The 186,821-nt window shown below is 37.2% G+C and carries 167 protein-coding genes, 2 pseudogenes and 1 riboswitch; of the genes and pseudogenes, 149 read left to right on the top strand and 20 right to left on the bottom strand.

Annotation, left to right across the window (positions count from 1 at the left end; translation table 11 throughout):
* Positions 1-154: 154 nt before the first annotated feature.
* From melB to KE503_RS03055, 11 genes are all read left to right on the top strand, one after another.
* Positions 155-1,537: a melibiose:sodium transporter MelB gene (gene melB, locus KE503_RS03105; RefSeq protein WP_008391966.1), complete on the top strand. Its 1,383-nt coding sequence runs from the start codon at positions 155-157 to the stop codon at positions 1,535-1,537.
* Complete coding sequence (locus KE503_RS03100; RefSeq protein ID WP_212384460.1) at positions 1,521-2,804, top strand: galactokinase; 1,284 nt, start codon at positions 1,521-1,523, stop codon at positions 2,802-2,804. Before melB ends, KE503_RS03100 begins: the two co-directional genes overlap by 17 nt.
* 1 nt (position 2,805) lies before the next feature.
* Positions 2,806-3,825, top strand: coding sequence for an aldose epimerase family protein (locus KE503_RS03095; RefSeq protein WP_212384459.1), 1,020 nt, complete (start codon positions 2,806-2,808; stop codon positions 3,823-3,825).
* 1 nt (position 3,826) lies between these two features.
* A complete protein-coding gene (galT, locus tag KE503_RS03090; RefSeq protein WP_212384458.1) occupies positions 3,827-5,323 on the top strand; it encodes a UDP-glucose--hexose-1-phosphate uridylyltransferase in 1,497 nt (498 codons plus the stop codon).
* Between the two features lie 24 nt (positions 5,324-5,347).
* The gene (gene galE, locus KE503_RS03085) at positions 5,348-6,358 is read left to right on the top strand and encodes a UDP-glucose 4-epimerase GalE (protein ID WP_055196693.1); all 1,011 of its coding nucleotides are present in this window, start codon (positions 5,348-5,350) and stop codon (positions 6,356-6,358) included.
* 161 nt (positions 6,359-6,519) lie between these two features.
* Entirely contained in the window at positions 6,520-8,247 is a 1,728-nt protein-coding gene (locus tag KE503_RS03080; protein ID WP_212384457.1) for an ABC transporter ATP-binding protein, read from the top strand.
* Positions 8,248-8,251: 4 nt separating this feature from the next.
* Positions 8,252-10,000, top strand: a complete 1,749-nt coding sequence (locus tag KE503_RS03075) for an ABC transporter ATP-binding protein (RefSeq protein ID WP_212384456.1) — start codon at positions 8,252-8,254, stop codon at positions 9,998-10,000.
* Between the two features lie 30 nt (positions 10,001-10,030).
* On the top strand, positions 10,031-10,624 hold the full coding sequence (locus KE503_RS03070) for a chromate transporter (protein ID WP_212384455.1): 594 nt from the start codon (positions 10,031-10,033) through the stop codon (positions 10,622-10,624).
* Complete coding sequence (locus KE503_RS03065) at positions 10,621-11,184, top strand: chromate transporter (protein WP_212384454.1); 564 nt, start codon at positions 10,621-10,623, stop codon at positions 11,182-11,184. Before KE503_RS03070 ends, KE503_RS03065 begins: the two co-directional genes overlap by 4 nt.
* A 15-nt stretch (positions 11,185-11,199) precedes the next feature.
* Positions 11,200-13,077, top strand: coding sequence for a DNA helicase RecQ (gene recQ, locus KE503_RS03060; RefSeq protein WP_212384453.1), 1,878 nt, complete (start codon positions 11,200-11,202; stop codon positions 13,075-13,077).
* Positions 13,078-13,108: 31 nt separating this feature from the next.
* Positions 13,109-14,137, top strand: a complete 1,029-nt coding sequence (locus tag KE503_RS03055; RefSeq protein ID WP_212384452.1) for a DUF3878 family protein — start codon at positions 13,109-13,111, stop codon at positions 14,135-14,137.
* A 35-nt stretch (positions 14,138-14,172) separates the two neighbouring features.
* Here the strand turns inward: KE503_RS03055 and KE503_RS03050 are convergent, their stop codons facing one another.
* Positions 14,173-14,754: a 50S ribosomal protein L25 gene (locus KE503_RS03050; protein ID WP_212384451.1), complete on the bottom strand. Its 582-nt coding sequence runs from the start codon at positions 14,752-14,754 to the stop codon at positions 14,173-14,175.
* Positions 14,755-15,023: 269 nt separating this feature from the next.
* Here KE503_RS03050 and dpsA point away from each other — a divergent pair, with 269 nt between their 5' ends.
* Genes dpsA through asnB form a run of 3 tightly spaced genes read left to right on the top strand, consistent with a single transcriptional unit; the run spans position 15,024 to position 18,342 of the window.
* Positions 15,024-15,896 (top strand): dipicolinate synthase subunit DpsA, encoded by an 873-nt coding sequence (dpsA, locus tag KE503_RS03045; RefSeq protein WP_212384450.1) that lies wholly within the window; start codon positions 15,024-15,026, stop codon positions 15,894-15,896.
* Positions 15,880-16,470: a dipicolinate synthase subunit B gene (locus KE503_RS03040; protein ID WP_009263984.1), complete on the top strand. Its 591-nt coding sequence runs from the start codon at positions 15,880-15,882 to the stop codon at positions 16,468-16,470. The genes dpsA and KE503_RS03040 overlap by 17 nt, the downstream gene beginning before the upstream one ends.
* Positions 16,471-16,485: 15 nt before the next feature.
* A complete protein-coding gene (gene asnB / locus KE503_RS03035) occupies positions 16,486-18,342 on the top strand; it encodes an asparagine synthase (glutamine-hydrolyzing) (RefSeq protein ID WP_212384449.1) in 1,857 nt (618 codons plus the stop codon).
* Here the strand turns inward: asnB and KE503_RS03030 are convergent, their stop codons facing one another.
* From KE503_RS03030 to htpG, 3 genes are all read right to left on the bottom strand, one after another.
* Positions 18,343-19,287: an AEC family transporter gene (locus tag KE503_RS03030; protein WP_117944708.1), complete on the bottom strand. Its 945-nt coding sequence runs from the start codon at positions 19,285-19,287 to the stop codon at positions 18,343-18,345.
* Positions 19,288-19,289: 2 nt separating this feature from the next.
* Positions 19,290-19,994, bottom strand: a complete 705-nt coding sequence (locus KE503_RS03025; RefSeq protein ID WP_249182944.1) for a YoaK family protein — start codon at positions 19,992-19,994, stop codon at positions 19,290-19,292.
* Between the two features lie 255 nt (positions 19,995-20,249).
* Positions 20,250-22,250 (bottom strand): molecular chaperone HtpG, encoded by a 2,001-nt coding sequence (gene htpG, locus KE503_RS03020; RefSeq protein ID WP_212384447.1) that lies wholly within the window; start codon positions 22,248-22,250, stop codon positions 20,250-20,252.
* 257 nt (positions 22,251-22,507) lie between these two features.
* Between htpG and KE503_RS03015 the strand changes: the two genes are divergently transcribed.
* From KE503_RS03015 to pflA, 15 genes are all read left to right on the top strand, one after another.
* Complete coding sequence (locus KE503_RS03015; protein ID WP_212384446.1) at positions 22,508-22,693, top strand: hypothetical protein; 186 nt, start codon at positions 22,508-22,510, stop codon at positions 22,691-22,693.
* 62 nt (positions 22,694-22,755) lie between these two features.
* On the top strand, positions 22,756-22,956 hold the full coding sequence (locus KE503_RS03010) for a hypothetical protein (protein WP_212384445.1): 201 nt from the start codon (positions 22,756-22,758) through the stop codon (positions 22,954-22,956).
* Positions 22,957-22,989: 33 nt separating this feature from the next.
* Positions 22,990-23,283: a hypothetical protein gene (locus tag KE503_RS03005; protein WP_212384444.1), complete on the top strand. Its 294-nt coding sequence runs from the start codon at positions 22,990-22,992 to the stop codon at positions 23,281-23,283.
* A gap of 82 nt (positions 23,284-23,365) precedes the next feature.
* Positions 23,366-23,578 (top strand): hypothetical protein, encoded by a 213-nt coding sequence (locus tag KE503_RS03000; protein ID WP_212384443.1) that lies wholly within the window; start codon positions 23,366-23,368, stop codon positions 23,576-23,578.
* Positions 23,538-23,786, top strand: coding sequence for a hypothetical protein (locus KE503_RS02995; protein ID WP_212384442.1), 249 nt, complete (start codon positions 23,538-23,540; stop codon positions 23,784-23,786). The genes KE503_RS03000 and KE503_RS02995 overlap by 41 nt, the downstream gene beginning before the upstream one ends.
* A 19-nt stretch (positions 23,787-23,805) precedes the next feature.
* Positions 23,806-24,447, top strand: coding sequence for an epoxyqueuosine reductase QueH (locus KE503_RS02990; protein ID WP_055196705.1), 642 nt, complete (start codon positions 23,806-23,808; stop codon positions 24,445-24,447).
* Positions 24,448-24,719: 272 nt separating this feature from the next.
* Positions 24,720-25,799, top strand: a complete 1,080-nt coding sequence (locus KE503_RS02985; RefSeq protein ID WP_055196706.1) for a carbamoyl phosphate synthase small subunit — start codon at positions 24,720-24,722, stop codon at positions 25,797-25,799.
* Complete coding sequence (gene carB, locus KE503_RS02980; RefSeq protein WP_055196707.1) at positions 25,792-28,992, top strand: carbamoyl-phosphate synthase large subunit; 3,201 nt, start codon at positions 25,792-25,794, stop codon at positions 28,990-28,992. Before KE503_RS02985 ends, carB begins: the two co-directional genes overlap by 8 nt.
* Positions 28,993-29,015: 23 nt before the next feature.
* Positions 29,016-30,347: a type I glutamate--ammonia ligase gene (glnA, locus tag KE503_RS02975; RefSeq protein ID WP_212384441.1), complete on the top strand. Its 1,332-nt coding sequence runs from the start codon at positions 29,016-29,018 to the stop codon at positions 30,345-30,347.
* A 26-nt stretch (positions 30,348-30,373) separates the two neighbouring features.
* On the top strand, positions 30,374-30,937 hold the full coding sequence (locus tag KE503_RS02970) for an ANTAR domain-containing response regulator (protein WP_253029822.1): 564 nt from the start codon (positions 30,374-30,376) through the stop codon (positions 30,935-30,937).
* Between the two features lie 9 nt (positions 30,938-30,946).
* Entirely contained in the window at positions 30,947-32,161 is a 1,215-nt protein-coding gene (locus tag KE503_RS02965; protein WP_212384439.1) for an LL-diaminopimelate aminotransferase, read from the top strand.
* A 275-nt stretch (positions 32,162-32,436) separates the two neighbouring features.
* The gene (locus KE503_RS02960) at positions 32,437-33,150 is read left to right on the top strand and encodes an IMP cyclohydrolase (protein WP_055196710.1); all 714 of its coding nucleotides are present in this window, start codon (positions 32,437-32,439) and stop codon (positions 33,148-33,150) included.
* Between the two features lie 32 nt (positions 33,151-33,182).
* A complete protein-coding gene (locus KE503_RS02955) occupies positions 33,183-34,361 on the top strand; it encodes a phosphoribosylaminoimidazolecarboxamide formyltransferase (protein WP_212384438.1) in 1,179 nt (392 codons plus the stop codon).
* Positions 34,362-34,658: 297 nt separating this feature from the next.
* On the top strand, positions 34,659-36,911 hold the full coding sequence (gene pflB / locus KE503_RS02950) for a formate C-acetyltransferase (RefSeq protein ID WP_212384437.1): 2,253 nt from the start codon (positions 34,659-34,661) through the stop codon (positions 36,909-36,911).
* A 22-nt stretch (positions 36,912-36,933) separates the two neighbouring features.
* Positions 36,934-37,686 carry a pyruvate formate-lyase-activating protein gene (gene pflA, locus KE503_RS02945; protein WP_212384436.1) on the top strand — a complete coding sequence of 251 codons (753 nt, stop codon included), beginning with the start codon at positions 36,934-36,936 and terminating at the stop codon, positions 37,684-37,686.
* Positions 37,687-38,854: 1,168 nt separating this feature from the next.
* On the opposite strand, the gene ychF is transcribed toward pflA, so the two are convergent.
* Positions 38,855-39,946: a redox-regulated ATPase YchF gene (gene ychF, locus KE503_RS02935; RefSeq protein ID WP_008392014.1), complete on the bottom strand. Its 1,092-nt coding sequence runs from the start codon at positions 39,944-39,946 to the stop codon at positions 38,855-38,857.
* Between the two features lie 199 nt (positions 39,947-40,145).
* Here ychF and lgt point away from each other — a divergent pair, with 199 nt between their 5' ends.
* The 11 genes from lgt (at position 40,146) to ftsZ (ending at position 52,310) form a co-directional block, all read left to right on the top strand.
* Positions 40,146-41,042 (top strand): prolipoprotein diacylglyceryl transferase, encoded by an 897-nt coding sequence (gene lgt, locus KE503_RS02930; protein WP_022374919.1) that lies wholly within the window; start codon positions 40,146-40,148, stop codon positions 41,040-41,042.
* A gap of 202 nt (positions 41,043-41,244) precedes the next feature.
* Positions 41,245-41,682, top strand: coding sequence for a division/cell wall cluster transcriptional repressor MraZ (mraZ, locus tag KE503_RS02925; protein ID WP_253029866.1), 438 nt, complete (start codon positions 41,245-41,247; stop codon positions 41,680-41,682).
* A 12-nt stretch (positions 41,683-41,694) separates the two neighbouring features.
* The gene (rsmH, locus tag KE503_RS02920) at positions 41,695-42,630 is read left to right on the top strand and encodes a 16S rRNA (cytosine(1402)-N(4))-methyltransferase RsmH (protein WP_022374917.1); all 936 of its coding nucleotides are present in this window, start codon (positions 41,695-41,697) and stop codon (positions 42,628-42,630) included.
* A 15-nt stretch (positions 42,631-42,645) separates the two neighbouring features.
* Entirely contained in the window at positions 42,646-43,131 is a 486-nt protein-coding gene (locus KE503_RS02915; protein ID WP_117944727.1) for a hypothetical protein, read from the top strand.
* 3 nt (positions 43,132-43,134) lie between these two features.
* The gene (locus KE503_RS02910; RefSeq protein WP_212384434.1) at positions 43,135-44,961 is read left to right on the top strand and encodes a peptidoglycan D,D-transpeptidase FtsI family protein; all 1,827 of its coding nucleotides are present in this window, start codon (positions 43,135-43,137) and stop codon (positions 44,959-44,961) included.
* A gap of 53 nt (positions 44,962-45,014) precedes the next feature.
* Positions 45,015-46,751, top strand: coding sequence for a peptidoglycan D,D-transpeptidase FtsI family protein (locus KE503_RS02905; protein ID WP_212384433.1), 1,737 nt, complete (start codon positions 45,015-45,017; stop codon positions 46,749-46,751).
* Between the two features lie 28 nt (positions 46,752-46,779).
* Positions 46,780-47,751: a phospho-N-acetylmuramoyl-pentapeptide-transferase gene (mraY, locus tag KE503_RS02900; protein ID WP_022374913.1), complete on the top strand. Its 972-nt coding sequence runs from the start codon at positions 46,780-46,782 to the stop codon at positions 47,749-47,751.
* A gap of 13 nt (positions 47,752-47,764) precedes the next feature.
* Positions 47,765-49,129, top strand: coding sequence for a UDP-N-acetylmuramoyl-L-alanine--D-glutamate ligase (gene murD / locus KE503_RS02895; RefSeq protein ID WP_022374912.1), 1,365 nt, complete (start codon positions 47,765-47,767; stop codon positions 49,127-49,129).
* Positions 49,130-49,133: 4 nt separating this feature from the next.
* Positions 49,134-50,258: an FtsW/RodA/SpoVE family cell cycle protein gene (locus KE503_RS02890; RefSeq protein WP_212384432.1), complete on the top strand. Its 1,125-nt coding sequence runs from the start codon at positions 49,134-49,136 to the stop codon at positions 50,256-50,258.
* A 12-nt stretch (positions 50,259-50,270) separates the two neighbouring features.
* The gene (locus KE503_RS02885; protein ID WP_212384431.1) at positions 50,271-51,041 is read left to right on the top strand and encodes a cell division protein FtsQ/DivIB; all 771 of its coding nucleotides are present in this window, start codon (positions 50,271-50,273) and stop codon (positions 51,039-51,041) included.
* Positions 51,042-51,143: 102 nt separating this feature from the next.
* Positions 51,144-52,310 (top strand): cell division protein FtsZ, encoded by a 1,167-nt coding sequence (gene ftsZ / locus KE503_RS02880; protein ID WP_212384463.1) that lies wholly within the window; start codon positions 51,144-51,146, stop codon positions 52,308-52,310.
* A gap of 70 nt (positions 52,311-52,380) precedes the next feature.
* Here the strand turns inward: ftsZ and hydE are convergent, their stop codons facing one another.
* The gene (hydE, locus tag KE503_RS02875; protein WP_022374908.1) at positions 52,381-53,424 is read right to left on the bottom strand and encodes a [FeFe] hydrogenase H-cluster radical SAM maturase HydE; all 1,044 of its coding nucleotides are present in this window, start codon (positions 53,422-53,424) and stop codon (positions 52,381-52,383) included.
* 273 nt (positions 53,425-53,697) lie between these two features.
* On the opposite strand from hydE, the gene typA reads away from it, so the two are divergent.
* The 6 genes from typA to KE503_RS02845 all read left to right on the top strand — a co-directional run bounded on the left by typA (position 53,698) and on the right by KE503_RS02845 (position 59,422).
* Positions 53,698-55,518, top strand: coding sequence for a translational GTPase TypA (typA, locus tag KE503_RS02870; RefSeq protein ID WP_212384430.1), 1,821 nt, complete (start codon positions 53,698-53,700; stop codon positions 55,516-55,518).
* Positions 55,519-55,657: 139 nt separating this feature from the next.
* Positions 55,658-56,293, top strand: a complete 636-nt coding sequence (locus tag KE503_RS02865) for a single-stranded DNA-binding protein (RefSeq protein WP_055198513.1) — start codon at positions 55,658-55,660, stop codon at positions 56,291-56,293.
* A gap of 82 nt (positions 56,294-56,375) precedes the next feature.
* A complete protein-coding gene (locus tag KE503_RS02860; RefSeq protein ID WP_212384429.1) occupies positions 56,376-56,870 on the top strand; it encodes a cob(I)yrinic acid a,c-diamide adenosyltransferase in 495 nt (164 codons plus the stop codon).
* Positions 56,871-56,900: 30 nt separating this feature from the next.
* Complete coding sequence (gene dapA / locus KE503_RS02855; RefSeq protein ID WP_022375195.1) at positions 56,901-57,785, top strand: 4-hydroxy-tetrahydrodipicolinate synthase; 885 nt, start codon at positions 56,901-56,903, stop codon at positions 57,783-57,785.
* 13 nt (positions 57,786-57,798) lie between these two features.
* Positions 57,799-58,554 carry a 4-hydroxy-tetrahydrodipicolinate reductase gene (dapB, locus tag KE503_RS02850; protein WP_117944736.1) on the top strand — a complete coding sequence of 252 codons (756 nt, stop codon included), beginning with the start codon at positions 57,799-57,801 and terminating at the stop codon, positions 58,552-58,554.
* An 82-nt stretch (positions 58,555-58,636) separates the two neighbouring features.
* Positions 58,637-59,422 carry a Cof-type HAD-IIB family hydrolase gene (locus KE503_RS02845; RefSeq protein WP_022375197.1) on the top strand — a complete coding sequence of 262 codons (786 nt, stop codon included), beginning with the start codon at positions 58,637-58,639 and terminating at the stop codon, positions 59,420-59,422.
* A gap of 72 nt (positions 59,423-59,494) precedes the next feature.
* On the opposite strand, the gene KE503_RS02840 is transcribed toward KE503_RS02845, so the two are convergent.
* Positions 59,495-60,793 carry a putative ABC transporter permease gene (locus tag KE503_RS02840; protein WP_212384428.1) on the bottom strand — a complete coding sequence of 433 codons (1,299 nt, stop codon included), beginning with the start codon at positions 60,791-60,793 and terminating at the stop codon, positions 59,495-59,497.
* A gap of 275 nt (positions 60,794-61,068) precedes the next feature.
* On the opposite strand from KE503_RS02840, the gene KE503_RS02835 reads away from it, so the two are divergent.
* Positions 61,069-62,037, top strand: coding sequence for a sugar-binding transcriptional regulator (locus tag KE503_RS02835; protein WP_055198509.1), 969 nt, complete (start codon positions 61,069-61,071; stop codon positions 62,035-62,037).
* Positions 62,038-62,187: 150 nt separating this feature from the next.
* Here the strand turns inward: KE503_RS02835 and KE503_RS02830 are convergent, their stop codons facing one another.
* Positions 62,188-63,126, bottom strand: coding sequence for a sugar-binding transcriptional regulator (locus KE503_RS02830; RefSeq protein WP_212384427.1), 939 nt, complete (start codon positions 63,124-63,126; stop codon positions 62,188-62,190).
* 287 nt (positions 63,127-63,413) lie between these two features.
* Between KE503_RS02830 and srlA (KE503_RS02825) the strand changes: the two genes are divergently transcribed.
* The 10 genes from srlA (KE503_RS02825) (at position 63,414) to KE503_RS02780 (ending at position 72,238) form a co-directional block, all read left to right on the top strand.
* The gene (gene srlA, locus KE503_RS02825) at positions 63,414-63,932 is read left to right on the top strand and encodes a PTS glucitol/sorbitol transporter subunit IIC (RefSeq protein WP_055198504.1); all 519 of its coding nucleotides are present in this window, start codon (positions 63,414-63,416) and stop codon (positions 63,930-63,932) included.
* A gap of 18 nt (positions 63,933-63,950) precedes the next feature.
* Positions 63,951-64,967 (top strand): PTS glucitol/sorbitol transporter subunit IIB, encoded by a 1,017-nt coding sequence (srlE, locus tag KE503_RS02820; RefSeq protein ID WP_117944740.1) that lies wholly within the window; start codon positions 63,951-63,953, stop codon positions 64,965-64,967.
* Between the two features lie 31 nt (positions 64,968-64,998).
* Positions 64,999-65,367 carry a PTS glucitol/sorbitol transporter subunit IIA gene (locus KE503_RS02815; RefSeq protein ID WP_055198499.1) on the top strand — a complete coding sequence of 123 codons (369 nt, stop codon included), beginning with the start codon at positions 64,999-65,001 and terminating at the stop codon, positions 65,365-65,367.
* Between the two features lie 46 nt (positions 65,368-65,413).
* Entirely contained in the window at positions 65,414-66,733 is a 1,320-nt protein-coding gene (locus KE503_RS02810) for an NAD(P)H-dependent oxidoreductase (protein WP_212384426.1), read from the top strand.
* 88 nt (positions 66,734-66,821) lie between these two features.
* Entirely contained in the window at positions 66,822-67,691 is an 870-nt protein-coding gene (locus KE503_RS02805; RefSeq protein ID WP_055196755.1) for a class II fructose-bisphosphate aldolase, read from the top strand.
* 14 nt (positions 67,692-67,705) lie between these two features.
* Positions 67,706-68,227: a YjbQ family protein gene (locus KE503_RS02800; protein WP_055196757.1), complete on the top strand. Its 522-nt coding sequence runs from the start codon at positions 67,706-67,708 to the stop codon at positions 68,225-68,227.
* 13 nt (positions 68,228-68,240) lie between these two features.
* Positions 68,241-68,927 (top strand): triose-phosphate isomerase, encoded by a 687-nt coding sequence (locus KE503_RS02795; protein ID WP_212384425.1) that lies wholly within the window; start codon positions 68,241-68,243, stop codon positions 68,925-68,927.
* A 498-nt stretch (positions 68,928-69,425) separates the two neighbouring features.
* Positions 69,426-70,514, top strand: coding sequence for a glycerol dehydrogenase (locus tag KE503_RS02790; protein WP_022375202.1), 1,089 nt, complete (start codon positions 69,426-69,428; stop codon positions 70,512-70,514).
* Between the two features lie 425 nt (positions 70,515-70,939).
* Positions 70,940-71,878 (top strand): RHS repeat-associated core domain-containing protein, encoded by a 939-nt coding sequence (locus KE503_RS14410; RefSeq protein WP_330621852.1) that lies wholly within the window; start codon positions 70,940-70,942, stop codon positions 71,876-71,878.
* Between the two features lie 12 nt (positions 71,879-71,890).
* On the top strand, positions 71,891-72,238 hold the full coding sequence (locus KE503_RS02780) for a hypothetical protein (RefSeq protein ID WP_212384424.1): 348 nt from the start codon (positions 71,891-71,893) through the stop codon (positions 72,236-72,238).
* A gap of 188 nt (positions 72,239-72,426) precedes the next feature.
* Here KE503_RS02780 and glmS read toward each other — a convergent pair whose 3' ends face one another.
* Positions 72,427-74,247, bottom strand: coding sequence for a glutamine--fructose-6-phosphate transaminase (isomerizing) (glmS, locus tag KE503_RS02775; protein ID WP_212384423.1), 1,821 nt, complete (start codon positions 74,245-74,247; stop codon positions 72,427-72,429).
* Positions 74,248-74,775: 528 nt separating this feature from the next.
* Between glmS and KE503_RS02770 the strand changes: the two genes are divergently transcribed.
* From KE503_RS02770 to KE503_RS02700, 15 genes are all read left to right on the top strand, one after another.
* Positions 74,776-76,782, top strand: coding sequence for an LTA synthase family protein (locus KE503_RS02770; RefSeq protein WP_212384422.1), 2,007 nt, complete (start codon positions 74,776-74,778; stop codon positions 76,780-76,782).
* Between the two features lie 98 nt (positions 76,783-76,880).
* Complete coding sequence (gene tig, locus KE503_RS02765; RefSeq protein WP_022375207.1) at positions 76,881-78,161, top strand: trigger factor; 1,281 nt, start codon at positions 76,881-76,883, stop codon at positions 78,159-78,161.
* A gap of 77 nt (positions 78,162-78,238) precedes the next feature.
* Entirely contained in the window at positions 78,239-78,820 is a 582-nt protein-coding gene (gene clpP, locus KE503_RS02760) for an ATP-dependent Clp endopeptidase proteolytic subunit ClpP (RefSeq protein ID WP_022375208.1), read from the top strand.
* Between the two features lie 23 nt (positions 78,821-78,843).
* Complete coding sequence (gene clpX, locus KE503_RS02755) at positions 78,844-80,145, top strand: ATP-dependent Clp protease ATP-binding subunit ClpX (protein ID WP_022375209.1); 1,302 nt, start codon at positions 78,844-78,846, stop codon at positions 80,143-80,145.
* Between the two features lie 116 nt (positions 80,146-80,261).
* Positions 80,262-82,568 carry an endopeptidase La gene (lon, locus tag KE503_RS02750; RefSeq protein WP_212384421.1) on the top strand — a complete coding sequence of 769 codons (2,307 nt, stop codon included), beginning with the start codon at positions 80,262-80,264 and terminating at the stop codon, positions 82,566-82,568.
* A gap of 31 nt (positions 82,569-82,599) precedes the next feature.
* A complete protein-coding gene (locus KE503_RS02745; RefSeq protein ID WP_022375211.1) occupies positions 82,600-83,880 on the top strand; it encodes a bifunctional folylpolyglutamate synthase/dihydrofolate synthase in 1,281 nt (426 codons plus the stop codon).
* Positions 83,881-83,894: 14 nt separating this feature from the next.
* Positions 83,895-84,374, top strand: coding sequence for an HD domain-containing protein (locus KE503_RS02740; protein WP_022375212.1), 480 nt, complete (start codon positions 83,895-83,897; stop codon positions 84,372-84,374).
* A 10-nt stretch (positions 84,375-84,384) separates the two neighbouring features.
* On the top strand, positions 84,385-85,191 hold the full coding sequence (gene folP, locus KE503_RS02735) for a dihydropteroate synthase (RefSeq protein ID WP_212384420.1): 807 nt from the start codon (positions 84,385-84,387) through the stop codon (positions 85,189-85,191).
* Between the two features lie 13 nt (positions 85,192-85,204).
* Complete coding sequence (gene folK / locus KE503_RS02730) at positions 85,205-86,026, top strand: 2-amino-4-hydroxy-6-hydroxymethyldihydropteridine diphosphokinase (protein ID WP_212384419.1); 822 nt, start codon at positions 85,205-85,207, stop codon at positions 86,024-86,026.
* A gap of 3 nt (positions 86,027-86,029) precedes the next feature.
* Positions 86,030-87,163: a bifunctional chorismate mutase/prephenate dehydratase gene (locus tag KE503_RS02725; RefSeq protein WP_117944621.1), complete on the top strand. Its 1,134-nt coding sequence runs from the start codon at positions 86,030-86,032 to the stop codon at positions 87,161-87,163.
* Between the two features lie 58 nt (positions 87,164-87,221).
* Positions 87,222-89,705 carry an LTA synthase family protein gene (locus KE503_RS02720; protein WP_212384418.1) on the top strand — a complete coding sequence of 828 codons (2,484 nt, stop codon included), beginning with the start codon at positions 87,222-87,224 and terminating at the stop codon, positions 89,703-89,705.
* 21 nt (positions 89,706-89,726) lie between these two features.
* Positions 89,727-92,213 (top strand): LTA synthase family protein, encoded by a 2,487-nt coding sequence (locus tag KE503_RS02715; RefSeq protein WP_212384417.1) that lies wholly within the window; start codon positions 89,727-89,729, stop codon positions 92,211-92,213.
* Positions 92,214-92,389: 176 nt separating this feature from the next.
* Complete coding sequence (locus KE503_RS02710; protein WP_212384416.1) at positions 92,390-93,679, top strand: adenylosuccinate synthase; 1,290 nt, start codon at positions 92,390-92,392, stop codon at positions 93,677-93,679.
* An 18-nt stretch (positions 93,680-93,697) separates the two neighbouring features.
* On the top strand, positions 93,698-94,249 hold the full coding sequence (gene lepB / locus KE503_RS02705) for a signal peptidase I (protein ID WP_055196790.1): 552 nt from the start codon (positions 93,698-93,700) through the stop codon (positions 94,247-94,249).
* Positions 94,250-94,277: 28 nt separating this feature from the next.
* Positions 94,278-94,655 (top strand): RidA family protein, encoded by a 378-nt coding sequence (locus KE503_RS02700; protein WP_022374841.1) that lies wholly within the window; start codon positions 94,278-94,280, stop codon positions 94,653-94,655.
* Between the two features lie 81 nt (positions 94,656-94,736).
* Here the strand turns inward: KE503_RS02700 and KE503_RS02695 are convergent, their stop codons facing one another.
* Entirely contained in the window at positions 94,737-95,819 is a 1,083-nt protein-coding gene (locus tag KE503_RS02695) for a pyridoxal phosphate-dependent aminotransferase (protein WP_055196792.1), read from the bottom strand.
* Positions 95,820-95,935: 116 nt separating this feature from the next.
* Between KE503_RS02695 and KE503_RS02690 the strand changes: the two genes are divergently transcribed.
* Genes KE503_RS02690 through KE503_RS02665 form a run of 6 tightly spaced genes read left to right on the top strand, consistent with a single transcriptional unit; the run spans position 95,936 to position 105,326 of the window.
* Positions 95,936-99,079: a DUF5717 family protein gene (locus KE503_RS02690; protein WP_212384415.1), complete on the top strand. Its 3,144-nt coding sequence runs from the start codon at positions 95,936-95,938 to the stop codon at positions 99,077-99,079.
* A 3-nt stretch (positions 99,080-99,082) separates the two neighbouring features.
* Positions 99,083-100,114, top strand: a complete 1,032-nt coding sequence (locus KE503_RS02685) for a DUF5716 family protein (RefSeq protein ID WP_212384414.1) — start codon at positions 99,083-99,085, stop codon at positions 100,112-100,114.
* Positions 100,107-100,907 (top strand): tetratricopeptide repeat protein, encoded by an 801-nt coding sequence (locus KE503_RS02680; protein ID WP_055196798.1) that lies wholly within the window; start codon positions 100,107-100,109, stop codon positions 100,905-100,907. The genes KE503_RS02685 and KE503_RS02680 overlap by 8 nt, the downstream gene beginning before the upstream one ends.
* Positions 100,882-101,904 (top strand): hypothetical protein, encoded by a 1,023-nt coding sequence (locus KE503_RS02675; protein WP_212384413.1) that lies wholly within the window; start codon positions 100,882-100,884, stop codon positions 101,902-101,904. The genes KE503_RS02680 and KE503_RS02675 overlap by 26 nt, the downstream gene beginning before the upstream one ends.
* Positions 101,905-101,906: 2 nt before the next feature.
* Positions 101,907-104,546: a valine--tRNA ligase gene (locus KE503_RS02670; RefSeq protein ID WP_117944625.1), complete on the top strand. Its 2,640-nt coding sequence runs from the start codon at positions 101,907-101,909 to the stop codon at positions 104,544-104,546.
* A gap of 36 nt (positions 104,547-104,582) precedes the next feature.
* Complete coding sequence (locus KE503_RS02665) at positions 104,583-105,326, top strand: phosphatase (protein ID WP_055196803.1); 744 nt, start codon at positions 104,583-104,585, stop codon at positions 105,324-105,326.
* 50 nt (positions 105,327-105,376) lie between these two features.
* On the opposite strand, the gene KE503_RS02660 is transcribed toward KE503_RS02665, so the two are convergent.
* Positions 105,377-106,309, bottom strand: a complete 933-nt coding sequence (locus tag KE503_RS02660; protein WP_055196805.1) for a ribonuclease H-like domain-containing protein — start codon at positions 106,307-106,309, stop codon at positions 105,377-105,379.
* A gap of 230 nt (positions 106,310-106,539) precedes the next feature.
* Here KE503_RS02660 and ruvA point away from each other — a divergent pair, with 230 nt between their 5' ends.
* The 25 genes from ruvA (at position 106,540) to KE503_RS02535 (ending at position 133,552) form a co-directional block, all read left to right on the top strand.
* Positions 106,540-107,145: a Holliday junction branch migration protein RuvA gene (gene ruvA / locus KE503_RS02655; protein WP_009263937.1), complete on the top strand. Its 606-nt coding sequence runs from the start codon at positions 106,540-106,542 to the stop codon at positions 107,143-107,145.
* 13 nt (positions 107,146-107,158) lie between these two features.
* Positions 107,159-108,163 (top strand): Holliday junction branch migration DNA helicase RuvB, encoded by a 1,005-nt coding sequence (gene ruvB / locus KE503_RS02650; protein ID WP_008392602.1) that lies wholly within the window; start codon positions 107,159-107,161, stop codon positions 108,161-108,163.
* 3 nt (positions 108,164-108,166) lie between these two features.
* Positions 108,167-110,548 (top strand): U32 family peptidase, encoded by a 2,382-nt coding sequence (locus KE503_RS02645; protein WP_212384412.1) that lies wholly within the window; start codon positions 108,167-108,169, stop codon positions 110,546-110,548.
* Positions 110,549-110,554: 6 nt separating this feature from the next.
* Positions 110,555-111,931, top strand: coding sequence for an FtsW/RodA/SpoVE family cell cycle protein (locus KE503_RS02640; RefSeq protein WP_212384411.1), 1,377 nt, complete (start codon positions 110,555-110,557; stop codon positions 111,929-111,931).
* The gene (locus KE503_RS02635) at positions 111,864-113,345 is read left to right on the top strand and encodes a peptidoglycan D,D-transpeptidase FtsI family protein (RefSeq protein WP_212384410.1); all 1,482 of its coding nucleotides are present in this window, start codon (positions 111,864-111,866) and stop codon (positions 113,343-113,345) included. Before KE503_RS02640 ends, KE503_RS02635 begins: the two co-directional genes overlap by 68 nt.
* A gap of 125 nt (positions 113,346-113,470) precedes the next feature.
* Positions 113,471-113,920 (top strand): NUDIX hydrolase, encoded by a 450-nt coding sequence (locus KE503_RS02630; RefSeq protein ID WP_008392597.1) that lies wholly within the window; start codon positions 113,471-113,473, stop codon positions 113,918-113,920.
* Positions 113,921-114,054: 134 nt separating this feature from the next.
* Positions 114,055-115,254, top strand: coding sequence for a D-alanyl-D-alanine carboxypeptidase family protein (locus KE503_RS02625; RefSeq protein WP_212384409.1), 1,200 nt, complete (start codon positions 114,055-114,057; stop codon positions 115,252-115,254).
* 111 nt (positions 115,255-115,365) lie between these two features.
* Entirely contained in the window at positions 115,366-116,181 is an 816-nt protein-coding gene (locus KE503_RS02620) for an SDR family oxidoreductase (protein WP_212384408.1), read from the top strand.
* Positions 116,182-116,218: 37 nt separating this feature from the next.
* Positions 116,219-118,141, top strand: coding sequence for a BglG family transcription antiterminator (locus KE503_RS02615; protein WP_212384407.1), 1,923 nt, complete (start codon positions 116,219-116,221; stop codon positions 118,139-118,141).
* An 18-nt stretch (positions 118,142-118,159) separates the two neighbouring features.
* Entirely contained in the window at positions 118,160-118,609 is a 450-nt protein-coding gene (locus tag KE503_RS02610; protein ID WP_249182941.1) for a transcriptional regulator GutM, read from the top strand.
* A 17-nt stretch (positions 118,610-118,626) separates the two neighbouring features.
* Positions 118,627-119,169, top strand: coding sequence for a PTS glucitol/sorbitol transporter subunit IIC (gene srlA / locus KE503_RS02605; RefSeq protein WP_008392590.1), 543 nt, complete (start codon positions 118,627-118,629; stop codon positions 119,167-119,169).
* A gap of 34 nt (positions 119,170-119,203) precedes the next feature.
* Entirely contained in the window at positions 119,204-120,217 is a 1,014-nt protein-coding gene (gene srlE / locus KE503_RS02600; protein WP_009204505.1) for a PTS glucitol/sorbitol transporter subunit IIB, read from the top strand.
* Positions 120,218-120,250: 33 nt separating this feature from the next.
* Complete coding sequence (locus KE503_RS02595; protein WP_008392588.1) at positions 120,251-120,604, top strand: PTS glucitol/sorbitol transporter subunit IIA; 354 nt, start codon at positions 120,251-120,253, stop codon at positions 120,602-120,604.
* 189 nt (positions 120,605-120,793) lie between these two features.
* A complete protein-coding gene (locus KE503_RS02590) occupies positions 120,794-121,678 on the top strand; it encodes a metallophosphoesterase (protein ID WP_070099282.1) in 885 nt (294 codons plus the stop codon).
* A gap of 3 nt (positions 121,679-121,681) precedes the next feature.
* Complete coding sequence (locus tag KE503_RS02585) at positions 121,682-122,422, top strand: segregation and condensation protein A (RefSeq protein WP_212384405.1); 741 nt, start codon at positions 121,682-121,684, stop codon at positions 122,420-122,422.
* A 7-nt stretch (positions 122,423-122,429) separates the two neighbouring features.
* Positions 122,430-123,023 (top strand): SMC-Scp complex subunit ScpB, encoded by a 594-nt coding sequence (gene scpB, locus KE503_RS02580; RefSeq protein WP_117944638.1) that lies wholly within the window; start codon positions 122,430-122,432, stop codon positions 123,021-123,023.
* A 1-nt stretch (position 123,024) separates the two neighbouring features.
* Positions 123,025-124,770, top strand: a complete 1,746-nt coding sequence (gene ilvB, locus KE503_RS02575; protein ID WP_212384404.1) for a biosynthetic-type acetolactate synthase large subunit — start codon at positions 123,025-123,027, stop codon at positions 124,768-124,770.
* Between the two features lie 11 nt (positions 124,771-124,781).
* Positions 124,782-125,291 (top strand): acetolactate synthase small subunit, encoded by a 510-nt coding sequence (gene ilvN, locus KE503_RS02570; RefSeq protein ID WP_015530385.1) that lies wholly within the window; start codon positions 124,782-124,784, stop codon positions 125,289-125,291.
* A 545-nt stretch (positions 125,292-125,836) separates the two neighbouring features.
* The gene (locus KE503_RS02565) at positions 125,837-127,021 is read left to right on the top strand and encodes an acetyl-CoA C-acetyltransferase (RefSeq protein ID WP_009204510.1); all 1,185 of its coding nucleotides are present in this window, start codon (positions 125,837-125,839) and stop codon (positions 127,019-127,021) included.
* Between the two features lie 36 nt (positions 127,022-127,057).
* Entirely contained in the window at positions 127,058-127,849 is a 792-nt protein-coding gene (locus tag KE503_RS02560) for an enoyl-CoA hydratase-related protein (RefSeq protein WP_009263924.1), read from the top strand.
* A gap of 87 nt (positions 127,850-127,936) precedes the next feature.
* Complete coding sequence (locus tag KE503_RS02555) at positions 127,937-128,776, top strand: 3-hydroxybutyryl-CoA dehydrogenase (RefSeq protein WP_212384403.1); 840 nt, start codon at positions 127,937-127,939, stop codon at positions 128,774-128,776.
* Between the two features lie 87 nt (positions 128,777-128,863).
* The gene (locus KE503_RS02550; protein ID WP_008392576.1) at positions 128,864-130,015 is read left to right on the top strand and encodes an acyl-CoA dehydrogenase; all 1,152 of its coding nucleotides are present in this window, start codon (positions 128,864-128,866) and stop codon (positions 130,013-130,015) included.
* Between the two features lie 13 nt (positions 130,016-130,028).
* On the top strand, positions 130,029-130,811 hold the full coding sequence (locus KE503_RS02545) for an electron transfer flavoprotein subunit beta/FixA family protein (RefSeq protein ID WP_009263922.1): 783 nt from the start codon (positions 130,029-130,031) through the stop codon (positions 130,809-130,811).
* Positions 130,812-130,835: 24 nt separating this feature from the next.
* Positions 130,836-131,870, top strand: coding sequence for an electron transfer flavoprotein subunit alpha/FixB family protein (locus tag KE503_RS02540; protein WP_039861946.1), 1,035 nt, complete (start codon positions 130,836-130,838; stop codon positions 131,868-131,870).
* A 162-nt stretch (positions 131,871-132,032) separates the two neighbouring features.
* Positions 132,033-132,121: riboswitch (cyclic di-GMP riboswitch) on the top strand.
* Between the two features lie 408 nt (positions 132,122-132,529).
* On the top strand, positions 132,530-133,552 hold the full coding sequence (locus KE503_RS02535) for a nucleoid-associated protein (protein ID WP_055196834.1): 1,023 nt from the start codon (positions 132,530-132,532) through the stop codon (positions 133,550-133,552).
* Between the two features lie 88 nt (positions 133,553-133,640).
* Here KE503_RS02535 and KE503_RS02530 read toward each other — a convergent pair whose 3' ends face one another.
* A complete protein-coding gene (locus KE503_RS02530) occupies positions 133,641-134,981 on the bottom strand; it encodes a butyryl-CoA:acetate CoA-transferase (protein WP_212384402.1) in 1,341 nt (446 codons plus the stop codon).
* Between the two features lie 245 nt (positions 134,982-135,226).
* On the opposite strand from KE503_RS02530, the gene KE503_RS02525 reads away from it, so the two are divergent.
* From KE503_RS02525 to KE503_RS02505, 5 genes are all read left to right on the top strand, one after another.
* Entirely contained in the window at positions 135,227-136,612 is a 1,386-nt protein-coding gene (locus tag KE503_RS02525; RefSeq protein ID WP_212384401.1) for a L,D-transpeptidase family protein, read from the top strand.
* A 120-nt stretch (positions 136,613-136,732) separates the two neighbouring features.
* Positions 136,733-137,275: a tRNA (mnm(5)s(2)U34)-methyltransferase gene (locus KE503_RS02520; RefSeq protein ID WP_117944669.1), complete on the top strand. Its 543-nt coding sequence runs from the start codon at positions 136,733-136,735 to the stop codon at positions 137,273-137,275.
* 72 nt (positions 137,276-137,347) lie between these two features.
* Entirely contained in the window at positions 137,348-138,526 is a 1,179-nt protein-coding gene (locus KE503_RS02515) for a D-alanyl-D-alanine carboxypeptidase family protein (RefSeq protein ID WP_022375246.1), read from the top strand.
* 18 nt (positions 138,527-138,544) lie between these two features.
* Complete coding sequence (locus KE503_RS02510; RefSeq protein ID WP_212384400.1) at positions 138,545-138,892, top strand: arsenate reductase family protein; 348 nt, start codon at positions 138,545-138,547, stop codon at positions 138,890-138,892.
* Positions 138,893-140,275, top strand: a complete 1,383-nt coding sequence (locus tag KE503_RS02505; protein ID WP_022375248.1) for an aminopeptidase — start codon at positions 138,893-138,895, stop codon at positions 140,273-140,275.
* Between the two features lie 493 nt (positions 140,276-140,768).
* On the opposite strand, the gene KE503_RS02500 is transcribed toward KE503_RS02505, so the two are convergent.
* A complete protein-coding gene (locus tag KE503_RS02500) occupies positions 140,769-141,134 on the bottom strand; it encodes a VOC family protein (protein WP_022375250.1) in 366 nt (121 codons plus the stop codon).
* A gap of 163 nt (positions 141,135-141,297) precedes the next feature.
* Between KE503_RS02500 and KE503_RS02495 the strand changes: the two genes are divergently transcribed.
* The 4 genes from KE503_RS02495 to KE503_RS02480 all read left to right on the top strand — a co-directional run bounded on the left by KE503_RS02495 (position 141,298) and on the right by KE503_RS02480 (position 147,139).
* Entirely contained in the window at positions 141,298-142,767 is a 1,470-nt protein-coding gene (locus KE503_RS02495; RefSeq protein ID WP_081019997.1) for a L,D-transpeptidase family protein, read from the top strand.
* 187 nt (positions 142,768-142,954) lie between these two features.
* Positions 142,955-145,366 carry a leucine--tRNA ligase gene (leuS, locus tag KE503_RS02490; protein WP_055196843.1) on the top strand — a complete coding sequence of 804 codons (2,412 nt, stop codon included), beginning with the start codon at positions 142,955-142,957 and terminating at the stop codon, positions 145,364-145,366.
* A gap of 76 nt (positions 145,367-145,442) precedes the next feature.
* On the top strand, positions 145,443-146,144 hold the full coding sequence (locus KE503_RS02485) for an acyl-[acyl-carrier-protein] thioesterase (protein WP_055197196.1): 702 nt from the start codon (positions 145,443-145,445) through the stop codon (positions 146,142-146,144).
* Between the two features lie 41 nt (positions 146,145-146,185).
* Positions 146,186-147,139 carry an L-lactate dehydrogenase gene (locus tag KE503_RS02480; protein WP_055196845.1) on the top strand — a complete coding sequence of 318 codons (954 nt, stop codon included), beginning with the start codon at positions 146,186-146,188 and terminating at the stop codon, positions 147,137-147,139.
* Between the two features lie 2 nt (positions 147,140-147,141).
* On the opposite strand, the gene KE503_RS02475 is transcribed toward KE503_RS02480, so the two are convergent.
* Both KE503_RS02475 and KE503_RS02470 read right to left on the bottom strand, forming a co-directional pair.
* The gene (locus tag KE503_RS02475; RefSeq protein WP_055196847.1) at positions 147,142-147,405 is read right to left on the bottom strand and encodes a hypothetical protein; all 264 of its coding nucleotides are present in this window, start codon (positions 147,403-147,405) and stop codon (positions 147,142-147,144) included.
* Between the two features lie 11 nt (positions 147,406-147,416).
* Positions 147,417-147,905 carry a hypothetical protein gene (locus tag KE503_RS02470; RefSeq protein ID WP_249182940.1) on the bottom strand — a complete coding sequence of 163 codons (489 nt, stop codon included), beginning with the start codon at positions 147,903-147,905 and terminating at the stop codon, positions 147,417-147,419.
* A gap of 60 nt (positions 147,906-147,965) precedes the next feature.
* Between KE503_RS02470 and KE503_RS02465 the strand changes: the two genes are divergently transcribed.
* Positions 147,966-148,178, top strand: a complete 213-nt coding sequence (locus tag KE503_RS02465) for a hypothetical protein (RefSeq protein WP_022375257.1) — start codon at positions 147,966-147,968, stop codon at positions 148,176-148,178.
* 78 nt (positions 148,179-148,256) lie between these two features.
* Here KE503_RS02465 and KE503_RS14405 read toward each other — a convergent pair whose 3' ends face one another.
* Positions 148,257-148,493 (bottom strand): hypothetical protein, encoded by a 237-nt coding sequence (locus KE503_RS14405; RefSeq protein WP_022375258.1) that lies wholly within the window; start codon positions 148,491-148,493, stop codon positions 148,257-148,259.
* Positions 148,494-148,639: 146 nt separating this feature from the next.
* Here KE503_RS14405 and thiM point away from each other — a divergent pair, with 146 nt between their 5' ends.
* From thiM to rsfS, 19 genes are all read left to right on the top strand, one after another.
* On the top strand, positions 148,640-149,467 hold the full coding sequence (thiM, locus tag KE503_RS02460; protein WP_022375259.1) for a hydroxyethylthiazole kinase: 828 nt from the start codon (positions 148,640-148,642) through the stop codon (positions 149,465-149,467).
* Positions 149,421-150,092, top strand: coding sequence for a thiamine phosphate synthase (thiE, locus tag KE503_RS02455; protein WP_022375260.1), 672 nt, complete (start codon positions 149,421-149,423; stop codon positions 150,090-150,092). The genes thiM and thiE overlap by 47 nt, the downstream gene beginning before the upstream one ends.
* A 93-nt stretch (positions 150,093-150,185) precedes the next feature.
* Positions 150,186-151,148: a glycosyl transferase family 4 gene (locus KE503_RS02450; protein WP_022375261.1), complete on the top strand. Its 963-nt coding sequence runs from the start codon at positions 150,186-150,188 to the stop codon at positions 151,146-151,148.
* A gap of 120 nt (positions 151,149-151,268) precedes the next feature.
* A complete protein-coding gene (locus tag KE503_RS02445; RefSeq protein WP_117944651.1) occupies positions 151,269-153,548 on the top strand; it encodes a hydratase in 2,280 nt (759 codons plus the stop codon).
* Positions 153,549-153,569: 21 nt separating this feature from the next.
* The gene (locus KE503_RS02440; protein WP_212384398.1) at positions 153,570-155,051 is read left to right on the top strand and encodes a Na+/H+ antiporter NhaC family protein; all 1,482 of its coding nucleotides are present in this window, start codon (positions 153,570-153,572) and stop codon (positions 155,049-155,051) included.
* Position 155,052: 1 nt separating this feature from the next.
* Positions 155,053-156,009 (top strand): AAA family ATPase, encoded by a 957-nt coding sequence (locus KE503_RS02435; RefSeq protein ID WP_022375264.1) that lies wholly within the window; start codon positions 155,053-155,055, stop codon positions 156,007-156,009.
* A gap of 74 nt (positions 156,010-156,083) precedes the next feature.
* Complete coding sequence (locus KE503_RS02430) at positions 156,084-156,953, top strand: DUF58 domain-containing protein (RefSeq protein ID WP_249182939.1); 870 nt, start codon at positions 156,084-156,086, stop codon at positions 156,951-156,953.
* Positions 156,953-159,040 (top strand): transglutaminase domain-containing protein, encoded by a 2,088-nt coding sequence (locus KE503_RS02425; RefSeq protein ID WP_212384396.1) that lies wholly within the window; start codon positions 156,953-156,955, stop codon positions 159,038-159,040. Before KE503_RS02430 ends, KE503_RS02425 begins: the two co-directional genes overlap by 1 nt.
* A gap of 104 nt (positions 159,041-159,144) precedes the next feature.
* Entirely contained in the window at positions 159,145-159,612 is a 468-nt protein-coding gene (locus KE503_RS02420; protein ID WP_022375267.1) for a C40 family peptidase, read from the top strand.
* 233 nt (positions 159,613-159,845) lie between these two features.
* Positions 159,846-161,027, top strand: a complete 1,182-nt coding sequence (fabV, locus tag KE503_RS02415; protein WP_022375268.1) for an enoyl-ACP reductase FabV — start codon at positions 159,846-159,848, stop codon at positions 161,025-161,027.
* Positions 161,027-162,166, top strand: coding sequence for a ribonuclease E/G (locus KE503_RS02410; protein WP_212384395.1), 1,140 nt, complete (start codon positions 161,027-161,029; stop codon positions 162,164-162,166). Before fabV ends, KE503_RS02410 begins: the two co-directional genes overlap by 1 nt.
* A gap of 93 nt (positions 162,167-162,259) precedes the next feature.
* Positions 162,260-162,568, top strand: a complete 309-nt coding sequence (gene rplU / locus KE503_RS02405; RefSeq protein WP_009263894.1) for a 50S ribosomal protein L21 — start codon at positions 162,260-162,262, stop codon at positions 162,566-162,568.
* An 18-nt stretch (positions 162,569-162,586) separates the two neighbouring features.
* Complete coding sequence (locus KE503_RS02400) at positions 162,587-162,913, top strand: ribosomal-processing cysteine protease Prp (protein ID WP_022375270.1); 327 nt, start codon at positions 162,587-162,589, stop codon at positions 162,911-162,913.
* 5 nt (positions 162,914-162,918) lie between these two features.
* On the top strand, positions 162,919-163,200 hold the full coding sequence (gene rpmA / locus KE503_RS02395; RefSeq protein ID WP_008391483.1) for a 50S ribosomal protein L27: 282 nt from the start codon (positions 162,919-162,921) through the stop codon (positions 163,198-163,200).
* A 144-nt stretch (positions 163,201-163,344) separates the two neighbouring features.
* Positions 163,345-164,628, top strand: coding sequence for a GTPase ObgE (gene obgE, locus KE503_RS02390; RefSeq protein ID WP_055196856.1), 1,284 nt, complete (start codon positions 163,345-163,347; stop codon positions 164,626-164,628).
* A gap of 28 nt (positions 164,629-164,656) precedes the next feature.
* Positions 164,657-164,956, top strand: a complete 300-nt coding sequence (yhbY, locus tag KE503_RS02385) for a ribosome assembly RNA-binding protein YhbY (protein WP_212384394.1) — start codon at positions 164,657-164,659, stop codon at positions 164,954-164,956.
* Between the two features lie 16 nt (positions 164,957-164,972).
* Positions 164,973-165,584, top strand: a complete 612-nt coding sequence (gene nadD / locus KE503_RS02380; protein ID WP_212384393.1) for a nicotinate-nucleotide adenylyltransferase — start codon at positions 164,973-164,975, stop codon at positions 165,582-165,584.
* Complete coding sequence (gene yqeK, locus KE503_RS02375; protein WP_022375274.1) at positions 165,565-166,137, top strand: bis(5'-nucleosyl)-tetraphosphatase (symmetrical) YqeK; 573 nt, start codon at positions 165,565-165,567, stop codon at positions 166,135-166,137. The genes nadD and yqeK overlap by 20 nt, the downstream gene beginning before the upstream one ends.
* A 1-nt stretch (position 166,138) precedes the next feature.
* Positions 166,139-166,492 carry a ribosome silencing factor gene (gene rsfS, locus KE503_RS02370; RefSeq protein WP_008391478.1) on the top strand — a complete coding sequence of 118 codons (354 nt, stop codon included), beginning with the start codon at positions 166,139-166,141 and terminating at the stop codon, positions 166,490-166,492.
* Positions 166,493-166,559: 67 nt separating this feature from the next.
* Here the strand turns inward: rsfS and lexA are convergent, their stop codons facing one another.
* A complete protein-coding gene (gene lexA, locus KE503_RS02365; RefSeq protein ID WP_022375275.1) occupies positions 166,560-167,177 on the bottom strand; it encodes a transcriptional repressor LexA in 618 nt (205 codons plus the stop codon).
* Positions 167,178-167,338: 161 nt separating this feature from the next.
* Between lexA and KE503_RS02360 the strand changes: the two genes are divergently transcribed.
* The gene (locus KE503_RS02360; protein WP_117944654.1) at positions 167,339-167,644 is read left to right on the top strand and encodes a LysM peptidoglycan-binding domain-containing protein; all 306 of its coding nucleotides are present in this window, start codon (positions 167,339-167,341) and stop codon (positions 167,642-167,644) included.
* 91 nt (positions 167,645-167,735) lie between these two features.
* On the opposite strand, the gene KE503_RS02355 is transcribed toward KE503_RS02360, so the two are convergent.
* The 3 genes from KE503_RS02355 to KE503_RS14395 form a co-directional block, all read right to left on the bottom strand.
* Positions 167,736-169,136 (bottom strand): N-acetylmuramoyl-L-alanine amidase, encoded by a 1,401-nt coding sequence (locus KE503_RS02355; protein WP_212384391.1) that lies wholly within the window; start codon positions 169,134-169,136, stop codon positions 167,736-167,738.
* A gap of 96 nt (positions 169,137-169,232) precedes the next feature.
* Positions 169,233-169,793 carry an N-acetylmuramoyl-L-alanine amidase gene (locus KE503_RS14400; protein ID WP_330621843.1) on the bottom strand — a complete coding sequence of 187 codons (561 nt, stop codon included), beginning with the start codon at positions 169,791-169,793 and terminating at the stop codon, positions 169,233-169,235.
* Positions 169,744-170,676: a copper amine oxidase N-terminal domain-containing protein gene (locus KE503_RS14395; protein ID WP_249182938.1), complete on the bottom strand. Its 933-nt coding sequence runs from the start codon at positions 170,674-170,676 to the stop codon at positions 169,744-169,746. Before KE503_RS14395 ends, KE503_RS14400 begins: the two co-directional genes overlap by 50 nt.
* Positions 170,677-170,891: 215 nt before the next feature.
* Between KE503_RS14395 and KE503_RS02345 the strand changes: the two genes are divergently transcribed.
* From KE503_RS02345 to KE503_RS02270, 16 genes and pseudogenes are all read left to right on the top strand, one after another.
* Positions 170,892-171,608: an AzlC family ABC transporter permease gene (locus KE503_RS02345; protein ID WP_022375279.1), complete on the top strand. Its 717-nt coding sequence runs from the start codon at positions 170,892-170,894 to the stop codon at positions 171,606-171,608.
* Positions 171,598-171,909, top strand: a complete 312-nt coding sequence (locus tag KE503_RS02340; protein ID WP_117944657.1) for an AzlD domain-containing protein — start codon at positions 171,598-171,600, stop codon at positions 171,907-171,909. The genes KE503_RS02345 and KE503_RS02340 overlap by 11 nt, the downstream gene beginning before the upstream one ends.
* A 68-nt stretch (positions 171,910-171,977) precedes the next feature.
* The gene (gene leuB, locus KE503_RS02335; protein ID WP_212384390.1) at positions 171,978-173,063 is read left to right on the top strand and encodes a 3-isopropylmalate dehydrogenase; all 1,086 of its coding nucleotides are present in this window, start codon (positions 171,978-171,980) and stop codon (positions 173,061-173,063) included.
* A 45-nt stretch (positions 173,064-173,108) separates the two neighbouring features.
* Positions 173,109-174,773 carry a dihydroxy-acid dehydratase gene (ilvD, locus tag KE503_RS02330; protein WP_117944658.1) on the top strand — a complete coding sequence of 555 codons (1,665 nt, stop codon included), beginning with the start codon at positions 173,109-173,111 and terminating at the stop codon, positions 174,771-174,773.
* A gap of 25 nt (positions 174,774-174,798) precedes the next feature.
* A complete protein-coding gene (gene ilvB / locus KE503_RS02325) occupies positions 174,799-176,487 on the top strand; it encodes a biosynthetic-type acetolactate synthase large subunit (protein WP_212384461.1) in 1,689 nt (562 codons plus the stop codon).
* A 36-nt stretch (positions 176,488-176,523) separates the two neighbouring features.
* Complete coding sequence (gene serC, locus KE503_RS02320; protein ID WP_022375283.1) at positions 176,524-177,606, top strand: 3-phosphoserine/phosphohydroxythreonine transaminase; 1,083 nt, start codon at positions 176,524-176,526, stop codon at positions 177,604-177,606.
* A gap of 9 nt (positions 177,607-177,615) precedes the next feature.
* Positions 177,616-178,779, top strand: coding sequence for a phosphoglycerate dehydrogenase (locus KE503_RS02315; RefSeq protein ID WP_212384389.1), 1,164 nt, complete (start codon positions 177,616-177,618; stop codon positions 178,777-178,779).
* Between the two features lie 12 nt (positions 178,780-178,791).
* A complete protein-coding gene (asd, locus tag KE503_RS02310) occupies positions 178,792-179,877 on the top strand; it encodes an aspartate-semialdehyde dehydrogenase (RefSeq protein WP_022375285.1) in 1,086 nt (361 codons plus the stop codon).
* 129 nt (positions 179,878-180,006) lie between these two features.
* A complete protein-coding gene (locus KE503_RS02305) occupies positions 180,007-180,876 on the top strand; it encodes a mechanosensitive ion channel family protein (RefSeq protein WP_147605081.1) in 870 nt (289 codons plus the stop codon).
* A 153-nt stretch (positions 180,877-181,029) separates the two neighbouring features.
* Positions 181,030-182,637 (top strand): AAA family ATPase, encoded by a 1,608-nt coding sequence (locus KE503_RS02300; RefSeq protein ID WP_212384388.1) that lies wholly within the window; start codon positions 181,030-181,032, stop codon positions 182,635-182,637.
* Between the two features lie 83 nt (positions 182,638-182,720).
* Positions 182,721-182,978 (top strand): annotated as a pseudogene (locus KE503_RS02295) (pyridoxal 5'-phosphate synthase lyase subunit PdxS); the annotation flags it as partial.
* Position 182,979: 1 nt separating this feature from the next.
* Positions 182,980-183,360, top strand: a pseudogene (gene pdxT / locus KE503_RS02290) (pyridoxal 5'-phosphate synthase glutaminase subunit PdxT); the annotation flags it as partial.
* A gap of 251 nt (positions 183,361-183,611) precedes the next feature.
* The gene (locus KE503_RS02285) at positions 183,612-183,983 is read left to right on the top strand and encodes a BlaI/MecI/CopY family transcriptional regulator (RefSeq protein ID WP_022375290.1); all 372 of its coding nucleotides are present in this window, start codon (positions 183,612-183,614) and stop codon (positions 183,981-183,983) included.
* Positions 183,964-185,388: a M56 family metallopeptidase gene (locus KE503_RS02280; protein WP_212384387.1), complete on the top strand. Its 1,425-nt coding sequence runs from the start codon at positions 183,964-183,966 to the stop codon at positions 185,386-185,388. Before KE503_RS02285 ends, KE503_RS02280 begins: the two co-directional genes overlap by 20 nt.
* Complete coding sequence (locus KE503_RS02275) at positions 185,372-185,809, top strand: hypothetical protein (protein ID WP_117944665.1); 438 nt, start codon at positions 185,372-185,374, stop codon at positions 185,807-185,809. Before KE503_RS02280 ends, KE503_RS02275 begins: the two co-directional genes overlap by 17 nt.
* A gap of 156 nt (positions 185,810-185,965) precedes the next feature.
* A partial coding sequence (locus KE503_RS02270; RefSeq protein WP_212384386.1) for a hypothetical protein occupies positions 185,966-186,821 on the top strand: 856 nt, incomplete at its 3' end.

Raw genomic sequence — 186,821 nt, 5'->3', positions numbered from 1 at the left:
ATATTAATCTATCTCATTATAACAGAGAAAAGCACAAAAGTAAATTTAGTAAAATAAAAGTAAAAAAATTAGTAAAAATATATTGACAATTTTACTAAAAAGATTTACTATAAAAACATAAAAGACAGCTTATCAAAAACAGGAGGATAGAAAAATGGGAACAACTAATGGAAAGGTTCCAGGCAGAGTAAAATATACTTTTGCATTTGGAGCGTTAGGAAAAGATTTAATTTATGGAATGATGGCGACATTCGCTATGATCTACTTTACGGACGTGCTGAAAGTATCACCGGGATTTGTAGGAATCGTATTCTTCGTAGCAAAACTTTGGGATGCATTTAACGATCTGTTTATGGGAATGATCGTAGATAACACAAGATCACGTTTTGGAAAATTCGTACCATGGCTTGTGATCGGAACCTTAGTCAATTCCGTTGTGTTTGTCGTATTATTTACTGACTTTAAATTAACAGGAACTTCACTTTGCATCTTCGTTGCAGTGATCTATGTATTATGGGGAATGACTTATACGATCATGGATATTCCATACTGGTCCGTAATTCCAAACCTTACATCAGATCCACACGAACGAGAAGTTGTTTCCGTTTTACCTAGAATTTTCGCAAGTATTGGACAGTCATTAGTCATTGCAGGATTCGGTGTTCAGATCATCGCAGCATTAGGTGGAGGATATATTGGATATCATCGTTTTGCCATGATCATTGCAGGAACATTTATCCTTACGATCGGAGTTGCAGTCTGCAACTTAAAAGTAAAAGAAAACAATGCACCAAGTGAGAAGATTTCTTTTAAAGATGTATTCTCAATCATTAAGAAAAATGACCAGTTACAGTCAGCTGTTGGACTGATTCTTCTATATAATGTAGGAATTCAGTTTATCATGGGTGTTGCAGTTTACTACTTTACATATGTATGTGGAAATGCCAACATGTTATCAGCTTTTATGATCAGTGCATCTATCGCAGAAGTTGTTGGATTGATCATCTTCCCAGAAGTAGCAAAGAAATTATCAAGACATACATCATTTTTACTGGCATGTATTTTACCATTTATTGGTTTAGCATTATTATTAGTTGTTGGATTTGTATGCCCACAGAATATCGTATTAACAGCAGTTGCAGGAGTGATCGTAAAGACAGGAACAGGATTAGAACTTGGATGTGCGACAGTATTCTTATCTGATGTCGTTGACTATGGTGAGTACAAACTGGGAACAAGAAATGAATCCGTTGTATTCTCTTTACAGACATTGATCGTAAAATTCACAGCGGCTTTAACATCACTTTTCATTGGATTTGCACTGGAACGTACAGGATATATTCCAAATCCAAACGCAGTACAGTCTGCATTAACATTAAATTCTATTCGATTTTTAATGTGTGCGATTCCAGCGGTGTCCATGCTTGTAGCCTATGTAGTTTATAAAAAAGCCTATCATTTGGATGACAGTTTCATGAAGAAAGTTATTCAGACAATCGAAGAAAGGAGAGCAAATCGCAATGCCGAACAGTATTAAAAAATTAGAAGAAGCTTTTAAAGAAGGGAAATATGATCAGTTATTAAAAGATATCTATGTAGATGAAAGTGTTCTTGCATATCAACAGGAACGTTATATCAAAGCATTAGAATCCTTTAAAGATATTTATGGAGAAAAAGAAGTAGAAATCTATAGTGCTCCAGGAAGAAGTGAAGTAGGAGGAAACCACACAGACCATCAGTTTGGAAAAGTTCTTGCAACTTCCATTAACTTGGATGCGATCGCAATCGTTGCCAAAAGAGATGACGATGTGATCGACCTAAAATCAGAAGGATATGAAAGAAGCATAGTAAGTCTTAGTTCTTTTGATCCGGCTAAAGCAGAAAAAGGAACATCACAAGCACTGATTCAGGGAGTTGCTTCTAAATTAAAAGAAGAAGGATACAAAATCGGTGGATTTGAAGCTTATGTAACAAGTGATGTACTAAATGGGGCTGGAATGTCATCTTCTGCTGCATTTGAAGTATTGATCGGAAATATTTTATCTGGGTTATATAACGATATGAAGATCGATCCTGTATTTTTGGCGCAGGCCGGACAGTATGCAGAGAATGTATACTTTGGAAAACCTTGTGGATTGATGGATCAGATGGCATCTTCTGTTGGAGGTCTGATCAATATCGACTTTGAAGATCCGAAAAAACCAAAGATCAAAAAGGTTGACGTGGATTTTGAAGAATATGGACACAGCTTATGTATCGTGGATACAAAAGGATCTCATGCAGATTTAACAGATGATTATGCAGCAATTCCATATGAAATGAAGAAAGTTGCTAATTACTTTAATCAGGAAGCATTAAGAGAAGTTGATAAAGATGATTTTTACTTAAATCTTCCAAAGATTAGAGAAATCTTAGGAGATCGTGCGGTTCTTCGTGCAATGCATTTATTTGAGGAAAATAAACGTGTAGATCAGCAGGTAAAAGCTTTAGAAGAAGGAGATTTTGATACATTTAAGAAATTGATCAAAGAATCTGGTGATTCATCCTTTAAATATTTACAAAATGTATATTCAAGCCATGACCTGACAAATCAGAGTGTATCGATCGGATTGGCGATCAGTGATATTTCCTTAGGAGATAAAGGAGTCAGCCGAGTTCATGGTGGAGGATTTGCAGGAACGATTCAGGCATTTGTACCAAATGATATTGTTAGTATGTACAAAAAGAACATGGAACATGTATTTGGTGAAGGAGCATGTCATGTCTTAAAAGTACGCCCATACGGAGGAATGAAGGTATTATAAGATGATGAAAGTAAGAATGATAGAACAAAGAGATAACGGAGTCTGCTTATTTGAATTAAAAAACGATGAGATCAGAGTAATCACAAGTAATCTTGGATGTCATATATTATCTGTATTTACAAAGGATCGAGAAGGAAACTTTGGGGATGTTGTTCTTGGATTTGAGAATGTGGAAGATTGCTGGCATGGAGATGGAAGTTACATGGGAGCGATCGCCGGACGTGTTGCAAATCGTATCGGAGATGCAAAGTTTGAATTAAATGGAAAGACATATGAATTGGCAGCAAACAATGGAAAGAATTCTCTCCATGGAGGAATCAAAGGATTTAATCAAAAGATATATAAATATGAATTGTTGGAAGATGGAATTCGTTTTATCTATCTCTCACCAGATATGGAAGAGGGATATCCGGGAAGTCTTTATCTGAAAGTTGTGTATCGTTTATGCGATAATACATTAAAAATGGAATATGAAGCAGTATCCGATCAGGATACACTGATCAATATCACAAATCATTCTTACTTTAATTTATCTGCTGGAAAAGATAAAATTTATCATCATCAGTTAAAGGTAAAAGCGGATGAGATTGCATGTGTTGATGAAAACTGTCTTGCCAATGGAACATTTTTAAAGATAGAAAACACACCATTTGACTTTAAAGAATTTCATGAGATCGGAGAGCGGATCAACGATGATTATGAACAGTTAAAACTTGCCGGAGGTTATGATCATTCTTTCATGGTAAAAGATGAAGATGACCAGTTAGTTCTATATGACAAAGGAACTGGAAGAAAAATGACGATGACAACAACACTTCCATGCATTCAGGTATACACAGGAAACTTCCTGTCTGGCGGATGTAATGGAAAAGGTGGGAAACCATACGAAAACAGAGATGGTGTTGCCTTAGAAGCCCAGTTCTTACCAAACTCCATACATATAGAAAAAGAACCAAAGGTAATTTTAAGAAAAGGCGAAGAATACGAAGCAGTAACAACATATCGATTTGAGGTGGAATAAGATGGATTTACAAAAAGATATCAAAAAACTTGTAACATATGGACTTGATAAAAAACTGATCATGCCAGAAGATGAAATCTATACGATCAATCAATATCTGGAAGTGTTTCGATTAGATGAATATGGAGATCCTGATATTGAAGGAGAAGAAATCATCCTGCCAGAGATTTTAGATCGTCTGACAGATACAGCTTATGATCGCTATATCATCAAAAGTGATGATATCGTGACAAGAGATTTATTTGACACAAAATTAATGGGAATCCTGACACCAAAACCAAGCCAGGTCATCAAAGAATTCCGTACCTATTACGAAGAGAGTCCAAAGAAAGCAACTGAATTTTTCTATGAATTCAGTCAGGATACAAACTATATCCGAAGAGACCGCGTCAAAAAAGATATGAAATGGAAAGTAAACAGTCCATACGGAGATATCGACATCACGATCAACCTGTCCAAACCAGAGAAAGATCCAAAAGCAATTGCAGCAGCAAAAAATGCAAAGCAAAGTTCTTATCCAAAGTGTCAGCTTTGCATGGAAAATGAAGGATATGCAGGAAGAATGAATCATCCAGCAAGACAGAACCACAGAATTATGCCGCTTGTGATCAATGACAGCAAATGGGGATTCCAGTACTCTCCATATGTATACTACAATGAACACTGTATCGTATTTAACGGACAGCACGTACCAATGAAGATTGATAAGGCAGCATTTACAAAACTATTTGACTTTGTAAAACAGTTTCCACACTATTTCCTAGGATCCAATGCCGATCTTCCAATCGTTGGAGGTTCTATCTTAACACATGATCATTTCCAAGGTGGACATTATGAATTTGCCATGGAACGTGCAGCGATCGAGAAAGAATTTGTCATTCCAGGATACGAAGATGTGAAAGCAGGAATCGTTCATTGGCCATTATCAGTAATCCGTATTCAGTGCAAAGATGAAAAACGACTCATTGAACTTGCAGACTATATTTTGAAAAAATGGCGTGGATATACCGATGAAGAGGCATATATTTTTGCTGAGACAGATGGAGAACCACACAATACGATCACACCGATCGCACGTAAAAAAGGCGATATGTATGAACTGGATCTGACACTTCGTAACAACATCACAACGAAAGAATGTCCATTAGGACTTTATCATCCACATAATGAGTATCATCATATCAAGAAAGAAAATATCGGACTGATCGAGGTTATGGGACTTGCAGTACTTCCATCCAGATTAAAAGCAGAGATGGAACATTTAAGCCAGTGTCTGATCAAAGGAGAAGATATTGTTTCTAAGGAAGATTTAAAGAAGCATGCAGCATGGGTTGAAGAAATCAAAGGAAAATATACAGATATCAATGAAGAAAATGTCATGGATATCTTAAAAGAAGAGATCGGACAAGTATTCGTTAAAGTTTTAGAAGATGCCGGAGTTTATAAATGCACGGAAGAAGGAAGAAAAGCATTTGACCGATTTATTGCAACTTTGTAATTGAGTTCAGAAAGGAAATGACAGATGAAAATATTAGTATTAGGTGGAGCTGGTTATATTGGTTCTCATACAGTTTATGAACTGATCGATGCAGGGGAAGAAGTCGTGATCATCGACAATCTGGAAACAGGACATATTGAGGCTGTTCATCCAAAAGCAAAGTTTTACAAAGGAGACTTAAGAGATAAAGCATTTGTAGACAGTGTCCTAGATCAGGAAAAAGATATCGATGCAGTGATCCATTTCGCAGCGAACTCCTTAGTTGGAGAAAGTATGGTAAATCCATTAAAATATTATGATAATAACCTTTGTGGAACAAAGACAATGGTACAGTCCTTAGTAGAACATGGCATCGATAAGATCGTATTCTCCTCAACAGCAGCAACTTATGGAGAACCAGAGAAAGTACCGATCGTAGAGACAGACCGCACAGAGCCAACAAACACTTATGGAGAGACAAAACTTTCCATGGAAAAGATGTTTAAGTGGGTTGGTCGTGCACATGGACTTCGTTATGTATCTTTAAGATACTTTAATGCCTGCGGAGCACATGTAAGTGGACAGATCGGAGAAGATCATAATCCAGAAACACATCTGATTCCATTGATCTTACAGGTGCCAAATGGCAAAAGAGAAGCAATCAGTATCTTTGGAACGGATTATGATACAAAAGATGGAACTTGTGTAAGAGACTATATTCATGTAACAGACCTTGCACAGGCACATATTCTGGCAGTGAAATACTTAATGGAAGGTAATGAAAGCAACATCTTCAATCTTGGAAATGGTGTTGGATTTACTGTAAAAGAAGTCATCGAAACAGCCAGAAAAGTGACAGGAAAGCCGATCAAGGCTGTGGAAGAAGGAAGAAGAGCTGGAGATCCGGCTGTCTTGATCGCTTCCAGTGAAAAAGCGAAGAATATCCTTGGCTGGAAGCCAGAACATGCAGATCTTGAAGAAATCATTGCATCCGCATGGAAATGGCACAGCAGCCACCCACAAGGATATTGTTCTGTTCAAAAGGAAGACAAATAACTCTTTTTGAACCATAAATCATCCCTGTACCGTTTAGAGCATGTTACCTGGCTCTAAACGGTACTTTTTTGTTTTCGTAAAATATCTGGTACGATGTTCAAATAAAAAATGAAATGGTGTATACTAAAGAAAGCAGTAAGATAAAAAAGGAGTATGAATCAATGAAACGTTTACTAGGGTATTTGAAGGAACATCTTTGTGTTACGATCCTTGCACCATTATTTAAGATGTTGGAAGCTAGTTTTGAACTATTTGTACCATTGGTTGTTGCCAGCATGATCGATGTAGGGATCGGACGTCACGATATTGGATATTTGTGGAAGATGGGAGGATTATTGATCTTACTTGGAATCATTGGATTTTCATTTTCTATCACAGCACAGTATTTTGCTGCGAGGTCGGCTGTGTATACAGGAAAGTCGATGCGAAGTGATTTATTCGCACATATGAATCGATTTTCTTATCAGGAGATCGATCAGGTTGGGACATCAACGTTGATCAACCGCATGAGTAATGATATCAATCAGGTGCAAAATGGAGTTAACATGTTCCTGCGTTTGTTTTTAAGGTCACCATTTGTCGTATTTGGTGCGATGTTCATGGCATTTACGGTGGATCATAAGGCAGCAGTTTCCTTTGTATTTACGATCACAGCATTGGCAGTAGTTGTCGGACTGATCTTATGGATCACGATGCCAATGTATAAGAAAGTACAAAAACAGGTCGATGAAGTATTAAAAAGCACAAGGGAAAATCTCCTTGGAATTCGTGTGATCCGTGCCTTTAACAGACAAAGAAGCGAAGAAGAGAATTTCAAAGTACAAAGTGGACAGCTTTATAACAAACAGATCCACGTTGGAAAGATTTCAGCATTACTAAATCCACTAACTTACGTGATCATTAACTTGGGGATCATTGCGATTTTATGGTCTGGTGGAAAACAGGTTGATCTGGGTTATTTAACACAAGGACAGATCATTGCCCTGATCAATTATATGTCACAGATCCTTGTAGAACTTGTAAAACTTGCGAATCTTCTGATCATTTTATCCAGAGCACTTGCAAGTCTTGACCGTGTAGATCAGATTTTTGCATTAGAGCCATCTATGAAGGAAACTGGAAAAACAGATATAGAAGAGAAGAAAGATACACCTATTCTTGAGTTTAAAGATACATCGTTTGTCTATCATGGTGCAAGAAAAGAGACGATCCATCCATTTGATTTTGCGGTGAAAGAAGGCGAAACGATCGGGGTGATCGGAGGTACAGGGTCAGGAAAGAGTACTTTTGTATCTTTGATCGCAAGATTATATGATGTGACATCAGGAAGAATTCTATACCGTGGAGTTGATGAGAAAGAATTAAAACCAGAATTTATCCGAGGAAAGATCGGATTTGTTCCGCAGAAAGCATCCTTGTTTGAAGGAAGCCTAAGAGATAATATGAAATGGGGTAAAGAAGATGCCACAGATGAAGAAATCTATCAGGCATTGGATATCGCACAGGCAAGAGAATTTGTTGATCAGAAAGAGAAGGGATTAGACCTTAGGATCGAACAAAATGGAGGAAACTTATCTGGTGGACAGAAACAGAGACTAACGATCGCAAGGGCATTAGTACGTAAACCTGAGATCTTAATTCTTGATGATAGTGCATCTGCACTTGACTTTGCAACAGATGCAAGACTTCGAAAAGCGATCAAAGAAAATACAGATAATATGACAGTATTTCTTGTATCCCAGAGAGTATCAACGATCCGTAATGCTGACCATATCTTAGTGTTAGATGATGGAAAGATTGCAGGAATTGGGACTCATTTACAGCTATTAAAAGAGAATCAGGTATATAAAGAGATCTGTGAATCACAGATGGCAGGAGAGGAGGCATAAGACCATGAAGAAAGACAAAAAACAAAAGACATTACAAAGAATCATGGAATATATGAAGCCTTATCGATTTTTAATCTTTGCGTCTTTAATATTAGCGGTGATCAGTGTGGCGCTGACACTTTATGTTCCGATTCTGACAGGACAAGGTGTGGATTGCCTTATATCAAAAGGAAATGTTGATTTTACAAGATTGATAAGTATTATAAAAACGATCTTGATCTGTATTGTATTGACGGCAGCAGCACAGTGGCTGATGAATCATGTCAATAATCAGATTACATATAAGATTGGAAAAGATTTAAGGATTCAGGCATTTGAGCATTTGCAGAAACTGCCATTATCTTATGTAGATGCACACTCCTCAGGAGACTTGATCAGCCGGATCGTAACGGATATTGACCAGTTTACGGATGGATTGCTGCTTGGATTTACACAGTTGTTTACTGGAGTGATCACGATCATTGGAACGATTTGTTTTATGTTAGGAATCAATCCATGGATCACATTGGTCGTTGTTATTTTAAGTCCATTTTCGTTTTTTATCGCAAGTTTTATCTCAAAACGAAGCTTTAATATGTTCAAGAAACAATCTCAGACCAGAGGAAAGATGACAGGATTTGTCAATGAAATGCTTGGAAATATTAAAGTAGTCAAAGTGTTTGATCATGGAGCAAAAGCACAAGAAGAGTTTGATCAGATCAATGATGATCTTGCATATTACTCCTTAAGAGCGACATTTTTCTCATCTATCACAAATCCGGCAACCAGATTTATGTATTCAGGAATCTATGCAGGGGTTGCGATCGCAGGATGTATGAGTGTTATTCGCGGAAGTATCAGTGTTGGTCAGTTATCAAGTTTTTTAAGTTATACAAACCAGTATACAAAGCCATTTAATGAGATCACAGGGGTTATCACAGAATTTCAGAATTCTTTAGCTTCTGCGGCAAGAGTTTTTGAATTATTAGATGAGGAGCCGATGATTCCTGATGCCAAAGATGCGAAGGCGTTACAGGATGTGAAAGGAAATGTCGAATTAGAGCATGTGGACTTTTCTTATGTGAAAGAAGTACCTTTGATCCAGGATTTTAATCTGAAAGTGGAACCAGGACAGTGGATTGCAATCGTTGGACCGACAGGATGTGGGAAAACAACGTTGATCAATCTGTTAATGCGTTTTTATGATGTGAATGTAGGAATGATCAAGGTGGAAGGAAATGATATCCGGGATGTCACGAGAGAAAGTTTACGATCCAGTTATGGAATGGTACTTCAGGAGACATGGTTAAAAGCAGGAACGATCCGTGAAAATATCTGCTATGGAAAACCAGATGCAACTGAGGAAGAGATGATCATGGCAGCAAAAGAAGCCAATGCGCATGGATTTATCGAGCGAATGCCAGATGGTTATGATACGATCATTACAGAAGGTGGCGGAAATCTCTCTCAAGGACAGAAACAGCTCCTTTGTATTGCAAGGATCATGTTAAGCCTTCCTCCAATGCTGATCTTAGATGAAGCGACATCATCAATTGATACGATGACAGAGATCCGAATTCAGAAAGCATTTGAAACGATGATGAAAGGAAGAACAAGTTTTATCGTAGCCCACCGACTTTCAACGATTCAGAATGCGGATGTGATACTTGTTATGGAAAATGGACATATTTTGGAGCAGGGAACACATGAAGAACTTTTAGTGAAAAATGGTGCGTATGCCAGATTATATAACAGCCAGTTTGCACCAGTATAAATGGTAAGATTTTTCACTGGGGGATGTCATATGGAAGAAAAAGGAATGGGAAAAGGAAAAAAGAAAAAATTATTAAGGCTGTTTATAGAAACATTTTATTTAAGTGCATTTACCTTTGGTGGCGGCTATGTGATCGTATCTTTGATGCAGAAGAAGTTTGTGAATGAATATCATTGGATCGAAGAAGATGAAATGCTTGATCTGGTGGCAATCGCACAATCAGCCCCAGGAGCGATCGCAGTGAATGGGGCGATCGTTGTTGGGTATAAATTGGCAGGCATCAGTGGCGTGCTCGTAAGTGTATTCGGAGCTGTTCTGCCTCCATTTTTGATCATATCTGTGGTCTCTGTTTTTTATGAAATGTTTCGGGATAACAGGATTGTTGCAGCGATGCTTTCTGGAATGCAGACGGGTGTTGGTGCGGTGATCATCAGTGTTGTGTATGAGATGGCAAAAGGGCAAAGTAAGAAGGAAAACAGAATAGAACTTGCGATCATTATGGTTGTGGTATTTATGGCAAGTTATGTCTTTGATATTAGTGTGATCTACATTATTCTTGCATGTATTGGAATTGGAATCGTACAATATGGTATTTCAAGAAAGAAGACAGGAGGCAGAAAATGATCTATTTGCAATTATTTTTAAGCTTCTTAAAGATCGGAGCATTTAGTTTCGGAGGCGGATATGCAGCAATGCCAATGATACAGCAGCAGGTGGTAGATGCATATCATTGGCTGTCTGTGTCTGAATTTGGAGATCTCGTAACGATTTCGCAGATGACACCGGGACCGATCGCAATTAATGCGGCGACTTTTGTTGGCATAAGGGTAGTTGGATGGCAAGGAGCATTATGCGCAACGATGGGATGTGTATTCCCAGCATGTGTGATCGTTACAGTGATCGCTTATTTTTATGTAAAATATCGTCATATGGAAGGACTACAAATGGTGTTAAATACCTTACGCCCTGCGGTGATCGCACTGATCTTAACTTCTGGAATTACGATCCTTACGCAGGCATTTTTTCAGGGAAGTCATATAGATCTTCAACAGATCAACTGGATACAGGGTGGTATTTTTGTCATTTGTATGTACCTTTTATCGAAAAAGAAAAAAGATCCGATCATTGTTATGCTGCTTGCGGGTGTGTTAAATGTGATCGGAAGTTTTTTGATGGGAATATAAATAAAACAATAGGAAGTGATAGATTTGAGTAAGATACAAGAAGCGAAGAAACTATTAAAACAATACTTTGGATATGATGAATTCCGCCAAGGTCAGGAACAATTGATCGAGGCAGCATTAAATGGTCAGGATGTCTTAGGGATCATGCCGACAGGAGCAGGAAAGTCTCTTTGTTTTCAGATTCCGGCGTTGATGATGGATGGGATTACACTCGTGATCTCACCACTGATCTCGCTGATGAAAGATCAGGTTGGGACACTGAATCAAGCCGGAATTCATGCGGCATTTTTAAATAGTTCTCTGACACAGGGACAGTATCATACCGCATTAAAATATGCGATGCAGGGAAGATACAAGATCATCTATGTGGCACCAGAACGCTTGGAAACAGAAGGTTTTATCAATTTTGCGCTAAATAGTGGAGTGAAGATATCAATGTTGGCAGTTGATGAGGCACATTGTGTGTCTCAGTGGGGGCAGGATTTCAGACCAAGTTATCTAAAAATTCTGGAATTTTTAAAGAAACTTCCGTATCGTCCTGTACTGACTGCATATACAGCAACAGCGACAGCAGAAGTCAGGGATGACATTATGGATATTTTAAATCTAAGAGATCCATTTGTGTTAACAACAGGATTTGACAGGGAAAATCTCTACTATGCAGTAAAACGTCCAAGGGATAAGTATAGAGAATTACTAAGTTATTTAAAAGAAAAAGAAGAAAAGATGCCAGGAAGCAGCGGGATCATTTATTGTCTGTCTAGGAAAAATGTTGAGGAAGTCTGCTATCAGTTAAGAGAAGATGGATTCTCTGTGACAAGATACCATGCAGGATTATCGGATGAAGAACGAAAGGAAAATCAGGAAGATTTTATCTATGACAGAAAGCAGATCATGGTAGCGACAAATGCCTTTGGAATGGGAATCGACAAGCCGGATGTCCGTTTTGTTGTTCATTATAATATGCCGAAGAACATGGAAAGTTATTATCAAGAAGCAGGAAGAGCAGGACGTGATGGAGAACCTGCGGAATGTATCTTATATTATGCACCGGTTGATAACCGAACCAATCGTTTTTTGATCGAAAATGGAGAGGAGAATGAGGAATTAGATGCGATCACAAAACAGATCGTGATGGAAAGAGACTGGGAAAGACTTCGTCAGATGACGTTCTATTGTTATACGAAAGAATGTTTACGCCATTATATTTTAAATTATTTTGGAGAACAAACAAGCGGATATTGTGGGAATTGTTTAAACTGTCTGACCGAATTTGAAACGGTTGATGCAACAATGGAAGCGAAAGCTATCATCCAATGTATTAGAGAATGTTATCGAGATTTCGGACTATCCACGATCGTTGATATTTTAAAAGGTTCAAAGAGCCAGAAAGTATTAAGCCGTCATTTAGATGAGAATTCACAATATGGAGCATTGGCATCAGAAAGCATTGCAAGGATACGGCAGATCATCAATGAAATGTTAGTCTATGGATATCTGGAAATGACAGCTGATGAATATCCGGTTTTAAGCGTTGCAGATATTACTAAGATCGATGATAACTGGAAATTTGAGATCAAGATTCCAAAAGAAGTCGAAAAAGAGAAAGAAGAACGCAAGATTCAGACGAAGAAACGTAAGAAAGCAGGGGCTGTGGCAGCACTTGCTGAGGGAGATACAGAATTGTTCGAAGCATTACGTGCACTTCGAAGAACGATCGCATCCGAACAGAAGATCCCGCCATATATGATATTTTCCGATAAGACACTGGTACATATGAGTACGATGAAACCTTCTAATGATGGGGAAATGTTAGAAGTCAATGGAGTCGGAGAACATAAGCTTCAGAAATATGGCGAACGTTTTTTAAATGAAATTCAGAAATATAAATAAAATGCATAGATAATAGGAAAAGGAATTCCGTATGAACTATTTTGAAACAAATTTAGAAGAAATATCAAGATCCACACAGTTGCTTGCGCAGATATTTGAATATCAAGTGTTTGAACTTCAAGTCGAAGAAAAAGATGGAAATCAAACAGGATATGTTCCATATATGATGAACGATGCAATTGAGTGTTATCTAAGTTTTCATGGACTTCGTATCTCTGGAAAATATGACAAAGACTATGAAGGAGAGATGTGGGCACAACTAGAAGAACGAGAAGGTCGTTATGGGTTAATTGTTCATCAGGGAGAAGAAAGTGTCTTTACGATGTGGTTTGATGCGATCATGGAACATACGAACTGTTACCGGTATCATGAGATCGGACATTTCTGGAGAGAAGGAGCCGAGCAGTGGCGCCAGCTAGTCTATATGATCGGAACAATCCGTGAAAAATACCGCTTTTTGGGGGAAGAAGTGTGCAATGATCAAGAGATGGAGATCATGTCACTGATCGAATTTGCACCATTTTATTACTATTTCCCGATCAATGAAGATCCAGAAGAATGGCATGACAAAACCGAAGAAGGATTAGAATGTATGAGAAATCTTGCTATGCAGGCAGGTGATAAAGATTATTTAAAATGGATTGATAAATATGAGAAGCACCCAACCAAACGAATGGAGATGACGCTTGCAAAGAAACTGCAAGATCCAAAGAGACAAGATTTATATGAATTGATCTGCGAGAAAGTCTGCAATGCTTCTGATCCATATCCAGCAAGGAATTATGGAGAAAGAATCGATCAGAAGATTCAACGATACAGGGAACAGGTTGATAAAAAACTGAAAGAACAAGGATTTACAGGAACGTATCCACAATATGAGAGCGAACATTTATCGGTTTGTGTAACAGAAGAACATCCATTTACGATCTTGGAATCTGAAGATTTTAAATTTAAGATTCAGTTGATGATCTCAGAATGCAGAGAAAAACATCCGAGAAAAAATGCTGGATTTTTTAAAGGATATCAAAGAAAAGGCAAAATAAAAAGACTCGATTTTTAATTATGAAAATCGAGTCTTTTCTTTCACTGATTTATTTATTCTTCAGCCGCTTCTTCGTCTTCATCCTCAGGTGCAGCTTCTGGTTCTGCGATGTTAACAACCAAAGTATCTTCTGGTGTAACAAGAGAGATCTTGCTGTTAGCAGCTAATGACAAGTCTTTGACATGGATCATATCACCAACATTGTACTGTGTTAAATCAATCTCAACCTTTTCAACGATATCAGCTGGGAATGCTTTGTATTCGATTTCAGATAAGGACTGTTCAACGATACCATTCTGTACAGCATCTTCGTTTAATAATTCGATCACAGCAGTTGTGTGAATCTTTTCGTCAGCAACTAATGCCTGGAAATTAATAAACATTGTTTCGTTTTTCATGGCATTGTAGTCGATTTCTTTTACGATGGCGTCTACATTTTCTCCGTCAACAAGCAAAGTAATATGAGCTCCTTTTTTGTTATCCTTTAAGAATTTAGCGGCTTCACGGGAATCAACTTTCAATGGAATGGAATTTTCGATATCTCTGCCAAACAGATTTCCGATAACATAACCTTCTTTTCTTAATTTTTTAGCCTTTGTTTTCAAATCTCTTTTTTCTGCAGTTAATGTGTTCATAAAAAGTTCCTCCTTGAAAAAACATTAAGATATTATGCATGTTATGGTATAACACCGGAAGTACTTTGTGTACAAAATATATAAATACACAAAAAGAGCTTCCAGTGTAGTGGAAGCTCTTGCTGTATTGTAGGTGTTTCTATGCACTTGAGTTTATTATATCACTACTTTTTAATTTTTAAAGGGGTAAAATTGATGTATTTTTAAAAGAACAAAATGAATAAAAATCACATATATTAAATAGAAGAAAAAAGAAAGGAAAAAAGACTGTGATTTATGATTTTGCCGTTATCGGCGGTGATATGAGACAGGTATATTTAGCCAACTATCTAAAAAATCAAAGATATCAGGTTATCACATATGCAACCAAAAAAGAAGGCTCAGAATGCAAGGAAGGTAAATCTTTTGAAAATGTCATAAGAGAAGCGAAGTGCATGATTGGACCCGTCGTTTTTTCAAAAAACGGGGAAATCACAGGAAGTTCTAGCAACAAAAAAATGTCAGTAGAAACACTGCTTCAAGAAATGACGAAAGAACAGATTTTATTTGGGGGATGTATCAATGAAGAAATTCGACATGAATGTGAACAAAAAGGAATCAAAGCATTTGACTTCATGAAAATGGATGATGTCGCTATCTACAATGCGATCGCAACTGCAGAAGGTGCGATCATGGAAGCGATCAAGATGCAGCCGATCAATCTTCACAAAAGTCGTTGTCTGGTCCTTGGCTATGGAAGATGTGCAAAAGTTCTTGCAGCGAAACTAAAAGGAATGGATGCTCAGGTAACAGTTTGTGCCAGAAATAAAACAGCAAGAAGTCATGCAAAATCTTTTGGACTTGAGGTTATGGATTTTACGGAACTAAAACGGCGGATCTGTCAGTATGATCATATTTTTAATACCGTTCCAAAACAGATCCTAAAAGAAGATATCCTCAGAAAGATCTCCAAAGAATCCTGCATCATAGATATTGCTTCCTATCCTGGTGGAACAAACCATCAAATGGCGGAAAAACTAGGAATCTGTGCAAAACTATGCCCAAGTCTTCCAGGCATTTATTCCCCGAAATCTTCTGGAATCATGCTTGCAAAAAAAGTTTTAGAAATCAGTGGAGAGATCAAACATGGTATTGAAAAATAAAAGAATCGGAGTAGCAATGACAGGTTCCTTTTGCACTTACACAAAAGCCTTTGAACAGATCGATCGCTTACTAGAAGAAGGTGCGATCCTGCAGACGATCTTTTCTGACATATCCCAGCATATCAAATGCAGGTTTGGAAAAGGTGAGGAATTTGTAAAAAGAGCACACGATATGACAGGAAATGAACCGATGAAAACGATTGAAGAAGCAGAAATCATTGGTCCGACAGGGTGTCTGGATATCCTGATTCTAATGCCATGTACAGGAAATACCATGGCGAAACTTGCCAATGGAATTACAGATACCCCGGTTTTAATGGCAGCTAAAGCGCAGCTGCGGAATGAAAAACCAGTCGTTATCTCTATGGCGAGCAATGATGCCTTAGGTATGAATCTTAAGAATATCGGGAATCTTTTAAATCATAAGCATATTTATTTTGTACCATTCGGACAGGATGATCCGGTAAAGAAGCCAAACTCCATGATCGCGGATACAAGACTGCTCATTCCAACAATTTTGCAGGCATTAAAAGGCAGACAATACCAGCCGGTTCTCATTGATCATAAAAAATAAAAAGAGGTAGCGTGTATGTGTGGAATTGCAGGATTTCTAAATCCTAGAAACAATGATAAAAAAACAGAGAAAGAAATATATCAGATCTTAAAGAAAATGAATGAAGTTCAAAGACATCGAGGTCCAGATGATGAAGGGATATTTTTGGAAAATGGCTGTGCATTAGGGCATGTACGATTGTCAATCCTTGACCTTTACAGGGGACATCAGCCAATGTGTAAAAAGAAAGAAGGAAATACCTACGCAATCATCTTAAATGGCGAGATTTATAACATGAAAACGTTAAAAGAACAACTGATCAAAGAAGGAGAAATGTTTTCGACAACGAGTGACACGGAAGTTGTATTAACCGGGTATATCAGGTATGGAATTTCTTATATTGAAGAGTTGAATGGAATTTTTTCTATTGCTCTGTGGGATGGAAAACGGAAGAAATTATATTTGATCAGAGATCGTGTTGGTGTGAAGCCATTATTCTATACAAAACGGGGAGATACATTAATTTTTGCATCTGAGATCAAAGGCTTGTTTGCCTATCCAGGAGTCAAACCAGTGATCAACAGAGAAGGACTTTGTGAAATCTTTGGGTTGGGACCTGCAAAGTCATATGGAAAAGGAGTGTTCAAAGATATTTATGAAGTCCTTCCAGGGCATTTCCTGGAATACGATCGTGAAGGGCTGAAAGATCGTGCATATTGGGAATTGAAAGCGAAAGAACACACAGACAGCGAAAAAGATACGATCGAGCATACAAGGTGGCTAGTAAAAGATGCCGTGGAAATGCAGATGTTATCCGATATTCCAATCAGTACATTTTTATCCGGTGGAGTTGACAGTAGTCTTGTCACAGCAATCTGTGCGAAAAAGCTTCAAAAAGAAGGAAAAAATTTAAACACATTTTCCTTTGATTTTGTAAATAATCATAAATATTTTAAATCAAACGCCTTCCAGCCAAGCGAAGACCGTCCATGGGTTGATAAGATGGTTGATCATGCAAAGACAGATCACAGATATTTGGAATGCGACAATGAAAATATGATCGAAAATCTATACAAAGCAGTTGATGCCAGAGATCTTCCATGTATGGCAGATGTGGAGTCTTCGATGCTATATTTTTGTTCGAAAGTTGTAAAATATAACAAAGTAACATTAACAGGGGAGTGTGCAGATGAAATTTTTGGCGGTTATCCATGGTTTCATAAAGAGGAATGCTTCAAGGCAGAGATCTTCCCATGGTCTATGGATATGCAGCCAAGAAAAATGCTGTTAAATGATGATATCATACAGAAAGTGGATTTAGAATCTTATGCAAGAACAGCTTATCAAAAGACGATCAATGAGACGCCAAAACTTTATGGAGAAGATCGGATAGAAGCTAGAAGAAGGCAGATTTCTTATCTGAATCTAAGATGGTTTATGGTAACCTTAATGGATCGCATGGATCGCACGAGCATGCATTGTGGGTTAGAAGCACGAGTGCCGTTTGCTGATCACAGGATCGTGGAATATCTTTATAATGTTCCGTGGGAGTTAAAATGTTTAAATGGTGTGGTAAAAGGATTGCTAAGAGCAGCAGGGGAAGGAATTCTGCCAGATGAGGTATTGTATCGAAGAAAAAGTCCATATCCAAAGACTTATGATCCAAACTATGAAAAAATCTTATCCAAAGAACTTCTGAAAGTTATGGCAAAAAAAGGAGCACCGATCAAAGAACTGATCGATGCATATAAACTAAGCAGATTCTTAGACAGTCCGAAAGACTATGGTAAACCATGGTATGGACAGCTGATGGCAGGTCCTCAGATGATCGCTTACCTTCTGCAAGTCAATTACTGGCTGGAAAAATACCAGATCACATTGGATCTAAGTTAGCTAGATTAACATAAAATGTCTTAAAATATATAGCCATCCCGTAACTGTAAATGCACTAAACATCGTTGTTAACATGACAACACTGGAAGAAAGAGTTCCCTCATGTCCCATATTCTTCGCCATAACAAAACTACTTACTGTTGTTGCGGAACCAAGCATGATAAGGATGGCAACCAACTTATCGGTACGGAATCCAAGTTTCACTGCAATTGGCAGGAAAATGGCACAAAGACCAATAAGTTTCATAAAAGCAGCAATGGAAGATGGTTTGATCTTTCCAAAAGCTTTTTTGATATCGAAGGTAGCGCCCATCGCCATGAGTCCCATTGGAGTGGCGACATTTCCAATGCTTGAAATAACTTTTTTAGGGATTGCAGGCATTGGAATTTTTAATGCAGACCAGACAAGTCCAGCAACAATTCCGATAAGGATTGGGTTTGTCACGATTCCTTTGACCGTTTTTTTCACAACAGTATGGTCAAGCCCACTCTGTCCAGGTTTAAATACAGATAAGACAACAACAGCCATCATATTATATAATGGTACACTTCCAATGATCATCAAAGGAGCCATTCCGGCATTTCCATAAATGTTTTGGATAAATGCGATTCCAAGGAGAGCAGCACTGCTTCGGTAAGCCGCCTGAATAAATTCTCCACGGATCGTTTTATCACCTAGCAGACAAGAAATCAGAAAAGAAATCGTAATACTGATCATGGTAACGATAAAACAAAACAGGACAAACTTAACATCCCAGACTTTTGAAAAATCAACCGTTGCAAGATCCTCAAATACCAAGACAGGCAAAGGAACCATAAAAACAAACTTATTCATTTTCGAAGCAAAAATATCATCAATCCATCCAATCTTTTTAAAGACAAGTCCTAAGATCATCATCAAAAAGACAGGAACTGTAGCGTTTAAGCTAAAGATTAAATTTTCCATAATTACTCACTTTCTGTAGTATAAGCTGAACTTTTACTTGGTGTGATCAGGTAGTGGTAGATAAAATGTTTCACTGCAACAAAATGTTTTCTCGTCCACACAAGACAAAAACCACTGAAAACAGGCAGAAAACATACGAGAGAACCAGTATGTCCAAAGTTTTTGCAAGATAGATAAGAAACGATAACACCAAAATGGAAACAAAGCAAAACAGAAGCGAAAAATTTCCATTTTCTTAAGGCGTCGGGATCTTTACTGCAAAGATATTCTGTCATAGATGTCGTAAACTGACGCAGGTTATTCGTAGAAAAAATTGTAGAGCAGGTAAATCCATCCCCACCCTTAAAGGAACACCACTGAATTGCCATTGCAAAATACAACGGATAGAGGGCAATGAAATCATTCAGATCCGATGGAAGAAAAGCAACGATCAAGGCTGCCATTGCATCTATAAAAAGACTGACATAAGGAAGATGCAGCCTTGTAAACTTCGGTAAGATCACTGTCAGTGATAATGCAAACATATAAATAAAAACACCAAGAAGTCGCACAAAGAAATTCGCATCTGGGTGTCCAGCGAGATCTGCAAATACAGAGATCAGATTCGAAGTCTGCGCAGAACCAAAGAGTTCATGATGATTAAGAATCGAAAAACCACCAAGAAATCCCCCAACGATTGCCATATTAAAATGGATCCAACGATCCATATCCCTACTACACATGAAAAAACCAGCTTTCTTAAAATATTTCCAAAATATTATATAACCATCCAGAAGAATTGTAAAGTTATGATTTGTATGTAGGCTTGCATTCACTAACTGAAGACGGTAGTGGTTTCGATTACGTAAATTATTTGAATATTATAAAAAGGGTTATCTGTCTGAGTCGAGCGAGAGCGCGTCGCAGACAGATAACCCTTTTTATAATATTCCACCAATAATTTTCGTCATCAAACTAGCAAATTAAAATTTCGTGATCATTTCCATGATCTCATTACTTCTCTGAACAAATTTCGTCATTTCTTCAGGAGCTAATGTTGTATGACTTAACATGGCAAGATCATACAGCTGTTCGCAAATAATCTTTGCATTTTGGGCATCTCCATGCTCAAACAGATATTTCACAAGTGTATTATTTGCATTTAGAGTCAGAACCTGTGCAGGAGCACCAAACATATTAGGGTCCATACCAGGCATTGCATACATCTTCATCATATCCTGCATACGTCTGCTTTCTTCAGATAAAGTGATGATAGAAGAAATCTTTGCATCTTTTAATTTTTCAACGTGAACTTCAAGATTTTCTTTGTTTAAAGTCTTTCTAAACAGGTCAGTTAAAGAAGTCTTGATTTCATCTAATTCTTTTTCATCTACATCTTCTTTAAGGGCATCTTCGACATCCGCATCGATACGTTTAAATTTGATATGCTGATTCTGCTGTTCGATCTGTGTGATAAATGCAGAATCAATGTTATGATTTAAAATGACAGCATCCATATCCTGTTCTTTGAACATATTGATATACTGGCTTTGCTGAACTTCATCTGTGATATAGTATAAAGTTGTCACATCATCATCGTTTGCAGGAGCTGGAACAAGGTCGCTTAATGTTACATATTTATGTTCCATATTCTTAAATAAGATGTAATCTTTGATCTTATCTGCAAATTTCTGGTCACGGATGAATCCAAATTTGATAAATGGACTGATATCATCCCAGTATTTTTCATAAGATTCACGGTCTGTCTTGCACATACCAGTTAACTTATCAGCAACTTTCTTTGTGATGTAATCAGAAATTTTCTTCACGAATCCATCGTTCTGAAGAGCACTTCTTGATACGTTCAGTGGAAGGTCAGGACAATCGATCACACCTTTTAATAACATTAAGAATTCAGGAATGACTTCTTTGATATTATCCGCGATAAATACCTGATTGTTATATAACTTGATCGTACCTTCGATGGAATCATACTCTGTATTGATCTGTGGGAAGTAAAGGATACCTTTTAAGTTAAATGGGTAATCCATGTTCAGATGAATCCAGAATAATGGCTCTTTAAAGTCATGGAAGACTTTGTGGTAGAATTCTTTGTATTCTTCGTCTGTACATTCATTTGGACGTTTATTCCAAAGTGGATGTGTATCACTTAAAGAAAGAGGACGTTTGTTGATCTTTACAAGATCTTTTGCTGGAGATACTTCAACTGTTTCTTTTGTACCATCTTCGTTTTCTTTTTCTTCTGTTTTTGCATCTTCATGAATATGTTCTACAACAACATCATCATCTTTTATCTGATCTTCTGGGATTGTTTCAAATTCCTGTTCAGCACCTTCTACAGATAAGAAGATTTCAGTTGGCATGAAAGAGCAGTATTTCTCGATGATCTCTCTTGCACGGTATTCATTTGTGAATTCTGTACTTTCTTCATTTAAGAATAAAGTGATCTCCGTACCAACAGTCTCTTTTGTACCAGTTGTCATTGTATACTCTGTACCACCATCACAAGTCCAGTGAACAGGTTCAGCTCCTTCTTTATAAGAAAGAGTATCAATCGTAACTTCATCAGCTACCATAAATGCAGAATAGAAACCAAGACCGAAATGTCCGATGATCTGGTCACCTTCTGTTTTATCTTTGTACTGCTCTAAGAACTGAGTCGCTCCAGAAAATGCGATCTGCGTGATGTATTTCTCAACTTCGTCCGCTGTCATACCAAGACCAGTATCGATGAATTTTAAAGTTTTCTTCTCAGGATCAATGATAACGTCAACTTTATTTTTATGTCCTTCTGGGAAATTGTATTCTCCCATCATGTCTAATTTCTTTAATTTTGTGATGGCATCGCATCCGTTAGAGATTAATTCACGGAAGAAAATATCGTGATCGGAATAAAGCCATTTCTTAATAATTGGAAAAATATTATCGCTGTTAATGGAAAGAGTTCCTTTTTTTTCTGCCATAATGTTACACTCCTTTATTTAAAAATATTTTAGTCTTATTTTAAGTGTTCTATGTCAAATAGAACTTTTATAAATGTTATTGTAGAACCAAAGTTGATAAAAGTCAAGTAAAAATTAGCACTCAATAAAAAAGAGTGCTAATAATACATATACTTGTTAATTCTACAGCTACCTGTAAAAAATGCCTGACACATATAACAGGTACCAGTAATATATAAATATACAAGTATCTGTATAAAATAAAGAAGGAAAAACAAATGGATGAGATGTATAAAGATATTTACAAAAAGCTAATGACTCTTCAATGGCTTTTAAGGCGTTATCAGATGATGAATTGTAAGGAACACAATATTTATGAAAATAGAAATGAAGGACAGGGAAGAGTTCTTGCATTACTTAAGATTCAGCCAGAGATTGATATAAAGAAATCTTTGATTGTCTGACCAATGAAGAATTAGAGCAATTTTCTTCCTACATTGATTGAATTCTTTCCTCGCTGGAAGAAATGGTTGGAAACCCATTAGATCAGGAAGCATATGAGTGGATGGAAAGAATTCAGTTACATATGGGACGAGAACAATTTGAGAAAGTGGTAGAGGAATATGGATTTGGTGGAATGCCATTTATCAGGAGAAGTGGATTTGAACATTTTTCTCATGATTTCAGAGGAACAGCTCTAGAAGATCTTTCAGGGACAGCTCCATAGGACTTCTTTTTTTAGAAAAAGGAGAAGAAAGAAATGAATTCAAAAAACGAAAATTACTGGCTTTTGGAAGCACCTGTTTCAAAAGCAATATGGCATATGGCAATTCCAATGATTCTTGATGGTTTGTTGATCATTTCGAGTCTTATGTTTAATTATTATGCAATGAAATATGGAGACTATGTTCTTGCAGGCCTTGTTTTAATTCCAGCAATTGTTATTGGAAATCAGTTGTTCCAGTTAAATGGAGTGATATTTTCATTATTAGTTTCTGAAGCAATTTCATGCATGACGGGATGTGTGATGTATTATTTGATCCGAAGTAAATGATTTATGGTTTTTTAAAAAAAAGTGTGGTATAGTATGTTTAATTAAAGAAAGTAAAAGTTTTACGGAAAGGAAATGGCTGCAGTTGATGCAGTTCTTTACGGCAATCCTTCTTTTTAATGATGCACTTGCGTATATATTTCGTGGATGTGTAGGAAGTCTTGGATATTATATGGTGCGTATCAGCAATTTTATGGTATTTATATTGAGTGATGTGATCATGTTCTTTTTTCATGTCTATGTATGCAGTTATTTATTTGAAGATGGAGAATGGAAAAACACTACAAAATACTTATGAATATGCCAGTGATGGAGTTGTGCCACAGATCGATAATTTACAGGCAGTTCCAATCGATGTTATATCTGTATGGATGGAGTCTTTTCAGAAAGACGAAGTTTATTTTATGTCAAATATAGAACAGGAGAATGGATTTGAGTCTTATGGTATGCTGCAGGAACAAGAAGTAGACAGACTTCTTGCGGTACCACTTAAAAGAGAAAAATAAGACCAGAAAGAGATAATTAATGAACAAAATAAATTACCAAAAGCAATTAGATAAAGTAATCGAAAATTTAGGAGAAACGAAACCAACATTGCTACTGCATAGTTGTTGTGCTCCATGTAGCAGCTACGTTCTGGAATACCTCTCTCAGTATTTCGACATCACCATCGACTACTACAACCCAAACATCGATTCCAAGGAAGAATACGAAAAAAGAGTTCATGAGCAGCAGCGTCTGGTCAATGAAATGAATCTTCCAATTAAAGTAATTGATGCAGGATATGATCCACAGACGTTTTTTGATATGGCAAAGGGCTACGAACAGGAACCAGAAGGTGGCAAGAGATGTTATCGCTGCTACAAACTAAGACTAGATCAGGCAGCGAAACTTGCCAAAGAAGGTGGATACGATTATTTCACAACAACACTTACGATCAGCCCATTAAAAAACGCATCATGGCTGAATGAATTAGGACAGAAAGCAGGAGAACTTTTGGGCGTAGAATTTCTGCCATCAGATTTTAAAAAGAAAGGTGGCTACCAGAGATCTATTCAGTTATCCAAAGAATATAATCTGTATCGCCAGAATTTCTGCGGTTGCATTTTCTCGAAACGAGAAAGTGAAGAACGGATGAACAAACAAAAAAACATAGAAAAAATGTAGAAAAATACAAAAAAGTACTTGCAACGACAAAAAATTTATGATAAAATTTTTACAATTTGTAGAGAAATATTTCTGAAATAAAAAATGACCCAGGTATTGGAAGGACAAAATGGCTGAATTTCCAATACTTAGCTTCGTAATTTTTATTTTAGGATATTTCTTTTTTTTATACAAACAATAAGGGTTATGAGCAAACCCTTATTCTATAGGTAGAAAGTTAGTCTTTTCTACTATATACCCTATGAATGAGACTTTTTAGGAGGAAAAATTACATGAACGCATTTTTGATATTGGAAGACGGACACGTATTTGAGGGGAAAAGTTTTGGAGCCCAAAAAGAAGTGATCTGTGAAGTCGTATTTAATACTTCCATGACAGGTTATTTAGAAGTATTAACAGACCCTTCCTATCAGGGACAGGGAGTCGTAATGACTTATCCACTGATTGGAAACTATGGAGTATGTCTAGAGGACATCGAATCTGAAAAACCTTGGCATTCAGCCTTTATCGTAAGAGAAATCTCAAGAACTTCAAGTAACTTCCGAAGAGAAGAAGACTTAGAAGATTATCTAAAAGAACATGATATCCCAGGTGTTTGTGGTGTTGACACAAGAGCAATCACAAAGATCTTAAGAGAGCACGGATGCATGGGTGGAATGATCACTACAAATCCTAATTTTAATTTAGATGAAATTCTTCCAAAATTAAAAGAATACAGAGTGACAAATGCAGTAAAAACTGTTTCAAGAACAGAAAAAGAACATTTTCCTGGAGATGGATTTAAAGTTGCATTATTAGATCTTGGAACAAAAAATAATATTATCCGTTCTTTACAAAAACGTGGATGTGACGTTACAGTTTATCCTGCAGATACAACAGCGGAAGAAATCTTAGGAGATGATCCAGATGGAATTATGTTATCAAACGGACCTGGAGATCCAAAAGAATGTGTAGAGATCATCAAAGAGATCAAGAAGTTATATGACAGTGAAGTACCAATTTTTGCAATTTGTTTAGGACATCAGTTAATGGCACTTGCAACAGGTGCTGACACAGAAAAAATGCGTTGGGGACATCGTGGAGGAAATCATCCGGTCAAAGATTTAAAGAGCGGACGAGTTTACATTTCTTCTCAGAACCACGGATATGTGATCAAAGAAGAAACAATCGATCCAGATGTTGCAGAAGTTTCCTTTATCAATGTAAATGATAAAACAATCGAAGGATTAGACTATAAAAATAAAAATATTCGAACAGTTCAGTTCCATCCAGAAGCATGTCCTGGACCACAGGATACCAATTATTTATTTGATGAATTTATGGATAGAATGAAAGGAGCAAAAAATGCCTAAGAGAGAAGATATAAAGAAAGTACTTGTAATCGGGTCAGGACCAATCGTTATTGGACAGGCAGCAGAATTTGACTATGCAGGAACACAGGCTTGTAGAGCACTTCAGGAAGAAGGAGTGGAAGTAGTCTTAGTAAACTCAAACCCTGCAACAATCATGACAGATAAAGATATTGCCGATAAAGTATATATCGAGCCATTAACAGCTCCTGTCATTGAAAAGATCATCGAAAAAGAAAAACCGGACAGTATCCTTCCAACACTTGGTGGACAGGCAGCCTTAAACCTTGCAATGGAATTAGTAGAAAGCGGATATCTTGAAAAATCTGGAGTGAAACTGATCGGTACATCTCCATCAACAATTAAGAAAGCAGAAGACCGCCTGGAATTCCAGCAGACAATGGAAAAGATCGGAGAACCGATCGCAGCAGGACAGGTTGTTAAAACTGTAGAAGATGGAGTAGAATTCGCCAAAGTGATCGGATATCCAGCTGTACTTCGTCCAGCATATACACTTGGAGGAAGTGGTGGAGGAATCGCCCACAATCAGGAAGAATTAGAGACAATCCTTGAAAATGGTCTTCGTTTAAGCCGTGTAGGGGAAGTATTAGTAGAACGTTACATCGGTGGATGGAAAGAAGTCGAATACGAAGTAATGCGTGACGAAAATGGAACATGTATTACAATCTGTAACATGGAAAACATCGACCCAGTTGGTGTTCATACAGGAGACAGTATCGTAGTTGCTCCATCTCAGACATTAGGAGATAAAGAATACCAGATGCTTCGTACATCTGCATTAAATATCATCACAGAATTAGACGTTCATGGTGGATGTAACGTACAGTATGCATTAAATCCAGACAGCTTTGAATATTGTGTTATCGAGGTAAACCCTCGAGTAAGCCGTTCTTCAGCGTTAGCTTCCAAAGCAACAGGATACCCAATCGCGAAAGTAACAGCCAAGATCGCGATTGGATATACATTAGATGAAATTGAAAATGCGGTAACGAAGAAAACATATGCAAGTTTTGAGCCAATGCTTGACTACTGTGTCGTTAAGATGCCAAGACTTCCATTTGATAAATTTATTCATGCAAAACGTACTTTGACAACTCAGATGAAAGCAACTGGAGAAGTTATGAGTATCGGGACAAACTTCGAAGGAGCGTTAATGAAAGCCATTCGTTCCTTAGAGCAGCATGTAGACAGCTTAATCTTCGGTGATTACGATAAATTAACAGATGATGAATTATTAAAAGAACTTGAAAAGATCGACGACCTTCGTATCTATGTGATCGCAGAAGCAATTCGTCGTGGATTTGACTATGATACGATCTTTAACATCACAAAGATTGACCGCTGGTTCTTAGATAAGATCGCAGTCTTAGTTGAGATGGAAAAGAAATTAGCACAAGCCGATACATTAGATAAAGCTTTATTACAGGAAGCAAAACGTTTAGAATTCCCAGATAAAGTGATCGGAAGCTTAACAGGTAAGACAGAACGTGAGATCAAAGAATTAAGAAATGAATATAATATTCATGCATCTTACAAGATGGTAGATACATGTGCAGCTGAGTTTGATGCAGCAACACCTTACTACTATTCTTGCTATGACGGAGAAAATGAAGTCGAAGAAACATCAGGAAAGAAAAAAGTCATGGTACTTGGTTCTGGACCAATCCGTATCGGACAGGGTATCGAATTCGACTTCTGTTCTGTACACAGTGTATGGGCATTAAGCAAAGAAGGATACGAGACAATCATCGTAAACAACAACCCTGAAACAGTTTCTACAGACTTTGATGTTGCTGATAAACTTTATTTTGAACCATTAACAGCAGAAGATGTAGAAAGTATCGTAGATCTTGAGAAACCAGACGGTGCAGTCGTACAGTTCGGTGGACAGACAGCGATCAAATTAACAGAAGCACTGATGAAGATGGGAGTACCAATCCTTGGAACAAGTGCTGAAAATGTAGATGCAGCTGAAGATAGAGAATTATTTGACGAGATCTTAGAAGAATGCTGTATCCCAAGACCAAAAGGAACAACAGTCTTTACATGCGAAGAAGCAATCAAAGTTGCACATGAACTTGGATATCCAGTGCTTGTAAGACCTTCTTATGTACTTGGTGGACAGGGAATGCAGATTGCGGTATCTGATGAAGATATTACAGCATTTATGGAAGTTATCAACCGTTACGAGCAGGAACATCCAATCTTGATCGATAAATATCTGGTTGGTAAAGAAGTCGAAGTTGATGCTGTTTGTGATGGAACAGATATTCTGATTCCAGGAATCATGGAACATGTGGAACGTGCCGGAATCCATTCAGGAGACAGTATTTCCGTATATCCATCTATTAATTTAACAGACAGGATTAAACGAATCATCGCAGAATATACAAGAAAACTTGCAAAATCATTACACGTTATCGGACTGATCAACATTCAGTTTATCGTAGCAGATGATGAAGTATATGTCATCGAAGTAAACCCAAGATCTAGCCGTACTGTACCTTATATCAGTAAAGTAACAGGTATTCCGATCGTAGCATTAGCAGCGAAAGTGATCACAGGGGCAAAGATCAGAGATCTTGGATATGAACCAGGACTTCAGAAAGAATCTGAATACTATGCAGTGAAGAAACCTGTCTTCTCATTTGAAAAATTAAGAGGAGCAGAGATCAGCCTTGGACCTGAAATGAAATCTACAGGTGAGTGCTTAGGTATTTCTAAGAACTTCCATGAAGCATTATATAAAGCGTTCTTAGGAGCTGGAGTCAATCTTCCAAAATATAAGAAGATGATCTTAACAGTCAAGGATTCTGATAAGATCGATGCGATCGATATCGGACATAGATTTGAAGCGTTAGGATATGAGATCTTCTCAACAAAGAGCACATGCAGAGTCTTAAATGAAGCTGGAGTTCATGCAAAACCAATCAATAAATTAGAAGAACCATCTCCAAACTTGCTAGATCTCATTTTAGATGATAAAATTGATTTAGTCATTGATACACCATCACAGGGTGTAGGTCGAAGCAAAGATGGATTCCTGATCCGCCGTTACGCGATCGAAACAGGAGTAACATGCCTTACAAGTCTTGATACGGCAGATGCTCTGCTGACTAGTTTGGAAACAGGAAACAGAGATCAGCTCAGCGTAGTTGATATCGCACAGATTTAATAGAAGTAAGAAGGAGTGATGTTATGGGTCGATACACAAAACAAGATGTGATAGACCTCGTCAGAGAAAACGATGTAGAATTTATCAGACTACAGTTTTCTGACTTGTTCGGAACAATGAAGAACGTCGCGATCACCGCAAGACAGCTTGAGAAAGCATTAGATAACAAGTGTACATTTGATGGATCCAGTGTTGATGGATTTGTCCGCATTGAAGAATCTGATATGTATTTATATCCAGATCTTGACAGCTTTGCGATCTTCCCGTGGAATGCGGGAGGAAACCGTGTGGCAAGACTGATCTGTGATGTATATGGTCAGGATGGACTCCCATTTGAAGGGGATCCAAGAAATGTACTAAAACGTGTGATGGTTGAGTGCCAGAAGATGGGGTATAAATTTAACATCGGTCCGGAATGTGAATTTTTCTTATTCCACACAGATGAAGAAGGCCGCCCAACGACGGTTTCTCATGAGAAAGCCGGATATTTTGATGTAGCTCCATTAGACCTTGGAGAAAGTGCCAGAAGAGATATGATCTTGAATCTTGAGGATATGGGATTTGAGATCGAGGCATCTCATCATGAAGTTGCACCTGCACAGCATGAGATCGATTTTAAGTACGACAATGCCTTAAGAACGGCCGATAACATCCTCACATTTAAATTTATCGTAAAATATATTGCCAAAAGACATGGACTTTATGCAAGTTTTATGCCAAAACCAATTACAGGAGTGGATGGTTCTGGAATGCATCTTAACATGTCCTTATGGAAGAATGGAAAGAACATTTTTGCTGATTCTAAGAATGAACTTGGGATCAGTGATGAAGCTTTCTATTTTATGGCAGGAGTCATGGAACATGCAAATGAGATGTGTCTGATCACAAATCCACTGGTCAACTCTTATAAGAGAATCGTACCAGGATATGAGGCACCGGTTGATGTTTCATGGTCACCGTCAAACAGAAGCCCGCTCATTCGAGTACCGGCAGCCCGTGGAAGCGGAACAAGACTTGAATTTCGTAGTCCTGATTCTGCAGCCAATCCTTACCTTGCACTGGCAGTCAGCCTTGCAGCAGGATTAGATGGGATCAAGCGCAAATTAACCCCTGGAAAGGGTTCCATGAAGAATCAGTATGAGATGGCTGAGGGAGAAAAACAAAAAGCAGGAATCAATACACTGCCAAGAGACATGAAAGAAGCTCTTGAGATTTTCAAACAAAGCACTTATATGAAAGAACTCTTAGGAGATCATATCTTTAATAAATATGTGGAAGCTAAGAGTGCTGAATGGGAATCTTACCAACAGTTCGTATCACAATGGGAAGTCGATCGTTATTTATATAAGATCTAATGATTGACAGATACTTGATACGGGAGGTGAGAAGCTTGGTAAACGTCATCGTTTTATTCCCGAAAACAGAAGTCGCCAGAAGTATCAGAAATCTTCTGGTAAGAAGCGGTTTTGAAGTAACCGCTGTGTGTGCAACGGGTGCACAGGTAGTTCAACGTATGGAAGGTGTTGAGGAAGGGCTTGTCGTCTGCGGATACAAATGCTCAGATATGATCTACAGCGAGTTAAGAGAATACCTCTCAGGAGAGATAAAGATGCTGTTGATCGCTTCTCGCCAATATTTAGATGACTGTGTGTATCCGAACGTGACAGGACTTCCGATGCCTCTTAAGGGGCATGAACTTGTCGAGAAAACGAGAGAGATCGTTACCGAAATTTCTGAGAAGCAAAGACGAAGGAAACAACGGCCGAAACAACGTACTAGAGAAGAAATCCGTCTGCTTGATGAAGTCAAAGAATTACTGATGCAGAATAATCAGATCACAGAAAGCGAAGCCCACGCATATATACAGCAGCGAAGTATGAACAGTGGTGTGGGACTTATCGAAATGGCAAAAATGATCAAAGAATCATTAATATATCATAACTAGGAGGAATTTATGTTTAAAATTAACGACAACTACTTGAAACTGCCTGGAAGCTACTTATTTTCAACAATTGCGAAAAAAGTGAATGCATATTCTGAGGCAAACCCTGACAAAAATATTATTCGTTTAGGAATTGGAGACGTAACACAGCCTCTGGCACCAGCGATCATTGACTCTTTACACAAAGCAGTAGATGAAATGGGACATGCAGAAACATTTCACGGATACGCACCAGACCTTGGATATGAATTTTTAAGAAATGCAATCGCAAAGAATGATTATCAGGATCGTGGAGCAGATATCAAAGCAGATGAAATCTTTGTAAGTGATGGAGCAAAATGTGATTCTGGAAATATTCAGGAAATCTTTGCAAAGGATAACAAGATTGCCGTATGTGACCCTGTATACCCAGTATATGTAGATACAAACGTTATGGCAGGAAGAGCCGGAACATATGATAAAGCAACAGAAACATGGAGCGATGTTATCTACATGCCATGTACAGCAGAGAATAACTTCGCACCAGATTTCCCAAGCGAAGTACCAGATATCATTTACCTTTGCTTCCCTAACAATCCAACTGGATCAACAATCACAAAAGACCAGTTACAGGGATGGGTAGATTATGCAAACAAAAACGGATGCGTGATCATTTATGATGCAGCATACGAAGCATATATCTCAGAAGATAACGTTGCACACACAATTTATGAATGTGAAGGTGCAAGAACATGTGCGATCGAATTAAAGAGTTTCTCTAAGAACGCAGGATTTACAGGAGTTCGTTTAGGATATACTGTTATCCCTAAAGATTTAAAATGTGGAGATACACAGTTACATGCGTTATGGGCAAGACGTCACGGAACAAAATATAACGGAGCTCCATACATCGTACAGAGAGCTGGAGAAGCAGTTTACTCTGAAGAAGGAAAAGCTCAGTTAAAAGAACAGGTTGGATACTACATGAACAATGCAAAAGTAATCTTTAACGGATTACAGGATGCAGGATATACAGTATCTGGTGGTGTCAATGCACCATACATCTGGTTAAAGACACCAGACAACATGACATCTTGGGAATTCTTTGATCATCTGTTAGAAGATGCCAACGTCGTTGGAACACCAGGATCAGGATTCGGACCAAGCGGAGAAGGATACTTCCGACTTACAGCGTTTGGTAACTATGAGAATACAGTTGAAGCGATCGAACGAATCAAGAGAATGTAATTTAATTATTAAATTAAATATGCGATTTAGAAAAGAATGGGATATCAGGAATAGGGTGTTCCATTCTTTTTTTGTTTAGGCTATAATAAATCATAAGGTAGAAAAAGAAAGTTCATGTAAAAAGTGATAGAAATAAAGGACAGGCTTAATTAAAATTTCGGTAAACCTGTCCTTTCTTTTGTAATTATGAGATTTTTCTTGTATTCAATCCATTTTTTATATACAATAGAAGAAATAAAAAAACAAGATTTTCAAAAGAAGGAGATTTAAGACCAATGAAGAAGTTAGCTCTTGCTCAGGAATTAAAGGAAAATGCTTACCCAGGACGAGGAATCGTTATTGGAAGATCCAAAGATGGAAAGAAAGCGGTGACTGCATACTTTATCATGGGACGCAGTGAGAACAGTCGTAACCGTGTTTTTGTAGAAGATGGAGAAGGAATCCGCACACAGGCATTTGATCCAGCGAAGTTAGAAGATCCAAGCCTTATCATCTATGCACCTGTCCGTGTTCTTGGGGATGAAACGATCGTTACGAATGGAGATCAGACAGACACTGTTTATGAAGGAAGAGAAAAAGGACTTACTTTTGAGCAGTCTTTAAGAAGCCGTGAGTTTGAACCAGACGGACCAAACTACACACCAAGAATCTCAGGTCTTATGAAGATTGCAGACGGAACATTCCACTATGCAATGTCCATTTTAAAGAGTGATAATGGAAATCCAGAATCCTGTAACCGATACACATATACATATGAGAATCCGATCGCAGGAGAAGGACGTTTTATCCATACATATATGCATGATGGAAATCCACTTCCAAGCTTCGAGGGAGAACCTAAATTTGTTGGAATCGAAGAAGATATCGATGACTTCACAAACACACTTTGGAACAGCTTAAATGAAGACAACAAAGTATCTCTATTTGTACGTTATATTGATATTGCAACAGGGGAATATGAGACAAGAATCGTAAACAAGAACAAATAATCAGTCAATCAGCAGATCAAAGGAGAAGAAAAATGAAGGAATTAGAATTAAAGTACGGATGTAATCCAAACCAGAAACCATCAAGAATCTATATGGCAGACGGAAGTGAGCTTCCAATCGAAGTATTAAATGGAAAACCAGGATACATCAACTTTTTGGATGCATTTAACGGATGGCAGCTGGTAAGAGAATTAAAGAAAGCGACAGGACTTCCTGCGGCAACTTCTTTCAAACACGTATCACCTGCAGGAGCATCGGTTGGACGTCCAATGTCTGATACCTTAAAGAAGATCTACTGGGTAGACGATATGGGAGATTTATCTCCATTAGCATGCGCGTATGCAAGAGCAAGAGGTGCAGATCGTATGTCATCATTCGGAGACTTCATTTCTTTATCTGATGTATGTGATGCAGACACAGCACGTCTGATCAAGAGAGAAGTATCTGATGGAGTGATCGCCCCAGGATATACAGACGAAGCATTGGAAATCTTAAAAGGAAAGAAAAATGGAAACTATAACATCATTAAGATTGATGAAAACTACACACCAGCACCATTAGAGCATAAACAGGTCTTTGGTGTTACATTTGAACAGGGAAGACAGGAACTTCCAATTGATGATGAATTATTATCTAATATTGTGACAGAGAATAAAAACATTCCTGAAGAAGCATTGATCGATATGAAGATTTCTCTGATCGTATTAAAGTATACACAGTCTAATTCTGTATGCTTTGTAAAAGATGGACAGGCAATTGGAATTGGAGCAGGACAGCAGTCTCGTGTACATTGTACAAGACTTGCTGGACAGAAAGCAGACAACTGGTGGTTAAGACAGTGTCCAAAAGTTATGAATCTGCCATTTAAAGAAAAGATCCGCCGTGCAGACAGAGATAATGCGATCGATCTTTATATCGGAGACGAATACATGGATGTCTTAGCAGACGGAGCATGGGAAAATATCTTTACTGAGAAACCAGAAGTGTTCACAAAAGAAGAGAAGAGAGCATGGTTAGACAAATTAACAGATGTTACCTTAGGATCTGATGCATTTTTCCCATTCTTTGATAATATCGAGAGAGCACATAAGAGTGGAGTAAAATACATCGCACAGCCAGGTGGATCAGTCAGAGATGAGGCCGTTATTGACTGCTGTAACAAATACAACATGGCAATGGCATTTACAGGAATCAGATTATTCCATCACTAGAATTTCAAAAGACATAAAAACATATCAATTAACAAGATACTGGCAGGAGCCACGGTTTCATGACTGCTGCCAGTATGATATCTCAAAGAAAATTTCAATCAGATTACCAAAGAAAAATAGGATACATGAACGAAAAAAGTACCGAAAATAAGACTTGTTATTTATTTAACGAGAAAATTTATCGGATAGATATATTGTATTCAATCTAAATTTTGCTATAATAAAAGTAGTTAGATCAGACTAACTTATGAATGTAATAGAAATTATTTTGATCCAAGAAATGGAGGAGTTTTCAAAATGAAACAGTTTGAAGAATGGGAAGGTTTTAAAGGTAGAATGTGGAAGGAAGAAATCAATACAAGAGATTTCATCCAGGAAAACTACACACCTTATGATGGAGATGCAAGCTTCCTTGCAGGACCTACAGAAGCAACAGATAAATTATGGGGTATCTTACAGGGACTTCAGAAAGAAGAACGAAAAAAAGGCGGAGTTCTTGATATGGATACAGACATCGTCTCTTCTTTAACTTCTCACGGACCTGGTTATATCAGTGAAGAAACAAAAGATTTAGAGCAGATCGTTGGTCTTCAGACAGACAAACCATTAAAACGTGCATTTATGCCATATGGTGGTATCAAGATGGCAGAAGAATCTTGTCGTAACTATGGTTATGAACCAAGTGAAAGATTACATGAGATCTTTACAAAATATTGTAAGACTCATAACCAGGCAGTCTTTGATGCTTATACACCAGAAATGAAAAAAGCAAGACATAACAAGATCATCACAGGACTTCCAGATACTTATGGACGTGGACGTATCGTAGGTGATTATCGTCGTGTTGCTTTATACGGAATTGACTATTTATTAGAAGAAAAAGAAAATGACTTTGCAAACTGCGGATGCGGTGTTATGACAGATGATGTGATCCGTCTTCGTGAAGAATTAGCAGAACAGAAAAAAGCATTAAAAGACATGAAGGAAATGGCTCAGATTTATGGATTTGACATTTCAAGACCGGCTAAAACTGCAAAAGAAGCAATTCAGTGGATGTACTTTGGATATTTAGCAGCGATCAAAACTCAGAATGGAGCTGCTATGAGTATCGGACGTGTTTCTACATTCCTTGATATCTATATTCAGCGTGACCTTGACAAAGGAATCATCACAGAAGAAGAAGCACAGGAAATGATCGACCATTTAACAATGAAATTCAGAATGGTTAAATTCGCAAGAATTCCTTCTTACAACCAGTTATTCTCAGGAGACCCAGTATGGGCAACACTTGATCTTGCTGGTATCGGTGTAGATGGACGTTCTATGGTTACAAAGACAGACTTCCGTTTCTTGCATACATTAGAGAACATGGGACCATCACCAGAGCCAAACATCACTGTATTATATTCTTCTGCACTTCCAGAGAATTTCAAGAAATATGCAGCTGATATTTCTATCCGTACAAGCTCTATCCAGTACGAAAATGATGATGTCATGAAACCAGTATGGGGAGATGACTATGCAATCTGCTGCTGTGTATCTGCGACTAAGACTGGTAAAGAAATGCAGTTCTTCGGAGCAAGAGCAAACCTTGCAAAATGCTTATTATATGCGATCAATGGTGGTGTAGACTGCAAGACAAAACAGCAGGTAGGACCAGCCTACAAACCTATCATGTCTGAATACTTAGATTATGATGAAGTTATGCAGAAATATGACGTTATGATGGATTGGTTAGTAGACCTTTATGTAAATACATTAAACTTAATCCAGTATATGCATGACAAATATTACTATGAAGCAGCGGAATTAGCATTAATGGATACAGAACTTGAAAGAACATTCGCAACAGGAATCGCAGGATTCTCTCATGCAGTTGATTCTTTAAGCGCCATCAAATACGCAAAAGTTAAAGCAATCCGTGATGAAGATGGATTAGTTGTTGATTACGAAATCGACGGAGAGTTCCCTAAATACGGAAACGATGATGACAGAGCAGATGATATCGCAGTATGGCTGTTAAGAACATTCTTAGCAAAGATCAAAAAACATCACACATATCGTAACTCTGAGCCTACAACATCTATCCTGACGATCACATCTAACGTTGTATACGGAAAAGCAACAGGAACAATGCCAGATGGTAGAAAAGCAGGAGAACCATTAGCACCAGGAGCGAACCCAAGTTATGGTGCAGAGCAGAACGGATTATTAGCATCCTTAAACTCTGTAGCTAAGATTCCATACGAATGGGCATTAGATGGTATTTCTAATACACAGACGATCAACCCAGATGCTTTAGGACATGAAGATGGGGAAAGAATCAATAACCTTGTAAATGTCATGGATGGATACTTTGATCAGGGAGCGCATCACTTAAATGTAAACGTATTCGGTAAAGAGAAACTGATCGATGCGATGGAACATCCTGAAAAAGAAGAATATGCAAACTTCACGATCCGTGTATCTGGATATGCAGTGAAATTCATCGACTTAACAAGAGAACAGCAGATGGACGTTATTTCCAGAACATGTCATAAAACAATGTAATTTGAATTAGTGGAAAAGAATTATGAATGAAAAAATAACCGGAAAAATCCATTCCATCGAGACTTTTGGTCTTGTGGATGGTCCCGGTGTGCGGTTTATCGCTTTCATGCAGGGCTGCCGGATGAGATGCAAATATTGCCATAATCCGGAGACCTGGCAGGAAAACTGCGGTGAAGACTGGCAGCCTGAAGCCCTCTTAAAGAGGGCTTTGCGTTACCGCATGTACTGGGGAAAAGATGGAGGGATCACAGTTAGTGGTGGAGAACCCCTCTTACAGATCGACTTTTTAATTGAATTTTTTAAACTGGCAAAACAAGAAGGAATTCACACAGCCGTGGATACCTCTGCCAATCCATATACAAAAGAAGAACTATTCCATACAAAATGGTTAGAATTAATGAAATACACCGACCTTGTCATCTTAGACTTAAAAGAAATGGACGAGAAAAAACACAAGAAATTGACAGGCTGTCCAAACAGCAATATTTTAGCAATGGCACAGGAAGTCTCAGACCTAGGAGTAGATCTGTGGATCCGTCATGTGCTTGTCCCAGACCTAACAGACGATGAAGAAGGACTAGCAGACTTAAAACACTTCATCGATGGACTAAAGACAGTCAAGAGAGTAGAAATCTTGCCATACCATACACTTGGACTCTTTAAATGGGAAAAATTAGGAATTAAGTATCCGTTAGAAGGGGTACAGCCACCAAGTGAAGAAGCCGTAGCAAAGGCAGAAAAGATTCTTGGTATCGAGAAAACTTCTCAAAAATAAAGGTAGACAAATCATCCAAGATAGGATATTATAATAACAGTTAGTTAAGACTAACCAACATAAAACAAAAACAAAACATAACAAAGCTAGAAAATCTGACCAGACTTCCTTGGGTCGGATTTTTTATTTGGCTTTTTAAGCGTGTTGAATATGTATGAGTCAATAAAAATGGATATGCGAAGGTTACAAGTGGATTATCAGTTTTTGGGCAGACAAATATAGATGAAAAATCACCAAAACTTGATATTAGTAAAGATGTAGCTGGAAAAAAATAATGAGAATGATATTGAAAGAATTCTTGATGATTCAATGCAAACAAGAGGAATTACTACATATGTGAAAAATGGAAGTGCTCAAAAATATGGAAAAGAATATAGTCCAAAATCTGGGGATAAATTCGTACTTAGTGTTGCAAAAGGTGAAACGGTAGTATTGACAAAAGAAATTATCAATACTACTTGCAGGGGTATGCCTAACAGCTGCACTATACAGCGCAGGCACAACTTACGGACAAAACAAAACCAACTCCGCCAAGCAGAAAGAAGACACAGTCACAACAAACAAATACCAAGGCGTAACGATCAAAGACAAAGCCAAAGGAAAAGTGACAAAACAACAGGTCAGAGAACTAAAAAAAGAACACTCCGGTAAAGATGAAGGAAACATCATTATCTGGGAAGCAGAAGAAGCGAAATAGAGGGAAAAGAAATGTTAATACTAGATCTAATTATATAACTTATCACAGTAGTTATTGGAGTGGTACTATATACAGCTATATTTAAAATAGTAAAAAATGTGATTCATAAAATAATACATTAAAGAGGACAGTATTAGTTTTAGGGAAACAGTTGTGATATAACCAACACATTTTATTATTCAATAGTTCTTTCCAATAAACTTCAAGTATGTAAGATATCATAACAATCAAATAGTTCCCGTCCACAACGATTAGCGTTTTATCATTATTTTTGACCGATTCGCAGCCGACATGGTGTATTGTCTGAGCAATATGGAAGTCATTTTGGACTTCCATAAGCGAGTTATACAAGGAATGTCGGCGAATCAGCGATCGGTCAAAAATGATGAATAAAACGCGTGTTGTGGACGGGAACTATTTGATTGTTATGATATCTTATATACTCAAAGTCTATGGTAAAGAAACTATAAATTAAACATTAAAGCGGAATACAATAATATCCCCATCCTTAACAACATACTCTTTCCCTTCCTGACGCACAAGCCCTTTCTCCTTACAAGCCTGCATCGTACCATATTCTTTCAGATCTTCAAAAGAAACAACCTCAGCACAGATAAATCCACGCTCAAAGTCTGTATGGATCTTACCAGCAGCCTGAGGAGCTTTTGTTCCTTCTTTGATCGTCCAGGCACGAGTTTCGTCTTCTCCAGAAGTTAAGAAACTAATTAATCCAAGAAGTGAGTAGCTGGCAGAGATCAGTTTTTCAAGACCAGATTCTTCTAATCCAAGATCTTCTAAGAATTCTTTCTTCTCATCATCATCTAATTCAGAGATTTCCTGCTCGATCTGAGCACATACAACGAATACTTTCGCATCAACGTCTGCGGCATATTCACGAACAGCTTTTACATAATCATTATCTTCTCCTGCAAGTTCATCTTCATTAACATTAGCAGCAAAGATGACAGGTTTGATCGTTAAAAGGTTGCAGGAATTTAAGATTTCCTGATCTTCTTCATCATCTACCTCAAAAGTTTTGGCAAGTTTACCATCCTCAAGATGAGCTTTTACTTTAGATAAGAATTCAACTTCGTGAGCAAGAGATTTGTCGTTTCTTGATCCTTTTGTTGATTTTGCGATACGGCGGTCTAATACTTCAATATCAGAGAAGATCAGCTCAAAGTTGATCGTTTCGATATCACGAAGTGGGTTTACAGAACCATCAACGTGAACGATATTTCCGTCATCAAAACAACGAACAACATGAACGATTGCATCAACTTCACGGATGTTTGCAAGGAACTGATTTCCAAGACCTTCACCTTTGGAAGCACCTTTTACAAGACCTGCGATATCAACGAATTCGATCGCTGCAGGGATCACTTTCTTTGAATGGTATTTCTCAGCCAGATAATCAACACGAGCATCTGGAACTGTTACGATTCCCACGTTCGGGTCAATCGTACAGAATGGATAGTTTGCGGATTCAGCACCAGCTTTTGTTAAAGAGTTAAATAATGTACTCTTTCCGACGTTTGGTAATCCTACGATTCCTAATTTCATAATCTATTAATTCCTTTCTCATGGGTATTCTTTAAAACAGACCCGGAAGAAAATATCCAAGGCCATACTGTGAATAGTTTACCATAAGAGACTTGAAAAGAAAAGAGAAATGGGATAAGATATCTTTGATTTAGACAACAAATGTATGCAGCAAAATGAGGTAGAGACTTATTAAGATGATAGAAAGGAAGAGAAAGCGATGGAACATCAAATCAGATTTCCACATCTGGGAATTGTACTGAAAAATGTCGGTGATGGAATTAATATCGGTGGCTTTGAAATTAAATATTACGGAATGATCATTGCAACGGGCTTTTTACTTGGATTGATCGTTTCCTATTACGCAGCAAAACATGAAAATAAATTCAATCCAGAATTAGTTTTCGACTATCTGATCGCTATGATCATTCCAGCAATTGTTGGAGCAAGACTTTATTATGTGATTTTTTCATGGGATTATTATAAGAATCATTTATCTGAGATCATACAGATTCGAAATGGAGGACTCGCAATTTATGGAGGAGTGATCGCAGGAGCGATTACATTATATATATTCTGCAAGAAGAAACATATATCAATTCTTCAATTTGGAGATGTCGCAGTAAAAGGACTGCTTGTTGGGCAGATTCTTGGACGATGGGGAAACTTTTTTAACAGGGAAGCATTTGGATCTTATACAAATAGCCTGTTTGCAATGCAGATTCCAACGAACTTTTTTGTGGAACATGGAAGAATTGATGAAATTATATCCAATGGATTATATGATAAAGCAACCTATGTAGTATCTGGAAATGAAGCAGCAACTTTTATCCAGGTACATCCAACCTTTTTGTATGAATCTATGTGGAATCTTGCATTACTGCTTTTAATCATATTCTTTTTTACAAAGAGAAAGAAATTTGATGGAGAGCTGATCGCAATTTACTGTATTGGATATGGAATTGGAAGATTCCTGATCGAGGGACTACGAATGGATTCCCTAATGATCGGATCGACAGGAATCAGGGTGTCCCAGATGTTAGCACTGATCCTTGCAGTTTTTGGAATTGGCTGGATCATATATAACCGTAGAAAATCACGGAAAAATCACAGATAAATCACACAAAAATCACACATCTAAGCACGAAAAGAAGGGAATTTTATGCACTTTCAGGAAGTCCCTTCTTTTTTGTGCAAAAAAACATGAATTTCTAAGAAAAAACTAAGATTTGATTGTGCATTATTCCTTGCAATTTATAGAGGTATCGTATAAAATAATGTTTATAGGTGGTTAGAAGTGGTGGAAAGTGGTGATACCTGTGTTTATGGGAGAATTTAATCACACAATCGATGCAAAAGGCAGGCTGATCATCCCTTCACGATTCCGCGAAGAGTTAGGTCAGGAATTTGTGATGACAAAGGGATTGGATGGGTGCCTGTTTGTGTTTCCACAAAATGAATGGGAAAGCTTTCAAGGAAAGTTAAAGACATTGCCACTGATCAATAAAGATGCCAGAAGATTTTCTAGATTTTTTATGGCGGGAGCAGCTCCGTGTGAGATGGACAAGCAGGGAAGAACATTGATCCCGGCAACACTCAGAGAATTTGCTCAGATGAAGAAAGAAGTTGTATTAACAGGAATGGCTGACCGGATCGAGATCTGGAGTAAGGAGAAGTGGATCGAGAACAATTCTTACGATGAAGAAGATATGGATGAGATCGCAGCCAGCATGCAGGAATTAGGATTAAGCATATAAGTTAGGTGGATTATGGAATTTAAACACATTTCCGTTTTATTAGACGAAACGATTGAAGAACTACATATTAAACCAGACGGAATCTATGTGGATGGAACTCTGGGAGGAGGCGGACATGCATATCATGTATGCCAGAAACTATCAGAGAAAGGAAGATACATAGGGATCGATCAGGATGCGGATGCGATTGCTGCAAGTACAAAGAGATTAGCCCCATTCAAAGATAAGGTAACGATTGTGCGTGATAATTATGTTAACATGCCAAAAGTATTACATGATCTTGGAATTGAACATGTTGATGGAATCCTGTTAGATCTTGGAGTTTCATCATTTCAACTAGATGAGAAGGAACGTGGATTTACTTATAGAGAAGACGTTCCGCTTGATATGAGAATGGATCAGAGACAGTCGCTGACAGCCAGAGACATTGTTAATGATTATTCAGAGATGGAACTGTTCCATATTATCAGAGATTATGGTGAGGAGAAATTTGCAAAGAATATTGCAAAACATATTGTCAATAAGAGAAAAGAAAGTCCGATCGAGACAACCGGACAGTTAATAGAAGTCATCAAAGGTGCGATCCCGATGAAGGTCAGAGCGGTTGGAGGACATCCTGCGAAGAAGACTTTTCAGGCGATCCGTATCGAATGTAATAGAGAATTAGACGTACTGAAAGACAGTATTGATGCGATGATCGATCTTTTAAACCCAGGTGGAAGATTATGTATCATTACTTTCCATTCTCTAGAAGATCGTATTGTCAAGAGAGCTTTTAAGAAGAATGAGAATCCTTGTACATGCCCGCCAAACTTCCCAGTATGTGTATGCGGCAACGTATCCAAAGGAAAGCAGTTAACAAGAAAACCCATCATTCCAGGGGAAGAAGAACTAGAATACAACAAAAGAGCAAAAAGTTCCAAACTTCGAGTATTTGAAAGGGCATAAAGAGGGAGAAGATCAATGGATAAGACAAGACAAGAACGTTATAATATGATATATGGCAATACAGCGAGGAAGATTGAAGCCAGCACACAGCCGGCAAGCACACAACCAGAGAGAAAACAAAGACCAAGAAGAAAAGTACAGACAACACCGCAGACCAAACAGAATCAGAAAAGAGTGCAATCTATTGATCTTGCATTTATCAAGGTATTGGTTGCAGGAATCTGTGTGATCGCAGCAATGAGTTTTTTTTATCTGTCAGAGCGTGCACAGTTTATGAAGCAGAAATCAGTTCTTTCTGATTCAAAGACACAGCTTAATACATTACAAGTAGAGAATGAGGATATGAATTTAGAAATCGAACAGAGTATCAAATTTGATACGATTGAGACAGCTGCAAAGAAATATGGAATGAGCAAACCAGATGCAAGCCATATTCTCCGTTATGAGAGTCAGGATGCTGAATATATACGGCAGTATGGAAAGATACCAAATGCAGACTAAGAGGTGGTTGACTTGAAGAAGAGAAGAAGAAAACCAATCAGACGATTAAACAATGCTATGAAAAAACGTACGATCTTTGCGTGTGCTTTCATAGCACTTCTTTTTGTTATTTTGATCGGAAGACTTGTCTATTTCAGTGTTTTTAAGAATAATATTTATAAGAGACAGGTTTTGTCACAGCAGAATTATTCCAGTGAAACACTTCCTTATAAGAGGGGGGATATTCTGGATCGTGATGGAAATATATTGGCAACAAGTCAGAAAATGTATACATTGATCTTAGAGCCAAAAAATATTCTAAGATCTGATAAGATACAGAAAGAAACGATCAATGCACTTCATAAATATATGAAGATCGATAAAGATGAATTATTAAAATTTATAAAAAAACATAAGAATTCATATTATTCTGTGTATAAAGATGAACTTGCCTATAGTGATATTGCTGATCTTAAGGATTTTATTGCTTCTGATAAGGCAGATAATGTCTCAGGAATTGTATTTAGTGAGAAATACAAACGCCGTTATCCAAACCAGTCATTGGCAAGTCAGGTGATCGGATTTGTTTCTGATGGAACGATCGGAACAGGAGGTATTGAGCAGTATTATAACAGTACACTCTCCGGAGTGAATGGAAGAAAATACAAATATCTTAATGAGGAACTGGAACAGGATAATTCAATTGTAGAACCAGAAAATGGACAGACAGTAGTATCAACACTTGATTCTAATATTCAGAAGCTGGCAGAAAAAGAGCTCGCTAAATTTGAAAAAAAATATGGCAGTAAAGGAAGCAGTATTCTTGTTATGAATCCAAATAACGGAGAGATTTATGCTATGGCTAATTCTACGTCTTATAATCTGGAAAGCCCAAGAGATGACAAAAATCTGCTGAAGAAATACTCACAGAGCCAGATTAATAATATGAGTGAGAAACAAAAGACAAAAGCTTTCAATGAGATTTGGAAGAATCCAATTGTTTCCAATGCGTTTGAACCAGGATCCACTTATAAGCCATTTACTGTGGCAGCAGGATTGGAAGAAGGAATCTTAAAAGGAAATGAAACATTTTACTGTGACGGCTATCAGAAAGTAGGTCCACATACGATCCATTGTTCTCACAGAAACGGACATGGGCTGATCACATTGTCACAAAGTATTTCACTTTCCTGTAATGATGCTCTGATGCAGATTGCAGAGAAAGAAGGAAAGAATGTATTTGCAAAATATCAGAGAAATTTTAATTTTGGAAAGAAAACAGGAATCGATCTTCCAGGAGAAGCACAGACAGCATCACTGCTTCATGATGCGAAAGATATGACAGCAGCAGACCTTGCAACAAGTTCTTTTGGACAGTCATTTAACTGTTCTATGATTCAGATGGCCAGTGCTTTCAGCTCATCGATCAATGGTGGATATTACTACAAACCACATGTTGTGAAACAGTTAAGAAGCAGTTCTGGAGAAGTTGTAAGTAATATAGAACCTACAATGGTAAAACAGACTATTTCTAAGGAAACTTCAGATAAATTAAAAAAATACATGAAAGAAACCGTAGAATCAGGAACTGGAACAAAAGCGAAGATGAAAGATTATTCGGCAGGAGGAAAGACTGGTACGGCACAGAAGATACCAAGAAGTGCAGGAACATACATTGTATCATTTTGTGGATTTGCACCAGTTGAGAATCCACAGGTACTTGTATATGTTGTGATCGATGAGATTCAAAAAGAATCTCAGACAAATACAGGACTTGCAGTGGAGGTTGCTAAGAACGTATTAAAGGGTTCATTAAAAGAACTAAATGTTCCAAAAAGCAACAAAAAGTAATATAGAAAAATTTTCTTCATAACCTTATTAATAATAAAGTGAGGATTATGGAGATGAGAACGAAAGCAAAGAAAAGACTTTTGCTTGTTGTGAGCATGGTTTTCACAGGGTTTTTGGTTGTAACGATAAGGCTTTCTTATGTAATGATCGCTCAAGCGGATAAATATTTAAGCTTAGCCAAAAACCTGCACCAAAGAGACCGGGAGATCAAGGCACCAAGAGGCAATATTTACGACAGGAATGGTGTAAATATTGCTTCAAATAAGGCAGTCTACTCGATCTCTGTGATTTATTCTCAGATAACAGACAGGGAAAAAGTAATTAAAATATTATCTGAGAATCTTCTGATCGATGAATCTTTGATCAGAAAAAAAGTATATAAAAATTCAGTAAGGGAAAAAATTAAAAGTAATGTAGAAAAAAGCATCGCTGATCGCATCAGGAGATATAAACTTGAGGGGATTAAAGTGGATGAAGATTACAAAAGAGTTTATCCATATGACAAACTAGCATCGAAAGTCCTTGGATTTACAGGTGGAGATAATCAGGGAATTCTGGGATTAGAAGTTTTTTATGACAAGTATTTGAAAGGAAAAACTGGAAGGATCCGGACACTCACCGATGGCAAAGGTGTGGAGATTGATGGTGCATATGAGGAAAGGGAAGAGCCGGTTTCGGGAAATGATCTTTATACATCTTTGGATGTCAATCTGCAGAATTATGCAGTACAGGCATGCAGGAAGGTAAAAAAAGAGAAGAAGGCGAAACAGGTATCTATGATCCTTATGAATCCTCAGAATGGGGAGATTTATGCAATGGTAAATGAACCAGAGTATAATCTGAATAAACCATTTTCACTGTCAGCTCAAAAGAGAGCAAAGAATAGCAAAAAACAACAAGAGTATCTGAATAAGAAATGGAGAAATTCCTGCTTAAATGATACTTATGAGCCAGGCTCTGTATTTAAGATCATAACGGCAACAGCAGGACTTGAACTTTCCAAAGTACAGGTAAATGATCATTTTAACTGTCCAGGTTTCCGCATTGTCGAGGATCGTAAGATACGATGTCATAAAGTCGGAGGACATGGAAGTGAGACTTTCAAAGAAGGTGTTATGAATTCTTGCAATCCAGTATTTATGGATGTTGGAGCGAGGGTTGGTGTTGATGGAATGTATCAGACTTTCAAGAAGCTTGGTTTATTTGAAAAAACAGGAATTGATCTTGCCGGGGAAGCATCCTCGATCATGCATCAGAAGAAAAATGTCGGGGCGGTAGAACTTGCCACAATGTCATTTGGGCAGTCAATCCAGATCACGCCATTACAACTTTTAAGAGCAGTCAGTGCAGTGATCAATGGAGGCAAACTTGTCACTCCACATTTTGGAGTATATCTTCAGACACAAGATGGAACAAAACAGAAGTTTTTTACTTATAAGACAAAGAAACATGTTATTAAGAAAGAAACCTCTGAGACGATGAAAGAGCTTTTAGAAGCAGTTGTCTCAGATGGATCTGGTAAAAACTGCAAGATTGAAGGATTTTCAATTGGAGGAAAGACAGCGACAAGTGAGAAACTTCCGCGAGGAAATGGAAAGTATATTTCTTCGTTTTTAGGATTTGCGAAAGCAAAGAACCCTACGATCATCGGTATTGTACTGATCGATGAACCTTATGGAACATATTATGGAGGAACGATCGCAGCACCCGTGATGAAAAGTGTGTTTAAGGTTGCACTTCCATATATGGGAATTTATAAGGAATATACGCCAGATAAAAAAGAACCGTAGACAGGATGAAAACAAATGAGGTGGCGACATGAATTATGGTATTGTAAAGCCGGTTTTAATTGCCTTTTTTGTCAGCGTATTATTAAGTCCGATGATGATCAGGTATTTACACAAATTAAAATTCGGTCAGTTTATCCGGGGAGAAGGACCCGAATCACACCTGAAGAAATCAGGAACTCCAACAATGGGAGGACTGATCATTTTACTAGGGATAGTAATTGCATCGTTATTTTATGTAAGAAGATATCCTATGATCATTCCAGTATTGTTTGTAACATTGGGATTTGGATTTATCGGTTTTATTGACGATTATATCAAGGTAGTTATGAAAAGAAATCTGGGACTTCATGCATGGCAGAAGATGCTTGGACAGATCATAGTCACAGGAATTTTTGCATATTATCTGATCAATTATACAGAGATTGGAACTTCGATGCTGATCCCTTTTACACATGGAAAATATTTAAACCTTGGAGCATTTTTTGTACCAGCGGTCTTTATTATTTTGTTAGGCACAGTCAATGGTGCTAACTTTACAGATGGACTAGATGGGCTTGCATCAAGTGTTACGGTGTTGATCGCAACATACTTTACGGTAGCAGCTCTTGGAATGCAGCAGGATGGCATGTCGGCCGGAATCTGGCCGATCTCATGCGCGACCGTTGGCTCATTGCTTGGTTTTTTAGTATTTAATGTATATCCAGCGAGAGTGTTTATGGGAGACACAGGCTCGCTTGCACTTGGGGGATTTGTAGCGGCAACCGCACTTATATTGCATTTGCCGCTGTTTATCCCGATCGTAGCGTTGATCTATATGGTTGAAGTATTATCAGTGATGCTGCAAGTTGGATATTTTAAAGCTACAAAAGGAAAAAGATTATTTAAAATGGCACCGATCCATCATCATTTTGAATTGTCAGGATGGCCAGAGACGAAGGTTGTAGCAATCTTTGCGATCACCACGGCAGTTTGTTGCCTGATCGGACTGGTAGCGATTTAGTAAGGAGAAAAAAATGATAGATACAAGTAAGAAATTTTTGGTAGCAGGAGCAGGAAAAAGTGGAATAGGTTCTGTAAACCTCCTTTTAAAGACAGGTGCAGATGTGAGTCTTTATGATGGAAATGAAGAACTTGATAAGGAAGCTTTATTTGAAAAACTATATGAAAAGAAAGAAATTTCATTAGTTCTTGGAAATATCACAAAAGAAGATATAGAAAAATATGATCTTTTAGTGTTAAGTCCTGGAATTTCAGTAAATGCACCGATCGCTCAGATGTTTTATGATCAGGAGAAACCAGTTTGGAGCGAGATTGAGTTAGCATATCAGGCATCAAAAGGAAAGATCGCAGCAATCACAGGAACAAACGGAAAGACAACAACAACAGCTCTTACAGGAGAGATCATGAAAGGATACTATGAGAGTAGCTTCGTTGTGGGAAATATTGGAATTCCATATACAAGTGTAGCACTAGATACACAAGAAAATAGTGTTATAACTGCAGAGATCAGCAGTTTCCAGTTAGAAACGATTGTTGATTTTAAGCCAGATGTATGTGCAGTATTAAACATCACACCAGATCATTTAGATCGTCATGGAACAGTAGAGGTTTATGCAAAGACAAAAGAATCTATTGGGAAGAATCAGACAAAAGATCAAATTATGGTATTAAATTACGAAGATGATACAACAAGAGATATGGCGACAAGAGCAAATGGCAAAGTTCTATTTTTCAGCCTTCATCATAAGATAAAAGAAGGAGTATTTATGGAAGATGATGCTTTTGTGATCGAAGAAGGAAGTGATAGACAGGTTGTCTGTACATTAGATGATGTAAATCTTTTAGGTGATCATAATTATGAGAATATTTTAGCAGCGATTGCAGTTTCATATTCTATGGGAGTTCCTGTTTCTTATATCAAAGAAGGAATTAAGAGATTTAAAGGTGTAGAACATCGTATCGAATATGTAGATACAGTAAATGGTGTTGCATACTATAATGATTCTAAAGGAACGAACCCTGATGCTGCGATCAAAGGAATTAAAGCAATGAATCGCCCAACATGGTTGATCGGTGGAGGATATGATAAAAAATCCACATATGATGAATGGATCGAAGCGTTTGATGGTAAGGTAAAAGAGCTGATCTTAATGGGTGTGACAGCACCAAAGATTGCGGAATGTGCAAAAGCACATGGATTTGATAAGATTAAATTTGTAGATTCTATGGAAGATGCAGTTTCTTATATTGCAGAAAAAGCACAGGATGGAGATGCTGTATTATTATCACCAGCATGTGCAAGCTGGGGAATGTTCCCGAACTATGAAGTCAGAGGAGATATCTTTAAAGACTGTGTCAGAAAATTAAAGGAGAACTAGAAAAGTGTCAAACCGCATCAAAAAAAAATATATGGCAGGCAAGACATATTTTGATTATCCAACGTTGTTTCTTGTGATATTTCTGATATGTTTTGGTATGGTCATGATTTACAGCACAAGTTCATATAAAAGTATGATGACATATGGAAATTCGTATAAATGGGTATTGAAGCAAGGGCTTGTTGTGCTTGGAGGTGCGATTGCTATATTTTTGATTTCCAGGGCAGATTATAGAATTATAAAAGGACATAAACCAGCATTTCTTTGTCTTGGAATAGCTACTTTTTCTATGATCGCGGTATTATTGGTAGGGGCAGCAAAAAAAGGGTCTGTACGATGGATCAGCATTGCAGGATTCCAGATACAGCCATCAGAATTTTGCAAGTTTTTGCTTATCATTTATATGGCGAATGAATTAGCGATCAATGCATCACAACATAAATTGAAAACGCTTGGTGATCATGCAAAGATTTTAGTTCCAACGATACCGGTCATTGGATTAGTCACAAATCAGAATTTAAGTACAGGACTTGTTATATGTGCTATGGTTGGAATCATGACTTTTGTGGTAAGCCAAAGGACGAAAGAATTAATCATAACTGCGGTTACGTTTATGGCAGGGATAGTCGTTTATCTTATGACTGCTAATAGTTATCGAAACGAGAGATTTCAGATTTGGCTGCATCCAGAGACTCATAAGAAAGGATTTCAGACGATGCAGGCATTGTATGCGATTGGTTCAGGAGGAATTTTTGGGAAAGGACTGGGACAAAGCATGCAGAAGATGGGATTTATTCCTGAATCACATAATGATATGATATTTTCTATCATTTGTGAAGAATTAGGATTGTTTGGAGCAGTTTGTTTGATTCTCGTTTTTGCAGCGTTGATTTGGAGAATGTTGTTGATCGCAATGAATGCAGATGAATTATTAGGATCTTTGCTGGTAATTGGAGTTATAACGCATATTGCAATGCAGGTGTTTGTAAATATTGCAGTAGTAACCAATACGATTCCGCCAACAGGAATTCCGCTTCCATTCATTAGTTATGGAGGATCATCAATCTTTTCAACAATGATTGAGATGGGAATTGTATTATCAGTATCTAGACGAATTCATTTAGGATAAGGATGAGGTGCTATGGAAGATAACAATGTCATTCGAATGGATGAACATAAAAATAAAAATAAGGTACATAAAATTTCATTTAAGAAAATCTTACTCGGTTTCATTGTTTGCATTGCACTTTCAATTTTGGTCATTGCAGGAACCTGTAAGACAAAGAAAATAAAGATTGATGGATTGAGTTATTATACACAAGCGGAAGTAAGAAAAGCGATCGCAGAAAATGGATATATTAATAATTCAGTTGGATATTATTTAAAATGTAAATTTGCGACACCGAAGATTCTACCGTTTGTGGATACGATTTATGTGAGCATTAATGCTCCGGATTCAATTACGATCCACATCAAAGAAAAGAAGAGAGCGGGTTGCCTTCAGTATAACGGAAAGTATGTCTATTTTGATAAAAATGGATATGCATTGGAAAGTCATGAAAAAAAATATGACAATGTTCCGCTTGTGACAGGACTAAAATATAATGAGTTACAGATGCAGAAAAAAATTGATGTAAAGGATGAAAAAGTTTTTTCATATCTGCTGGAATTAACAACAGCGATCAGCAAATATCATTTGCCGATTGATCAGATTCATATCAAAGATGATGGAAATGCGTTGCTGATCAGTGGTGATATTACAGTAGATCTTTATGACAAAAATGATATTGATATCAAAATACCAGAGCTTAAAGGAATGCTGAAAAAAGTAAAAGGGAAAAGTGGAACTATTGACATGAGATACTTTAGTGAGGACCGCAAAATTGCTATTTTTCAACCAAAAAATAGTTGAAAAAACTTAGTAAAAAAGGTATCATTAGATTAGTGTACAGAATTTAAGGGAAGTCATTATATATAGATGATGGCGTGAAGGAGGAACAACGTGGTTGAGATTATGCCTAGTGTTGAGAACACACAAGCAAGGATTTTAGTAATAGGAGTCGGTGGAGCTGGTAACAATGCAGTAAACCGAATGGTTGATGAGAATGTCCAGGGTGTAGAACTCGTGGGTGTGAATACAGATAGACAGGCTTTATCTTTATGTAAAGCAGAAACAAAGATTCAGATCGGAGAGAAACTGACAAAGGGACTTGGAGCAGGAGCAAAGCCTGAGATCGGGGAAGCGGCAGTTGAAGAGAATCGTGAAGAGATCACAGAACTGGTTCAGGGATCTGATATGGTATTTGTAACATGTGGAATGGGTGGAGGTACTGGTACAGGTGCAGCACCGATCATTGCCGAGATTTCCAAAGGTCTTGGAATCTTAACAGTCGGAGTTGTGACAAAGCCATTTACATTTGAAGGAAAACCTCGTATGAATAATGCAATGTCAGGAATTGCCCGTCTTCAGGATCAGGTAGATACAATGATCGTCATTCCAAACGATAAGTTATTACAGATCTGTGATAAGAGAACAACGATTCCAGATGCTCTGAAGAAAGCAGATGAAGTATTACAGCAGGGTGTACAGGGAATTACAGATATGATCTATAACCCAGGACTGATCAATGTCGATTTTGCAGATATCCAGACAGTTATGAGAGACAAAGGTATCGCGCATATCGGTATGGGTGTTGCAGACGAAGAACTCGAAGCAATCAAGACAGCGATGGAAAGTCCATTGCTTGAAACAACGGTTGCAGGTGCGACAGATGTTATCGTTAACTTCGCAGGTGCTGTTGGAATGTTAGAAGCGCAGCAGGCTGTAGAATACTTAAAGGATGAGGCTGGAGATGATGTCAACGTGATCTTTGGTACAGTTAATGCTGATTTTGGAGACCAGATCAGTGCAACGATTATCGCAACAGGTATCAAATCAGGAGATATCACAGGAAATGCAAGAACTGGATTTGCAGCAACAAAGAAAGCAAAACCAGCTCCACAGCAACAGACACCAGCATTTTCAGGGCAGCCAATCCATAATGGAAAGGTGATGGAAGAACAGCCAGAAGAAACATCACAGCAGACAAGCTATGTTTCAGAAGCAGAGATGGAAGAGATTGAGCATGAAAGCACAAAGATCAACATTCCAGAGTTCTTATTAAAGAGCAGAAGAAGATAATTTCTTTGACAGATAAATGATAAAACGAAAGCGTGTAGAATTTTGAAAGTTCTACACGCTTTTTTCTTAATTATTCGATATAATCTCCACGAGTGAAAACAAGTTCATAATCAATACTTGCAAGTCTTCTTCCAAGACATCCGGCACATTCTGCCGCTTCTTCTCCGGTACAGATTTTATTATCATACAAAGAATAATCTTTTCTTACCGCAACAGGAGAAAGATTCGGCATTACAACATTCGCTCCGGCAAGAATGCCTTTTTCTCGTCCACGGGGATCAATGGTCCCAAGTGCTGTTGTGGCAGGAAGCAAAAGATGTGGATTCATAAGACGCAGGATACTTGTTAGATAAGTGGTGAGCTCCACAGTTCCAGAAGGATAATCTTTAAATTTTGTATCATGATGAGGTACAAAAGGTCCGATTCCAACCATTTGAGGATCAAGTTTTTGAATAAATAAAAGGTCATCCACAAGATTCTCAACAGTCTGATAAGGTGCACCAACCATAAATCCAGTACCAACCGCATACCCAATCTCTTTTAGATTCCATAGACATTGAATCCTGTTTTCTAAAGATAGACTTTCAGGGTGCAATTTCTGATAAAGTTCTGGAGTAGCAGCTTCATGGCGAAGCAGATATCGGTCGGCTCCAGCATCGTATAACTTCTGATAGCTTTCTTTGGAACGTTCCCCAAGAGAAAGGGTGATCGCACAATCTTGATAACGTTTCCTGATCTCAGAAACGATCGGAACCATTACATCATCACTATAATGAGGATCTTCCCCGCCCTGAAGGACAAAGCTTCGATAACCAAGTTGATAACCATTTTCACAGGCAGAAAGGATTTCATCTTTTGACAGACGATAACGGTTTGCATGCTGATTACTTCCTTGAATACCACAGTAATAGCAGTTGTTTTTACAGTAATTGGTAAACTCAACTAATCCGCGGGGAAAAACACCATTTCCATAGATTTTTACAGCTTCTTCTCTGGCAAGGGAAGCTAGATAAGATGCATTTTCTTCATCACGTTCTTTAATGAGAGTGATAAATTCACCTCTTGTCAGTGTATGTTCTTTATGTAAACGATCGATTAATTCGTGTAAATTCATAATATCAAACTCCTTTTTTGTCTATAAGAAATATAACATATAATAGAGGAAAAGACCAAAGAAATATGATAGAATAAAGGAAAATGTTCTTAAATTTCAGGAAAAATCGAGACACAAATGGAAAAAGCAATGGTATCAATGATCAAAGTTTTGGTACTAAATAATAAAATTGCAACTTTTCATTGATTGTGATAGAATAAGAAAGTTAATCTTGGCATGCTTTGTAAATGCCATGGAAACTGATAGAGAAAGATGCTAGAAAGAAGGATATAAATGAAGCGCGAAGATGTGAGAAATATTGCAATCATTGCCCATGTCGACCATGGAAAAACGACTTTAGTAGACGAGATGTTAAAACAGAGCGGAATCTTCCGTGATAATCAGGAAGTCGCAGAAAGAGTCATGGACTCAAACGACATCGAGAAAGAAAGAGGAATCACGATCCTGTCTAAGAATACAGGAGTTATGTATAATGGAATCAAGATCAATATCATCGATACACCGGGCCATGCGGATTTTGGTGGAGAAGTAGAACGTGTACTTAAGATGGTAAATGGTGTTGTATTAGTAGTTGATGCATTCGAAGGTCCAATGCCACAGACAAAGTTCGTATTAAAGAAAGCCTTAGAGCTTGATCTGTCTGTGATCGTATGTATCAATAAAGTAGACCGTCCAGAAGCAAGACCAGATGAAGTTGTCGATGAGACATTAGAATTATTAATGGAATTAGATGCAGGAGACAAACAGCTTGACTGTCCATTCGTATTTGCATCAGCCAAAGAAGGATTTGCAACATTAGACCTTGATGGTGAAAAGAAAGATATGAAACCATTATTCGAGACAATTATCGACCATATCGAAGCACCAGAAGGAGATCCAGAGAAACCATTGCAGGTACTGATCAGTACAATTGATTACAATGAATATGTTGGACGTATCGGAATCGGTAAAGTGGATAATGGTGAGATCGCAGTCAATAAAGAATGTATCGTAGTGAATGCTCATGACCCAGAACGTAAAGAAAAAGTCCGTATTACCAAATTATATGAATTTGAAGGACTTGATAAAGTAGATGTGAAGAATGCACAGGTAGGATCTATCGTAGCAATCTCAGGAATTTCAGATCTGTCTATCGGAGATACGATCTGTGATGTGGATGGAGCAGAGGCAATTCCATTCCAGAAGATTTCAGAGCCAACAATTTCCATGCAGTTTATGGTAAATGACAGCCCTCTTGCCGGACAAGAAGGTAAATATGTTACATCAAGACACATTAGAGACAGATTATTCAGAGAATTAAATACGGATGTCAGCCTTCGTGTAGAGGAAAGTGAGAATCAGGACAGCTACAAAGTATCCGGACGTGGAGAATTACATTTATCCGTACTGATCGAGAACATGCGCCGTGAAGGATATGAATTTGCAGTCAGCAAGGCAGAAGTATTATACCATTACGATGAGAATGGAAAGAAATTAGAACCAATGGAGATCGCAGTCATTGATGTTCCAGAAGAATTTACAGGAGCAGTTATTGAGAAGTTAAGCCAGAGAAAAGGTGAACTTCAGAATATGACAGCCGCCAATGGAGGATATTCAAGACTTGAATTCTCTATCCCATCCAGAGGACTGATCGGATATCGTGGAGAATTCATGACAGATACAAAAGGAAATGGTATCTTAAATACACTGTTTGATGGATATGGACCATACAAAGGAGATATCCAGTATCGTAAACAGGGATCATTGATCGCATACGAAGCAGGAGAAACGATCACATATGGTCTGTTTAATGCACAGGAGAGAGGTACATTATTCGTAGGACCTGGTGAGAAAGTATACGGAGGAATGGTCATTGGACAGACAGGAAAGACAGAAGATATTGAGATTAACGTATGCCGAAGCAAAAAGCTTACAAATACACGAGCTTCAGGATCAGATGATGCATTAAAATTATCTCCTCCAAAGATCTTAAGCTTAGAGCAGGCATTAGAATTTATTGATACCGATGAATTACTGGAAATTACACCAGAAAACATCCGTATCCGTAAGAAGATCTTAGATCCAACAATGAGAAAACGTGCAAAATTCTCATAAAATAACAAAATAATTTACGGTTAGTTATAAAATGTCGAAAAAGTGGGGCTAACTTTGTCGAATGGTTTTTCTTCTAATTGTGGCCAAATTGGAATAGGATTTAAAGTATACTAATAGGACACAAGAAGGGAGAAAGAGTATGACAGAGCAGGGAATCAATCATAATCAAGTGGAGGTTTGCGGACGTATCAATTCAGCATTTGAATATAGCCATGAGATTTTCGGAGAAGGATTTTATACAGTCAAACTTTTAGTAAACAGATTAAGTGAAGCAACAGACGAGATACCATTACTTGTATCAGACAGACTGATAGACGTCAGTAAAGATTACACAGGGATGCTTGTAAGGGCATGCGGACAGTTTCGTTCCTTTAATAAGCATGAGGAGAACCGTAATCATCTGATCTTATCCGTATTTGTCAGAGATCTGGAATTCATTGACAACATGGAAGGATACAGACCAAATCAGATTATTTTAGATGGATTTATCTGTAAACAGCCAGTGTATAGGATGACACCGCTTGGAAGAGAGATTTGTGACATCTTGCTTGCGGTGAATCGTTCTTATGGCAAATCTGATTACATACCATGCATTTGCTGGGGAAGGAATGCAAGATTTGCAGGAAATCTTGAAATTGGTTCAAGAATTCAGTTGATCGGAAGAATCCAGAGCAGGGAATACCAGAAAAGGATTTCAGAAAATCAGCTGATCAAACGGGTAGCATATGAAGTGTCTGTAAATAAACTGGAGTTTCACGAAAAGGATAAAGAATAAGTTGTATTTATAGTATCAGAAATGATATAATATCCTAAACCAAATATATTACTACAAAAGGAAGATTCTTTGAGGTGAAAAGATGGAAGGACGAGTGGAAGTATACTGTGGCCAGGGCAGAGGAAAGACATCCTGTGCGATTGGTCAGTGTGTGAAAGCAGCCGGGCAGGAAAAGCAGATCATCATGGTTCAGTTCCTTAAAGGGAAAGAAACAGAAGAATTAAGCTTTTTCAAACGTTTAGAACCAGAAGTACAGTTGTTTCGTTTTGAAAAATATGAAAGACCATACGAAGAGCTAAGCGATGAAGAGAAGAAAGAACAGGATCATTTTATTTATAACGGTTTAAAATACGCACATAAAGTCATAGACACAAGACAGTGTGACGTTGTCGTTTTAGATGAGGTGCTTGGACTTTTGGATCTTGGACTTTTAAAGACCGAAGAACTAGTGGAGATGTTAGAAAACCGAAGTGACGATCAGCTGATCATCATGACGGGAAGACAGATTCCAGATGAATTGATACCATATACAGATGCGGTATACTGCATCAGTACGGTCAAAGAATCTCAATGTTGATGCTACACAGGATGATAGGAGGAAAGAAAAATGTCAATTTTTACAGGTGCAGGTGTTGCATTAGTAACACCATTTAAAGAAGATTTATCGGTGGATTATGATCAGTTAGAGAAATTTATTGATTTTCAGATCGATAATGGAACAGACAGTATCATTATCTGTGGAACTTCAGGAGAAGCTTCTACAATGTCTCATGATGAGCAGATCGAGGTAGTCAGCGCATGCGTTTCTCATGTCAATGGAAGAATCCCAGTTATCGCAGGAGCAGGAGCTAACTGTACAGATGAAGCACTGAATCTTGCTAAGAGATCAGAGAAAGCAGGAGCAGACGGACTGTTAGTTGTAACACCATATTATAACAAAGCAACACAGAAAGGTCTGGAAGAATATTATACAACAGTTGGTAATTCTGTAGACATTCCAATCATCATGTACAATGTACCAGGAAGAACAGGAACAAACATCCAGCCAGCAACAGCAGTGAAGATTGCCAAGAGTGTTGATAACATCGTAGCGATCAAAGAAGCAAGCGGAGATATCGGACAGGTGGCAACACTTGCAGCATTAGCAGATGGATGTTTAGATATCTATTCAGGAAATGACGATCAGGTAGTACCTCTTCTTGCATTAGGTGGAAAGGGTGTTATCTCCGTATTATCTAACGTAGCACCAAGGGAAACTCATGACATGGTTATGAAGTTTTTAGATGGGGATGTTAAAGGAAGTTTAGACATCCAGTTAAAATACATGGATGTGATCCATAACTTATTTAGTGAAGTAAATCCAATCCCTGCAAAACGTGCAGTTTCAGAGATGGGATATTGCAGAAATATCGTAAGACGTCCATTGACAGAGATGGAAGAAGATCACGCACAGGTATTAATTAACGCAATGAAAGAAGCAGGAATTCTTTAAGGAGTTACAAAAGATGGTTAAGATTATGATGCATGGCTGCAATGGAGTCATGGGACAGGTGATCAGTAAGATCATAGAAGAGACAGAAGGAGCCGTTATGGCATGTGGTGTAGATCGTGTGGATGACGGACACAATGATTATCCAGTATTTACAGATATTAACTCATGTGATGTGGAAGTTGATGCGATCATTGATTTTTCAGCCGCACCAGCAGTTGATGGATTATTAGATTTTGCAGTTGAGCGACAGATTCCAGTTGTATTATGTACAACAGGATTAAGTGATGAACAGTTAGAGAAAGTTCATGAAGCAAGCAAAAAGACAGCAGTTCTTCGTTCAGCAAATATGTCATTAGGAGTGAATACATTATTTAAAGTATTAAAATCCATGACAAAATTATTAGCAGATGCAGGATTTGATATTGATATCGTAGAGAAGCATCACAGAAGAAAATTAGACGCACCATCTGGAACAGCAATCGCACTTGCAGAAGCTGTGAATGAACCATTAAACAACGAATATGAGTTTGTTTATGACAGAAGTCAGAGACGAGAACAGCGTCCAAAGAAAGAGATCGGAATCTCAGCAGTCAGAGGTGGAACAATTGTTGGAGAACATGAGATCATCTTTGCAGGACAGGACGAAGTCATCGAATTAAAACATACAGCATATTCAAGAGCTATCTTTGGAAAGGGAGCAGTCAGTGCAGCCCTTTACTTAGCAGGAAAAGAAGCTGGTATGTATGATATGAGTGATGTCATTGGATAAGAGATAAGAGTTTAAAGACAATAGATACATTCGCCATTAAGACAGTGTGTTTATTGTCTTTCTTTATGGCAGGAGAGATAACATGAGTAAGATAAAGATTGCATTTTTTGATATTGACGGGACATTGATCGATCCAGAGAAGAAAAGAATAACAGACAATACCAAAAAAGCATTATTAAAGCTTAAGGAAAATGGAGTTAAGATCTGTATTGCAACAGGAAGACCGCCAGAAAAAGTTCCAGATTTCAAAAGTGAAGGAATAGATTTTGATGCATTTTTGACGTTTAATGGTTCTTATAGTTTTAATGAAACCGAAACGATCTTTGAAAATCCGCTGGATAAAGAAGATGTAAAACAGATCATCCAAAATGGAGAAGAAATGGGACATCCTGTGGTATTAGCGACAAAGGACAGGACAGAAGCAAATGGATTAGAAGAAGACCTCGTTGAATATTTTTCCATTGCAAATCAGAGGATCAAGCTTGCAACAGATTTTGAGGAGCTTTCAAAAGATGAAGTATTTCAGATCATGATGGCAGGCGGTAAGGATGAATATAAAGCGATGCTTAAAGATACAAAAAGAGCAGCAGTGGCAGTATGGTGGCCGAAAGCTGTCGATATCATTCCGTCAGATGGAGGAAAAGGCGTTGCAGTTGAAAAGGTTTTAGAGTACTACCATTTGAGCAAAGAGGAGGCAATGGCATTTGGAGATGGTAACAATGATCTTGAAATGCTAAAGACCGTTGGACTTGCAGTGGCAATGGAAAATGCATCCAAAGAGTTAAAAGAAGCAGCTGATGTAATCTGCGGGCATGTATCAGAGGATGGAATTTATACATATTGTAAAGAAAATAATTATTTTGAATAAAAAAAGAATGGTTTCAGATACCTTGTGTAAGAAACCATTCTTTTTTATAGGAAAATTTGATGTTAAACAATATTAGGAATGAACTTTTTTTGCTTTTGGATATATTTTTTTCATTTTCTGGTCATTATAATGAGTATCAAGAAATCTTTCGAAACTATTGGAAGCAGGAACCTGTTTGTCTCTCTGATCATAACGGATCAAGGCAGATAAAGACATCAGCATATTAAGTGTCATAAAAACAACGACAAACCATGTAAAAACAGTTCCAAAAGCGATTGGAAGTTTTTCAATCAGTCCGGATAGTAATGGATAGATCTTTTTAAACCAGGCAACCGTTGCAATTCCCCAGAAGAAACAATAAAGAAGATTGATTCTTCCATTCAGATTAAAAGGCATCTTACTGTAATCCCAGAACACCTTTCCGAAGACAATTTCACTTAGAACACTGCACAAATATTCATAAGCACCTCCAAGAAATGTTCCCATCAAAAATAAAAAGCTCTCAGAACAATCTTTATAACGATATAAAAGTAAAGTAACTCCAGCAAAAGCAAATCCCCAGACAATACTGAACGGACCCCATACAAGGCTGCTGCGGCTCATCCAGACACCCATCTTTAAACGGCAAAAGATCGTTTCAATGATATCACCAAGCAAGGAACCTATAAAAAACAATAAAAAGACTTTATAAAAACCACAGCCCTGAGCAAAGACGCCCGTTTTTGGAATTGTTGGAAGTTTTAATTTGCGCTGTGGATAAGCACGTTCGACACGGTGTTCCACGTAAGAAGTTATCAACTTATTTAACCTCATGCTGATCTTTGTAAGATATGCATCTGCAGATTCCCAACGCCGTTTATCGATATTTTTCCCAAAAACAACGATTGCCGTGGCTAGTATATCAATGATCAATATTGTAAGCAGAGTAAAGATAATAACGTGGCGTATCAAGGCAGGAATCATTTTGTATATAGTAAAAATGAAAGGATTTGCAAATCTGACACCAAGATATCCAAGAATTCCCCAGAAGATTGAATGAGAAACACAAATATAACCATCCAGATTCCATTTATTTTCAGAATAATCCCACCAACGTTCATGATAAAAATGTTCAATGAAATGTCCTCCAAACCACTCAATGACAGTGGCATCGATCATGGCAACAAGAAAAATCCAAAGGCCAGTCATCTCATGGGTATTGATCGTGATGATCACAGCACCGATACCGTAAGAAATACAAAGTGGGGAATTAATAAATCCACGGTTTACAAAACGCTTCTGATTAAATGCTGCCTGTATCACTTCCAGAATCCATCCAGTAAAAGAATAGAGGAAGAAAAGAAAGCATAATTCAAATAATGTTTTTATCATATGTAAAGCTCCTTTTTTGTTAATAATGTATTCAGTATATAAAAAATGACAAAAAAATACAAGAAAGAAAATCATTGTTTCACAAACTGCACAAAAACATCTGATAAATTCTTCACAAAATTTCTGAACAAATGTAAAAATATATATGAAAAAATAATTCACTTTGACATAATTTCAGAGAATATGTATTGAAAAGCAAACAAAGATTGACTAGAATAAAGGCATAAAGATTGATACAACTTAGAAAGCAGCAAATGAGAAAGGAGTATCGTCCAATGAAGAAGATTGTAGATGATTGGAGACTGATCTATAAGGTTTGCAGCCTGTATTATGAAGATGATATGAGGCAACAGGAAATCAGCGACTATCTTGGAATATCCAGAGCGACAATCTCAAGAATGCTTCAGAAGGGAAAAGAAAGCGGAATTGTACGCGTGGAAGTGGTCAATCCGATTCAGTTCACTTATGGAAAACTTGAAAAAACACTGGAAAGAAAATATGGTCTGAAAGATGTGATCGTTGTTGAGAATAGTTCTCTTGATACCAGACAGGAATCTCTGAATAAGATGTATGAAAAGGCAGCACTTTATTTGTCACAGTTTTTCCGTGATGGAGATTATATTGGAGTATCTATGGGATTTACTTTACATAATGTAGCGAGAACTCGAAGATCATTTGCGAAAGATAATCAGTATATGTTTGTACCAATCGTAGGAGGCATCAGTCCAAACAGTATTAATGGAGTAGATGTCCAGAGTAACCAGATTGCAAGAGAATTTGCAGATAAATTTGGTGGAAACTATACACAGTTTCTTGCTCCAGCACAGTTCTCAGATAAGAAGATCAAAGATTATTTCTTAGAGGAAAAGTCAGTGAATTTTATCTTCGATGACTTTGAAAAACTGGATACAGTTGTTATGGGAATTGGAGCAAATGATACAGGAACAGATTCCACACTGATTCATGCCGGATATATTACGGATGAAGAACTTCAAAGTTTCGCAGACAATGGTGTTGTTGGAAATGTGGCTCTGCAATTCTTTGATTCCGAAGGAAAAAGAGATAAATTTCAAGGATTCAACGAAAGAATAGCAGGAATGCCCGCAGAGCAGATTAAGAAGATCAGAAACCGAATTGGTATTGCAGGTGGAGTAGAAAGGGTGAAAGCAGTTAAAGGTGCAATTGCTGGAGGATATATCAATATATTGATCACCAACAATGAATGCGCTGAAAAGTTATTGTAGAACCGCAGAAAAAGAAACTAATCAAGATAAAAAAGATATATTTTTATTAGTTTTCTTTTTTTGAACAAAATATTTGTAAAAATAACACAAAAATGAGAAAAAAAGTAAAAATAAGAACAAAAAAAACAGCGGAAAAACCGCTGCATGGAATCAGTCAAGCAGAGCAAGTGCTGTTTCCTTGGTAGTGAAAAATGAGTTGATCAGATGAAGAGATAAGGCAGAATGAATAATATCTTTCTTATAAATTCCTTCAGCAATACCAATAGAAACACGAGCATGTTTAGACGCTTTAAAAATATCAGCACGAATGATTCTCTTTGTAAGTTCTGTCTCTATAAGTTTTGAATCAGAAGTTAAAAAGTGCAAAGAGATATCACCAATGGCACCAGAGTTCTTCAGTTGAGTAACTTCGTCAGCAGAAAGAATACCATGTCTTGTTAGAAAAGAGGTTTCAAAAGTTCCAATCCCTGTGACGATGATATCTGAATTCTCAGCAAGATTAAGGATTGACTGAACTTTTGAGTTCGAACTTAAAGTTTCGTATTCTTCTTTAGAAGAACAGAATGCTGGAAAATGAAGCAAATGGGATTTACCACCTGTCAGATCAGCTAACTGGATGACGTTATAGTTTGGCAATGTATCAAATGAGGCACCGAAACTTCCAGCGAGGGGAACGATCTGAATGTCAGTAAATTTCAAAGGATGGATATGGCGGATAAATCTTGAAATAGCATTTCCCCAGGCTACACCAATGATATCGGTTGGTTTGATCTGTGAAATGAAATAATTCACAGCAGCTATGGAAAGGTAGTCCCTCGATGTGTCGGAGTTGTCGATAACACACGCATATTCAAGCTGGTATTTATCACAGAGTTGTTGCTCGAGCTGAGTATTTCCAAGGATTGGAGACTCAATTTCAATCTTAACGATACCGAGTTCTTCAGCACGGGTAAGAAGTTTTGATACCCATGGTCTTGAAATATTAAGTTTCTTGGCGATTTCTTGTTGAGAGAGTTTGTCTTTGTAATACAAAGTTGCGATCAAAGTGATTCGATCTAACATAGCATCATTGTTTTCTATTTTTTTCATAGGCATCATCCTTTATAAATGTAATTTTAATCGTGAAAAGCACAAATGTGACATCTTTTTAACAAAATTATATTGTAAAAATCGCAGAAATTCAAGAAAAAATGGATAAGAAAAAGAAAAAAATACGAACAAATGTAAAATAATGATATATATGGAACAAAGGATACCAAAGTCCAATGTAGATCAAAGGGCCCGATTAGAAGGATGAGGTGTTCGGAGAGACATTTATATAGAAAGAAAATGAAAAATTATCATAGGTAAACATTAAAAAGGAGGAAAATTTATTTATGACAGTTATTTCAAACATTGCAAATGGCTTTATAGGATTGTTCAATGCAGGTGGGGAGCAGTTTATGAGCTGGGTAACAGGAATCATTCCTTTGGTTATCTGTCTGATGACTGCAGTTAACGCACTGATAGGATTTATTGGAGTAGAAAGAGTAGAAAAATTTTGCCAGAAGATTACAAAATATACAATTCTTCGTTATACATTGTTACCAATTATGGCCGTTATCTTTTTAACGAACCCAGCAATGTATACATTTGGAAGATTTTTAAAGAAAGAACATAAAGCAGCTTTTTATGATGCGACAGTTTCATTTTGTCATCCAGTCACTGGATTATTTCCACATGCAAATGCAGGAGAGTTATTCGTATACATGGGAATTGCAACAGGTATCCAGAAACTGGGACTATCAATTGGAAATCTTGCAGTAAGATATTTCATCGTAGGTGTGATCGTTATTTTGATCCGTGGTATCCTATGCGAAAAAATTTATGCAGTATTAAGTAAGAAATCTAATTAAGGAAAGGAGAAACCCAATATGTATAAAACAATTACGATCAAAGCCGGAAGTGGTGGATGGGGAGGACCATTAACCATTGTACCTACAGAAAAATGTAATAAGATTTTAAGCGTTACAGGTGGAGGAATCCATCCGGTAGCACAAAAAATTGCAGAAATGACAGGAGGAGAGGCTATTGACGGGTTTAAGGAAACTCTTCCAGATGATGAAGTTTTAGTAGCTGTTGTAGATTGTGGTGGTACAGCCCGCTGCGGAGTTTATCCTAAAAAAGGAATTTTTACAGTAAATATTGAACCAGTAGGAAAAGCTGGACCATTAGCAAAATATATCACACCAGAGATTTATGTATCAGCAGTTACAGAAAATGATATTTTTGAATCTGATTATGCTGGACATATTACACAGAAAGTATCAGAGGAAACAAAACAGACACAAGCAAGCACTGCTCCAGAGCCAAAGTCAAAAGCACAGGCAAAAGAAGAAGTTGCAAAAGCAAGTGAAGGAAAGAAAGAAAATATTGTTGTCCGCATTGGTAAAGTAGTCGGACGTGTTGTAAATATCTGTTTTCAGGCAGGTCGTGACACGATTGAGATGGTTGTTGGTACAATCCTTCCATTTATGGCATTTACAGCTACACTGCTCGGTATCATTTCAGCCAGTGGACTTGGAAATGTCATTGCAAAAACAATTTCACCAATCTGTTCTACATTACCAGGAATGGTAGCGATCGCGTTTATCTGTGGTATTCCAATCCTTTCTCCAGTCCTTGGACCAGGAGCTGTTATCGCACAGGTAGTCGGAACATTGCTGGGATCACAGTTTGCACTTGGAAATATTCCTCCACAGTATGCACTTCCAGCTTTGTTTGCAATCGATGCACAGGCAGGATGTGACTTTATTCCGGTTGGATTATCCCTTGGAGAAGCAGATTCAGAAACCATTGAATATGGTGTTCCAGCCGTATTGTTTGAACGACTGATCACAGGACCATTAGCGGTACTGATCGCGTTCGCATTTAGTATTGGAATGTATTAATAAATATAGATTTCACAGGAGGTAGAGAAATATGAAATATCAGTCTAAAATCGTTGGACTTGGACCAGATGCGTTAGCGTTTCTGGAGGATGAAGATATGAACTTTATCATCATTTTTAACGAAGATGCACCACCAGAACTTGCAGAATTATCGGTACTTCATACAAAAGCTGAATTGAAAGAAGATCCAGCTGTTGGAGATACATTAAAGATTGGAAATAAAGAATTCAAAGTCAGTGCTGTCGGATGGGAGGCACCTCATACATGGGCAGAACTTGGACATTGCACATTAGATTTCAAGGGAGGATCAGAGGCAGAACGTCCGGGATGTATCTCTCTTGAAGGAAACAAGCTGACAGCAGAAGATTTAGCCGTTGGCGGTGTCATTGAATTATATTAATTTAGCACTTATTAATTTTTATATATAAGATAAGGAGAATGTGATTATGTTAAACATGGATCAAAAATTAATCAAAAGACAGGAAGAAGGAAAAATCATCAAAACTGGTATCGTAGGTGCCGGACAGATGGGACGAGGAATGGTAACACAGATGGTACTGATGAACGGTATCACACCAGCCATCGTATCTGATATCAAAGTAGAAAATGCAGTCCATGCATTCAAATATGCCGGAGTATCCGATGAAGATATCGTGATCGCAAAAACACTTGCAGATGCCAATGCAGCAATGGAAGCAGGAAAATATGTAGCATGTGAAGATGCAAACTTCGTATCACAGGCAAACTTAGTAGAGTGTGCGATCGATGCAACAGGAGTTCCAGATGTCGGAGCCAAAGTAGCAACAGATGCAATGAAGAACAAAAAACATGTGGTTATGTTAAACGTAGAAACAGACGTAGTCATTGGACCATACTTAAAGAAATTAGCTGAGAAAGAAGGAGTCATCTATACAGGATCTGCCGGAGATGAACCTGGAGCAGTTATGGAATTATACAGCTTTGCCAAAGCCATGGGAATGAACGTGGAAGTCATGGGTAAAGGAAAGAATAACAAGATCGACTATGCCTGCAACCCAGACACAGTCTTAGAAGAAGCAACACGCCGTGTCATGAGTCCAAAGATGTTATGTGCATTCAAAGACGGAACAAAGACAATGGTAGAGATGACAGCAATGTCTAACTACACAGGACTGATCCCAGATGTGATCGGAGGACACGGACCAAAGACAGCACCGGGAACAGAAGGTGTCAAAGAATTAAATGATATCTTCAAATTGAAAGAAGATGGTGGAATCTTAAATAAACATGGAGTTGTAGAATATGTAAACGGAATCGCACCAGGAGTCTTCGTAACAGTATCCACACCAAACGAAGAGATCGCATACCAGATGGGATACCACAGCATGGGACCTGGACCATTATGGACATTATACAGACCATTCCATCTGTGCAACTTAGAGACACCATTAACAGTAGCAAAAGCCGTTATCGACGGAGAAGTTACATGCGTACCAATCGATGGATTAGTATCAGAATGTATCACAAGAGCGAAGATTGATCTGAAAGCAGGACAGACAATTGATGGTATCGGAGGATACACAACACATGGATCTATCGCAACAGCAGAAGAATCTAACGCTAAGGGATATGTACCATTTGGATTAGTAACAAACAAAGCTGTCATGAAGAGAGATGTCAAGAAGGGACAGCTGCTTACATATGATGATATCGAATTAGATAAGAGCACACTGATCTACAAGTTAAGAAAAGAACAGGATGCTATGTACGGAAGAAACGTATTATAAGAGATAGAAAATACTCATACTTTCCTGCCACACTTATATGTGGCAGGAAAGAAATTAAAATGGTGAATGTAAATTAGGAGGAAGACGGATGTTAGTAACTTTAAAAGAATTACTCGACCAGGCCAAAATAGAACACAAAGCGGTAGGTGCATTTAATGGAACAACATTAGAAGCAATCCGCGGTATCATTCAGGCAGCAGAAGAATTAAATTGTCCAGTAATTCTGCAGCATGCACAGAGCCATGATGATATCATTGATCTAGAAGAAATCGGACCAATCATGAAATATTACGCAGAACGTGCAAAAGTTCCTGTTGCACTTCATTTAGATCATGGAAGCTCCTTTGAACGATGTGTACAGGCCTTGCGTTTAGGGTTTACATCAGTTATGTACGATGCATCAGCAAAAAGCTTTGAAGAAAATGCCGAAGAAACAAAAGAGATTGTGAAAATCGCACATGCAGTAGGTGCAAGTGTAGAGGCAGAACTTGGACATATTTTTACATCTGAAGTTGTTCATGGAGAGGGTGGCTCCGCAGACAGCAAGGATGATTATGATGATCTTGATGATATTTATACAGATCCAGAAGTTGCAAAGAAATTTGTAGAGTTAACAGGGGTTGACTGTTTAGCTGTTGCATTTGGTACAACACATGGAGTATATTTAACAGAACCAAAACTAGATCTTCCTCGAGTAGCAAGAATCAGAGAGGCTGCTAATGTACCACTAGTTATGCATGGTGGATCCGGAGTATCCGATGAAGATTACGCTGTTGCGATCGAGAACGGAATCTGTAAAGTAAATTACTATACATATATGAATGTTGCCGGAGGAAAAGCCTCCAAAGAATTCTGGAAAGATGATGAAACAAATTTCTATGATTCTATGGCAATCAAAGCAACAGAAGCGATCAAAGAAGATGTAAAACGTGCGATCAAAGTATTCCAGAAATTATAGAAAAGAGGATAAAAATGGCAGTATATAAAGAAACAATTGAGGTAAAATCTCATGGGAAAACCCCAACATATATTGATATTACAAAGGACGTAAGAAGAGTCATTGAAGAAAGCGGGATCAAGAACGGTATCTGTGCCGTGATTTCTCCTCATACAACATGTTCCGTATTCTTCGAAGAATTCTGTCATGACTATAATGAAGATGGAGATGAATTTTTACAGGAAGATTTAAATAATGTTCTTGCAAAGATCATTCCAGACCATGTATCCAAAGATCAGTATGTATATCCAGGAGAAGAACACTACAAAGCAGTAGAAAGCTGGCCAAATGCTGAAGATTATCTTCCAGGAGGAGACAGAACAGCATTATTTAATGGAGATGCACATTTAAAATCAACATTATTAGGTTCCAGTGAAACATTCGAAGTAGATAACGGAAAACTTGGGGTAGGTACAACAGGATATGTATATTTTGCAGATTTTGACCGTACACGTCCACGTACAAGAAAATGTAAGATTGTAGTTCTTGGAGAATAAGGAGGAAAGCATCATGGCAAAAGCCCAGTCACCATTTTTAATTGTCAATCCTAAGTCATATTTATACGGAAAAGAAAGTCTTGAATTAGCAAAAGCAGCTGATCAGGTTGCCAAAGATACAGGACTTCAGATATATTTCACATGTCCATATGCGGATATCCGTATGATCAAAGAAAATACAACTGATATCATCGTATGTGCACAGTCCATGGACCCATTAGTTCCAGGAAGAGGAATGGGACACGTATTACCAGAATCTTTAAAAGAAGCTGGAGCTGAAGCATTATTTTTAAATCATGCAGAGAATCCTAAAACAGTCAGTGATCTGTACGCAACGATCAAACGAGCAAAAGAACTTGACATGATCACAGTTGTATGTGCAGACTCAATCGTAGAAGCCAAAGCAGTTGCCTGCATGGACCCAGACATCGTACTGGCAGAGCCAACAGACTTGATCGGAACAGGCCAGGTGGCAGATGATTCTTACACAATTGAAACAGTCAAAGCGTTAAATGCGATCAATCCAAATGTATTAGTAATGATCGCATCCGGCGTAAGCACAGCTGAAGACTGCTACAATGTAGTAAAATTAGGAGCAGACGGAACAGGTGCAACCTCCGGAATCTTAAACGCACCATCCCCTGCACAGAGAGTCAGAGAAATGGCAGAAGCAATCGTTAAGGCAAAAAATGAAAAATAAAAGTTAACAAATAGTTTGTTCACTTGTTTTCTTAATCCATATGAAAAATAAGAAGGGATCTTGGATTCCTTCTTGTTTTTTGTATAATTCTGATCTTCTTTCTATCTCATACAACGGAAGACTATTCAAACCACTACGGAGTGTGCATGTTAAACAGTATTGGATGATAATTTTTGTATCCGTTAACGGAAGATCAAAGGAACTTACAATCACCGATTTGACGAGAAGTTTGACATATATTTAAATCTTAATTATATCTAATACCATCCAACATACACACCAACTCAAATTTTCCAATCTTGTAGTTTCCTACACTATAACCTTCAGGTATATGAGCAAAATTTTACCGCTGTGCTTTCGGTTGCTTATTTATTTTTTCCATATACGGAAAGACTTCAGTTGGCCAACACTACAATTAAAATTTTGAGCAATTCCACTAAAATAATGTTATAATAATAACAAACACCAAATCAAATTAACCAAGAAAGGAGCAAAATCATGGCAGCAATCATCGGAAGCCCAACACGTTACATCCAAGGAAAAGGGGAAATGAAAAACCTATGTTCTTATGCAGATAAGTTCGGAAAGAATCTATTCATTTTAACAAGTGCATCCGGAAGAAAACGAGTAGAACCAGCGATCAACGAAGGGAACAAAGACAGTAATCTGACATACGATGTATTTAATGGAGAATGTTGTATGACAGAGATCAACCGTATCATAAAGATCGTAGAAGAAACAGGAAGCGATGTGATCATCGGAATCGGTGGAGGAAAGATTCATGACACATCAAAAGCTGTTGCATACTATACAAAGAAACCAGTCATTATTGTACCAACCATTGCATCCACAGACGCACCATGCAGTGCATTATCTGTGATCTATACAGATGAAGGTGTATTTGAGAAATATTTGTTCTTGCCATCAAGCCCGGATATGGTTATGGTAGATACAGATATCGTTTCAAAAGCACCAGTAAGATTGTTGATCTCAGGTATGGGAGATGCCCTGGCAACTTATTTTGAGGCAAGAGCATGTAAAAGATCCGATGCAAGTAATTGTGTTGGCGGAAGATGTACATTGGCAGCAATGAATCTTGCACAGTTATGTTTTGATACATTAATGGAGAACGGAGTACAGGCAATGACAGCAGCAAGAGAAGGAATCTGTACAAAAGCTGTAGAAAATGTAATTGAAGCAAATACTTACTTATCAGGAATCGGATTTGAAAGTGGAGGATTAGCAGGAGCACATGCGATCCATAATGGATTTACAGCAATCCCAGAAACACATAAGATGTATCATGGAGAGAAAGTAGCATTCGGAACATTGGTTCAGCTGGTACTAGAAGATGCGGGAGAAGATGAGATCATGGAAGTAATTGATTTCTGCAGTGAAGTCGGACTTCCTGTGACATTAAAAGGATTAGGAATCGAAGAAGTGAAACCAGAACAGATTATGGAAGTTGCGAAATTAGCATGCGCACCAGAAGATACAATGGGAAATATGCCATTTGAGGTAACACCTGAAGATCTGTATGCAGCAATTATGGGTGCGGATGCACTTGGAAGATATTATACAGAATAGAAAATTGCCAGTATCTAGTTAATAGACATAGAAAATATGAAAGAACCCCTGAAAGGTTGATCAACCTTTCAGGGGTTCTTAAAAATGTGCGCCTAGCGGCGTACGTTTCGTTTGCGCGCCATGGGCGCGCTCTCGCAGGTGAAAGTCCTGAACATGCCCAGGTAGTGGGAAATGTATAGCTGAACAACAAGGGTGTCCATCGTGAGGTGGAATCTGAAGGAAGCTGTAGGCAAATCCTTGGTCCGACGGACAGAAATCGCATATGAGGCTAGGCTTCGAGAGATAAGCTGGCGAAAGACAGCAAAGTCTAATAACTACCACATTTGTAGAAGCAGAGTAAATGCGGCGGATTTATGAGGAGAAAGAGCGTGCAACTTAAGCGTGGAGATCTCACAGAGGTTTCATTTGCCTAGTAACAATGAACTGTGAGAAGTCAGCAGAACCGTTATAACGGAGACGGACAGAGAATCCAGAAAGTGGAAGGAAGCAAAACAACGAACTATTACTATCAGGACGGAGTAGTTTCCTATACAACCGATGGAGAGAACAGCCAGACATCCCAGAACCTGATCGGAACCGATGGAAATATCCTTGCAACACAGAAATATGGTGACCATACGGACTATCTGTTGTATAATAAAGATATCCAGGGAAGTACCACAAGTCTTGTAAAAGAAGATGGAAGTGCTGATGCAACGTACCAGTATACAGACTTTGGAGAGACAACGATCAATGGCGATAACAAAGCAGAGAATGAGGTTTGTTATACGGGTGGAATCTATGATCAGAGTACAGGGCTGTATTATCTGAATGCAAGGTATTATAATCCGGAAGATGGACGGTTTGTGACGGAGGATACTTATCGAGGAGAGACTGCTAAACCAGAGACAGGACGTTTATATGCTTATTGTGCGAATAATCCGGTGAATTATGTGGATCCTAGTGGACATAAGTATACAACAAGAATATGGGAGCTATTATGGGGAACATATTGGTATGATAAAAGTAATCATAAAAAATATGGAAAACATGGAAATGCTAAAATAGCTAAAAGTGCAAAGAATAAAAATTTGATTCAATATAGAAGGGCTATTAATAAAGAAAATCAATATTTGTTAAGAGCACGGAGAGACTTAGGAAAGCAAGTGATACGGTCAATATTGAAGTATGGAGTTGGAAAGCTAATAGGTTTTGTAGTTAATAATTTTACAAAATTTACAAAAGTTATAAAGAAAATAATATCTCATTCAAAACATTTATTGTTTCTTAAATCTAAAAGCTATGCTAAAAGTACATTGAATAATATAAAAAAGGCATCAGGACAATATAAAATAATTAAGAGTAATTATAAAAAAATTAAATGATAGGAGATTAGTATGAAAGTTGTTGGAATAATTATTTTTTATGTTATATGCTCTATTTTGGATGATATTATAATGGGAAATATTTCTTTTAAAGATTGGAAATCTGAAAAAAAAATAGTGATCGTTGTTTTGTTTATAAGTATTTTATATGGATTAGCTGATTTTATAGAAGATTATATGGGTTTGACATTTCCTCTTACTTTAGTTATGGGAGTGGCAGGAACAATTTTTGGAATAATAGAGGCGATTTTTCTTTACATAAAAACAAAAGACAAAAATGAAAAAGAAGAATTGTTAAAAGGATATTTGATTGTTGGAATTATTCTAATTTTAACAATAGTTATATCTAATTTAATTTAGTAATCGGAAATCAATATGGAAAAATACGATAGAATTTGAAAAGAAAGGGGATTTAAATTCTATCGTATTTTTTACTTATTATATGAATTTCTTTGTTCTGTTGATTTAGTCTTTGGTATGTTTTATAACGTCCACTCAACTAAGTTCGTCTGTCGCCTGACGGCTCGGATTCATTAAGTGCTCAATGCCTATTCAACAGTTACAGACTTAGCCAGGTTTCTTGGCTGGTCAGCATCATATCCTCTAAACAGTGTTACATGATAAGCAAGTAACTGTAATGCAACAGTAGAAGGGAATGTTGCAAATAAATCATCTGTAGCAGGAACCTGAATTAAATCATCATAGATTCCTTCATAATTTGTCATATCTTTATCTGTTACAACAATAACGTGAGCTCCACGAGCTTTTACTTCCTCAACGTTTGCCATTAATTTAGGTAATACATTTTCCTGTGTAGCGATCGCAATTACAGGAACTCCTTCTGTGATCAGAGAGATCGTTCCGTGTTTTAATTCCCCTGCGCAGTAAGCTTCAGCATTTACATAAGAGATCTCTTTTAACTTTAAGCAAGCTTCACAAGCAATACCGTAATCTAAACCTCTTCCAAGATAGAAAGCAGAGAAAGTATCTTTGATTTTCTCAGCGATTCCTTTGATGTAATCATCCATCTTTAATACATCTTCGATCGTTCCAATCGCCTGCTCAAACTTCGCACAGAAATCTTTCATCTGTTCGTCTGTCATTAAGTTGTTAACTTCAGCAAGTTTTAATGCGATCAGATACATACCTGCACACTGTACAGAGAAAGCTTTTGTACTTGCAACAGCAATCTCAGGACCGGCATGTGTATATAATACATAATCACTTTCACGAGCGATACTAGATCCTTTTACGTTAACGATAGAGATTGTTTTTGCTCCACGTTCATTTGCAAGACGAAGTGCTGCAAGAGAATCTGCTGTTTCTCCAGACTGTGTGATAACAACAACTAAAGTATGTTCATCTAAGATTGGATTCATATAACGGAATTCAGAAGCTAATTCAACAGTTACAGGAATACGGATCATAGCTTCGATCAGATGTCTTCCGATCAGTCCTGCATGCCATGCAGTACCACAAGCTGTTACGATTACACGATTTACACCTTTAAAGATATCATCAGAGATATTATCTGCTGTAAAATCTGCACGGTTGTTATGGATACGAGGCATGATCGTGTTATGAAGAGCTTCTGGCTGATCATAGATCTCTTTCTGCATAAAGAAATCATATCCACCTTTCTGAGCTGCTGTTGTATCCCAGTCAACGTGAAGCATCTTAGGTTCTTCAACTTCACCGTCCATTGTATATAATGTAATGCTGTCACCTTTCATAACAACGATGTGTTCTTCAGGTACAACGAAATAGTCTTTTGTATATTTTAATAATGCAACCATATCAGAAGCGATGAAAGAACCATCTTCTGTATGAGATGCTACTAGAGGACTTGCATTTCTCATGCAGTAGATTTCCCCTGGATGATCCTTAAACATTACGCAGAAACCATAAGCTCCTTCTAAAACTTTGTCAGCTTCTTTTAATGCTGCAAATGGATCTCCATCATATAAAGAGTCGATTAACATTGCTGCAACTTCAGTATCTGTTTCAGAAATGGCTGTGTATCCTTTTGTTTTTAAAGAAGCAGCTAATTCTTTGTAGTTTTCAATGATTCCGTTATGGATCAATGTTACATTTCCAGATACATGAGGATGAGCGTTGACTTCTGTAACTCCACCATGTGTTGCCCAGCGTGTATGTCCGATTCCACATGTCCCTTCTAAGTCAGTAGTAGCAGCTACTTTTTCACGAAGTGTAGCAACTTTACCAGTTGTTTTTACGATTCTTGTTTCAGATCCGTTGTTTACTGCGATTCCGGCACTGTCATATCCACGATATTCTAACTGCTGTAATCCATCAACTAAGATTCCAGGTGCCTGTAAGTTTCCAGTAAATCCAATAATTCCACACATAATATAAATCTCCTTAAATTTGCACAAAGAAATAAGAGGAAGTACAGATATGTAAAAAACTTCCAAATAGATCTTCAATTTTCTTTTTTCTAACATCATATGCGGTTTTGTCCAGATTATACTGCCTCTGTTTCATGATCACTCATGGTTTTACTCAGTATATCACGTAGTCTGGAGCTGCGGGAAAGCATCCGCCGAATATCTCGATAACTTTCCTCCTCGTTAACCTTCCTATCAGACAAGAGTATGTCTGTTTCCGTATCAGAAAGGTGCATGGCGCTTCGATATGTTTAAAAACTCCTTTCATTTTATTTGAAGAAAATACTCAAAACCCAAAGCTTTTCAACGTTAGTGATTCTAACACGGAAATAAAATGAAGTCAAATAAGAATCGTATATTTAATAAAATGTTAATAAGTTACGGAAGAAAAAGTCATATTTTAATAAAGTTTTAAGAAGTTAAAACTAGATACTTTAGAACATGAATGGTATAATACTATGACAGCAAAAGAAGATAAAGGAGAAAAGAATGAAAACTTTTTTTAAGAATACAGGGAAAGTGATCGTGGAAAAACTTCACAGACATCCGATTATATGTAATCTTGTATTATCGGTTGTTCTGGCATTTTTACTGGAAGTTTTAGGTCGTCAGACATTTGATCTAAGTGCGGTTGGGTTTGTGAATGAACGGACTAAGATGTTCCTTTACAGCATTTTTATTATATTTTTGACATATTCTGTGACATTGATCACTAAGAGACGACTTTTTACCTATATTATAGTGACATTGTTATGGAGTGTTGTTGGGATTGTGAATTTTATGATGCTAAGTTCACGAAATACGCCATTTACTTATGTTGATATTACATTGATGAAATCTGTGCTCCCGGTTATGAATAATTATTTTACTCCTCTGGAGATCGGGGCGATTGGAGCATTAATTTTGATCGCACTAGTGTTGCTTGTTGTAGCATATATGTATCTTCCAATGGAAGAACAGTTAAATCGTAAGATTGGATTTGTGAAAGTGGCAGTGATCGTGGCAGCATTTGCAGGAGTAACATCGTATGGATTTAAGAGTGGTATGCTGACAGAGGAGATTCATAATATAAGAATTGCATTCAGTGATTATGGAACAGCATACTGTTTTTGCATTACAGCTTTGAAGAATGGAATCGACAAGCCATCGAACTATTCAGAGAAGAAGATTGAACAGATTGAAGAGCGCACGAAAAAAAGTGTTGCCAAGATAAAGAAAGAGAAAGTAAAGAAGCCAAATATTATTTTTGTACAGCTTGAATCACATTTTGATGTAACGCAAGTAAAAGGATTGAAATTTAATAAAGATCCATTGGAGAATTTTCATAAATATATGAAACAGTATTCTTCTGGGCAATTGTCTATGCCTTCTTATGGGGCGGGAACAGCGAATTCAGAATTTGAACTGATCACGGGAATGAATCTGGATCATTTTGGAGCAGCAGAATATCCTTATAAGACAGTGCTTCAAGATACTACGACAGAGAGTATGGCAACTGTATTAAAGCAATATGGATATAAAGCCCATGCGATCCATGATAATAGTGCTTCATTTTATGATAGAGATCTTGTGTTTTCACAACTTGGATTTGATACATTTACAACGAAGGAAAGTATGAATATCAGGAAATGGACGGAAAATGGATGGGCGAAGGATGGAATCCTTACAGGATATATCATGGACAGTCTGAATTCTACAAAGAATCAGGATTATGTTTATTGTATTTCTGTACAGGGACATGGAGATTATCCAACAACTCAGATCATTGAGAATCCAGAGATCAAAGTTGAAGGTATCAAAGATGAAGCTCTAAAGAATAAATACACGTATTATGTCAACCAGGTCTATCAGATGGATCAGTTTGTCGGAAGACTGGTTAAAGCATTAGAAAAACGTGGTGAACCAACAATTCTTTGCATGTATGGTGATCATCTGCCAAGTCTGGATATTGAAGATGAGGATCTGACATATGGAAACAAATACCAGACAAGTTATTTTATGTGGGATAATATTGGACTAAAGAAACAGGATGGAACGATCGAGGCATATGATCTTGGATCAGAGGTTCTTAATAAGTGTAATATTCATACAGGAATCATGAATAGTTTTCATCAGACAAGAAAAGGAACAAAGAATTATCAGAAAGATATGAAGAATCTTCAATATGATATGCTATATGGCAAACAGTATGTATGGAACCAGCAGAATCCATACAAGGCGACAAATCTTAAATTTGGAATCCGTCCACTTACTGTGACTAAGGCATATGAGACAAAGGACAGTGTTTTTATTGTAGGAAATAATTTTACGAACTTCTGTCAGGTTTATGTTGGCGATGTGAAGATCAATACAACGTATCATAATGAACATCTTCTGGAGGTTTCGAAGAAGGATCTTAAGAATGGAGATACATTTAAAGTAAGCATTGTAAGTAAGACACCAAAAGTATTAAGCAGCTCAAATGAGTATGTTTATCAAGAAAAAAGTGAAAAATAACGCAAAGATGCTTGTATAAGGCGTAATTCTTATGCTATAATAGGTGAATGTTTGTGAAATTACAAAAAAGATAATAATTTTTAGGAGGATCTATACAGATGAGTTTGCAAGTGGAAAACTTAGAACATAATATGGCAAAGGTAACAATTGAAGTTGAAGCAGCGAAATTAGATGACGCTATCAAACAGGCTTTCAACAAGAAAAAAGGGCAGTTTAATGTACCTGGATTCCGTAAAGGAAAAGTACCTTTCCAGTTAATCGCAAAAGAATACGGAGTTGAAATCTTCTATGAAGATGCGGCAAACATCTTAATTCCAGACGCTTATGCAGAGGCTATGAAAGATACAGATTTAGAAATCGTTTCAAGACCAGAGATCGATGTAACTCAGCTTGAGAAAGGAAAAGATTTCATCTTCACAGCTACATTTGCATTAAAACCAGAAGTAACATTAGGTGATTACAAAGGAATTGAAGTACCTAAAACAAGAGTTACAGTTAAAAAAGATGAGATTGAAGAAGAATTAAAGAAAGTTCAGGAACAGAACGCAAGAGAGATCACAATTGAAGATCGTGCAGTAAAAGACGGAGATATCTTAACAATTGATTACTCTGGATCTGTTGATGGAGTAAAATTCGAAGGTGGAACAGCCGAAGATCAGACATTAGTAATCGGATCAGGAGCATTCATCCCAGGATTTGAAGAACAGTTAGTAGGAAAGAATTTAAATGAAACAGCAGATATCAATGTGACATTCCCAGAAGAATACCACGCACCTGATCTTGCAGGTAAAGATGCTGTATTTACAGTAACAGTAAAAGCAATCAAAGAAAAAGAACTTCCAGAATTAGATGATGAATTTGCAGCAGAAGTATCTGAATTTGAAACATTAGAAGACTACAAAGCAGATATCAAAGAACAGATTCGTGCAAGAAAGAAAGAAGAAGCTAAGACTGAAAGAGAAAACAAGATCGTTGATGCAGCTGTAGAAGCAGCTACAATGGATATTCCAGAAGCTATGATCGAAGAACAGGTTCAGCAGATGACAGATGAATTCGCTCAGAGATTAAGCTATCAGGGACTTTCTATGGAACAGTATTTAATGTTCTCTGGAATGGACGCACAGAAATTTGCAGATGATTTAAAACCACAGGCAGTTAAGAGAATCGAGACACGCCTGGTATTAGAAGCAATCGCAAAAGCAGAAGATATTAAAGCAAGCGAGGAAGACTTCAAAGCAGAACTGGAAAAGATGGCAAAAATGTATCAGATGGAAACAGAGCAGCTTGAAAAGATCATTCAGGGAGCTCAGAAAGACCAGATGATGGATGACATCGCAGTACAGAAAGCTGTAGATTTCCTTGTAAGCGAAGCAAAATAAGCAAGGCATTTATGACTTTATGTTCCTTTTGACAGACATAAATAAACTGCCTTAACTATCGTTAGGAGGATGCAAGGATGAGTTTAGTACCTTATGTCATTGAACAAACAAGCAGAGGAGAGAGATCTTATGATATTTACTCCAGACTGCTGAAAGAAAGAATCATTTTCTTAGGAGAAGAAGTGAATGATGTCACAGCAGGACTTGTAGTTTCTCAGTTATTATTCTTAGAATCTGAAGATCCAGACAAAGACATCAACTTATATATTAACAGCCCTGGCGGTTCTGTAACTGCCGGAATGGCAATCTATGATACAATGCAGTATGTAAAGTGTGACGTATCTACGATGTGTATGGGAATGGCTGCCAGTATGGGAGCGTTCTTATTATCAGGTGGAACAAAAGGAAAGCGTCTGGCACTTCCGAATGCAGAGATCATGATTCATCAGCCATCTGGTGGAGCACAGGGACAGGCAACAGAGATTGAGATCGCAGCAGAGCATATTCTTAGAACAAAGAAGAAATTAAATACGATCTTAAGCGAGAATACAGGACAGCCATACGAGACAATCGTCAAGGATACAGAACGTGACAACTGGCTCACTGCACAGGAAGCACTGGAATATGGCCTGATCGATAAGGTTATGGAAAAAAGATAGTGATAGAATAGTGGGGTGATCTGGTGGCAGGTTATAATGATGAGAAAAAAGTATTAAGATGTTCTTTTTGCAATAAGACACAGGACCAGGTCCGCAAACTGATCGCGGGGCCAAAGGGAAAGAATGTTTATATCTGTGATGAATGTATTGACATTTGTTCAGAGATTATTGAAGAGGAATTTGAACAGTATACAGAGGATGATGGGGAGATCAATCTTCGTAAGCCAAAAGAGATCAAAGAATTTTTAGATCAATATGTCATTGGTCAGGACGAGGCAAAGAAAGTACTTTCCGTTGCTGTATACAATCATTACAAAAGAATTTTAATGGGCGGGAACTCTGATGTAGAACTGCAGAAGAGTAATATTTTAATGCTTGGACCAACTGGTTCAGGAAAGACATTATTAGCCCAGACTTTAGCAAAGATGTTAAATGTGCCATTTGCGATCGCAGATGCGACTGCTCTTACAGAAGCAGGATATGTTGGAGAAGATGTTGAGAATATTCTTCTTAAGATCATTCAGGCAGCAGATTATGATATTGACCGTGCACAGTGTGGAATCATTTATATTGATGAGATTGATAAGATTACAAGAAAATCTGAGAACACATCAATTACAAGAGATGTTTCTGGAGAAGGTGTACAGCAGGCATTATTAAAGATTATCGAAGGTACAGTAGCATCTGTACCGCCACAGGGAGGAAGAAAACATCCTCATCAGGAATTTATTCAGATTGATACATCGAATATCCTGTTTATCTGTGGAGGTGCATTTGATGGATTAGAGAAGATCATTGAATCAAGAATTGGCAAGAAGTCTATTGGATTTGGAGCAGATGTTTTCGGACAGAAAGAGAAGGACCTGGGAGAATTATTAAAACAGGTATTACCTGAGGATTTTGTGAAATTTGGATTGATTCCTGAATTTATCGGACGTGTTCCAGTCAATGTATCATTGAATCCTTTAGATCAGGATGCATTAGTACGAATCTTAAAAGAACCAAAGAGTGCTCTTGTGAAACAATACCAGAGATTGTTTGAGATGGATGGCGTGAAACTTACATTTGATGATGATGCTTTAAGTGCGATCGCTAAGAAAGCATTAGATCGTAAGACAGGTGCCAGAGGCTTAAGAGCTATTGTGGAACAAGTGATTATGGATTTAATGTATGAGATTCCATCACAGACGGATGTGACAGAGTGTCTGATCACGAAAGGTGTTGTGGAAGGCACAGAAGATCCACAGATTGGATGTTCAGACCAGAAGGTAAAAGCTACAGTACCAAAGAAACGGGTTAAAACAAGCAATCATGAGATTGCATAGATAGATTAGCCAAAATAAAAACTGCTTTCGTGCAAGAGATTCTTGTGTCAAAGCAGTTTTTCTTCTTATGGACATACATTTTAGAATTAAATTTATGAAGCGAAAGGAAATACAAGATGAAAAAGACTTTACCAATGCTTCCACTCAGAGGAAAGTACATATTTCCGAATACGGTGATTCATTTTGATGTGTCAAGAAGCCGGTCGGTTAAAGCAATAGAAGAATCAATGGAGCATGACCAGCTGATCTTTTTAAATAATCAGATTGATCCGATGGTAGAAGATCCAGGAATTGATGATTTATATCGTGTTGGAACGTTAGCAAGGATCAAGCAGGTGGTAAAACTCCCTAAGAATACATTAAGAGTGTTTGCAGAGGGATTATTCCGTGCAGAACTTAGCAAAACTGTAGAATATGATCCATTATTTAAAGTAGAGATTTTATATGATCATGTGGAGCAGCAACCGTTTGAAGCATTCGAAAGAGAAGCATTTTTACGAATGATCAAAGAAGCATTTGAAAGTTATGCACAGGCATGGCCGCATTTGGACCAGAATATTATTAATTATATCCTGCTTCAGTCTGATGTAGAGATTCTGGTAGATGAACTGGCAACACATATTCCTTTTTCCTATCCGGAGAAACAAAAGATTCTGGAAGAGATGGATTTAAAAGAGCGCTGTGAACTGATGCTCGTTATGCTGGAAGAAGAACTGGATGTTTTGAAACTGAAACAGAAGATTCAGCAGAAAGTCAAAGTAAATGTTGATAAGAATCAGAAAGAATATATGCTCAGAGAGCAGATGAAAGTAATCCGTGAAGAACTTGGTGAGACAAATGTAGAAGATGAAGCGGATGAATTTATGAATCAGTTAAAAGAACTGAGGGCATCTGATGAAGTCAAAGAAAAGATCAAAAAAGAGATTTCAAGATTTCAGACAATGGGAAATCAGACACCAGAAAGTTCTGTGTTAAGAACATATATCGAAACAATGCTTTCTGTACCATGGGAAGAAATGAGTGAGGACAGTACAGATCTAGATAGAGCGCAGGAAATCTTAGACGAAGACCATTATGGCATGGAGAAGGTAAAAGAGAGAGTGCTTGAATATCTGGCAGCACGTGCAATGAGCGGCAAGAAAGATGCAGCGATCCTTTGCTTGGTAGGACCTCCAGGAACAGGAAAGACATCGATTGCAAAATCAATCGCAAGGGCAACGAATAAGAAATATGTTCGTTTATCTTTAGGTGGTGTGCGTGATGAATCAGAAATTCGAGGACACAGAAAGACGTATGTCGGGGCGATGCCTGGAAGAATCGTTGATGCATTAAGGAAAGTCAAAGTCAGAAATCCGCTGATGTTATTAGATGAGATTGATAAGACTGGAAAAGATCAACGTGGAGATACAGCGTCTGCATTATTAGAAGTCCTTGATCCAGAACAGAATGAGAATTTTACAGATCATTATCTTGAAGTTGCTTTAAATTTAAGTGATGTCTTGTTTATCGCGACAGCCAATGATCTCTCTACAATTCCAAGGCCATTGCTTGATCGTATGGAGATTATTGAAGTTACAAGCTATACAGAGAATGAGAAATATCACATTGCAAATGATTATCTTGTGAAGAAGCAGATGGAAGCCAATGGATTAGATGATACACAGATTCACTGGAAAGAAGATGCACTGAGATTTCTGATCTCTGATTATACAAGAGAATCTGGAGTCAGAAATTTAGAGAGAAGGATCGGACAGGTTTCAAGAAAGGTTGCAAGAGACATTTACCAGAAGAAACACAGAAAAGTTACGATCACAAAGAAGGCAATCAAAGATTATCTTGGAAAACCAGTCTATGAATGGGAGAAGGATACATTACGAGATCAGATTGGAGTTGTTCATGGGCTTGCATGGACTGCAGTTGGAGGAGTAACATTAAAGATTGAAGTGAATGTTATGCCAGGAAAGGGTGGCATTCAGATCACAGGTTCTCTTGGGGATGTTATGAAAGAATCTGCACAGGCAGCGATCAGTTATATCAGAAGTCAAAGTAAGAAATATAAGATCAAGAATGACTTCTTTGAAAAACATGACATTCATATTCATATTCCAGAGGGAGCGGTACCAAAAGACGGACCATCTGCCGGAATTACAATGACAACAGCAGTACTCTCAGCGATCACAGGGCACAAAGTTTATGGAAATCTTGCGATGACAGGAGAAGTAACGATCCGAGGGGATGTCCTTCAGATTGGTGGATTAAAAGAGAAACTTCTTGCAGCTAAAAGACTTGGGATCACAAAAGTTTTAGTTCCAAAGATGAATGAAAAAGATGTTAAGGAATTTGAAGAAGAAGTAATCGAAGGACTTGAGATCGTTTATGTAAAAACAATGACACAAGTGATCAAAGAAGCGTTCGTACATTAATATCATGATAAAATAAAAACTGGAGGCAGTTATGAATTACGAAGAAGCAATGAATTTTATACAAAATACAAATAAATTTGGAAGTGTCTTAGGACTTGATAATATCAGAGAGTTATTAGAAAGACTTGGAAACCCACAAGACCAGCTTAGAGTGGTTCATATTGCCGGAACCAATGGAAAAGGTTCAACACTTGCATTTCTGGCAGGTATTTTTAGGGAAAGTGGATATCGTGCAGGGAGATATGTATCCCCTGCATCCTTTTCCTATGAAGAAAGGTTTCGTATCAATGAAGAAAATATTTCTAAAAAAGACCTGTGCTTTTATATGGAAAAAATAAAGAATGTTGCCGAAGAAATGGTAAAAGATGGTCTATCCCATCCGACAATGTTTGAGATTGAGACAGCACTTAGTTTTCTTTATTTTCTCGATAAAAAAGTAGATGTTGTATTATTAGAGACGGGAATGGGCGGAAGACTGGATGCAACAAATGTAGTAAAGAAGCCGATTGCAACAGTTATAGCATCAATTGGAATGGATCATATGCAATTTTTAGGTGATACACTGGAAAAAATAGCATCAGAAAAAGCGGGGATCATCAAAGAAGGATGTCCGGTCATTTCTTATGACAATACAAAAGAAGTTAATGAAGTGATAAAGAACAAAGCTAAACAGATGCATGCAAAAGTAACTTTTGTGAATTCTGCAGGGATCAGAGTGCTTCAGGAGTCACTGAATGGAGAAAGTTTTTCTTATCGTTCTTCTGATGGAAGATGGTATGAAAAGATTGAGATACCACTTCTTGGAAGACATCAGATCAACAATGCAGCACTTGCGTTAGAAACTTTAAATGTTATAAAAAACTATTATTGTATCAGTGATTTTCAGACGGAAGACGGAATGCGAAAAACAATCTGGAGAGGTAGAATTGAGATATTGGAACGAGAACCTATGGTGATCTGTGACGGTGCACATAATCCAGATGGTGCAAAGAGTTTATTAAGTTTTTTGCAAAATAATTTTACAAACCAGAGATTAATCTATATAATGGGAGTATTGTCAGATAAAGATTACGAACAGATGGTACAGATTCTTGCCCCAGCGGCAGATAAGATTTATACAGTAGCACCGGATAATCCAAGAGCTCTTTCAAGCAGGGAGCTGTGTAATTGTATAAGTAAATATCATCAGAACGTAGAGGAAAGACAAAGACTCGCTGAATGTCTTAGTGAAGTAAGGCAGAAGGCAGAGAAAGATGATGTGATCATAATCTGTGGAACATTATCTTTTCAAAATGAACTAATAAACCAATAGCAGAGGATGAACAAGTGGAAAGATTCCAGAAGATCGTATGCCATGAAACATACAAACAAACGTACGAAAAACTACAAGAATTAGAAAAAGACCGTGAATTTTGCGGGCATGATATGGAACATTTTCTTTCGGTAGCAAGAATCAGTTATCTTATGGTGCTTGAGAAGAATCTTGATATTCCGAAAGATATCATATATGCGACGGCATTTCTTCATGATATGGGAAGAGCTGACCAGTATGAAAAAGGAATTTCACATGATGAGGCAGGTGCAATTCTTGCAGAAGAAATTTTAAAAGATTGTGGCTATACAGCCGCAGAAAGAAAAATCATGGTCGATACGATCTTAAATCATCGTGACGTTGAAGAGAAAGAAGACAGCTTTGCAGCTATTTTTTATCGTGCAGACAAACTTTCCAGAGACTGTATCCACTGCAAAGCCAGACAGGAATGTTATTGGCCGCAAGAGAAGAAAAACAGCAGGTATATTTATTAGGAGAGATACAATGATTATTGGAAATAAAACATTTGATACGAAACACCATGGATATATTATGGGAATCTTGAATGTGACACCAGACTCATTTTCTGATGGAGGAAAATATGATCATCTAGATGCAGCATTAAAACATGCAGAAGAAATGATTAAAGATGGAGCTGCGATCATTGATGTAGGTGGAGAATCTACAAGACCTGGGTACACTCTGATTTCCGATGAAGAAGAGATTGGAAGGGTAACACCAGTGATTGAGGCCCTTAAGAAAGAATTTGATGTTCCAGTATCTCTGGATACTTACAAATCAGGTGTGGCAAGAGCAGGGATTGAAGCAGGAGCTGATCTGATCAATGATATCTGGGGACTTAAGTGGGATGGAACAATGGCAGAAGTGTTAGCAGAAACAGGAATTGCTTCTTGTTTGATGCATAACCGCAAGGATACAGACTACAAAGATTATTTAAATGATGTGGTAGCTGATCTGAATGAGACAATGGAGATGGCAGAGAAGGCAGGGATCAAAAAAGATACGATCATGTTAGATCCAGGAATCGGATTTGCCAAGGATCTTGATCAGAATTTAGAACTTATGAATCATTTAGAACTTTTAAACCAGTGGGATGTACCTGTTCTTCTTGGAACTTCAAGAAAATCAATGATCGGACTTATTCTGGATCTTCCATCTGATCAGAGAGTGGAAGGAACTGTTGCAACAACAGTGAGTGGATACATGAAAGGATGCAGATTTTTCAGAGTACATGATGTAAAAGAAAACATGCGTGCTATGAAGATGATAGAAGCAATTTGTGCAAAATAAGGGAGAATTGATGATGGATCAGATTATAATCAAAGATTTGGAAGTTTATGCAAATCATGGTCTATATAAAGAGGAAAAGGTATTAGGACAAAAGTTTTTAGTATCTGCAGTACTTTATGTGGATACGAAGCTTGCAGGTGTCAGTGACCAGATGGAATTTTCTGTTGATTATGGAAAAGTATGCCACGTGATCAAGGATATTCTGACTGAGAATGACTTTAACTTGATCGAATGTGTGGCAGAAACTGTGGCAAAGAAACTGCTTCTTAAATTTCCATTAGTCAGAAAACTTGAGATTGAAGTAAAAAAACCATGGGCACCAATTGGATTGCCTCTTGATTATGTTTCTGTTAAGATTAAACGTGGCTGGCATAGAGCCTATATTGGTGTTGGGTCCAATATGGGAGACCGTATGGAATATATCAATCAAGCGATCGATGCGATCGAGGCACAGGATGATACGAAAGTTGTTCATGTTTCAAGCCTGATTGAGACAAAGCCATATGGAGGAGTTAAGCAGGAGGATTTTCTGAATGGATGTATTGCCATCGATACGTTAAAAGAACCAGAAGAACTGCTTGATTTTCTGATGGATGTGGAAGCACAGGCAGGAAGAGTCAGAACAATTCATTGGGGACCGAGAACACTGGACCTTGATATTTTAATGTATGATGATCTTGTGATGAATGAGAGAAAATTAACGATCCCTCACAAAGAGATGCACAAAAGACTGTTTGTTTTAGAACCATTAGAAGAGATTGCACCATATCTTATGCATCCACTGCTTGGCAAAACAGTCACACAATTAAAAGAAATGATAAAAGAGGAACAATAAACTATGAGAGATTTGACGGAAATAAGACAACAGATTGACGAGATCGATCAGAAGATGCTTTCTTTATTCAAACAACGGATGAGATGTTCTGCGGACGTAGCAGAATATAAAAGAGGGACAGGCAAAGCAATTTATGACCCTGTAAGAGAAAGACAGAAGATTGATGTTTTAACAAAAGATGAAACGGAAACGATCATTAAGAAATCCGTGGAAGAGATGTTTCTTCAGATGATGAGTATCAGTCGCAGATACCAGTATAGTCTGTTATCACAGGAAGATGCTTATATCGATGGAACATTTGAAGAAGTTGATTCTCTGGATATCAATGAAAATACAAAAGTCGTATATCAGGGAATTCCTGGTGCATATCAGGAACAGGCAATGGTACAGTATTTTGGAGAAAATGTTAAAAATTTCTCTGTACCGGAGTTTAAAGATGTTGTAAAGACATTAGATCGAGGGGAAGCTGATTATGGAGTGCTTCCAATTGAGAATACTTCAGCAGGAACTGTCAGTGGAATTTATGATATGATTCTTGATTACGATATCTGTGTGGTAGGAGAAGAATCTGTTGATGTGAGACATGTTTTTGCAGCACTTCCAGGAAGCAGTTTAGAACAGATCGAGAAAGTGTATTCACATCCGCAAGGATTGATGCAATGCAAAGGTTTCTTAGATGAACATCCAGAATGGGAGCAGGTAAAAGTTGCTAATACTGCGATTAGTGCAAAGAAAGTAGCAGATGATGGCAAGAATACAAAAGCTGCGATCTGCAGTGAACGTGCAGCTAAGATGTATGGTCTTCAGATTTTAAAAAGAGAGGTAAATGATGAAGGAAACAATACAACAAGATTCGTGATCATGTCAAAGAAGAAACAATATAGAAAAGATGCAGGAAAAGTAAGTATTAGTTTCAGCGTACCACATGAATCAGGGTCTTTGTATAATATCTTGACTCATTTTATGTTTAATAATGTCAGTATGAGTAATATTGAATCCAGGCCGCTTCCAGGAAGAAAGTGGGAGTATGGATTTTATGTTGACGTGATCGGGAATTTAAATGATCCAGCAATCCGTAATGCACTGGCAGGAATCAAAGAAGAGACAAAGGATTTTAAAATATTAGGAAATTTCTAAAAATTATGAATGTGAAAAAAAGACTGGGGAAATACAAACGAATGGAAGGTAATGTAAAATGACACAGAAAAATAGTGAAACAAAATTACAAAAATTTCACAGCGTCATGCAAAAAGTCTTAAAATATGGGATTGTCCTTGCATTGATCGCATTTATTGTATTGGTTTTAACAAATAAAAATCAGTTTTCAGAAAGAGTTGCAAAAGGTGTTCCAGAAAAGAAAATATCAAAGATTGCAATTTCAGATGGTGATAAAGTTGTACAAAAGTTTAAAGCAACATGTGATACGATGGAACGGTTGAATATTCTGGTTGACAGAAATGAACAGGTTGGAAGAGCTGGAAGTATTGATCTGAATGTAAAAGATAGTAAGGGAAGATCAATCTATCATATTACGCCGAGCCTGTTAGAGGTTGATGGATTAAAGAATATGACGGCAACAATGAGACGTACCCAAAGAGCTGAATATCGCTGGTACAGAGTTGTAGTAAACCAGAAACTGAACAAAGGTGAGAATTATACGATTGAGATCACAGCAAAAGGAATCAAGAAAGATCGTCCATTATATTTATATACATCAAAGAAAATGGGAAATATTTTTAGTTCTGTGAAAGTCAATGGACAGAAGATGGATGTACATATCCGTACAAGAGTATGGACAACACAGATTGATGTTTCAGCAATTGTTTTAACAGTTGCAATTACATTGGCACTGATCGCATTGATTCTTATTCCAATATATTTGCCGAAAAAATGGAATAAGAGATTTACATGGATATTGTTTGTTATAACACCTTGGATTTCGTTTTACATGGTTGAGAAGGTATTCTATAATCCGATCAGTGTTATGAATAAGCTGGCATTCGGGCTGAATGTATTATGGTATTATATTATTTATATGATCTTGTTGCTTATATTTAACAGAGTGAAATGGGCATTGTTGGTTGGAAATGTATTTTTCTATGCAGCAGCGATAGGTAACTATTTTGTACTTGCATTCCGTGGAACTCCAATCACACCAGCAGATATTTATGCCCTTGGAACTGCAATGGACGTAGCAGATCATTATGTATTATCCTACGATAAAGCAGCAATCGTAGCAACAGTTGTATTACTTGGAATGTGTGTGCTTGCATCCAAACTTGAAACATATCCAATCTTTCAATGGAGAAAACGATTGATTGCTGTTTTAGTTACGGTTCTTGTTACAGCAGCAAGTGCTTTTACACTGACAAGAGTTGATGCACTACAATCTAAGGGAGTTAAGGTGAATTTTTGGAATCAGAAATTAGGTTATACCAATAATGGATATATTTTAAGTTTCTTAATGAATATTCAGTATACGATCGTATCCCAGCCAGAAGGGTATAGTGCAAATAAAGTAAATAAGATTGCAGACAACTACGAAGTTACACAGGGAAGTAACAAAAACTTAAAACAAAAACCAAATGTAGTCGTGATCATGAATGAGACGTTTTCTGATCTGAATGTGGTTAATAAGATCAAGACAAATAAAGAGGTTATGCCATTTATTAACAATCTGAAAGAAAATACCATCAAAGGTCATATGTTAGTGTCTGTTTTTGGTGGAGGTACAAGTAATTCGGAATATGAATTTTTAACAGGAAACTCTGTATCAGCACTTCCATTAAATGGAAACGCTTATACACAGTTTGTAAAACATAAAGTACCAAGTCTTGCATCCCAGTTGAAACAACAGGGGTATGATACGTTGGCATTCCACCCATACAAAGCACATGGATGGAACAGAGATACTGTTTACCCATTGATTGGATTTGATCAGTTCTTAGATGAAACATGCATGAATCCAAATGGAGAAAAATTCCGAGGATGGTATTCTGATTCCGAGGATTACAATAAGATCATTGATATCTTTAATAAGAAAAAGGCAGGGCAGCCATTATTCTTATTTAATGTAACGATTCAGAACCATGGAGGATATCTGATCGCTGATAAGAACTTTAAAGAAGAGATCAAGATCAAGGATGAAAAGGCAACAGATACAGCAAATCGTTATCTGTCACTGATCCATGAATCTGACCGTGCATTTGAGAAGATCATTAATTACTTTAAGAATAAGAAAGAACCAACGATCGTTGTAATGTTCGGGGATCATCAGCCGAAACTGGAAGATTCATTCTATGAACTGTTATATGGAAAATCATTAAGCAACTTAAGTTTGAAAGAACAGCAGAAGAAGTATACAGTACCATTTATCATATGGGCTAACTATGATATTGATGCAAAAAGCGATGTAGAAAATGTCAGTGCAAACTATTTATCAAGCTTGATGCTTCAGCAGACAAACTTAAAATTGTCAAGATATAATGAATTTTTATTAGATATGAGAAAAAATGTTCCTGCATTGAATGCAAATGGGTATGTAGACAAAGATGGAGAAAATCATCATTTTTCAGAACAAAATAAATACACAAAACTGATCACACAGTATCAGTATCTGCAGTATAATAGTTTGATGGATAAGAAACATGTCAGTACAGATTTGTTTTCTGTGAAATAAGCAGGACGAGAGGAAAGAAATATGTCAGAACGAAATGGAAAAAATAAAATTCATAATATAATAAACAAAGCGATGAAAGGCGTGGTTGTATTCGCATTATTTCTTTTTATTATTTTTGTACTAAAGAATAAGGCTGAGTTTTCAGAAAAAATCGCTAAGGGTGGACCAGATAAGGAAATTTCTCAGATCGCAGTGACAGGTAATGATGAGATTGTGCAGAAGTTTAAAGCGACGTATGATAACATTCAGAGCTTCACGTTCATGATCGATCGAAATCAGAGCTATAAAAGAGCAGGAAGTATTTCTGTTAATATCAAGGACAGCAAAGGAAAATCAGTTTATCATGTCACAAAAGATTTGCTGGATGTGGATGGAATGAGAAACATTCAGCCGTCTTTAAAGACAAGCAGATATACATCCCAAAAATGGTATAGCTTGATCGTTAATAAGGATATCAAAAAGGGCGATACATATACTCTTACGATCAAAGCCAGAGGAATCAAAAAAGACCATCCATTGTATTTATATACATCAAAGGAGATGGGCAAGATATATGAGCCAGCAGTGATCAATGGAAAGTCGCAAAAAGACTTTCATATCCGAATGAGAGTATGGACAAATCGTATTGATGTAAGTGCGATCGTAATGACAGTAGCAATCGCAGTTGCACTGATGGCTATTATTCTGATTCCATTAAAACTTCCAGAAAAATGGAATAAACGATTTAGTTGGATATTATTTATTGTGAATCCATGGATCGCATTTTATATGGTTGAGAAAGTGTTTTATAATCCGATCAGCGTTATGAAGCCACTGACATTTGCTTTAAATGTGCTGTGGTATTACATTATATATGCAGTATTGCTGATGCTCTTTAACCGTATTAAATGGGCACTGATGATAGGAAATATTTTCTTCTACGGTGCAGCGATCGCAAATTATTTTGTACTTGCATTTAGAGGAAATCCAATCACACCAGCAGATATTTATGCGGTTGGAACAGCGATGGATGTTGCAGATCATTATGTACTAAGTTTTGATAAACCAGCCATTATTGCAACGATCATTTTACTTGGTTTATGTGTGATCGCATGTAAATTAGAAACTTTCAAGGCATTTACGATCAAGAAACGACTGGTTGCAATTGTTATCACGGCAATAGTGATAGTTGCAAGTTCCGTTCACATGACAAAAGTAGATGATCTTGCCAAAAATGGAATCAAAGTTAATTTATTTAACCAGAAAAATGGATATTTGAAAAATGGATATATTTTAAGCTTTATTTTAAATGTTCAGTATACTCTTGTTTCTCAGCCAGATGGATATAATCCGCAGACGGTAAATAAGATTGCAGATAACTATCAGGTAACAACAGGAAAGAATAAAACTTTAAAACAAAAACCAAATGTAGTCGTGATCATGAATGAAACATTTGCAGATTTAAATGTAGTCAATCATATTAAGACCAACAAAGAGGTTATGCCGTTTATTAACAGCTTAAAAGAAAATACGATAAAAGGGCATATGCTTGTATCTGTATTTGGAGGAGGAACAAGCAACTCAGAATATGAATTTCTGACAGGAAACTCTGTATCAACATTGCCATTAAATGGTAATGCTTATACACAGTTTATCAAACATAAAGTGCCAAGTCTTGCATCGCAGTTAAAACAGGAAGGATATGATACGATGGCATTCCATCCATATAAAGCGAATGGATGGAATAGAAATACGGTATATCCATTGCTTGGATTTGATAAATTCATTGACGAGACATCTATGAATCCAAACGGAGAAAAATTCCGTGGATGGTATTCTGATTCTGAGGATTATAATAAGATCATTGATGTGTTTAATAAAAAGGAATCAGGGAAACCACTATTCTTCTTTAATGTAACGATCCAGAATCATGGTGGTTATTATGTCAAAGATACCAAATTTAAAGAAGAGATCAAGATTCAGGATGAGAAAGCAACGGATACAGCAAACCGTTATCTGTCACTGATCCATGAGTCAGACCGTGCGTTTGAAAAGATCATCAACTATTTTAAACAACAAAAAGAACCAACGATTGTTGTAATGTTTGGAGATCATCAGCCAAAACTTCCGGATTCTTTCTATGAATTATTATATGGAAAATCTTTAAATAATTTAAGTCTTAAGGAATTACAGAAGAAATACAAGGTGCCATTTATCATATGGGCAAATTATGATATTGATGAAGCTTCTGATATGGAAAATGTCAGTGCAAACTATCTTTCCAGCATGATGCTTGAGCAGACAAACTTAAAATTATCAAGATATAATGAATATTTGTTAAATTTAAGAAAGACAATACCAGCGTTAAATGCGAATGGTTATGTGGATAAAGATGGAAAAGATCATGAATTTTCTGAAAAGAACAAATATACAAAACTGATCAATGAGTATCACTATCTGCAATATAACAGTTTGATGGATACAAAACATGTTAGTAATACATTATTTTCCGTAGGAAATGGTAAGTAATATAAAAAATCAAAAGAAAATATGTAGAAATTAAAAGCTTTAGGCACTCTGTCTTGACAGAGTGCCTAAAACGATATAGAATGAAAGTTGTTGTTGTGTAGTATTTAAGATAAGTGCGACCACACAATAAATACAAGAAAAAGTCAAATAATTGATTTTATTAGGAGGATACACATATGGTAAAAGCAGTCGTTGGAGCCAATTGGGGAGACGAAGGAAAAGGTAAGATTACAGACATGTTAGGTGAAACATCCGATATTATCGTTCGTTTCCAGGGAGGAGCAAATGCTGGTCATACGATCATCAATGATTACGGTAAGTTTGCGTTGCATACATTACCATCTGGGGTATTCTACAACCATACAACAAGTGTGATCGGTAATGGTGTGGCATTAAATATCCCTGTATTATTTAAAGAGATTGAAGGAATTGTAAGCCAGGGGGTTCCTCAGCCTAAGATCTTAGTATCAGATCGTGCGCAGATGGTAATGCCTTATCACATTTTATTCGATCAGTATGAAGAAGAACGTCTTGGAAAGAACTCATTTGGATCAACAAAATCCGGTATCGCACCATTTTATTCAGACAAATACGCAAAGATCGGATTCCAGGTAAGTGAATTATTCGATGAAGAAGAAGTGTTAAGAGAAAAAGTAAAATCAGTATGTGAGAAAAAGAATGTTATGTTAGAGCATTTATATCACAAACCACTTCTTGATCCAGATGAATTATACAATACATTAATGGAATACAAAGAGATGGTAGCACCTTATGTATGTGATACATCATTGTTCTTACACGAAGCGATTAAAGAAGGAAAGAATATCTTATTAGAAGGACAGTTAGGATCACTAAAAGACCCTGACCATGGAATCTATCCAATGGTTACATCATCTTCTACATTAGCAGGATATGGTGCGATCGGAGCAGGAATCCCTCCATATGAGATCAAGAAAGTTGTAACAGTTGTAAAAGCATACTCAAGTGCCGTAGGAGCTGGGGCTTTCGTAAGTGAGATCTTTGGAGATGAAGCAGACAAACTTCGCCGTCGTGGTGGAGATGGTGGAGAATTTGGAGCAACAACAGGACGTCCAAGAAGAATGGGATGGTTTGATGTTGTAGCTACTAAATACGGATGCCGTATGCAGGGAACAACAGATGTTGCCTTTACAGTATTAGATGTACTTGGATATTTAGACGAGATTCCAGTATGCGTAGGATATGAAATTGACGGAGAAGTAACAACAGACTTCCCAACAACAGGAAAACTTGAGAAAGCAAAACCAGTTTTAGAAGTACTTCCAGGATGGAAATCTGATATCCGTGGAATCAAGAACTACGAAGATCTTCCAGAGAACTGCCGTAAGTACATCGAGTTTGTAGAAGAGAAGATTGGATATCCGATCACATTAGTATCCAACGGACCAGAAAGACATGATATCATCAGACGTGGTTTTGAGGACTAAATTTTAAGGACAGCCAATATGAGCAGAGAGAAAGCAGATAAAGAAGAGAAGAAAGGCTTTAAGAGAGAAGCTTTAAGCTGGGTGATCTGTATTGTGGTGACCATTCTTCTCACAGAATTTATCTTGAATTTTGTAATTATCAACGCCAATATTCCAAGTGGTTCGATGGAGAATACGATCATGACGAATGACAAGCTGATTGCTCTTAGAACCTCTTACTGGTTTAAAGATCCGAAAAGGGGAGATATTATTATCTTCAAGTATCCAGAGGATGAAAGGGAATGGTATATTAAACGTGTGATCGCTCTTCCAGGAGAGACTGTGCAGGTTAAAGATGGTAAAGTCTACATTAACGGAAGCAGTAAACCACTTAGTGAACCATATATCAAAGAAGAACCAGTAGAAGATTTTGGACCATATACAGTGCCGAAGAATGGATATTTTGTTATGGGAGATAATCGGAATAATTCAAATGATGCGAGAGAATGGGATATACACTATGTTTCCAGAGACGAGATCTTAGGAAAAGCGTGGTTTCGATATTACCCATCAATCAAACGGATCAAGTAACAGATGAAGAAAGGCAGGAAATACTATCATGGATACAAAGATCATTAATGCACAGAATGCACCAGCAGCTGTTGGACCATACTGCCATGCAGTAGAAGCAGGAGATTTTGTGTTTACATCCGGACAGATAGGTTTAGATCCACAGACACAGGAGTTAAAAGAAGGTGTCGCTGAACAGACAAAACAGGTGTTAGCAAATTTAACAGCAGTATTAAAAGCATCTGATCTTACATTAGACAATGTTATCAAAACAACAGTATTCTTAGCAGATATCAATGATTTCGCAGAGATCAATGGAATTTATGAAGAAGCTTTTGGAGATAACAAACCAGCAAGATCATGTGTACAGGCAGGAGCTCTTCCAAAAGGAGCACTGATCGAGATTGAAGTTATTGCAGTAAAATAATAACAAGAAAATAAAAAGTTCCGGTAATGGATAAACAGATTCATTACCGGAACTTTTTTGGTTTTATATAAAATAAATATTTTATTTTAATAATGCTAATAAACGATCATTATCTTCTTTTTTCTGAATACAGAAACGAATAAATTCACCATCAAGTCCATGAAAACTCGCACAGTCGCGGATCATCAGACCTTCTTTGATACATCGTTCAAACATTTCAAAAGAAGTAGTTCCATCTAAAAGTTTTACAAGAATAAAGTTTGCATAAGCCTTAAAAACCTTAAGATTAGGACGTTTGGATAAAATATTCATACAGCGGGAACGCTCAGAATCAATATAATCTTTTGTCATTTTGATATAATCCTTATCCATAAACATTGCTTCTCCGGCAAGGGCAGCCAGTGTGTTGATCGTCCATGGATTTTTGATGCTGTTCATACGTTCAAGGAAAGAAAGGTTTCCACAGATTCCGTAACCAAGACGAAGTCCTGGAGCACAGAAGAATTTGGAAGTTCCGCGAAGAACCATGAAATTATCAAATTTTGTAGTGAGAGAAACCGCTGAGATCTTTTGGATATCGGGGGCAAATTCTACATAAGTTTCATCAATCATAACAAAGATATTATGTTTTTTACAATGTGCAAGGATTTTTGAAATTTCCTCCGTATTCAGAGCACTAGAGGTTGGATTATTCGGATTACATATTGCAAGAAGATCAACACTGTCATCGAGTTTTGCAAAAAGATCATCAAGATCTAATTGAAAATCAAGATCTTCTCTTAGATAATATTCTTCTACATGACCACCAACAAGATCGATCTCTCGTGTATATTCGGAATATGTAGGAGATAGAAGCAGTGCGTGTTTTGGACGTAATAGTTGCATTGTAAGACTGATCATCTCGGTTGCACCATTTCCAACAATGATATGTTCCATTGGGACATTACAGTATAGTGAAAGGGTAGAACGAAGTTCCTTGTAATCACGGTCAGGATACTCGCTGATACATTCAATATGAGATGCCATGCTTTTCTTCAATAAAGGTGAAATTCCTAGAGGATTGACATTTCCTGCAAAAGGAATGATCGTCTCTTTTTTGATTCCATAATAAGCTTCGACTTTCTCAAGATCACTTCCGTGAAATTCTTGTTTTTTTTCTGACATGGTAATTCCTCTTTTCCTTTAATATTGTGTCGAAATTTGGTATAATGAATACTAATTGAAATTATGTATTATTATACCCACAAAATCTTTTGGTTGGCAAGGAGCAGAATAAGAATATGTCAGAATCATTAGAAAAGTTTACAAGTATTGCGAAGGAAAATCATCAAAGAGCTAAAACGCTCTTTTTTTCTGAAGCATTTAAGGAAGAATTTCTGAAAGATAAACAAAAAGAAAAACAACTATATCATCAGCTGCTGTTGGGAAGAAACAGAGATCAGATCTTAGAAGAATTTTTACTAAGTACAGACCAGAAATCACCAGTATTGCTTGATGTAACAAAAACAATGTATCATGCAACAATTGCAAATTTAGATGAACCGCTGGAAATTACGATAAGGAAGGATGGATGGGGATACATTGCAGGAAGAGTTAAGACAGAAGGAAAGTTTATCACTCTTCACAAAGATACATTTCATGCTGAAGATTTTGAAGATGGACAGATGGCTATTTATGTGGATCTTAAAACAATACCACGAGATGGAGACAGAGACCATTTAATCGTGCAGACTGTCTATCAGACGATCGAGATTGAAGTGATATACAAAGAAGAAAAAAGTGAAAGAAAAAAGGAAGAAGAGTTTAGACAAAAGAAACTTTATGAATTATACATTGATTTTTGCAGTGGAAGGATCCGCTTGGAGCAGTTTGCTGAACGTGCAAGATCTGTACTTGATAAGATGCCAGATCATCCGGTAAGAAATCGGATTTATGATCTTATGAAACTTCATCTGGATATTCTTTGTGGCAAGGAAGATCTAAAAGAGCACATTCCGGAAGATGCAAAGAAGGAATCGCTTGAAATCTGTCAGGGATATGTCTGGTATCTGCAGGCATGTTACGATAAAGAAGATGATACGATAGATGAAGCCAGAGAAGAGATGAAAATTCTCTATGAAAACAGCGATGATATCAATGTTAAAGGATATTTGTTCTGGTTTCTTATGAATTTAAGTGAAGATTTGATGAAAGATTCAGCACTTCGAATGAAACAGATCAAAGAATTATATCAGGAGGGATGTCAAAACCCTCTGCTTCGTTTTGAAGGCTGCTGTATTTTAGGGGAAGATGAACAATTATTAACATGTATAGATTCTTATGAATTATGGGTACTGGAATTCGGTGCACAGGAGAAGATTTTAAATACAAGATTGATTGGAAAGTTATGCTTTCTTGTTTCAAGAAATAAGATATTTTCAGAAGAAATCTTATGGTTATTTATGTGTATATATAAAGAATATCCACAGACAGATGTGCTGCAGGCAATTTGTGCCATGATGATTCAGGGAAACTGTATGGATGAAGACTGCCATCCATACTATGAGGAAGCATTGCAGCGAGGTGTACAGCTGATTGGATTACAGGAAGCATTTTTAAGAACGATTCCCAAAGGAGAGTACCCATTACTGCCAGAAGAGATTCTTATGTATTTTACATACAGCATGAGTCTTGGGGCAGAAGAACAAAGCCGCCTGTTTGCCAATGTAGTACATAACAGACGCAACTATCATAAGATCTTTCCGAATTATGAAGAACTGATTCGTACATTTTTAAGAGAAGAACTGCAAAAAGGACAGATCAACGAAGATCTTATTTTACTGTATCGTTATTATTATGAGGAACTTCTTCAGGATGAGGTGTCCAGACAAAATCTTGGAAATGTTGTGTTTGTACAGAAGCTGATATGTGATAATGAATTTATTCAGAAAGCAGAGATCAGTCAGGAGTGGAAGAAAAATCTGGACGTCTGCTATCTGTCAGAGCCTAACCGCTATGTAGAAATCTTTGACCAGAATGCAGCATTTATTTTCTTTGACAATGAAGGAAATCGTTATATTGGATCCGTTGCTTATCAGTTAAAACCAGTTTTTACAAGAGAACAGATGGAGATGTATTGTGAGAGTGCGGATGGAAATAATCCACATTATGTTATGTATAAAGCAGCAGGATTTGGAATAAGAGAAAAGCTTAAAGAAGAAGATTTCCCAGTTGTGCTATATGCATTAAAAAGCAGAAACTTAGATGTTGATTATGAGCAGGAATTGTTTGAGAAAGTTCTTGAGTATTATAAAGCACATGAATTGCAGAAAGAATTGCAGAATGCATTGTCTTATGTCGAATGGAAGAATTTAAAAGATGAGAACAGAAGACACATGATTGGATATTTTATTGCTGCAGGACTGTATGAGGATGCACTGAAAGGAATTGGACAGTACGGATATCAATTTCTTGACAAAGATCAGTTAAAAGAGGTCTGTTTGTATGCACTTACAACATTGAGCAACAGACGGTCAGATCTTTTGGTAGAAATGTGTATGGAATCTTTTGAGTTAGGCAATGAAAATAACGAAGTGATCAAGTATCTGCAAAAATACTTCCATGGAACAAAAGAAGAGATGTTAGCTGTATTTGATGCAGGACAGAAAGTCAGTATGTATGACAGAGTATTTGTGGAGAGTGTGCTAAGAGCATGTATTGCAGATGGCGTGGATGGAACTGAATTTAAAGTATTTGAAGAATACTTAAACCAGTCAGAAACAGACAAAGGTCTGATCAATGCAATGTTGGTGGAATATGTAAATTATGCATATGATAATAAGCAAGAACTTCCAGAGAAATTTTACGAATTGATCGGAGAGAAGATTGATCATGGGAAGATGGACTGGATGTACCAGCAATTGTATCTTGATTACTACAAAGATAAGAAAGAACAATTATCTGAGCGCAGTTTAAAACGTATTGAAAAGATCAGAGACTATCAGATCATCAGGAGAGATCATATTCTGCCTGTACTATTTGAATATGTTGATGTGATCTCACTGCCAAAATATCTTTGTGCTGAAACATTTGTACAGTTTTATGCAAAGAGCAGTGCCAATGTAGTATTTCATTATATGGACAGTGACAATGGGCATTGGATTGAAGAGCCAATGAATGAGTTACTCCCTGGATATTATGTTTTGTCCCTGGCAGTCTTTTATCATGAGCTGTCAGACTGCTATGTTAGTGTATCAGGAGAGTTAAGAAGATACAGAGAAGATGTGATCATATCAGACCATATGAAATACAGCAAAGGCAGCAGATTTTATGAATTAAATGAACTTTTAATTCATCAGCAGGATGAAGATGTTCAGAAAATGATGGAACGTTATGCAGTAAAAACAATGATGACACAGATGGTAAAACCAATGACAGAGGAATAAAATATGCAGACAGCGATACATTTTGAAGGAGATCAGGCATATATATGTGTATCTGATCATGGAAAAATTAAAGAAGAAGAGCCTGTTTCCTATGGAAGATCGAGAGTAGAATTTGTGATTCAGACTGCCAAGGCACAGGAAGAAGGAAAAATCGCAGTTGTTTTTGATGATGCAACAGGAAAGATCGTAAAGGATGCAGAAGAACAATGCATTAGATCTGGATTGCGGCAAGGACAGGTAAACTTCTTTACAAAAGAAGAAGCAGCACTTGGGGTTGTGTTATTTCGAGGAGACAATCTGGCAAAAGGAAACACAGGAATTTTTGACTACACAAGAAAACATTTTGTATATTATGAAGTAAAGAAACAAAAAGATTCAGTGATCGTGGAAGCAAAAGACTACACAGAACGGATCAAACATGCTGTTACAGACCAGGAAAAAGATGCAGCATTTTTAACGATCATCAAACAGGCATTGGCCAGAGGAATTACAACGACGATCTATTTATGTGGAGAAGGATTTGATGGAAACTGGTTTAGTCAGTCAACCAATGCTCTTTGTATCGGAAGACGAGTGTTTATGGGAAAACATCTCTTTGCATCTGGAGCGGCGTATTTGTGTGCAAACAGACAGGGAGAACAAAAAGTTCCGGCAACCGTAAATCATACAACGATCAGTCAGATTGGTCTGGTTGTTCATCATCATGGCAGGGATATGTTCTGCCCACTGATCATGGAGGGAAAACCATGGGAAGAGAGCAGAGGTGAGATGGAAATCTTTGTATCTGGAATCAATGGCTTAAGCTTTGAAGTAAGAAATCGTTCTGGAATGAAAAAAGCATCTATCCGTATGCCGCTTGATGGAATGAAAAAGGATGCAGATATCGTGTATAAATTAAAGATACAGGGAGAATACATAAAAGCAGATCAGTGCAAAATCAAGATCACAGATCTTGGATTTGGAAAGATAAGACCGGCAAGTTATCAGACATGGCAGCAGATCATTTATCTGGAAAGAGGTGATTATAATGAGTAAGATTGTTTTGTGTGAGACAAAACCTGCAAAAACAGCGTATACGATCCATAAGATCAATCGAAGTTTTCAAAGTTATGAAGAACTTTGCTGGCTGTTGGAACATTATCTGATCTTCTTTTTAAGTGAGGGGATTGATCGTTCATTAAAAAATTATTTAAAAGAATATCTGAATCTGGAGATTAAGAGTGAAGATGCAGTCCAGCAGGTAAAAGAAATCATAAATTTTCAGAATTATTTTACAGCAGATGAAAAGATTCAGTTTCAGCAGAAGATAAGGACAACTTACTTATATTCCGCTGCAAAGAAACAAAAGCTTCTGGCAGATATGTACCTGAAACATCATTTATATCTGATGGCACTAACATCTTATCAGAAATTAGAGATGGTCTCAGGAAAATTAAATCCAAATGAACAGATGCATGTATGGTATCACATGGGATTATGCCAGAGTAGAATGTTTTGTTTTGATGAGGCAAAAGAATCTTTTCGCAAAGCATTGATGTTAAAACCAGAAAAACAGATTCAGGAAGCGTATTTTATGATATCTTATCTAAGCGGGGATGAAAAAAGCTTTATCGAAGATGGAAAAGCAGTTTCTTTTGACGAGGAACACTGCAAAACCATATATGAAAACCTCAAAGAATGTGAAAAAGAGATTTTTGAGAAAGAACAGTTTGATAAACTGGCGAAAATAGATTATCATAGAAAGAAGGCAGATAAAAGCATGACCCGCCGGTTAGTAAAAACAACGTTAGGGAAGTGGAAAGATGAATACAAAGCAGAGATTATCTAATGACCTGTTAAATGATGGCGAAATCATCATAGAAAAACGTTTTGTAAAATTGTATGAATCAGAGATTGATAAGATTGATGAACAGATCAGTGATCTTAAGAGACTTGATCAGAAAGATTTTGATGCAAAAGGAGAAGTGGAAGAGAAAGCAAGAGCCTATTACCGGGCATTTGCAAGAGAATTTTATGATGTCTGTGAGGGACGAGTCAGTGATGATGAGTTCTTTGATCTTTGGGAACGCGAAGAAGAATTAAAAACAGGGATCAATTCCATTAATTCGCTGGAAGGAGAACAAAAACAGCTGGAGAAAGAACTTGCACGTGCCAATGAAGAAGAGATTTCCATGGATGGCAGGATTGCGGCAGTTTATGAAAAGAAGAAGAATAAGAAAGCAATATTGATTTCTTTTTGCCTGATGGCTGTTGCGGCAGTTTGTGTGACAGGATTTTATCTGTATCATTTCACAGTGCCAGTCAAGCAGTATGCATGGCAGTTTGCGTGTGCGGGTGTGATCGTGGTATTATTCCTACTAATCTTATTTCAATCACACAAGAAAGTTTCTGACCAGTTAAAGCTGTTAGAGATGATGGTTACTCACAAAGGTCATACAGGAAAACGGCTGGAAGATGATAAAAGAGAGATTGGAAATGATCTTAAATTCTACTATGAGAAATTTGAGAACGTATTTTCATATATTTCCCCAGAACAGTGGAAATTATTTGATTTTTGTGGTAAAGTGTCAGCCAGATTAAGATTTAGCGATGCAATCATTGAAGCGTCCGCTGATCTGGAACAATTATTAGACAAGAACCAATGGAAGACATCTGGATTCTGGATGTATCATCCAAAGGTTTTATATAATCTGATCAAACGAAGGGATTATCTGAATGCATTGAATCAGAGAAAAGATATATGTAGCAAGGAATTGATTCGTCATGAGCAGATTTTAGAAGGAATCGGTGAACAAGCAGATTCCGAAACTATAGAAGGAGTTTAGAGATGAAGAAAGAACTAGAAAAAACCTATGATCCAGGTGCGATTGAAGAACGCCTGTATCAGAAATGGCTGGATAACAAGTATTTCCATGCAGAAGTAGATGAGACAAAACAACCATATACGATCGTGATTCCACCTCCAAATATCACAGGAAAGCTTCATATGGGACATGCGTTAGATGAGACACTTCAGGACATTCTGATCCGATTTAAGAAGATGCAGGGATATAATGCATTATGGATACCAGGAACAGACCATGCAAGTATTGCGACAGAAGTAAAGATCATCAATGCACTGAAAGAAGAAGGAATCGAGAAAGAAGATCTTGGAAGAGAGAAGTTCTTAGAACGTGCCTGGGATTGGAAAGAAGAATATGGTGGAACGATCATCGAACAGATGAAGAAACTTGGATCTTCCTGTGACTGGGATCGTGAGAGATTCACGATGGATGAAGGATGTTCTGAAGCAGTCAAAGAAGTTTTCATTAAATTATATGAAAAAGGTTATATTTACCGTGGATCAAGAATCATCAACTGGTGTCCGGTCTGCCAGACATCTATCTCTGATGCGGAAGTAGAATACGAAGATCAGGCAGGGCATTTCTGGCATATTAAATACCCAGTTGTTGGAAGCGAAGGTGAATATGTAGAAATCGCAACAACACGTCCAGAGACATTATTAGGAGACTCTGCAGTTGCAGTTCATCCAGATGATGAAAGATATACACATTTAGTTGGTAAGATGTTAGAATTGCCATTATGCAACCGTCAGATTCCAGTTGTAGCAGATGAATATGTAGACCGTGAGTTTGGAACAGGTGCCGTTAAGATCACACCAGCACATGATCCAAATGATTTTGAAGTTGGAAAACGCCACGATCTGCCAGAGATCAATATCTTAAATGACGATGCAACGATCAACAAGAATGGTGGTAAATACGAAGGTATGGATCGCTATGAAGCAAGGAAGGCCATTGTTGCTGACTTGGAAGAACAGGGATATTTAGTTAAGATCAAAGAACATGAACATAACGTAGGAACACATGACCGCTGCGGAACAACAGTTGAGCCTATGATCAAGCCACAGTGGTTTGTGAAGATGGAAGAACTCGCAAAACCAGCGATCGAAGCTGTGAAGAACGGAGATCTGAAATTCGTACCAGAACGTTATACAAAGACATATCTTCATTGGTTAGAGAACATCCGTGACTGGTGTATTTCCAGACAGTTATGGTGGGGACACAGAATTCCAGCATATTACTGTGATGAATGTGGAGAAGTTGTCGTAGCAAGAGAAACACCGGAAGTATGTCCTAAGTGTGGATGCAAGCATTTCACACAGGATGAAGATACATTGGATACATGGTTCAGTTCTGCATTGTGGCCTTTCTCAACACTCGGATGGCCAGAGAAGACAAAAGAATTAGATTATTTCTATCCTACAAATACACTGGTAACAGGATATGATATCATCTTCTTCTGGGTAGTCAGAATGGTATTCTCAGGATACGAACAGACAGGAAAGAGTCCATTTGACACAGTACTGATCCATGGATTAGTTCGTGATGAACAGGGACGTAAGATGAGTAAATCCCTTGGAAATGGTATCAATCCATTGGATGTCATTGCACAGTATGGTGCAGATGCCTTAAGATTTACACTGATCACAGGAAATGCCCCTGGAAATGATATGCGTTACACAGAAAAACGTGTCATTGCAAGTCGTAACTTTGCAAACAAGATCTGGAATGCATCTCGTTTCATTATGATGAACTTAGAGCAGGCTGATTTCTCTGATGTTACATTAGAAGATCTTACAAGTGCAGACAAATGGATCTTATCTAAGTTAAATACACTTGCCAAAGATGTTACAGACAACATGGAGAAATACGAACTTGGTATCGCAGTTCAGAAACTAAACGACTTCTTATGGGAAGAATTCTGTGACTGGTATATTGAGATGGTAAAACCTCGTCTGTACAATGATGAAGACCAGACAAAGGCAGCAGCACTTTGGACATTAAATACAGTTTTAACAGAAGCATTAAAACTGTTACATCCATATATGCCATTTATCACAGAAGAGATTTATTGTAATTTAACAGATGAAGAATCTATTATGTTAGCAAAATGGCCAGAGTTCAAAGAAGAATGGAACTTCAAGGCTGATGAGAAGGCTGTAGAGACGATCAAAGAAGCAGTCAGAGGAATCCGTAATGTTCGTGCAGAGATGAACGTATCACCAAAGAAGAAAGCACAGGTTTACGTGGTATCTGAAGATGCGGAGATCAGAGATATTTTTGAACAAGGGAAAGTTTTCTTTGCTACACTTGGATATGCAAGTGAAGTTATCATTCAGGATAACAAAGACGGAATCGGAGACGATGCAGTATCAAGTGTGATCGCAGGAGCTGTGATCTACATGCCATTTGCAGAATTAGTTGACATTGCAAAAGAGAAAGAACGTCTTGCAAAAGAAGAAAAACGTTTAAATGGCGAGATCAAACGTTGCGAAGGAATGCTTGGAAATGAAAGATTCGTAAGCAAAGCGCCTGAAGCGAAAGTTCAGGAAGAAAAAGACAAACTTGCCAAATATCAGCAGATGTTAGAACAGGTCAAAGAACAGATCGCAAGAATTTCATAAAGATCAGAAGTGGATGATAAAACGAGGTTTTGAAAAATGAAATTTACATTAGATTTACACACACATACAGTAGCCAGTGGACATGCGTATTCAACAGTACAGGAGATGGCAAAAGCAGCGGCAGATAAAGGATTGAAACTTTTAGGAATCACAGAACATGCACAAGGAATTCCTGGAACATGCGATGAGATTTATTTCCATAATATGCGTATTATTCCAAGGAAGATGTACGGGATTGATCTGATGTTTGGCTCTGAGATCAACATTATCGATCATGATGGAACTTTAAGTATGGAAGAAGAAATTATTGAGAAGACATTGGATATCCGAATTGCAGGAATCCATCTTCCATGTTATGAAGTTGGAACCGTCACGCAAAATACGAATGCCTATGTAAAAGCGATTGAGAATCCAATGATCGATATTATCAGTCATCCAGATGACAGTAGAATACCGATTGATTATGAAACGATCGTAGATGCGGCAAAAGAAAATCATACACTGTTAGAGATAAATAACAGTTCCTTGGATTCTTTGTCATCAAGAGTTGGAGCATGGCAGAATCTGCAGATCATGATTCAGATGTGTAAAGAGAAGAAGGTGCCAGTAGTCGCAGGGACAGATGCACATTTTTCAAGTGCGGTTGGCGTGTTTGATCATGTGGAAGTCTTATTACAAGAGATGAATTTCCCAGAAGAACTAGTAGTGAATCGCTCTGTAGATGTGTTAAAACAAGAAATTTTACAACATCGTGAAATCCGAAAGATCGGGAGAGATTAAAAATAGAAACATCCATCGAGAATTAAAGTTCAGATGGATGTTTTTTTACTTTATTTTTCAGATAAAATGTAATAAATAATGTCAGCACAATAATTGGCAACATCAGTTTTTGCAGATAAGAAGCTATCTCCTGGAGTAAATTTTGAATAACAATTGTTTTTATCGGCACGAATGATACTCGTAGTATCCACAAATGACTTCATACTTTTATGGATCACAAGATCTTCCATAGGGAGGTAATAATAATTTTTATAATCTTTGAGGTAATGTTTTAGATGACCATTTTCCAAAGGACATGTAAGTATAGCATTTGAATGATCAAGAGTCAGAGATATTCCAGACTTTTCGTAATTGCAGCTGACAGGAATCTGTATATCAAGATTCAGATGAGCAACAAAATGATCATTTTCAATAAAATAGGATGATAAAGTAAATTCTTTATCAAGCAATGCGGGATAAGACATCAACGAATAAATTTTATGTAGACCGATAAGATCTTCGAGGTTATGTAAAAGTAGCGATTCTTTATTCTTGATCTCTCCATTCTCAAGATAATCCTGATAAGTTTTGATAAGTTTTTTTCCAGAAAGTTTGTCGGTTCGTTGAATTCCTAAATATTCTTCCAGATTCTTCTGCCGGAAATTCTTTAATCCCCACAGATTTTTATAAGGTTTTAAAATTTGATAAAGATCAAGATGTTCATACTGATCAAATGATGCATTGATCTTAAACTCCTTGATCTTCGATGTCAAAAAAGGAAGATCAAAGGTTTTGCCATTAAATGTAATCAGTGTATTATAAGGTTGGATAAATGCAAGAAAATCAGTTAAGATCTGTTCCTGAGATAGTCCGTCTTCATTAAACCATTGTGTTACATTTCCATCCATATCACAGCATCCGATCACAGTAATCGCTGAGATATCAGCACTCAATCCAGTTGTTTCTATATCAAAAAATAAAGATTGTTGTATGTTATGTTCCATAAAAATCCTTTCTGTGAACAAGAATCATATCCACAGATTTATTATATCGGCTTTTGATCGGATTTGCAATGAATGGAAAACCAGAGTATGACACTCCATCATATGATCATTTAAGATAAGAACATACGTACGGATTATTTGTGAATTCTGATCCAATAGACTGGACTGTTAAGACATGATAAGGTATAATACGAAACGAATGGAAAAAGACAGAATAAGGAGAAACCAAATTGATTTCATATATAAAAGGAATACTAGAAGATATGTCACCAGGGATGGTGGTTGTGGATAATCATGGGATTGGGTACCAGATGATGGTTCCGATGAGAGGAGAATCTTTTCCTAAGATCGGACAAGAAATCAAGATCTATACCCATATGCATGTAAGAGAAGATGATGTCAGTTTATTTGGCTTTTTATCAAAAGAAGAAAAAGAAGCATTTGAACTTCTGATCGGAGTCAATGGGATCGGACCGAAGGTAGGATTATCTGTATTATCAACGCTGTCCGTTTATGAACTTAAGATGGCAGTGATCAGTGAAGACGTCAAGACAATTTCTAAGACCCCGGGACTTGGACCTAAGGGAGCGAAGAAATTGATCTTAGAATTAAAAGATAAGTTAAGCTTTGAAGAATTAGAAGAAGATGGTGTGGGAGCAGAGATCTTTGATACATCTGCAGACAGCAGTGATTCTGTGATGATCACGATTGAAGGATTAGTAAGTCTTGGATATTCAAAAAGTGAAGCAGCGATCGCAGTTAACAAGGTAGAAGATGCGAAAGATCTCACCCCAGAAGAACTTCTTAAAAAAGCATTGAAGAATATTATGATATAGATAGAGGGTAATTATGCAAAACAGAATGATTTCCACAGAACTTGTGGAAGAAGATATCAAAATTGAAAATCATCTGCGCCCACAAATGTTAAGTGATTACATTGGACAGGAAAAAGTCAAAGAGAATTTAAAAATTTTTATTGAGGCAGCCAAAAGTCGAGGAGAATCTTTAGATCATGTACTGTTTTACGGTCCCCCAGGATTAGGAAAGACAACACTTGCAGGGATCGTAGCAAATGAAATGGGTGTACATTTGAAAGTAACAAGTGGACCAGCGATCGAGAAACCAGGAGAAATCGCGGCAATTCTTAATAATCTGCAGGAAGGAGATGTCTTATTTATTGATGAGATTCACCGTTTAAATCGACAGGTAGAAGAAGTTCTGTATCCAGCAATGGAAGACTATGCCATTGATATATTAGTAGGAAAAGGACAGGCTGCGAGATCGATCCGGCTGGAACTGCCAAGATTTACATTAGTCGGGGCAACGACAAGAGCTGGAATGTTAACAGCACCGTTAAGAGATCGATTTGGAGTTGTAAACCGCTTGAATTTCTATAACAGTGAAGAGTTACAGACGATCATTGAACGGTCTGCAGAAGTCTTAGAGATTGGGATCGATCCAGAGGGTGCATTAGAGATTGCAAGAAGATCCAGAGGGACACCAAGACTTGCCAATCGTTTATTGAAACGTGTGCGAGATTTTGCACAGGTAAAATACGATGGACAGATTACATTAGAGATTGCAAGAGATGCACTGAATCATTTAGAAGTTGATACGATCGGGCTGGATCAGACAGATAGAAATTTATTAAAGACGATGATGGAGACATTTGAAGGAAGACCAGTCGGACTTGATACATTAGCAGCAGCGATCGGAGAAGATTCAGGAACGATCGAAGATGTGTATGAGCCATATCTGATCCAGAACGGATTGATTCAGAGAACACCAAGAGGAAGAGTTGTAACAAGAAGTGCATATGAGCATTTTCATTTACCAATACCAGAGGATAGATAACAGATGAGAACAAAGAACAGACCAATTGAAGTATTAGCTCCAGCTGGTTCCATGGAATGCCTAAAAGCAGCAATTCTAAATGGAGCGGATGCCGTCTATTTAGGTGGAGAGATGTTTGGAGCCAGAGCTTATGCCGGGAATTTTAATAAGGAAGAACTATTAGAAGCAATCGATTACGTACATTTGTATGGTAAAAAATTATTTCTTACAGTCAATACTTTGATGAAAGAAGAAGAACTTCCATTACTGCCGGGATTTTTAAGACCTTTTTATGAGCAAGGACTGGATGCGGTGATTGTACAGGATTTGGGAGCTGTATCCGTGATCCGAAAATACTTTCCGAAACTTGAGATTCATGCGAGCACCCAGATGACGATCACAGGGGTTCATGGAGCAAGGATCGCAAAGAAAATGGGTGCAAAACGAGTTGTTCCAGCAAGGGAATTATCTTTGAAAGAGATTCAGGAGATTAAGGATGATACAGGACTTGACATGGAATGTTTTGTTCACGGAGCATTATGCTACTGCTATTCAGGACAGTGTTTTATGAGTAGTATGTTAGGTGGAAGAAGTGGAAATCGTGGGCGATGTGCAGGAACATGCCGTCTGCCATTTTATCTTGACGGGACAAAGAATACAAAGAATGCGTATCCATTAAGTTTGAAAGATTTATGTACCATTGAACATTTACCAGAGATTTTAGATCATGGAGTGGATTCCTTAAAGATTGAAGGACGCATGAAAGGTCCAAGATATGTCGGGGAAGTCACAAGAATCTACCGCAAATACGTAGATCTTTATCTTTCAGAAAAACCATATAAAGTAGAATCCGAGGATCTGAAGATCTTGATGGAAGTATTTAACCGTGGGGGATTTACTGGCGGATATTATAAAGAATATCATGGAAAAGATATGATGAGTATGAAACGGCCAGATCATCAGGGGTTATATGTTGGGAAGATCAGCAAACTTATGAAAGGTAAGATTTCTTTTACGGCCCAAGAAGATATCCACAAAGGAGATGCTTTGCAGATCCGTATCAATTCAGAAGAAAAAGTAGAACTTACCAGTCCCTCTGAATTTAAAGCAGGCAGCAAGGTTGTTTTAAATGGACAGAAAATGAAGAAACTTCATGAAGGCATGGAAATTAAAAGAACCTTGAATCATCCAATGATCGAACGGATTGATGAAGGATTAAAGCAGAAAAAGAAAGAAAATCTTAAGGGAAAAATCATAATTCAGAAAGATCAGTGTGCTAAACTCATTCTCAAAGACGGAGAAGATCACGTAGAAGTAATTGGTCCAGTGATCGAAGAAGCGAAGAAAAATGGTGCCATGCCAGCAGATATTGAGAAGCTTCTTAAGAAAACAGGACAGACCCACTATACATTTGAAGAATTAGAAGTTGATCTTGGAGAGAACTTGTTCGTACCAGGTTCTGTGCTCAAGAAACTAAGAAAAGAAGCATTTGCACAGATGGATCAGACAAAGATTTTAAAATACAGAAGAACTTACGAAGATCCAGTCAAAGAAAATGATGTAGCAAGCAGTCAGGAACAGGAAGACAGCAAGATACAGATTGCAGTTTCTATGGAGAACCTTGAGTATCTGGATATTGTAACAGAAGACAGGGAAGTAATGAAGATCTATCTTTCATGGATGGAACTCAAACAGCAGGAGGATCCACAATCTATCCTGAATAAAATAAAGACTGCAGGAAAACAGTGTTATCTGATGCTTCCACAGATTGCAAGAAAACGTCAGATGGAAGAATTAAAGGCAAAGAAAGATCTTATATTTACAAATGAAATTGATGGGCTGCTCGTACGCAATTTAGAAGAATTTTCATGGTTGATCGAAGAGGGATATCAAAAGGAAATGATCGCGGATTACATGTTTTATGGATATAACAAAGAGGCTGTCAAAGAATATCAAAGATTATCAGGTATTCAAATTCGAATGACGTATCCATCGGAATTAAACAAAAAAGAGATGGAACAGTTAGAACTTCTGAATGCGGACCTGTTCCTCTATGGTTATCAGCCATTGATGGTGTCTGCACAATGCGTGAAGAATAATCTTCGAGGATGTGATAAGACTCCATCTTGGCTGACATTAAAGGATCGTTACAATGCAAACTTCTTCGTTCACACAAGTTGTTGTGACTGCATCAATGAGATTTATAATGGAAAACCATTGTGGGTTGGAAATGAAGCAGGAATTCTTAATGATCTTCATCCATCCGTGATCCGTTTTCATATTACAAGAGAAAATGAGGTGCAGGTCAAGGAGATTTTAAATGCAGCGAAATCTATACAGAAAGGGGAAAGAGCTTCTCTTGCCACAGAATATACGACAGGGCATTTAAAGAGGGAAGTTTTATAAAACCATATGATAGACATTATTATTACGATAGCAAAATATCTGATCATCATTATGTGTCTGATCTATACACTGTCATGTTATACAGTATTTCGTCCAAAGAATAGAGATAGAAAGGAAGACCTGTTAGACAATCAGGTCATCTATATGTTTGTATTTTTGTTCTTATGTTACACGGTACTGTTTTTGCAGAAATTTGAATTAAAGATCTTGATCTTTTTTGCGGCACAAGTGATCTTTTTCGAGATTTTGATGATCGTATTTCCGAGAATCTATAAAAGATGTTCAAGACCGCTGATCAATAACACCTGTTTTTTGTTAGGAGTTGGGTTTGTGATCTTAACAAGATTATCATTTGATCTGGCAATGAAACAGTTTGCGATCGCGGCAGGAAGTGTGATCGTGACAAGTTTTATTCCATTGATGATGCATAAGATCACGATCTGGAATAAATTTGGATGGCTTTATGCAGTGGTAGGATTTTTACTGTTGTCTACAGTATTCGTGTTTGGCATCAACAAGTATGGGGCGTATAACTGGGTCAGCATTGCGGGACTTAAATTTCAGCCTTCTGAATTTGTAAAGATCATCTTTGTGTTCTTTGTTGCAGCACTGCTTTCTAAGGCAAAGGAATTTAAAGATCTGGTAAAGATCACAGTGATCGCAGCACTTTATGTATTAGTGCTTGTTGTTGAGAAGGACTTAGGTGGAGCGTTACTTTATTTTGTGATCTATCTGATGATGCTTTATGTTGCAACTGCAAAAGCAAGTTACTTATTTGGCGGTTTGGCAGCAGGATCTGTGGCTGCTATTATCGCAGATAAGATCTTTACTCATGTACAGATCCGTGTAGCGGTATGGAAAGATCCGTTTTCCATGATCGAAGGAAGAGGACTTCAGGTCTGTCAATCCTTATTTGCTATTGGAACTGGAAGCTGGTTTGGAATGGGGCTTGGAAACGGACGGCCGTTTGATATTCCGGTCAGGGAATCAGACTTTATCTTTTCTGTGATCTGTGAAGAATTTGGTGTGATCTTTGGAATCTGCCTGATTTTCGTTTTAATGAGCAGTTTTATCCTCTTTATGGATATTTCCACAAGAAGCAGAAAATTGTTTAACAAATTGTTATGCCTTGGATTCGGAGTTTGTTTCTTATTCCAGGTATTCTTAAGTATCGGTGGTGTGACAAAATTCATTCCATCCACTGGAGTTACGATTCCACTCGTAAGTTATGGAGGAACCTCTGTGATCAGTACTTTGATCATTTTTAATATCATACAAGGATTACATATGTTAGCAGATAGCGAGGAAGAAGAATATGAGCATATTAAGGCACAAGAATCAGAAAAACAATATACAAGACAAAACAACCGAAAGAATCAATAAGATAAAGAAGAAAAAGAAAAAAAGAGCAAATCGCCAGATTCTGCAGATTACTTATATATTTGTTGTATCATTTTTGGCATTGATCGCTTATATTGCACATTTTGTTGCGGTAGATAGTAAAAATGTGATCACGAATGCACATAACCGGAGATTACAGTCTATGGCAGAGAAAGTAGTACGAGGAAAGATCATCAGTAGTGATGGAAAAGTGCTGGCACAGACACTTACTGAAAATGGATCAGAGATCAGAGATTATCCTTATGGCAGAATGTTTGCACATGTTGTAGGATATAACGATAAAGGAAAGTCAGGACTGGAATCTGTATGTAACTTTGATCTATTAAAATCGGATGCGAACTTGATGACACAGATCACAAGTAGCTTAAAAGGTGAGAAAAGTATAGGGGATAATGTATACACAACATTAAATACCAAAGTTCAGAAAGCAGCATATTATGCCTTGCAGGGACAAAAGGGAGCGGTTGTTGCGATGGATCCAGAGACAGGAAAGATCTACGCAATGGTATCCAAACCAGATTACAGACCAGCTTACGTCAAAGAAAACTGGACAGAATTAAATACAAGCAAGAATTCTTTGTTGTTAAACCGTGCAACGCAAGGATTATATCCGCCAGGATCAACATTTAAAGTTGTGACGGCATTAGAATATATGAGAGAACATAAAAACACATATAAGAATTTCAAATACCATTGTACTGGATATACAACGGTTGGAACTTTAAAGATTCATTGTTATGGAGGAGAAGCACATGGAACGGTGAATCTTGAACAGGCAATCGAGAAATCCTGTAACTGTGCGTTTGTGCATATGTCAGAAGAGATCAACAAAGGAAAACTCGCAAGTCTTGCAGGAAATCTGATGTATAATTCGAAAGTTCCGATCAATCTTCTTGCAAACAGCAGTCGTTTTGTTCTTGATAAGAAATCAGGAACTAATGAGATGGCACACACTTCGATCGGACAAGGTCAGACTTTGATCACACCACTTGAAAATGCGATGGTCATGTCTGCGATCGCCAATGATGGAGTTGTGATGCAGCCATATCTGGTAGAGAATGTCAAAAATATTGACGGTGGAGTGATCAAGGAAACAAAAGCATCAAAACTATCAGAACCTTTAGAGGCATCGGAATGTGAGACATTAAAGAAAATGTTGAGAAAAGTTGTCACAAAGGGAACTGGAACAAGAGCTTATTCTTCACACTATAATGTATATGGAAAGACAGGATCAGCAGAATATAACAGCGCGAAAGATTCCCACGCATGGTTTATCGGATGTGCCGAAAGAGGCGGGAAAAAGATCGTAGTCAGTGTTCTTGTAGAGGGTGGAGATTCTGGAGGACGAGTTGCGGCGCCAATCGCAGATAAAGTATTTCATGCATTTTTAGATTGATGTTTTCAAAAGAGTAAAACAGATAGCAGTTGAAATCAGTTCACAATCCATGTATAATATTTGTCAGAGAAAGACACACATACTTAGGCGAATAAGATCGTTTAAGAGACAGGAGGTTGTAACTGGTGACAAAAGCAACGAGCTGTGGTGGTGTCGTAATATTTAGAGGAAAGATTTTGCTGTTATACAAAAGTTATAAGAACCGATATGATGGCTGGGTACTTCCGAAAGGTACTGTTGAGCAAGGAGAGACTCACGAGCAGACAGCACTTCGTGAGGTAAAGGAAGAGACAGACGCGGACGCATCAATTATCAAGTATGTAGGGAAAAGTGAATATTCTTTCTATTCATTTCATGAACAGATCATAAAGAGTGTACACTGGTACTTGATGGAATCCGAGAACTATCACTCAAAACCTCAGAAGGAAGAGTTTTTTGTAGACTCAGGGTATTACAAATTTCACGAGGCTTACCACTTATTGAAATTTCCTAATGAGAAAGAGATCTTAAAACAAGCATATGATGAATATAAAAAGTTGAGATCTGCGAATCGTTGGGGTAAGAAAACAAGATAAATGAAGGAAAATCAGAGATATGATCAGAAGATATTTCTGGTTTTCTTTTTTTAAAAAACATATACAGCAAAGAAATTATGTATAAATCTAAGTATCTGCCACTAAACTATAACAAACAGGTTTGAGGTGGATGCATGCAGAAATGGAAAGTGATACTGCTCGTTGCAGCAATACTCGTTCAAAGCTTTCATTGTCCAGTCATGGCAAGAGAGGCAAGATTTTTAGAAACAGCAGCACCAGTACTTGATCTTTCAGCAAAATCAGCAGTAGTTATGGAACAGGAAAGCAAGGAAATCTTATTTGCGAAAGATAAGGATAAAGAACTTGCACCAGCTAGTGTAACGAAAATAATGTCCTTGCTGCTTATTTTTGAAGACTTAAAGCAAGGTAAGATCAAACTTACAGATACGGTTACAGTCAGTGAATATGCAGCATCTATGGGCGGCTCTCAGGTGTTTTTAGAAACAGGAGAGAAGCAGCAGGTACAAACATTGATCAAATGTGTTGTGATCTCAAGTGCGAATGATGCAGTTGTTGCATTGGCAGAGCATGTCTGCGGAAGTGAGGAAGCGTTCGTATCAAGGATGAACAAAAAAGCCAGAGAGCTTGGGATGAAACATACGACATTTCAAAATGCCTGCGGGCTTGATGCAAAAGGACATGTGACAAGTGCATATGATATTGCGTTGATGACGAGAGAACTTGCACAAAGATATCCAGAAGTTTTTAAATATACAAAGATCTGGATGGATACGATCATACATAAAACGAAAAAAGGTGAGAAAGAATTTGGTTTAAGTAACACAAACAAACTGATCCGCCACTACAATGGATGTACAGGAATGAAGACTGGAAGTACAGGGAAAGCAGGATTTTGTCTAAGTGCAACTGCAACAAGAAATAAGATTCATATGATTGCGGTAGTGATGGGGTGTGAAAGCTCTAAAGCAAGGATCAAAGATGCAAGAACTCTTTTGGACTATGGATTTTCAAACTGCCAGCGGATACACAGCGAAACTACAAGAAAAGAAATCGGAAGGATTCCAGTACAAAAGGGTCAGAGATCAGAAGTATCTTGCCAGGAAAAGGTGACTGCTGATCTGATTGATATTAAAACACAGAAGGGAAAGATCGTGAAAAAGATCAAGATAGATTCTGTGAAAGCACCAGTGAAGAAAGGACAGAAGATTGGTGAGATTCAATATAGCAAAGGTAATATTATGATCCATAAAGAAAAGATCCTGGCACAAGAAACAATAAATAAGGCAGATTTTTTGACACAGATTAAAAAAATTTCCACTCAATATTTCTTGATTTTAAGCCATTTTTTGTAATAAGTCCACAAAATTTCTTCACGATGGAAAATGAAAGAATTAAATTTTCCCTTGACGCTCTATATAATGAACTCATGAAGCAAAGAAACACAGATTCAAAGGAGGATTATAATGAGCGAATCTTGGTTAAATCTTGAAGGAAAAACAGTCATCGTAACTGGTGGAGCATCTGGAATCGGAAAAGCAGTTGCACAGGGATTCTTAAATGCAGGATCTAACGTAGTCATTTCTGATATGGCATCTGAAGCACCAGAGATGGACGAAGCAGCAGGAAAATTACTGTATGTGAAAACAGATGTTACAAAAGTAGCAGATGTTGAAGCAATGGTAGAAAAAGCCAAAGAAACATTCGGAACGATCGACGTATTAGTAAACAATGCCGGAATCAACATCCCTCGTTTGTTAGTAGATCCAAAAGATCCAAAAGGACAGTATGAATTAGATGAAGCAGTATGGGATAAAGTTTGTAACGTAAACTTAAAAGGTGTATTCTTCTGTGCGCAGGCCGTTGGACGTGTGCTTGTTGAAAAAGGTGAAGGAGTTATCATTAACATGTCTTCTGAAAGTGGTCTGGAAGGATCTGAAGGACAGAGCGTTTACGCAGCAACAAAGAACGCTGTAAACTCTTTAACAAGATCTTGGGCAAAAGAACTTGGAAAACAGGGAGTCAGAGTTGTCGGAGTAGCACCTGGAATCATGGAAGCTACAGGACTTCGTACAATTGCTTATGAATCAGCATTAGCATATACAAGAGGAATCACAGTAGATGACTTAAGAGCTGGATATTCTAAAACATCTACAATTCCACTAGGAAGATCTGGTAAATTATCAGAAGTTGCAGATCTGTGTGTATATCTTGCAAGTCAGAGAGCTTCTTATGTTCATGGAGTTACAGTGAACGTAGCAGGAGGAAAAACAAGAGGTTAAAAACAATTAACCTGTATCAATAGAAAAGAGGATCAATATGAAACAGCTTTTTAACAATGAAAACAGAATCGCAGTTATTTTAAAGAATATCGAAATGCAATCTGTTTGCAGTGTAGAAAGCCTCGCGGCAAAGCTTAATGTGTCGCAAAAAACGATCCGCAATGACATTAAGGAATTGAATTGCCTGCTTGGAGGATACGCATGTATCAGTAATAACAAGGGAACATGTAAACTGATCGTATTTGCACCGAAAGGTTTTACAGAAATCCGCAATAAGATATATAAGCAGGAAGACCTTTTTAATTCTAGTCATACAAGAATGGCATATATGTTCTGGCAGCTGATGCATGCCGAGGAACCATACCTTACCGATGATCTTTCTGAGGAGATGAAGGTTGCCAGAACAACAACGATCAGTGATCTGAACCGATTAAGAAAGGCGATTGAGAAATACGACCTGAAGATCAAAGGGAAAGCGAATACAGGACTGGCTCTTTGTGGCGATGAGTTTAAGATTCGCCTGTTTATCTTAGAGAATATTTATGAACAACTGTATTTGAACTTCCCGCTTGGACAGACAATTCGTGAAAAACTATATGATTTTCAGGAAAGATTATCAATGGATGCACTGGGATTCGGTTTCTTTTACAGATTCTTCGTTGTGATGATCCAGAGAATAGAAAGTGGACATACGATCAAAAAGCTGGAGCTGAAATATGAAGAATTATACGAAAGTTCAGCATATATGATCGTGGATGAGTTCCTTAATGAAATTGAACAGGTCAAAGGATATAAGATATCCAAAGAAGAGCGATTGTTTTTAAGTATATCTGTAGCAGGAATGAGAACACCGACAAATACAGCAGAGATCGAGCAAAAGATCAGTATTTCGGAAGGTGTTGCAGATCTTATCATTGAAATTTTAGATCGGATCAAAGCAGAACTTAATGTAACAGTTGTAGCAAATGAATTATTTGATGATTTTGTCTATCACGTATTTTTTATGATCAATCGGCTAAAATATGGCTTCCATATTTATAATCCGATGGTTGATGATTTCAAGAACAAATACAGTGTAGCCTATAAGATGGCGGAGATTGCAAAAGGTGTTTTGGAAGAACGCATAGGAATCGAAATGACAGAAGATGAGATGGGATTTCTGGCTGCTTATTTTGGAGTGTTTTTATTAGAGCAGGAACCAGAAGAGAAACGATGCAAGATCGCGATCGTTTGCGGATCTGGAAAGATCATCGGACGTCTGATCGAGAATCAGTTAAAGAAAGTCTTTGATGTAGAACCGGAATTTGAATTTTTCTATGGTATCTTCGATGAAAATCGCAAAGATGATTTTGATTATATTGTTACGACGACAGAATTACATATGGATACGAAAACCCCGATTGTTTTTATGGATGAAGTATTCGATAGAGAATATATTCAACGTAAATTTGAAAATATGAGATATCTTTCTGAAGCAGGACGAACGATCCGAAAGGGAATAGATTCTTTGTTTATGAATTTATTAGATGAAACGAGATTTTTTGTTCTGGATCAAGAAAGTTCATATGATGAGAATGTTGATCGGATGGCAAGGGCACTTACCAATCAGGGAGAACTTGATGCAGGATTTGCCCAGAGAGTGAGAGAACGTGAAAAATATTCAACCATGGTTCTTGACCAGAATATTGCGTTTCCACATACAAAGAATATGCTGTCAAAATTAACATTGGCAATGGGTGTGTTTCCAGATATGTTAAAAAATGATAAATACGGAAATATCCGGATCATTATTTTACTTGGAATCCCTGAATCAATGGAAGATGACACAGTACTTGTCCGATTATATGATGATATTTTGTCGATCGGCAAGAAACCGGATGTCATTCCAAAGATCCAGAAAATGGAAAGCTACAGAGAATTTCTTCTCTATATTGCAGAAGAAAATAATATATTTGAGTAAACGAAAAGGAGGAAGACGATGTCATTTATGGTCATAGCTGTGGCGATGCTTGCAGCATTTTGTCTGCAGTTTTTATTTCAGATGGTGCAGATGAAAAGTTTTAATAAATTTTATACAAAACTTCGAAAAAAAGGCCGGGTTGCCATAGGAAAGGCAAAAGGCGGTTTTCATGCAGGTGCGATCGTTATGTTTGCGATCGATCAGGATGGAGTGATCATAGATGGTTGCTTTATGAGAGGATTTACAATGCTTGCACGATTTAAAACCTGGGATTTCTTTAATGGAATTGATGTTGGAACGATTAAAAAAGATGATTGTGCAACGATCGGTGTATCCTTAAGAAGAGCAGTGCTTAATGCTTCCTCAAATTACAACACGATTATGAGTGGAGGCGAAGTCTTAGAAAAGCCGAGTCTGTTTACAAGAATTGGAGACAAGATTTACGGTGTCAATAAGAAAAAAGCCTGAAATGAAAGGAGAATTATATGAATATCATTATTAAAGGTGCATCAGGATTCATGGGATTGTTTGATACAGGTGCAGAAACATTTGTAAGCTGGGTGTCAGGAATCGTACCAAAGGTATTATTACTGTTAATCTTAATGAATACGATCATCGCCCTGATTGGACAGGAAAGAGTTAATAAATTTGCTAAATTATGTTCAGGAAACGTAATCCTTGCATATGGAGTATTACCATTTATTTCAGCATTTATGTTAGGAAACCCAATGGCATTATCAATGGGTAAATTCCTTCCAGAAAGAATGAAACCAAGCTATTATGCATCAGCTTCTTATCATTGCCATACAAACAGTGGAATTTTCTCTCATATTAACCCAGGTGAAATCTTTATCTACCTTGGAATTGCACAGGGTGTTCAGAAAGCTGGATTTGATATGACAGAATTAGGTCTTCGTTATATGTTAGTTGGTCTTGTTATGAACTTCTTCTCAGGATGGGTAACAGACTTTACAACAAAGATGGTTATGAAACAGCAGGGAATCGAATTAAGTAACGAATTGAAATAAGATGGATTTACGAGTATAATTAGGAGGAAAAACTATGTCAGAATATAGAGCGATTACGATCACACAGGGAAGCGGTGGATTTGGTGGTCCATTAACAGTAGAACCTAAAGAAGGAAAAGATGTATTATTATATATCACAGGTGGTGGAGCAGAACCTGATATCTTACCTAAAATCGTAGAATTAACAGGATGCCGCCCAGTTAACGGATTTAAGACATCTGTTCCAGAAGAAGAGATCTTCCTTGTGATCATTGACTGTGGTGGAACACTTCGTTGTGGAATTTATCCACAGAAGAGAATTCCAACAATCAATATCAACCCAGTTGGAAAATCTGGACCAATGGCAAAATATATCACAGAAGATATTTATGTATCTGGTGTTAAAAATGATAACATTGCATTGGCAGATGGATCTGCAGCACCGATTTCAGAAGCAGCACCTGCAAAAGAAGAAAAAGACTTCAAATACAGCGCAGATAAGAAAGTATCTGAAACAATGGGAAGCTCATCAAAATCAAGCTTGATCCAGAGAATTGGTATGGGAGCTGGTAAAGTCGTTGCTACTTTCAATAGTGCAGCGAAAGAATCTACAAACACAGTACTTCATACGATCATTCCATTCATGGGATTCGTATCATTGCTGATCGGTATCATTCAGGGATCTGGATTCGGTAACTGGTTTGCTAAATTATTACAGCCATTATGTGGAAATATCATTGGACTTGTAATCTTAGGATTTATTTGTTCTATTCCATTCTTAAGCTGTCTGCTTGGACCTGGAGCTGTAATTGCTCAGATCGTCGGAACATTGATCGGTGTAGAAATTGGTAAAGGAAACATTGAACCAAGCCTTGCACTTCCAGCATTATTTGCAATCAATACACAGTGTGCTTGTGACTTCGTTCCAGTAGGACTTGGACTTGCAGAAGCAGATCCTGAAACAGTAGAAGTTGGTGTACCAGCTGTACTGTACTCAAGATTTATCACTGGTGTACCTCGAGTTATCGTTGGTTACTTAGCAAGCTTTGGATTATATGCAGCAAAATAAAAATAATTATTAGCGAGAAAGGAAAGTAGTATTATGTATCAGGTAACGATTAAAGGAAAAGGAGCTATGGTAGACGCATTTAGAGAAGAAGGGATCTTCGTTACATTTGGTGATAACGCACCAGATACTCTGAAAGATTTCTGCTATTCCATCGATGTAAATCCAGTAGATGGAGAAGTAACTCCTGGATGTAAACTTGTAATTGACGGTAAAGAATTCAAGATTGTAAAAGTTGGAGAAGTTGCCAACGAGAATCTGAAGAATTTAGGACATGTTACATATAACTTCGGTGGAGAAGACGCTGAGTGTCTTCCAGGAACTATCTGCATGGAAAAGGCCGAGCTTCCAGCACTTGATATCGGAAGCACGATCGCAATCGTAAAATAAGGCTGCTTTCCAGACAGTAATATTATAATGAGAAAAAGAGGATGTCAGAATCTGGGCATTCTCTTTTTTTGTACAATATTCCTAAAGATGTTGTGCTATGGGTTGTTTTTTTTTGTTATATCTAGTAAAATAGGAAAAAGACATTTACGAATCAGAAGATGGATTGGGAAACAGAGAGAAGGAGTGTTTATGATTCCTTTATGGATATGGATCATAGCAGTGCTGTTGGTTGTGGGGATTGCCGTGGCAGTGCTTTTAAGCAGTTATGAAAATAAGAGATTGACAGTTGAATATTACGAAATAGAGTCAGAAAAGATTCCAGAAGCATTTGATGGATATCGGATCGTGTTTTTAACAGATCTGCATTGTGCACAGTTTGGAGAGAATAATCAGGAATTGATCGAACGAATTGATGAATGCAGACCGGATATGATCCTGGTTGGAGGAGATATGGTAATAAGCCGCGAATCTTCGAATGAGGAAGTGCCGCTTGCACTGATGAAAGAGTTATCTGCAAAGTATCCGATCTATTATGCGGATGGAAACCACGAACTGAAACTTGCAAGGAATGAAGAAATCTTTGGTGTGCGGTATAAAGATTATGTTCATAGTCTGAAAGAGTATAATATACATCACATTTCGAATGAAACGATCGTAATTCAGTCAGAGACTGGATTTATTTCTTTAACTGCGTTTGATCTTGAGAAGAAATATTATCAGAGATTTCATGTACCGCGCATGCCGCTTTCTCATATGGAATCTGTGGTAGGAAGTTCTCCAGGAAACATTTTTCATATTTTATTAGCACATAACCCAAACTATTTAAAAACATATGCAGATTGGGGCAGTGATCTTGTCTTAGCTGGTCATTTCCATGGAGGAATGGTAAGAATTCCGAAATTTGGAGGTGTGATCTCACCGCAATTTCAGATTTTTCCAAAATACGATGCAGGAGAGTTTCATGAGGGAGAGACAACGATGATCTTAAGCCGTGGACTTGGAAACCATTCCATCAAATTAAGATTGTTTAATAAACCAGAGATTTCATGCATTGAATTAAAGAAGAGAGACTGATTTATGGGAATAGATATTAAGGTAAATGCATTTGAAGGACCATTAGATCTTCTGTTGCATCTGATCGAGAAGAATAAAGTGGATATTTATGATATTCCAATCTCTGAGATCACAAGCCAGTATCTTGATTATATCCGCTCTATGGAAGAGGAAGATCTTGATGTGATGAGTGACTTTCTCGTTATGGCAGCCACATTATTAAAGATCAAGGCGAAGATGTTGCTTCCAGTGAAGGAAGAAGAGGAAGAAGAAGGAGATCCGAGAGAAGAACTTGTAAGAAGACTGATTGAATATAAGATTTATAAATATGCCTCTTTACAGTTGAAAGAACGAGAGATGACGGCAGAGAAGAGTTTTTTTAGATCACCAGATATTCCACCGCAAGTACTTGCATACAGAGAAGAGATCGATCCTGTGCAGATGTTATCAGAGGTAACTTTACAGAGGATTTCTGAAGTTTTTCAGTTTGTGATGAGAAAACGACAGGATAAGTTAGATCCGATCCGAAGCGAATTTGGGGAGATCAAGCAGGAAGAGATCAAATTAGAAGATAAGATCACGGAAGTGTATAATTATATTATACAATATAAAGAAGTGAACTTTTATGACCTTCTAAACGAACAGGATACAAAAGAAGCAGTGATCGTCACATTTCTGGCGGTTCTTGAATTGATGAAGACAGGAAAGATTTACGTTCAACAGGAAAATATCGAAGATGATATTTTTATACGGGTACTGGAGTAATGAATTTATGAAGAATAAACTTGCAGCGATCGAAGGAATTTTATTTTCGATGGGAACAAGTGTGACAAGGCGGCAGCTGATGGAGGCACTTGAGATAGATGATGAACAGTTTGATGAGTTGATCAAACTGTTACAGACAGAATATGACAAAGAAGAGAGAGGGATCCGGTTATTGGAACTGGATGATGCTTATCAGCTTTGTACCAAAACAGAATATTATGGATCATTGATAAGGATTGTGAACCATCCAAAGAAACCAAGGCTTACGGATGTAATGCTTGAGACTTTATCGATCATTGCTTATAAGCAGCCAGTAACGAAACAAGAGATTGAAGCGATCCGAGGTGTGAAATGCGATCATCCGATCAACAAGCTGTTAGAATACCGGCTGATCAAAGAGGCTGGACGGCTGGATGCGATCGGGCGTCCGATCTTGTTCCGTACGACAGAAGAATTTTTGAGATGTTTTGGAGTAAAATCAACAGATGATCTTCCAGTTGTTGGAGAAGAACAGGTGGAAGATTTTAAAATACAGGCTCAGGAAGAAGTGAAATATACACTAGATGAGACTAATCTGGAAGAAGAGATGGAGGAGATGTAGTATGGGTAAAATGACAGGAAATGAATTTCTGGTAAAGGCATTACAGGAAGAAGGCGTAGAGAAGATCTTTGGATATCCGGGTGCGTGTGTCATTGATATTTTTGATGAAATCTATAAGCAGGATCAAGTAGAACTGATTCTTCCAAGACATGAGCAGGGGTTGATCCATGCGGCAGATGGATATGCAAGAGCTACAGGAAAAGTTGGTGTCTGTCTAGCAACAAGTGGACCAGGTGCCACAAACCTTGTTACAGGAATAGCAACAGCGAATTATGACAGTGTGCCATTGGTGTGTTTTACAGGACAGGTTGCCACAAATCTGATCGGTAATGATACATTTCAGGAGATCGATATTGTCGGAGTTACAAGAAATATCGCGAAATTTGTTATAGTTGTCCGTAAAAGAGAGGATTTGAATCGCCTGATCAAAGAGGCATTTTATATTGCAAGAACAGGGAAACCGGGACCAGTCTTATTAGATCTTCCAAAAGATGTGATGGCAGAATTAGGAAGTGATGAATATCCAGAGGAAGTCAATATCCGTGGATATAAACCAAACACGAAACCACATCATGGACAGATTCTTCGTGCAATGAATATGATCTATGATGCGAAACGTCCATTATTCTTAATTGGTGGAGGTGCGAAGATCGCAGGGGCACAAGAAGAGATGTGCAAATTAATGGAAACATTAAAGGTTCCAGTTGTTACAACGATCATGGGACGAGGAATCGTACCAACAAATCATGAATTATATTATGGAAATATTGGAATGCATGGAAATTATGCTGCAAATCAGGCAGTAAATGATTGTGACCTGTTGATTTCCATTGGAACAAGATTTAATGACCGAATTACAGGAAAACTTGGAACATTTGCATCGGATGCCAAGATCATTCATATTGATATTGATACAGCGGCAATCTCTAAGAACGTTACAGTTGATGTGCCATTGGTAGGAGATGCAAAAGAAGCCATCGCATTAATGTTGTCTATTGCAGAAAAAGAAGAACCATGTAAAGTAGATGAATGGCTGTTAAAAATGAATGAATGGCATGAACAAAAGCCATTAGTAATGGAAGAAAAAGAAAAATTAGTTCCAAAACAGGTCATTGATGCGATCAATGAGTACTTTGATGAACCAATTGTTACAACAGACGTTGGACAGAATCAGATGTGGACGACACAGTTCTTACAACTATATGGAAGACGACAGATGCTGACATCTGGTGGTCTCGGAACGATGGGTTATGGTCTTCCAGCAGCAATTGGTGCAGCAATTGGTAATCCAGGAAGAGAAGTTGTTTGTGTATCTGGAGATGGTGGATTTCAGATGAATTCCCAGGAGATCGCGACAGCTGTGATTCAGGAACTTCCTATTACAATCTGTATTTTAAATAATGGGTATCTTGGAATGGTGAGACAGTGGCAGGATCTCTTCTATGATAAAGCATATGCAGGTACATGTTTAAGAAGAAGAAAGAGTTGTGAACATCATTGTGATGGAGATTTTTCAAAATGTCCGCCATATACACCAGATTTTGTAAAACTTGCTGAAAGTTATGGAGCACAGGGGATCAGAGTCTTTAAGAAAGAAGAAATTATCCCAGCATTTGAGAAAGCAAAAGCGAAAACAGATGGGCCAACGATCATTGAATTTATCATTGAGAATGAAGAACTTGTTATGCCAATGGTGAAACCAAATGGATCTATCACAGATCTGATCATGGAACGTGGAGAAGAATAGGAGGAATGAAAATGGATAATCAGATGGAAAGAAGATGGCTTTCCTTGTTCGTAGAAAACCGTGCTGGTGTTCTTGCAAGAATTTCCGGACTATTCTCTGGAAAAGCCTACAATATACACAGTCTTACAGTTGGAGAAACAGAAGATCCAACAATGTCTCGTATGACGATCTGTATTGATGCAGATGAAAAGACATTTGAACAGGTCAAGAAACAGTTAAATCGAAGCGTGGAAGTTATTAAAGTCATTGACTATACAGATACATCGATTCGAACAAAGGAAATCATGTTTATCAAAGTGAAAAGTCTTACGGAGAAGCAGATGGCAGAGATCTTCCAGATGGCAGAAGTGTTCCGTTTCCTGATCAAGGATATGGGAAAAGACAGCTTATTAATAGAAGCAATTCGTACAGAGACAAAGAATGATTCTATTTTAAAGGTGTTTAAAGAACGTTATACAAATATTGAAGTAGTCAGAGGTGGTCCGGTAGCGATCGATTGTATCAGCATGCAGGATCGTTAATGATCAGAAGACAATAATATAGAAGAGAAAAGAGAGTTTGGTGTTTTAACGCACACACCAAGCTCTCTTTTTTGCGTGTACAGAAATAAGTTTTTAAAAAATATGGGGATTTTTCATAGGAATAAAAAGTTTTTTCTTTCAATGAAAAAATACAGGGATGTGTTAAGTTAGACATGGTGAAAGTGAAGTAAATTTAACAAAAAATTAATTTATAAAGATTATAAATATACTCATATTGTAAAAATTGTTATTTTTTTCACGAAAAAATCAGGATTATTTCATATAAAATACAAGAAAGCTATCGATTCGGTGAGAATGTGTTATAAGTTATGTCGGATTGTGTTAAAAAAAATACAATCCGACAAGGACATTGTATACATCAAAAAAACACGTATTTATGCGGTTTTTGGCACTTTGCACAATTTATTGAAAATCTTTTTAAAAAATAGCAATTGAAAATGAGAAAAGATTGTGATAGTATTAACATATCGGCGAGAGAGAAGATCGCCAAAGTATAATAATCAAGAATATGGAGGAAAATTGATATGGCAAAGAAAGTAGTTATCGCAGGAGCATGCCGTACAGCGATTGGTAAAATGGGTGGAGTACTCAGCACAGTACCAGCAGTAGACATGGGATCAATCGTAATCAAAGAAGCATTAAAGAGAGCAGGAGTTCCAGCTGATCAGGTAGACCATGTATACATGGGATGCGTTATCCAGGCAGGATTAGGACAGAACGTTGCTCGTCAGGCTTCCTTAAACGCAGGACTTCCAATTGAAACACCAGCAGTTACAGTTAACGTAGTATGTGGATCAGGATTAAACTGTGTAAACATGGCAGCACAGATGATTCAGGCAGGAGATGCTGATATCGTTGTTGCCGGTGGTATGGAAAGCATGTCAATGGCTCCATTTGCATTACCAAAAGCACGTTTCGGATATCGTATGAACAACGGAACACTGGTAGATACAATGGTTAACGATGCATTAACAGATGCATTCAATCACTATCACATGATGATCACAGCTGAAAACGTAGCAGAACAGTGGGGATTAACTCGTGAAGAATTAGATGAGTTTGCAGCAGCTTCTCAGCAGAAAGCAGTCGCAGCTCAGGAATCAGGAAGATTCAAAGATGAGATCGTTCCTGTAGAAGTAAAACAGAGAAAGAAAACAGTTATCGTAGATACAGACGAAGGACCAAGACCTGGAACAACAGCTGAATCTTTAGCAGGATTAAGATGCTGTTCAGGAAAAGAAGGTGGAATGGTTACAGCTGGTAACGCATCAGGAATCAACGATGGTGCAGCAGCAGTCGTAGTAATGAGCGAAGAAAAAGCTAAAGAATTAGGTGTTACACCAATGGCTACATATGTAACAGGAGCTCTTGGTGGTGTAGATCCATCTATCATGGGTGTTGGACCAGTAGCTTCTACAAAGAAAGCTTTAGCAAAAGCAGACTTAACAATTGACGATATGGACTTAATCGAAGCAAACGAAGCTTTCGCAGCACAGTCTGTAGCAGTAGCAAGAGATCTGAAATTCGATATGAGCAAAGTAAACGTAAACGGTGGAGCAATCGCTCTTGGACATCCAGTAGGAGCTTCAGGATGCCGTATCTTCGTTACACTGCTTCATGAAATGCAGAAGAGAGACGCTAAGAAAGGTCTTGCAACACTTTGCATCGGTGGTGGAATGGGTTGCACAACTATCGTTGAAAGAGACTAATTAATTATAGATAATTAGGAAAGGAGAATTCTTAGAATGGAATTCGTTACATATGAACAGGACGGTTTTGTAGGTGTTGTAACAATCAATCGTCCAAAAGCATTAAACGCATTAAATAGTGAAGTATTAAAAGAGATCGAAGCAACTTTTGATGCGATCGACTTAGATGCAACAAGAGCCGTTGTATTAACAGGTGCTGGAGATAAATCTTTCGTTGCCGGTGCTGACATCGGAGAGATGAGTACATTAACAAAAGCAGAAGGAGAAGCTTTCGGTAAGACAGGAAACGATGTGTTCCGCAAGATCGAAACATTCCCTATTCCAGTTATCGCAGCAGTCAATGGATTCGCTTTAGGTGGTGGATGTGAGATTTCCATGAGTTGTGATATCAGAATCTGTTCTGAAAACGCAATCTTTGGACAGCCTGAAGTTGGTCTTGGAATCACACCAGGATTCGGTGGTACACAGAGACTTGCTCGTATCGTCGGAGTAGGAAAAGCAAAAGAAATGATCTATACAGCATTTAACATCAAAGCTGAAGAAGCTTACAGAATCGGATTAGTTAATGCAGTATATCCACAGGAAGAATTATTAGCAGCAGCTAAGAAATTAGCTAACAAGATCGCATCTAATGCACCAATCGCAGTACGTGCATGTAAGAAAGCAATCAATGAAGGTCTTCAGGTAGATATGGATCAGGCAATCGTTGTAGAAGAAAAAGCTTTCGGAAGCTGTTTTGAAACAGAAGATCAGAAAGCAGGAATGGGTAACTTCTTAGAGAAAGATAAATCCAAGAAATTAAAAGTTGTTCCTTTCCAGAACAAATAATAATGAAGTTTAATATATTTCCAGTCTGCGGTATCAGCCGCAGACCGGAAAATTACATAGTAAAATAATTTTACAGGAGGAATTATAATGAAAGTTGGAGTAATCGGCGCTGGAACAATGGGTAGCGGAATCGCACAGGCATTTGCACAGACAGAAGGATATGAAGTATGCTTATGTGATATTAATGAAGAATTTGCAGCAAACGGAAAAGCTAAAATCGCAAAAGGTTTAGAAAAACGTGTTGCAAGAGGAAAAATGGAACAGGCAACTGTAGATGCTATCTTAGCAAAGATCACAACAGGTGTAAAAGATATCTGTACAGACTGCGATTTAATCGTAGAAGCAGCTATTGAAAACATGGAAATCAAAAAACAGACATTCAAAGAATTACAGGATATCTGTAAAGAAGATGCTATCTTTGCTACAAATACATCTTCTTTATCAATCACAGAAATTGGTGCAGGACTTGATCGTCCAATGATCGGTATGCATTTCTTTAACCCAGCTCCTGTTATGAAACTGGTTGAAGTTATCGCTGGTATTAACACACCAAAAGAAGTTGTTGATAAGATCAAAGCAATCGCTGAAGAAATCGGTAAAACACCTGTACAGGTTGAAGAAGGTGCTGGATTCGTAGTTAACAGAATCTTAATCCCTATGATCAACGAAGCAATCGGAATTTATGCTGATGGAGTAGCTTCTGTAGAAGGTATTGATACAGCTATGAAATTAGGAGCAAACCATCCAATGGGACCTTTAGCTTTAGGTGATTTAATTGGATTAGACGTTTGCCTTGCAATCATGGAAGTACTTTACAATGAATTCGGTGATACAAAATATCGTCCACATCCATTATTAAGAAAGATGGTTCGTGGAGGATTATTAGGATGTAAAACTGGTAAAGGATTCTACGATTACAGCAAGTAAGAAAAAGAGCTTTTCTTTTGCATCCGGAGATGGTGAACTCCGGATGCAAAAGTTAACTTTATAGAAATCATGATGGAGGAATAAAGAATGGATTTCACATTAAGTAAGAAACATGAAATGGCAAGAACTCTTTTCAAAGAGTTTGCTGAAAAAGAAGTAAAGCCTCTTGCACAGGACGTGGATGAAAATGAACAGTTTCCAGTTGAAACTGTAGCAAAAATGGCTAAAGCAGGATTCTTAGGTATTCCAGTTCCTAAAGAATATGGTGGACAGGGATGCGATCCATTAACATACGTTATGTGTGTTGAAGAATTATCAAAAGTTTGTGGTACAACAGGTGTTATCGTTTCTGCACATACATCTCTTTGTATCGATCCAATCCAGACTTTTGGTACAGAAGAACAGAAGAAAAAATATATCCCAGATTTAGCATCTGGTAAGAAATTAGGAGCTTTTGGTCTGACAGAACCAGGTGCTGGTACAGATGCACAGGGACAGCAGACAAAAGCCGTATTAGACGGAGACGAATGGGTATTAAACGGATCTAAGTGCTTCATTACAAATGGTAGCTACGCAGACGTTTATATCGTAATCGCAGTAACAGGTGTTGTTGAAAAACGCGGAAGAAAGATGAAAGAAATTTCTGCATTCATCGTAGAAAAAGGAACTCCAGGTTTCACATTCGGAACAAAAGAAAAGAAAATGGGTATCCGCGGATCAGCTACATATGAATTAATTTTTGAAGACTGCCGTATTCCAAAAGAAAATCTGTTAGGAAAACAGGGTAAAGGTTTCGGTATCGCAATGCATACTCTTGATGGAGGACGTATTGGTATCGCTTCTCAGGCTCTTGGACTTGCAGAAGGTGCTTTAGAAAGAACAATCGAATATGTAAAAGAAAGAAAACAGTTCGGACGTTCTATCGGACAGTTCCAGAATACACAGTTCCAGTTAGCTGATATGGCAACAAAAGTAGAAGCTGCAAAACAGTTAGTATACAAAGCTGCTATGGCTAAAGCTACTCAGAAAGTATACAGTGTTGAAGCTGCTATGGCTAAATTATATGCAGCAGAAGTTGCTATGGAAGTAACAACAAAAGCTGTTCAGTTACATGGTGGTTACGGATACATCAGAGAATACGATGTAGAACGTATGATGCGCGATGCTAAGATCACAGAAATCTACGAAGGAACATCTGAAGTTCAGCGTATGGTTATTTCTGGAAACTTATTGAAATAGGGAGGTACTTACCGTGAAGATAGTTGTTTGTGTAAAACAGGTACCAGATACAAAAGGTGGAGTTAAATTCAACCCAGATGGTACATTAGACAGAGGTGCTATGCTTACTATCATGAACCCAGATGACAAAGCTGGATTAGAAGCAGCACTTAGAATTAAAGATGAATATGGAGCTGAAGTTACAGTTCTTACAATGGGACTTCCAAAAGCTGACGAAGTTCTTCGTGAAGCTATGGCAATGGGTGCTGACAAAGGTATCCTTGTAACTGACAGAGTATTAGGAGGAGCTGACACATGGGCAACTTCTACTACATTAGCTGGAGCATTAAGAAATCTTGATTATGACCTGATCATCACAGGACGTCAGGCTATCGATGGTGATACAGCTCAGGTTGGACCACAGATTTCTGAACATCTTGATATTCCAGTTATCTCTTATGCAGAAGACATTAAAATTGACGGTGACAGCGTAGTTGTTCAGCGTCAGTATGAAGATAGATACCACATCTTAAAAGCTAAAATGCCTTGCTTAGTTACAGCATTAGCTGAATTAAACGAGCCAAGATATATGACTCCAGGTGGAATCTTTGATGCATATGATGCAGAAGTAACTGTTTGGGGAAGAAAAGACCTTAAAGATGTAGATGATTCTAACCTTGGTCTTGCTGGATCTCCAACTAAGATCGCAAAAGCATCTGACAAAGTAAGAAAAGGTGCTGGAGAAAAAGTTACACTTGATCCAGAAGAAGCAGTAGATTATATCATGGATAAATTAGCTGAAAAACATGTAATTTAGTGAAAAGGAAAAGTGGTGAATAAAATGGGTTTAGAAGAATATAGAGGCGTATACGTCTTTGCACAGCAGGTAGATAACGAATTAAGCGGAATCGCATTCGAATTACTTGGAAAAGCAAAAGACTTAGCAAAAGACTTAGATACAGACGTAACTGCTGTTCTTGTAGGTTCTGACGTTAAAGGATTAGTAGATGATCTTGCAAAATACGGTGCTGATAAAGTAATCGTAGTTGACGATCCAGAATTAAAAGAATACAGAACAGAACCATATACACATGCATTAGCATCTGTAATCAATGAATACAAACCAGAAATTATGTTAGTTGGTGCGACAGCAATTGGTCGTGACCTTGGACCTCGTGTATCTGCACGTGTTCAGACAGGTTTAACAGCTGACTGTACAGTTCTTGAAATCGGTGATTTCCCATTAAGAGCAATCCCAGGAAAAGAACAGAAACATAATCAGTTATTAATGACTCGTCCAGCATTCGGTGGAAACACAATCGCAACAATCGCTTGCCCAGACAACAGACCTCAGATGGCAACAGTTCGTCCTGGTGTTATGCAGAAGATCGATCCTATCGAAGGAGCAAAAGCTGAAGTTATCGAATACAATCCTGGATTTACTCCAGACAACAAATACGTTGAAATCGTTGATATCGTTAAATCTGTTACAGATACAGTAGATATCATGGACGCTAAGATCTTAGTATCTGGTGGACGTGGAGTTGGAGAAGAAGGATTCGGAATGTTAAGAGAATTAGCAGATGTTCTTGGAGGAGAAGTAAGCTGTTCTCGTGCCGTTGTAGATAACGGATGGCAGTCAAGAGATATTCAGGTTGGACAGACAGGAAAAACTGTACGTCCTAACGTATACTTCGCAATTGGTATTTCTGGAGCAATCCAGCATGTTGCAGGTATGGAAGAATCTGATATCATCATTGCAATCAACAAAGATGAGACAGCTCCTATCTTTGATGTAGCTGATTACGGAATCGTTGGAGACTTAAACAAGATCGTACCAGCTTTAACAGAAAAATTAAGAGCAGTTGTTAAATAATCAACTTTTGAGAATTTAATCCTTAAGTAGTCCGCGGTAATTTTATCGCGGACTTTTTATATGTATAAGGAAAAAAACTATTATAAATATTAATAACTAAGAAAAAGATGATTGACATTATTTATGAATCATGATATTATATATGTATATTAAAGTTCATATTTATTCATAGGGCAAACCTGTTGAAAGGCAGGGACGCAAAGCCAAAGGGTCTAAGGTCTTTTTAGAGATTATGACAGCCGGTTGCCACATTTAACATTAAGGGAATGTGATATGGATATTTTATCCTGATAGAGGCAACCGTTATAGATTATGAGATTATTCTATATACGGTTTTTTATTTTTAGGAAATAGGGAGCCTGAAGATAACATTTTGCCACGAGTAAGATATCAATGAGTGGATCCTATAGAGAATATGGAATTTTACATTTCTCACTGATTTGTTTTTGTGAAGGGGTTCGCAGAAAGAATCACTGACAGTGGGTTGCCAGTTTTATGTAGTGAGGATACATGGGGATTTTTCATATTAGCAGAAGTCATGGTGTAGGGAACCATGACTTTTTTGTTATAAAATTTTTTTCTGCGAAACAGGATTATCTTTTGCCTAAAAAGAGTCGATATGATAAAATACAAGGAATAAAAACAAAAAGGAGATAAAGATGGAACATATACAGAAAGACGATATTATCATCAGAAAAGGAATTTTACATATATTAGATAGTCATACAGGTTACCTTGGGCTATCCAGCCAGCTTCTTGATATGGGACCAGATCTTATGGAATTTGTCAGAGGGCATATTTTTAAGATTATGGAAAGTGATGATGCGAAAAGATGTCAGTTTGATGGCAGTGTTTCACCAATTTTAAGTCTGTTAGAAAGCATGGATGAGACTGATGACGAGAGTTTTATTGAGGCAACGAGAATACTTGGAGAAAATTTATTTGACATCATGTGTGATAGCGTTACAATCCCAGCAGGAGATTTACTTTGTGTTACATTTCAAGTTCAAAGTGTAGTTCATCTGGCATTGCTAAAAATGAATTATAAGGTGACATATGTGCATCAGGAAGAAGAAGATGTACAGGCAAATGATATCGTGAAACAAAGAGTTATGCCGACAGATTCGGCAAAACTTACAGAAGCAGTTATTATTGATCTGTCAGAATATAAAGTGCGATTGGTAGAAAAGAAATATGAGATGTTAAATGGAGATAAGATCAATTATCTGTCAGAACGTTTTTTACAATGTTATGCAGACCTTGCACCAAAAAAGAAATTTCAGATTTTAAATAAAGTCATCAATGATATCAACAATCATTATCCAGAAGATGGTATTGCAAAAAGGCTGGATATGAAAAGCCGTTTAAGAGAAGAATTTTCAGAGAATCAGGCGTTTAAAGTTAATGAGATCGGAGATAAACTTTTTGGAAATCATCAAGGAAAGAAACAGGAATTTGATGAGAAGATTGAACGATACGATATGCAGTATGATACGTTTACTGTAGCAAAGGAAAATACAGTAAAGAGACTTGAATATCAGATGCTAGAAACAGATACAGGGATTGAGATTAAGATTCCAATGGAAGAATATAATATGAAAGATAATGTTGAGATCATTGAAGAATCAGGTGGTGGAAGCACGATCATCATTAAGAATATTGAGAGCGTAAAAATTAAATAAAAACAAATCCCGAATCCAACAGAATGAATGGATTCGGGATTTTTAAAATTTGGAAAATTTAAAAAACTATTAAACCTTTTTTGGAAGTTTATTTATTAGATCTTCTCCAGATATGAGCAGTTTCAGCATCTTTGATCAGCTGGTCTCTGAAGTCTGGATGAGCGATGTTAATTAATGCTTCAGCACGTTCCCATGTAGACTTACCTTTTAAGTTAGCCATACCATATTCGGTAACAATATAGTGAGCATTTGCACGAGTATCAGTAACGATAGATCCATTATGTAATGTAGGAAGGATTCTTGAGAATGTCTCACCTTTCTTATTTGTGAAAGTAGAAGACAAGCATACGAAACTCTTACCACCATTAGATAAGTGAGCACCCATAACGAAGTCAAGCTGTCCGCCGGCACCACTGATCTGACGAATTCCTGAAGATTCAGCACTGATCTGTCCATAAAGGTCAATATCTACCGCATTATTGATAGAGATAAAGTTATCAATGGATGAAATAGTAGCAATGCTGTTTGTATAATCAACAGGAGCACTCATGCATGCTGGGTTATCATTTAAATAATCATATAACTTCTTAGTACCTGCTGCGAAAGCATATGTCTGACGATAACGATCGATGTTTTTATTAGCTCCAGTAATCTTACCAGCTTTTGCAATATCAACGAACGCATCAACATACATTTCTGTATGAACACCCAAGTCCTTTAAGTCAGATTCTGCGATCAGAGATCCAACGGCATTTGGCATACCACCAATACCAAGCTGTAAACAAGCTCCATCAGGAATCTGATCAACGATCAGTTTTGCAACTGCCTGATCAACTTCAGTCGCAGCTCCTCCGCCACCTAATTCATCGATTGCTGGATTATTTCCTTCAACGATCATATCAACTTTGGAAATATGGATTCCTTCTTCAAATCCTCCAAGGCAACGAGGCATATTCTCATTAACCTCAACGATAACGCATTTTGCTTTCTCAAGCATAGCAGCTGTATGAGATGCACTAGGACCAAAGTTGAAATATCCGTGAGCATCCATAGGTGCAACCTGCATCATAACGACATCAGTTTCTGGAAGATAATCACGATAGTAGCTTGGTAATTCAGAGTAACGAATTGGTGCATAGAAAGAGAATCCTTCATTGATCCATTTTCTTTCTAAACCACCCATGTGCCAGGAATTCCATGTGAAATGTTCCGCTGGATTTTCAATCTGAGTGATTGCCAGTGGGCGCATAACGATACCACCATGGATCTGGATATTTTCAAGATCTGGCATACGTTTTGCCAGTGCTTCATCTAAAGCTACTGGAGTTGTTACGCACCATCCATATTCCAGACGGTCTCCAGATTTTACAACCTTAACTGCTTCATCTGCTGTTGTTAATTTTTTTTGATATTCTTGCGTGAATGACATAATAAGTCCTCCTAAAAATAAATTAGATGAAATCTAAGTTTCATTGTTAACACACTAGTTATATTTTATCATTTTGAATGTGTAAGTACAAGAGAAAATGTTAAAAAATTATCAAAGTATCTTAAAAAAACCAAAAGAATTATGAAAATTGATTCTATAAAAATACATAAAAGTATAAAAAAACAGTAGTTATTTTAGAAAGATTGTACTATAATAGGAAGTTGTATTTAGGAGGGATAAAACAAATGGAAAATAAAAAACTAACATGGAAACATTATCTTGGAATTGCAGTTGTTGCGGTACTGGTAATCTATTTTGTGATTGGTTTTTACTTCAGTAAGAAATTCTTCTGGGGAACTAAGATCAATGGAATGAATGTTGCTGGAAAGACAGCAGATGAAGTTGTTGAGATTTTTAATAAGAATGCAAGTGACTATTCTTTAACTATCAAGGAAAGAAAAGGAAAGACAGAAACATTAACAAGTGATCAGGTTAAAACCAAGTTTGAAGGTGCCGATGAGATTAAACAGATTAAAGAAGATCAAGGATCATTTGGATGGATTAAAGGACTATTTGGTACAGAACATTATGACAATGTGACAATGTATTCTTATGATACAAAGTCTTTCAATAAAGCATATAAGAAACTAGATGCATTCAATAGTAAGAAGATGATCAAGACGGCGAATGCAAAACCAGTATATAAAGATGGAAAATTCATCATCCAGAAAGAAGAGGAAGGAACAGAACTTAAGGAAGATATAGCAGCAAAGAAGATTGGACAAGCTGTCAAAGATGGAATTCCTTCAATTTCTCTGGATAAAGAGAACTGCTATAACAATCCAGAATATACATCTAAGAGTGACAAGCTTGTAAGTCTTACAAAAGAGATGAACAAGAAGTTAAAAGGAAGTATTACATATAAATTTGGAAAACAGGTAGTTGTTCTTGATAAGAATACATACAGTAGCTGGTTAAAGATCAAGAAAGATTATTCAGGATATAAAGTAGACAAAAATGCAATGGAAAACTGGCTATTAAAATTTATGTATAAATACAATACACAGTATGGATGGCATAAGTTTAAAACACATGATGGACGTACAAAGAAGATCTATGGTGGACCATATGGATGGCGTATCAGTAAAGACAAAGAAATGGCTTCTGTAAAGAAGATGTTAAAAGAAGGAATAACAGAAACAAGAGAGCCATACTGGAGAGAAAAAGCGAAAGTCTATGATGGTGTTAACGGAGATATCGGAGATACTTATGTAGAAGTAGATATGGGTGCACAGACTGTTTATTATTATAAAAAAGGAAAATTAAAATTTGCGACAGCTTGTGTTACTGGTAAGCTTACAGCAGACCGTAAGACACCAGAATGTGTTGCGTATATTCTTTATAAACAGCCAAGTGCGACATTAAGTGGACAGGGATACAGTTCTGACGTTAAATACTGGATGCCATTCATTGGCAATGTAGGATTCCACTCTGCACCATGGAGAGGATCCTTTGGTGGAAGTGAATATGTTTCTAACGGATCTCATGGATGCGTTAACCTTCCAACATCTTCCGCAGCAACATTATACAAATTAGTAAGCCAGGGTGACCCGGTTGTAACATACTATTAATAAAAATACAGGGGAGTTTGCCAATAAACTTCCCTGCTTTTTTATTGTTGGTGGAGAATCCTTAAAAACAGGACTCATTAATATAAGCAAATAAAAGGAAATAATGAAATGAGAATTACTATGACAGATTGGATCCATCAGGTATTGGATGGATATATCAAAGAAGGAGACTGCTGCATTGATGCAACGATGGGAAAAGGTGGAGATACTTATTATTTATGCAGTAAAACAGGAATAGATGGAAAAGTATATGCCTTTGATGTGCAGGAGGATGCATTAAGACAAACAAAAGAAAAGTTAGATAAGCATGAAATGAATGCAAAACTGATCCTGGATGGACACGAACATATGAAAAAGTACGTCAAAGAATCAGAAGTATCCTGTATTATGTTTAATCTTGGCTATCTTCCGGGTGGAGATCACCATCTTGCAACGAAGACAAACACAACGATTGAGGCAATACAAGCAGGGTTTGAGCTGCTAAAAACTGGTGGGATCATGAGTATCTGTATTTACAGTGGAGGAGATAGTGGATTTGAGGAACGAGATGGTGTACTTGAATACTTAAGTCAGCTGGATGACCGTAAATATTTTATTGCAAGACAGGACTTCCCGAACAAGAGAAACAATCCGCCAATGCCAGTATTTATCATAAAATTATAATAAAGAAACAATGGATTCCATATACTTGTATTATATTGAATTTTCGATGAATAAAAAGAAAGGTATGAGGATATGAAAACCATAGTTTTTGTTTTTTTATATATGATCATATGCAGTGTACAGATATATTCGATATCAGCAGACGAATTAAATTTAAATGCAAAGGCAGCTGTGATCATGGATGCTGAAAGCGGCAAGATTCTCTATGGAAAATCTAAGGACCAGAAAATGCCAAATGCAAGTACGACAAAGATTTTGACGTGTTTATATATTTTAGAACATTGTGATATTGAAAAGAAGGCTAAAGTTTCCAAAAATGCTGCAATACAGCCGAAAGTAAGATTAGGGGTTAGAGAAGGAGAAAGTTATAAAGTGAAAGATCTACTTTATGGACTGATGCTGGAATCTTATAATGATTGTGCAGTAGTGCTGGCAGAATACGCCGCGGGAAGTGTAGAAAAATTTGAAAAAAGAGTCAATCAGTTGGCAGGAAAACTTGGAGCATCCAATACACATTTTGTAACACCAAATGGACTGGATGGGACAGACAAGAACGGAAGGCATGAAACAACCGCACAGGATTTGGCAAAGATTATGGCATCTTGTATTAAGAATCAGCACTTCCTTGAAATTACACAGGCAAAACAGCATACATTTACGGATGACAGTGGGAAGAGAAGGTTTACCTGTAACAATCATAATGCATTGTTATCTACTATGCAGGGAGCTATATCTGGGAAGACAGGGTATACTTCGAAAGCGGGATATTGCTATGTCGGAGCAGTGAAGCAGAAAAATATGACGATGACACTTTCAGTTCTTGCAAGTGGATGGCCGCCACATAAAACCTATAAATGGAACGATGTAAGAAAGCTGGTCCAATATGCCACAGATCATTACGAGAAACGAGAGATTGTTGCAGATACAAGTAAGATCAAAGAGATTTATGTAAAAGATGGCTTAAAACAAAAAGTCTTATTAAAAACAGGAAATCTGAAAGTTTCATTTCTGGTAAAGAAAACGGATCAGATAAAGGTTGAGAGTATTTTGCCTTCATACGTTGATGCCCCTGTGAAAAAAGGGCAAAAGATTGGAGAAATTCGATATCTGGTCAATGGGAAAAGTCAAAAGGCCATACCTGTTTACACAAAACAGAACATAAAACGGAAAGATTACTGGTACTATTTTGAGAAAATCATTCAAAGATTTACGCTGACACGAGAATGTGCTATGATAAAACAGATAAGATAAATGCGAGGAGGCGAAACAATGCTGTTTTTAGAATATCCAAAATGTAGTACCTGCAAGAAAGCAAAGAAATGGTTGGATGAACATGGCGTATCCTATGAAGACCGCCATATCATCGAAGACAATCCAACAGCCGAAGAACTAAAAGACTGGCATCAAAGAAGCGGACTGCCGCTGAAACGATTTTTTAATACAAGTGGCATGAAATACCGTGAACTTGGATTGAAAGATCAATTACCAGAAATGTCAGAAGAAGAACAATATAAATTGCTTGCAACAGACGGAATGTTAGTAAAACGACCACTGATTGTAGGAGATGATTTCGTGCTGATCGGATTTAAAGAAGCACAATGGAAGGAGACATTATAGATGAATCGAGCAAATGCATGGACAACATATGAAGAAGCAGATTTAAAGGCGTTAGAAGAACTTTGTAAGGAATACAAAGATTTCTTATCCAATGGAAAGACAGAAAGAGAATGCGTGGCACAATCTATAGAACTGGCAGAGAAAGCCGGATATCAGGATTTAGAAGAACTGATCAAGAATCAGACACCATTAAAAGCAGGTGATAAAGTTTATCGCACATGGATGGAGAAAACGATCGTATTATTCCAGATTGGAGAAGATGCGATCGAAGACGGATTAAATATTTTAGGAGCCCATATCGATTCCCCAAGACTGGATTTAAAACAAAATCCATTATATGAAGATACAGAGATGGCATTATTAGACACACACTACTATGGTGGAGTCAAAAAATACCAGTGGGTTACACTTCCAATGGCATTACACGGAGTTGTAGTTAAAAAAGATGGAACAAGAGTCAACATCTGTATTGGAGAAAAAGACGAAGATCCAGTAGTGGGAATTACAGATCTTTTAATCCATTTATCAGGAAAACAGATGCAGAAGAAAGGGAATGTGATCGTAGAAGGAGAAGACCTTAACGTTCTGATCGGAAGTAAACCATTAAAAGACGAAGAAAAAGAAGCAGTTAAGAAACAGCTGTTACAGTTATTAGATGAAGAATACGGAATAGAAGAAGAAGACTTCTTATCCGCAGAGATTGAAGTCGTACCAGCAGGAAAAGCAAGAGACTTTGGATTAGATCGCAGCATGATCATGTCCTACGGACAAGATGACAGAGTCTGTGCCTATACATCCTTAGCAGCTATGTTAAATGTAGAAGCACCAAAGAGAACATCCTGCTGCATCTTAGTAGATAAAGAAGAAATCGGAAGTGTTGGAGCAACTGGAATGCACTCTAAATTCTTTGAAAATACAGTCGCGGAAATCTTAGCCTTAACAGGAGATTACAATGACCTGAGATTAAGAAGAACCCTGCAGAATTCCTACATGCTATCATCCGACGTAAGCGCAGCCTTCGATCCAAACTATCCAAGTGTTATGGAGAAGAAAAACTGTGCATATTTCGGAAAGGGCTTAGTATTAAACAAATACACTGGAGCCAGAGGAAAATCAGGATCCAATGATGCAAACCCAGAATACATCGCCCAGTTAAGAAAGATCTTTGATGATGCAAAAGTAGCGTTTCAGACAGCTGAACTTGGAAAAGTTGACGAAGGAGGCGGAGGAACGATCGCTTACATTCCAGCAGCCTACAGCATGAATGTCATCGACTGTGGCGTTGCAGTTCTAAGCATGCATGCACCATGGGAAATCACAAGTAAGTCCGATATCTATGAAGTGGAAAAAGGATATGAGGCATTCTTGAAGAATTGTAGATAAAATTTGATAAGATATGTGAAGATAAGCTGATATCACAGAAATATGTGGTGTCAGCTTGTTTTAATATAGGGGGGATATGATATAGTATAAAAAATGGATATCTTTTGAAGATGGCCTGGGCGAATGTGCAAAGAGATGAATATAAGTTAGCTGAAATGGCATTAGATCAGCTCATCTTGGAAAATTTAAGATTTCCTCAATTCCAGCAGATTTATTTTTTAAGAATAATTGTAGCGGTAGGAGAAGGAGAGAAACAAAAGAAGCCAAAGATGGAACATTCAATAATACCGAAATAGTATCTAATACATTAAAGTATAAGAAGAATTGCTCTATCATCTGGCACAGAACCGTATGAACACGTCAGCACTTAATGAGCAGTGACGATAGTCGCTGTCGAATTTAGTGTCTGTTACGTGAGAATCCGAGTGAAAACGCGTTCCGAGCCAGATGATAGATCAATTCTTCATTTATAGCCTAGATAGTATCAATCAATCTATTTCGCTGGAATGATCTCAATCCAATACCCATCCGGATCATTAATAAAATAAATCCCCATATCATGGTTCTCAAAACAAATACATCCCATCTTCTCATGAAGTGCATGCGCCTGATCAAAATCATCTGCAGTCAAAGCAAGATGAAATTCCTCATCTCCAAGATTATAAGGCTCTTTTTGATCACGCATCCAAGTAAGCTCTAATAAGAAATCAGAAGAGTGATCGCCAAGATAAACGATCTTAAAACTTCCATCAGAAGAATCCTTTTCGCGGACAACGTCAAGTCCTAAAGCTTCTTTATAGAATTTTAAGCTCTTTTCAAGATCTAAAACATTAAAATTAAAGTGATTAAATTGAAACATAAAAACATCCTTTCTTATTGTACTGTAATCATTTGAAAATGAATAAAAAATGATTACAAATCTTAAAAAAAATTTAAATTTATCATATCAGCATATTTATATGTTTACAAGAAGAAAATGCAAAGATATAATAGAAAAGAACAGGCGGAAAGAAAGGAGCAATATGAAATCATTTAAATTAAGATGTAAAAAATTATGTGCAGTCGTATTAATGATCGTGACAGCATTTGGATTCTCATTTGCAGCACCAAAGACTGCGAAGGCTGCCAATACAAAGTATTGGATCAAAGTTAACAAACGGGCAAATGTAGCAACTGTTTATCAGTTAAAGAGAGGAAAGTATAAACCGATCAAAGCATTTTTGGTTTCCTGTGGAGGATCTAACACACCATCAGGTACTTTCTATACACCAGCCAAATATCGCTGGCAGACATTGATGGGACCAAGTTATGGACAGTATTGTACAAGGATCCATGGAGGAATCCTCTTCCATTCTGTATGGTATTATCAGAAAGATAAGAGAACACAGTCAACGGTACAGTTTAATAAACTTGGGCAGACGGCATCTCATGGATGTGTCAGATTATCAGTGGCAGATGCAAAATGGATCTATGATAACTGTGCACTGAGAACAAAAGTTACTGTATACAGCAGCAAGAACCCAGGACCTCTTGGTAAACCAAAAGGAATCAAAGTGTCAACATCCAGAAGAATGTACTGGGATCCAACAGATCCAGATAAGAAGAATCCATATCGCAAACAGAAAGCAACGATCAGTATTTCATCAAAGAAAGCTGCGACAGCAGAGTATGGGACTTCTTATAATATAAAATCTGGTGTAACAGCAAAAGATAAGATCACAAAGAGAAGTCTTACAAGCAAAGTTACATACGGAGTAACAAAATACAGCAATGGTAAGTATAAGAAGGCAAAATTCTCAACAAAATCACTTGGAACATATCGAATCAAATATGCTGTAAAATCTTCTTTAGGAGTTACAACAACAAAGACATTTACAGTGAGAGTTGTTGATACAAAGGCACCAGTGATCACAGCTAAGAATCGTACAGTGAATATCAATACAACCAATGCAGTCAGCGGTGTATCTGCGAAGATGAAAAGTGGTAAGAGTGTAACAAGCAGCATGAGTGTGAAGATTAAAGCACCAGGTGCAAGCAGCTACACAACATACAGCTATGCCAAAGCAAAAGCATACAAATTTACAAAAGCTGGAACATATTATGTACAGTATGTTGCGAAGAATGTGAACAAACCAAATCGTGCAGCTACAAAAACTGTTAAGATCACAGTTTTAGGTGATGCAGTGATCAAATCACCAAAAACAGTGACAGTGACAGTGAAAGATTCAGCAACAGATGATCAGATCAAGAAAGCAGTATATGAAGCAGTATATGAAGCAATTACGATCACAGACAATGGAACAACTGTAAAATCAACTGCAGCAACTGTAACAGTTTCAAAAGATACTGAAACAGGAGTTATTACAGCAACAGTTTCTTACAAAGGAAAGAATGGAAAGACTGTAACATATAAAGTTACAGTAACAGTAAATGTAGAACAGGAAGCCCAACAATCCGCAGAAGAGCAGACTGATCAGCCAGTTGAACAGTAATTATAATTTAAGAGAGGAAATGTATCTGGAAATGATGCATTTCCTCTTTATAATTTTTGAAGTTTTTTAGCAGGATAGTTGACACGACATTTCAGTATGATAAAATAAAAAAGATTAAAGAATTTATCAGCTGGCATAAGCAATAGGACAGTCAGCAAGAGATAGATACGGCTAGGAGGAATAAAATATGGCAACACCTTATAACCATAAGGCAATCGAACAAAAATGGAGAAAACACTGGCAGGAACATCCTGTCAATGTAAATGACGGTAAGAAACCAAAATATTACTGCTTAGACATGTTCCCATATCCATCAGGAAGTGGACTTCACGTAGGTCACTGGAGAGGATATGTGATCAGTGATGTATGGAGCCGTTACAAACTGTTAAATGGATATTATGTCATTCATCCAATGGGATGGGATGCATTCGGACTTCCAGCAGAGAACTATGCGATCAAGATGGGAACACATCCTCGCATTTCTACAGAAGCCAATATTAAGAACATCAAACGCCAGATCAACGAGATTTCAGCAATCTATGACTGGGATATGGAAGTTAACACAACAGATCCTGAATTTTACAAATGGACACAGTGGATTTTCGTAAAGATGTTCAAGAAAGGTCTTGCATATGAAAAACAGATGCCGATCAACTGGTGTCCATCATGTAAGACAGGACTTGCAAATGAAGAAGTAGTTAATGGTAAGTGTGAACGTTGTGGAGCAGACGTTACAAAGAAAAACTTAAGACAGTGGATGTTAAAGATCACAGCTTATGCAGATCGTTTGTTAGCAGATCTTGATAAACTTGACTGGCCGGAGAAAGTTAAGAAGATGCAGGCAGAGTGGATCGGTAAGAGCCATGGTGCAGAAGTTAACTTTAAGGTGGACGGAAGAGATGATGAGATCACAGTATACACAACTCGTCCAGATACACTACATGGAGCAACATTCATGGTATTAGCTCCAGAACATGAGCTTGCGAAAGAACTTGCAACAGATGAGACAAGAGAAGCAGTAGAAGAATATATTTATCAGGCATCATTAAAATCATCCGTAGACCGTATGCAGGATAAAGAAAAGACAGGTGTATTTACAGGAAGTTATGCGATCAACCCAATCAATGGAGCAAAAGTACCAATCTGGTTATCTGACTATGTACTTGCTGATTACGGTACAGGAGCGATCATGTGTGTACCAGCTCATGACGATCGTGACTTTGAATTCGCTAAGAAATTCAACATTCCTATCATCCAGGTTATCGCCAAAGATGGTAAAGAGATCGAGAACATGGAAGAAGCTTACACAGAAGCATCAGGTATCATGATCAATTCCGGAGACTGGAATGGAAAAGAATCTTCTGAATTAAAAGAAGAAGCACCAAAGATCATCGAAGAGATGGGAATCGGTAAGAAGACAACAAACTACAAATTACGTGACTGGGTATTCAGTCGTCAGCGTTACTGGGGTGAACCAATCCCTATTGTTCATTGTCCAGACTGTGGAGCAGTTCCGGTACCAGAAGAAGAATTGCCATTAACATTACCAGAAGTAGAGAAATACGAACCAACAGGAACAGGAGAATCTCCATTAGCAGATATCGAAGAATGGGTAAACTGCAAGTGTCCTGTATGTGGCAAAGATGCCAAACGTGAGACAAATACAATGCCTCAGTGGGCTGGATCTTCATGGTATTTCTTAAGATATATCGATAACAAGAATAATGAAGAATTAGTATCCAGAGAGAAAGCAGATAAATATTTACCAGTTGATATGTACATTGGTGGTGTAGAGCATGCCGTATTACATCTGTTATATTCAAGATTCTACACGAAATTCTTATGTGATATCGGAGTGATCGACTTTGACGAGCCATTCCACAAACTGTTCAATCAGGGAATGATCACAGGTAAAAATGGTATCAAGATGAGTAAATCTAAAGGAAATGTTGTATCTCCAGATGATCTTGTAAGAGACTATGGATGTGACTCCTTAAGAATGTACGAACTGTTCGTCGGACCACCTGAATTAGATGCAGAATGGGATGAGAGTGGTATTGACGGAGTGCATAGATTCTTAACAAGATTCTACAAACTCGTTATGGACCAGAAAGATAAAGGTGTAAAAGCTGATAAAGAATTATTAAAAGTTCGTCATAAACTGATTTATGATATTACAACACGTTTAAATAACTTCAGCTTAAATACTGTTGTCAGTGGATTCATGGAATACACAAATACATTAACAGCAATGGCTAAAAAAGATGGAGTTGACAAAGAAACTCTGGAAGATGCAGTTGTATTACTAGCACCATTTGCACCACATATCGCAGAAGAATTATGGGAAGCAATGGGACATGAGGATAGTGTATTTGCTGAGACATGGCCAACATATGATGAAGAAGCAATGAAAGAAGACGAAGTAGAGATCGTTGTTCAGATCAATGGTAAAGTCAAAGGAAAACTTGTCATTGCTGCAGAAGAAGATAAAGATTCTGTTCTTGCGAAAGCAAAAGAAGTTCTTGGAGATAAATTAAATGGAAACATTGTAAAAGAAATTTATGTACCAGGAAGAATCGTAAATATCGTTCAGAAATAAAATGATACAAATGGCGCAGATAACGATGAAAAGTGTCTGCGCTATTTTTTCACTTAAAAATCAGAAAGGTTATAATATGTATACATTTGACAGTAGAATCCGATACAGTGAAATCGATAGAAGCGGAAGGCTATCAATTCCGGCAGTAGTTGATTATTTTCAGGACTGCAGTGCTTTTCAGTCAGAAGAATTGGGTGTTGGAGTAGAATATCTTGCAAATAAAAAACGTGCATGGATCTTGAATTCTTGGCAGATCGTCTTTGAAAGACGACCAGAAGAATGTGAAAATATTATAGTTGGAACATGGGGCTCTGGATTTGATAAGTTCCATGCGACAAGGAATTTTATTATGGAGACAACAAAAGGTGAACGATTAGCGTATGCCAATTCAATTTGGGTATATATAAACACAGAAACAGGAATGCCAGTCCGACCAGGACAGGAAGAAATAAATGTTTACAAATTAGAAACTCCGTTAGAGATGGAATATGAACCAAGAAAGATCAAACTATCCAGAGAATGGGAAGACAAAGAAGCAGTAAAGGTACAAAGAAGTTGGATCGACAGCAATGAACATGTCAATAACAGCTGGTATGTAAAGACAGCATTTGAGCAGCTGCCCCAGGATTTAGAGGTCAGACAACTTCGTGTGGAATACAAAAAACAAGCATATGAAGGAGATATTTTATATCCAAGATATGCAAAAGAAGATAACAGAATACTGGTCAGCATGTGTGATGCGAACCAAAAACCTTATGCAGTGATCGAGTGCAGATAACGGAAAATACAGATACTTAATTAAAATGAAAGGAAAAGCAGATGAAGAATAGAAAAATCGTGATTTTAGGAGCAGGACATGTTGGAACACATTGTGCATTATCATTGATGTTTCGTGCTCTTGCAAATGAAATTGTGCTGATCGACACAGATGAAGAAAAAGCAAAAAGCCAGGTGCTGGATCTTGATGATATGGGAGCATGCATTCCTGCAAAAGTTGTGATTCGCTCAGGAAATTACGACGATCTTTGTGATGCAGATATTCTTGTTAATGCGATCGGAAGAAGCCGTAAAGAGGGAGAGACGAGACTTGACATGTTTGAAGACTCTATAGAGAGACTCAAAGATATTATTCCAAAGATCAAAAACACAAAGTTTCAAGGAATTTTGATCAGTATCACAAATCCTGCAGATGTTGTTGGGGAATGTTTAAGAAAGGCATTGGAAATTGATAGATTCCGTTGCTTTAGTACAGGAACGAGTCTTGATAGTTTAAGAATTAAGCGAATTCTGGAAGAAAAAACAGGATATCATAGAAATTCTATTGATGCTTTCTGTATGGGAGAACATGGAGATTCCCAGATCGTCCCATTATCTCATGTGTCCGTTGGTGGAAAATCATTTGTAAAATTACAGAAAGAAAATCCAGATACATTAGGAAAGATTACGATCGAACAGTTACAGGATGAAGTACGTCAGGCAGGAATGACGGTCATTATTGGAAAGAAAAGTACGGAATTTGGAATCGGAATTGCATTAAGTGAGATCGTAAAATCTATTTTTCATGATGAAAAACGAATTTGGCCATTATCTGTACATCTAGATGGAGAGTATGGACAGAAAGATGTGGCAGCAGGAGTACCTGTTGTGATCGGAACAGATGGAATAGAAGAGATTGTGGAAATGGAACTTACAGCGGAGGAAGAGGCACAGTTTGCCCATTCTTGTGACGTGATCCGCGGTTATTTAAAGAAAGCAGAAGAACTGCTTTCTTAAAGTTACATGATCAATGGACGGATCATATCAATACGCTGCTGTTCCTCAGGAGACATTGTTTCCTTAAGACTATCCATGATCACAGAGATTTCTTCATTTGTAAAAGAAAGACCTTGTTCAGAAAGGCGGCTTGCAGCTGCCATAAGATCAGGAAGAATTAGTTCAAGAGGCTTTCCCTGGCAGCTGGAGATCACAAATTCAATGATCTCCAGTTTTTTTGGATTAAGATCTGATAAATTTTTTAAATGGCTGGAATGATCAGACATAAAAAACTCCTTTATTTTTTTAGAATCTGGTTTAATTTGTTCATAAAATCAGAATTTGGCTTCGGATGGTTATTGGAAGATGAATCGCCTGCCATCATCATTGGCATTAGTTTTGAAAAAAGATCTGCATTAGAATTTTTATTTGATGAAGAAGGACTATGATTACCAGTAGTGTCAACAAAACGCTGGTAATTTTGATATATTTCAAACATCTGCATCATTTGGAGAATTTGTTCAATTTGCTCGGCAGTTTCTTTTGGCGCACGAAGTTTCATGGCATTTAGTAATAATTCCATAGAAGCAGGATTTTGGTCAAAACCACAGGCGGAAAGCGTTTGTTCATTATCAAATTGAGTGGAGATTCGGGATAATTCTGTTAATTTAATATAGATTGCTGCCACTTTTTTTAAATTTGGCGGCAGATATGGAAGAGCATCTTCTAACATATTAGAAGAATCACTGCGGAAGAAATTTTCCCAGGGAATTTGGTTTTGTTCCATGATTGTCACAACCTTCAGATTTATTCTCATATCCTATAGTATTAGGAGGTGAAGTAAATTATGAGTGAAATTTTTGTGGAAGAAGAAAATACGGTCTATGAATTAGATGCAGAGTGTCTAAAAAGAAAAGAAGAACAAAAGAGAAGACAGAGGGATTCAAAGGAAATAAGAAATAAAAACAGTTATCATGCACAGAAAACAAAAGCAATATGTAGAAAACAAAATCAGCCGAATATATGGATTTTATGTCTGCTATTTTTAATCGTACGATAATAAAAATGAGGATGCCAGTTTGAGGCATCCTCGTTTTACGTTTTAAGGAAAGATCGTGTTATGTCAAAATTGATAGGATCAGCATCCACATCCACAGCCATTGTTATTTCCACATCCAAAACCACCATTACCGCAGCAACACAGGATTAAGATGATCCAGATCAGGCTGTCACAGCCATTTCCACATCCGCATCCATCGTTATTACCGCATCCGCAGCAGCAAAGCAGAATTAAAAGAAGCAGGCAGCTGTTATTTCCTCCGAAACCAGATGAACCACAAGATCCTCCGCAGCCAGTTGCAGCTAAATCACTCATGCTAAAACCTCCAAAGATTTATTTACAGTTTATAATATTCTATGGATGGCAAAATGTGAGAAAAATTCATTGGTATACCTTTTTTTGTGTTTGTGGTATAATCTGCAATAGAATGTATGAAAAGAAATAACAAAGAAGGAAAAATAATGGGAGAATTGAATTTTCAAAATGTTTTTGACAAGGTTAGAAAAGATTCAGTAATGGTTCATTGTATTACTAATTATGTAACGATCAATGACGTAGCGAATATTATTCTTGCGATGGGTGCATCTCCGATCATGGCGGATGACCCAATAGAAGTTTGTGAGATTACGGGTATCAGTGACTGCCTTGTGATCAATATGGGAACATTAAAGCAAAATATCGTAAGATCAATGTTGCTTGCAGGAAAGAAAGCAAATGAATCAGGTCATCCAATCGTATTTGATCCAGTAGGAGTCGGAGCATCAAAGTTTCGAAAAGATACAGCAATAAAACTGCTTAATGAGGTTCATTTTAGTGTCATCCGTGGTAATATATCAGAGATAAAGACACTATATGAATGGAGTGAAAATTCTTATGGTGTGGATGCGAAGAAAGATGATATTATAACGGAAGATAATCAGAAAAAAGTAATCAGGATGGCGAAAGAGCTGGCAGTAAAAACAAAAGCTGTTATTGTGATCACAGGAGAAACTGATCTTGTAACAGATGGAGAAACAGTTTATTTTATAAAAAATGGTGTTCCGGAAATGGCAAGAATTACAGGATGCGGGTGTATGCTTGATGGCGTGATCGCAGGATTTATCGGGGCAAACCAAGGAAATATCCTAGAAGCAACAGTCACAGCAGTTTCTGCAATGGGAATCTGTGGGGAATATGCCAGAGAAAATGCAAAAGGAACAGGAACGTTAAAAGTGCATCTTATAGATGCGATGAGTAATATAGATGAAACATGGATGGAAAGGAGTAATCAGATTGAGAGTAGAAGCTGAAACAATGACATTATACGCAGTCACAGACAGAGCATGGGCGAAAGAAGTCACACTAATGGAGCAGGTAAAACAAGCACTAAAAGGCGGCATTACTTTTTTGCAGCTTCGTGAAAAGAAGCTTTCAGAGGGAGAATTTATAAAAGAAGCAAGAGAGATGAAGAAACTGGCAGCACAATACCAGATTCCATTTGTGATCAATGATAATATCAAAGTTGCACTGGAAGTAGATGCTGACGGAGTACATATTGGACAAGATGATATGTCTGTGGAAGAAGCAAGAAAACTTCTTGGAGAAGATAAGATCATAGGTGTATCCGCTCACAATGTGAAGGAAGCACTGAAAGCACAAAAAGGTGGAGCAGATTATTTAGGAGTTGGAGCCGTATGTGCGACATCGACAAAGAAAGATGCGAATGTTGTATCCAAAGAAGAAATTAAAAAGATTAAAGAAGCTGTGGATATACCAATCGTGGCGATCGGAGGAATTAAAAAAGATAATATTGATGCTTTAACAGGAACAGGGATTGATGGTGTTGCTGTAGTTTCAGCAATTTTTGGTGCAAAAGATATTACAAAAGATACAAAAGAGCTGTTAAAAACAGTAAAAAAAATGAAGCAAGAATAGAAAAAAGGGAATTGCAATATTTGAAATCCGTGATATACTAAATAATTGTGTGATAAAAAAGAGCATATCAAAAGATAATTAGGAGGAATACCAATGTTAAATATGTTTGCCGGAGAAGTTTTACCGATCACGGCATTTATCGGAGTATTTTTTGCATTTTCTGCAACGTGTATCCTGACATCCTTTTTAAATGATTGGCTGCCAAGAGATCATGGAAGAGAATTTGCACATAATGGAAAGTTATCCGCAGGAAAACCAAGGGGTGCAGGGATCATCTTTATTTCTGTGTTCTGTATTGCAGCATTGCTGTTTGGAGAGATGTCTGTGGAGATGTTTATCTATCTGGTACTTGTGTTCATTGAAATGTTAACAGGTTTTTTGGATGATGCAGCAGAAGTGCCATGGGGTGAGCTGAAAAAAGGAATTCTTGATTTCCTTGTAGCGGCAGTAGCAGCACTTAACTATATGCATTTTAATTCTACTTATGTAGAGCTTGCAACGATTGGTGTGAAATTCTACATTCCACCAGTATTGTTCTTTATCCTTACGATCGTCTTAGTATGGGCAGCAATCAATGTCACAAACTGTTCTGACGGGGTTGATGGATTATCAGGAACATTAACGATCATTACATTAATGACAATCTATGTGATCGACCAGATCCGTGGTAACGAAACACAGTTTCCATATATCATCCTGCTGTTTGTTGTATGTATCCTTGGATATTTATGGTATAATGCAACACCAAGCCGTCTGATGATGGGAGATGCAGGAAGCCGTGCAATGGGAATTTTTATTAGTATTGCAGTGCTTAAGACAGGAAGTCCGTTCTTATTCTTATTAGTAGCGTTAATCCTGATCCTTGATGGTGGTTTAGGACTTTTAAAGGTTGCATTATTAAGATTTTTAAAGATTCATATTTTTGAAAATACAACCATGCCGCTTCATGATCATGTTCGCAAAAAGATCGGATGGTCTAATACACAGACAGTTTTCAGATTTGCGATCATTCAGATCGTTATTTCAATTGCAACAGTTTATCTGATTCTCATTTAAGGTAAATAAAATACATAAGGTGCAGAGCTTCGATGTCTGCACCTTTTAACGTTTTACTTCCATAAAGTGCAGAAGTATGTTATAATAATTAGAAAAAATGCATTGCAGGAGGACAGATACATGATTCAATTATTTTCAGAAGGTGCATATCTTGTAGACGGAACAACTTTAGTAAAAGAATCTGAAGCCGGAGCTTTAAAGCAGCTTGTCGGTGAAAAAGTATCCAAGGAGGATGCTGCGAAAAATACCATCGCATATGGTATTTTGAGAGATCACAACACATCCGGAAATATGGAAAAACTTCAGATCAAATTTGATAAATTAACATCCCATGATATTACGTTTGTTGGAATTATCCAGACAGCAAGAGCATCAGGAATCGAAAAATTCCCGGTACCATATGTCTTGACAAACTGTCATAACAGTCTGTGTGCTGTTGGTGGAACGATCAACGAAGATGATCATATGTTTGGCTTAACAGCTGCAAAGAAATATGGTGGAGTTTATGTACCACCTCATCAGGCAGTTATTCATCAGTTTGCAAGAGAGATGTTAGCAGGCGGTGGAAAGATGATTCTTGGATCAGACAGCCATACTCGTTATGGAGCACTTGGAACCATGGCAATGGGAGAAGGGGGACCAGAACTTGTAAAACAGCTTCTTAACAGAACTTATGATATCAATATGCCTGGAGTAATCGGAATTTATCTAAAAGGTAAACCAGTCAAAGGAGTCGGGCCACAGGATGTTGCACTGGCAATTATTGGAGCAGTATTTGAAAAAGGTTATGTAAATAATAAGGTTATGGAATTTGTCGGACCTGGTGTGTCTAATTTAAGTGCAGATTTCCGAATCGGTGTCGATGTTATGACGACAGAGACAACATGTCTGTCTTCTATCTGGAGAACAGATGACAAGATCAAAGAATTTTATGAGATTCATGGAAGATCTGAAGACTTTAAGGAATTAAATCCTGGAAAAGTTGCTTACTATGATGGAATCGTGGAAGTTGACTTAGATAAGATCAAACCAATGATCGCTATGCCATTCCATCCAAGCAATACATATACGATCGAAGAGGTGAATGCAAACCTTGATGATATCTTAGCAGATGTAGAGAAACGTGCATTAGTAAGTTTAGATGGAGCTGTTGATTATTCATTACGTGATAAAGTACGTGATGGAAAACTTTATGTCGATCAGGGAATCATTGCAGGATGTGCTGGTGGTGGATATGAGAATATCTGTGCGGCAGCTAATATCTTAAAGGGAGCAAGTATCGGTTCTGACGAATTTACATTAAGTGTCTATCCTGCAAGTACACCAATTTATATGGAACTGGTAAAGAATGGAGCAGTTGCAGATTTGATGCAGACAGGTGCGATCGTTAAGACAGCTTTCTGCGGACCTTGCTTTGGTGCCGGAGATACACCTGCGAATAATGCATTCAGTATTCGTCATTCAACAAGAAACTTCCCAAATCGTGAAGGCTCTAAACTTCAGAATGGTCAGATTTCTTCTGTAGCATTAATGGATGCACGTTCTATCGCGGCAACTGCAGCGAATAAAGGATATTTAACAGCTGCAACTGATGTGGAAGCAAGTGATTTTATTCCAAAATATCATTTTGATAAGACAATTTACGATAATCGTGTATTTGACAGCAAAGGTGTTGCAGATCCATCTGTAGAGATTCAGTTTGGACCAAACATCAAAGATTGGCCAGAGATGTCTGCACTTCCACAGAATATGTTGTTAAAAGTTGTTTCAGAAATTCATGATCCTGTTACAACAACAGATGAACTGATTCCTTCAGGAGAGACTTCATCTTATCGTTCTAACCCATTAGGACTTGCAGAGTTTGCATTATCAAGAAAAGATCCTGCATATGTAGGACTTGCAAAAGAAGTACAGAAAGCACAGAAAGCAATCGAAGCTGGTGAAGATGCAGCCGAAGCTTTTCCAGAAGTGAAAGATATCTTAGCAACGGTCAAAGAATCTTATGCAGATGTGACTCAGGATAATCTAGGAATCGGAAGTACGATCTTTGCAGTAAAACCAGGAGATGGTTCTGCACGTGAACAGGCAGCTTCCTGCCAGAAAGTATTAGGTGGATGGGCAAATATCGCAAATGAATATGCGACAAAGAGATACCGTTCCAACCTGATCAACTGGGGTATGCTACCATTTACAATCAAGAAGGGTGACCTTCCATTTAAGAATAAAGATTACATCTTTGTTCCAGAGATCCGCAAAGCGGTAGAAGACAAACTTACAAGCATTCCTGCATATGTAGTAAATGAAGGAATGAAAGAGATTACCTTAACATTAGGTGAATTAACAGATGATGAGAGAGAGATCATCTTAAAAGGATGTCTCATCAATTATTACAGAGATTAAAGGATTAAGGAGTAAATATACATGACAGGTACATTTTGGGCGATTCTTCCGCCGGTGATCGCAATTATTTTGGCATTAGTGACCAAGGAGGTATATTTATCGCTGATGATCGGAATCGCATCAGGAGCCTTGATGTATCATGATTTTCATTTGATCAAGGCAATGGATACGATTTTTGCGATCATGGGAGAGAAAATTGGAGCCAATTGCGATATTTTGATATTTTTAGTATTATTGGGAATTCTGGTAGCACTGATCACAAAATCTGGTGCTTCCAGAGCCTATGGAAAGTGGGCAGCGAAAGCAATCCGTACAAAGAGACAGGCGTTGTTTGCAACCATTTGTCTTGGCGTTGTAATTTTCGTTGATGATTATTTTAACTGTCTGACAGTCGGAACAGTTATGCGTCCAGTAACAGACAAATATAAAGTTACAAGAGCGAAACTAGCTTATGTCATTGATGCAACAGCAGCACCGGTGTGTATCATTGCACCAATTTCAAGTTGGGCAGCAGCAGTTGGATCATCTTTACCAGCAGGTAGTAATATTGATGGATTCACTTTATTTTTAAATGCAATCCCATTTAATTACTATGCATTGCTTACATTAGCATTTTTAGCATTTTTGATCATTGCAAATATTGACTATTCAAAGATGAAACAGTACGAGCTGAATGCACATTTAGAAGAGGTTGTGGAGGATGCAGAAGAAGTGCCGATCGTTGGGCATGGACAAGTAAAAGATCTGATTCTGCCAATTTTATTTTTGATCGCATCATGCATTGGGTTTATGCTGTATACTGGAGGGTTCTTTAAGGGAGTTCCATTGGCAGAAGCATTTGCAAATTGTTCTAGTGCGAGAAGTCTAGTATTAGGATCATTTTTAACGTTGATCTTTACGTTTATTTTATATATTCCAAGAAAAGTTCTTGCGTTCGTAGATTTCTGTGGAAGTTTTGCACAAGGCTTTAAAGCAATGACATCTGCGATCATGATTCTTTGTCTTGCATGGACATTATCAGGAATTTGTGGAGCTGAATATTTAAATATTCAAGGATTTGTAAAGGCAGCAGTTGGAGGAAGTACAATGGCAATCGCAGTGATGCCTGTTATTTTCTTCTTGATTTCCTTGGGACTTGCATTTGCAACAGGAACATCCTGGGGAACATTTGGAATCTTGATCCCTATTTCTGTTACAATTTTAAGTGGTAATTATATGATGATGTCTGTCTGTGTAGGAGCGATTCTTGCGGGAGCGGTTTGTGGAGATCATATTTCTCCGATTTCGGATACAACGATCCTTTCATCTGCGGGTGCACAATGCAGGCATATTGATCATGTGTCAACACAGATGCCGTATGCGTTAACGGTAGCGTTATGTGCAAGTATTGGGTATATCTTATCTGGAGTTACTGGAAATGGTTATATTGGACTTGCATCAGCATTAGCAAGTCTGGCAGTTGTTATGGCAATTATAGTTATGACAGCGAAACGAGGAAGATAATATGAGCAAAATCTTGATGGATAAAAAAGTCATAAAATCAATGGAAGAGATCAATCGTGTCATGATCGGCAAAGAGCGTACAGTTCATCAGATCATGACAGCAATTCTTGCCGGAGGGCATGTTTTGATCGAGGATATTCCAGGGGTTGGGAAGACAACACTTGCATTGGCTTTTTCGAAGGTTTTAGGTCTCTCATATCAGAGAATTCAGTTTACACCGGATATTATGCCGACAGATATTGCAGGATTTTCTATCTATCATATGGAAAGTGAAACTTTTGAATATCGGGAAGGCGCAGCAATGACGAATCTGCTTCTTGCGGATGAGATCAATAGAACGTCTCCGAAGACACAATCAGCATTATTAGAAGCGATGGAGGAAGGAAAGATTACGGTCGATGGAGTGACAAGAGATCTGCCGGATCCATATATTGTGCTTGCAACACAGAATCCACTTGGATCAATCGGAACGCATACACTTCCAGAGTCACAGTTAGACAGATTTATGATTCGAACTTCCCTTGGTTATCCAGATATGGAAAGTGAAGTGCAGATGCTTATGCAGGGAAGTGTTGATCTGACAGAGCAGAATATCAAAGAACAGATTTCAGCACAAGAGTTAAAGAAAGCTCGTAAGGAAGTTAAAGGATTGTTTGTTCATGAAGATATTATTAGATATATTGTAGAAATTGCAAATGAAACAAGAAGATCTAGAGATTTAGAGCTTGGGATCAGTCCAAGAGGAACGATTGCATTGTTATCCATGGCGAAAGCTAACGCATATCTTGATGGACGCAATTATGTGATACCAGAGGATATAAAAAATGTATTTCTTGAAACAATTGAACACAGAGTTATAAAAAGTAAAGAAGCAAGGATTCAGAAAAAGACAAGGAAGGAAATTTTAAAAGACATTTTTTACAAGATTCCACTTCCAAAGGGCAATCAGAAAGGATAAAGATGTATTTTTTTGTCATAGTATTTGCGGCTGTTTACTGGATCATTTATGGAAACTGGATTGGAGGGTGCCTTATGGCATCCTTATTTCTTATTTTGATTTATAGTATCAGTCGCTGCAAAAAAGAGGAAAAACAGCTGGAATTTAAGGCAAATGTTCAAGAACGGATCATAACTCAAGGAGAAATGATCAAGATCATTCCAGAGATTTCTGGAATTAATACAAGGAATGATGATTATATTTTTGAAGTTGAATATGAGATTGAATCAAAATTTTATGGAACTAAAAACAAAATAAGACAGAAGATTCGATGGAATCAGAAGATAGACAATCTGCTTTTGACAGAAGAAATGAAAAAATGCGATCATGTTGTGTTTCGCTTGATATCTGTTTCATGGGAAGATCTTACTGGAATTTATAAAATAAAAAAATATTTACAACAAGAAATCCGGATTCTTGTAATGCCACATTCTTATGAATTAGGAACCATGAATGATCGACTCAAGAAAATGAATTCTTGTGAGCAGGGATTTGAATATGATGGAGTAAGGAAATACCGGGAAGGAGACAGATTATCAAGAATTCATTGGAACCTTTATGCTACATCCAGAGATTTATGGGTTAGAAAAAATGAGGATGAAGCACAGGAAAGTGTAAAGATTGCAATTAGCCTTAAAGATATAAATAAAGATCGAATTTCTGATTATTTTGCAGTGGTTTATTCCGTTTTGTTATTTTATATGAATGCCGGGGTAAATCAAGAAATCTATTATGGAAACCATATGTTTTTATTAAAGCATATAGAACAATATGAAGAACTTTTTACGGATATATTTGAGTGTGGAATATCAGAGATATCTATGGAAATTCCCAATATCCAGGCAATTACACTTGATGATAATATAAAAAATATCCAGAAATATTTATATGAGATGGAGTTATAATGCAGAAGAATAGGAAATTACAAATAGAATATATATTGCCTGCGATTATTTTTGCCTCTGTCATATGGGGGATTTTTGCAGGATTCAGGGTTTCCAGATACCAATGGATTATGATTTCTGGAAGTGTTGTACTGTTTCTTGGAATATGTACGTTATGTGATCGGTTGAAACAGACAGTTTATCTGATGATCATTATGGCTGGATTATTTTTAGCGGTGTTTCATACACAACTTTTAAATGGATTCAGAATCATCAATAATAAAATGGCACTTGCGTTGAATCAAAGTATGGATCTTGGATTTTATTATTATGTATCAGTACAGATGGAAAACAGCCGTAGAGACAGTGTGTTGGCGGTTGTATTTTTTCTTCTGATTGCAGGGATACTTTTATCATTTTTAAGGAAATATCCGTTGATCTTGTTTGCTTTAACAGGGGTGATGGAGTGCTTTGTTTTGATTGTGGCACCATATAGTATTTCTGCTGTATTCTTTTTATTTCTTGGATCATGGATCGTTTATTTTAGCTTACGCAAAGGGAAAAAGGAATTTGCGGGACTAATTGGTATTTTATGTATTTTGATGATCTTTCCATTATATTTTCATGACCAAACGACGGTTCCTGCAGATACAATGATCAAGCGTAGCATCTTAGTACAGATTCGAAAGATGACGCAAGGTGAATCTTATGTAGCAGAAGGAGGACTTGGAAATGGGGATATTGCTTCAGTGGGAGAAGTATCACCGACAGGAAAAAAATTATTTCAGGTTTATGCGCCAGAAAAAGATGATCTTTATCTGAAAAGTTATGTAAGCAGTGACTACGTAAATGGAAAGTGGATAGCAAGTACGAAAGACACCATTGTATATGGTGGTGAGTCAGCAATAGAACTTCCGTTTCTGTTTCCAGATCTTCATATGGACGATTTTGTTACATATGATAAAGATTACATTAAAACGGATAAAGATATGATGTTTTCGGAAAAAAGGAACTTGAAAATCTCTTATCAGAAGAAACAAGATCGATATCTTTTGTTTCCATATTTTTGTGATATAAGCCAGATAGAAGGAAATGTTATTTCTGATAGCATGATCAGCAGGACAAACAGTCGCAAGGATTATGACATGGTATATTATCAGGTAAAGAATCCCAAAGCAGTATTTCAGGCACAACAAAAGCTTGATTTTTCTAAAATCGGAAGCACAATGGAAGAAATCATGGAAAAAGATTACATAAAGACGATGGATGATTATGGAACTTATGTAAGAAAAGAATATTTAAAAATACCAGATTCCATAAAAAAATGTTTAAAAACATTAGATCTTAAGACGGATTTAAAGAAATCAGAGAATCAAAATATTGAAGAAGTCCAGTCTTATTTAAAACGTAATTACCAATATAGTTATCGTCCAGGGTTGACACCACAAGGAAAAGATCCGATAGTTTATTTCTTAAAAGATCGAAAGAAAGGATTTTGCACCCAGTATGCATCGGCAGCAGTTTTTATGCTTCGAAATGCTGGGATTCCAGCAAGATATGTAGAAGGGTATAAGATTCGATCTGATCAGTGGAGACTTGGAAAGGCACAAGTGACGGATTATGAAGCGCATGCCTGGGCAGAAGTTTATGTTAAGCACATTGGGTGGTTGCCTGTGGAAGTTACTGGGATGAATACAGGTAAAACAGCATATGAGCAAGTACAAAAATTGGATAAACAGAGCAATGCGATTGTACCAAATAAAAAACAATTTGTAACAAATGTAAAAAAAGTATTGCATTTTGTAGCAATAATTGCAATTATTTTGGTTGTTGTAATATTAATAAAAATGTTACAAAACTTGCAGAAGTTAAAGAAAATGGACAACAAAGAAAAGATTCTTTACTACGAAAATAAATTAAAAAAATATGGAGAAAACCAAGGAAAATCAAGGAAAACAGCGGAACTGATGACATACGGGATCATTGAAAAAGCAAAGTTTAGTGATGGAGATATTACAGATCAGGAAGTAGTGATCGTAAAACGTCATTTGGATTTATTAAAGAGAAAAAACAGAAATGTTACAAAGATATTAAGCAAACTGAAATAATCTTAAAAAACTGTTGACAAATATTGCTGCGTATCGTACAATATTAACTGTTGAACGAAACATTTGAAATAAATTTAAAAATTGATATACATATAGGAGACAATATGAAAAAGATTATTTTAAGACTAGCAGTATTAGTAGCAATGGCATCGGCGGCAGTTACAATGAATGTACATACAAAGACAAAGGAAGTTCAGGCAGCAAGCAGAAAAGGACAGCAGGTTGTTAAATATGCAAAGAAATTTGTAGGAAATAAATACAAATACGGTGGATCAAGCTTAACAAAAGGAACAGATTGTTCTGGATTTACAAGAGGTGTATATAAGAAGTTTGGAAAGAGCCTTCCTCATTCTTCAAGTGCACAGAGAAGATATGGTAAGAAAGTAAAAGGTGGAATTAAGAATGCGAAAGCAGGAGATTTAATTTGTTATAGCGGACATGTTGCAATTTACATGGGAAATAACAAGATTGTACACGCAAGTAATTCAGCACCATATCCAAGAGGTGGAATTAAAATCTCTAACAATGCAAGATACAGAAAGATCGTAACAGTAAGAAGAATTGTTCAGTAAGATCAAAAAGGCATTTCTCAATTTGAGAGATGTCTTTTTTTGTGCATTAAGATAGAACTTTAAAAATATAAGAGATTCAAAGAAATCTTTTTGAAGATATCCAACAAAAATTTAAGATATGTAGCATAAAAATTTGACAGATAAAACAGATACATATTATAATTTTAAATAACAGATTTTAGTAAAATATACATCTGCCTTATTGGACTGATGTTTTTTAAAGGAGAAAATTTATGATCATTAAACCAAGAGTCAAAGATTATTTATGTTTAACAGCACATCCAGAAGGATGTAAGAAGAATGTAGCAGATCAGATCGCTTATGTAAAAGCGCAGGGAGAAATTCCTGGAGAAGCAAAGAAAGTCTTAGTGATCGGATGCTCTACAGGATATGGACTGGCATCAAGAATCGTAACAGCGTTTGGATGTCATGCAGATACACTTGGAATCATGTTTGAACGACCATCTAATGGAAAGAAGACAGCAAGTCCTGGATGGTATAATACAGCAGCATTTGAACAGTTTGCAAATGAAGAAGAAATCTATGCAAAAACAATCAATGGAGATGCATTTTCTAAGGAAATTAAAGATCTGACGATCGAAACGATCAAAAAAGATTTTGGTAAAGTAGATCTTGTTATATACAGTCTCGCAGCACCAAGAAGAACAACACCAGATGGAGAAACATATCGTTCTGTCCTAAAGACAACAGGAGAGGAATTTACAAATAAGAATCTTAACCTGAAAGATAATAGTATTGGAATGAAGAGCATTCCTGCAGCGACAGAAGAAGAAGTGAAAGCGACAGTCAAAGTTATGGGTGGTGAAGACTGGAAGTTATGGATGCAGGCTTTAAAGGATGCTGATGTATTATCTGAAGGCGCAAGTACGGTTGCATATTCTTATATTGGTTCTGAACTTACTTATCCGATCTATTATGAAGGAACGATTGGTGCAGCAAAGAAACATCTGCATCAGACAGCTGATGAGATTACAAAAGAGGTTGGAGTAAAGGCGCTGATCTCTGTAAATAAAGGGCTTGTAACACAGGCGAGTGCAGCAATTCCGATTGTTCCATTATATATGTCTGTATTATATAAAGTTATGAAAGAAAATAATGTTCATGAAGGATGTATCGAACAGATTGAACGTTTATTTAAAGAAAAGAAATTATTAGCAGATACGGTCACAGATGAACATGGATGGATTCGAATGGATGATCTGGAACTTCGTGATGATATTCAGAATGAGGTGAAGAAGCGTTGGGAAGAGATTGATACAGATAATGTCAAGGAACTGGCCGATGTTGATGGTTACTGGGAAGATTTTTACCGTATGTTTGGATTTAATGAGGAAGGAATTGACTATGAAGCAGAGACGGATCCAGTTGTAGAAATTCCTAGTATCAAAGAATAATGGCGTATACAGAGATTGTGATCACAAAGATGAAAGACCATCTGGTAAGTATGTTATTAAAAGATCACCAGCCAGTGGAATTTCAATGTGTGAGTGAAAAAGCCAAAATCGAAATCGGAAATATTTACACAGGCATCGTAAAAAATGTTGTGAAAAATATCAATGGAGCTTTTGTCGAGTTTGATGAAGATGAGATGGGATTTCTTTCCATGCAACATAAGCAATATAAAGCGGGAGATGAAGTTCTGGTGCAGATAAAGAAAGAGGCGACGAAGGAAAAACGCCCAATGTTATCAGACCAGATTGAATTAACTGGCAAATATCTTGTGCTGACTTCAGACAAGCTTTCTGTAGGGATTTCTAATAAGATTCATAAAAAAGACAAGAAACAGGAATTAAGAGAGATGGCAGATCCTCTGGTGACACAGGAATATGGTTTTATTATTCGTACTGAGGCAGCGAAAGCCGATAAGGAAGATGTGCTTTATGAGGCGGATATGCTCGCAGAGAAGTATCAGCAGATTGCCCGTAAGAAGTCATACCGCAAAGCACCACAGCTTGTAGATACAAATTATGATGCATTGTCAGTTCTTGTATGTGATATAAAACCAGAAGCAGCAGACAGTATTGTAACAGACCAGGAAGATCTGTATGAACAGTTAAAAGAAAAAGGCTATGAGGTATCTTTATGCTGTTATGAGGCAGGAGATATTGACCGCAGATACAGAGTCCGTCATTATCTGTCAGAAGTATTTAAGCAAAAGATCTTTATGAAGTCTGGGGGATTTCTTTATATTGAGCAGACAGAGGCAATGGCAGTTATTGATGTGAATACTGGCAAATCTATCGGAAAGAAAAATCAGGAAACACATATTAAGAAAATAAATTTAGAAGCTGCAAAGGAAGCAGCAAGACAGATCCGGTTAAGAAACTTATCCGGGATCATCATGATCGATTTCATTGATATGAGATCAAAAGAAGATGAGAAAGAATTATTACAGGTAATGCAGCATTATTTAAATGATGACTCAAAAAAAGCAGTCGCAGTAGACATTACAAAACTCGGAATTATGGAGATTACAAGAAAAAAAGAAAAAAATCCAATTTTTCGACAAATAAGTATTGACATATTAGGATAGTGCTGTTATTATATATGAGTATGCCGCACAGCGAGGTTAAAGAATGCGAGAAATCACCAAAGCTGGCGAGATTTGATAATAGGAGGTGCCGTGATGTACGCAATTATCGCAACAGGTGGAAAACAGTATAAAGTAAGCGAAGGCGACGTAATCAAAGTTGAGAAACTTGACGCTGAAGTAGGAGCTAAAGTAACATTTGATAATGTACTTTTAGTTGGTGGAGATACTGTTAAAGTTGGAACACCTACCGTTGATGGTGCGAAAGTTGAAGCTTCTGTAGTAAGCGAAGGAAAAGGTAAGAAAGTCATCGTTTACAAATACAAGAGAAAAACTGGATACCATAAGAAAAACGGTCATAGACAGTTATTTACACAGGTTAAGATCGATAGTATCGTTGGATAATATCCTGAGGATAGAGTTATGACAAAGATAACATTCTATCAAGGAGTTGATGGAAGCTTTCATGGCTTCCATTCACAGGACCATGCAGGTTACAGTGCGGAAGGACAAGATATTGTCTGTGCCGCAGTATCTGCGCTGGTAATTAATTTTGTGAATTCCCTGGATGAGCTGACAGATGATCACTATCAGATTGATGTAAACCAGGAGAACGCAGAAATTGACGTAGTATTTACGGAAGAGCTTTCACATGATGGAAGCTTGTTATTAAGATCACTGATTCTTGGACTTACTTCGGTGGAAGAAGAACATGAACAGTATTTAGATGTAATCTTTAAGGAGGTGTAACAAAAATGATGAAAATGAACCTTCAATTTTTCGCTCATAAAAAAGGAATGGGTTCTACAAAGAACGGTAGAGATTCTGAATCTAAGAGATTAGGTGCGAAAAGAGCTGACGGACAGTTTGTAAAAGCTGGAAATATTCTTTACAGACAGAGAGGAACTAAGATTCATCCAGGCGTTAACGTAGGACGCGGTGGTGACGATACATTATTCGCATTAGTTGATGGTATTGTTCGCTTCGAAAGAAAAGGTAAAGATAAAAAACAGTGTTCTGTACATCCAGTAGCATAATTTAATTGCATACAGGAACAGATCATTTGAGATTCAGTAATTACGGCTTCAAATACATATTTGAGGCCGTTTTTCATTATGATATAAGATAATGAAGGAATTTTGTGACCGGAAATTGTTTTTTGATACAGAAAGGAAAAGACAATGTTTGCAGATAGAGCTAATATTATAATCAGATCCGGAAAAGGTGGAGATGGCCATGTAAGCTTCCGGAGGGAACTTTATGTACCAAACGGTGGACCGGATGGTGGAGACGGTGGCCGTGGCGGTGATGTGATCTTTGTTGTAGATGAAGGAATCAATACTTTATCTGATTACCGTCACAGAAGAAAATTCAAGGCAGGAGATGGTCAGGAAGGTGGCAGAAGAAGATGCCATGGTGCTGACGGAGAAGATATCATCCTGAAAGTTCCAGCAGGAACCGTAGTAAAAGAAAAAGAATCAGGGAAAGTTATCCTTGATATGTCAAATAAAAAAGAACCAGTTGTACTATTAAAAGGTGGACGTGGTGGAAAAGGAAACCAGCATTATGCAACACCAACCATGCAGGCACCAAAATATGCTCAGCCAGGTGGAAAAGCACAGGAAATCGAAGTTATGCTGGAATTAAAGGTAATCGCTGATGTTGGATTAGTTGGATTCCCGAATGTCGGAAAATCAACATTTTTATCAAGAGTAACAAATGCGAATCCAAAGATTGCGAACTACCATTTCACAACATTGAATCCAAATCTTGGAGTTGTAGATATGGATGGAAGCAAAGGATTTGTTATTGCAGATATCCCTGGAATCATTGAGGGTGCGTCTGAAGGTGTTGGACTTGGATTTGAGTTTTTACGCCATATTGAACGTACAAAAGTTATGATCCATATGGTAGATGGAGCTTCTGTAGAAGGAAGAGATCCGATCGTTGATATCCATGCTATTACAGATGAATTAAAGAAATACAACAAAGAGATTTTAGAGAAACCACAGGTGATCGCAGCCAACAAGATGGACGCGATGTCTGAGACAGACAGAGAGACTGTGATCGATTTATTAAAAGAAGAGTTTGAACCAGAAGGAATTAAGGTATTCCCTATCTCTGCAGTTAGTGGAGAAGGCGTCAAGGAATTATTATGGCACGTGCAGGGATTATTAGATGAATTACCAGAAGGTGCAACAGAATTTGAACAGGAATATGAACTAAACTTTGGAGAAGAAGAAGGTGGAATCATTATTGCTCATCCAGAAGAAGGCCTATATACAGTCGAAGGACCAAAAGTAGAGAGAATGCTTGGATATACAAATCTGGAATCAGAGCGAGGATTTGACTTCTTCCAGAAATTTATGAAAGAAAACGGTGTCATTGAACGTTTAACAGAGATGGGAATCGAAGAAGGTGATACTGTACGTCTTTATAATCTGGAGTTTGACTACTATAGATAGATATATAATTAATTTAATGGAGGATAACATGACAAGCAAACAAAGAGCTTATTTAAAGAGCCTTGCAATGAAGATCGATCCGATCTATAACATCGGAAAAGGAAGCATTTCACCAGAACTTGTACAGGGTGTCAGAGATGCCTTAGAAGCAAGAGAACTGATCAAAATTGGTGTACTTCAAAACTGCATGGATGATCCAAAAGAACTGGCAACTGTATTAGCAGAGAGAACAAGATCTCAGGTTGTACAGGTGATCGGTAAGAAGATCGTATTATATAAAGAATCAAAGAATCATAAAAGAATTGAACTGCCAAAAGCAGGAAAATAATATCGGAGGAAGAGCCATGAAGAAGATAGGAATTCTTGGCGGGACATTTAATCCGATCCACCATGGACATTTAATTCTTGGACAGGCAGCGAAAGAGGAATTTGGACTTGATGAGATTCTTGTTATGCCAACAAGGAATCCGGCATACAAAACGATCAGTGGAGGAGTCAGCGAGCAGAATCGTGTCGATATGATCAAACTTGCAATTGCCAATTTTCCATATTTTAAATTTAGTGATATGGAATTAAAACGAGAGGGCACGACATATACAGTGGATACATTAAGAGCCCTTACACAGAAAGATGATGACTGCAGGTATTATTTTATTATGGGAGCAGATTCCCTTTATCAGATTGAGACATGGAAAGATCCAGATCAGATTTTTCATATGGCGAATATTCTGGTTGCTACAAGAAACGATTCAAGAAGTGCCTTAGATGCCCAGATTGATTATCTGGAAGAAAAATATGGCGGGAAGATTTATCATTTAAGCAGTCCAAGTATCGAGATTTCATCGAATGATATCCGAAAGAGATGCAAAAATGGATCAAGTATTCATTTTTTCCTTCCAGAGGATGTGATCGATTATATAGAAAGAAATGATTTATATGGAATTACAGCAGATTGAAGATAAATTAAAAACAGTACTAAAACCATCCAGATACAGACACACTTTAGGAGTTGCCTATACAGCTTCATGTATGGCGATGGTATTTGATGTAGATACCGAGAGAGCTTACAGAGCTGGATTGTTACATGATTGTGCAAAAGGATTTTCGATTGAGAAGCAAAGACAGTTATGTGAGAGATATAACATTTGTCTTGAAGGAACATTAACAAAGAGTCCACAGTTAATGCATCAGGAGATTGCCCCATTTCTTGCAAAAGATGATTATGAGGAAGAAGACAAGGAAATCTTATCAGCGATTGGATGTCATACAACTGGAAAGATTGCAATGAGTCCTTTAGATCAGATTGTTTTTATTGCAGACTATATAGAGCCAAATAGAAAAATGATACCGGGACTTATAAAGGTACGGAAACTTGCATTTGAAGATTTGGATGCATGTGCATATGAGATTCTTAACAATACGATCAATTATCTGACAGAATGCGGACAGGAAATTGATCAGCGCACGATCAAGACTTATGAGTATTATAAGAATAAGAAGGAGAATTAAGATGGATCAGTCATTAAATATGGTAAAGATCGCATATGATGCGTTAGATGACAAATTAGCAGAAGATATTAAGATCATTGATATTCGCAGCATTTCAGTTTTAGCAGATTATTTTATTATTGCAGATGGTAATAATAAAAACCAGGTGCAGGCAATGGTAGATAATGTGCAGGAAGAACTGTTTAAGGCTGGATATGAAATGAAACAGATGGAAGGATACAGAGAAGGAAACTGGATCTTACTTGATTTTGGAGATATCATTATCCATATCTTTGATAAAGAAAATCGTCTGTTCTATGATCTTGAGAGAATCTGGAAAGATGGAAAAGAAGTTTCTATTGAAGAATTAAATTAAAAAAGATAATAAAGAAGCCAGAATGGAGAAATCGCATTGAGATTCTCGGTTCTGGCTTCTTTTTATTTTATTTCATTGAGCGGTAAAGTCCAACCACTTTGCCAATGATAGATACTTCGTTCACAATAATAGGTTCCATGGAATCATTCTCTGGCTGAAGGCGATAGTAGCCGTCTTCTTTGTAGAATGTTTTGACTGTGGCGGAATCTTCGATCATTGCAACAACTATGTCACCATTCTCAGCAGTTGACTGTTGTTCGACAATAACAAGATCACCATCGAAAATTCCAGCATTGATCATACTTTCGCCACGGACGTGTAACATGAATGTATTCTTGTTACTGATACGATCTGGAAGCATTGGAAAATAATCTTCAATATTCTGTACAGCCAGAATAGGTTCTCCAGCTGTTACAGTACCAACTACAGGAATATTAATGATCTCGCGGCGAGCGAGGTTAAAATCATCATCGATAATCTCAATTGCACGAGGCTTTGTAGGATCCCTGTGAATATATCCCTTTCGTTCCAATGTCTCTAAATGAGAATGGACAGAAGATGTGGAACGAAGGTTCACGGCTTCACAGATCTCGCGGACTGCAGGTGGATATCCTTTGTCAAGGATGCGGCGCTTGATAAATTCCAGAATCTGTTGTTGTTTATCACTTAATTGTTCTCTTGCCATGTACTATATCCTCCGTGTTTTTATTATATTCATAATAACATATAATCACTATAGAAACAAGCGTTCTCGAACAAAGTTTCGAAAAAATATTGACAAACAAATGTTCGAGAATTATAATAAAGGCAAAACAGATGTTCGATAAATAAGAGGAGGAATACATTATGATAAGTAAGAAGAGAAGATGGTGTTTTTTAATAATTCTTTTAGGAGTATTATTTATGGCATTTCATGTATTATTTATGAAAACTCCTACTATAGAGGCACAGGGGACAAGGGAGAAGAAGTTTACAAGTATTCAGGTTAAGAAAGGTGATTCCTTGTGGAGCATTGCTAAGGAACATATGGGAGATGAATATGATACTGTTGATGATTATATAGATGAAGTATGTGAGACGAATCACATCTATGATAGACAGATTACAGATGGAATGTATCTGGTAATTCCATATTATACAGTCAGAAGATAAGAAAAAGAGGAATAAATAAAAAGGCCATCCTTTGCAATGAGTAAAGGATGGCTAGAAATATTTTATTCAAATAAATATATTGATTGGTAAATTAACGTTTAGTAGGATTTTTGTTTAATGAAGCTTTTGTACTATTATAAACTGCTTTTCCATATTTATTTAGGTTAGCATTCATTTTTTTAGATTCACTTTTATTTGATACAAATCCAATTTCTGTTAATGTGGATGCTGTTTTTGAGTGGCGGAGTACATATAATCCAGTACGATCAACGAGTCCACGGTTTGTGAATCCTGTAGCAGAACGGATGTATGGATGGATTGTAGCTGACCATTTGTAACTAGTTAATCCAGAAGTTGATTTATATCCTTTTGAATTATATAAAGTTTCTGTTCCGTGAGCAGATTTTCCGGCGGAATTAATATGTACACTATAGAATCTGTCAGCACCAACATTGTTTGCAAGGGCAGATCGATCACTTAAACTTGGATAAGTGTCAGAAAGTCGAGTGTAATATACTTTGATGTTAGGGTCTTTATCAAAATATTTTTTTGCGGCCTGAACGATTTTTAAAGTCATATTTTTTTCTTTATAGCCATATGCAACAGCACCAGAATCAGAACCACCATGACCTGCATCTAATACGATGATCTGTTTATACATAGATTTAGGTGAAGCATAGTAAACTCTGATATAGGAATTTGTTTGGGTTACACGGAATCCCTTGATCGTTTTACTGCGTGGCTTAATATAAATTTTTGTATATCCACCAGAATATTTTACAGAATATGATTTAAATGAAGAATCATTCATAACCTTGTAGTTTGAAGATTTTTTGTAAAATGATTTGTAGTTACCTTTGATATTAAGAATCAAACGATAATTATGATAATCATCCGTGCTCGAAACATTTCTATTGCTTAAACCGGAAGGTTTTGCAAGCTGTACATAAGAAGTTTTGCTTGTAGTGCTTGCAGTAGAATTACTTTTGAATGTTTCAGTATAAGAAGAATCATTCCAAGAATAAGATAATCTAAGATATTTTGCACAAAAAGATCCAGGTACATAAATAAAGTTACTCTTCTGTTCATAAGAATAGACACTACGTGCAGGAGTTGGCATTTTTGTTTTTTTACCATTTACATAAGCGTATTTATTACCGCGTGTCATAACAATTTTATTGGAACCACGTTTTAAAGTGATTTTCCAATTTTTTTTAGAATAAGAATAAGATACACCCATGCCTTTTTTAAAAACATAATATGCAGAGAGCATCGGAGTGTTTTCAGTCTTATATCCAGGAGCTTTTGTTTTAATGGTTTTTCCATTGTAAGAAGCACCAACAGCTTTTTTCTTTTGCTTTTTCTTGTTGATTTTTAGTGTATAAGTATGTTTTGTTACAGCGTATGATGATGCAGAAACATTTGCAGGTATTCCTGTACCGATAATTGAAACTGATAACAATGTTGTGATAATAAATTTCTGTAATTTCATTTGTATCTTCCTTTCCGAGAATTAACTGTAACATATATGTAATATTATTGCAAGAAAAAAGTCATATTTTGCAATATGACTTTTAGAAATTTAAAATTAGAAAGAATTACAAATCGCTTTATATAGATTATAACCAATCGTGGATGTTCTTGAATTAATACGGCTAGCCTCGGTTTTATTTGAGATGAATCCAAGTTCTACAAGTGCAGTTGTCATCTTTGGACCATTTAATACGGCTAGATCAGAACGATATTTTAATCCACGATTATAGGAACCGTTTGATGCGTAGCCCATTCCGGTCAAAGCGGATGACTGAAGGGTCTGTGCATAGGATTTATAAGTTTTGTAAAGTGTTTCAGTTCCTTTAGAAGATGAACTATCACTTGAATTGATATGAACACTCAAGAAACGATCTGCGGACACCTCGTTTGCCATCTTATAACGATAAGAAAGACTTGGATACCAGTCGGAAAGCCTTGTGTAATAAACTTTGTAGCTAGAATTTTTGTCAAAATTACTCTTGATACTTTGAACGATCTTTAAAGTCATGTTTTTTTCAGAGTATCCGTTTCCAACTGCACCGGAATCCTTTCCTCCATGACCAGCATCAACAACGACTACATGATAGAACATCTTCTTTGGATCTGCGTATTTCACATATATATGCGTATTTCACATATATATAGGAAGAAGTCTGTATTACACTGAATCCCTTGATTACATTTGTCTTAAGATCAATATAAGTTTTGCCGCCACTGTAAGATACATTGTATGTAAGGGATTCCTTGATATATCTGTTAGAAGCAGAACTGAAGAAAGTCTTATAGTTCCCATTAACGATGATTCTTAGTCGTTTATTTGAATAATCATCGGTACAACTAACAGCAGAAGCTGACAATCCAGAAGGCTTCTTGATTCTGATAGAATAATTTGATGCAGAAGCTGTAATCTTAGTTTTTGAACCAAGGGTTGTAGATGTTGTGCTAGTATTAGACGTTGCTGTTGTAGGTTGTGTGCTAGTTGATCCCTTTTTAGTAATAAGGCCTGCAAGCAGACGATTATTCCATGCATAGTTCAGTTGCAGATTCTTAGCCACAGCATCCCCTGGAACCATAATATAATTCTTCTTACGTGCAGGATAGTATACCTTCCTTGGGGCAGATGGAAGAGTGATTTTCTTTCCATTGATCGTTGCAGCTGTGCTGTTTAACGTTAAAACTAATTTTTGTGAACCACGCGTAAGAGTGATCTTCTTTGTTTTTGATGAATAAGAATATTTAGTGCTGATTGATGAACAGCGTCCAAAGATCCAGTATGCAGAGTACATAGAAATAGAACCTTCAATATATCCAGGAATATTTGTTTTGATCACTTTGTTGTTATATCTTGCATCAATGGCTCGTTTTGTAACAGTTTTCTTGTTATGTGTATACTTGATTTTATAATACTGGCCAGCAGTTACAGCAGCAGGAGTATTTATGATACTCGTAAAAAGCATTATCATAGATAATCCAAGACAAATAAATTTTTTCTTTAACATATGCATCCCCTATTTTTGAATTTATAGATTTACAGTAAGATTATAATATTTTTTGTGATGTATTTCAACGAAAACATCAATTTCATGCGGTTTTCATTGAAAAATAGTTTCCAATCTGTCTAAGAATGTGGTATCCTATTATATAAGTTCGATTTTTGGGAGAAATTTATAAATTTTTGCAGGAATCGAATTATTTTGAACTATAGGAGCAGATAATGAAATCAGACAATGAATTTCGAAGAGGACTAATGGATGGGATTCCAATCGGATTAGCTTATGTAGCTGTTTCATTTGCATTTGGAATTTCAGGAGCATCTCATGGAATCCCTGTATGGGCACTTACATTGATCTCTGCAACTTGTGTAACATCAGCAGGACAATTTGCAGCGATCATTACGATGACAGCGGGAGGATCACTAGTAGAATTAGTCTTATCACAGATCATTATTAATTTAAGATATTCAATCATGTCGATTGCGATCGGACAGAAAATGTCGGAGAAGTCGACACTATGGAATCGACTTTCGATGGCATTTATGGTAACTGATGAGATTTTTGCAGTTTCCTGTGCAGGAAGAAAAGAAATTACACCAAAATATTTCTATGCATTGATGTCCATTCCGTGGATCAGCTGGACAATAGGTACATTATTAGGAGCAACAGCGAATACATTATTACCATTGATCTTAAGGAATGCACTTGGACTTGCAATTTATGGAATGTTAATTGGAATCATTATTCCACCGGCAAGACATGATAAGCATATAACGATCGTGATCATCATATCCATGATCATCAGTTTATTATTTAAATATATCAAAGCGTTATCTTTTGTATCCAGTGGTTTTGTAATCATCATCTGTACGCTGATCGCAGCAACACTTGGAGCAATTTTATTTCCAGTAGAAGAGGAGGAGACTGATGAAGCTTAGCAGATTATTGATCTACATTGCAGTCACAGCAGTTTCTACATATTTAATACGAGTCATTCCACTGATTGCAATACAGAAGAAGATCGAGAATAGATTTTTTAGGTCCTTTTTATACTATGTACCATATGCAGTTTTGGCGGCAATGATCATGCCAGCCGTGTTTTATGCCACAGGAAATTGGATTGCATCGACAATTGGGTTTGCAATTGCGATGATTTTTGCATATAATGAAAAAAATATTGTTACAGTTGCATGTGCAAGCTGTATTGGAGCGTTTATCGCATTAGTAGTTTTAGGGTAAATAAATCTGCCAATTCATTGACAGACATAAGTAATATCAAGAAGACAAGAAGAAATGAGGAAGAAGATATGAATTGTAATTTAGCAGTCATCAAAGGTGACGGAATCGGACCAGAGATTGTCACAGAAGCAATGAGAGTTTTAGACGCTGTAGGTGAGAAATACGGACACACATTTTCTTACACACAGATCTTAATGGGAGGAGCATCCATTGATGTTCACGGAGAACCATTAACAGAAGAAGCTTTAGAGATTGCTAAGAATAGTGATGCAGTATTAATGGGATCTATCGGAGGAAATACAAGCACATCTCCATGGTACAAACTTCCAGCACAGTTAAGACCAGAGGCAGGATTATTAAAACTTCGTAAAGCCCTTGGATTATTTGCCAATATCAGACCAGCATATTTATATGATGAGTTAAAGAAAGCATGCCCACTTCGTGATGAAGTGATCGGTGATGGATTTGACATGGTCATTATGAGAGAATTAACAGGTGGTCTTTACTTTGGAGAAAGACATACAGAAGAAGTTAATGGTGTAAGAACAGCGGTTGATACATTATCTTACAATGAAAATGAGATCAGAAGAATCGCGATCAAAGCATTCGATATTGCAAGAAAACGTAAAAAACATGTAATCAGTGTTGATAAAGCAAATGTGCTTGATTCTTCCAGATTATGGAGAGCCGTTGTTGAAGAAGTAGCGAAAGACTATGAAGATGTTACATATGAACATATGTTAGTTGACAATTGTGCAATGCAGTTAGTGAATAACCCTCGTCAGTTCGATGTGATCTTAACAGAGAACATGTTTGGAGATATTTTATCCGATGAAGCAAGTATGATCACAGGATCTATCGGAATGTTATCATCTGCAAGCCTTGCAGAAGGTAAGTTTGGATTATATGAACCAAGCCACGGATCAGCTCCAGACATCGCAGGACAGGATATCGCAAACCCAATCGCAACGATCCTTTCTGCAGCTATGATGCTTCGTTATTCTTTTGATCTTGATAAAGAAGCAGATGAAATTGAAGCAGCAGTCAAAGCAGTTTTAGCAGATGGATACAGAACTGTTGATATCATGTCTGATGGAATGAAGAAAGTCGGATGTAAAGAGATGGGACAGCTGATCATCGACAAGATTAAATAATTATCATAGATAGAAGAAGGTATATTATACTAGGAGGTTAGTTTTATGAGTAATAAATTTACAGAGGGAGAAGCATATGCTCCTCAGAGATCGTTATTTAACGCATTAGGTTTCACAAAAGAAGAAATGAAAAAGCCATTGGTCGGAATCGTAAGTTCGTATAACGAGATCGTACCAGGGCATATGAATATTGATAAGATCGTCGAAGCGGTTAAACTCGGAGTTGCTATGGCTGGTGGAACACCAGTTGTATTCCCAGCAATTGCTGTATGTGATGGTATTGCAATGGGACATGTTGGAATGAAATATTCCTTAGTAACACGTGATCTGATCGCTGATTCTACAGAATGTATGGCATTAGCACATCAGTTTGACGCTTTAGTTATGGTTCCAAACTGTGACAAAAATGTACCAGGACTTTTAATGGCAGCTGCACGTGTTAATGTACCTACAGTGTTCGTCAGTGGCGGACCAATGCTTGCGGGACGTGTAAAAGGATGCAAAACAAGTCTATCAAGTATGTTTGAAGCAGTAGGATCTTATGCAGCAGGTAAGATCACAAAAGAAGAATTAGATGAATATGAAAATAAAACATGTCCTACATGTGGATCATGTTCCGGTATGTATACAGCAAACTCCATGAACTGTTTAACAGAAGTACTTGGTATGGGATTACAAGGAAATGGAACAATTCCAGCCGTATATTCTGAAAGAATCCGTCTTGCAAAACATGCAGGAATGAAGGTTATGGAATTATTAGAGAAGAATATCCGCCCAAGAGATATCTTAACAGAGGAAGCATTTGAAAATGCCTTAACTGTTGATATGGCATTAGGATGTAGTACAAATAGTATGCTTCATTTACCAGCGATCGCTCATGAAGCAGGTGTTGAATTAAATCTTGAAATGGCAAATGAGATCAGTAAGAGAACTCCAAACTTATGTCATCTTGCACCAGCAGGACATACATACATTGAAGAGTTAAATGAGGCTGGTGGTGTTTATGCCGTTATGAATGAGTTAAATAAGAAGAATCTTCTCCATACAGATCTTATCACAGCAACAGGTAAGACAGTGGCAGAGAACATTGAAGGATGCGTAAACAAGAACCCAGAAGTTATCCGTCCGATCGACAATCCATACAGCCAGACTGGTGGAATCGCCGTATTAAAAGGAAACTTAGCACCAGATTCAGGAGTTGTAAAACGTTCAGCAGTTGCTCCTGAGATGCTTAAGATGGAAGGACCAGCAAGAGTCTTTGACTGCGAAGAAGATGCGATCAAAGCGATCAAAGGTGGAGATATCAAACCAGGTGATGTTGTCGTTATTCGTTACGAAGGACCAAAAGGTGGCCCTGGTATGAGAGAAATGTTAAATCCTACATCAGCGATCATGGGTATGGGACTTGGATCAAGTGTAGCCTTGATCACAGACGGAAGATTCTCCGGAGCTTCCAGAGGAGCTTGTATCGGACATGTTTCTCCAGAGGCAGCCGTTGGTGGACCAATCGCATTAGTAGAAGAAGGAGATATCATCGCAATCGATATCGATGCAAATACATTAAATGTAAAAGTTTCCGATGAAGAATTAGCAAAGAGAAAAGAAAACTGGAAACCTAGAACACCTAAGGTTACAACAGGTTATCTTGCAAGATATGCATCTTTAGTTACATCTGGAAACCGCGGAGCAGTTTTAGAAATCAAAGAGTAATGAAGTAAGAAAAGAGGATCAAATGATGAAACAATTGACAGGTGCTCAGATTGTTTTAGAATGTTTGAAAGAGCAAGGCGTGGATACCATTTTTGGGTATCCAGGTGGAGCTATCTTAAACATTTACGATGAATTATACAAACAGAAAAAGTATTTTACACATATCCTGACTTCTCATGAGCAGGGAGCTTCTCATGCAGCAGATGGATATGCAAGATCTACAGGAAAAGTTGGAGTGTGCTTTGCAACAAGCGGACCTGGAGCAACAAATATTGTCACAGGACTTGCAACAGCGAATATGGACTCTGTTCCAGTTGTTGCGCTCACATGTAACGTAGGAGTGAGTCTTCTTGGAAAGGATAGTTTTCAGGAAGTCGACATTTCTGGAGTTACAATTCCAATCACAAAGCATAACTTTATTGTAAAGAATGTAGAAGAACTGGCAAATACAATTCGAAGAGCATTCAAGATTGCAAAAACAGGAAGACCAGGACCGGTTTTAATTGATATTCCAAAAGATGTGACGGCAGCCGTGACATCTTATGAAGCAGAAAAACCAGAGAAGATCATCCGTTTCAGCGAGAGAATCAAAGAAGCAGATATTCAGAATGCGATCAAGATGATCAAAGAATCAAAACGTCCATACATCTTAGTAGGTGGAGGAGCAGTTATCTCTGATGCAGCAGATGAATTAAAAGAGTTTGTAGATAAAGTTGATGCCCCAGTATGTGATACCTTGATGGGAAAAGGAGCATTTAATGGTACAGATGAGCGTTACAGTGGAATGCTTGGTATGCATGGAACCAAGGCATCAAATCTTGGAGTTTCTCATTGTGACTTACTGATCGCGATCGGAACAAGATTTAGTGATCGTGTATTAGGAAATCCAAAGACATTTGCAAAGAATGCTAAGATTTTACAGATCGATATTGATCCAGTTGAGATCAATAAGAATATTTGTGTATCTGCTTCAATCATCGGAGATGTAAAAGCAGTTCTGACTGTGATCAATCGCCGCTTAGAAGCACAGGAACATAAAGAATGGATGAATACAGTCAAAGAATATAAAGAAAAATATCCATTAGCATATGACAAGGGATGTTTAACATGCCCTGAGATCATGGAAGCGATTTATGATATTACAAAAGGTGAGGCAGTCATTACAACAGAAGTTGGACAGCATCAGATGTGGGCCGCTCAGTTTTATAAATATGATAAACCACGTAAATTATTGACATCTGGAGGTCTTGGAACAATGGGATATGGTCTTGGAGCCAGTCTTGGAGCCAAAGTTGGTAATCCAGACAAGATCGTAGTAAACATTGCAGGAGATGGATGTTTCCGTATGAATTTAAACGAGCTTGCGACCGCCTCGCGATACAACATTCCTGTTATAGAAGTAATCATCAATAACAGCGTATTAGGAATGGTAAGACAGTGGCAGGATCTGTTTTATGAAGAAAGATATTCGTATACAACACTTCAGGACAAAGTGGACTTTGTAAAAGTTTCTGAAGGTCTTGGAGTTGATGCAAAGAAGATCACGGATATCGATGAATTCAAAGATGCATTTAAAGAAGCTTTAACGTTAGGAAAACCTATGGTTCTTGATTGTCATATCGATTTAGATGACAAAGTATGGCCAATGGTTAATCCAGGCGGCTCCATTGAAGATTCATTTGATAAAGCGGATCTTGAGGCGCAGGCAAGATAACTTTTAATTTATTTTCATATAAAGGAGAGAAAAGAAATGGCAAGAGTATACAACTTTTCAGCTGGACCGGCAGTACTTCCGGAAGAAGTGTTAAAAGAAGCAGCAGAGGAAATGCTTGATTACAGAGGATGTGGAATGTCCGTTATGGAGATGAGCCACAGATCCAAGATGTTTGATGACATCATCAAAACTGCAGAAGCAGACTTAAGAGAGTTAATGAACATCCCAGATAATTATAAAGTATTATTCCTTCAGGGTGGAGCTTCCCAGCAGTTTTCAGCCATCCCTATGAACCTGATGAAGAACAAAGTCGCAGATTTTATCATCACAGGACAGTGGGCAAAGAAAGCATATCAGGAAGCAGCAAGATATGGAAAAGCAAATATCTTAGCTTCATCTGAAGATAAAACATATACATATATTCCAGATTGCTCTGATCTTCCAGTATCAGAAGATGCAGATTATGTATATGTATGCTATAACAATACAATCTATGGAACAAAATATCAGCAGATTCCAAACACAAAAGGAAAGATCCTTGTTGCAGATATGTCTTCCTGCATTCTATCTGAGCCTGTGAATGTAGAAGACTTTGGAGTTATTTATTTTGGAGTACAGAAAAATGTTGGACCAGCTGGAGTTGTAGTTTGTATCGTACGTGAAGATCTGATTACAGATGATGTGTTAGAAGGAACACCAACCATGTTAAAATGGAAAACACAGGCAGATGCAGATTCACTGTATAACACACCTCCATGCTATGGAATCTATATTTGTGGTAAAGTCTTCAAATGGTTAAAAGACCAGGGTGGACTAGAAGCAATGAAGAAACGTAACGAAGAAAAAGCAAAGATCTTATATGATTTCTTAGATCAGAGTGAAATGTTTAAAGGAACAGTAGTCAAAAAAGATCGTTCTTTAATGAATGTTCCATTTGTAACAGGAGACAAAGATCTGGATGCCAAATTCGTAGCCGAAGCAAAAGAAGCTGGATTTGAAAACTTAAAAGGACATCGTACCGTTGGTGGAATGCGTGCAAGTATTTATAACGCAATGCCAAAAGAAGGTGTTGAAAAATTAGTTGCATTCATGAAGAAATTTGAAGAAGAGAACAAATAAGGAGGAGCCATGTATACAGTAAAATGCTTAAACCCGATCGCAGACAAAGGGCTTGATTTATTTACAGAAGATTTTAAAGTCATTGATGATTTAGATGCAGCAGATGCAGTCTTAGTAAGAAGTGCATCCATGCATGAACTTGAAGTTCCAGAAAGCCTTCTTGCAGTTGCAAGAGCTGGAGCTGGAGTTAACAATATTCCATTAGATGAATATGCAAAGAAAGGTATCGTAGCATTCAATACACCAGGAGCTAATGCAAATGGAGTGAAAGAATTAGTTGTTGCCGGACTTTTACTTGCATCCCGCGATATCATTGGTGGATATAACTGGGTTAAAGAAAATTCTTCCGAAGAAAATCTTGCAAAATTAGTTGAGAAACAGAAGAAACAGTATGCAGGAAACGAATTAAAAGGAAAGAGCATTGGAGTCATCGGACTTGGAGCTATCGGAGTTTTAGTAGCAAATATCTGTAACCGTCTTGGAATGAAAGTTTACGGATACGATCCATATGTATCTGTACGTTCCGCATGGAGTTTATCAAGAATGGTAAAACATATCGCATCTATCGATGAATTATTTGAGACATGTGATTACATCACGATCCATGTTCCATATATGGATTCCACAAAAGGAATGATCAACAAAGAAGCCATCGATAAGATGAAAGACGGAGTGACGATCTTAAACTTTGCCAGAGGAGAATTGGTTGAGAATCAGGCAGTGATCGAAGGATTAGAATCTGGAAAAGTAAAACATTACGTTACAGACTTCCCAAGTGCAGAGATTGCTGGAGTTGATAAAGTGATCACAATTCCACATTTAGGAGCTTCTACAGAAGAATCTGAAGAAAACTGTGCAGAGATGGCAGTTGACCAGTTAATGAATTACTTAGAGAATGGTAATATCGTAAATTCAGTCAACTATCCAAACTGTGATCTTGGAGAAGCAAATTGTGCAGCACGTATCACAGTGCATCACAAAAACCTTCCAAATATGATCGGACAGTTAACAGCGATCCTTGCAGCAGATGGACATAACATTGCCAATATGTTAAATAAATCCAAAGGTGAATGGGCTTATTCTATGTTTGATATGGAAAAGAAAGCACCAACAGAAGAAACAGTTAAGAAAATGGAACAGATCGACGGAGTCGTTCGAGTTCGTGTACTATAGGAGAGAAGAAGCATGAGTGAAAAATTAAGAGTTGGTATTTTAGGTGCAACGGGAATGGTTGGACAACGTTTTATTTCATTATTAGAGAACCATCCATGGTTTGAAGTTACAACATTAGCTGCAAGCCCACGTTCTGCAGGAAAGACATATGAAGAAGCAGTAGGTGGACGCTGGAAAATGGATACACCAATGCCAGAAGCAGTAAAATCTATGATCGTAAAGAATGTAAACGAAGTAGAAGAAGTTGCTTCTCAGGTTGATTTTGTATTCAGTGCAGTTGATATGTCTAAAGATGAGATCAAAAAGATCGAGGAAGACTACGCAAAAACAGAAACACCAGTTGTATCTAACAACAGTGCTCACCGCTGGACACCAGACGTACCAATGGTAGTACCTGAGATCAACCCAGAACATTTCGAAGTTATCGAAAGCCAGAAGAAACGTTTAGGAACAACAAAAGGTTTCGTAGCGGTAAAACCAAATTGCTCTATCCAGAGTTATGCACCAGTTTTAACAGCATGGAAAGAATTCGAACCATATGAAGTCGTAGCTACAACATATCAGGCAATTTCCGGAGCAGGAAAAACTTTCAAAGACTGGCCTGAAATGGTAGAAAACATCATCCCATACATCGGTGGAGAAGAAGAGAAGAGTGAACAGGAACCTCTTCGTTTATGGGGACATATTGAAGACGGTGTGATCGTGAAAGCTGAAACACCAGTGATCACAACGCAGTGTATCCGTGTACCAGTATTAAACGGACATACAGCAGCAGTTTTCGTTAAATTCAAAAAGAAACCAACAAAAGAACAGCTGATCGAAAAATTAGTAAACTTCAGTGGACTTCCACAGGAATTAGAACTTCCAAGTGCTCCAAAACAGATGATCCAGTACTTAGAAGAAGATAACCGCCCACAGGTAAAAGCAGACGTAGATTACGAAAACGGAATGGGAATCTCTGTTGGACGTTTAAGAGAAGACACAGTATACGATTACAAATTCGTAGGACTTTCTCATAACACAGTTCGTGGTGCAGCAGGTGGAGCTGTATTATGTGCAGAGACATTAAAAGCAAAAGGATATATTACAAAGAAATAAGCATTGTAATTAATAGATAAACTTGCTATGATAAGAAACACGTAGAAATACGTGTTTCTTTCATGTTATGCGTCTTATGGCGCACGTTGCTAAGTACATGAAAAAATATAAGATAAAAAAGGAGATAGTATGTTAGCACAGATACAATCAATGTTCGCAGCAGTGGACTTAAGTAAGATTGACTGGAATCAGTTTTTTGAAAAATATCTGGAAATTGCAATGAGTATCATAGGGAAAGTTATTGTATCATTTTTGATCATTGTCATCGGATTTAAACTGATCAAAATCCTGATTACTCTTTTAAAAACAACCCTTGAGAAGGCAGAGATCGATTATGGAGTGATCTCATTTTCCTGTTCCTTCATAAGGATTGGATTGCGATGTATTGTAATTTTTATGGCAGTGGCACATATGGGAGTAGAAGTAAGTTCCTTTATCGCATTATTAGGATCTGCCGGTGTAGCAGTAGGTTTAGCATTACAAGGAACACTTTCTAACGTAGCTGGCGGAGTTTTATTATTAATTCTGAAACCATTTCAGGTGGGAGATTATATCGTATTAACAGGAACCAACTGCGAAGGAGAAGTTGCAGCGATGGACATTTTCTACACAAAGCTTAAGACTGTTGATAACCGAGTGATCGTTATTCCAAATGGTACATTAAGCAATTCCAATCTGATCAATAATACGAAACAGGATCGAAGACTGATCGATATTGAAGTAGGAATCTCTTATGATGCAGATATTAAAGAGGTAAAAAGAATTCTTACAGATATTGCAAAAAATGAAAAAAGAATTCTTGATCAGGATGGAGTTAAAATCTTTGTCAGCAGTCTGGCAGACAGCTCTGTCATGATGGGGATCAGGTGCTGGGTTCCAACATCGGATTATGTAGCAACAAAATGGGCGTTGAATGAAGAGATTAAACTTCGATTTGATGAGGAAGGAATAGAGATACCTTATCAGAAATTGGATGTTTGTATTAAAAATGAAGTGTAATTGAAAAAATAGGAAGTAAAGATTATTTCAAAGAGCAGTCAATGCATCAATTCAGTTTGTTATGCTGTACTTTAACCATATCTTTTGGTATAACTGAATTAAAAAAATACAACTTTGTATAGAATCATGGAATAAGAAAGAAGAGGTCTTGATATGGGAAGATACTTAAACAGTTCAACTTCATATGTATTATACAAAAATGAAACGATGAAGCCATATTTTGTAGATAAAACAAAGTTGTTATCAGAGTTATTTCCATTTTTAGAAGTTGGAAATACACATATTTGTATTACAAGACCAAGACGTTTTGGAAAAACAATGATTGCAAACATGATTGCCTCTTTTTTAGGGAAAAGAAAAAGTGAAAATGGGCTGTTTGAATCATTGAATATATCTCAAAATAAAGAATATATAAAGTATAAAAATCAATATGATGTTATATTCATTGACTTTAGCAAAATGCCAAGAGAATGTCATTCATATCGAGAATATATTGATCGTATAGAAGAAAATTTGATCAGAGATTTAAAAAAAGCATATCCAGATATTGAAATTTATGAAGGAGATTCAGCAGCAGATGTATTAGAAACAATTTTTGAAGAATATGATGAACAGAGATTTATATTCGTGTTTGACGAGTGGGATTTTATTTTTCATAAGGATTTTATTAAAGAGGAAGATAAAAAGCAATATATTCTATTTTTGAGTAATCTATTAAAAGATCGGCCGTATGTAATCATGACATATATGACAGGAATTTTACCAATTGCTAAGTATTCAAGTGGCTCTGAATTAAATATGTTCTGGGAATATAATATGGCATCAGAAACAAAATATAGTGAATATTTTGGATTTACAGATGAGGAGGTAGATGAACTTTTTGAAAGGTATGAACATAATAATGAGAATGCTCAAATTTCAAGACAAGATTTAAGAATTTGGTATGATGGATATACAACAAAATCTGGAGAGAGAATCTATAATCCCAGATCCGTTGTACTTGCTCTTACGAATAACAATATAGGAAATTATTGGACAAGTTCAGGACCATACGATGAAATTTTTTATTATATCAGAAAGAATATTGATGATGTACAAAATGATCTGGCTCTAATGATATCAGGAGAGTCAGTGCAGGTAAAAATTCAGGAATATGCTGCAGCAGCTATGAGACTTGAAACAAAAAGTGAGATATTTTCAGCTATGGTAGTATATGGATTTTTGAGTTATGAAGATGGTAAAGTAAGAATACCAAATAAAGAATTGATGAATAAATTTGATGATATGATTCAAAAAGAAGAATCTCTAGGATATGTTTATCGTTTGGCAAAAGAGTCAGAAAGAATGTTACAAGCAACTTTAGCAGAAGATACTCAGGTAATGGAAGAAATCTTAGAATACGCACATAATACAGAAACACCAATTCTATCATATAATAATGAAACGGAATTATCAGCAATTATAAATCTTGTTTATCTTTCAGCAAGGGACAAATATCGTGTAGAAAGAGAAGACAAAGCAGACAAGGGATTTGTTGATTATATTTTTTATCCAGAGAATAAGAAGGATCCAGGAATTATATTAGAATTAAAAGTAGATCATAGTCCAAGAGAAGCATTAAAGCAGATTGTGGACAAAGATTATAAATTAAAATTTCAAGGAAAAATAGGTGAAATAAAAACAGATCATAAAATCTTAGGTGTTGGAATCAGTTATGATAAGAAGACAAAGAAACATAGTTGTGTGACACAGTGGTTATAAAGTCATTGAATGCAAATTATTTTTCACAAAATAAGAGCATTCAATGACTTTTCTTATTTTATTAAGATATGACACAACGAGTCCCTTATGATCTGGTATTATACGTTCATGAAAATGGAAAACTTCCAGTCGTAAACTTCGCAGCAGGTGGAGTCGCAACACCAGCCGATGCAGCCCTAATGATGCAGTTAGGAGCAGAAGGAGTCTTCGTAGGATCAGGAATCTTCAAATCTGGAAATCCAGCCAAACGAATCGCAGAATTATCCAAAGACCTTGGAGAAGCAATGGTAGGAATCAACGAACAGGAAATCGAATTATTAATGGCAGAAAGAGGAAAATAAGATGAAGAAAGTCGGTGTTTTAGCATTACAGGGCGCATTTATCGAACATGAAAAAATGCTTGAACAACTAGGAGTTTCCTGTATTGAATTACGAAACAAAGAAGATTTAGAAAAACCATACGATGGAATTATCCTTCCCGGCGGTGAAAGCACCGTTCAGGGGAAACTCTTAAAAGAACTGGATATGTTTGATACGATCAAGAAACAGATCGAAGAAGGAATGCCAGTCCTCGCAACCTGTGCAGGACTCATTCTTCTTGCAAAAGATATCAAAGACCAAGAAGAAACATACTTTGGAACGATATCAATGTGTGTGAAAAGGAATGCATATGGAAGACAGCTAGGAAGATTCTTTACAACGAAGGAATTTGAAGGAATTGGATGAGAATTTGAGAGTACATGAAAAATTTATTAGCAGATTGTAGATTTATTTTGAAGAAAGAGATGCCAAAGGAAAAGGCATCTCTTTTTTTGATATAGATTAGATTGAATCTCTTTTGTACATTTTGCAAAATAATATAGACGATATATTGATAAAATTATTCAAAGTAACTAAAAAACAAGTTGAATTAAAACAGTAAACATGTTAAAGTAAAAGTAATTAAAAAAACAGTTAAAAAGGGGATGAGTAAGATGGAATATTTAACTAACACAGAAGAATTAATGATGAAATGTATCTGGAACTACGGAAAAGAGATGCCATTTCTGCGAATGGGAGAAGAATTAAAGGACAAATTTCATAAAGAATATAAACGTACAAGTATTCGAACCTATTTGTTCCGTTTAGAAGATAAAGGATATATTAAAGTAGAGAAAAGGGGAAGAAAAGCATATATCAATGCATTGATTGACGAAACAACATATAAGACAGAGAAAGCAGCAAGCATGCTGGATGAATGGTTTGACGGATCAGCAAAAGAGCTGTTCAGTGCATTGAATCAAAAGATTCCCAAAGAAGATCAAGAAAGTTTGAAGGATATGTTAGATGAGATGGATTTTAAATAATATAGTGATCAATGGATTTACATATATCGTTTTTGGAACAGCCTTAGGAACGATCGTATATTTGATATGGAAATTAGCTGGACGATGGTCTGAGAAGAGAGGATATGTAGATATCAGCTATTGGATCTGGAAAGTTGTATTATTATCTTTTTGGTGTCCGATATCATTTTTTGTGTTATTAAAGATAAGGAAAAATGGTTTGTATGGATTTGAATTCTGGAAGACAGCTTTTATTATGGACATAGCTTCTATTTTATTTTTTATATGGGTAGCTGGAACTGTGATATGTATAATACGCTATGGAAATCAGCATAGAAAGATACATAAAGCGATCAGACAATGTGAAGTTAAAGAACAATCTCCAATACTGCAAGAACAAATCAGTGAAATCAGTAAGAGAGTAAAACTTCACAGAAGTGTAAAACCAGTGATATTACATATGATCGAAGTTCCAATGGCATATGGACTTTTCCAGCCAAAAGTTCTGCTGCCAGCCAAAGAATATAGTCAACAGGAATTAGAAGTGATTCTGCTGCATGAGCTAGTACATCATAAACACCATGATCTGTTCTGGAAACAACTGTTTCAGATCACGAGATGTATTTACTGGTTTCATCCTGCAATGCAGGATATTCTGAGACAGCTAGATCAATGGGGAGAGACAGTATGTGATATGACGGTCAGCAGATATGTAAAGAGTGTAAAAGACTATTTCAATATTATTATAACAATAGCGGTAGAACGACCAGAATGTGATGTCTATATGGCAGGACTTTGTGAGGGAACCAAGCTGCTTATGTTAAGAATGCAGAGAATGAATGCCTATATGAAGAAGCGACCACTAAAGAAGGTTGTATCTGCAGGATTGGTAATGATGGTCTTTGGAGTCAGTGCAGTGACGGTGGCAGCATCATCTATTGGGTATGCTAAGGGGTATAGTTATATTGCGGATAAGACACAAGATAATGAGATTGCTACAATAGAAGATGTTCCACAACAGGATTTTGAGGAAAAAACAGAAAAACTGTCAAAAAGTAAAACAACAATAATATTAGATGAAAAAATTCCACGAATGAATGGTGAAATAGCATTCAGTAATACGATAAAAGCAGGACAAAGACTAGAAAGTAAAAAAGCCTATATCAAAAGAGGAACAATCGTTGAGTTGTCGGTAACTTCAGGAATGGAAGAAGACGGAGATAGTAAAGATATTTCCACAGGAATTACAGATATGAAAGGGAATGCAAGATATATAAGCGATGATTGGGATTTATGGTATTCTTTCAAAATAGAAAAGTCAGGGTATTATAAAATATATGTAGAAAATTATGGGGAGAAAGTAGTTAATGTAGCAGGAACATGTAGTTTAAAAGAGGAGGAAGCAGCAAATGAAAAAAATAATTAGTATGATGATGGTAGTTATCTGTATATGTGGAACTCATTATAATGTAAGAGCAGAAGAAAATGAGTATATAGAGTCAGATATTATTTTAGAAGATGGTTTTATTGAAGAAATTGAATCGAATACAGGGATTATTCCCAATAGTACGCAAGTATCTTTAGATTGGACTGTAAAAGCGAACGTATTAAAAAGAACAAGTGAATTTTATAAAAAACAAGGAAGTAGTATTTATACAAAAATAGATATTAGCCCAGCAAAAAAAGCAAGAATTGGAATTATACAAAATGGAGATGTAAAAATGTATTATGATACTACAACAGGAGGAAGAAAGACTTTTACAATAAAAAAAGCAGGTACATACAGTGTATTTGTACAAAATATGATGGGTAGTAATCTAAAAGCTAAAGGCTATTATAAAAAATAAAATAATGATCAAGAAAGGAGATGATACCCTTGATTGACAAAATCCATGTGATACTGCTATCTGCACACAGCAGATAGCAGTATCACATGGATAAGTCAATCATACCAAAAAATCAATAATGCCCAAATGAAAAATAAGCACAGAAAGGGTACGCTTATGAAAGAAAAACTAGGAAAGCAGATATTGGCAGTATTATTGACATTTACATTATGTTTGACATCAGTGGAATGGTCTGGAATTGCAGGGATGATTCACTCAGTTCATGCAAAACAGACAATAAATGAGACAAGCGAAACAAAGAAAATCATAGAGAAAACTACAAATTCTACCACATTTCAGATGACTGGAGGAAAGAAAAATACCATCTTTTATGGGCAGGATGTCCGTTTTGAAACAGACAATGGAACATTAGAAGACTACGATCCAACACTCGTAAAAGTAGAAGATTCAAAAAGCGAGAATGGAAACAGCTTAAAAGACTATGCCTATGAAAATGAAACAGGGGATAAGAAACACTATCTGCCAAAGAAACTGACAGACAAGACCCCGGTTTTGATGGAAAATGGAAAGTATGAGATCTCTTTCGCACCGATCTATGGAGAGGAAAAAGAGAATAAAGATAATACAGATATAGACAACACAACAGATTCAAAAGATCAGTCAGATAACCGGACATCCAAAGCTGTGGAACAGGCAGTTGCACAGGCAGATCAGGCAGTCCGTGCCGTGACAGACGGAACATCCGACGATCAGTCAGCAGATACAGAAGCAACAGACAAAGACGATCAGGAAGATGCTCTCACATCGGTAAAGAAATTAACACGTACCGGACTGGAAGAAGAAACGGTGGAAGATGCACGGGGAAATAGCGAGGAAAAACAGGTAAAAGTCTCATATGAATCAGAGAAGAAAGACTGCACATTTTCCTATGAATCCCTGAATACAGGAGTGAAAGAAAGCATTGTCCTGACAAAAGCACCCGAAGGAAACGTTCTGAAGTTCCATTTTAAAG

This window comes from Anaerostipes sp. Marseille-Q3525, from assembly GCF_018223505.1.
GTDB classification, from domain to species: domain Bacteria; phylum Bacillota; class Clostridia; order Lachnospirales; family Lachnospiraceae; genus Anaerostipes; species Anaerostipes amylophilus.
The sequence above is the reverse complement of the archived record's forward strand: the minus strand, read 5'-3'. Positions and strand labels throughout refer to the sequence as shown.

Bases quoted from the DNA above. Each gene is read 5' to 3' on its own strand.
- KE503_RS02315 (WP_212384389.1), top strand. From the start codon at position 177,616: ATGTATACAGTAAAATGCTTAAACCCGATCGCAGACAAAGGGCTTGAT.
- KE503_RS02660 (WP_055196805.1), bottom strand. From the start codon at position 106,309: ATGGAACATAACATACAACAATCTTTATTTTTTGATATAGAAACAACT.
- rpmA (WP_008391483.1), top strand. From the start codon at position 162,919: ATGATGAAAATGAACCTTCAATTTTTCGCTCATAAAAAAGGAATGGGT.
- ilvB (WP_212384404.1), top strand. From the start codon at position 123,025: ATGGGTAAAATGACAGGAAATGAATTTCTGGTAAAGGCATTACAGGAA.
- KE503_RS02430 (WP_249182939.1), top strand. From the start codon at position 156,084: ATGGCATCCTTATTTCTTATTTTGATTTATAGTATCAGTCGCTGCAAA.
- KE503_RS02695 (WP_055196792.1), bottom strand. From the start codon at position 95,819: ATGTCAGAAAAAAAACAAGAATTTCACGGAAGTGATCTTGAGAAAGTC.
- ruvB (WP_008392602.1), top strand. From the start codon at position 107,159: ATGCAAAACAGAATGATTTCCACAGAACTTGTGGAAGAAGATATCAAA.
- KE503_RS02485 (WP_055197196.1), top strand. From the start codon at position 145,443: ATGTATACATTTGACAGTAGAATCCGATACAGTGAAATCGATAGAAGC.
- KE503_RS02550 (WP_008392576.1), top strand. From the start codon at position 128,864: ATGGATTTCACATTAAGTAAGAAACATGAAATGGCAAGAACTCTTTTC.
- KE503_RS02675 (WP_212384413.1), top strand. From the start codon at position 100,882: ATGAATACAAAGCAGAGATTATCTAATGACCTGTTAAATGATGGCGAA.
- KE503_RS03065 (WP_212384454.1), top strand. From the start codon at position 10,621: ATGATCTATTTGCAATTATTTTTAAGCTTCTTAAAGATCGGAGCATTT.
- carB (WP_055196707.1), top strand. From the start codon at position 25,792: ATGCCTAAGAGAGAAGATATAAAGAAAGTACTTGTAATCGGGTCAGGA.
- KE503_RS03080 (WP_212384457.1), top strand. From the start codon at position 6,520: ATGAAACGTTTACTAGGGTATTTGAAGGAACATCTTTGTGTTACGATC.
- dapA (WP_022375195.1), top strand. From the start codon at position 56,901: ATGTCAATTTTTACAGGTGCAGGTGTTGCATTAGTAACACCATTTAAA.
- KE503_RS02465 (WP_022375257.1), top strand. From the start codon at position 147,966: ATGAGTGAAATTTTTGTGGAAGAAGAAAATACGGTCTATGAATTAGAT.
- KE503_RS03005 (WP_212384444.1), top strand. From the start codon at position 22,990: ATGAATTCAAAAAACGAAAATTACTGGCTTTTGGAAGCACCTGTTTCA.
- KE503_RS02685 (WP_212384414.1), top strand. From the start codon at position 99,083: ATGCAGACAGCGATACATTTTGAAGGAGATCAGGCATATATATGTGTA.
- KE503_RS02835 (WP_055198509.1), top strand. From the start codon at position 61,069: ATGAAGAAGATTGTAGATGATTGGAGACTGATCTATAAGGTTTGCAGC.
- ychF (WP_008392014.1), bottom strand. From the start codon at position 39,946: ATGAAATTAGGAATCGTAGGATTACCAAACGTCGGAAAGAGTACATTA.
- KE503_RS02505 (WP_022375248.1), top strand. From the start codon at position 138,893: ATGAATCGAGCAAATGCATGGACAACATATGAAGAAGCAGATTTAAAG.
- KE503_RS02905 (WP_212384433.1), top strand. From the start codon at position 45,015: ATGAGAACGAAAGCAAAGAAAAGACTTTTGCTTGTTGTGAGCATGGTT.
- KE503_RS02515 (WP_022375246.1), top strand. From the start codon at position 137,348: ATGAAAACCATAGTTTTTGTTTTTTTATATATGATCATATGCAGTGTA.
- KE503_RS02665 (WP_055196803.1), top strand. From the start codon at position 104,583: ATGAAATTTACATTAGATTTACACACACATACAGTAGCCAGTGGACAT.
- KE503_RS02610 (WP_249182941.1), top strand. From the start codon at position 118,160: ATGTCATTTATGGTCATAGCTGTGGCGATGCTTGCAGCATTTTGTCTG.
- KE503_RS02555 (WP_212384403.1), top strand. From the start codon at position 127,937: ATGAAAGTTGGAGTAATCGGCGCTGGAACAATGGGTAGCGGAATCGCA.
- KE503_RS03030 (WP_117944708.1), bottom strand. From the start codon at position 19,287: ATGGAAAATTTAATCTTTAGCTTAAACGCTACAGTTCCTGTCTTTTTG.
- glnA (WP_212384441.1), top strand. From the start codon at position 29,016: ATGGGTCGATACACAAAACAAGATGTGATAGACCTCGTCAGAGAAAAC.
- leuB (WP_212384390.1), top strand. From the start codon at position 171,978: ATGAATTGTAATTTAGCAGTCATCAAAGGTGACGGAATCGGACCAGAG.
- KE503_RS02535 (WP_055196834.1), top strand. From the start codon at position 132,530: ATGGAACATATACAGAAAGACGATATTATCATCAGAAAAGGAATTTTA.
- galE (WP_055196693.1), top strand. From the start codon at position 5,348: ATGAAAATATTAGTATTAGGTGGAGCTGGTTATATTGGTTCTCATACA.
- KE503_RS02345 (WP_022375279.1), top strand. From the start codon at position 170,892: ATGAAATCAGACAATGAATTTCGAAGAGGACTAATGGATGGGATTCCA.
- KE503_RS03050 (WP_212384451.1), bottom strand. From the start codon at position 14,754: ATGAACACATTAACTGCAGAAAAAAGAGATTTGAAAACAAAGGCTAAA.
- asnB (WP_212384449.1), top strand. From the start codon at position 16,486: ATGTGTGGAATTGCAGGATTTCTAAATCCTAGAAACAATGATAAAAAA.
- KE503_RS03025 (WP_249182944.1), bottom strand. From the start codon at position 19,994: ATGGATCGTTGGATCCATTTTAATATGGCAATCGTTGGGGGATTTCTT.
- lepB (WP_055196790.1), top strand. From the start codon at position 93,698: ATGAGCAGAGAGAAAGCAGATAAAGAAGAGAAGAAAGGCTTTAAGAGA.
- ilvN (WP_015530385.1), top strand. From the start codon at position 124,782: ATGGATAATCAGATGGAAAGAAGATGGCTTTCCTTGTTCGTAGAAAAC.
- ftsZ (WP_212384463.1), top strand. From the start codon at position 51,144: ATGCCTAGTGTTGAGAACACACAAGCAAGGATTTTAGTAATAGGAGTC.
- KE503_RS02745 (WP_022375211.1), top strand. From the start codon at position 82,600: ATGAATTACGAAGAAGCAATGAATTTTATACAAAATACAAATAAATTT.
- KE503_RS02470 (WP_249182940.1), bottom strand. From the start codon at position 147,905: ATGGAACAAAACCAAATTCCCTGGGAAAATTTCTTCCGCAGTGATTCT.
- yhbY (WP_212384394.1), top strand. From the start codon at position 164,657: ATGACAAGCAAACAAAGAGCTTATTTAAAGAGCCTTGCAATGAAGATC.
- KE503_RS02860 (WP_212384429.1), top strand. From the start codon at position 56,376: ATGGAAGGACGAGTGGAAGTATACTGTGGCCAGGGCAGAGGAAAGACA.
- KE503_RS02690 (WP_212384415.1), top strand. From the start codon at position 95,936: ATGTCAGAATCATTAGAAAAGTTTACAAGTATTGCGAAGGAAAATCAT.
- fabV (WP_022375268.1), top strand. From the start codon at position 159,846: ATGATCATTAAACCAAGAGTCAAAGATTATTTATGTTTAACAGCACAT.
- KE503_RS02340 (WP_117944657.1), top strand. From the start codon at position 171,598: ATGAAGCTTAGCAGATTATTGATCTACATTGCAGTCACAGCAGTTTCT.
- KE503_RS02915 (WP_117944727.1), top strand. From the start codon at position 42,646: ATGGATAAGACAAGACAAGAACGTTATAATATGATATATGGCAATACA.
- KE503_RS02670 (WP_117944625.1), top strand. From the start codon at position 101,907: ATGAAGAAAGAACTAGAAAAAACCTATGATCCAGGTGCGATTGAAGAA.
- KE503_RS02420 (WP_022375267.1), top strand. From the start codon at position 159,145: ATGAAAAAGATTATTTTAAGACTAGCAGTATTAGTAGCAATGGCATCG.
- lgt (WP_022374919.1), top strand. From the start codon at position 40,146: ATGGAACATCAAATCAGATTTCCACATCTGGGAATTGTACTGAAAAAT.
- scpB (WP_117944638.1), top strand. From the start codon at position 122,430: ATGAAGAATAAACTTGCAGCGATCGAAGGAATTTTATTTTCGATGGGA.
- KE503_RS02495 (WP_081019997.1), top strand. From the start codon at position 141,298: ATGAAATCATTTAAATTAAGATGTAAAAAATTATGTGCAGTCGTATTA.
- KE503_RS03100 (WP_212384460.1), top strand. From the start codon at position 1,521: ATGCCGAACAGTATTAAAAAATTAGAAGAAGCTTTTAAAGAAGGGAAA.
- lon (WP_212384421.1), top strand. From the start codon at position 80,262: ATGAAAAAGACTTTACCAATGCTTCCACTCAGAGGAAAGTACATATTT.
- thiE (WP_022375260.1), top strand. From the start codon at position 149,421: ATGAAACATGGATGGAAAGGAGTAATCAGATTGAGAGTAGAAGCTGAA.
- glmS (WP_212384423.1), bottom strand. From the start codon at position 74,247: ATGTGTGGAATTATTGGATTTACTGGAAACTTACAGGCACCTGGAATC.
- clpP (WP_022375208.1), top strand. From the start codon at position 78,239: ATGAGTTTAGTACCTTATGTCATTGAACAAACAAGCAGAGGAGAGAGA.
- KE503_RS02280 (WP_212384387.1), top strand. From the start codon at position 183,964: ATGAGATGGATTTTAAATAATATAGTGATCAATGGATTTACATATATC.
- KE503_RS02805 (WP_055196755.1), top strand. From the start codon at position 66,822: ATGTTAGTAACTTTAAAAGAATTACTCGACCAGGCCAAAATAGAACAC.
- KE503_RS02790 (WP_022375202.1), top strand. From the start codon at position 69,426: ATGGCAGCAATCATCGGAAGCCCAACACGTTACATCCAAGGAAAAGGG.
- asd (WP_022375285.1), top strand. From the start codon at position 178,792: ATGAGTGAAAAATTAAGAGTTGGTATTTTAGGTGCAACGGGAATGGTT.
- obgE (WP_055196856.1), top strand. From the start codon at position 163,345: ATGTTTGCAGATAGAGCTAATATTATAATCAGATCCGGAAAAGGTGGA.
- lexA (WP_022375275.1), bottom strand. From the start codon at position 167,177: ATGGCAAGAGAACAATTAAGTGATAAACAACAACAGATTCTGGAATTT.
- KE503_RS02840 (WP_212384428.1), bottom strand. From the start codon at position 60,793: ATGATAAAAACATTATTTGAATTATGCTTTCTTTTCTTCCTCTATTCT.
- KE503_RS02615 (WP_212384407.1), top strand. From the start codon at position 116,219: ATGAAACAGCTTTTTAACAATGAAAACAGAATCGCAGTTATTTTAAAG.
- KE503_RS02680 (WP_055196798.1), top strand. From the start codon at position 100,107: ATGAGTAAGATTGTTTTGTGTGAGACAAAACCTGCAAAAACAGCGTAT.
- melB (WP_008391966.1), top strand. From the start codon at position 155: ATGGGAACAACTAATGGAAAGGTTCCAGGCAGAGTAAAATATACTTTT.
- KE503_RS02960 (WP_055196710.1), top strand. From the start codon at position 32,437: ATGAAGAAGTTAGCTCTTGCTCAGGAATTAAAGGAAAATGCTTACCCA.
- KE503_RS02990 (WP_055196705.1), top strand. From the start codon at position 23,806: ATGAACAAAATAAATTACCAAAAGCAATTAGATAAAGTAATCGAAAAT.
- KE503_RS02725 (WP_117944621.1), top strand. From the start codon at position 86,030: ATGAGAGATTTGACGGAAATAAGACAACAGATTGACGAGATCGATCAG.
- serC (WP_022375283.1), top strand. From the start codon at position 176,524: ATGGCAAGAGTATACAACTTTTCAGCTGGACCGGCAGTACTTCCGGAA.
- KE503_RS02355 (WP_212384391.1), bottom strand. From the start codon at position 169,136: ATGAAATTACAGAAATTTATTATCACAACATTGTTATCAGTTTCAATT.
- KE503_RS02520 (WP_117944669.1), top strand. From the start codon at position 136,733: ATGACAGATTGGATCCATCAGGTATTGGATGGATATATCAAAGAAGGA.
- KE503_RS02810 (WP_212384426.1), top strand. From the start codon at position 65,414: ATGTTAAACATGGATCAAAAATTAATCAAAAGACAGGAAGAAGGAAAA.
- KE503_RS02645 (WP_212384412.1), top strand. From the start codon at position 108,167: ATGAGAACAAAGAACAGACCAATTGAAGTATTAGCTCCAGCTGGTTCC.
- galT (WP_212384458.1), top strand. From the start codon at position 3,827: ATGGATTTACAAAAAGATATCAAAAAACTTGTAACATATGGACTTGAT.
- hydE (WP_022374908.1), bottom strand. From the start codon at position 53,424: ATGAATTTACACGAATTAATCGATCGTTTACATAAAGAACATACACTG.
- KE503_RS02710 (WP_212384416.1), top strand. From the start codon at position 92,390: ATGGTAAAAGCAGTCGTTGGAGCCAATTGGGGAGACGAAGGAAAAGGT.
- KE503_RS02770 (WP_212384422.1), top strand. From the start codon at position 74,776: ATGAAAACTTTTTTTAAGAATACAGGGAAAGTGATCGTGGAAAAACTT.
- KE503_RS02530 (WP_212384402.1), bottom strand. From the start codon at position 134,981: ATGTCATTCACGCAAGAATATCAAAAAAAATTAACAACAGCAGATGAA.
- leuS (WP_055196843.1), top strand. From the start codon at position 142,955: ATGGCAACACCTTATAACCATAAGGCAATCGAACAAAAATGGAGAAAA.
- KE503_RS02795 (WP_212384425.1), top strand. From the start codon at position 68,241: ATGGCAAAAGCCCAGTCACCATTTTTAATTGTCAATCCTAAGTCATAT.
- KE503_RS02800 (WP_055196757.1), top strand. From the start codon at position 67,706: ATGGCAGTATATAAAGAAACAATTGAGGTAAAATCTCATGGGAAAACC.
- KE503_RS02500 (WP_022375250.1), bottom strand. From the start codon at position 141,134: ATGTTTCAATTTAATCACTTTAATTTTAATGTTTTAGATCTTGAAAAG.
- KE503_RS03070 (WP_212384455.1), top strand. From the start codon at position 10,031: ATGGAAGAAAAAGGAATGGGAAAAGGAAAAAAGAAAAAATTATTAAGG.
- KE503_RS02845 (WP_022375197.1), top strand. From the start codon at position 58,637: ATGAGTAAGATAAAGATTGCATTTTTTGATATTGACGGGACATTGATC.
- ilvB (WP_212384461.1), top strand. From the start codon at position 174,799: ATGAAACAATTGACAGGTGCTCAGATTGTTTTAGAATGTTTGAAAGAG.
- KE503_RS03095 (WP_212384459.1), top strand. From the start codon at position 2,806: ATGATGAAAGTAAGAATGATAGAACAAAGAGATAACGGAGTCTGCTTA.
- KE503_RS02440 (WP_212384398.1), top strand. From the start codon at position 153,570: ATGACAGGTACATTTTGGGCGATTCTTCCGCCGGTGATCGCAATTATT.
- KE503_RS02480 (WP_055196845.1), top strand. From the start codon at position 146,186: ATGAAGAATAGAAAAATCGTGATTTTAGGAGCAGGACATGTTGGAACA.
- KE503_RS03055 (WP_212384452.1), top strand. From the start codon at position 13,109: ATGAACTATTTTGAAACAAATTTAGAAGAAATATCAAGATCCACACAG.
- KE503_RS02540 (WP_039861946.1), top strand. From the start codon at position 130,836: ATGGGTTTAGAAGAATATAGAGGCGTATACGTCTTTGCACAGCAGGTA.
- KE503_RS02475 (WP_055196847.1), bottom strand. From the start codon at position 147,405: ATGTCTGATCATTCCAGCCATTTAAAAAATTTATCAGATCTTAATCCA.
- pflA (WP_212384436.1), top strand. From the start codon at position 36,934: ATGAATGAAAAAATAACCGGAAAAATCCATTCCATCGAGACTTTTGGT.
- KE503_RS02525 (WP_212384401.1), top strand. From the start codon at position 135,227: ATGGAAAATAAAAAACTAACATGGAAACATTATCTTGGAATTGCAGTT.
- KE503_RS02635 (WP_212384410.1), top strand. From the start codon at position 111,864: ATGAGCATATTAAGGCACAAGAATCAGAAAAACAATATACAAGACAAA.
- KE503_RS03015 (WP_212384446.1), top strand. From the start codon at position 22,508: ATGGATGAGATGTATAAAGATATTTACAAAAAGCTAATGACTCTTCAA.
- dapB (WP_117944736.1), top strand. From the start codon at position 57,799: ATGGTTAAGATTATGATGCATGGCTGCAATGGAGTCATGGGACAGGTG.
- KE503_RS02620 (WP_212384408.1), top strand. From the start codon at position 115,366: ATGAGCGAATCTTGGTTAAATCTTGAAGGAAAAACAGTCATCGTAACT.
- KE503_RS02275 (WP_117944665.1), top strand. From the start codon at position 185,372: ATGAAAAAAATAATTAGTATGATGATGGTAGTTATCTGTATATGTGGA.
- ilvD (WP_117944658.1), top strand. From the start codon at position 173,109: ATGAGTAATAAATTTACAGAGGGAGAAGCATATGCTCCTCAGAGATCG.
- KE503_RS14405 (WP_022375258.1), bottom strand. From the start codon at position 148,493: ATGAGTGATTTAGCTGCAACTGGCTGCGGAGGATCTTGTGGTTCATCT.
- yqeK (WP_022375274.1), top strand. From the start codon at position 165,565: ATGGAATTACAGCAGATTGAAGATAAATTAAAAACAGTACTAAAACCA.
- murD (WP_022374912.1), top strand. From the start codon at position 47,765: ATGATAGATACAAGTAAGAAATTTTTGGTAGCAGGAGCAGGAAAAAGT.
- KE503_RS02955 (WP_212384438.1), top strand. From the start codon at position 33,183: ATGAAGGAATTAGAATTAAAGTACGGATGTAATCCAAACCAGAAACCA.
- KE503_RS02640 (WP_212384411.1), top strand. From the start codon at position 110,555: ATGATAGACATTATTATTACGATAGCAAAATATCTGATCATCATTATG.
- KE503_RS14395 (WP_249182938.1), bottom strand. From the start codon at position 170,676: ATGTTAAAGAAAAAATTTATTTGTCTTGGATTATCTATGATAATGCTT.
- KE503_RS02565 (WP_009204510.1), top strand. From the start codon at position 125,837: ATGGCAAAGAAAGTAGTTATCGCAGGAGCATGCCGTACAGCGATTGGT.
- typA (WP_212384430.1), top strand. From the start codon at position 53,698: ATGAAGCGCGAAGATGTGAGAAATATTGCAATCATTGCCCATGTCGAC.
- KE503_RS02865 (WP_055198513.1), top strand. From the start codon at position 55,658: ATGACAGAGCAGGGAATCAATCATAATCAAGTGGAGGTTTGCGGACGT.
- KE503_RS02830 (WP_212384427.1), bottom strand. From the start codon at position 63,126: ATGAAAAAAATAGAAAACAATGATGCTATGTTAGATCGAATCACTTTG.
- KE503_RS02410 (WP_212384395.1), top strand. From the start codon at position 161,027: ATGGCGTATACAGAGATTGTGATCACAAAGATGAAAGACCATCTGGTA.
- KE503_RS02510 (WP_212384400.1), top strand. From the start codon at position 138,545: ATGCTGTTTTTAGAATATCCAAAATGTAGTACCTGCAAGAAAGCAAAG.
- KE503_RS02965 (WP_212384439.1), top strand. From the start codon at position 30,947: ATGTTTAAAATTAACGACAACTACTTGAAACTGCCTGGAAGCTACTTA.
- KE503_RS02780 (WP_212384424.1), top strand. From the start codon at position 71,891: ATGAAAGTTGTTGGAATAATTATTTTTTATGTTATATGCTCTATTTTG.
- srlA (WP_008392590.1), top strand. From the start codon at position 118,627: ATGAATATCATTATTAAAGGTGCATCAGGATTCATGGGATTGTTTGAT.
- KE503_RS02625 (WP_212384409.1), top strand. From the start codon at position 114,055: ATGCAGAAATGGAAAGTGATACTGCTCGTTGCAGCAATACTCGTTCAA.
- KE503_RS02985 (WP_055196706.1), top strand. From the start codon at position 24,720: ATGAACGCATTTTTGATATTGGAAGACGGACACGTATTTGAGGGGAAA.
- KE503_RS02450 (WP_022375261.1), top strand. From the start codon at position 150,186: ATGTTAAATATGTTTGCCGGAGAAGTTTTACCGATCACGGCATTTATC.
- KE503_RS02585 (WP_212384405.1), top strand. From the start codon at position 121,682: ATGGGAATAGATATTAAGGTAAATGCATTTGAAGGACCATTAGATCTT.
- KE503_RS02400 (WP_022375270.1), top strand. From the start codon at position 162,587: ATGACAAAGATAACATTCTATCAAGGAGTTGATGGAAGCTTTCATGGC.
- rsmH (WP_022374917.1), top strand. From the start codon at position 41,695: ATGGAATTTAAACACATTTCCGTTTTATTAGACGAAACGATTGAAGAA.
- KE503_RS02425 (WP_212384396.1), top strand. From the start codon at position 156,953: ATGCAGAAGAATAGGAAATTACAAATAGAATATATATTGCCTGCGATT.
- folK (WP_212384419.1), top strand. From the start codon at position 85,205: ATGGATCAGATTATAATCAAAGATTTGGAAGTTTATGCAAATCATGGT.
- KE503_RS02560 (WP_009263924.1), top strand. From the start codon at position 127,058: ATGGAATTCGTTACATATGAACAGGACGGTTTTGTAGGTGTTGTAACA.
- pflB (WP_212384437.1), top strand. From the start codon at position 34,659: ATGAAACAGTTTGAAGAATGGGAAGGTTTTAAAGGTAGAATGTGGAAG.
- KE503_RS03010 (WP_212384445.1), top strand. From the start codon at position 22,756: ATGGTTGGAAACCCATTAGATCAGGAAGCATATGAGTGGATGGAAAGA.
- KE503_RS02285 (WP_022375290.1), top strand. From the start codon at position 183,612: ATGGAATATTTAACTAACACAGAAGAATTAATGATGAAATGTATCTGG.
- thiM (WP_022375259.1), top strand. From the start codon at position 148,640: ATGGGAGAATTGAATTTTCAAAATGTTTTTGACAAGGTTAGAAAAGAT.
- srlA (WP_055198504.1), top strand. From the start codon at position 63,414: ATGACAGTTATTTCAAACATTGCAAATGGCTTTATAGGATTGTTCAAT.
- KE503_RS02590 (WP_070099282.1), top strand. From the start codon at position 120,794: ATGATTCCTTTATGGATATGGATCATAGCAGTGCTGTTGGTTGTGGGG.
- KE503_RS02445 (WP_117944651.1), top strand. From the start codon at position 151,269: ATGATTCAATTATTTTCAGAAGGTGCATATCTTGTAGACGGAACAACT.
- KE503_RS02720 (WP_212384418.1), top strand. From the start codon at position 87,222: ATGACACAGAAAAATAGTGAAACAAAATTACAAAAATTTCACAGCGTC.
- KE503_RS02360 (WP_117944654.1), top strand. From the start codon at position 167,339: ATGATAAGTAAGAAGAGAAGATGGTGTTTTTTAATAATTCTTTTAGGA.
- mraY (WP_022374913.1), top strand. From the start codon at position 46,780: ATGAATTATGGTATTGTAAAGCCGGTTTTAATTGCCTTTTTTGTCAGC.
- KE503_RS02435 (WP_022375264.1), top strand. From the start codon at position 155,053: ATGAGCAAAATCTTGATGGATAAAAAAGTCATAAAATCAATGGAAGAG.
- rsfS (WP_008391478.1), top strand. From the start codon at position 166,139: ATGGATCAGTCATTAAATATGGTAAAGATCGCATATGATGCGTTAGAT.
- KE503_RS02815 (WP_055198499.1), top strand. From the start codon at position 64,999: ATGAAATATCAGTCTAAAATCGTTGGACTTGGACCAGATGCGTTAGCG.
- KE503_RS02305 (WP_147605081.1), top strand. From the start codon at position 180,007: ATGTTAGCACAGATACAATCAATGTTCGCAGCAGTGGACTTAAGTAAG.
- KE503_RS02715 (WP_212384417.1), top strand. From the start codon at position 89,727: ATGTCAGAACGAAATGGAAAAAATAAAATTCATAATATAATAAACAAA.
- nadD (WP_212384393.1), top strand. From the start codon at position 164,973: ATGAAGAAGATAGGAATTCTTGGCGGGACATTTAATCCGATCCACCAT.
- KE503_RS02300 (WP_212384388.1), top strand. From the start codon at position 181,030: ATGGGAAGATACTTAAACAGTTCAACTTCATATGTATTATACAAAAAT.
- htpG (WP_212384447.1), bottom strand. From the start codon at position 22,250: ATGGCAGAAAAAAAAGGAACTCTTTCCATTAACAGCGATAATATTTTT.
- tig (WP_022375207.1), top strand. From the start codon at position 76,881: ATGAGTTTGCAAGTGGAAAACTTAGAACATAATATGGCAAAGGTAACA.
- srlE (WP_117944740.1), top strand. From the start codon at position 63,951: ATGTATAAAACAATTACGATCAAAGCCGGAAGTGGTGGATGGGGAGGA.
- KE503_RS02700 (WP_022374841.1), top strand. From the start codon at position 94,278: ATGGATACAAAGATCATTAATGCACAGAATGCACCAGCAGCTGTTGGA.
- KE503_RS03040 (WP_009263984.1), top strand. From the start codon at position 15,880: ATGGTATTGAAAAATAAAAGAATCGGAGTAGCAATGACAGGTTCCTTT.
- KE503_RS02595 (WP_008392588.1), top strand. From the start codon at position 120,251: ATGTATCAGGTAACGATTAAAGGAAAAGGAGCTATGGTAGACGCATTT.
- KE503_RS03075 (WP_212384456.1), top strand. From the start codon at position 8,252: ATGAAGAAAGACAAAAAACAAAAGACATTACAAAGAATCATGGAATAT.
- folP (WP_212384420.1), top strand. From the start codon at position 84,385: ATGATTATTGGAAATAAAACATTTGATACGAAACACCATGGATATATT.
- srlE (WP_009204505.1), top strand. From the start codon at position 119,204: ATGTCAGAATATAGAGCGATTACGATCACACAGGGAAGCGGTGGATTT.
- rplU (WP_009263894.1), top strand. From the start codon at position 162,260: ATGTACGCAATTATCGCAACAGGTGGAAAACAGTATAAAGTAAGCGAA.
- KE503_RS02885 (WP_212384431.1), top strand. From the start codon at position 50,271: ATGGAAGATAACAATGTCATTCGAATGGATGAACATAAAAATAAAAAT.